This window comes from Vibrio frigidus (genome assembly GCF_042465995.1).
Taxonomy (GTDB): domain Bacteria; phylum Pseudomonadota; class Gammaproteobacteria; order Enterobacterales; family Vibrionaceae; genus Vibrio.
Map to the genome: position 1 here is coordinate 115,344 of NZ_JBCDMC010000008.1, position 224,225 is coordinate 339,568.

At 42.4% G+C, this 224,225-nt stretch carries 191 protein-coding genes and 1 pseudogene (1 of these 192 only partly in view); 81 read left to right on the plus strand and 111 right to left on the minus strand.

Translation table 11 applies throughout. The features are described from left to right. Positions 1-638, plus strand: the 3' portion of a protein-coding gene (locus AACW90_RS14970) for a C45 family autoproteolytic acyltransferase/hydrolase (protein ID WP_390235890.1). It extends 388 nt beyond the left edge of the window; only the last 638 of its 1,026 coding nucleotides appear in the window; its start codon lies beyond the left edge, outside the window; its stop codon occupies positions 636-638. A 385-nt stretch (positions 639-1,023) separates the two neighbouring features. Then, a complete protein-coding gene (locus tag AACW90_RS14975) occupies positions 1,024-1,743 on the plus strand; it encodes a response regulator transcription factor (RefSeq protein WP_390235893.1) in 720 nt (239 codons plus the stop codon). An 88-nt stretch (positions 1,744-1,831) separates the two neighbouring features. On the opposite strand, the gene AACW90_RS14980 is transcribed toward AACW90_RS14975, so the two are convergent. The 5 genes from AACW90_RS14980 to AACW90_RS15000 are packed head-to-tail and all read right to left on the minus strand — an operon-like array spanning position 1,832 to position 6,935. Beyond that, positions 1,832-3,238, minus strand: a complete 1,407-nt coding sequence (locus tag AACW90_RS14980) for an aldehyde dehydrogenase family protein (RefSeq protein WP_390235896.1) — start codon at positions 3,236-3,238, stop codon at positions 1,832-1,834. Positions 3,239-3,292: 54 nt separating this feature from the next. Next, on the minus strand, positions 3,293-4,792 hold the full coding sequence (locus tag AACW90_RS14985; RefSeq protein ID WP_390235899.1) for a tripartite tricarboxylate transporter permease: 1,500 nt from the start codon (positions 4,790-4,792) through the stop codon (positions 3,293-3,295). Positions 4,793-4,815: 23 nt separating this feature from the next. Then, positions 4,816-5,403 (minus strand): hypothetical protein, encoded by a 588-nt coding sequence (locus tag AACW90_RS14990; RefSeq protein ID WP_390235901.1) that lies wholly within the window; start codon positions 5,401-5,403, stop codon positions 4,816-4,818. A gap of 51 nt (positions 5,404-5,454) precedes the next feature. Then, positions 5,455-6,393, minus strand: a complete 939-nt coding sequence (locus AACW90_RS14995; RefSeq protein ID WP_390235903.1) for a tripartite tricarboxylate transporter substrate binding protein — start codon at positions 6,391-6,393, stop codon at positions 5,455-5,457. Between the two features lie 38 nt (positions 6,394-6,431). Further along, positions 6,432-6,935, minus strand: coding sequence for a universal stress protein (locus tag AACW90_RS15000; protein WP_390235905.1), 504 nt, complete (start codon positions 6,933-6,935; stop codon positions 6,432-6,434). 193 nt (positions 6,936-7,128) lie between these two features. On the opposite strand from AACW90_RS15000, the gene AACW90_RS15005 reads away from it, so the two are divergent. The 4 genes from AACW90_RS15005 to AACW90_RS15020 all read left to right on the plus strand — a co-directional run bounded on the left by AACW90_RS15005 (position 7,129) and on the right by AACW90_RS15020 (position 10,811). Next, on the plus strand, positions 7,129-8,430 hold the full coding sequence (locus AACW90_RS15005) for an NAD(P)/FAD-dependent oxidoreductase (RefSeq protein WP_390235907.1): 1,302 nt from the start codon (positions 7,129-7,131) through the stop codon (positions 8,428-8,430). Positions 8,431-8,445: 15 nt separating this feature from the next. Continuing rightward, positions 8,446-8,808 (plus strand): cupin domain-containing protein, encoded by a 363-nt coding sequence (locus tag AACW90_RS15010; protein WP_390235909.1) that lies wholly within the window; start codon positions 8,446-8,448, stop codon positions 8,806-8,808. A 263-nt stretch (positions 8,809-9,071) separates the two neighbouring features. Continuing rightward, complete coding sequence (locus AACW90_RS15015) at positions 9,072-9,548, plus strand: YehS family protein (RefSeq protein WP_347998380.1); 477 nt, start codon at positions 9,072-9,074, stop codon at positions 9,546-9,548. Between the two features lie 36 nt (positions 9,549-9,584). Then, a complete protein-coding gene (locus AACW90_RS15020) occupies positions 9,585-10,811 on the plus strand; it encodes a DEAD/DEAH box helicase (RefSeq protein WP_390235912.1) in 1,227 nt (408 codons plus the stop codon). Between the two features lie 45 nt (positions 10,812-10,856). Here the strand turns inward: AACW90_RS15020 and mak are convergent, their stop codons facing one another. Continuing rightward, positions 10,857-11,765 (minus strand): fructokinase, encoded by a 909-nt coding sequence (mak, locus tag AACW90_RS15025; protein WP_347998382.1) that lies wholly within the window; start codon positions 11,763-11,765, stop codon positions 10,857-10,859. Positions 11,766-11,969: 204 nt separating this feature from the next. Continuing rightward, on the minus strand, positions 11,970-13,490 hold the full coding sequence (gene exaC, locus AACW90_RS15030; RefSeq protein WP_390235914.1) for an acetaldehyde dehydrogenase ExaC: 1,521 nt from the start codon (positions 13,488-13,490) through the stop codon (positions 11,970-11,972). 255 nt (positions 13,491-13,745) lie between these two features. Here exaC and AACW90_RS15035 point away from each other — a divergent pair, with 255 nt between their 5' ends. Continuing rightward, on the plus strand, positions 13,746-15,518 hold the full coding sequence (locus AACW90_RS15035; protein WP_390235916.1) for a sigma-54-dependent Fis family transcriptional regulator: 1,773 nt from the start codon (positions 13,746-13,748) through the stop codon (positions 15,516-15,518). A 6-nt stretch (positions 15,519-15,524) separates the two neighbouring features. Here AACW90_RS15035 and cuyB read toward each other — a convergent pair whose 3' ends face one another. Next, positions 15,525-16,220 (minus strand): cysteate racemase, encoded by a 696-nt coding sequence (gene cuyB, locus AACW90_RS15040; protein ID WP_390235918.1) that lies wholly within the window; start codon positions 16,218-16,220, stop codon positions 15,525-15,527. A gap of 74 nt (positions 16,221-16,294) precedes the next feature. Between cuyB and AACW90_RS15045 the strand changes: the two genes are divergently transcribed. Together AACW90_RS15045 and AACW90_RS15050 are read left to right on the plus strand one after the other, a co-directional pair. Then, positions 16,295-17,236, plus strand: a complete 942-nt coding sequence (locus AACW90_RS15045) for a LysR family transcriptional regulator (RefSeq protein ID WP_390235920.1) — start codon at positions 16,295-16,297, stop codon at positions 17,234-17,236. 89 nt (positions 17,237-17,325) lie between these two features. After that, positions 17,326-18,234, plus strand: coding sequence for a 1-aminocyclopropane-1-carboxylate deaminase/D-cysteine desulfhydrase (locus tag AACW90_RS15050; RefSeq protein WP_390235922.1), 909 nt, complete (start codon positions 17,326-17,328; stop codon positions 18,232-18,234). Positions 18,235-18,250: 16 nt separating this feature from the next. Here AACW90_RS15050 and AACW90_RS15055 read toward each other — a convergent pair whose 3' ends face one another. The 7 genes from AACW90_RS15055 to AACW90_RS15085 form a co-directional block, all read right to left on the minus strand. Beyond that, on the minus strand, positions 18,251-18,664 hold the full coding sequence (locus AACW90_RS15055) for a hypothetical protein (RefSeq protein ID WP_390235925.1): 414 nt from the start codon (positions 18,662-18,664) through the stop codon (positions 18,251-18,253). A 196-nt stretch (positions 18,665-18,860) separates the two neighbouring features. Next, positions 18,861-19,079 (minus strand): hypothetical protein, encoded by a 219-nt coding sequence (locus tag AACW90_RS15060; RefSeq protein WP_275133910.1) that lies wholly within the window; start codon positions 19,077-19,079, stop codon positions 18,861-18,863. 215 nt (positions 19,080-19,294) lie between these two features. Continuing rightward, positions 19,295-19,807, minus strand: a complete 513-nt coding sequence (locus AACW90_RS15065; protein WP_390235929.1) for a fasciclin domain-containing protein — start codon at positions 19,805-19,807, stop codon at positions 19,295-19,297. 130 nt (positions 19,808-19,937) lie between these two features. Continuing rightward, positions 19,938-20,390 carry a hypothetical protein gene (locus tag AACW90_RS15070; protein ID WP_390235931.1) on the minus strand — a complete coding sequence of 151 codons (453 nt, stop codon included), beginning with the start codon at positions 20,388-20,390 and terminating at the stop codon, positions 19,938-19,940. After that, complete coding sequence (locus AACW90_RS15075; RefSeq protein ID WP_390235933.1) at positions 20,368-21,729, minus strand: CHASE2 domain-containing protein; 1,362 nt, start codon at positions 21,727-21,729, stop codon at positions 20,368-20,370. The genes AACW90_RS15070 and AACW90_RS15075 overlap by 23 nt, the downstream gene beginning before the upstream one ends. 49 nt (positions 21,730-21,778) lie before the next feature. After that, positions 21,779-23,881 carry a caspase family protein gene (locus AACW90_RS15080; RefSeq protein ID WP_390235935.1) on the minus strand — a complete coding sequence of 701 codons (2,103 nt, stop codon included), beginning with the start codon at positions 23,879-23,881 and terminating at the stop codon, positions 21,779-21,781. A 136-nt stretch (positions 23,882-24,017) separates the two neighbouring features. Continuing rightward, on the minus strand, positions 24,018-24,686 hold the full coding sequence (locus AACW90_RS15085; protein WP_390235938.1) for a hypothetical protein: 669 nt from the start codon (positions 24,684-24,686) through the stop codon (positions 24,018-24,020). Between the two features lie 252 nt (positions 24,687-24,938). Between AACW90_RS15085 and AACW90_RS15090 the strand changes: the two genes are divergently transcribed. After that, entirely contained in the window at positions 24,939-26,501 is a 1,563-nt protein-coding gene (locus tag AACW90_RS15090) for an alpha/beta hydrolase (RefSeq protein WP_390235941.1), read from the plus strand. Further along, positions 26,501-26,881 (plus strand): hypothetical protein, encoded by a 381-nt coding sequence (locus tag AACW90_RS15095; RefSeq protein WP_390235943.1) that lies wholly within the window; start codon positions 26,501-26,503, stop codon positions 26,879-26,881. The genes AACW90_RS15090 and AACW90_RS15095 overlap by 1 nt, the downstream gene beginning before the upstream one ends. A 78-nt stretch (positions 26,882-26,959) precedes the next feature. Here AACW90_RS15095 and AACW90_RS15100 read toward each other — a convergent pair whose 3' ends face one another. The 9 genes from AACW90_RS15100 to AACW90_RS15140 all read right to left on the minus strand — a co-directional run bounded on the left by AACW90_RS15100 (position 26,960) and on the right by AACW90_RS15140 (position 35,730). Next, positions 26,960-27,751: a LytR/AlgR family response regulator transcription factor gene (locus AACW90_RS15100; RefSeq protein WP_390235945.1), complete on the minus strand. Its 792-nt coding sequence runs from the start codon at positions 27,749-27,751 to the stop codon at positions 26,960-26,962. Further along, the gene (locus AACW90_RS15105; protein WP_390235947.1) at positions 27,738-28,799 is read right to left on the minus strand and encodes a sensor histidine kinase; all 1,062 of its coding nucleotides are present in this window, start codon (positions 28,797-28,799) and stop codon (positions 27,738-27,740) included. Before AACW90_RS15105 ends, AACW90_RS15100 begins: the two co-directional genes overlap by 14 nt. Next, entirely contained in the window at positions 28,799-30,070 is a 1,272-nt protein-coding gene (locus tag AACW90_RS15110; RefSeq protein ID WP_390235950.1) for a hypothetical protein, read from the minus strand. Before AACW90_RS15110 ends, AACW90_RS15105 begins: the two co-directional genes overlap by 1 nt. 1 nt (position 30,071) lies before the next feature. Next, positions 30,072-30,812 carry an outer membrane lipoprotein-sorting protein gene (locus AACW90_RS15115; protein ID WP_390236323.1) on the minus strand — a complete coding sequence of 247 codons (741 nt, stop codon included), beginning with the start codon at positions 30,810-30,812 and terminating at the stop codon, positions 30,072-30,074. 28 nt (positions 30,813-30,840) lie between these two features. Beyond that, on the minus strand, positions 30,841-32,100 hold the full coding sequence (locus AACW90_RS15120) for an ABC transporter permease (protein ID WP_390235952.1): 1,260 nt from the start codon (positions 32,098-32,100) through the stop codon (positions 30,841-30,843). Then, complete coding sequence (locus AACW90_RS15125; protein WP_390235954.1) at positions 32,088-32,771, minus strand: ABC transporter ATP-binding protein; 684 nt, start codon at positions 32,769-32,771, stop codon at positions 32,088-32,090. Before AACW90_RS15125 ends, AACW90_RS15120 begins: the two co-directional genes overlap by 13 nt. A gap of 10 nt (positions 32,772-32,781) precedes the next feature. Then, on the minus strand, positions 32,782-33,471 hold the full coding sequence (locus AACW90_RS15130) for a hypothetical protein (protein ID WP_390235957.1): 690 nt from the start codon (positions 33,469-33,471) through the stop codon (positions 32,782-32,784). A 156-nt stretch (positions 33,472-33,627) separates the two neighbouring features. Beyond that, a complete protein-coding gene (locus AACW90_RS15135; protein ID WP_390235959.1) occupies positions 33,628-34,713 on the minus strand; it encodes a protein kinase family protein in 1,086 nt (361 codons plus the stop codon). A gap of 174 nt (positions 34,714-34,887) precedes the next feature. Continuing rightward, complete coding sequence (locus AACW90_RS15140; RefSeq protein WP_390235961.1) at positions 34,888-35,730, minus strand: SMP-30/gluconolactonase/LRE family protein; 843 nt, start codon at positions 35,728-35,730, stop codon at positions 34,888-34,890. A 262-nt stretch (positions 35,731-35,992) separates the two neighbouring features. On the opposite strand from AACW90_RS15140, the gene AACW90_RS15145 reads away from it, so the two are divergent. Then, on the plus strand, positions 35,993-41,164 hold the full coding sequence (locus AACW90_RS15145) for a caspase family protein (RefSeq protein WP_390235963.1): 5,172 nt from the start codon (positions 35,993-35,995) through the stop codon (positions 41,162-41,164). A 4-nt stretch (positions 41,165-41,168) separates the two neighbouring features. Here AACW90_RS15145 and AACW90_RS15150 read toward each other — a convergent pair whose 3' ends face one another. The 10 genes and pseudogenes from AACW90_RS15150 to AACW90_RS15195 all read right to left on the minus strand — a co-directional run bounded on the left by AACW90_RS15150 (position 41,169) and on the right by AACW90_RS15195 (position 54,636). Further along, the gene (locus AACW90_RS15150; protein ID WP_390235966.1) at positions 41,169-44,027 is read right to left on the minus strand and encodes an ABC transporter substrate binding protein; all 2,859 of its coding nucleotides are present in this window, start codon (positions 44,025-44,027) and stop codon (positions 41,169-41,171) included. 176 nt (positions 44,028-44,203) lie between these two features. Further along, positions 44,204-46,273: a caspase family protein gene (locus AACW90_RS15155; RefSeq protein WP_390235968.1), complete on the minus strand. Its 2,070-nt coding sequence runs from the start codon at positions 46,271-46,273 to the stop codon at positions 44,204-44,206. A 12-nt stretch (positions 46,274-46,285) separates the two neighbouring features. Continuing rightward, a complete protein-coding gene (locus AACW90_RS15160; RefSeq protein WP_348000200.1) occupies positions 46,286-46,555 on the minus strand; it encodes a SemiSWEET transporter in 270 nt (89 codons plus the stop codon). 55 nt (positions 46,556-46,610) lie between these two features. Continuing rightward, the gene (locus AACW90_RS15165; protein ID WP_390235971.1) at positions 46,611-47,891 is read right to left on the minus strand and encodes an allantoate amidohydrolase; all 1,281 of its coding nucleotides are present in this window, start codon (positions 47,889-47,891) and stop codon (positions 46,611-46,613) included. 3 nt (positions 47,892-47,894) lie between these two features. Next, entirely contained in the window at positions 47,895-49,124 is a 1,230-nt protein-coding gene (locus AACW90_RS15170) for a pyridoxal-phosphate-dependent aminotransferase family protein (RefSeq protein WP_390235972.1), read from the minus strand. 65 nt (positions 49,125-49,189) lie between these two features. Then, positions 49,190-50,008 carry a sulfite exporter TauE/SafE family protein gene (locus AACW90_RS15175; protein WP_390235974.1) on the minus strand — a complete coding sequence of 273 codons (819 nt, stop codon included), beginning with the start codon at positions 50,006-50,008 and terminating at the stop codon, positions 49,190-49,192. Between the two features lie 53 nt (positions 50,009-50,061). Further along, on the minus strand, positions 50,062-51,633 hold the full coding sequence (locus AACW90_RS15180) for a gamma-glutamyltransferase family protein (protein WP_390235977.1): 1,572 nt from the start codon (positions 51,631-51,633) through the stop codon (positions 50,062-50,064). A gap of 38 nt (positions 51,634-51,671) precedes the next feature. Next, positions 51,672-52,928 carry an amidase family protein gene (locus AACW90_RS15185; RefSeq protein WP_390236325.1) on the minus strand — a complete coding sequence of 419 codons (1,257 nt, stop codon included), beginning with the start codon at positions 52,926-52,928 and terminating at the stop codon, positions 51,672-51,674. Next, positions 52,914-53,828 (minus strand): annotated as a pseudogene (gene puuE / locus AACW90_RS15190) (allantoinase PuuE); the annotation flags it as partial. The pseudogene puuE and the gene AACW90_RS15185, both read right to left, overlap by 15 nt. Before the next feature lie 166 nt (positions 53,829-53,994). Continuing rightward, positions 53,995-54,636 carry a TetR/AcrR family transcriptional regulator gene (locus AACW90_RS15195; protein WP_390235980.1) on the minus strand — a complete coding sequence of 214 codons (642 nt, stop codon included), beginning with the start codon at positions 54,634-54,636 and terminating at the stop codon, positions 53,995-53,997. Positions 54,637-54,881: 245 nt separating this feature from the next. On the opposite strand from AACW90_RS15195, the gene AACW90_RS15200 reads away from it, so the two are divergent. The 11 genes from AACW90_RS15200 to AACW90_RS15250 all read left to right on the plus strand — a co-directional run bounded on the left by AACW90_RS15200 (position 54,882) and on the right by AACW90_RS15250 (position 68,216). Next, positions 54,882-56,435 carry an ABC transporter ATP-binding protein gene (locus AACW90_RS15200; RefSeq protein WP_390235983.1) on the plus strand — a complete coding sequence of 518 codons (1,554 nt, stop codon included), beginning with the start codon at positions 54,882-54,884 and terminating at the stop codon, positions 56,433-56,435. Then, positions 56,422-57,552: an ABC transporter permease gene (locus AACW90_RS15205; protein WP_390235986.1), complete on the plus strand. Its 1,131-nt coding sequence runs from the start codon at positions 56,422-56,424 to the stop codon at positions 57,550-57,552. Before AACW90_RS15200 ends, AACW90_RS15205 begins: the two co-directional genes overlap by 14 nt. Continuing rightward, positions 57,552-58,481: an ABC transporter permease gene (locus AACW90_RS15210; RefSeq protein WP_390235989.1), complete on the plus strand. Its 930-nt coding sequence runs from the start codon at positions 57,552-57,554 to the stop codon at positions 58,479-58,481. The genes AACW90_RS15205 and AACW90_RS15210 overlap by 1 nt, the downstream gene beginning before the upstream one ends. Positions 58,482-58,964: 483 nt before the next feature. Next, the gene (locus AACW90_RS15215) at positions 58,965-60,041 is read left to right on the plus strand and encodes a BMP family ABC transporter substrate-binding protein (RefSeq protein ID WP_390235991.1); all 1,077 of its coding nucleotides are present in this window, start codon (positions 58,965-58,967) and stop codon (positions 60,039-60,041) included. A 99-nt stretch (positions 60,042-60,140) separates the two neighbouring features. Next, positions 60,141-61,592 (plus strand): xanthine dehydrogenase small subunit, encoded by a 1,452-nt coding sequence (gene xdhA, locus AACW90_RS15220; RefSeq protein WP_390235994.1) that lies wholly within the window; start codon positions 60,141-60,143, stop codon positions 61,590-61,592. Continuing rightward, complete coding sequence (xdhB, locus tag AACW90_RS15225; RefSeq protein ID WP_390235997.1) at positions 61,592-63,958, plus strand: xanthine dehydrogenase molybdopterin binding subunit; 2,367 nt, start codon at positions 61,592-61,594, stop codon at positions 63,956-63,958. Before xdhA ends, xdhB begins: the two co-directional genes overlap by 1 nt. Beyond that, positions 63,948-64,865 carry a xanthine dehydrogenase accessory protein XdhC gene (gene xdhC, locus AACW90_RS15230; protein WP_390236000.1) on the plus strand — a complete coding sequence of 306 codons (918 nt, stop codon included), beginning with the start codon at positions 63,948-63,950 and terminating at the stop codon, positions 64,863-64,865. The genes xdhB and xdhC overlap by 11 nt, the downstream gene beginning before the upstream one ends. Further along, positions 64,858-65,370 (plus strand): 2-oxo-4-hydroxy-4-carboxy-5-ureidoimidazoline decarboxylase, encoded by a 513-nt coding sequence (locus AACW90_RS15235; RefSeq protein ID WP_390236003.1) that lies wholly within the window; start codon positions 64,858-64,860, stop codon positions 65,368-65,370. The genes xdhC and AACW90_RS15235 overlap by 8 nt, the downstream gene beginning before the upstream one ends. Continuing rightward, complete coding sequence (gene uraH / locus AACW90_RS15240) at positions 65,367-65,690, plus strand: hydroxyisourate hydrolase (RefSeq protein WP_390236005.1); 324 nt, start codon at positions 65,367-65,369, stop codon at positions 65,688-65,690. Before AACW90_RS15235 ends, uraH begins: the two co-directional genes overlap by 4 nt. Position 65,691: 1 nt before the next feature. After that, entirely contained in the window at positions 65,692-67,059 is a 1,368-nt protein-coding gene (gene guaD, locus AACW90_RS15245) for a guanine deaminase (protein ID WP_390236007.1), read from the plus strand. Continuing rightward, positions 67,005-68,216: a urate hydroxylase PuuD gene (locus AACW90_RS15250; RefSeq protein WP_390236010.1), complete on the plus strand. Its 1,212-nt coding sequence runs from the start codon at positions 67,005-67,007 to the stop codon at positions 68,214-68,216. Before guaD ends, AACW90_RS15250 begins: the two co-directional genes overlap by 55 nt. A 94-nt stretch (positions 68,217-68,310) precedes the next feature. On the opposite strand, the gene AACW90_RS15255 is transcribed toward AACW90_RS15250, so the two are convergent. The 8 genes from AACW90_RS15255 to AACW90_RS15290 are packed head-to-tail and all read right to left on the minus strand — an operon-like array spanning position 68,311 to position 76,948. Next, positions 68,311-68,493: a DUF6653 family protein gene (locus AACW90_RS15255; protein ID WP_390236012.1), complete on the minus strand. Its 183-nt coding sequence runs from the start codon at positions 68,491-68,493 to the stop codon at positions 68,311-68,313. Positions 68,494-68,550: 57 nt separating this feature from the next. Continuing rightward, entirely contained in the window at positions 68,551-69,381 is an 831-nt protein-coding gene (locus AACW90_RS15260; protein ID WP_390236015.1) for a phosphotransferase, read from the minus strand. Positions 69,382-69,403: 22 nt separating this feature from the next. Beyond that, complete coding sequence (locus AACW90_RS15265; protein ID WP_390236018.1) at positions 69,404-69,829, minus strand: GNAT family N-acetyltransferase; 426 nt, start codon at positions 69,827-69,829, stop codon at positions 69,404-69,406. After that, entirely contained in the window at positions 69,820-70,599 is a 780-nt protein-coding gene (locus AACW90_RS15270) for a class I SAM-dependent methyltransferase (RefSeq protein ID WP_390236021.1), read from the minus strand. The genes AACW90_RS15265 and AACW90_RS15270 overlap by 10 nt, the downstream gene beginning before the upstream one ends. Before the next feature lie 50 nt (positions 70,600-70,649). Continuing rightward, entirely contained in the window at positions 70,650-71,771 is a 1,122-nt protein-coding gene (locus AACW90_RS15275) for an NAD(P)-dependent alcohol dehydrogenase (RefSeq protein WP_390236024.1), read from the minus strand. Then, positions 71,752-74,853 (minus strand): efflux RND transporter permease subunit, encoded by a 3,102-nt coding sequence (locus tag AACW90_RS15280; RefSeq protein WP_390236026.1) that lies wholly within the window; start codon positions 74,851-74,853, stop codon positions 71,752-71,754. Before AACW90_RS15280 ends, AACW90_RS15275 begins: the two co-directional genes overlap by 20 nt. Next, positions 74,846-75,910 carry an efflux RND transporter periplasmic adaptor subunit gene (locus AACW90_RS15285; protein WP_390236028.1) on the minus strand — a complete coding sequence of 355 codons (1,065 nt, stop codon included), beginning with the start codon at positions 75,908-75,910 and terminating at the stop codon, positions 74,846-74,848. Before AACW90_RS15285 ends, AACW90_RS15280 begins: the two co-directional genes overlap by 8 nt. Positions 75,911-75,964: 54 nt before the next feature. Continuing rightward, entirely contained in the window at positions 75,965-76,948 is a 984-nt protein-coding gene (locus AACW90_RS15290) for a DUF2860 family protein (RefSeq protein WP_390236031.1), read from the minus strand. 389 nt (positions 76,949-77,337) lie between these two features. On the opposite strand from AACW90_RS15290, the gene AACW90_RS15295 reads away from it, so the two are divergent. From AACW90_RS15295 to AACW90_RS15330, 8 genes are all read left to right on the plus strand, one after another. Further along, a complete protein-coding gene (locus AACW90_RS15295; RefSeq protein WP_390236034.1) occupies positions 77,338-78,960 on the plus strand; it encodes an ATP-binding protein in 1,623 nt (540 codons plus the stop codon). Next, positions 78,957-79,652, plus strand: coding sequence for a response regulator (locus AACW90_RS15300; protein ID WP_390236037.1), 696 nt, complete (start codon positions 78,957-78,959; stop codon positions 79,650-79,652). The genes AACW90_RS15295 and AACW90_RS15300 overlap by 4 nt, the downstream gene beginning before the upstream one ends. Before the next feature lie 239 nt (positions 79,653-79,891). Continuing rightward, positions 79,892-80,434: an outer membrane beta-barrel protein gene (locus AACW90_RS15305; protein ID WP_390236040.1), complete on the plus strand. Its 543-nt coding sequence runs from the start codon at positions 79,892-79,894 to the stop codon at positions 80,432-80,434. A gap of 240 nt (positions 80,435-80,674) precedes the next feature. Continuing rightward, positions 80,675-81,226 carry a nucleotidyltransferase family protein gene (locus tag AACW90_RS15310; RefSeq protein ID WP_390236042.1) on the plus strand — a complete coding sequence of 184 codons (552 nt, stop codon included), beginning with the start codon at positions 80,675-80,677 and terminating at the stop codon, positions 81,224-81,226. Positions 81,227-81,480: 254 nt separating this feature from the next. Beyond that, the gene (locus tag AACW90_RS15315; protein ID WP_390236045.1) at positions 81,481-82,947 is read left to right on the plus strand and encodes a sensor domain-containing diguanylate cyclase; all 1,467 of its coding nucleotides are present in this window, start codon (positions 81,481-81,483) and stop codon (positions 82,945-82,947) included. Between the two features lie 56 nt (positions 82,948-83,003). Further along, the gene (locus tag AACW90_RS15320; RefSeq protein ID WP_390236048.1) at positions 83,004-83,900 is read left to right on the plus strand and encodes a DMT family transporter; all 897 of its coding nucleotides are present in this window, start codon (positions 83,004-83,006) and stop codon (positions 83,898-83,900) included. 279 nt (positions 83,901-84,179) lie between these two features. Further along, complete coding sequence (gntH, locus tag AACW90_RS15325) at positions 84,180-85,805, plus strand: guanitoxin biosynthesis MBL fold metallo-hydrolase GntH (protein WP_390236051.1); 1,626 nt, start codon at positions 84,180-84,182, stop codon at positions 85,803-85,805. 103 nt (positions 85,806-85,908) lie between these two features. Next, positions 85,909-86,406 (plus strand): hypothetical protein, encoded by a 498-nt coding sequence (locus tag AACW90_RS15330; RefSeq protein ID WP_390236053.1) that lies wholly within the window; start codon positions 85,909-85,911, stop codon positions 86,404-86,406. A gap of 129 nt (positions 86,407-86,535) precedes the next feature. Here AACW90_RS15330 and AACW90_RS15335 read toward each other — a convergent pair whose 3' ends face one another. From AACW90_RS15335 to gntH (AACW90_RS15350), 4 genes are all read right to left on the minus strand, one after another. After that, positions 86,536-87,126: an HAD family hydrolase gene (locus tag AACW90_RS15335; RefSeq protein WP_390236056.1), complete on the minus strand. Its 591-nt coding sequence runs from the start codon at positions 87,124-87,126 to the stop codon at positions 86,536-86,538. A gap of 181 nt (positions 87,127-87,307) precedes the next feature. Continuing rightward, on the minus strand, positions 87,308-88,987 hold the full coding sequence (locus tag AACW90_RS15340; RefSeq protein WP_390236059.1) for an RluA family pseudouridine synthase: 1,680 nt from the start codon (positions 88,985-88,987) through the stop codon (positions 87,308-87,310). Between the two features lie 239 nt (positions 88,988-89,226). Next, positions 89,227-89,718 (minus strand): DUF3299 domain-containing protein, encoded by a 492-nt coding sequence (locus AACW90_RS15345; RefSeq protein WP_390236061.1) that lies wholly within the window; start codon positions 89,716-89,718, stop codon positions 89,227-89,229. Between the two features lie 62 nt (positions 89,719-89,780). Next, on the minus strand, positions 89,781-91,232 hold the full coding sequence (gene gntH, locus AACW90_RS15350) for a guanitoxin biosynthesis MBL fold metallo-hydrolase GntH (protein WP_390236063.1): 1,452 nt from the start codon (positions 91,230-91,232) through the stop codon (positions 89,781-89,783). 111 nt (positions 91,233-91,343) lie between these two features. Here gntH (AACW90_RS15350) and AACW90_RS15355 point away from each other — a divergent pair, with 111 nt between their 5' ends. Continuing rightward, on the plus strand, positions 91,344-92,261 hold the full coding sequence (locus tag AACW90_RS15355) for a helix-turn-helix domain-containing protein (protein WP_390236067.1): 918 nt from the start codon (positions 91,344-91,346) through the stop codon (positions 92,259-92,261). Between the two features lie 1,152 nt (positions 92,262-93,413). Here the strand turns inward: AACW90_RS15355 and AACW90_RS15360 are convergent. The 4 genes from AACW90_RS15360 to AACW90_RS15375 all read right to left on the minus strand — a co-directional run bounded on the left by AACW90_RS15360 (position 93,414) and on the right by AACW90_RS15375 (position 99,939). Next, a complete protein-coding gene (locus tag AACW90_RS15360) occupies positions 93,414-93,995 on the minus strand; it encodes a rhomboid family intramembrane serine protease (protein WP_390236069.1) in 582 nt (193 codons plus the stop codon). Positions 93,996-94,447: 452 nt separating this feature from the next. Then, positions 94,448-94,876 (minus strand): glycine zipper family protein, encoded by a 429-nt coding sequence (locus AACW90_RS15365; RefSeq protein ID WP_390236072.1) that lies wholly within the window; start codon positions 94,874-94,876, stop codon positions 94,448-94,450. Between the two features lie 98 nt (positions 94,877-94,974). Next, positions 94,975-95,814 (minus strand): LysR family transcriptional regulator, encoded by an 840-nt coding sequence (locus AACW90_RS15370; protein WP_390236075.1) that lies wholly within the window; start codon positions 95,812-95,814, stop codon positions 94,975-94,977. Between the two features lie 201 nt (positions 95,815-96,015). Next, positions 96,016-99,939 carry an AAA family ATPase gene (locus tag AACW90_RS15375; RefSeq protein WP_390236078.1) on the minus strand — a complete coding sequence of 1,308 codons (3,924 nt, stop codon included), beginning with the start codon at positions 99,937-99,939 and terminating at the stop codon, positions 96,016-96,018. A 307-nt stretch (positions 99,940-100,246) separates the two neighbouring features. Here AACW90_RS15375 and AACW90_RS15380 point away from each other — a divergent pair, with 307 nt between their 5' ends. Both AACW90_RS15380 and AACW90_RS15385 read left to right on the plus strand, forming a co-directional pair. Then, the gene (locus AACW90_RS15380) at positions 100,247-101,878 is read left to right on the plus strand and encodes a hypothetical protein (protein ID WP_390236081.1); all 1,632 of its coding nucleotides are present in this window, start codon (positions 100,247-100,249) and stop codon (positions 101,876-101,878) included. Between the two features lie 3 nt (positions 101,879-101,881). Continuing rightward, positions 101,882-102,529, plus strand: a complete 648-nt coding sequence (locus AACW90_RS15385; RefSeq protein WP_390236084.1) for a hypothetical protein — start codon at positions 101,882-101,884, stop codon at positions 102,527-102,529. 214 nt (positions 102,530-102,743) lie between these two features. On the opposite strand, the gene AACW90_RS15390 is transcribed toward AACW90_RS15385, so the two are convergent. The 4 genes from AACW90_RS15390 to rraA form a co-directional block, all read right to left on the minus strand. Next, on the minus strand, positions 102,744-105,797 hold the full coding sequence (locus AACW90_RS15390; protein ID WP_390236087.1) for a DUF2339 domain-containing protein: 3,054 nt from the start codon (positions 105,795-105,797) through the stop codon (positions 102,744-102,746). A gap of 431 nt (positions 105,798-106,228) precedes the next feature. Beyond that, positions 106,229-107,833, minus strand: a complete 1,605-nt coding sequence (locus AACW90_RS15395; RefSeq protein ID WP_390236090.1) for a BCCT family transporter — start codon at positions 107,831-107,833, stop codon at positions 106,229-106,231. A 408-nt stretch (positions 107,834-108,241) separates the two neighbouring features. Next, the gene (gene mog / locus AACW90_RS15400) at positions 108,242-108,775 is read right to left on the minus strand and encodes a molybdopterin adenylyltransferase (RefSeq protein WP_390236092.1); all 534 of its coding nucleotides are present in this window, start codon (positions 108,773-108,775) and stop codon (positions 108,242-108,244) included. Between the two features lie 390 nt (positions 108,776-109,165). After that, on the minus strand, positions 109,166-109,645 hold the full coding sequence (rraA, locus tag AACW90_RS15405) for a ribonuclease E activity regulator RraA (RefSeq protein ID WP_390236094.1): 480 nt from the start codon (positions 109,643-109,645) through the stop codon (positions 109,166-109,168). A 281-nt stretch (positions 109,646-109,926) separates the two neighbouring features. On the opposite strand from rraA, the gene glmS reads away from it, so the two are divergent. From glmS to AACW90_RS15425, 4 genes are read left to right on the plus strand one after another with little or no spacing between them, the layout of a single operon-like run. Further along, positions 109,927-110,340 (plus strand): methylaspartate mutase subunit S, encoded by a 414-nt coding sequence (gene glmS, locus AACW90_RS15410; protein ID WP_390236096.1) that lies wholly within the window; start codon positions 109,927-109,929, stop codon positions 110,338-110,340. After that, positions 110,337-111,701 carry a hypothetical protein gene (locus tag AACW90_RS15415; protein ID WP_390236098.1) on the plus strand — a complete coding sequence of 455 codons (1,365 nt, stop codon included), beginning with the start codon at positions 110,337-110,339 and terminating at the stop codon, positions 111,699-111,701. The genes glmS and AACW90_RS15415 overlap by 4 nt, the downstream gene beginning before the upstream one ends. Next, the gene (locus AACW90_RS15420) at positions 111,698-112,903 is read left to right on the plus strand and encodes a glutamate mutase L (RefSeq protein ID WP_390236100.1); all 1,206 of its coding nucleotides are present in this window, start codon (positions 111,698-111,700) and stop codon (positions 112,901-112,903) included. Before AACW90_RS15415 ends, AACW90_RS15420 begins: the two co-directional genes overlap by 4 nt. Continuing rightward, the gene (locus AACW90_RS15425; RefSeq protein ID WP_390236103.1) at positions 112,894-114,465 is read left to right on the plus strand and encodes an AMP-binding protein; all 1,572 of its coding nucleotides are present in this window, start codon (positions 112,894-112,896) and stop codon (positions 114,463-114,465) included. The genes AACW90_RS15420 and AACW90_RS15425 overlap by 10 nt, the downstream gene beginning before the upstream one ends. A gap of 294 nt (positions 114,466-114,759) precedes the next feature. Here AACW90_RS15425 and AACW90_RS15430 read toward each other — a convergent pair whose 3' ends face one another. Beyond that, entirely contained in the window at positions 114,760-117,969 is a 3,210-nt protein-coding gene (locus AACW90_RS15430) for a DUF748 domain-containing protein (RefSeq protein WP_390236106.1), read from the minus strand. Positions 117,970-118,317: 348 nt separating this feature from the next. Here AACW90_RS15430 and AACW90_RS15435 point away from each other — a divergent pair, with 348 nt between their 5' ends. The 3 genes from AACW90_RS15435 to AACW90_RS15445 all read left to right on the plus strand — a co-directional run bounded on the left by AACW90_RS15435 (position 118,318) and on the right by AACW90_RS15445 (position 120,099). Then, positions 118,318-118,872: a TMEM165/GDT1 family protein gene (locus tag AACW90_RS15435; protein ID WP_390236109.1), complete on the plus strand. Its 555-nt coding sequence runs from the start codon at positions 118,318-118,320 to the stop codon at positions 118,870-118,872. Positions 118,873-119,021: 149 nt separating this feature from the next. Next, entirely contained in the window at positions 119,022-119,240 is a 219-nt protein-coding gene (locus AACW90_RS15440; RefSeq protein ID WP_390236111.1) for a hypothetical protein, read from the plus strand. 313 nt (positions 119,241-119,553) lie between these two features. Then, positions 119,554-120,099: a carboxymuconolactone decarboxylase family protein gene (locus AACW90_RS15445; protein ID WP_390236113.1), complete on the plus strand. Its 546-nt coding sequence runs from the start codon at positions 119,554-119,556 to the stop codon at positions 120,097-120,099. A 130-nt stretch (positions 120,100-120,229) separates the two neighbouring features. Here AACW90_RS15445 and AACW90_RS15450 read toward each other — a convergent pair whose 3' ends face one another. Next, a complete protein-coding gene (locus tag AACW90_RS15450) occupies positions 120,230-120,676 on the minus strand; it encodes a hypothetical protein (RefSeq protein ID WP_390236116.1) in 447 nt (148 codons plus the stop codon). 339 nt (positions 120,677-121,015) lie between these two features. After that, positions 121,016-122,164: an Acg family FMN-binding oxidoreductase gene (locus tag AACW90_RS15455; RefSeq protein ID WP_390236118.1), complete on the minus strand. Its 1,149-nt coding sequence runs from the start codon at positions 122,162-122,164 to the stop codon at positions 121,016-121,018. A 91-nt stretch (positions 122,165-122,255) separates the two neighbouring features. On the opposite strand from AACW90_RS15455, the gene AACW90_RS15460 reads away from it, so the two are divergent. Further along, entirely contained in the window at positions 122,256-122,708 is a 453-nt protein-coding gene (locus AACW90_RS15460; RefSeq protein ID WP_390236120.1) for a MarR family winged helix-turn-helix transcriptional regulator, read from the plus strand. Positions 122,709-122,786: 78 nt separating this feature from the next. Here AACW90_RS15460 and AACW90_RS15465 read toward each other — a convergent pair whose 3' ends face one another. The 5 genes from AACW90_RS15465 to AACW90_RS15485 form a co-directional block, all read right to left on the minus strand. Continuing rightward, on the minus strand, positions 122,787-123,236 hold the full coding sequence (locus AACW90_RS15465; protein WP_390236122.1) for a PTS sugar transporter subunit IIA: 450 nt from the start codon (positions 123,234-123,236) through the stop codon (positions 122,787-122,789). Then, a complete protein-coding gene (ulaA, locus tag AACW90_RS15470) occupies positions 123,233-124,489 on the minus strand; it encodes a PTS ascorbate transporter subunit IIC (RefSeq protein WP_390236123.1) in 1,257 nt (418 codons plus the stop codon). The genes AACW90_RS15465 and ulaA overlap by 4 nt, the downstream gene beginning before the upstream one ends. Before the next feature lie 9 nt (positions 124,490-124,498). Continuing rightward, complete coding sequence (locus tag AACW90_RS15475) at positions 124,499-124,768, minus strand: PTS sugar transporter subunit IIB (protein WP_275136743.1); 270 nt, start codon at positions 124,766-124,768, stop codon at positions 124,499-124,501. Positions 124,769-125,075: 307 nt separating this feature from the next. Next, on the minus strand, positions 125,076-125,546 hold the full coding sequence (locus tag AACW90_RS15480) for a hypothetical protein (RefSeq protein ID WP_390236327.1): 471 nt from the start codon (positions 125,544-125,546) through the stop codon (positions 125,076-125,078). Between the two features lie 164 nt (positions 125,547-125,710). Further along, entirely contained in the window at positions 125,711-127,048 is a 1,338-nt protein-coding gene (locus AACW90_RS15485; protein ID WP_390236126.1) for a glycosyltransferase, read from the minus strand. 333 nt (positions 127,049-127,381) lie between these two features. On the opposite strand from AACW90_RS15485, the gene AACW90_RS15490 reads away from it, so the two are divergent. The 7 genes from AACW90_RS15490 (at position 127,382) to AACW90_RS15520 (ending at position 136,449) form a co-directional block, all read left to right on the plus strand. Then, on the plus strand, positions 127,382-129,085 hold the full coding sequence (locus tag AACW90_RS15490; protein WP_390236129.1) for an alpha-amylase family glycosyl hydrolase: 1,704 nt from the start codon (positions 127,382-127,384) through the stop codon (positions 129,083-129,085). Positions 129,086-129,144: 59 nt separating this feature from the next. Then, positions 129,145-130,494: an ABC transporter substrate-binding protein gene (locus tag AACW90_RS15495; protein ID WP_390236131.1), complete on the plus strand. Its 1,350-nt coding sequence runs from the start codon at positions 129,145-129,147 to the stop codon at positions 130,492-130,494. A gap of 73 nt (positions 130,495-130,567) precedes the next feature. Continuing rightward, positions 130,568-131,431, plus strand: coding sequence for a carbohydrate ABC transporter permease (locus tag AACW90_RS15500; RefSeq protein WP_347998087.1), 864 nt, complete (start codon positions 130,568-130,570; stop codon positions 131,429-131,431). A gap of 6 nt (positions 131,432-131,437) precedes the next feature. Further along, positions 131,438-132,400 carry a carbohydrate ABC transporter permease gene (locus AACW90_RS15505; protein ID WP_347998088.1) on the plus strand — a complete coding sequence of 321 codons (963 nt, stop codon included), beginning with the start codon at positions 131,438-131,440 and terminating at the stop codon, positions 132,398-132,400. Positions 132,401-132,402: 2 nt separating this feature from the next. Continuing rightward, the gene (locus AACW90_RS15510) at positions 132,403-133,500 is read left to right on the plus strand and encodes an ABC transporter ATP-binding protein (RefSeq protein ID WP_390236134.1); all 1,098 of its coding nucleotides are present in this window, start codon (positions 132,403-132,405) and stop codon (positions 133,498-133,500) included. A gap of 90 nt (positions 133,501-133,590) precedes the next feature. Beyond that, positions 133,591-135,417, plus strand: coding sequence for a hypothetical protein (locus AACW90_RS15515; RefSeq protein WP_390236137.1), 1,827 nt, complete (start codon positions 133,591-133,593; stop codon positions 135,415-135,417). A 3-nt stretch (positions 135,418-135,420) separates the two neighbouring features. After that, a complete protein-coding gene (locus AACW90_RS15520) occupies positions 135,421-136,449 on the plus strand; it encodes a LacI family DNA-binding transcriptional regulator (RefSeq protein ID WP_390236139.1) in 1,029 nt (342 codons plus the stop codon). 245 nt (positions 136,450-136,694) lie between these two features. On the opposite strand, the gene AACW90_RS15525 is transcribed toward AACW90_RS15520, so the two are convergent. Further along, entirely contained in the window at positions 136,695-137,600 is a 906-nt protein-coding gene (locus AACW90_RS15525; RefSeq protein WP_390236141.1) for an EamA family transporter, read from the minus strand. Positions 137,601-137,635: 35 nt separating this feature from the next. After that, the gene (phnR, locus tag AACW90_RS15530) at positions 137,636-138,340 is read right to left on the minus strand and encodes a phosphonate utilization transcriptional regulator PhnR (RefSeq protein ID WP_390236144.1); all 705 of its coding nucleotides are present in this window, start codon (positions 138,338-138,340) and stop codon (positions 137,636-137,638) included. A gap of 285 nt (positions 138,341-138,625) precedes the next feature. Here phnR and phnW point away from each other — a divergent pair, with 285 nt between their 5' ends. The 9 genes from phnW (at position 138,626) to AACW90_RS15575 (ending at position 149,711) form a co-directional block, all read left to right on the plus strand. Then, complete coding sequence (phnW, locus tag AACW90_RS15535) at positions 138,626-139,729, plus strand: 2-aminoethylphosphonate--pyruvate transaminase (protein ID WP_390236147.1); 1,104 nt, start codon at positions 138,626-138,628, stop codon at positions 139,727-139,729. Positions 139,730-139,783: 54 nt separating this feature from the next. Beyond that, positions 139,784-140,602, plus strand: a complete 819-nt coding sequence (gene phnX / locus AACW90_RS15540; RefSeq protein WP_390236149.1) for a phosphonoacetaldehyde hydrolase — start codon at positions 139,784-139,786, stop codon at positions 140,600-140,602. 255 nt (positions 140,603-140,857) lie between these two features. Then, on the plus strand, positions 140,858-141,727 hold the full coding sequence (locus AACW90_RS15545) for an alkaline phosphatase family protein (RefSeq protein WP_390236151.1): 870 nt from the start codon (positions 140,858-140,860) through the stop codon (positions 141,725-141,727). Further along, on the plus strand, positions 141,708-142,442 hold the full coding sequence (locus tag AACW90_RS15550; protein ID WP_390236154.1) for an HAD family hydrolase: 735 nt from the start codon (positions 141,708-141,710) through the stop codon (positions 142,440-142,442). The genes AACW90_RS15545 and AACW90_RS15550 overlap by 20 nt, the downstream gene beginning before the upstream one ends. Beyond that, positions 142,435-144,483 carry an ABC transporter substrate-binding protein gene (locus AACW90_RS15555; RefSeq protein WP_390236156.1) on the plus strand — a complete coding sequence of 683 codons (2,049 nt, stop codon included), beginning with the start codon at positions 142,435-142,437 and terminating at the stop codon, positions 144,481-144,483. Before AACW90_RS15550 ends, AACW90_RS15555 begins: the two co-directional genes overlap by 8 nt. A 105-nt stretch (positions 144,484-144,588) precedes the next feature. Further along, positions 144,589-145,767, plus strand: coding sequence for an ABC transporter permease (locus AACW90_RS15560; protein ID WP_390236330.1), 1,179 nt, complete (start codon positions 144,589-144,591; stop codon positions 145,765-145,767). Between the two features lie 3 nt (positions 145,768-145,770). Then, entirely contained in the window at positions 145,771-147,024 is a 1,254-nt protein-coding gene (locus AACW90_RS15565) for an ABC transporter permease (protein ID WP_390236158.1), read from the plus strand. Between the two features lie 29 nt (positions 147,025-147,053). Further along, a complete protein-coding gene (locus AACW90_RS15570) occupies positions 147,054-148,799 on the plus strand; it encodes a dipeptide ABC transporter ATP-binding protein (RefSeq protein WP_390236160.1) in 1,746 nt (581 codons plus the stop codon). 9 nt (positions 148,800-148,808) lie between these two features. After that, positions 148,809-149,711, plus strand: a complete 903-nt coding sequence (locus AACW90_RS15575; protein WP_390236162.1) for a LysR family transcriptional regulator — start codon at positions 148,809-148,811, stop codon at positions 149,709-149,711. 31 nt (positions 149,712-149,742) lie between these two features. Here the strand turns inward: AACW90_RS15575 and AACW90_RS15580 are convergent, their stop codons facing one another. From AACW90_RS15580 to AACW90_RS15590, 3 genes are all read right to left on the minus strand, one after another. Continuing rightward, positions 149,743-150,759, minus strand: a complete 1,017-nt coding sequence (locus AACW90_RS15580) for a LacI family DNA-binding transcriptional regulator (RefSeq protein ID WP_390236164.1) — start codon at positions 150,757-150,759, stop codon at positions 149,743-149,745. Between the two features lie 221 nt (positions 150,760-150,980). Continuing rightward, on the minus strand, positions 150,981-151,994 hold the full coding sequence (locus AACW90_RS15585; RefSeq protein WP_390236167.1) for an ester cyclase: 1,014 nt from the start codon (positions 151,992-151,994) through the stop codon (positions 150,981-150,983). Positions 151,995-152,078: 84 nt separating this feature from the next. Continuing rightward, entirely contained in the window at positions 152,079-153,374 is a 1,296-nt protein-coding gene (locus AACW90_RS15590; protein WP_390236170.1) for an MFS transporter, read from the minus strand. A gap of 334 nt (positions 153,375-153,708) precedes the next feature. Between AACW90_RS15590 and AACW90_RS15595 the strand changes: the two genes are divergently transcribed. Both AACW90_RS15595 and AACW90_RS15600 read left to right on the plus strand, forming a co-directional pair. Then, on the plus strand, positions 153,709-155,265 hold the full coding sequence (locus tag AACW90_RS15595; RefSeq protein WP_390236172.1) for a sodium:solute symporter family transporter: 1,557 nt from the start codon (positions 153,709-153,711) through the stop codon (positions 155,263-155,265). Between the two features lie 12 nt (positions 155,266-155,277). After that, on the plus strand, positions 155,278-156,648 hold the full coding sequence (locus AACW90_RS15600) for an L-serine ammonia-lyase (RefSeq protein WP_390236174.1): 1,371 nt from the start codon (positions 155,278-155,280) through the stop codon (positions 156,646-156,648). Between the two features lie 137 nt (positions 156,649-156,785). On the opposite strand, the gene AACW90_RS15605 is transcribed toward AACW90_RS15600, so the two are convergent. After that, entirely contained in the window at positions 156,786-157,175 is a 390-nt protein-coding gene (locus AACW90_RS15605; RefSeq protein WP_390236177.1) for a VOC family protein, read from the minus strand. Between the two features lie 214 nt (positions 157,176-157,389). Continuing rightward, positions 157,390-157,914 carry a phosphoribosyltransferase gene (locus AACW90_RS15610; protein ID WP_390236179.1) on the minus strand — a complete coding sequence of 175 codons (525 nt, stop codon included), beginning with the start codon at positions 157,912-157,914 and terminating at the stop codon, positions 157,390-157,392. 194 nt (positions 157,915-158,108) lie between these two features. Here AACW90_RS15610 and AACW90_RS15615 point away from each other — a divergent pair, with 194 nt between their 5' ends. Next, positions 158,109-158,993: a LysR family transcriptional regulator gene (locus AACW90_RS15615; protein ID WP_390236182.1), complete on the plus strand. Its 885-nt coding sequence runs from the start codon at positions 158,109-158,111 to the stop codon at positions 158,991-158,993. A gap of 120 nt (positions 158,994-159,113) precedes the next feature. Here the strand turns inward: AACW90_RS15615 and AACW90_RS15620 are convergent, their stop codons facing one another. The 3 genes from AACW90_RS15620 to AACW90_RS15630 all read right to left on the minus strand — a co-directional run bounded on the left by AACW90_RS15620 (position 159,114) and on the right by AACW90_RS15630 (position 161,158). Beyond that, a complete protein-coding gene (locus AACW90_RS15620; RefSeq protein ID WP_275134047.1) occupies positions 159,114-159,452 on the minus strand; it encodes a DUF805 domain-containing protein in 339 nt (112 codons plus the stop codon). A 156-nt stretch (positions 159,453-159,608) separates the two neighbouring features. Then, positions 159,609-160,202: an NADPH-dependent FMN reductase gene (locus AACW90_RS15625; protein ID WP_390236184.1), complete on the minus strand. Its 594-nt coding sequence runs from the start codon at positions 160,200-160,202 to the stop codon at positions 159,609-159,611. Continuing rightward, the gene (locus tag AACW90_RS15630) at positions 160,199-161,158 is read right to left on the minus strand and encodes an EamA family transporter (protein ID WP_390236186.1); all 960 of its coding nucleotides are present in this window, start codon (positions 161,156-161,158) and stop codon (positions 160,199-160,201) included. Before AACW90_RS15630 ends, AACW90_RS15625 begins: the two co-directional genes overlap by 4 nt. A 125-nt stretch (positions 161,159-161,283) precedes the next feature. Here AACW90_RS15630 and AACW90_RS15635 point away from each other — a divergent pair, with 125 nt between their 5' ends. Both AACW90_RS15635 and AACW90_RS15640 read left to right on the plus strand, forming a co-directional pair. Next, on the plus strand, positions 161,284-161,775 hold the full coding sequence (locus AACW90_RS15635; RefSeq protein WP_390236188.1) for a MarR family winged helix-turn-helix transcriptional regulator: 492 nt from the start codon (positions 161,284-161,286) through the stop codon (positions 161,773-161,775). A gap of 151 nt (positions 161,776-161,926) precedes the next feature. Then, on the plus strand, positions 161,927-162,277 hold the full coding sequence (locus AACW90_RS15640; RefSeq protein WP_390236191.1) for a hypothetical protein: 351 nt from the start codon (positions 161,927-161,929) through the stop codon (positions 162,275-162,277). A gap of 77 nt (positions 162,278-162,354) precedes the next feature. Here AACW90_RS15640 and AACW90_RS15645 read toward each other — a convergent pair whose 3' ends face one another. The 6 genes from AACW90_RS15645 to AACW90_RS15670 all read right to left on the minus strand — a co-directional run bounded on the left by AACW90_RS15645 (position 162,355) and on the right by AACW90_RS15670 (position 167,535). Then, positions 162,355-163,110, minus strand: coding sequence for an ETEC_3214 domain-containing protein (locus AACW90_RS15645; protein ID WP_390236332.1), 756 nt, complete (start codon positions 163,108-163,110; stop codon positions 162,355-162,357). 43 nt (positions 163,111-163,153) lie between these two features. Further along, positions 163,154-163,336 (minus strand): hypothetical protein, encoded by a 183-nt coding sequence (locus AACW90_RS15650; protein ID WP_390236194.1) that lies wholly within the window; start codon positions 163,334-163,336, stop codon positions 163,154-163,156. A gap of 22 nt (positions 163,337-163,358) precedes the next feature. Continuing rightward, positions 163,359-164,807, minus strand: coding sequence for a transglycosylase SLT domain-containing protein (locus AACW90_RS15655; protein ID WP_390236196.1), 1,449 nt, complete (start codon positions 164,805-164,807; stop codon positions 163,359-163,361). Between the two features lie 90 nt (positions 164,808-164,897). Beyond that, complete coding sequence (locus AACW90_RS15660) at positions 164,898-165,503, minus strand: LPP20 family lipoprotein (protein ID WP_390236198.1); 606 nt, start codon at positions 165,501-165,503, stop codon at positions 164,898-164,900. Between the two features lie 2 nt (positions 165,504-165,505). Continuing rightward, positions 165,506-166,531: a hypothetical protein gene (locus tag AACW90_RS15665; protein ID WP_390236200.1), complete on the minus strand. Its 1,026-nt coding sequence runs from the start codon at positions 166,529-166,531 to the stop codon at positions 165,506-165,508. A 23-nt stretch (positions 166,532-166,554) separates the two neighbouring features. After that, entirely contained in the window at positions 166,555-167,535 is a 981-nt protein-coding gene (locus tag AACW90_RS15670; RefSeq protein ID WP_390236202.1) for an LPP20 family lipoprotein, read from the minus strand. Positions 167,536-168,349: 814 nt separating this feature from the next. Here AACW90_RS15670 and AACW90_RS15675 point away from each other — a divergent pair. Beyond that, a complete protein-coding gene (locus AACW90_RS15675) occupies positions 168,350-169,318 on the plus strand; it encodes a DHH family phosphoesterase (RefSeq protein ID WP_390236203.1) in 969 nt (322 codons plus the stop codon). A 230-nt stretch (positions 169,319-169,548) separates the two neighbouring features. On the opposite strand, the gene AACW90_RS15680 is transcribed toward AACW90_RS15675, so the two are convergent. The 9 genes from AACW90_RS15680 to AACW90_RS15720 form a co-directional block, all read right to left on the minus strand. Continuing rightward, positions 169,549-171,132: a PTS transporter subunit EIIC gene (locus AACW90_RS15680; RefSeq protein WP_390236205.1), complete on the minus strand. Its 1,584-nt coding sequence runs from the start codon at positions 171,130-171,132 to the stop codon at positions 169,549-169,551. A gap of 9 nt (positions 171,133-171,141) precedes the next feature. Then, the gene (locus AACW90_RS15685) at positions 171,142-172,542 is read right to left on the minus strand and encodes a Sapep family Mn(2+)-dependent dipeptidase (RefSeq protein ID WP_390236207.1); all 1,401 of its coding nucleotides are present in this window, start codon (positions 172,540-172,542) and stop codon (positions 171,142-171,144) included. Between the two features lie 47 nt (positions 172,543-172,589). Next, positions 172,590-173,321 carry a ribose-5-phosphate isomerase RpiA gene (rpiA, locus tag AACW90_RS15690; RefSeq protein WP_390236209.1) on the minus strand — a complete coding sequence of 244 codons (732 nt, stop codon included), beginning with the start codon at positions 173,319-173,321 and terminating at the stop codon, positions 172,590-172,592. Between the two features lies 1 nt (position 173,322). After that, a complete protein-coding gene (tkt, locus tag AACW90_RS15695; protein WP_390236335.1) occupies positions 173,323-175,317 on the minus strand; it encodes a transketolase in 1,995 nt (664 codons plus the stop codon). Between the two features lie 10 nt (positions 175,318-175,327). Further along, entirely contained in the window at positions 175,328-176,284 is a 957-nt protein-coding gene (gene tal, locus AACW90_RS15700; RefSeq protein WP_390236211.1) for a transaldolase, read from the minus strand. Between the two features lie 2 nt (positions 176,285-176,286). After that, a complete protein-coding gene (locus tag AACW90_RS15705) occupies positions 176,287-177,024 on the minus strand; it encodes an HAD family hydrolase (RefSeq protein ID WP_390236214.1) in 738 nt (245 codons plus the stop codon). 93 nt (positions 177,025-177,117) lie between these two features. Next, entirely contained in the window at positions 177,118-178,275 is a 1,158-nt protein-coding gene (locus AACW90_RS15710; protein ID WP_390236216.1) for an iron-containing alcohol dehydrogenase, read from the minus strand. Between the two features lie 81 nt (positions 178,276-178,356). After that, positions 178,357-179,058 (minus strand): ribulose-phosphate 3-epimerase, encoded by a 702-nt coding sequence (locus AACW90_RS15715; protein WP_195703517.1) that lies wholly within the window; start codon positions 179,056-179,058, stop codon positions 178,357-178,359. 9 nt (positions 179,059-179,067) lie between these two features. Further along, positions 179,068-179,910: a Cof-type HAD-IIB family hydrolase gene (locus AACW90_RS15720; RefSeq protein WP_390236220.1), complete on the minus strand. Its 843-nt coding sequence runs from the start codon at positions 179,908-179,910 to the stop codon at positions 179,068-179,070. 199 nt (positions 179,911-180,109) lie between these two features. Here AACW90_RS15720 and ulaR point away from each other — a divergent pair, with 199 nt between their 5' ends. Next, the gene (gene ulaR, locus AACW90_RS15725) at positions 180,110-180,886 is read left to right on the plus strand and encodes an HTH-type transcriptional regulator UlaR (protein WP_390236223.1); all 777 of its coding nucleotides are present in this window, start codon (positions 180,110-180,112) and stop codon (positions 180,884-180,886) included. A 224-nt stretch (positions 180,887-181,110) separates the two neighbouring features. Here the strand turns inward: ulaR and AACW90_RS15730 are convergent, their stop codons facing one another. The 7 genes from AACW90_RS15730 to AACW90_RS15760 form a co-directional block, all read right to left on the minus strand. Beyond that, positions 181,111-181,821: an Rv2686c family ABC transporter permease subunit gene (locus tag AACW90_RS15730; RefSeq protein WP_390236226.1), complete on the minus strand. Its 711-nt coding sequence runs from the start codon at positions 181,819-181,821 to the stop codon at positions 181,111-181,113. Then, positions 181,818-182,516: a fluoroquinolone export ABC transporter permease subunit gene (locus tag AACW90_RS15735; RefSeq protein ID WP_390236228.1), complete on the minus strand. Its 699-nt coding sequence runs from the start codon at positions 182,514-182,516 to the stop codon at positions 181,818-181,820. The genes AACW90_RS15730 and AACW90_RS15735 overlap by 4 nt, the downstream gene beginning before the upstream one ends. Before the next feature lies 1 nt (position 182,517). Next, entirely contained in the window at positions 182,518-183,363 is an 846-nt protein-coding gene (locus tag AACW90_RS15740; protein ID WP_390236230.1) for an ABC transporter ATP-binding protein, read from the minus strand. After that, on the minus strand, positions 183,360-184,037 hold the full coding sequence (locus tag AACW90_RS15745; RefSeq protein WP_390236232.1) for a TetR/AcrR family transcriptional regulator: 678 nt from the start codon (positions 184,035-184,037) through the stop codon (positions 183,360-183,362). Before AACW90_RS15745 ends, AACW90_RS15740 begins: the two co-directional genes overlap by 4 nt. A 381-nt stretch (positions 184,038-184,418) precedes the next feature. Continuing rightward, positions 184,419-186,122, minus strand: a complete 1,704-nt coding sequence (locus tag AACW90_RS15750) for a class I SAM-dependent methyltransferase (protein WP_390236234.1) — start codon at positions 186,120-186,122, stop codon at positions 184,419-184,421. 327 nt (positions 186,123-186,449) lie between these two features. Then, the gene (locus AACW90_RS15755) at positions 186,450-189,362 is read right to left on the minus strand and encodes a DEAD/DEAH box helicase (RefSeq protein ID WP_390236236.1); all 2,913 of its coding nucleotides are present in this window, start codon (positions 189,360-189,362) and stop codon (positions 186,450-186,452) included. Positions 189,363-189,365: 3 nt separating this feature from the next. Then, positions 189,366-189,755, minus strand: coding sequence for a (deoxy)nucleoside triphosphate pyrophosphohydrolase (locus tag AACW90_RS15760; RefSeq protein WP_390236239.1), 390 nt, complete (start codon positions 189,753-189,755; stop codon positions 189,366-189,368). Positions 189,756-190,252: 497 nt separating this feature from the next. Between AACW90_RS15760 and AACW90_RS15765 the strand changes: the two genes are divergently transcribed. Beyond that, positions 190,253-190,435, plus strand: a complete 183-nt coding sequence (locus AACW90_RS15765; RefSeq protein WP_390236241.1) for a hypothetical protein — start codon at positions 190,253-190,255, stop codon at positions 190,433-190,435. Positions 190,436-190,780: 345 nt separating this feature from the next. After that, entirely contained in the window at positions 190,781-191,215 is a 435-nt protein-coding gene (locus AACW90_RS15770; protein ID WP_390236242.1) for a GNAT family N-acetyltransferase, read from the plus strand. 350 nt (positions 191,216-191,565) lie between these two features. Here AACW90_RS15770 and AACW90_RS15775 read toward each other — a convergent pair whose 3' ends face one another. The 3 genes from AACW90_RS15775 to AACW90_RS15785 form a co-directional block, all read right to left on the minus strand. Then, complete coding sequence (locus AACW90_RS15775) at positions 191,566-193,455, minus strand: bifunctional metallophosphatase/5'-nucleotidase (RefSeq protein WP_390236246.1); 1,890 nt, start codon at positions 193,453-193,455, stop codon at positions 191,566-191,568. A gap of 215 nt (positions 193,456-193,670) precedes the next feature. Beyond that, positions 193,671-194,519, minus strand: coding sequence for a MurR/RpiR family transcriptional regulator (locus AACW90_RS15780; RefSeq protein WP_390236249.1), 849 nt, complete (start codon positions 194,517-194,519; stop codon positions 193,671-193,673). A 100-nt stretch (positions 194,520-194,619) separates the two neighbouring features. Beyond that, positions 194,620-196,227, minus strand: coding sequence for a PTS transporter subunit EIIC (locus AACW90_RS15785; RefSeq protein WP_390236250.1), 1,608 nt, complete (start codon positions 196,225-196,227; stop codon positions 194,620-194,622). Positions 196,228-196,663: 436 nt separating this feature from the next. Here AACW90_RS15785 and dgt point away from each other — a divergent pair, with 436 nt between their 5' ends. After that, a complete protein-coding gene (dgt, locus tag AACW90_RS15790; protein ID WP_390236254.1) occupies positions 196,664-198,202 on the plus strand; it encodes a dGTPase in 1,539 nt (512 codons plus the stop codon). A gap of 523 nt (positions 198,203-198,725) precedes the next feature. Here the strand turns inward: dgt and AACW90_RS15795 are convergent. Beyond that, complete coding sequence (locus tag AACW90_RS15795; protein WP_390236257.1) at positions 198,726-198,923, minus strand: nucleotidyl transferase AbiEii/AbiGii toxin family protein; 198 nt, start codon at positions 198,921-198,923, stop codon at positions 198,726-198,728. Then, entirely contained in the window at positions 198,914-199,162 is a 249-nt protein-coding gene (locus tag AACW90_RS15800; RefSeq protein ID WP_390236338.1) for a hypothetical protein, read from the minus strand. The genes AACW90_RS15795 and AACW90_RS15800 overlap by 10 nt, the downstream gene beginning before the upstream one ends. Before the next feature lie 283 nt (positions 199,163-199,445). Between AACW90_RS15800 and AACW90_RS15805 the strand changes: the two genes are divergently transcribed. Continuing rightward, positions 199,446-200,441 carry an MBL fold metallo-hydrolase gene (locus AACW90_RS15805; protein ID WP_390236260.1) on the plus strand — a complete coding sequence of 332 codons (996 nt, stop codon included), beginning with the start codon at positions 199,446-199,448 and terminating at the stop codon, positions 200,439-200,441. A 123-nt stretch (positions 200,442-200,564) separates the two neighbouring features. Here AACW90_RS15805 and AACW90_RS15810 read toward each other — a convergent pair whose 3' ends face one another. From AACW90_RS15810 to AACW90_RS15850, 9 genes are all read right to left on the minus strand, one after another. After that, a complete protein-coding gene (locus AACW90_RS15810) occupies positions 200,565-201,299 on the minus strand; it encodes an SDR family NAD(P)-dependent oxidoreductase (protein ID WP_390236263.1) in 735 nt (244 codons plus the stop codon). 2 nt (positions 201,300-201,301) lie between these two features. Beyond that, entirely contained in the window at positions 201,302-201,946 is a 645-nt protein-coding gene (locus AACW90_RS15815; protein WP_390236265.1) for a 2-dehydro-3-deoxy-6-phosphogalactonate aldolase, read from the minus strand. Then, a complete protein-coding gene (locus tag AACW90_RS15820; protein WP_390236266.1) occupies positions 201,930-202,844 on the minus strand; it encodes a 2-dehydro-3-deoxygalactonokinase in 915 nt (304 codons plus the stop codon). The genes AACW90_RS15815 and AACW90_RS15820 overlap by 17 nt, the downstream gene beginning before the upstream one ends. 18 nt (positions 202,845-202,862) lie before the next feature. Continuing rightward, positions 202,863-204,008: a mandelate racemase/muconate lactonizing enzyme family protein gene (locus tag AACW90_RS15825; protein ID WP_390236269.1), complete on the minus strand. Its 1,146-nt coding sequence runs from the start codon at positions 204,006-204,008 to the stop codon at positions 202,863-202,865. Between the two features lie 10 nt (positions 204,009-204,018). After that, positions 204,019-205,512, minus strand: coding sequence for a tripartite tricarboxylate transporter permease (locus tag AACW90_RS15830; protein ID WP_390236272.1), 1,494 nt, complete (start codon positions 205,510-205,512; stop codon positions 204,019-204,021). Between the two features lie 12 nt (positions 205,513-205,524). Continuing rightward, a complete protein-coding gene (locus AACW90_RS15835; protein ID WP_390236274.1) occupies positions 205,525-205,971 on the minus strand; it encodes a tripartite tricarboxylate transporter TctB family protein in 447 nt (148 codons plus the stop codon). Positions 205,972-206,028: 57 nt separating this feature from the next. Then, positions 206,029-206,991 carry a Bug family tripartite tricarboxylate transporter substrate binding protein gene (locus AACW90_RS15840; RefSeq protein WP_390236277.1) on the minus strand — a complete coding sequence of 321 codons (963 nt, stop codon included), beginning with the start codon at positions 206,989-206,991 and terminating at the stop codon, positions 206,029-206,031. 173 nt (positions 206,992-207,164) lie between these two features. Continuing rightward, positions 207,165-207,881: an IclR family transcriptional regulator gene (locus tag AACW90_RS15845; RefSeq protein ID WP_390236280.1), complete on the minus strand. Its 717-nt coding sequence runs from the start codon at positions 207,879-207,881 to the stop codon at positions 207,165-207,167. Between the two features lie 454 nt (positions 207,882-208,335). Then, positions 208,336-209,103, minus strand: coding sequence for a helix-turn-helix transcriptional regulator (locus AACW90_RS15850; protein WP_390236283.1), 768 nt, complete (start codon positions 209,101-209,103; stop codon positions 208,336-208,338). Positions 209,104-209,202: 99 nt separating this feature from the next. Here AACW90_RS15850 and AACW90_RS15855 point away from each other — a divergent pair, with 99 nt between their 5' ends. The 3 genes from AACW90_RS15855 (at position 209,203) to AACW90_RS15865 (ending at position 210,675) form a co-directional block, all read left to right on the plus strand. Beyond that, positions 209,203-209,568, plus strand: coding sequence for a hypothetical protein (locus AACW90_RS15855; RefSeq protein WP_390236286.1), 366 nt, complete (start codon positions 209,203-209,205; stop codon positions 209,566-209,568). Positions 209,569-209,720: 152 nt separating this feature from the next. After that, on the plus strand, positions 209,721-210,137 hold the full coding sequence (locus AACW90_RS15860) for a GFA family protein (protein WP_390236288.1): 417 nt from the start codon (positions 209,721-209,723) through the stop codon (positions 210,135-210,137). A gap of 142 nt (positions 210,138-210,279) precedes the next feature. Then, on the plus strand, positions 210,280-210,675 hold the full coding sequence (locus tag AACW90_RS15865) for a GFA family protein (RefSeq protein WP_390236290.1): 396 nt from the start codon (positions 210,280-210,282) through the stop codon (positions 210,673-210,675). Between the two features lie 313 nt (positions 210,676-210,988). Here AACW90_RS15865 and AACW90_RS15870 read toward each other — a convergent pair whose 3' ends face one another. Beyond that, positions 210,989-211,423 carry a universal stress protein gene (locus AACW90_RS15870; protein WP_390236292.1) on the minus strand — a complete coding sequence of 145 codons (435 nt, stop codon included), beginning with the start codon at positions 211,421-211,423 and terminating at the stop codon, positions 210,989-210,991. A gap of 145 nt (positions 211,424-211,568) precedes the next feature. After that, positions 211,569-212,465, minus strand: a complete 897-nt coding sequence (locus AACW90_RS15875) for a LysR family transcriptional regulator (protein ID WP_390236294.1) — start codon at positions 212,463-212,465, stop codon at positions 211,569-211,571. A 108-nt stretch (positions 212,466-212,573) separates the two neighbouring features. Between AACW90_RS15875 and AACW90_RS15880 the strand changes: the two genes are divergently transcribed. From AACW90_RS15880 to AACW90_RS15895, 4 genes are all read left to right on the plus strand, one after another. Further along, entirely contained in the window at positions 212,574-213,323 is a 750-nt protein-coding gene (locus AACW90_RS15880) for an NAD(P)-dependent oxidoreductase (RefSeq protein WP_390236296.1), read from the plus strand. A gap of 151 nt (positions 213,324-213,474) precedes the next feature. Further along, the gene (locus AACW90_RS15885) at positions 213,475-213,894 is read left to right on the plus strand and encodes a MarR family winged helix-turn-helix transcriptional regulator (RefSeq protein WP_390236299.1); all 420 of its coding nucleotides are present in this window, start codon (positions 213,475-213,477) and stop codon (positions 213,892-213,894) included. A 52-nt stretch (positions 213,895-213,946) separates the two neighbouring features. Beyond that, complete coding sequence (locus AACW90_RS15890; RefSeq protein ID WP_390236301.1) at positions 213,947-214,477, plus strand: P-loop nucleotide/nucleoside kinase family protein; 531 nt, start codon at positions 213,947-213,949, stop codon at positions 214,475-214,477. Between the two features lie 112 nt (positions 214,478-214,589). Beyond that, positions 214,590-215,309 (plus strand): SDR family NAD(P)-dependent oxidoreductase, encoded by a 720-nt coding sequence (locus AACW90_RS15895; protein WP_390236303.1) that lies wholly within the window; start codon positions 214,590-214,592, stop codon positions 215,307-215,309. 50 nt (positions 215,310-215,359) lie between these two features. Here the strand turns inward: AACW90_RS15895 and AACW90_RS15900 are convergent, their stop codons facing one another. Then, the gene (locus AACW90_RS15900) at positions 215,360-216,724 is read right to left on the minus strand and encodes a formimidoylglutamate deiminase (protein WP_390236305.1); all 1,365 of its coding nucleotides are present in this window, start codon (positions 216,722-216,724) and stop codon (positions 215,360-215,362) included. A 182-nt stretch (positions 216,725-216,906) separates the two neighbouring features. Here AACW90_RS15900 and hutC point away from each other — a divergent pair, with 182 nt between their 5' ends. The 5 genes from hutC (at position 216,907) to hutU (ending at position 223,840) form a co-directional block, all read left to right on the plus strand. Then, positions 216,907-217,674, plus strand: a complete 768-nt coding sequence (hutC, locus tag AACW90_RS15905; RefSeq protein WP_390236307.1) for a histidine utilization transcriptional repressor HutC — start codon at positions 216,907-216,909, stop codon at positions 217,672-217,674. Positions 217,675-218,232: 558 nt separating this feature from the next. Continuing rightward, a complete protein-coding gene (hutH, locus tag AACW90_RS15910; protein WP_390236337.1) occupies positions 218,233-219,777 on the plus strand; it encodes a histidine ammonia-lyase in 1,545 nt (514 codons plus the stop codon). 2 nt (positions 219,778-219,779) lie between these two features. Further along, on the plus strand, positions 219,780-221,003 hold the full coding sequence (gene hutI / locus AACW90_RS15915) for an imidazolonepropionase (protein WP_390236309.1): 1,224 nt from the start codon (positions 219,780-219,782) through the stop codon (positions 221,001-221,003). Next, positions 220,996-221,841, plus strand: a complete 846-nt coding sequence (hutG, locus tag AACW90_RS15920; protein ID WP_390236312.1) for an N-formylglutamate deformylase — start codon at positions 220,996-220,998, stop codon at positions 221,839-221,841. The genes hutI and hutG overlap by 8 nt, the downstream gene beginning before the upstream one ends. A gap of 1 nt (position 221,842) precedes the next feature. After that, complete coding sequence (hutU, locus tag AACW90_RS15925; RefSeq protein ID WP_390236314.1) at positions 221,843-223,840, plus strand: urocanate hydratase; 1,998 nt, start codon at positions 221,843-221,845, stop codon at positions 223,838-223,840. Positions 223,841-224,225 lie beyond the last annotated feature (385 nt).

The following is a 224,225-nucleotide window of genomic DNA, read 5'->3' on the forward strand; positions in this document are numbered from 1 at the left end:
TAGATAACAACGTGCGTATATTTTCATTTGCGTACCCCGGATCTATTCCCGGACATACTCTCTGTGCGAATAGCCATGGCTTAGTGTATACCGTGAATAATATTCGTTTGGTCGAACAAGGAAGCGGACTACCAAGAATGGTGATATCTCGTGCGCTATTGGAGACCAAGAATTGCGATGACTTTGTTTCCTTGCTTGAAAATCACCAGCGTTCAGGTGGGTTCCATTATACGGTTGCAGATACCGCTTCGAAGCAACTTTTAAGCGTGGAAGCCCCTTTCCAATCTGTATCCGCGCAGAGAACTGAATCCAAATGCGTTCATGCAAACCATTTGGTTCATAACACGCTTAGTTCGATCAAACAGATCATCACCGAGTCTTCTCAATGCAGACAAAATAGGATGGAAGCCTTAGCTGAACATTACTCTGATTCGATAGATGAAGACAAATGTTTTCACATATTACAAGATATTGAAATAGATGCGCTGCCAATTTTCCGAACCGAAATCGATGACCCAGATGAAGAAAATACACTCGCAACCGGTGTATTCACTTTACGCACTGAAGGCGTTGAAATAGTGATTTATGGCATGGAAGACTTTAAGAACCCGGTGAAAAATCAGTTTACTTTGAACTAATGCGTATTAAATTAATATTACTTTAAGCGCGGTTACAAGGTATCGATTGGTCTTAAACCTAAGCCATTCGATACCTTAAGTTCAAGTTTTAGCTATGGTAGTACTCAGAATAATCCGTCAGTCCGAATTCTGAACCACTAAACAGGGTTATGACTAAACATCGTAAGTAGAACATAGGTAAGAATGTATCAAATGGACAAAAACAATGGTGCTAACAAACAAGAAAACAATTAGTTAACAAATTAACTACATTTAAATCACAAAACTAAAATCTATAAGTATAAAAAACAAACATCACCAGATATATTATCCGCTAATGACTAATTGAATTCACGGAGTGAATATTGTTTTGGTTATCAATACAATGGATTGACGGAGTTAGTTGATGAATATTTCCAGCACCAGCGCCAACCTAGTTCAGTTAAATGATTTTCAAAATGAAATGTTATTACTACTCGATTCAAGCCTCAATGTTTCAAGGCTAGCAAGTTACCTTGTTGACGATCGGTCGCGTCCTATTTGCTATCAGACGTCTAAAATTCAACCATCGATGCATAGAGAGTATTTAGAAGGTTTCTACAAAGAAGACCCTCTTTATCCTGAACATTTCAAGTCCCCAAGAGATCGAATAATAAAGATGAGTGATCTCGTTTCTCCAATGAAACAGCGCTCGAATATCTATTACCAAGATTTCATTAAACCTTGGAAAGTCCAAGAAATTGTAGAACTCTATTTTTATCATAATAACAATCTAATCGGTGGCGCTTCCCTGTTTTTTGATCAGTCTGTTAATCCGCCTTCTAAAGATGACTTCATCCGTTTGGGCGCGCTTCATCGATACATCGAATTTAGCATAGGACAACAACTCAAAACCGTCACTCAGTTGAGTTTTGATGACTTTTGCGATCAATTTATTCTAACCAATAAAGAACGAGTCGTCCTCCAGTTGGCTATTCAAGGGTTGGCAAATAAAGTGATGGCGCAAAAACTAACCTGTAGCTTATCAACCGTTAAAACTCACCTTCAGCACCTTTTTGCAAAACTTGAAGTAAACAGTAAGGTAGAAATGATCAATAAAGTGTACAGTTCGAAGTGTATTTTATAGCTTGAAAAACGTTATTTTAGTACCGCGCAGGCTAGAGTCTTCTTACCACTCTAGTCTGCGTGTAGGGTAAATCTAAAGTCGCTCTGAACTATTTGTTGATATTTACAACCTGTAATAGGCTGTTTTCTAATAAACCCTCTAGTCCAAATTCCACGCCAAAACCCGACATTTTACAGCCACCAAATGGCGCATGAGGGAGGACCTCTGCATGACCGTTTATCCAGACCGAACCGCATTCTAGTTGCGAGGAAAGGGCAAGTGCTGCGTCTACATCGCCCCAAACTGATCCACCAAGGCCAACCTCGCTATCATTCGCCATTGCAACAGCTTCGGAAACGTCACTATATGGGATGACAGGGAGTACCGGACCAAACTGCTCTTGATCAACTATCGCCATCCCATTCGCTGCGTTACCTACAATGGTTGGAGGGTAAAAATAGCCCATTTTATCTAGCCTAGCGCCACCAGCATAAATTGTCGCACCGTCTCTTTTGGCCTCTTCCACCAAATCTATTACCTTATCTAACTGCTTTATATTTTGCACGGGTCCGAACGTCGACGTCTGTTCAAAACCATCACAGACGACTTGCTTGTTTGCTATCTCTGCCAGCAATTGACAAAGCTCATCATGTTGCGACTTATGTACATAAAGGCGTTTCAACGCCGCACACGTTTGCCCCATATTGATAAAGGAGGTACCAAAGATACCCTCTGCAATCGCATTTAAATCCGCGTTTGGCAATACTATTCCAGCATCATTACCACCCAATTCAAGGGTTAACCTTTTTAGGTTACCTGCCGCGGATTTCATAATACGCTGTCCTGTTTGAGTAGAACCAGTAAAGACTATCTTTTCGATGCCCTTGTGTTCACTCATCGCTTTGCCGAGCGAAACCTCTCCAGAAAGTACGCTAAACACCCCTTTGGGTAACACATCTTGCAACAACTCCCCAAGCAGAAGGGTATTGATCGGCGTAAGCTCAGAAGGTTTGTTGATTACCGTATTCCCCATACGAAGTGCAGGAATAATGTGCCAAATTGCAATCATTAATGGCCAATTCCAAGGCGTAATCGACCCCACAACACCGATCGCTTTACGTCGCCCTTCAATGCGTTTGTTTGGTGAATCTTCATATACCTCGACAGGGATATCAATGCTGGTCGCGTGTCGTGTCCACGCAATCGCACCGCCAACTTCCATTTGAGCAAGCGACATCGGTTTTCCTTGCTCTTTTACGATGGTTTCGGCCAACATTGCTGCATTCTCTTCAATCTTGTTCGCGATTTCGTTGATATAAGTATCACGCGTTGATTGAGGCAACTGGCTCCAGCTTTTAAAGGCATTCTGTGACGCCTCAACCGCTGTATTTAGCTGTGCAATGGAAGCCACTGGTGCACTAAAGACGATCGTTTCATTCGCAGGGTTTAATACACTCATTGAGGGCATTTCGCCCATGACTGAACAGCCATTTATGGTTAATCCTATCTTATTCATTATTTTATTCCTCTCTTATTTTTGCTGTTCGTTAGCGAACTTATTAGTTCGCGTTTACACATGGACAGTTTTCGCTTTTGATTTATTTTCTTTAACTAAACTGAAGATAAATAGAGTGACGGACAGCACTATCAGTCCTAACAACACTAGGCTAATCGGTCGGTCTACAAAGATGCTGAGGTCACCATTAGATACGCCTAACGCTTGTTTACTGCGGGTAACAAAAACAGGCCCTAAAACTAAACCGAGTATGATGGGTACTGCTGGAATATTTTCTCGTTTTAAAATGTAGCCAAATACTGCAAACCCTAACGCTATTAACGCATCAGAAAATTGATAATTTTGGCTGTAACTACCAATAAAACCGAGCACAAGGATAAGTGCACCGATAAAGCGACCTCGAATGCGGGTAAGATTAACTATCCATTTACTGGTAAATGTTAGGAACAAAAAGGCAACAATATTTATAAGGAAAAGAGAGATATAGAGGCCAGATATAAACTCTGGTTTCTCCGCAAATAGTGTTGGCCCTGGTATATAGTTGTGTACCATAAACACAGAGAGCAGCATCGCCATAAGTGCGTCAGCAGGGATCCCAAAAGCCAATAGTGGAATCATAACCGAGGCGGTAACCGCGTTATTAGACGTTTCCGATGCGATAAGTCCTTCCTCTGCACCCTGACCAAATTTTTCTGGATTTTTAGAAAATTTCTGCGCCAAAGTATAAGAAAAGAACTGAGAACCAAACTCCCCTACTCCGGGTAGCAACCCCATAACCACACCTAACGCGGCGGAGCGTAGAACCGTCCATTTATGTCTAAATACGGTGACCATGCCTGAAAATCGGCCTTTTCCTTCATACTTTGTGACCTGTGAATCGTTTCCTTTTTGCGATAGAAGAACGAACGCTTGTGACATTGCGAATAGACCAATTACGGTGGGCACCAATGGGATACCACCTAAAAGCCATTCCTGATCAAACGTATAGGTTAAGGTGTTGTAAGAACGGTCAATGCCGATTGAACCTAGAAAGATACCCAGTCCTAACATCATAGCGGCTGGAAAAGCTTGCCTGTAATGTGCCATCACAACAAAGATCATGCCTAGCGCGGCTAACATAGCAAACTCCGCAGACCCAAAGTGATTCGCTACTTGAGATAATACTGGCGCAAGTAGAACCAAAGAGAGCACGCTGATAATGCCGCCAATAAATGACGAAGAATACGCAATAGAAAGTGCCTTTTTACCCTCTCCTCGTTGGGTCATTGGATAACCGTCATACGTCGTTAGCACTGCTACGGGTGTACCTGGCGTATTCATTAAGATAGCGGGGATCGCCCCGCCATACCACGCACCGCCATAAACTCCGAGTAATAAAGTAACACCCGGAAGGGGGTCTAACGTAAAAGTGAGAGGAAGCAAAATAGCGATCACTCCAGCAGGTTCTAGGCCCGGAATTGAGCCAATAGAAACCCCTAAGAGTGCACCACAAACAATCGCTAACATGACGTTGATCGTGGCGATTTCATTTATCCCAAGAAGTATAATATCCATATCTTTCTAATACTCGGTCGGTTTTATAAATACATATTTGCAAATTCAGAGAATTGCGCGGGCAGTAGAGAATAGAGCCAAACATCAGGCAACCAAAAATTAACCAAAACTCTAAATACCAGCACCATCACAACAACGGATACCGTTGAAATTGACACCCAAAACCGGGTAAACAAATTGCTTATCCAAAGCATGGTTAGGATAAAAATCAAACTAGACGGTGCAAATCCAATGACAGATAAACTACCGATGTACAGCATGAAAAATAAACTAATTATGATAGCGGTTCGGTACTTGCTGATAGCCGAGAATGCGAGTTCTACGGGGTTGATACCCTTAAGACAGTGAATGTTCTTAGCCGTATTGAACAGCAAATAAATGCCACTAAAAGCTAAAATGATATACAACCCGACAAAAGGAAACACAAAAGGTTGGGTGTACCACCCATGTGCCTTTAGCACTTCTTTGGCCTGCATAGGTTGTAATAGAATCAGCATTAACGACCCCAAAAATGAGGATAGGTAAAAATAATAATGAGACGATGACTGACTATCAGTGGACGTTTCATCCTTTACTTTATCGTTTGTTTTTTCTCTGATATCAATAGCCATAGGTCCTCCTGCTAATTAGGACGAAATAGAATACTATTTCGTCCTTCTGACTTAGTTCATGTATTCCAATAAACCTTGGGCACTAGCATAGTCGTCTGCAATCACTTGTTTAGCTTCATCGCCGCCAATCCAGAATACGCTGGCGCCTGTGCTGGCACTTATTTCAGCAACACGATTGGTAGCCAATGCAGCCTGAGCTATTTCAGCAATACGGTTTTTAATCTTCTGCGACGTTCCTTTCTTAACGAATAAACCGTTCCACGTTGTCTGAGCGATACCGGTTTGCTCCTCAAGCGTCGGGACATTTGGGCTAAGACTTAAGCGTTCATGAGTAATAGACGCAATTATTTTCACATCACCAGACTTAAGACATGAAAGTATTGTCTGTGTAACGGTGTTGATTACTGTTGCGTCACCATTTGCGAGCGTTGAACAATTGATAGAATCAAATGGCGCATTTGATGAGAACTTAAGGCCAATTTCATCTGCTGCTTTAAACGTAATCGCCGTTGGGAGTGCTTGATAACCAAAGTGAGCAAGAGAGACTGGATTCGATTTAGAAAATTCAGCTAACTCTTCCATATTGTTATAGGGCGCGTCAGCTTTGACCGCGATGACAAACGGGTAGTCTAAAAATATTCCAACAGGGTCAAATGTATTTTGATCAAAAGGTGCATTGCCAGATAAGATTTGAGTCGTTAAAAGATCCGCAACAAATGAACCAATCGTTAAACCATCGTTTCGAGCTCTAGAGACTTCAGAAGCACCAATAATACCGCCACCTCCCGGTTTATTGACTACGGTGGCTGGTTTGCCTGTTTCTTTCGACATCTCTTCAGCAATGATACGGGTAAGAATATCTTCGAGATCGCCTGGGGGCCAAGGCACAATATATTTTACAGGCCTATTGGGGTAATCGGCTGCATTGACCATCATTGGTGTCAGCAGTATTGATAATATCATCCAGGTAAAAATAACAATTTTGTTCATGATAATTCCTTATATTTATACATTCCTAAGTGCATTCTTTAGTTTGCCTTGTGACTCTTGGTACTGACCAGAGGCACAATCAAGACCGGTACAACTGATTTTTGTAATACTTTGTGCGAAGTTGAGCCGAGAAATACCCTCGATAACGCACTCACCTCCCTATTCCCCATCACTATCATTCCAGCGTTGTATTGCTTAGAAGCATCGACGATGACTTCTTCAGGCGAACCAAATTGGATATGAATTGAAAAGTGTGGAATCGCCTCTAATGTGGAAAATTCTGTTGTCACAAAACGATTGATTCTGTTTTTGACATTAGAAATTATCGACTCTTTATGCTGCACAGAATGACTCTGTTCGATATTTTTTGGCAAAAGAGAATGGGATGCGTCGGGGGTGATTTTGTTTATCTTATCGACAGCATGCACATAGATGATCTCTGCTTGATGCGAGATCGCCTCTTTCAATGCCACATGAAAAGCGGTTCGGCTGCCCTCACCAATATCTGATGCGTAAATAATGACGTTAATTTCATTGCTCATTGTGCGTTCCATCGTTAAATGACCGATTCATTACAGGCGATGTTAGGTCAGAAAGAAATCAACCATAAGGATGAAACGTTAAAATTATGTAACATGTTTACTTTTATTTTACATATCAACCTAACGGCTGATAGCCGCATCGAAACGAGCGTGATTAGATAAATGGGTCTGAAGCACAATAAAAGGAATTAAGATGAGGCATTTAGATTCTCTTACTTATTATGCTGCTACCAAAAAATATGACCTAAGCTTTCCGAGATTGACAGAAGATCTTGAAGTAGACGTTGTCATTATTGGTGGCGGTTTTACGGGTGTTAACACCGCACTAGAGTTGGCGGAAAAAGGCATTACAAACACGGTAATTCTTGAGGGACGTTATCTGGGTTACGGAGGTACAGGTCGCAATGGTGGACAAATCATGGCGGGATTAGGCCATGACCTAGATACGGTAAAAAAACACGTTGGTCCGGAAGGGTTACAAGAACTGTTTAAGATAGGCAACCTTGGCGCCGCCATCATTAAGGCGCGAGTCGACAAATATAATATCGACGCCGACTTCCGTCACGGCTACGCCTATTTAGGCAGTAACTCTCGTCAAGAAAAGACACTTCGAGCATGGGAGAAAGAGTTTACCTCTGTTTCCCCAAACGAAGATATCCAGCTCTTAACGGGATCTGATGTAAAGCAAGTCGTAGGGTCGCCCGCCTATAGCTGTGCCCTTAAACATATGGGAGCGGGTCACGTTCACTCACTTAATTTATTGCTTGGTGAAGCCAAAGCTGTCAGCGAAATGTATGGTGTGAAAATCTTCGAAAATTCGATGGCAATATCGGTCGATTACGGTTCGACAATAACGGTAAAAACACCAACTGGCAGTGTTAAGGCCAAGAAAATGTTATGGGCTTGCAACGGTTTCCTCGATGGAATGGAACCAGAGATACACGGCAAGACCATCAACACTTACGCTTTTCAACTCGCCACTGAACCACTATCTGACGAGTTAATTGAAGAGATAAGCCCAATTCGTGGCGCATACAGCGATATTCGCCCAGTGATCGATTACTACCGAGTTACAAATGAAAACAGGTTGTTATTTGGCGCAGCAACACGCGCATTAGAATATATTCCGAAGGACTTAAAGGCATGGAACAGGACACAAATGCTTAAAATATTTCCCTACTTAGATAAGGTCAACATTGATCTCGCATGGGGAGGGCCACTCTGTTGCAGCGCAAATCTATTCCCACAAGTTGGTACATTAAAAGAGCACTCGAACGTGTTTTATGTCCAAGGTTATTCTGGGTTTGGGGTCACCCCTAGCCACATCGTATGCAAAGTGCTTGCGGAAGGTATGAGTGAAAAAACCGAACGCTATGAGTTAATCAGTAACATCCCTCATGTAAATGTACTCGGAAAAGACTACATCGCTCCCGCCCTCCTAACGAGCGGTAAGATGTGGCATCAAGTTTCCGGTTATTGGACGGGTCGTCGTTAAGCTAAGGAGAAAACAATGAAAGCATTATTACTGAATGGAACGTTGCCTGAAATGGCAGAAATAGGCAGTGTTACGAACTTAGGTTCTACTTTGATCGAAGGTGATCCGCAGGCCAGCATAGCCATGGTTGACGGCGCTCCAGAAGATACCGTGGCCTGCGGTATCTTTAAATGTACGAAAGGTGTCTTCTCTATGCAATATCCGTTCACGGAGCATGCCACTGTTATAGAAGGTAGATTGAAACTAAAGAATATAGACACGGGAGAGGAATCCACTTTTGGTCCCGGCGATTCGTGGTTTGTCGCGCAGGGCAGCAAAATCGAATGGCACATTATCTCTAACCATTTTATTAAACACTACTTATCGGTAGCGAATTAATACGTCACATAGTTACAAGATGGTATTTTGAGACCAACGCACCTAACGCATATTAGGTGCGTTTTTTTTTGCCAAATAAACGGTTCCTTGTCATCACCCAATGTGGATGAAATATTAAATGGCTTTTTCATTACTAGCGGATCGAAACATTAGTCTTACATCCACTGTGTATTGGCTTGGCTCAGTGTGTTAAAGTGCGCGCAATTAAACTTAGGTATCACACTTTCTGGTTGCTAAGTACTCATTATAAATTAGGAGCTATTATGACTAATAACGATATTTTACGCCGCATTCGCTACACCTTTGACTTTAAAGATTCTCAAATGATCGCAATATTTGCAGCCGCTGACCACACAGTAACTCGCGCTCAAATCAGTGACTGGCTCAAGAAAGAAGAAGACCCAAGCTATATTAAGATGGTTGACACCGAACTGGCTATTTTCTTGAATGGTTTGATTAATACTAAGCGTGGTAAACGTGAAGGTGAACAACCTACGCCAGAAAAACGCTTAACCAACAACATGGTTTTCATGAAGCTTCGCATTGCATTGAACATGAAAGCAGAAGATATTTTAGAAACAATGGAAGTCGCTAACTTTATTATGAGTAAGCACGAACTAAGCTCTTTCTTCCGCAAACCAGATAACAAACATTACCGTGAATGCAAAGACCAAATATTACGAAATTTCCTAATGGGTATTCAACGTAAACTTCGTCCAGAAGACACCAACGAAGGTTAATCCTTATCGTTGTTATCCATTAAGAAGAGTACATCCATGCCATTCTCTAAACTGCCTCTAAGTTCTGATATAGTGTCTGCGTTACCAACAGACATTATTACGCCAAGAGAAATACAAACGCTTGCTATCCCAGAGATGATGAGCGGTCAAGATCTACTTGCATTAGCACAAACAGGAAGCGGAAAGACACTGGCATACGGATTACCTCTGATAGAAAAAGCCAAAAACAACCGCCATGTAACTCAGGCGATTATTTTGGTGCCAACTCGCGAGCTTGCTACTCAAATAAATCAAGCCATCTCGTCAATATCACAACAGGTTGATATACATCCGATCTGCCTTTGCGGTGGTGTAGACAAAGAGAAGCAGATTGAACAGTTATCTCATCACCCTGAGGTCATCGTCGCCACACCCGGACGACTGCTTGAGTTAATCAATGAAGGGGCCGTTGAGACACATAAAGTCAACACGGTAATCTTCGACGAAGTTGATCGGTTATTGGATATGGGATTTTGGTCAGACCTGAATGCGATATTAGATACATTGCCGACTCAACGTCAAACAGTCATGTTCTCCGCCACCTTGCCACCAGAGCTAGAAATTAAAGTCAGCGCGCTACTTAATGAACCCGTGCGCATTCAGGCCCATGCCAGCAATAGTGTGGTAGAACATATTGACGAAACTCTTTATTTGGTGAACAAAGGCAGCAAAGCGAATGTTTTAATACATCAAATAAAGCAGCACAACTGGCAACGAGTATTGGTGTTTATTGGCGCACGTGATAGTGCAGATTCACTAAACAAAAAACTGAGCAAAGCTGGTATTTCAACAGCCGTGCTTCACGGCAATAAAAGTCAAACGGAGCGAGAAGAGACACTTCAATTATTCAAACAAAGCAAGGTCAAGGTTCTTATCGCGACCGACCTTCTCGCACGCGGTATTCACATTGAAGAACTACCGGTCGTGATTAATTTTGAAGTGCCGTCTAGTCCCGAGGTTTATGTCCATCGAATTGGCCGTACAGCACGCGCCGGAAAGCAAGGCTGCGCCATATCTTTAGTTTGTCATGCGGAAAGTGATTATCTAGATGCGATTCGACAATTTACAAAACGAGCATTATCGCTTAGTCCGTTAGCCGAATTTCCGATTACAGACAAGCCATCAACAGGCGAAAGTAAACGTGCGCCGAGAGATAAAAAAGCCAACCGACGCACCAATCACAAAAAAAGCGTTAAACAGTTTCTAGGGAAAGATAAACGATAGTACGTTTATCTTCTATGAGCCGTTTTGTTTTTACGCAACATATCCTTACTCTTGAGCCCATAACCATGCTGCGCCACGCACACCACTTGAGTCTCCGTGGATGGCTGCTTTTATGGGTGTATGACACTCGCCACCAAACGTATACTCTGGCAGTATCTTAGGAACGTTACTGTATAATCGGGTCACGTTACATACGCCGCCAGCTAAGACTACAACATCCGGATCGAGTAAATTCACTACACTCGCGATAGATTTCGCAAGTCGACGTTCGTAGACCTCGAGTGTGAGCAATGCTGTTTCATCTCCCTCGTCCGCCAGATCTGAAATTTCTTTCCCTTTGAGTAACTTACCTGTTCTTCGTTCATAATCGGCACACAGTCCCGTTCCAGACACAAACTGTTCAATGCACCCATGTTGACCACAATAACAAGGGGTATCATCAGCAATTTTACGTTCTTCTGCATCTTGCCACGGTAGCGGGTTATGCCCCCACTCACCGCCAATACCATTACCACCAGCATGTGGGACACCATTAACTACAATACCCGCACCTGCACCTGTACCTATAATCACGGCCAAGACCATTTTGTACCCAGCACCCGCACCATCTGTTGCTTCTGATACTGCCATGCAATTCGCATCATTGGCGACGCGAACCTCACGCCCAAGCAATATAGTTAGGTCTACATCGAGTGGCTTTCCATTGAGCCAAACTGAATTCGCATTTTTTACTTTTTGAGAATACGGAGAGATCGTTCCGGGAATCCCAAGCCCAACGGTGCCAGTCTGTCCCGTCGCTTCTTCTGCGTCCACTACTAAGCCTTTAATCGCGTGAAGCGTATCAGGATAAGAACCTTTTGGGGTATCGACTCGTTTTCTAAATAGCTCTTCACCCTTATCTGAAAGAGCGATGGCCTCGATTTTCGTACCGCCTAAATCTATCCCAATGCGCATACTAATTTTCCTTTTTGGTTTTAAGTTGTTGATGGGAAATCGGAAAATATTGTGGCGTATTTAGCAGATAGAATCTGTGCGGGTAGTCATGGCGTTGAAGAATTATTTTCGAGGTTAAACTAATAGTGCATAAAAGGAATGGTATAAATAACAGGCAGCGTAAGCGGCCTATTATTTATTATTTCAGGTTATAAGCGAGAAAAATTAGAAGAACCCTAAAGGGTTAATATCATAACTTACCAATAGGTTTTTCGTATTTTGATAGTGATCTAGCATCATTTTATGCGTCTCTCTACCAATACCCGATCTCTTATAGCCACCAAAGGCCGCATGCGCAGGATAAGCGTGATAACAGTTTATCCAAATACGTCCTGCCTCTATTTTGCGTCCCATTCGATACGCAAGATTTTGGTCCCTAGTCCATAGCCCAGCGCCTAACCCAAATTCAGTGTCGTTTGCAAGAGCCAGTGCTTCTGCTTCATCCTTAAAGGTCGTAACCGCGATAACTGGGCCAAAAATTTCTTCTTGGAAAACGCGCATTTTATTATGGCCTTTAAGCAAAGTGGGTTGAATGTAGTAGCCATCATTCAGACCGTCATCCTGTTTTGCAATGCTGCCACCGATGAGTACTTGAGCGCCTTCCTCACGACCTATTTCCAAATAACCCAGTATTTTATCGAACTGTTCTTTGGAAACTTGAGCCCCCACTTGAGTATTTGGGTCTAAAGGATCACCCTGCTGAATACCCTTCGCTCTTTCCACTACTTTCGCAATAAACTTGTCGTATATAGATTCTTGGATAAGAACACGAGATGGACATGTACAGACCTCGCCCTGATTGAAGAAACCTAACAACATCCCTTCAACACACTTATCTAAGTACTCATCTTCGTAATTGAATATATCTTCAAAGTATACGTTAGGTGACTTACCACCCAACTCTACCGTAGATGGAATAAGGTTATTTGCCGCACATTTTAAAATATGTTGGCCAACCGTTGTCGAACCAGTAAACGCTAACTTAGCAATTCTGGTGCTTGTTGCCAGTGCCTGACCTGCTTCGTTACCAAAACCATTAACGACGTTTAACACACCAGGTGGTATTAAATGACCTATTTTCTCCATTAGAACAAGTATTGACACAGGCGTTTGCTCTGCGGGTTTTAAAATAATACAACAACCAGCAGCCAGCGCAGGAGCGAGCTTCCACGCCGCCATTAACATTGGGAAATTCCATGGGATGATCTGACCTACAACCCCTATCGCTTCAGGGAAATGATAGGCTGCTGTATTGGCATCGAGTTCAGCAGCGCTGCCTTCTTGTGCTCGAATACACCCTGCATAGTAACGAAAATGGTCGACCACTAAAGGCAGATCAGCGTTCAACGTTTCTCGAACTGGTTTTCCATTTTCCCATGTTTCAGCGACGGCTAATTCTTCCAAATTTTGCTCTATCACATCGGCAATTCTTAACAGCATATTCGACCGTTCACCAACACTGGTCGCTGCCCATGCTTCTCTTGCTTTGTGCGCAGCGTCTAACGCTAGGTTAATATCCGCTTCATCCGAACGGGCAACCTGACAATATTCTTTTCCGTTTACTGGCGATAGATTTGAAAAATACTTACCGTTGACAGGTTTTACCCACTCGCCACCAATATAATTATCATAAACAGATTTGAAATTAACAATAGAACCTTGCGTTCCTGGCTGAGCATAAATCATAGGTCATCCTTCCTTTAGATACATTTCATTATTCGTTTCATTGTTTGTTGTGTGCTCTATTTTAATTGAACACTGACATCTGTAACGCAATTCACACGCCAACATGTTAGAACTTGCTGTAATTAAATAGTAACAGTATGATTACATATAATTAACATTACATGGCAGCGAGTTAAAATCGCCCAACATTACCCTGTTCACTTTGTTCAACTGTCTTAAAGTGGCACACCAGAAACGTTACATTTTGGAACACTTATGAATCTTCAAATCGACGACACCATTGATTGGCTGAACAACTCATGGCACAGAAGCAGTGAAGCAGGGTTAAGAGAAAATCGACTTCCCGACGATATTCGATTGGAAAGCTTTCAACTTAGCGAAAGAAGAGATAACGCCAAGAGGCTGATTAACGGATTGGAAAAATACGCGCTACCTCTTTTTAACCAGATGTTTGCTCGAACCAATAGCCGGTTGATACTAACCGACATACAAGGTGTAATTTTAGGTTCATGGGGCTTAGAAAAATTTGCTAATCGCCTCACCTCGATTGCATTAGAAAGTGGCGTTTGCTGGCAAGAAAACCTAAAGGGAACGAACGCAATAGGAACCGCCATTATAGAGGCCAAGCCAATATCCATTATTGGCAATCAACACTTTATCCATCAACATCGATTTATCAGTTGCTCTGCTAGTCCCATTTTCAATCATCAAGGCGAAATGCTCGGAATTTTGGATATTACCAGTGAGCAGCAAGTGCATCACTCCAATACCCAACTTTTGATTCAAAGCATGATTCAGAAGATAGAAAACAGCCTGTTGTTTGGTATACCAAATGGCACAATTCGAGTTGATATCGCTTGTGATAAAGCACTGCTTGATAGTGGCTGGCAGGGAATTATGATTGCCAATGAAGCTGGCGAAGTCATCGCACACAACCAACTGGCCTCTCAACTTTTGGATCATCAAGAAATAATAGGCGCGCCTCTGGAGCATCTGTTAAAGCGCGATGCCGCGCCGTTTGTGTACCGCTTACACCCTCAATCAACTAAGCCTATTCCAAAATCAGTTACCTATTCTCCGTCTAGCGAACTACACCAAGGGGATGAACGCATTGAAAATGCCTGGCAACAGGCGTGCAAGATCATCGACAAACAGATCCATCTGTTGATCTTAGGCGAGACCGGGGTTGGTAAAGGCGAGTTTGTTAAGGCACTTCACCAACAGAGTAAGCGTAAGCAGTTCCCCCTTGTGATTGTTAATTGTGGTGCACTGCCTAAAGATTTGATTGAGTCAGAGCTGTTTGGTTATGCTCCGGGGGCATTTACCGGAGCAAGCCACAAAGGCTATCAAGGAAAAATACGTCAGGCGGACAAAGGCACTCTTTTTTTAGATGAAATTGCCGACATGCCGCTCGAAGCGCAGTGTCGTCTGTTACACTTTCTCCAAGAAAAAGAAGTGGTCCCTGTGGGTTCTAATCAGACCTATCACGTGGATATTCAGATCATCGCCGCCACACACAAGAATATAGAGCAACTTATAGCTGAAGGTCGTTTTCGACAGGATCTCTATTACCGACTAAATGGCCTAGTTTTTCATCTGCCTTCGTTAAGAGAAAGAAAAGACAAGGTTGCCCTTATTAAAAAAATTCACAGAAAACACTGTAAGAATGAACAAAAGCTGGATAAGGACTTACTGAACCTTCTTGAAGATTTTGCATGGCCCGGGAATATAAGAGAATTGGACAACGTATTGCACGTTGCAACGCTGCTCGCATGCGATGAGCCCAAACTTATGCTCAAACATATTCCCGACCACATCAGCGCGTCATTGCAATCTTTAAGTCAAACGAGTTCGTTAAGTACGGAAGATAGAAGTGAAGATATTAGCCTTCAAGAAACCGTCGAGGATACATTAATTAAAATCTATCGGGCCAACAACGGTAACATCAGTAAAACGTCTAAAATCCTTAGTATTAGCAGAAATACCATCTACAGGAAACTGAAAAAGCTTGGTGTGTTACCAAGCTAAAATCATTTAGGCGTCATAATAATAATAGTTAACACATTGGTCTGCTAGCAAGTCCAAAGAATCCAATGCTTTCGCCATTTTGTCCGCTCGCAATGTATCAAATGCCAATGGTATTTCAGTGCAGCCAAGTACAACACCGTCGGCACCATTATTAATTAGACTATCAAAAACAGGTTCCATTAACCTTCTTCCCTGCTCTATCTGACCAGCTTTCACACAGTATATTCCTTCCATAACCTGAAACTGCTCTGTTGCCGTTGGTAAAATAGCCTGCATTCCACGAGTTTCGATAGCATGGGTATAAATGCCCGTTTGTATGGTTGCATTCGTAGCCAATACGCCCACTCGACACATCTGCCGGCGGCTAGCTTCATTCATCACTGCGTCAATGATGCTAATAAACGAAACCCTTTCATTGTTGCTGAGTTTGTCCAGCCAGTAATGAGCGGTATTACAAGGTATCACCACCTTTGTGGCGCCAGAATCTTTTAAGTTCATTAGGTTTTTTAGCATTTTTCCTAACGGGTTTTCACCGTTTTCTAAGATATGCTTAGTCCGATCAGGAATAACGGGGTCATTCGAAATAATCATAGACATATGCTCTTGATCAGAACAGGCCGGGCTTTTTTCCACTATCCGTTTAACAAAATCAACCGTAGCCATCGGGCCCATACCCCCTAAAACACCTAACTTCTTATCCATGCTCGCTCCTTATCTAGGCACAAATTAACAAAAATAATCCTTGATAAGAAATGAAATAACTGGCATACCTATGCATGAATCGCATAGCTATGGGTGTCTCTCTGATGTTAAATATTGAAACAAAATGGTTGCTGGATTTTTTAAAACTGGCCGAACTCCGCAACTTCTCTAAAGCGGCAATCGAACGAAACGTAACCCAGTCAGCATTTAGTCGCCGCATACAAGCGCTAGAAAATGCGGTGGGATGCCAACTTTTTGATAGAGATAAAACACCGATTGCGTTAACGCAGAGTGGCAAAGAATTTCGAACCAGTGCTCGCTCTCTCATCATTCAACTTGAATATGAGTTAGAGCGTCTTAACGATCTCTCTATACTAGGAAACCAAAAAGTAAGCATCGTAGCGGGCCATTCAATAGCGACCGATATCCTACCGTTGTTCAAATTCAATCTGTTCGCAGAAGAGCAAGAAGTTATTTTGGATGTTCGAGCGATCGATGTTGATGATGCAGTAAAGATGTTAGAGGAGAGCGCTTGCGATATTGTATTAAGTTATAAAAATCCTCAGTTGCTTGCTGAACCCTATCTGGCACATAAACTTGGCGAATCAAAAAACTATTGCGTAAGCGTATTATCCGATTCAAAACCAAAATATTCATTATCCGAAACCATTGTTACACCGCTTATCATGCATTCAACGTCCAGCTATATGGGCAGATTAACTCGTCAAACTAGCGGTCGCTACGCCCTTAAACCAATTTTTTCTTCATCTATGACCGATCTGGTTAAGGCTTTGGTACTGCAAGGCGAAGGCATAGGCTGGCTACCAGATTACGCTATCATTGACGAACTAAAGCAGAATAAACTCGTTATATTAAATCCCGAAGAAGCAACCTTAAATACCGAACTATACGCCTACCGTTCTAAAACCAAACTCCATCCAGCAGGAGAACGGGTATGGAAACGTATATGCGAACACCAGACTATATTTACGCCCAACCACAAAACCTGTAACTAGGCGTCAAACCTAACATCAAATCACTGGCATAGATTGAGAATTGGTTTACTATGTGCAACCGAATTTTGCAGCAGATAGCCATAGAGCCAATGAATTTATCTGAAAGCCCAGTGACTCAGCACCGTTTTAACGGACTCACATTTTTTGTAAAAAGAGATGACCTCTTACACCATCAATTCTCTGGTAACAAAGCACGAAAATTCATGTCTTTGTTAACGGGAGAGTTTCCCCATATAAAAAATTTGATTGGCTATGGTTCCGTTCAGGCAAACTCGTTGTACTCTCTCTCTGCCCTTTGTGCGATAAAGAAATGGAATCTGACCTTTTATGTTGATCATATTCCTAGTTATGTGAAACAAAAACCAACCGGGAATTATCGAGGCGCCCTCGACTTAGGTGCAAACATCGTCGACCTGTCGCAATTAGAAGATAGAGATGGGCGTCACACCAGTACGTATATTGACGATAATTATTCTGATCTAGCAGATACGTTGATTGTGCCAGAAGGTGGTCGATCTACAATGGCAGAACAGGGCGTTAAAACCCTCGCCCAAGAAATACTTAATTGGAAATTAATGGAACGATGCGACAACCTCGTCGTCGCCCTTCCATCAGGTACAGGAACAACAGCTCTCTATCTACAAAAACACCTGGAACAAGCAGACATAGAGGTCATCACATGCGCCTGCGTAGGTGATAAAAAATACCTAGTCGAGCAGTTTTTGGAAGTCGATAGCAAAGCGACTCAACCGACGATAATTGGTACCGATAAAAAACATCACTTTGGCCGACTGGACAAAGATGAATATGCTTTATGGCAGACATTAGAATCACAAACCCAAATAGAGTTTGATCTTCTTTATGACCCATTTATGTGGAAAAATTTGTTAGATTGGTTATCAGAAAACCCAAATAAGACCGTACTTTATATCCATCAGGGTGGCATTTTGGGTAATGAGAGTATGGTTGGCCGCTATCGCCACTGGTTGTCTATCTAGTAGCCAATCAGATGCGTTACTGTTCTGTGTCAACAATAACTTTATTAACTAATACACCCTTTTCGAAGGTCAGTCTAAGCTCTTGCGCATAGTGCACAAATTCTATTTCAAAATTGAAATCGAGCAATTCGCCATAAGGTAGACAAAGCATGTCGCTAAACCAATCCGCAAATACTGATTGATCACCTGCTATTCGATACATTCCCTCAAGCGATTTTAGATACAAGCAATCACCCTCAACTTCCCAAACCCCCACGTATTGTCTCCAGCATGCTGTAGAAAAACAGAATTCATCGGCGTCAATTGCTTCTTTCAATGCATCATCCGTTAGCTCTATCACTCTACCATCGGATAAAGGTAAAGAAATACACCCTGGCATATCGTAACTCTGACCCTGATATAGACATCTTTCCTTTATTTGTGCTGTCATGCTGAACCCTGTGATTAAAGTGCTTAGTCGCTAAAAGCTCACGAACCCCAAATTCTATTAGAGGTAGAACCTATTCGTTCTGTTTCAGCTGATATTTGTATAGACAGTTCACTATAGATTCAAATCGATAAAATAACCAAAGGGGACATGTGGAATTTTGAAGTGAGTGGCGAACGAATGTCGCCACTGTATTTGATTAGTGGGTAGTTCCAGATGGATTAACACCAAATTCAGATTGCTCGTAAACCTTATCAAAGCGTTTTTGCTTTTTCTGAGTATGATCTGAGTTCGTCGGTGATCTTCTTTCTGTTAAAGCAATATTTCGTTCGTGCTCTCTAGATGAGCGAACAAACTCTGGATTATTCAATGCTTGCTTTCGTAGTTTATTCACGCGTTCAATTGTGTCAGCCAACATAGTTTGTCTCCCTCGCCATTACTACTGTTCATGCATACAGTATAGAGGGATTCTAACGTTAGTCAAACCTAGAGGTTGAAAAAGCCTCATTTTACGAGCTACATCAAATTTGAATTTATAGACTATGACGACAAGAGTAAGTAAACGCCAAGATGTGACTGGGGCGTAATGAATAATCATTACGCCCCTTAATTTGGTTATTTAGATAAATTTTACTATTTCGGTAAGATTACACTGTCGATTACGTGAATCACACCATTACTAGCCGCTACATCTGTGGCGATAACATTCGCATTATCAACCATTACTTTGGAACCCATCACTTTGATAGTGACCTTTTGGCCTTGTACCGTTTTAGCACTCGTCAATTTTACTACATCTGCGGCCATCACTTTGCCAGGAACGACGTGGTAAGTCAGGATAGCAATTAATTTATCTTTATTTTCTGGCTTCAGAAGGGTTTCTACCGTGCCAGCAGGTAACTTAGCAAAAGCTTCATCTGTTGGAGCAAACACCGTGAACGGTCCGTCACTTTTCAAGGTATCGACTAATCCTGCGGCTTGTACTGCAGCAACAAGCGTATTAAACGAACCATTCTCAACGGCTACGTCTACAATGTCTTTTTTCATCATACTATCGCTATGTTTCATATCTTTGTTACTTGAACAAGCTACAAGAGCGAAACTAATCACGACGAATGTAAATGCTGATATCATTTTCTTAAACATAATCTTATCCCTTTGAAGTAAATGTCATTATTGTTGTGCTTAGATGTCGATAAGTAATACGGCACCATTTCAAAGAAGGATCATTTTTATTTCTATTTTTATTTTCACTCCAAAAAGACAGGTTCAATGTTCAAGGATTATGGGGCTTGTTATTAGTGTCTGGTTGGCTATCAATACACGTTAATGACACGCTTTCACTGTCCCCTCTCATACCAAAATTTTGGTGATTACTTGAGCGAGCACTTTTCGACTGCTGGCAATTAAGGATTAAGCTCTCTTCATTAAATCTAACCGAAGAACGTCTGACCCAGACTAAACCTACTCGTCTAATATTAATTAAAACTCTAGAGGTTTCTTCCTTTTGAACGATGAAGGGTGGTGATGGTAGTTTTTCAATGGACATTATTTTCCATGAACCATCACTAAACTCAACGTCTATTGCAGGTTCAATCCATTGTTCCACCAGTAATGTAGCACTAACTGACGTTGTCATGAATAGTGTGATAGACAAGAGAATCATCCGCTTCGCTAAGGTCATCATCGTTCCTAATGCACTTAAGTTAATCTCCATATTTCGTCTCATCCCTCCACTCCCCCATTCGCCTTTCTAGACGCTCTATTAGCTGAATACCTAACCAACCCAGAGCTAAAATAGAGACCCAACTAGCGGGTGCTAGATGAAAGACACCATAGGCAAAAAACAGAACAACACATACATAAAAAAGACTTGATAACAGAAGCTTGCTTTTTATACACATCAACACTTTATATTTATAGGCAAAGCGTCTTACCGCCACCAACAATGTGACATACAGAGTCCACACAATCATATTGATATATTCAGCGTTTGGGTCATCTCGAATATACTCATTTTGATCGACCATCAAGTTATCAAGGGCCATTGCGTGAAAAAAAACACCGGGCATCGCACCGTGTACCGGTGAAATAACATAGTCATGTATCCCTTCTATTTGACCGCCGACCAATACAATACTGTCTTGAATCCAACGTTTGAGTTGTTGCCGCTCTTCATCGATAGGGGAACGGGCTAACGCCATAAGCTCATCAATATAGAGCACCCTTTGCGGTGGACATATTTTTTGCACCTGTTGATCATCCGTCATTGGTATGATGCTGTTAATAACCTTATTTACACTACTCCAAACGGCACCATACCAAGAGGTATCTAGTAGTATGCACTCGTCTTTACGATGGGATAGCAAGACTGGCGCCGCGATTTCACTCCATCGAACACTAATAGGGTATTTTTCATCCCGTAAAGGTGATTCACACTCTCTATTTTTACAATATTCTTGATATAGCACGTTAGCAGTGGTCGCCACCTCATCGGTATAAAGTGGATATAACTCTGCTCGTTCTTCCCATCCATTAGGAACCAAAGAGACCGACGGGCTTAGTGCTTCCCTAACCTCTTTTTCCATGACGGAGTCAGCTTTACCCTGTGCAAAATAGAGAGGAACATTTGTGGCAGAGCGTGCTGCATTTAACTTCGCGATTGCTCTGTCAAAACTGTCATCCAAGGCGCGTTTCTTCATCCACATTACATCGTAGAAAACCGCCATAGGAGATTGCGTCATTATCGCGGTTAACATATTAACTTGATCCAAGTAAGAAAGCGGCCAGTCGTTGGATTGCCAAATCTCGGGATAGAGATTTTCTATCGCTTTGTCATTGAACAAAACAACCAGAATATTGGGCTGGCTTTTGGCAGAGTCGTAGGAATGTGCCGTGAGCTTATAGATGGCTTGCTCACCGGCTCGTTCACTGGCACTGCCAATTCCAAAAGGGTCACTAAAAATAATCCATGCACCAAGCAGGAACAGCATCGACCACTGAATCATAAAATTATATTTATGGTAGAACAGGTTCAGTGCAACTTTCCATTGCTGATTTATTTTCATTGCCTACTCTTCATTTGCTCTCACATACCTTTGTTCATTCTCAGAATACTCAATCTGTTCTCATGCGTATTACGTTGATGCTTGCCTTGCCGGCTGATTTACCTTTCTTTTCAAATGCGCGTGTTTGCGGTGTGTCTCCTAACGATTGAGCAAATAAGTCTTCAACTGATGCGGAACCACGAGCCTTCACGGAAAACGCTCGAGAGTCAAAGAATTGCGAGCTTTGCATTGGCTCTTGTTGGAGGTGACTAAGTGAAATTTGGGGAGTTTGACGATTCGTCGGTATCGCAATGACGATAAATTGCTCCTCCCCTGTGGTTGATTTCGATACGTTTCCTTCAAACTCCGCCGCTTCTCCAGCGAACAATCGTCCACTATAACCGGGCTCTGGAAATACCTGATAGATACCCATGCCACTATCGATAAACATCACCGTTAGGTCAATTGGGACGCGGCCCTGATTAACAAAGCTAACATATAGATCATCGCCATCTGTCGCCTTGACCACTTGTTCTAGGCTCTGTGGTTGTTCGTTTAAGAATACTTCAGAAACGATGGGAGAACGCCCAGTTAAACTTGCGGATAGACGTTTCAAATTCCGTGAACGCACCATTCTAGATAAACCATTATTAAGCACATCATAGCGATTCAATTCTCCTTCATCTAAAGGCATGGACAGATACGTTTCTCGTTCATCAACATCACATACCTCGCGATTACTTTGCAACTGACAAGGCAGTTTTTCATTTTCCAAGGTGAAAAAATAAAGTGTATCCCGACCTGCATACAATGAAATATCCGCTGGCTGATCAATCTCAACCCACTTCACGGTTCTGTCTAATAACTCGTTCTTTTCAATCAATGTTAGTGCAGCATCAACCCAGCCCGCATCGGGTAATGTCTGCCACTTCACCGTCAGTGGTTTTGGGTAGGCAGGACTTGCCAGTTCTGCATATGAAAATCGAGTGTCGATGTTACCTTCTACAAGTCGACCTTCACTGGTTGTCATGTCAGCCTGAATAATTTCTAAAGTCGCGACTCTATTTTTTGCTGAAATATCACCATAGATATCAACAACAGCGCCAATTTCTAGGCCATTTAATTGACCACCCTGAATGAAGTGATGCCCTTTCTTTGTCGTAACAGCGTAAACAGTCGTGACTTTCTCTGTCTTATGAAAAATAGGTTGATCAAGACTCTGTCCACCTTCAAAAAGTGGAGTGGTTCTGTGCCAAGGCAAACTGTTGTACGAGGCTAATATACTTTGGGCTAACTGTCGGTAGGATATATTCGGGTTTTGACTAATTATGGATGTCATGACGAAAGTAAACAATCCTTGAGGCGCTTCTCCCTCACCACTAGGTAATGACATTTCGGGCGCTTCTTCGTTGCTTTGAGCCGCACCAAAGCTCATCAACGCGCCTGCATTCTCACTGAGTGCTACCGGGGTCAAAGAGGAAGATGCAATACTATTGCCTTTCTCTGGAGGCGTGCCTAGCGATCCTTTTGATATCGCATTATTGTCGTTGTTAATACCCAATACTTTTGGCTCGATACTGCGCGACCTAATCTCTTTACCTGTCAGGCTCCGCGTCATTGTACCTGAATGGCAGGAATCAAAAATAATCCAAACATTGGCACCAATATTTCGTAATCGTGTAACCAAAATTTCCACTTCATTGTCGCTTAAACTATTTTCAACCGTCCCGATACTTTTAGACCATGCACCGGTATCTCTAGGAAGAAAAATTTCGTCTAAACCATCAACACTATCACTATTTTTTGTCACGCTAGTTACTACCGAGGGTTGTTGACTACCATGACCTGAGAAATGTAGATAAGCGAAATCACCGCGCTTTAGGTTTGATTCCAGTTGCGCAAAAGCTTTAAGAATATTCGCTTTTGTTGGCAACACGGCGGACGAAACTCCATCAGCTAAAAGCTGTATATTCGCTTCAGCCACACCTTGTTGTAGCAACATACTCTGCACCCTTAGCGCATCATATTTAGGTCCAGAAAGGTCCAACCCATCAGGCAAATTAGGGTATTCAGATACACCCACGACGATAGCGTGATAATTGGGAGTATTTACGGTAGACGCGTGGGATAAAAGTGGCGATACCAGCATGCAAAACAGAGCAATAAAACGCATTGGTTCTTCCTTGTACACAATGAGATTATTCAATAAATCATAATAAAGAACATAGGCGAAAATTCATTTCGCCTATCAATCAAAGTAACACAACTAGACCTCGTAACCTAGATACCCAGATATTAGTTGGCGGGCTTTAGTTAGATATTAATGCGTACTCATTATAGACTCGACCATGATTAGTTACTTCAATCACAAAAGGACCATTGAGAATAGGGACCCAAGCGCAATACATTGTGTCGCTATAATCCGCATCTTCGCAAACCAGATTTCCATACTCATCGAATACGCGCAAATCCAAGTCTGTATCACCATCACCTACAACCAATAATTCCGCTATCTCATCACCGTAATAATCGATCACGTACTCGTGTATTCCCTTTGCATCGATTGTGTCGTAGTGTATTTCTGAGCCCCCCATTTTACCTCGCGTTTTAAGGCCTTCTACTTCTTTTATCATCGCTATATAAGCTTTGTTATCACCAGAAAGGTCCGTTGCCGCTTCCAATAGTGCTTCAGCACTGTTTAGACTGACTGACTCTTTTTCTGACTTTTCGCCTCCTTGGCTTTTTCTTTCAAGTTTTTTCTCTTCAATGGCCGTCATTTTGTAGAGCTTCGCAGCAGAAATTAGTAACAATGGATCTTTTTGCGCCATACCAATTTGACCCAGTTGCTTAGCGACAGCAAGATTGGATATCGTCGACTTAGGCTCCGCCTTTACGTCTTCTTTAATGTTTGGTGCTTTAGCTAATGAGAACGGGGAGAAAATAACGAGCGTGGACAACAATAATACTTTATTTTTCATTTTTAATTCCTTTTAAACAAATATTTACACCACTACGTTGGTGATAATCATTGGCTAAAGAGATAACTCGGATCGTCTTAGCCTACAAAATCACTTTCAAAGTGTAGCAAATAAAATTTATATGCCTACTAATCAATAACGTTTTTGTTTGCCCTATTTTACTATTAGCCTAATAATATATTTAGCAAACCAAAGCAAACACGCAACGATACGGTCACATCGTGCGCAAGGTCACTATTCATGGAGGAAAGTATGCCCCGTCATTCGAAACGGTTTTATCGCCACATTATGGGCGTATTTTTAAGTCTCATTGCTACCTACTCAATGGCTTCCTCTGATTCAAAATGTTTCGTGTCAGAAGATTTCGCACACCTGTTGGCCGGAAAAAACAAACTGGCTCTGGTGACGCACGAAAATCCATTTTCTGTCCTATCTCAACACGACAGCTTGGACACTATTATTTGGCTTACCACGTTAGATGCCGATCAAGATGCACTAGGGTTATTTACCATTCAACGACAGGGTAAAAAGAGTGACATCACTGTCATTGCGACTTCCTGCGATTCCCTCAATACAGATTTAGAATTTGTCGCTCGCGCAGTTAGGCAAGTAATTAATGACGAAATACCGCTATCGCCTGATGCCCATTTTGTTACAGACATGGGATTTTCTTTTGACCAAATTATCGAGCTACAAAATGCGGCTTATGTTTTGGCTGGTAAATCTCAACCTGATGAGCTTTTCGAAACAATGACTGAGTTAGCACAAAACATCGCGGTTGCCCAACCTCTGCCTACATCTCGTAGCGTGAATGAAAAAGAGTTTTACGTACAAACCGTTTATTACGGCACCACTCGCTCCCCAGAAAAAGAAAACGACAAGTACTACGGGGCACTGAGAGATATAACACAGCCGCTTCATATGGGAATGGCGAAGGTTTCCATTCCCAAAAACCATAAGAAAGGCCATATTGAGCAACCATTCTTATCGATTAAATGGTTGAAGCAGTCCAACGACCATGTGCTGATTCAATCAGTGACCGAAATGAGTGTTAATGATTTTTGGACCTCTCTCCCCGTTGAACAAGGGGTTGGTGAATGGAAGCAGAGCATTATTGTTTATATACACGGTTATAACGTTGCTTTTGGGTCTGCGATAAAACGTACCGCTCAAATGGCATACGACTTTGATTACTCTGGTGTCCCTGTCTTATTCTCATGGCCGTCAAATGCCTCTCTACTTGGTTACGCTTCCGATCGTGAAGACGCTATCTGGAGCGCGACTTACTTGGCTGACTTCTTAACTACACTCGATAGCCAATTCCCCGATGCCAACATTCATATAGTCGCCCATAGCATGGGGAACCAAGTTCTACTCAATGCACTTAACGAACTCGCACTACAGGAGCAAAGTAAGTCGCTCCAATTTGGTAGCGTTATTCTTGCAGCGCCAGATGTTGACAGTGAGTGGTTTCAATATCAGTTGGCCCCACGAATAAATCGACTTGCCGCCAACTGGGCTATCTATACATCTGAAAACGATGGAGCCTTGATTGCATCAGAAAAAGTCAACCAAGTTAGGCGTTTAGGTATGCCTGTTAGCCTCGTTGATAACTTTGATATCGTTGACACAAGCGAACTCAATGCGGCACCTTGGAGTATCCCAGAATCTCATTCTTATTATGCCAATAAACTGCCAGTGATAAAGGACTTGGTAGACCATTTACGAGGTATTCCGCCGGCCAAACGATCCTTGAAAAAAATGACCAAGAAAGAAGGGACTTACTGGCAGATGCATGAACAAGAAGATCAATAATGAATCTATGGAACCTATTGCCTTTTTCGATGGTAAAGATCGATTACATACTCAATCTGCCTTACGCGGCATTGCTTGCTTACACCTATGTTTTGTATGCGATATGGGTACACCGTAGTTACCGTATCAAACTGATGCTCTTTTTTGTACTTACGATCATTGCTAGCGGCACCATGGTGCTGTCTATGGGCCCAAACATCGGTCATATAATTCCACCGCTTTTGCTCATATTGGTCATGTTTTTTCCTGTTTTCGAACTGGTAAAATCTCTCATTTACACAGATAAAAAAAGAGCAAGAATTTGGCTGAAAATAGCTGTCGCAGGTTGGTTGCATAGCCTCAGTTGGGTAGTATGGTTGGCAGCAATGGCAAGAAGTTAATTCTACGCCTATAACATCATAGGCGCTTGTTGATGATTTACCCTGAGTTTCATCGCCATGTAACCCTACCAATCACCTTTACAAATTATTAGTAAACAAACTTTGCATGGCACGGCTTACTGGTAATTTCGTCACGCCAATTGTCACCATCATCTTTCCTTTGAAATCCTTCTTCACTTTCTCGATGGCGGACACATTCACAACCGTTGAACGATGAATTTGCCAAAACATATCTGGGTCGAGCTGCAATATTAACTCTTTAAGTGACGTGCGCAAAAGGTATTCAATACAACTACCGTCTTCGTTCTTGTAAAGCGACACATACTTATCTTCTGCTTTGAAGTAAAGTATTTCCGAGATAGATATCAAATGAATATCGTCACCTTTACTGGCTTTAATCCATGTTAAGTAACTTGGTTGAGCTTTAGCGGTGAGTGCCTGTATTTGGCTCATTAAGGTCGTCAACTCCACCGAAACAGGTGGTTTTTGCTCTGTTAATCGAGCCTTTACCTTCCTAACACATTGGTCCAAACGAACATCAGACAACGGTTTAAGCAGGTAATCCACCGCATTCGCTTCGAAGGCTTGTACAGCAAATTCGTCGTACGCCGTGACGAAAACAATATACGGTGCATGTTCCTCTTTTGTGATCCTAGTAGCGACCGACATACCATCTAATACTGGCATTTTGATATCCAGAAAGACGATATCAGGTTTGTGTTGTTCAATTAGTTCAAGCGCTTGTTGCCCATTTTCCGCAAGCGCTTTTATCTCTAGCTCTGGCCAAAGATCAGCAAGAGCCTTATTCAGATGAAACCTTAACAATGGTTCATCATCCGCGATAATGGCCGTAAAATCAGACGCTTTCATCTGTTGCCTCCTCTAGCATACGTAACGCAGATATGGCTATTCTTAGCCTAGCTTGCACACCGCCAGATACTGATTCCGAAATGGTTAGTGTTGCCTTTCCGGCGAACAATGCTTGTAAACGCTGGCGAATATTATCTAGCCCTACTCCGTGACCTATATGGGTTGAGGAGCCTGTAAGTCCGGCCCCGTTATCAATAACTTCTATGAGGATATCGTGTTCCACTTGACTTACTTTTATCTCAATTTCTCCGCCATTCTTAAGCGGTTCTATACCGTGTTGAATGGCATTCTCGACTAAAGGTTGTAACAAAAATGGTGGGAGGTGGACCTCGTTATCCATATGATTTGAAATCGAGTAATTCAGCCTTTCACCCAAACGAATTTTTTGTATTGCGAGATAAGCATCGATATAAGAAAGGTCTCGTTGTAACGTCGTAAACGGTTCTCGACTGCTTTTCAAGGTTTCTCTCAGTAATTCTGTTAAACGTTCCAACATAAGACGCGCGCTCGCCGGGTCATGTTCTATTAAGGTGTTTATATTAGCGAGAGTATTGAATAAGAAATGTGGTTCTATCTGACTTTGAAGCTGTTTTAATTGGCTTAAAATCAGTGCTTTTTCGTGTTCCGATTGCTTGCGCTTAGCGACCTCCAATTCCTTTTGCGCTGCCAATTTTTGCTCTTGGCTGTGAAAATAAAAGAAACAGGCCGTAGTAAAAATAAAACCAAGAAAGATAATGGGTTTCAATTGCGCAGTGTCATCAAGGTCTGCATATTGATTTAGCCAGAAGTAGGCATTGGCCGTCCCGAACAGCATTGATAACCCTAACGAGAATAGGCTGACATATCGTGGAGAGAGTTGAGGTTGATAACGGCTAAGCAGGTGGGCAGTAAACACAGCACTGTATCCAAAACCGAAACTGATAATAAAGTGGTCAAATAGCGCGTTACCCCAAATAGCCTGTGTCGCAAAAGCAATGATAGTGCAGAAAAAAGTCGTTAAGACGATGCTGTTTATCCAACCATTGGCATCACACTTACTCTTAGCCATTAAAATTTCCCTTTAAGATTTAATAGAATCATATGCTTATCTGATAAATTTGCATACAATGAACGGCTTTTCCCGGTTAATAATCTGGCGGCTAACTCTACATCAAAAGCCGCATACCCTGAATCATAGGCATGATAATTTACCCATTGCGTTGCGATTAAACCACCATCTTCAGGTGAATAGAGCAGATCAAAGGTTGGCTCAATATTGTCGAGCCACAATCTATCGCGACTCCAATCCCAATGGCTCCAGCTACTTGAATCTAACGCCCAATGAAACATGACGCTATGTTTCATTAAATTCGGTAGGTTCAATCCACTGGCATAGGAACGAGCAATAGACTGCGTTGACGTATCTTGATCTAGCGCTTCTACCCTTTCGAATGCCTGAGACCACTCGTCTTTTCCCCAACTTCGGTCATCATACCAATATTCTACTATTATATTGTGGCCTTGGCTGCTCGCCCAGTTGACACCCATCAACACTTGAAAACTGTCGTCAGAATGAGTCAACTCGACCGGAGACAGTTGTTCACCCTGTTCGATACTAAGGTGCTCTCTTTGAAAGACAGCAGAGCTATGAAATTCCCATGATTGATCTAACACCGTTACCAATGAGCCGGCTAAAAGCCCTTTTCGAACATCATCATAGTATGCGATCACCTGCCACTCATTGCTGTTTTTCAGAGCATAACGCCTTACACCGATTCCTTGTTGTTGTGATTGCTCTTCTATTGGATAACCCTGTTGTTGAGTCCAAGACGAATCGGTATACACAACGCTCCATTCTCCTAGCGCATCAAAATAGGAGACGAGCGCCGTGCCAGCCCCTTCCTCTACTTGGATCCCTATAGGGTTACGCCGATAGGGCTTAAATATATCTAACGGACGAAAGCCATAACCGACTCCCCAATCAAGTCTTAATTTACCTAACGTCACGTCCACAGGGAGAAATCCATTATCTAACTCGCCCTGCCAAAAAAGCTCTTGAATGACAATATCTCCATCAAAAGATTGGCTATCATCACTGCTCCACATTCTCTGACCATTCGCAGCAAAAAGACCGGTCCAGCGTTCCCAATCAATCTGAACGTCGATCAAACCATCAACACGTTGGCTCTGCGACTCTGTCGGCTCACCAAACAACAGTGAGTCTTGGTACTTAGTCGTCGTTGTACTAAGTATCCAATCCCATTGAAAAGTAGGTTCCTCTGCTCGCAATAGATGCGAGTAGAGGCTGAGAATAGCCGCAATAGCTAGGCCTTTATTCATGCTATAAATCCAGTTTTGAATTACGAGTCAAATACGCAGGACTGTAATACTTATCTTCCAAGGTTATCGGCATAATGCTTTGATATTCGATAATGGTTTTTTTAGCGGGTTGAATTTTATCAATCAAGGTCATCGCCACCACTTGCAACCTGCCTTCTCTTTCCCCTTGAGTAAACTGAGCTTGTTTTGCGAGTTTCCCTGAACGGAGATAAAGATCGGCTTTAATAGGGAAGCCCTTAATTACATCTACCCATAAGTCGATTCGTTGATAACTCGCCCCTTTTGTCGTCGCAATTAGGTTCAACTTGTGGGTATCAACGCTCAACTTTTCTTGAGTGATGATACTCTCTGTTCCCACCATTGTTGCTTGATAGTCATCACTCCAAGTCAGGGTCGAGATATCACCTATTGATGCCTCCCCCAATAGTTTCTGCATTGGAGTAATTCGAATAGGACGACGGCTTTTGGGCATCACTAGCCAGTAATTGTCGCCTAACATCAGCATTTTTTGTCCTGCTTCTACCGCTGATTTAAATACCACTAACGATTCACGATTCGGCCTAGTATAGACATGATACTCTCGCGTCTTATCAATCTGGTCATGTTCGAAAAGGGTCACTTTAGAAACCACCTTTGATGAGGAAGAATCTAATCTGTACTCATCGGCTCTTTTAACCATGTCAGCGACATCATTCGCGATACTTTGACCAACGAAAATGGCATTAAGAACAAAAAGCAACATGGCGATCTTCAGTTTTATTTGACCGTACTTAGACATAGATTAGTGCCTCCGTAATGGGTTTCTTCACACCGTTTCGTGCCGATAACCACGCGGCTGTGACACAGATGATAAGAACGCCAAACCCACTATAGGTAAAGAGCTCAAAAGAGAAGTAGATATTCAAAGGGTACCCTTCCGTACTGCCCGGTGGTGGTGGCATTTGGATATCTGAAAAGGTGAGGAATAAACTTGTCAGTGCGGTAGCGATGCCTCCTAACAGCGAGCCGATAGCCGCAAGCATAATAGATTCTCGAACGAAGCCAGAGACAATCTCTCGCGGATAAGTACCTAACGCAGATAGGGTACCAATTTCGCGGGTTCTTTCTGTTACCGACATCGTCATGGTATTAAATATCGCAACAAAGACAACCAAGCCCATAACCGCACCCATGATGCCGAATATACGGTCATAAAGGTTCTTAACCTTAACGTAGAAAAACGCTCGCTCTTGCCATGGCGTTACTTCTGCAGGTTGGTCTAGAACCATGTTACTCAATGCGTTTTCTACCCACTCCTGTGCAATTAGAGTTTGTGCTGTTTCGAACAAGAACACCGACAACGTACTCACTTTTTCACTATCAAGTAACTGCTGAGCCGATTGAATATGTAGATAAAGCTGACGCTTATCCAATTCAGGCACCCCTGTGGAATAAATACCATGCACCTTAAAATCAATCGCGTTAAGTGCGCCTTCACTCGTACTTGCTAATAAGGTAACCCAATCACCTGTGGTTACTTTCAGGTTCTTAGCCAAATCTACTGCCAACATAATTTCGGGTTCTGACGCGTCGTATCGAGTAGAAAGAATATTAGACAAGGTCTTTCCTTTCCTAACATCTAAAAATGGGCCTTTCATATCAAATTCTCTGTCATTGACACCAGTACCCACAAAAATAGTCGACTTGTTACCATTCGAGACCAAGCCCGTAAATTCTATTCTTGGTTGTATTCCTCGAACCAAGTCATTCGACAACAGGCTCTTGATAATGTCGTCGCTGTCCGTCAACCCATTGGCTAATGGCACCTCTTCATCTCGTTCAAAAAAATCAGGTTGGCTGAGTGTAAGGTGCCCGGTATCGCGCGCCGTAGACTCCTGCAATGATTGGTATGTATACAGCCCAAAACCACCAGCGGAAGTGAGTGCGAATACAGCAATACTAACAATGAGAATCGAGAGCAAACTGCGACGGCTATTCCGAGTTAGATTTAAAAATGCGATACGCAACGGTTGTGAAATTAACTGACCCATTTCATCTCCTCATTCGCAATTTTTCCATCTTGTACGTTAATTATCCTGTCGCAGTGACGAGCCATTCGCTCGTCATGCGTGGCAACAATAAAGGTGGTTCCCATTTCGTGACCCAATGATTTCATTTGATCGATAACAACAGAAGCGGTGTGGCTGTCTAAACTGGCTGTCGGTTCATCTGCAATCACCATTTCTGGTTGATGTACAAGTGCCCGTGCAATCGCAACCCGCTGTTGCTGCCCACCAGACAAGTTATCTGGTCGATGGTGTGAGAACGCACCTAATCCTACTTTATCTAATATTGCTTCCGCTCTTCTCTTCTGCTCTCGCAGCGAATAGCCATTCAACATCAACGGATAAGCGACGTTTTCCCACGCGCTCATTACAGGAACCAGATTGAACTTTTGAAAAACGAACCCTAACCGAGAACGTCTTATTTTTGCCGCGTGGATCGGGTGTTTGGGATAAGCGATTCCATCAAGCTCAATCGACCCGGAGTAGTCCACATCCAATAAACCTAGGATATTAAGTAGGGTGCTTTTCCCAGAGCCAGATGGACCACACAGCGCCAACATCTCGCCTTTAGAAATCGCACCACTGACCTTGTCTAAAGCGACTACTTTCTGGTGTCCAAGCGCATACTGCTTGCTAATCTGATTAAAGTTCAACATAACGTTATCCTTATCCCACTTGCTTAGCTTTGGTTAGGTCAACGTTCGTAAGTGAAACCTTTATTTCCGAAAAAGCAGCTTCTGCTTGTAGAGTCATAGGATTGTTGCTGTCCCGCTTATTCATCTCTTCTAGCCAACGTTTCGCCTGTGATGCATCTTCCGCTCTTATCGCGGCTTTTACTGCGTAGAAATAGATCCATGAGGTGGTCGCGAATGGTTGAGAGGTAAAGCGCTCTTCAGCCAGCAGACCCAAATAAAGGTCATAGCCTCGTTCGAAATGATTAAACATATCAGGAAGCGAAGTAAAGGTAGAAGCGGCAATGGCACGGCTTAAAATTGATTCTGGTAGGCCTTGTCGGACCGGTTGTTTCTCGAAGGAAGTGGTATCGCTAGCCAACAGGTCTAGCCCTTTAGCGATAGTAGCTAAACCCTGTTCAGTGTGTTTCATCTTGTTCCAAGGCATAAACGCATCACGGCCCATCAGTGTTTGCGTACTGCCTAGATAAACCAAACTAAGCGCGTCCGCGCCATTACGCTCTAAATCGCTTTGCAGTTGCTCGTATACAACCTCGACTTTAGCTTCATCGCCTTGAGCTGCTTGATTATATTGACCAATGAGTTCTTCACTTGGTACAGCAAAAACCTGACTACTAAACAAAAGCCCAACAACGATTGAGTTTCTTGTGATAATCGATTTCATGTATTTGTCCTTTCCATATGGTTAATATGGAAAGGTTAACCTTAAGATTGGAAACGTGTTGGTGTTTGCGATAAATGGGCGATATACGGAGGGAATGGTAAATAGTCGGTGCAAACAGCAGAAAATAAGACACAGCATAGAAAGTGATATAATGCGTTACTTACTTTGATAGCGAGCAACTAGAACCTGTTTCTCTTTATAACTCTGAATCAGTTCATCCTTAGACTTATCGCTGTTCTGATAGAAAAAACCACCTTGTTGCAACAAATCATCATAATCCTCTTCAAGGCAGTGTAGGACATAGTCAACACGCATGGCGGTTGTTGATGTACAGCTTTTTCCATGCAAGTCGTCCTCTATATCCAGAACATGTGAACGGAAGGATTCTAATCTAAATAACTTGCCTAGCTCTTCCTTATTTGTGAGTGCTTCACGCCATTTATTCACAATTCGTTCGAAGTGATTAATCACAACGTTATCCGCATTCTGTTCAACTAACCAACGAATCTTACTTTCAAATGCTTTCACGCCTAACTGTTTTACAATCCTGTAATTATCTAACTGCCGAGGCTTGGATACGTTATTGGTTAGTAGCCAACCAAAATAGAATCGCGTTTCAAAACGTTCGACCATATGAAATATAGGGTCACTCAAACCGTTACTATTAAACTCAGTAGAAGGACTCATTGGGTACATGTATCCGAAATCAAAAAGCGTTAATTTACCCGTATTATCCACCAGCATATTGCCGCTGCATAAGTCCCATTCCATAAAGCCGGCTTTTTCACAGGCGATCAAGGTGCTAAAAAGCTGCTCGATGAGCGGCGGGGTTACATCCGTAATTTGTTCACCTTCTATCCAAGGAGACAAAATTATCCCCAACTGATAATTGGCATAAACGGTGTCCACAATGCATTCCAACTCGTTCTTTATCTGCTCATCTTGTTTCAAACGGTAAAAATCTTGTCGCCTTTGAACCTCGTTTAGAAAAGAGTACTGACCATCTATATTGCTCACGCCGGGCTTAAGACGTCTCTTTTTTAGGGTATAATCTTTACCTTCTATACAAAGACGATACACCTCCGCAGTCAGTCCTGATCGAAAGGTTTGAATGACATAGTCTGACGCCTCATTGGTAGCCGCAAGAATAACCGGATCCATTGGGCACAGATCAGCGGCACCCACTTCAATGTTCTTACCACTATTGTCAAAAGCCACTTGATTCTTTTGTCTATGATTCATTCTTTATTCCTATCGAACTTTTAACGCTCACGTCGCATATTTGTTGCATCACCTACTGTTTTCTTTTTAACGTAATTTCTATGCTTCATCCAATATCAATTCGCATATTGACGGCATTCATCACGCTTGGTAGGCGTAAATTCTTACACTTTCATCGTAGCGAAATTCAATACGTCACAGTTCAATGGCGTACAAACCACCAGAATCAGGTCGAGCTTTGAGCTCTTGCTCTGATAATCCTTGCCGGGAAGAAGTAATATAAAGTGTATTTCGTCCCTTACCTCCAATTGCCGTGCACGTAGGGTTTTTAGTCGGAACTTCAATGATTCTGTCTATCTCACCTGTAATAGGATGGATACGAATGACGGCATTTCCAGACCAAACGGCATTCCAAATATAACCTTCATCATCTACCGTGGAACCGTCTGGCAATGAAAAACGGCCCTCTCCTTTATAGAGAATGCGTGGTGCAGATAATCGGGTGCAATCGGGGGAGTAATCATAGGCAAGGATTGTTTTTGTTGGTGTATCGGTAAAGTACATCGTTTTGCCATCAGGCGAAAAGCAAATACTGTTTGCGCAAGTGACACCTTCAATGAGGGTGTGAACCGTTAGATCCTTATCAATTTTGATCACTGAGGTCGTGTAAGAATCATCATCTGATTCATTGGCTCCACCCACAACAAAGTTGCCTTGACGATCAGATTTGCCATCATTTAATCGACTAAAAGGATTCTCAGGCTCAAAATCAAACTGTTTCTCTACCTTGTTACCGTCAAGATCCAGTACTGCGATATAGCAGTCAAAACCAGCAAGAATAGTATTGTCACTTCTAATCATAAATGCACACAAACGATCTGGCATTGGGTAAGATGTAGCACACTGAGTTGTCGGACAATATGTCCACAAAAAACGGCCTTCAATATCTGTCCAAAGAACTTGTTGTCGGTTTTCACACCAAATGACACTTTCACCATGTGCATTTTTACAATCGACGACTAACTTAGCGGCATTCATATCTATCTCATCTCTTTTCAATCCGATTAACGCTTCATTTATACCGATTATGCGCTAACGTTTCTAGTTAATGTCTGTTTCCATACAATATTCGTTAATAAAGTAATGGGGTTAACATAAATACATTTGATCTGAGTAGACGCTTTTAAAGTCACTAAGATTAAGCGAAGATATAGAACCCGCCTGCCGTTACCTAATAGTTTGTACAGACCAGAGGTTGGAAACCGTTGGTATGTAACGAACAGTTAGTGTTTAGTGAACAATGAGTAATTGGTGGGAAACTGGTATTTGGTGGAAACTAGTGTTTGGTGGAAATAGGCAAAGTGCCTTCAAGGAGACAAAAACGATGGAATGTCGGTCAACATTATCTTTCTTATCAATGAGTCAGAAAGCTTATCTCATTCTGCTGCTCTGTTCGACCGTCTTTTCTAGTTATGCCAGCGCCAATTATGCCCAAATGCAATTGACCAGCAATAGCGCAGGCTATATATGGGCAGAATACTCATTACTGGGGCTCGATATTGACCTGCCACCCCAGTGCCAAAACCCAGTTCAGTTAGGTCAGCACTACCCTATGATGGCGATCTCTAATCAAGCGCTTAAACAGTGCGAAGAAAGCCTTGTAAAACGACATTCCCACGTTGAGTTTTATGAATCAACACCTGAATACCAGTGGCAAAGCTATCTCCAATTGAGTTGGTTAATAACCCATATTGCAGAGCATACACAAAGGAACATGAATCCCTCAAATGAACGTAACCCCTATATAGATTTAGATAACGCTACGGCTTGGGCGAACAAAGCACTCAATCAAGTGACCAAGCTTTCTAAACAAGAAGGTGTGATGGCTAAAAGCACCATCAATACGCTCATATATTGGCAAAACGCACTGTTTCGTCGCCTAAATCCAGAAACTCCACGGCTGGAGTTAGATGTGGCCACATTTAGAGCACTGATACCCCAAGATATCAAAACTCGAATCGCCGCTTTTGACAAAGAAAAACGTGTCTTGTTTAACCAATCCATCAGGATGTTAGAGCTGAGCATCTGGCTTCGCCTTAGTATAACCAAGAGTCAGGTTCTGCAATTGAGCTACGACGAATTATTAATAAAAAGAGACAATGAAGCACTTATCGTCCGATTCCTCGCTTATTTAGCGAGTTTAAGAGAACAAAACGACATTGCGAACATTTATCAATTGTACAATATCGAACTCAGCACCGACCAATATCAGCAACATGAAGACGCCTTAGAATGGAGAGTAGACAAACAACCTGCTGCTTCCCAACTAGATTCAGACCTCACACTTTCGGTTAAATTGCGTTCAGCAGGCGTACATGGCAACACGTTAAATGAACACACTTTTCATCACCTCCAAAAACAACTGACGTCTTTTGAATCTGACGAAATCCCGCCGTTCTTTCGCTTTAGTGCCCTTCACTTGCAAGCCTCTTTGCTAGACATGATGGGTGATGTGAGAGCAGCAGAACGCTATTTCAATAAAGCCCAGACAGAAGCGATACAAATAGCAAACAGAAAAAACTCGCACGTTCCGGCAGAAATGGCATTTATTTACCGATTTTTTATCGAAAAAGCGCACAATCTATACCAATTAGAAAAGACCAGTGAAGCAGCAGAAACTCTTTCTCTGTTTCCACTGAATGACTTTAGGCAAGACGACCTGCTTTTTGTCAGCGCCGTTCTCATCGCCGATGGTCAAGCGGCTCAAGCCGAAAAGCTGCTCAACGAGGCACTGATTGATGCAGACAAAGATACCTACCAAGACAGCTATAGACACAATCTGACTATCGCACTATTTAAACAAGGCAAGTTACAATTATCCCTTGATCAACTCATCCGACTCGAAACTGCGGCTAAAAAGTCCAACAATTTTCATTTGCCAACGTATCAACTCAGCATCGCTCTGCTGCAATCTGCACTAGGCCAACGAGATGAAGCAAAAAATCGAATAATGCAACTATTGGCTAAAGGTGATATCAACCAATCCTTGTTGTTAAGTAACCTAGAGGCACTCTATATCACGCCTGATTCTGAGCCGATGCGGCTTAACCAGTTTTATCCGGCACTGGTAAGCCGAGTCTATATGGTCAGAGAAGGTTATCATCAGGGAATGGTCATCAGTTCCACTTCTACGCTGAAGAACGCTTCTGCAGCGCAACTTGTGGTCTATAGCGATTCCGATAATGGTCAAACGGGTTTCGTTCATGCTTCTCAACTCTCATTGGCACAAAACAGTGACCTTGCGGTAACAAGCGTTGCGGGTGGTTCAGTCTGGCTATTTCAACCCTCAAGCGGACGCGCCATTAGGAAAATCAGGCTGTCCAATGGAAACGTGTTAAAGCTTCAACTCTCTGCTGATGGGGCAACACTCTTCGCTCTGATCAAAGAACAAAACAGCTTTCGCTCCTATCTACAGAAGTGGGATTTGCAGCATGATCAGATGACATGGAGCTCGGGGGAAGAGGTTGGTGAAGTCGCCGACTTTGATTGGCTAGAAACACAAAATAGATTATTGGTTCTAGACCAAGCTTCCATTGATATTTATGACACAGCCAACTTTAATAGAATCGATAGGTTTGAGCACAGCACGCTTATCTCCGGTGTTGAGCATCTTGCTAGGCCATTTATAGGCAAATTCACCACCAATAATAAAATCGTTATTGGCTTTGAATCAGAATTGGTCAGTTGGGATCTCAATAGTGGAGCTAAACAAGTAACAGCGCTTCCTTCAACACCCCAATATATCGCACGTACTGATAGCAATCATATGTTGCAAGTAGAACTGGTAAAAAGCAGCTGGGATGTCCCAGAGATAATTCTCTACTTTGATAGCGAAACCCTTACCGAAATAGCCGATAACGGTACATATCAAGGTCAATTTACAGCAAAAAACAGCGCAACAAACGAGTGGGTGAAAATCACCAAAGCCGAATCCGGTTATTCAATTTATCGCCGTTCCAATAATCAACTCATCAATGAATTGCGAGCAAGAAACCGCAAAATTTTACAATCCACACTGTTCGAAGACCAAAAACTGATGGCTCTCAGAACAACGGAAGGTATTCAGCTCTGGTCCTTAGAGACAGGGCGTCAGTTACCAACCGGAGAACACCTTAACCATAGGTATTCCATAATGGAGAAACTGGATAATACCCATCTTCTTCTGGTCTCAGACTTCGCTGATAACCTAACCGTGCTTGACCTTAAAAACTTAGCACTGGATAGCATTGAGCTAAGCCAGAATCAAAAACCAACGGACCTAATTAAGGTCGGCGCAACATGGTGGTTGTTATCAGACAATGGTTATGTTGGAAGTCAAAAACGACTTGCCCTCGCCCAGCTCACTTGGGCAGATAACAACCTTCATTATCAAGAGATGGTCCGCAACCTCGAATATCGGGCGTTAAACCTATTGACTAGCTATCAAAACGGCACTGGATTTGGTGTCAGGTTAATGGGTGAAATAGACAACGACCAATTCCAATTACTCAATATAACTGGCTATGAAAATGGCGCATCAATTGAGGATAACCTAGAAATATTACCGCTATCCAAATCGCCTAACTTTGGTTATTCAAATATCAGTGTAGGCAATGTGATCGAAGTTATCGCTGACGAACAAAAGCTCTCACTTTTAACGGAAAATGGCTGGTTACGCATAGACTTGACCAATGGCGTGGTATCGAAAGAACAAGAACGGTTAGGCCGCGTTGCGGCTTTAATAATGCCTCCCCATTCCGACGAGCAATATCGAGTTGTACGCGCCGCCTCACGCAGTTTTATTGTTAATGAACAAGATAGTAAAGAACCCTTTGTCGTACTTAATGACTCTATTAACGATATGCGTTACAGCGACAATGGTGAATATTTGACCGCAATAACCTCAGAGCAAAATTTACTGTTTTTAGACCCTGATACATTTGAACCAATCGTAAACTTGATGTTAATGGAAAAGAACGGTTGGTTAGTCACCGATCAGGAAGGGAGATACGATAGTTCAGCTCCTGGCGATATTCCTAACGCTTCATGGATAATACAAAGCAAGCCGCTAACACCCTTGCCTCTTGAAAATTTCATGCAGGCGTATTACGAACCAGCCCTGCTTGTTAGGGCGTTGAATTTTGAAGCGTTTCCAGAGACCATCGATCTACAGAGCATTGATACACGTCAACCTGTATTGGGTTTAGAAAAGCTTGTAAGCAACAACAACGGGACCGTCACGATCAATCTTACTATTGATTCGGATGATGAAGGGATAGATTCAGTTCAACTTTTTAGAAACAACCAGTTAGTGGGCCGAGTTAAAAACATCGATCATGCGGGGCGACAAATCGTGACCTTCAACGAAATACAGCTGCCATCATCAAACAACTCGTCGCCTAATAAAGAGCCAATAGAATTCAGTGCCTATGCGTTTAACAGGCAAGGTATTCGAACGCCGGTCTTAGTTATTCCTTACCAAACTGTCCACAATATCGAGCGAGACAAACGCGCCTATATCATTACGGTCGGTGTAAATCAGTATAACAACGCCTCGTGGGACCTCACTTACGCCGCTAACGACGCATTGGAAATGCAACAGCGTCTCTCATCCTCATCGCTTATTGAGCAAGGTTATAACGTCATCCCTATCCCACTCACCTCCGATCACGAGTTCAAGAATGCAACAAAAACAACGTTAACCAAGGTAATGCAAAGACTCGCCGGAGAGGACATCTCATTACCGAGCATCCATGGTTGGGAAAACATCATTAAAGCAACACCAGACGACCTGATCTTATTTAGTTTTTCTGGACACGGGTTATTGGCCGCTGGAGAGTTTTATTTCTTTACCAGCGATATAGCCAAAGGCGATAGTCGAGAGATCAACCCGGCACTTCTTCAAAGTGCTCTATCCAGCACTGAGTTCACTCGTCTCTTAGAATCTGTTGATGTCGGAACAATGGTGATGATTGTTGATGCTTGTCAATCTGCAGGAGCGCTCGATTCAAAAGGATTTAAACCTGGACCGATGGGAAGTCGAGGATTAGGCCAGCTCGCGTGGGATAAAAAGATGTTTTACTTGAGTGCCAGCCAAGCCGAACAGTTTGCATTAGAGAGTGACCAGCTAAACCACGGATACCTAAGCTACAGCTTGGCAAAAGAAGGGTTAGCTTCTGGTCAAGCAGACTTCTTTCCAGAGAACAACGAAATCTCTGTCCGTGAATGGTTAAGCTATGGCGTTAAGCGGGTGCCAGAATTAGTCCATGAGTTACGTTCTGGTGAATTTAGCTCTTTGCAAAGCAATACGAGAGGTCTTGGTGCCGCCCCAACTGACACGAATGCCCAAGCGGCATTAGGTAAGATTCAACAGCCAGTACTATTTGACTTTGCGGGCCAGCGCGATATTGCATTGCAACAATTGAACGACTAGAAGATCAGTGGGTAATATTCCATTCTTTCGGCGGTACCCAACCATTAATCCAGTTGACCAATTGTTCTCGTGGCATTGGTCTAGCAATGCCGTAACCTTGTGCCACATGATAACCCATTTCTTTAAGCTTGCGTCCATGTTCCAATGTTTCTACACCTTCGGCTACAGCGGTCATATCAAATGCCCGACAAAGACCTAAGATACCTTCTAGAATACTCATATCTGTCGGGCTATTTAACATATTAATCACAAAGCTTCTGTCGACTTTGAGGGTATTAACTGGCAGTTGTTGCAGGTAGGTCAATGACGAGTATCCGGTACCAAAATCATCCAAAGAAAAGCTGATACCTAATTCGTTGCATGCTCGAATCGTATTAGCCACTTCACTGAGATTTTCCAGCGCATTGGTTTCTACTATTTCCATCTCTATTAATGATGGAGGCAGCCCTGGGAACTGGGATAGTTTTTTCTGGACTATTTTGGCTATGTTTCGTTGTCTGAAGTATGCGTGACTAACATTTATACTTACCGGAATATTTGATCCATTTTGATACCAACTGTTTACCTGTATTAATACATTGTCTATAACCCAATCATCCAGTTTCTTAATCAGGTTGTATCGTTCAAGATCTGGTAGAAATTGAGCTGGACTTAATAAACCATCTTTAGGATGATTCCAACGAATAAGTGCCTCTACGCCCACTAGACTTCCGGTCATCAGGCTAACTTTAGGTTGATAATATAAAACAAGTTCTTGAGAAGAAAAGGCCGTGAGTAACTCCTTAAATCTATCTGAATTTTGTTGGTGGGAAGCATAGCCATTAAAGTTATGAATATGGTTCACGCCATGGCTCTTCGCCACGTATAACGCTTGTTCTGCTTGCCTCATTAGATGCTCGGGCTCTAATGGGATATCTTGTGGGTAATTTGTCAGCCCAGCGCCAGCTGTTACCACAATTTGCTTACCATTAATCTCAAATGGCTCAGATATGCAATCCAAGACAAGTTCGACTTCTTCTTTCCCGTTACTGTTCGATTCAAACAACAGGTAAAATTCATCACCACCAAGCCTAGCAATAACGCTGTCTTTATGGAGGATCTCTTTCACTCGATTGATAATATTCTTAATAACTACATCGCCGAACTCATGTCCATATTGCTTATTAACATGTTTAAAATCATCGATATCGAAATAAGCGACATACAAAGCATTGTTATTTTCTTCACTTTTACATATCGCTTGGACTAGACGGTCCATAAAGACCAACCGATTTGGAATACCCGTTAGGGAATCGTAAAACGTAGCCTGCTCTAGTAGTCTCTCATGGCGTTTCTGCGCAGTAATATCTAACGACACACCGCAAAGCGCATAAATTTCCGTGTTTTTATTAATAAGAGGAATCTTGGTCGTTTTAACATCTTGCTGCGATTGCCAGTCCTCACGCCAAAAGCTTTCATCTTTAGAATACCGATGCTTATATTTAAATACCTGTTGGTCAACTTCTACGATTTTTTCTGCCATATCTTGATCATAAAGATCAAAGTCGCTCTTACCTATCATTTGTTGTAAAGACAAGCCGAATTGCTCTCTAGTCAGTTTATTTGCAAACAGATATTTTCCGGCAACATCTTTTAAATAAATATAAGCATCAATACTATCGAGAATAAGGCTTAGTTTTTTTTCGCTCGCCTCCAAATTCTTACTGTTTTGGTAGCGATTAAAAATATGCACAATTAATAATATAACCACAACCAAGAGCGATATCATTATCTCAATATTATAAAGTTCAAACGTATTCGGTTTTTCAAAACGAATCTCCGCATCACCAGGAAGTTGAGATTCAGATACGTCATACTTTATGAGTTGTTGATCATCAAAAATGGGGATATTAGGGCTACTTTCAATAACAGAAACCGTGGCAATATCGGTTCCATCCAAGTACATAGAAATAAGCCTACCAGCTTCATAACCTTGACGCTTATGGCTTATCACTACACCGCCGAATACACCATTACCCATACCATGTTCATAGGGATGAAATATAGGCGCTTCGGTATTCTCGACAATATAATCGAGTGAGTCATAAAACGAATAACTCGATGCGTTTTTGTCCCTATAGGCAGAAAGGAGGAGAATAGAGCTAGAGGCTGAGTCAATTTGATTAAGCTTAACTTTAAACTCTGCCCAACTCAGATCCGACAAATCAAGTAGGTGCCAATGTATTGATGGGTACTCTCGGAAGAATCGCAACAGTTTTGCCGTGTCCGTTTTTCCCGATGTCGTCCCATCACTCACCACAAAAATATCTTTTCTTTCCGGAAACGCAGACAGAATGGTGTCGATAGTCGCGTCTAACGTCACGGCTTCTATCACTCCGGTAACAAAAGGGTTATCGTTCTGAGCTTTGGCTAATTCGATATTATTAACACCGAGAAAGGTAATGGGTATCGACGGGAATAATTCATCTTGATATTTTAGGGCAAAAATTAACGCATTATCATCTGCGGTAACAATAAAGTCATATTCCAACTTATTAGATAACTTATATTTTAAGCTGGTGTGAAAATTGTTAACGGTATTTTCATCATACAGCGATTTGCTATCCATATATTCGATATCAATATCAACTCTAATACCAGATTCATCCAAACCAGACTTAAGCCCTTGAAAGACCTTTTCCGTCGTTTGAAAAGTTGGATGATAAGAATAAATAAGCAATAAACGTTTAGGAGCTTGAGCCTCAGTTTGAGTAGTAGCATGAGTCAACGAAGAAAAGAGCAACACCGCAATGGCTAACAATATTAGGCCGATATTTGCAAATGAAGAAAAGTTAGTCCAATAGGACTTCTTCATAATATTCATGCGTACTCGTTATCAAGTTCAAGGACTATCACTATAGCATATCAATCAGTTGCAAACTGCCATCAAACTCACACCAGTCATTCATATACTAAATGAATGGGTATCAGCCATTTATTAAAACAATCACCTAGTTGAGAGAATATTGGCTATACAAAAATTTTCCTATCGATGCTTCTTTATAGGTCATTGCCAACCTCCCAAGAAAAGAGCTCTATTCCCCCTTTTTCTGGTGGCGAACCCAGTTTAAAACCACGAGTAGACACCTGAAGTGGCGTCTGTTCCAAATGAACGAAACTAACACCAACGCCTTCGGATATTTGGCTAAATAACATTAAATGTTCGACACCTGTCGTGCTCACGTTAACGTACCAGTTAAACGAAAGCGATTCGTTGGGTTGTAAACGGTTGGGTTGACCGCTCTGCGGATGTAATTGAGTAATGCCATATTGACTGTCGATAAACAGTATATTTATATCTTGGGGTTTACGGCTTATATTTTTCACTTCAAAAAGAATTTGATCATTCTTTTTTAACATCGGACGAACATTAACGGGCAATAACTGAACTTTGCTACCTCGTTTAACACCAAACTCAACCTTAAGGTGCTTCTGTGTTCCTCTTAACCGGACATTACTACTCAGTAAGCGTTCTACATTCGCGATCTTTAATAAGCTATTCTTAATGACAGCTAAACGACTTCTCTGAGAATGAGGTACAGATACATTAAGTAATCGCTGTGCCACTCTATCTTCTAAGCACGTTGCCTCTTGTGCTTTCACTGTCTGTTGCTCTTCACAAGGTAGTGATTGATCTGCACGCAGAAACCAATACTTGTTGTCGAATTGACTGACTAATATAGACGCGTTATCTACCTCGCTAAGCCTAAACTGTGGCTGACGAGATACGATTTTTTCTAATTGAGCTTGCAGTGCTTGTCCTTGAGAGGGCGTCCTGTTTTTTGAAGGCAACATCGCAATATTTAACGTTGTATTGAGTGCCGAATCAATGATGCGAACATATACATTATCCGGCCATGTTCCAGTTTCTAAAGATTGAACAGATGCATAGCTCGTGACAGCCGTCGCACGGTCAATAGTAATTTCAGCCAAATATTCCTTATCTTGAGCCAAAGGGTCGGAATATATTGCCACTAACGAGTTTGCAGTCAACATCGATAATGCCCCTCCCTGAATAACCAACTCCTTTCCTAGTATTTTACCGACAAACTGTTGTTCGCCATGGTCTTCAGAATCAAACACAGATTTGGTCAAATCCGTTGCACTAAATAGAGGTATGCTGCTTCTCCACGGAATACTTTCGTAACGAGCGACTATTTTCTGCGCCAATTGCTGATAACTAAGTGCTGAATTCGACCCTAAAACATCCATCAAGGCATAGGTGAATAACCCATGAAACCGAGAAGCGTCATTGCTGCGTGGCAGTTTCATTTCAGGCGTGGTTTGTGTGCTTTGAGCGGCAGAAAAGGCGATTAATTCACCTCTGGACGTCGAGACCGAATTTGTATCCGCGTGGAATAGTGCCTTTTGCAATCCCGTATCTTTATCATGACTAGGGACGTTCCATTGACTAAAGGGCACACTTGTAGTCGATCGAGGTTTATTTGCGGGTATCTTAGGGATATCGAGTATGGATGGCGCGACTTGGCGGAACCTTATATCAGGCATCGCTGCCCCTCTCGTCATTGTCCCTGAATGGCAACTATCAAACACAATCCAGACATCGGCACCTCGGTCACGAATCGCATTGATATAGTAAGCTATCTCGTTATCTACAATCGCATTCTCAACCACGCCCGTTTCTTTGTTCCACTCACCGACATCGGTTGGAAGGAATATTTCATCTAAACCATCGGCTTCGTCATTCGATTGAGCCTTTGCAGGCTGACGACTACCGTGCCCAGAAAAATGCAGATAAAAGAAATCGTCCTCACTAGCAACCGTAACTAACTGCTCTAATCGAGTTAAAATATTATCTCGCGTAGGCGATTCAAAACTCTGTTTAGTAACCAATGAATGGATGTGTTTTTTATCGAATTTATTCTTAAACAGTACGTTCTGAATGATCTCAATATCGTTTTCTGGCCCTAATAGTTGCGCACTTTCAGGTAGATTAGGATAATCACCGACGCCAACCAGTAATGCGTATTTTTGCGCAGTAACACTGGTCGATAACAATGATACTATGACTAGAAAAACGAGCCGAATCATGCTCATACATACTTGCATAACATAGGTATCCTACTGATTAATTGACTTTTTCCTACTTGAAGTGAGCTTTAGGATAAGCACTAGACTAGCAAGGAAACCGGTAATCACATTTGCGATAACTAACGGCCAATCCTGATTAACAATACCGTAAATTAACCAACTAAAAACACCCGTAACAAACATGCAGTACATGCCAGTAGATATCCCATCTACATTTTTAGTTTTAAGAATCGATGCCACCTGAGGAACAAATGAGAATGTGGTACAAAATGCGGCAAAATAGCCGATAGTTTCATTCATGAACGCATACCAAAATAGGTCAGTTATTTACCAGCGTAAGGTTACCATAAAACGCTCAGATGGCGACCTTCTCATTGATAAACATAGCCAATGCCGACAGTGAAACCGCCACATCTTCTACGTCAATCGACTCTTTGGGGTTGTGACTGATGCCTTCTTTACAACGCATAAACAGCATCGTTGTAGGGACAATGTCGGCCAATACCATCGCATCGTGTCCCGCGCCAGAGGTTAATGCTAATGGTACTCCTGTGATCTGCTCTACAACCTTTACCATCTCGGTGGTTACATTAGGATCACAGCTCACTGCTTGTGCATTATGGGTTTCTTCTAATTTGATACTCAACCCACTTTCACTTGCCAACCCTTCTAATCGTTCAATTGAACGAGCAATGAATGCATCTCTCGCACCATCATTGATACTTCTTACGTCTAACGACATATTTACATAACCCGGTATCACGTTCACACCACCAGGATAGACATCTAATTTACCCACCGTTGCTAACACGGGGTATTCATCGGTAATGGATGTTCTCGCAGATTGATTGAGTTCAGTAATCCATTGGCAAGCCGAGACAAGCGCGTCTTGCCTTGAGTCCATGGGGACAGTTCCAGCATGACCCGCTTTACCTTCGAGCGTAATAGAGAACCGCCTCGCACCGGCAATACCATTAACCGCAGAGATAGGCAGACCTTTTTCTTCCAATACAGGGCCTTGTTCTATATGAAGCTCGACATATGCAATTACATGATTACTATCTATCTGCGCTTCCGAAACTTTAGATACATCCAAAGCGAAGTCACGCATAGCCTGCGCCAAGCTAACGCCATTATCATCGATTAACTCACGCCATTTACTTATCCATTTACCGGATATGGCCGAGCTACCAAGAAGTGTTGCACCGAAGCGCGACCCTTCTTCATCACCAAATCCCACCACATCGACATGAAAATCGAAGCCAATACCATTATCCGCGAAGTATTTGATCAAAACCAGAGGAGCAACAACACCCAAAACACCATCATACTTACCGCCATTAGGAACGGTATCCGTATGGGAACCCAAAATAACGCGCTGGTCTGTATCACTGTTTGCTTGAAGCCGGACCCATTGATTGCCTGCTTGATCTTGCCAACTTTGCAAATGGCTTTCTTCTGCCCATGTGCGTATTCTCTCGTTGGTTAGTTTATGTTCCGGCGTCAGATAGCGCCGGTCCATTTGACCAGGAGTTTGAGTGTATTTAGCGAGAGCCTCACAATACTCCATTACGGTAATGGCAAGTTTGTCCATTGTCGGTTTGGCCAGTTTTTGTTGATACCACGTTTTATTCATTGTCTATTTTCCTGTCTGATAACGTTCAATCGCTGATTGATAGGCGGCCCCTTGTTTAATGGCGCCACCGGATTGAACCAGTAAAGCTTCTAACGCAACCAGAGTGAGTAACACCGTGTCTAGCCTTGCGTTATACCCCATCGTGCCTATACGCCAAATTTTGCCATGAAGGGGCCCAAATGAGGTGCCAATTTCAATATTGAATTGAGATAGCATTGCCTGTCGAACGGCTTCGCCATCGACATAAGAAGGAATCACCACACCAGCCACATTGTTCATTTTATGGGTTAAGTCTCCGAATAAGGATAACCCCATCGCTTTGAGTCCAGCAGTTAATGCATCACCGGCTCGCTTATGCCTTTCAATAACACGGTCTAAGCCTTCTTCTAGGTTAAGCTGCGCACATTCACGTGCAGCGAATAACATACTCGTAGCTTCAGTGTGATGGTTTAAACGCTCGTCGCCCCAATAATCCAAGATCATGCCCAAATCAAAATAGTTGGAACGAATTCGGCTCCGTTGTCCAGCGTGGTGATCGGCGGTGCGGATACCCGCTTCAATGTGCTTCCTTTGTCGTATTTTCTCGACGGCTATCTCACTTAACGTTACTGGAGCTGAACCAGATGGCCCACCCAGACATTTCTGTAATCCGACTGACACCGCATCTAATTGCCATTCGTCAGTTTCAAATTGATTACCAACGATCGACGCCGTCGCATCACTATAAAAAAGTACGCCATGCTTTTTACACAACTCACCCGCACCGTCTAAAGGTTGCAGCATCGTGGTTGAAGTATCGCCTTGCACAAGCGCAAGCACTTTGGGTTTATGACGAATAATCTGTTGTTCTAGCATTGAATCGGTCACTACAGTGCCCCACTCGACCTCAAAGGCGACGACATCTGCGCCCGCACGCTCCGAAATTTCAGCAAGTAGATGACCGAAACGACCAAAAACCGGTACCAGTACTTTGTCTCCCGGCTCGATAAGTGACACCAATACTGCTTCAATACCGGCTCTGGCGGTACCATCTACCAACACTGTCGCTTGATTTTTGGTCTTAAATACGGATCGATATAGCGCCATGGTTTGGTTCATATAACCCGTCATTACCGGATCATACTGTCCAATCAGTTGATTGCCCATCGCCTGCAATACTCGGGGATAAACCGTAATTGGCCCGGGCCCCATGAGAATACGAGGAGGGGGTGAAAGTCGTTCAAATAAGTCCATATCTTCATTCCTTGAAGGTGATTGCCCGTCTAATTAGTCATCTAGATTAATCTATATTCCTGTATTTATAAGGTTTGTAACAACATACGAATACCGGTAAAAGCAAGGACGACTGCAAACACTTTTTTCAACATTGCATTATCGAGTTTTTTACCTAGATTCGCACCAATTGGTGAGAAAATCACGGTTAGCGGAACAATAAATAAGAACCCTAACCAGTTAACTAAACCGTAGTTACCAAAAGGGGCATCGCTTGGTGTTGTACCAACCAGCAACATAGTCACAACACCCGGCAACGCGATTAGCAACCCTACAGTAGCCGCCGTGCCGACAGCCTTATGGGTTGGAAAATTAAAGGCAGACAATGTCGGTACCGTTAACGTACCCCCACCAATACCGATCATTGCACTCAAACAACCAATACACGTTCCTATCACACCTTGGCCGGTTTTACTCGGTAACGATTGTGCTAAAGGAGCGGCGTTTGCACCAAGTAACATATTGAGTGCGGAAAGGGTGGCGATAATGCCAAACGCAGCGGTAAGCCAAGGGCCACCAACGCGTGTCGCCAATAAACTTCCGCAGACAACACCAAATACAATAAACGGGGCAAGCCATTTGAGTAGAGCCCAATCTACATTACCATTTTTGTTATGCGCCTTAATCGAGCTTAAGGAAGTAGGAACGATGGTGGCCAGTGATGTGGCCGTTGCAATCATCATGGCAGACGTCACGCTTACCCCAAAATTTTGAAATAAATAGAAAAGGACAGGCACAATAACAATACCCCCCCCAACACCTAATAACCCCGCTAACAATCCAGCAACCACACCTGTCGCTAATAGAGCCAATATCACAGGTAATACTTGAATAACGTCGTTCATCTTCTGTTTGTTCCCTTACTGTTTATCGACCATTTATGTTCACTAACTGAACACTAATTAATTACGATTGCTTTGCCGTTACTTCTTGGGTCCGATGCGGCCGTCGTCGTTTTTTTAGATACGTGGATAGCACCTGCATGGCCGAAAAACTCGGTTAAATCTGGAGCGGACACCACATCGTGTCCTCTTTCTTGTAGCGTTGCAGCATGCTTGTTATACAAAGCGGCTTCCAATTTTAGGTTTTCACTCGCTTTGCCCCATGTTTTACCCAATAACCAACGTGGTAGTGCAATAGAATCACCGATACTTTTACCTTGTATCAGGTACCGCCAAATTAATGCAGCTTGAGTTTGAGGTTGCCCTTCTCCACCCATAGTTCCGTAGATAAATCTAGACCCGTCTTTCAGCAACGCTAATGGCGGATTAAGAGTATGCATTGGTTGGTGACCACTTTTGATAAAATTAGCATGTGTCGGTTCTGTACTAAAGCCTAAACAACGATTGTTCCAGACAACACCTGTCGTTGGGTTAACAACACCAGAACCAAATTCCCAATAGATACTTTGAATATAACTCACTGCTAAACCGTCGCTATCCACGACCCCCATCCAAACGGTGTCGCCAATAGGACCAGGGCTCGGCCACGGAGCAGCGGTAGAAGAAATCAATCGATTTTGTTTGCTTATCGAGTCAGTCGAAAGACGCGCTTGCATCTGGTCGTTCAATGACGCCTTATCGCTTAGGTTGCTATTGCGCCAATCAAATGCGACTTTTACCGATTCAACTAAGTAATGAAGCAACTCTTCCTCTCCTTCATCACTGCGCCAATAGTCCTCTTTTTTTGCGCGCTGCTCGACATAATGGTCTAACAAAGCAAGGATATTCAATGATGATCCACCTTGAGTAGGCGCACCAAGGTTATAGAAACTACCCCACTGAGTGACCGCTTTTAGTGGCGTTGATATCTGGGCCGATGTACTCGCGATATCTTGCAGCGAAATAGGGCTCCCTTCCTGCTGTAAATAACGCGCATTTTCTTTGGCAAGATCACCATGATACCAATCTTGTAGTCCTGCTTTTCCCAGCTGTTGATAGGTTCTCGCCATAGCAGGCAAACTCATCAAGTCTCCAACTTCATAGGCTTCAGACTGCTTCAAAAATACCGTCGAAAAATCGTCACCCCCCCATTCATCAATCAGTTTGCATTGCGCATCACGTAAACTCTGCGTCACCTCAAAACCATTCGTCGCATACTCGATTGCAGACTCGAATATTTTGTCTAATGAGAGCGAACCACTATATGTTGATAACGCCTTTTCCCAGCCCGAAACAACACCTGCCGTCGTCAAAGCTACCTTTGCACCTCTCTGATGCTGACCAAATTCCGCGTTAGACAAATCTTGAGCACATTGACCCGCAGCATTGATGGCGACAGGTGGTTCTCCGGGCTTATGAATAAGCCAAAAACCATCACCTCCCAAACTCGTCATATGTGGATACACCACCGTTAGTGCGCTCGCCATAGCAATACACGCTTCTACGGCATTTCCACCTTGTTGTAAAATTTTCTCTCCTGCTTGGGAAGCAAGGTAATGCGGGGCGGTAACCGCTGAACTGTATGACATAAACATCCCTTTACTATGTGTGTAACTTCAATTCAATTTTACAACGAGTTTACTTGTTGTTTGGCAAAATGAATCAATGATAGGTCTGAATTTTCTTTACCTAATAAACTCAGGCCTATTGGTGCTTTACCGATCGTTAATGCTGGTATCTGTAACTGGGGCCAGCCACTTAAACCCGCAATAGAGGTGAGCCCGAGCAATATTTGCCTTTCGTTATTGACTTCATCCTCATTCGAATCGATCAACGGTGCGACACTGGGAACCGTTGGCATGAGTAGAACACACCCGTCGGGTAACCAATTCGCTTTTTCACCATTCCATTCTTGCAGTAGACTCAAAGCCCTCTCTTTGTCCTCACTGTTGATATTTTTCCCCCACCGCAGACGTTGTTGAATGTCGGCGCCAAATGAGGATAAATTCTCCGTCAACCATTCACGGTGAGTGTCCCACAAGGAGCAGGCTTGAAGCACTGAAAAGCAGAATCGTCTCTCATCCGCGTTCAATGGCGGGTCGTCTAAGCGCGTTGTATGACCTTCAAAATTTAAGAATATTTGTTCAGCATACGATTTTAGTTCTTTATTGACACCGTCCCATAACACTTCGCACCACGCCATACTATTTAATGGGACGAAAGTCTTATTACCCAATAATGATTGATAACCCTTTTCCAACATTGACAACTCCTTTGCCAGCAAGCCTGGGGTATCAAACGTTGGCGCAAGCGGTACCAGCCCTTGTGCAGAAATAGCACCATAGGTCGGTCGCATACCAAACAACCCACAGTAACTTGCAGGGACTCTAATTGAGCCCCCTGTATCAGTTGCCAACGAAAGTTCAGACTCCCCCAGAGCAATTGAAACCGCAGAACCCGAACTCGACCCCCCACTCGTGCGCATGTTGTCACGTGGATTCACTGAAACACCATGATGGCTGTTTTTGCCAGCAAGCGAATAAGCCATTTCGTCTAGTTGTGTTTTATAGGTTAACCTCGCCCCGTGTTGTAACAGAAGATCGACCGCCTTAGCATTTTGTTTCTCAATTGGCGCTTGCGCTAACCAACGTGGAAGACCTGCTCCCGTCTTAAAGCCTTTTATAGCGAAGAGGTCTTTAACAGAAACTCTGACTTCTGATAGCGCATCACTGATAATGGTTTGTGTTTCATTTTCGACCGACGAGATGTCCTCAATATTGTGAAGCTGGACAGAAACATCGCTCTTTGCGTTCTCTTCCTCTCTTGGGGCAGTAGCGGTCACGCTATCCCCTAATGGCTTTTTTATAGTGGCCTTGTTGTCCACTTTCTTATGTTCAGTCAGCCAATGCTCTGCTATCTGTTCACGTGTCGCGTACCAGACATCCGTGAATTGCTTAACGTATAAGATAAATCGTCTCAACCCTGCAATTCGCGCGGGCCTTCCTACTAGACGACAATGTAGGCCAATACTCAACATTTTAGGATTTACGTCTCCCTCCAAATACAATTCATCAAAGGCATCTTTTAGATACTGGTAGAACTGTTCACCGCCATTAAATCCTTGTGGAGTAGCAAAACGCATATCATTGGTATCCAGTGTGTAAGGTACCATTAATAACGGTTTGGAATAATTCTCATCCCAATATGGCAAATCATCTGCATAGCTATCAGCACAATAAAGAATGTCATCACGCTCCGCGATGAGTGCTAACGTATACGGACTCGTTCTACCTGTGTACCAACCTTTCGGCTTACTACCCGTTACCCTCTCATGGATCGAAATCGCCTCTTCCATGTGGGCTTTTTCTTGCTCTAGCGTGAAGTTTTGATAACTTATCCAACGTAAACCGTGGCTCGCAATTTCCCATTCAGAATCCAACATGGCTTTAACCACTTCTGGGTTCTTCTCTAGTGCTTTTGCAACACCGAAGACCGTTACTGGAATCTGTTCTTTATTGAATAATCGATGTAGACGCCAGAAACCAGCGCGGCTGCCGTACTCATAGATCGACTCCATACTAAGATGCCTGTCTGGATAGGACTCTGCACCAATGATCTCAGAAAGAAATTTCTCGGATCCTTCATCACCATGAAGTACACAATTTTCACCGCCTTCTTCATAATTAATAACAAATTGGACCGCAATTTTTGCCTTGTTCGGCCAATTTGGGTTTGGCGGCGTTTCTCCATACCCGACCAAATTTCTTGGGTAGTTATCGCTCATAATCACTCCTTGTTGAGACTTCCTATAACGCGTTTACATCGGGTTATGCGTCGTTGCTATACGGCTATGATTTAATGACACCCATAGCAATGTAAATAAAATGATAGGAGTATATAGCCCTTATGTTAAGCAATTTTCTGACCAAGTGTTCAGGAAATTGCTTAACTCAGCGTAAACCTAACCCTTTTAGCACTATATTCACCGTAAAATCTCCAGCCTCTATAAACTCTTCATCATCGAGAGGACAACCATTTATCAACTCTATTTCACTATCAAAATCCGCATAAAATTGTGTTGTCCCCCAAATGAGGAACAGTAAATAAAGTGGATTTATTGTTGGAATTAAACCTTCATCAATCCATGTTTGAATGACGTTGACTTTGCTTTTCGACCACGCAACCATTGGCTGTTCAATGGCATCCCGAATGATTGGCGCACCTTGAATTATCTCCATTGCAAAGATCTTAGAGCGCATTGGATGTGTTCGGCTATAACGCATCTTTTCAACAATATAGCGACGAATAACCTCGTCTGGGGCCTGTTGGTTTACTTCAACGGAGAACCCTTGATTCCACATGTCGAGGATATCGGTAAGCAGTGCTTTATAAAGACCTGTTTTTGATTTGAAGTAATAGAGAATATTCGCTTTTGGCAATTCAACACTATCCGCAATAGCTTGTACCGAGGTGCCTTTGAAACCATATTTGGCAAACTCTTGTTCGGCCGCATATAATATTCGTTGTCTGTTTTTTGCGCGAATAGATCCTCCTTTCCCCTCTGCACTTTCTTCATTTGCTATGTCAGACATATCGATCCTATTTTTATCGTTAAATTTCGTTGTTCAATTCATTTTTGTCGTGCTTGTTTTAAAAACACAGCCCCAATTTCAACCTTATTCTCGTACTAATTTGGTGCAGACGCACCAAATTAGCCTCGTTCGACCATTCAAAGTTACAACATAATCTTAGCAAACCTTACGTTTCCTAGTGAGTTGAACAATTGGTCAGGTAATTGCATTAACCATTCCAATTATAGGAAAGGAATCGACACACGATGACCAATGGATATCTATTAGAGCTCTGGAACGTGAGTAAGTTTTTTCCAGGTGTCATAGCAAATAACAATGTAAACCTGACCCTAAAGAAAGGAGAAATACTGGCGTTACTGGGTGAAAATGGCGCAGGCAAGTCAACACTGGTAAAGATGATATATGGTGTAAATCGCCCCGATACGGGTGCAATTATGTGGAAAAACCATGAGGTAGACATCCGCTCCCCTAATCAAGCCAGAGCGATGGGTATCGGCATGGTTTTTCAGCACTTCTCTGTCTTTGAAACCTTAACCGTACTAGAAAACATTGAACTGGGTTTAGATAAAGCGTTTCTGGACACAGTAGTAAACCTAAAGCAACGTGTTATTGAGATCAGCAAAAAATATGTTCTGCATGTTGAACCAGATCGATATGTGCATAGCTTGAGCATTGGTGAACGCCAACGTTTAGAAATATTACGTTGTCTAATACAAGAGGTTGAACTCCTTATCCTTGACGAACCCACTTCGGTATTAACACCTCAAGAGGTCGCTGGACTTTTCAGAGTACTGAAAACACTCACCGCTGAAGGCTGTAGCATTCTCTTTATTAGCCATAAATTAAAAGAAGTGACGGCACTGTGTGACAGAGCCGTTATCCTTCGCGGTGGAGAGGTGAGTGGCGAATGCACCCCCTCAGACGAAACCCCAGAAACCATCGCAAGAATGATGGTAGGCAGTGAAGCAGAACTGTCCGAAAGCTATCCGAAAAACCTTACTGAACACATCCTATTCGAAACCATTAACCTTACACTGCCTCCCACCCACCCTTTTGGTTGCGGATTAAGTAATGTAAGTCTACAACTTCGTGCGGGTGAGATCCTCGGTATAGCTGGCGTCGCTGGCAATGGGCAGGAAGACCTACTTGAAGCAATCAGTGGTGAAGATTTTAGAGCGCCCAAAGAAAGCATTCTATTTGAAGGAAAAGCTATCGGCCATAAGAGTGCAGGAGAAAGAAGAAAGTTGGGTATGGCGTATGTACCGACAGACAGATTGGGACAAGGTGCAGTACCAGAAATGAGCCTAACCGACAATACGCTACTGACCAACAGTGAAAGATTGGTTAAAAATGGCTTTATTCTCAAGCAGAAACTGACTCAAATGGTCGATAAAATCATCCACGTCAATAACGTCAAATGCCGTGATAGACAGGCTCAAGCAAAGAGTCTTTCCGGTGGAAATCTTCAGAAATTCATCATAGGTAGAGAGGTGGAGCAAAACCCAACCCTGCTTATCTGTGCCCACCCAACATGGGGGGTGGACATTGGCGCCGCTAGTGCTATCCACCGGCAACTCATCGCACTAAGAGATCAAGGTGCCTCTCTCTTAGTGGTATCGGAAGATATCGATGAACTGCTCGTTATCTGTGACAGGGTCACCGCGCTATATGAGGGGGCCATAGCGCCAATTGTCGAAACCAGTAAAACCAATATTGAACAGATTGGACAATGGATAGCTGGCAGTTTCATTGACCATACAGAGGTTAGATTAAAGGAGAATTCCAATGCTGAAGATTGAACCAAGAATTGAGAGTTCTAAGTTGATGACCTGGCTCTCGCCTGTTATAGCCATCATCTTAACAATGATGGTTTCCAGCCTCATGTTCACCTCTTTAGGGGTTAGTCCTACCAAGGCATTCGAGGTCTTTGTTATTTCACCACTCAGCGACAGCTACAATCTAGGTGAACTGATGGTGAAATCTACGCCATTAATGCTTTGTGCTGTTGGACTCGCGTTATGTTACCGCGCGAACATCTGGAATATAGGAGCAGAAGGACAGCTACTCATTGGTGCAGTTGCAAGCAGTGCGATTGCAGTACAAATGGGAGAGGACGCTGGCGTTGGTTCTTTGGTTTTGGTCCTTTTCGTTGGCATGATAAGTGGCATGTTGTGGGCTGCAGTTCCAACATTATTAGAACGCATCTTTCATACCAACCTTATCCTCACCACCATCATGCTCAACTACGTTGGTCTCTATACCCTGTTATGGGCAGTTCATGGTCCACTAGCCGACCCACAAGGCTTTGGCTTTCCAGAGTCGATTATATTTCCTGATGGCGTTTTGTTGCCCATTATTCAGGAAGAAGGCCGCGCTTCCATTTCTATTGTTATCGCCGTTATTGTCGCGCTTTTATCCGGGCTGATGCTCTATAAGACGCTACCGGGTTTTAAGTTAAGAGTATTTGGTGAAGACCCATCTGCCGCTCGATATGCGGGTTTTAACAGCAGTAAAATTATTTGGGGCGCGATGTTGTTTGCTGGCGCATTGGCAGGTTTCGCCGGTGCAGCAGAAGTAACTGGCCCCATAGGGCAACTTATTCCTTCGGTCTCGCCGGGCTATGGGTACGCCGCGATAATCGTTGCGTATCTTGGTCGATTAAACCCTATTGGCATTATCCTCGCAGCGCTTTTTATGGGGACCCTCTATATGGGGACCGACTTGGCTCAAATAGAACTGGGACTGCCAACCGCCATTACCGGGCTATTCCAAGGCACTCTGCTTTTTTTCCTTCTTGCGTGTGATTTCCTTATCTTCTATCGGATAGCAATTCGAAAACGTAATCCAAAACACACTCACCCTCTCCTTGTTAAAAGTGAAATTGTGGACACCCATCATGAATCAGGAGTTGCCTAATGGATATGGAACTACTACAACAAATATTAATTGCGGCACTCAAGACGGGTACTCCATTGTTACTTATCGCTTTAGGCGAATTGGTCTGTGAGAAATCAGGCGTACTGAATCTAGGACAAGAAGGCATGATGTTAATGGGTGCGATGGCAGGCTTTGCTGGCGCCTATTATACTGGTAGTTTGGGGATGGGTATCGCAATCGCTATTTTTGCCGGGATGAGTATGTCGCTTATTTTTGCGACCTTGTCAGTGAGCCTTAACACCAATCAGGTAGCGACGGGCTTAGCCCTCACCATATTTGGGACCGGATTAAGCTCGTTCTTAGGGGGCGAGTTAGTCGGATTTACTATCCAAGGTTTCGCCCAGATTGAGATCCCATTACTCAGCCGTATTCCGTTTATCGGTCAAATACTATTCAACCAAGATATCATTGTTTACTCCAGTTTCGGCATCGTTGGATTAACGTGGTATGTACTGCAAAAAACACGCATCGGCTTAACACTTCGTGCGGTAGGTGAAAACCCACATTCGGCTAATGCACTCGGTATCAAGGTATTAAAGGTTCGTTACCTAGCGGTGTTGTTTGGTGGCGCAATGGCTGGTTTTTCTGGTGCCTATATGTCCCTCGCTTACACACCTATGTGGATGGAAAACATGACCGCAGGTCGAGGTTGGATTGCGCTTGCATTGGTTGTTTTTGCTTCATGGCGAGTCGGTTATCTGATGTTGGGTGCTTACTTATTTGGCTTCGCTTCTATATTGCACCTCGTCATGCAAGGGTTTGGCTTTGATATCTCGCCAAATCTGCTTGCTATGACGCCTTACTTAGCAACGATTATCGTCATGGTGATGATCAGCTCTAACTCCCTTAAGCAAAAGCTCTCAACACCAATGAGTTTGGCCAAACCATTTGACCCTAAATTACACTAATTTTCTTACATCTGTCGTCGCACAAAAGACACCGAACGTAACATATAGATATACATCAGCAGCCCCACCGCGCCGTGATGGCGTGGTGGAATTCACTTACGCATAGTGAGTGAAGGGTTAACAAAAAATCGGCAATGGACCCACAATAGGTCAATAGTGGTCAACGAACAGATTAACGATGGATTAATTTGGTGCACGCAAAACACGCTATTGCACCAAACCCGAACACCACAGAATGCACTGGTATCTTTATGTCACTGATCTAAATACAACTCTGACCATATTACCACTCGGAACGCCTTTAGTTACAAGGTGTTAACAAAAATAATGAATTATTTTGCAAAAATATCACCATGTGGTCAGGTTTTTGCAATTAAACAATAACAACGTGCCAAACCGAATTTGCTTTCAGTTCAAGTAATCCCGAGAACGCCGATTCAAACGAGTCACATTGATTTATAAACTATTGAGATGGAGTTTTTCATGAAATTAAACCGATGGATGAGTGCAACCGCCTTATCAATTACGACACTTTTATCTACTGCAACTTTAGCGGAAGAGCAACTGAAGGTTGGATTCGTTTATGTAGGTCCAGTGGGAGACCATGGATGGAGTTATGAGCACGACCAAGGCCGAAAAGAGATGGAGAAATATTTTGGCGATAAGGTGGCAACGACCTACGTAGAAAGTGTCCCTGAAGGTGCGGATGCAGAGCGAGTTATTACCCAGTTAGCTAAGTCAGGTCATGGGCTCATTTTCACTACTTCTTTTGGTTACATGAACCCGACACTTAAAGCCGCAAAACGATTTCCTAAGGTTAAATTTGAACACGCTACTGGTTATAAACGCTCGAAGAACGTTTCTAACTATGCACTTAGAACCTATGAAGGTCGTTATGTCTCAGGTGTTGCTGCAGGCATGGCAACTAAGACCAATACATTAGGTTACATCGCGTCGTTCCCAATTCCAGAAGTTATTCGTGACATTAACGCCGTTTACCTTGGTGCGAAGAGCGTAAACCCAGATGTAAAACTTAAGATCGTTTGGGTTAATACTTGGTATGACCCAGGAAAAGAGTCCGATGCTGCAAGCGCACTTATTGACCAAGGTGTCGACATTATGCTTCAACACACTGACAGCCCTGCCCCCCTTATTACCGCCGAAAAACGCGGAATCATGGGCATTGGTCAAGCGTCCGACATGAGCCATTTCGCCCCTAAGGCACATATGTTCTCTGTACGTGATGTATGGGGTCCACATTATATCCGTACCGTGCAAGAGATCATGGATGGCAATTGGATGCCAGAAGACTATTGGGGTGGTTTTGCAGATGACATATTGCAAATCGCTTCTGTAAACCCTGAACTGCCTACTGACATCAAAGAGGCGATTACGGCCACACATGCTAAAATTAAATCAGGCGAGTTCCATCCTTTCACTGGCCCAATGAAAGATAACAGTGGTAAAGAAGTGATAGCAGCGGGACATACGCTGACGGATCAAGAGCTTGCGGGTATTAACTGGTACGTAGAAGGTATCGAGGCAAAAATCCCTAACTAATCGCTCTCGAAAAGACTCACCAGCTTTTGAATAGCTCGTGGGTCTTTTTTTACCTAACAACTTGACCAAGTGGACAACTTTTTGGCAACAGAGGACGTTATGTTAGAGATCATGATCAACAATGAAATTGTTCAAATTGAAACAGCAGCCGTTGATAGTATGCTACTGCCGTATTTAAGAGAACAACGAGAATTAACCGGCTCTAAAGAAGGTTGCGCCAGTGGCGATTGTGGTGCTTGTACGGTAGTTATGGCGGACTTGGATGAAGGTAACCAGTTACGCTATCGACAGGTCAACGCCTGCATTACGCCTATTCATGCGCTACACGGCAAAAAAATTGTCACCGTTGAACACCTGCAACACAACGGAAAACTGCACCCAGTGCAGCAGGCCGTTGTGGATAATCATGGTACACAATGTGGCTTCTGCACTCCTGGCATTGTGATGTCTCTATATGCGCTTTCTAAACAAAAAAAACGCCCAGAAAATCCGCCGGATTATCTCTCTGGCAACCTTTGCCGTTGTACTGGTTACGGCCCGTTGATTGAAGCGGCAAACCTCATCGCTGACATCGATATTGACGACCCAATAGGTCAAGACGAAGACACACTTGTCGAATGGATGAATTCGATAGAGCCTCAGAACACAGTCAATTATTGGAAGCCATGTGATCGAGAAGCGCTTGGAAAACTTCGTACCAAACATCCAGATGCAAAACTGATTGCGGGTGGTACAGATTTAGCTCTTGAGGTAACCCAGCAATTACAACGTATAGACAAGATGATTGACCTCTCTGATGTGAAAGATTTACAGGGTATTACAAAAACCAAGTCAGGCTGGAGAATTGGGTCCGCCGTGCTGCTTTCAAAATTGCATGCTTTTATGCGTGAACATTATCCAAGCACAGACGAGTTAATTGAACGACTGGGTAGCCTCACTATTCGAAACCGAGGTACGCTCGGTGGCAGTCTGGGCCACGCTTCACCTATCGGGGATGTTGCGCCATTACTTATCAGCTTAAATGCCCGTATTGAAATCGATAACGGCAGAAAGAAGCGACTATACGCGCCGGAAGATTACATTACTGGTTACCGTGAAACCCTTATCAAAGACGATGAATGGATAAGTGCAATCCATATTCCTATATTGGCTCCGAACCAGAAACACGCCATCTATAAAATCAGTAAACGATTCGAAGACGACATCGCTACCGTTGTGTTGGCGATTAACCTGACCTTTGGAAATGATAACCGTATTAAGGCTTGCATATTATCTGCCGGAGGGATCGCAGCAAAATCGGTTCGACTTTCGCAACTCGAAGACCTATTTGTCGGTCGTCATTTCACCTCAGAGTTGGTCCGTAAAGTACAAAAACTCGTACCAAACGTTATCGCCCCCATCGGTGACGTAAGGGGCAGCGCGGAATATCGTATACAGCTTGTGCAAAACCTCATTCAGCGCTTTTACCTTGAATGTCATCAGGTTCCAACAAGGTTGAACACGCCACTCCATTCATCCGACGAAAAAAGTACAAAAGAGGTTAATCAATAATGCGTAAATTAACCCAAGTAAATCCAATAAATGGCGAAAAAAAATTGAGTGCTTCAGACATTGTTGGCCGAAGTTACAAGCACGAAAGTGCCATTAAACAAGTCACTGGCGACGCGGCATTTCTAGACGACTACCCAACGCCTAAAGGGTGTTTGCATGGTGCCGTCGTAACCTCATCTATTGCAAAAGGGAAGATAACAGCGCTTGATCTTTCTTCTGTAAAAGCGATGCCTGGTGTCGTCGCGGTTTATGGGTATCACGATATCCCCGGAAAAAAAGATATCGGTCCAATTGTCAAAGGCGACCCATTACTCAGCGATAGCGAAATCAAGTTCTATCAACAACCGGTCGCACTTGTATTAGCTCGAAGCCATGTTCAAGCAGTAAAAGCGGCAAGGAATGCTCATATTGAATACGACGTCGATCTAAACCCTGTTCTTGATTGTGTGGGAGACGGCAATCAAGCCGAAGTGTTGCCAGCAAATACTATGGGAACGCCGGTGTCAGCCGAACAGTTTGAAAAAAGCGATATCGTTATTTCTGGTCAACAGCATATTGGTGGACAAGAGCACTTCTACCTTGAAGGGCAGATAAGCCTTGCGGAACTCACCGAAGACAAGGGGATTTTTCTACGCACCTCAAGCCAACATCCAACCGAGGTACAAACACTCGTCGCCGAAGTGCTCGACATTCCATTTAACAAAGTGACCGTAGATATGCGTCGAATGGGAGGAGGCTTTGGAGGCAAAGAGACACAAGCCGCTCAATGGGCATGTCTAGCCAGCATGGGCGCATTGTTGTCCGGTAAAGCGGTGAAAATTCGACTCCCTCGTTCCACGGATATGTCGGTGACAGGTAAACGCCATCCGTTCTTCAATCAATATAAGATTGGCGCAAATAAACAAGGTATTATCGAGTCTGTCGCAATAGAAGTGAATGGCTTATGCGGCCACTCAGCGGATCTTTCTGGTGCCATTGTCGATCGCGCGATGTTCCACAGCGATAATGCTTACTTTCTCGCGAAGGCATCAGTCACTGGTAACCGACTGAAAACCGACACCGTTTCCCATACTGCATTTCGCGGATTCGGTGGTCCTCAAGGCATGATGGTGATTGAACAAGCAATGCAGGATCTCAGCATTGCCGTGGGTGAAGACGCCCTCGATCTACGCCTTAAAAACCTCTATCGAGCAGGCAAAGACACCACCCATTACGGGATGACCGTTGAGCAACATAAAGAACTGAAACAAGTCATCACTCAGCTAGAAACTCGTTGCGATTATCGACAACGTCGAGACGAAGTCGACGTATGGAATAAAGCCAACCCAATACTTAAAAAAGGATTAGCACTTACCCCTGTAAAATTCGGTATTGCATTTACCGCAACGCATCTAAACCAAGCCGGCGCATTGGTCCATATCTATACTGATGGCAGCGTGCAGGTATCTCATGGTGGTACGGAAATGGGACAAGGTTTGCATACTAAGATCCAGCAAATTGTGGCTCAAACTTTAGGCATTCCTTTTGAGTTTGTATTAATCACCTCAACCAGAACCGATAAAGTGCCTAACACCTCGCCTACCGCCGCTTCATCGAGTACCGACCTCAACGGTATGGCCGCGCACAATGCAGCAAAAATGCTGAAATCGCGCCTAATAGAGTTTGCGTTGAAAGAGTATCAAGCCGCAGGAACCGAAGCGGACATTATCGATGGTGTGCTCGCTATCGGGGATAAGCAAATAGATTGGCATTCGTTGATTCAGCAAGCTTACCTAAACCGTGTTTCCCTCTCCGCTAGCGGATTCTACAAAACACCAAAGATTTGGTATGACCCGAAAAAATCTATCGGTAGACCTTTTTTCTATTTTTCACTGGGTGCTTCTTGTTCAGAGGTGACTATCGATACCCTCACAGGCGAAATGCGCGTTGATAGAGTAGACATCCTACACGACGTCGGCAGCAGTCTTAATCCGGCGATCGACCTTGGTCAAATTGAAGGTGCATTTATTCAAGGAATGGGGTGGTTGACGACAGAAGAACTGGTCTGGAACAAAGACGGTGCACTGCTAAGCAATAGTCCGATGAACTACAAAATACCAACCATCGGCGACTATCCGAAGCAGATGCATGTCGATCTTTTCGATAAAGCAAACCCTGAGCACAGTATTTATCGTTCTAAAGCTGTCGGTGAACCACCTTTCATGCACGCCATCAGTGTTTGGTGCGCCATCTACAATGCGGTTTCGTCTATTGGAAACCATACTTTGGCTACTGATTTGAATGCCCCTGCTACGGGCGAAGCCATACTAAAAGCCTGCGCAAAACAGTACGACAAATTTGGTCGGGAGGCGACCTATGCAAGATAATCATTCAAACGCTTTCATCCCGTTCACTGTCGGTTCTAAATTAACGTGGTTAGAAGCGTGCCAATGGCTAGAACAACATGGCGAAGCGTATTGTATCGCCACCATTGTTGCTGAGGCTGGCTCGGTTCCTCGGGCAAACGGCAGTAAAATGGTTATCTCAACCCATGCTCAGTTCGACACACTTGGTGGCGGTAATCTTGAGCGTCAGGTAATCAAGAAAGCACGAAAATTGTTAGACCATAAACAAGAAGGTGTGTCTATTGAACGCTTTTCGTTAACCGCAGATTTACAGCAGTGTTGCGGTGGTGCGGTGCAGATTATGCTTGAGAGTATAAACTGCCAATTGCCTAAGGTCGTTATTTATGGCGCAGGGCATGTGAGCCAAGCCTTGTGTACCATTCTTCAGCAGCTACCTTGTCATGTGCACGTTATCGATAACCGGCATGAATGGATAGAACAAGCAACGGTGTTAGGTATAAAAGCCTATCAACACGACTTCCCTATCGAAACCGTCGACAATCTCGATGCAAAAAGCATCGTGCTTATAATGACACATGACCATGCTTTAGATTTTGACTTAACGAAATTAGCGATAGAAAGAGCCTGTTTTCCTTATATTGGCCTTATCGGTTCTCAAGGTAAGAAACAGCGCTTTGAGTTTCGCTTAAAAGAGCAACTCTCTGACCCTTCATTATTGGAACAACTCACCTGTCCAATCGGCCTTGCGAATATTCAAGGAAAACTGCCGATGCAAGTTGCTGTGTCGGTTTCTGCCCAGCTTATGGTCCTTTTTGAAACAATCAAATCCGATTCAGCGAACCAAGCAGAAGATCGTCCATGTAAAGAAAGACAATGGCAGCGGGCAAACGATACTAAAAGAATATTGAAGGGGACTCCGCATGACTGATCAATCTGTAGACAACAGACCTTCTATCGATAAACCATTGTTGGAAAAAATTTGTTCCAGCCAACGTTGGCAGGCACTGTTATTGACTTCGTTATCTCTCAACTCCGGAACGACGTTAAACAAAGAGAACCTGATTGATATAGCGGACAAAGCCTTTTGCCAACTTGAAGAGAATGACTGGTTAGACGCCTTTGCTGGCCACCCAATGATTGGTGATATCTCTACCCTCAGAGAAAAATACGCGCAAGGCAAGGGCTTGAGTGAGAACGAGCAGAATCAGGTATCGGACGCATCCGAAACGGTACTGCAATCGCTTTTTAAGTTGAATCACGCTTACCTCAATAAATTTGGTTTTATCTTTATCATCTGCGCCACCAATAAATCAGCCCAAGAGATGCGCGATATTTTGCACATTCGACTCAACAATAGTCGTGTTGAGGAGTTACTAAACGCCTCTGTAGAACAGAGGAAAATCAGCCATATTCGCATGGAGGCACTATTATGAGCAGCTTAAGTTGTCATGTACTCAATACCACCCATGGTATTCCTGCTTCTTGTATCGAAGTAGAACTCACTCGATTCTCTCAACATGAGAGTCTACAGAAAGGCATCACCGATCAGGATGGCCGCTTTCAATTTGATGCCGTCACACTTAAAAAAGGACGATACACACTCAAGTTTCACACCGAGCAATACTGCCAGAACCAGTTCGACGATTGTTTTTTCCCTGTGGTAGATGTGCATTTTATTGTAGTAGATGAACGTCACTATCATGTTCCTCTGTTGCTTTCTCCATTCTCTTATTCAACCTATAGGGGAAGTTAGTATGCTTAGACAAGTCCACCGGGGAAGTCTATTGCACTTCCCCAAAAGCACCACCGACCCAGCCAAAAACTATCAATACTTTAACGATGGTGTGCTAGTGATACAGGAGGGAAAGATCACCCATGTCGGTGAGGCTGAAACATTTTTTAAACTGCCAGAGAATCAACAGCTACTCAATTATGGTGGTGTAGATCTGCACAAGGGATTAATCATTCCCGGAATGATCGACGGCCATGTACATCTACCGCAAATAGAGATGATAGCCAGCTACGGCAAACAGCTCTTAGATTGGTTGAATGAGTACACCTTCCCTACCGAGAAAAAGTTTGCCGAAGTGGAATATTGCTATCGACAATCACGGTTCTTTTTAGAACAGTTGCTTTCGCACGGAACCACGACCGCGAGCGTATTTGCAACGGTCCACCCACACTCTGTTGATGCTTTTTTTGTCGCGGCTGAAGAGCTGGATGCAAGGATGATCTGCGGAAAAGTCATGATGGATAGAAACTGTCCTGATTACCTTCAAGATACGCCTGAATCTGCTTATCACGACAGTAAGGTTCTCATAGAGAGGTGGCACGGGAATGGCCGGGCCATGTACGCAATCACGCCTAGGTTTGCACCAACAAGCTCACCGGAGCAGCTTAAAAAAGCGGGACAACTTGCCGAAGAACACCCGGACACCTTTATTCAGACTCACTTAAGTGAAAATCTGTCTGAAATAGAGTGGATAAAATCCCTTTATCCTAAACACAAAGATTATCTCGATATTTATCAAAGCTTCGGCCTAGCACGCGACCGTTCACTATTCGGTCACTGTCTTCACCTGCAAGATCGCGAGTATAAAGCGTTAGCGGAATCGGGTTCTACCATCACATTTTGTCCTTCTTCTAATCTATTCCTTGGTAGCGGTTTATTCGATTACCAAAAAGCAAAAGACCACAATATTCCGATATCTATAGCCAGCGATATTGGCGCAGGGACAAGCCTAAGCTTATTTGCTAATCAGTCGGACGCCTACAAAATCTGTCAATTGCAAGGCATTAGCTTAGACCCCTTTGAATCCTTATATCGCTGTACACAGGGCGCGGCCGATGCCATGGGCATATCCCACCTTGTTGGCAACCTTAACCCCGGAACCGAAGCCGATTTTATCGAACTGGATATCAAGGCTTCGCCCATTCTTCATCAACGCTTGGTGCGCTGTAATAATCTATCCGAGCAACTGTTTGCTATCTCAATGCTAAGTGATGAAAGAGTCATCGCGGCTACCTATCTGAATGGAAAACTCGTTTACAAAAAAGGAAGTAAAATATGTGGCCACAACTCTACGAGTGGATTGCGTTATTTATCAAATGGTTCCACGTAATCAGTGGCATTGCATGGATAGGGGCAAGTTTCTATTTTACGTGGTTGGACAATAGTTTAGAGATGCCACCAAAATGGAAAAAGGACAAAGGTATTAAGGGCGATCTATGGGCCGTGCATGGCGGCGGTTTCTATGAGGTAACAAAATACCAAGTGGGCCCAGAAAAAATGCCAGACAATCTACATTGGTTTAAATGGGAAGCCTACACCACATGGATGACTGGATCCGTGTTGATGATCTGGATGTATTATCTTAATGCGCAAGCCTACCTTATCGACCCAAGAGTAATGACCCTTTCCACAACGGCAGCCGTCAGTTTGGGGGTCGGGACTATTTTGGCGGGTGTGGTCTGTTATGAAGCGTTATTACGTTCACCATTAACCAAGAATCGAGCACTCTTTGTTGTTTCACTTACTGTTGTTGGTGGGGTGTTTTTCTTCGCCTTCACCGAATTCTTTAGTGGACGTGGTGCGTTTATCCATATGGGTGCGCTAATAGGCTCAATTATGGTGAATAACGTCTGGCATAAGATCATCCCCGGCCAGCGAAAAATGGTGGCGCAAGTTGCGGCGGGCGAATCCGTCGACCCGGCTCCAGGCTTAGAAGGTAAGAGGCGCTCGATTCACAATAATTACCTTACATTACCCGTTATCTTCTTAATGATAAGTAACCATTACCCAATGGTCTATCAGCATGAATTTAGTTGGTTGGTTGCCCTGCTAATCATGGTAATCAGTGCATGGATTCGACACTACTTCAATCTAAAACACACCGGTAAAAATAAGCCAAGTGTTTTGGTTTCCGGTATTGCGGCTATGTGTCTGCTCGCGGTGGTTATCAGCATTCCTTCTAATACGCTGAAGGAGACAGCAACAAGACAAATGAGTGAGGTCATTCCTCTGACGACAGTGCAAGGTTCAGCAAAGGCTATTATTTCGTTGCGCTGTGTAAGTTGCCACAGTAGCAACCCAACCGATGAGGTTTTTGTCGTCGCGCCATCTGGCGTCGTGTTTGATAGTTGGCAAGATATTGAACGCTGGACACCAAGGATTTTGGCGCGTTCAGTCGACACTGCTGATATGCCATTTTTAAATAAAACCGGCATGACAGATGAAGAGAGAAGCCTACTTAAGCAGCTGTTAAACCCGACGAAATAGGCTCAAAACAAGCTTTATTCTAAATGCAATTATGTGCAAATAAACGTATCTATAAATTGTCGTCTCACCAGTTCTTGATAGCTGTCATTCCAGATTAAACCGACATTCCATTTTGAGCTGGCTGGGATAACAGTATATCCCAACCTAGCTGAAACAAGAGACATCCAATCCAATGCTGTGAATAAAAAGAAATTGAAATAAGCGGTAGAAGAGTAAATCGGGTATAAACACTCCATGGATTAGAATGCTTAGCCCAACTATCGTCGTCCATCTTCATTAATTTCTCTGATAACGAATAAAATCCATCGTACTTTACCTCAATCTATTCTTAACGTTATTGGTTATGTTTCTTCATTTCTTTATTTATAATCGCCTTAAGTGCCTCAGTTTCACCACTGTAGTTCTCAGACAATCTTGCCCCAGCAACAACCGCTAACCATGCTCCGAACTCATTTTTATCCAATCCGTTATTCTTTCGGTAATGGTAGATATATTGACGACAGATAATGAACTTAAAAAACTTATCCATCGCTTGTTTTACTTTAGACGTTTCAGAGCTCCTACTGAGGGAGATAAGAAGATAGGTCCGAGCCACATCCGCTAATGGGTTAGCCATGTCAGCGTCTGCCCAATCCAAAACTACGACATTAGTTGTGCTTTGCATCAGATTCCCCGGATGGAAATCATTGTGACACAGATGCGACTTCGTCGGTAAAGACAACAATAAGACCAGTAATTTATCTGTCACTTCTTGCGAAAGCAGGTTCTTATTTAGAATTTTCCCTTTAAGCCTAACCTTTTGGGATATAAAACCATCTTGTACCGTTTTTTGATGAATTTCGCTGTGGGCATTCGCCAATAATTCTCCTAACCGAAATACAGTCGATGGTGATTTCTCAATATTACTTAATATTGACTCCCCTTCTATCAGGTTCATTTTTAGTGCAAATCTTCCATTCACTGTCGTGATACCGGCGATAGTTGGAACGGGTAAACATAACGCACTCGCTTTTTTAGTTGCCTCGAACTCATACGCGACCGTTTGATAAGAAACATCTGATTTAAATGCCTTATAAACGGAATCAAAACCATCATAAAATATGTCCGCTTGGTTTCCACTTCCTATTAAACTCATATGATGCAAATCGATTTTTTCTTCCCGCATTTTATTTTCACCTAGTGACAAATTATTGACATCGTTTACATAAAAATATTTTGTCGACGCCAAGGACTGGAAAATCGCAGAATCTCCCCGTTTCTATAAACCCCAGTTTCTTATAAAATTGCGAAGCCTGAAATGTATACGTATCGAGATAAATACCATTGACGTTTCGATTTTTTCCTTCTTGCTCAACCATGTTTATTATCTTCTCACCCCAACCTTTCCCTCTAACTCCTTCTGATAACCAAAAATAATCGAGATACAAACACTGTCCTAAAACTCTCACCGTGACGCCACCATGCAGCTTACCAGTATCACTACGCAGAAATAAGGCGAAACTGGCGTCGTGAACAAATGGCAAGTGAGTCCTATTAAACGCTGACAATCCTTCATGAACGGCATTAACGTCAGACTTATCCGGCGCGCTATTCAACTCAATAACTAAAGACAAATCTGTTTTCTTGCTTTAATGGAATACACTAATGGTATCGGTTGACCGTTGCACAATTTCTTAAAACCGCGATCGCCATCTTTTTCCATTTCGGAAAAACAGTTGTATGGGCTATATGGGAATTCGTTCACGCTATCAACACTCAGCCCCGCCCCAATTAATGCATTGATGACTTCGCTTATCGGGTGAGGCCAGGTCATCATTACCGACTTTTCTCCGGTACAATTTTCGGTATACGTTCCTTCATCATCAATATCGGCGTCATTCGATGGGAAATAAGAGTAACCCGACAGAATATCATTGAAGTTATGAAACTCCACAAGATTGAGTTGGCCGCCTTCCTTTAATGAACTCGAAACCAAATCGGCCCAACGATGTAAATCGGGTAACCAGCACAAGGCCCCGTACGAAACAAAAACAATGTCGAATAACTGATCGTTTGTATCTGCAAAACTGTAGATATCATCACAGACAAAGTCAGTAGATAAGCCCAGCTTGTCAGAAAGACGCTTAGCTACATTTATGGCCTCAGAGGAGATGTCGACACCCGTAACCTTCGCGCCTAACCTTGCCCATGACATTGTGTCTTGACCAAAATGGCACTGGAGATGGAGTAATGCCTTACCATTAACATCACCGACTTCGTCGAGTTCAATTTGATTTAACGAATTTCTTCCGCTCAGAAAACCTTCTACATCATAGAATTTTGAGTCTACGTGAACTTTTGTTCGTTTATCCCAAGCGTCTTTATTTACGTCTAAATAATTCATTTTTTACCCTATTCTTATATTTATCTTTTGCTAGCTATTATGTATTTAACCTAACAGACAACAAAAACACCCGAGTCTAACGAACTCTCAAAGTTGATAACAATCCGTCCTTTCGCTCGATGAGTCGTTAAATGGCGTATCGCTTCTGAGATACTCCGTTGAGTAAAAGGAATGACCCTATCAATTGGCATTTTAATATTCTCCTTGAGAAGGACTTTGTAAGCCTGCTCAATAACATTCTTAGGATACTTCTCGCCAAAAGTATACATAGGGCCACGGCGAATTCTGGTGCTGAGCATTCTTTTTCCAACATAACCTAGAACACCAGCAAATTCTGACCAACTTAACTTCGCTTCACCTACGTACTGCATGGGGCCAACGATCGTTTCAAAAACACCATCATTTTTAAGTACCCTAAAGGCACTTTTTTCTATGGTTCTCCCACCGACACAATCGAACACGATGTCGTAACGAATGGCGTTATACTCAGCCAAGTCTGCAAAATCGTTTAGTGTATAATCAACGACTTCATGTGCGCCTAATTCGCGTACATACCTTTCATTTTTAGCACCGCAAACCGCCGTAATATGGCAGTCTAAACTCTTTAAATACTGTACGATCATACTGCCAATGGCACCAGAAGCACCAACGACAACACAGTCGGCTCCTCGACGGACCTTTGCCGCTTGTATTGCCCCCCATGCGACACATGCCCCCATAGTGGTCGCGGCGGCTTCAACGTGTGTTAATTTGTCTGGTTTTCTCATCACCATGTTCTGATCGAGCACGCGATAATTCGCCCAAGACCCACGTTCCATTTGTTCGGACGGAATAGCGATAACCTCGTCACCAATCTTTACCTTATTTACACCAGATCCAACTTTTACAACCACACCAGATACCGAAGAACCCAAAATACAAGGTTTCTCATCCGATATTGCTTTAGGGCCATAGAATCGGCCTAAAGCCGTCCCTTGTGCCGCATAAATTTCATCAATATGCATGGCTGAAGCGCAAAGCTTAACCAACACTTCTTGGCTGCTTGGTTGTGGAATCAACACCTTTTTCATCGTGATGTAGTCATGAACTCTGCCCACTACCGGAATATCCGTGAGGCATATAGCGTCCATCTTTTGCGTTGATAAGAGATGATCATTCATAGGATAATTCATTAAGTTTTCCTTTTTTGTTATATCTCAATGCTAACAAAGATGGGGTAATTAACAGGGTTAGTACGGTTGCAAACACCAGTCCACCCGCGACAGTTGAAGCAAGTTGGACCCAAAACTTGGCGATCGGCGCACCAAATTCAATCTTTCGGTTGAAAAGGTCGACATTCATTTCCAGTACCATAGGCAGTAAACCGAGAACCGTTGTGACCGTGGTCATTAAGACAGGCCTAAGCCTCTGTAAACCTGTATTGATAATGGCTTCTTGTACTTGCATCCCTTCTTTAACAAACTGATTAAAGGTGTCGATAAGAACAATATTATTGTTCACCACGATCCCAGCAAGCGCGATGATGCCTAACCCGCCCATTACGACCCCAAATGATTGCTGAGAAATAAGCAGACCCAGAAAAACACCAACGGTCGAAAATAGCACCGCACTGAGTATTAAAAATGCCTGATAAAATGAGTTGAATTGAGTAATCAAGATGAGCCCCATCATGAACAACGCACCCAAGAAGGCCTTGGTTAAGAAATCTTGTGATTCTTGTTGGTCTTCATTCTCACCTTTGTATCGGATACGAACAGTGGGATCCGTCATCAAATCGGCCAGTTGCTCATTGAGTAACGCAAATACGGTTTCTAGCTGAACACCCTCCGCTAAATCAGCTTGAATCGTCAACACTTGCTTGCCATCGACCTTATGAATCGATGGCTGACGTTCTGACGGATAAACGCTCGCAAAGTTACTTATTGGCACCATTCCATGAGGGGTGTTAACTCTTATCGTTTGTAAGCTATCGAGATGTCGAAATGCCTTAGGATAACGAACCTTTATGTCTAACTCTTCATCGCTATCGTCGGGACGATAATTCCCAACGACTAGCCCGGTTGTTAGCATCTGAACACTCGAACCAACCACAGTCGGATCGGCACCAAATGAAGACGCTTTCTCCCTATCAATATCTATTTTCCATTCAATACTTGGTTGCTCCCCATCATCAGTTACATTGCGAAGTTGTGGCATCGTATTCAATAAGTGCTTCAGTTTATCTAGGGCAGGTTGAAGTTGACCTGACGCCAATGCACTGACTTCGATTTGGAGTGCTTTACCGCTGTTCGGCCCATTACTCTGCGCTTGAACTTCTACCTGAATACCAGAAATACCTTGCAGTCGCTGCCGAACTTCCTCCGTAATCAGATTTAAGTGAGGTCTATCCTGCCATGGAACCAAATTACCTCGTACAAATCCGACAGCATCATCATTCCCTGTTTTTGAGTAGAGCGTGTCTATTCCATTTATATTTAGAATTCTGTTCTCGACCTCTTTCATCAAATCACTTTTTTCATAGATAGATAAATCGGCTGGCGAACGGATCGTGAGATTAAATACACCGGTATCAATTTTTGGGAAAAAGACGACACCTTTTCCATAGTTTGCATAGAGAACAAACACTGAGATTGAAAAAGCCAGTGCGATGGATAACGTATAAATAGGCCTGTTTACCACAACCGACAGAGCTTTAGCGTATAGACGCGTTATCATGTTCGCTTCAGAAACGTCATCATTCGTTGAAGTGTTAGACGCTTCCTCTAGGACACTCACTGGAGCCGATTTACCCGCAAAAACAGCCCCTAACGTCGGAACAAAGATTAAAGCCATAAACAAAGAAGCGACTAAAGTAAATATCAGCGTTAAAGGCAGATACTTCATGAAATCACCCATAATACCGGGCCAGAATAGCAGAGGTATAAAGGCAGCCAACGTTGTGGCAGTAGAAGCAATAATGGGCCAAGACATCCTGTTTGCAGCAGTCAAGTAAGCCTGTTTCTTGTCGATACCCTTTGCCATCTCTTTAACAGCATACTCGGTTACGACTATCGCCCCGTCGACCAACATACCGACAGCCATGATCAAGCCGAATAGGACAATAATATTAATGGTCATACCGAAAGCGACTAATAAAATTATTCCAGTTAAAAACGCACCAGGTATTGCCACGCCTACGAAAGCGGCACTTCTCCAACCTAAAATCATGACGATGACTATCACAACAAGAATCACCGCACTGGCGACATTGTTTTGCAAATCTGACAGCATGTTCTTCACATCAATTGATGTATCACCGACATAACTAATATCAATACTACTCGGCCATGAAGCCGATTCCTCATCTATCAGAGCACGAACTTTTTCAACCGTACTGATGGTGTTTTCACCCGCCCTTTTTTTAACATCTAACGTAATAGCCCGTTGGCCATTAAGGCGGGTAATGGTTATCGGATCTTCGTAAACACGTCGAATTGAACCTATATCACCAAAGGTAACAACCTTGTCACCAGAGATTTTGATCGGCATAGACAAAATATCGGACATCTCCTCGAAAACCGACGGTACTTTGATGGCAAATCGCCCCTTACCTGTGTCCATATTTCCTGCAGCAATAAGGCGGTTATTTCGAGAAAGCAGATTTAAAATAGACGAGTGATCAAGCTGATAGCTCTCCAGTAACAGCGGGTCTAATAACACCTCAACCGACTCTTTGCGTTCTCCTCCAATATCCACATTTAGTACTTCAGGAAACGCTTCTATTTTATCCTGAACCGTTTTAGACAATGTTATCAACGTGCTTTCTGGTACGCTGCCAGAAAGTACAACTGTCAAAGCTGGAGCCCACGCAGCAAGTGTGATCTCTTTAACGATTGGTGCTTCGGTATCCGGTGGAAGTTCCCCCTTCGCAAGTTCAACCTGTTGACGAACATTCGCCAGTGCGATGTCTTTATTTATGGTGGGTTCAAATTCGAGAGAGATAGTCACAAGCCCTTCGTTCGCATCACTTAGCATCTCTTTGATACCTTCAATATCATTGAGTTTTTTCTCTATTGGTCGCAGCAATAAACGCTCAGCATCATCTGGTGAAATACCATCATGCGACACAGAAATACTTATAAAGGGGAGCGGCACATCGGGGTCAGACTCTTTCGGAGCAATGCTATAACTAACGGCTCCGACGAAGATAAGTATGATCAACAACAGAATGAACGTACGACTTCGTTCGATTGCAAAGCGAATAATACTATTCATTGTTTGTTGCCTCTACTCGGAAAATATTGACCGATTCTCCTGCACTTACAAAACCTTGACCCAAAACAATAACGTCCACGCCACTACTCAACCCCTTTATCCACGCACCATCTTGGTCCGTTTTTAGAATATCAATTGGCTCAAACTTTACCTTTCCGTCGACAACACTCTTAATACCAAGCTCACCGTCAGTACCTAACACTAGGATCGAAGGTGATACTTTGATTGCAGGTTCAATCCCTAACGGGAGCTCAATCTCTGCACTGGTTCCTGCATACAAGATGTTATCCTGATTCGGTACCTTTATTTCGATACGGAAAGTGTTCGTTGCTTGATCTGAAACACTTGATAAGTAGTTTATTTGACCCTCTATTAAGCGGTTATCCAGTGTTCGAATTTTTGCTTCCTTCTGGTTCCGTAAAAGGTAGATATCGTTCTCTGTAACGGAACCGCTGACAATAAGCGGATCTAACATTTCAATCCTCGCCACAGCATCACCAACAGACACATAATCCCCTGCTTCAACAAAACGTTCATTCATCACACCATTTTGAGGTGACCGAATAGAGGACCTATCAATCGTTCTTTTCAGCTTGGCAACCAAAGACTTCACTCGTTTATACTCGGTATGCAATTTAGCCAGTTGGATCTTTCCTTGGAACCCTTTACTTGCTAGTTTCTTTGCGCTGGTATATTCGATTTCCTTCTGCTTTAGATTAGCCAGCGCGTAATCTAAATCATCTTGTACCCCATCAACATCCAGTGTAGCGATGAGATCACCGGTTTTGAGTACGCTGCCAGGCATAGCCAGCACTTTGGTGACTTTCCCTTCTACTTCCGACGCTACCGTAACGGTTAAATACGGCTCTGTTCGGCCATTAAGTTTTATACTCTTTACGATGTTTTTCGTCTGAAATTGCTTCACACGAACAGTATAAACACCGTCATTTAATGGTTTTTCTTGAGCAATAACTTCCGCAGAAGTAAAACTACCGGAAAACATCCATCCACCAATTAAAACGATGAAAAGAGCACTCACTAGATTGGATTTATTCATTATTCAACACCTTTTCATCTGTTAAATTGTGCCAATATTGGTCATATTTTAGATCTAAAACTTGAGGTTAAGACCGACTGAAAATGCCAATAGTGAAGAGTCAAAAAAATCGATATTCGAATTAGTCTGGGACATTCCAGCAAACGAAATGAACGACAAGTAATCAACATTAAAGAGCGAGGCGTATTCATAAGCCACAAATGCACCATAAGAAGAATCTGATTGCTTGAGACCAAAAACAGGATTGATAGCGTCATAATCACTTTCGGCATAATCGACGTTAACCGACAAAGCATGATGTCCGAACTGATTAATCAACCCTAGGCTTGCCGCATAAGATTGAAAAGACATGGCGCGACCATCTGCGTTATGGTCAATATAAGTTACCGCTGGAGAAAGGAACATATTGCTACTTAAGGGGAGTTGATAACCCACATTAAGATAACGACTATCGCCGCTTCTTCTCAAAATAGATCGCTCTTCGTTGCTCAATGAACTGCCTGACAACTCATTTTCTACTTCATTAGTGCCGTAACCGAGATCCAATGAAAAGCCTGCTCCAGAACTTGGTGTAAGCTGAATTCGGTAGCCCTCACTTTCACTATCGGTAACCGACCTTTTGGTTCCGGTTAAATACGGGTCTTGCCATACTTCTGACGCTGTTAAGGTTGGTACATAAGAAAGACTTAAAACGGTCCCCTCTACTATTTGATTTCGATAACCAAATGCCATGACAAAATCGCCAGAAGCAATATCGTCTCTCGACATACCAGCAAACAACTGCTGCTTTCCGAAATTATATTCAATCACGCCGACAGGAAATAACAACGCCATGCTTTCTGAATCACCTTTGCGGTTAATATCCCCTTCTAATACTTGATTACTTTCGGTATTAAGATTCGATTCCACAGACATCATGCCCGTATTGAGTCCGAATTCACCGCTAAAATGACCGTTTAAAAACTCGGATGCGCTTGCCTGCACAGAAAACGTAACACTCAGTATCGCGACGTTCGCTATCTTATTTACATTTTTCACTTCAAATCCTTCCTATCAGGTATACGCAGCCAACCAATAGCCACATCTAATACTCAAAACACATTCATTGTGCTGATGAATGAAAATACTAGATGAAAAATAACGCACTTACTGTTCGACTTTGTCGGTGAACGTAGCAAAAAAATCAGGATTTACAAATCTTTCAAACCGAGACAAATTACGGAAAATATTATTTGTTACTATAAAAACAATAAGATAAAGACAGCACACGACGATAGGAATCGATGCCTTTCAATACATCCAAATACGATTGCTGACTATTTTCCAGCTCATCCGACAATTCCTGACAATCCAACACATATCTAGACAGCTTCTGTTAAACAGAATGCTATTATGTAAAATGTAACTATCAGCGGATAACACTGTTTATGAAACTTGCCCTCATTATGCTAACTGCGCTGTTGATGATTTCATTGGCGTTAATTCAGGTTGTCATCTTCCCTTCATTCCAAAGCACATTGACAGAAGACTCTGAAACATGGCAGTTGAAATACCTAACTGCGGGGCAAATCCGAATGTTGGCAAATGTAATTGCGCCATTGCCAGAGCACGAGCGCGAGCAGGCGCTTGAAAAATTGAGAAAAAATATTGGTTTTTTTGTAGAGATATCTTCGTTGGAGAACCACAGTTTTGACGAAGACCAACTAAGAGAACTAAAGGCGGGTGAAACCGTTGTCGATATTTATAAAGATTCAACTTATCAACTTATCAGTGATAACCAATATATTAGCTTTGTTTTAACTAATGAGGTGCCTTACCATTTGACGAGCAAAGCGCAGCGCTTTGTAATGGGATCACTCTATTTAGTCCAAGAGGAGCTAAGGTCCATCCCACAAGAGGATTGGGACGAGGCCTTTGTGGATATACAAAAACAATATATGCACCCTATAGAACTAAAAGACATGAGCACGCTCGACCTTTCTGAAAAAAATAAAGCATTACTGAACAGCGGTAAAATCGTCACGTTGAAAACCGAAGATTCAGAGACCATCGATTACCCTGCAGATTATGCAATACAAAAAGTGAACAATAGTAATAAAGTCATCTACGTTGGTCCTTTTTCGCCAACAGTCATCGAGAAACTTTACGTACTACTCACCATCTATTACATCTGCTTTGGCCTGTTTATACTTATTCCTATATTACTTTGGCTATTACCTGCTTGGTTCTCCATGAAAGAGCTTAAGAGAGCAACCGCCTCACTTGGACAAGGCAAATTTAGTACCCGCGTGAAGCGAATTCCTTTGAGCCAACTTAACCACCTTTCTCAAACCTATAATGTCATGGCAGAACGGATTCAGCGACTGATTTCATCTCATAAAACCCTGACAAATACTGTCTCTCATGAACTGAGAACGCCGATAGCGAGAATAGAATTTAATATCGAGTTACTACGGGGACATGTTAGCGGAGATTATGCCCTGAACCAGTTGGGTCAAATCGAATCTTCCGTGGATGAGCTTAATAAATTGGTCTCAGAGATGTTGATGTATGCTCGCTTCGATAGAGAAGCCCCCCCCCTTAAACTCGCAAAAATCAATGTGAATGATTGGGTTAGCGAACAGGTTGATGTTTGGCGAACTACCTACCCTGATATCGATATACAGGTAAAAACTGAAGACTCAATGGATGTCGTCTTTGACCAGTTTTATATGAATCGAGCACTAAACAACCTAATCAAAAACGCAATATGTTACGGTAATGGTACTGTGGTCATTTCTACAACCAAGACAAAAAAGCACCTTCAACTCTCAGTGGAAGATAACGGCTTCGGTGTCGACTATACTGAACGTTATGACGTTTTCACGCCGTTTTATCGCAGCACTGAACACGTAGACAGGGACAAAGGTGGATCAGGATTGGGTTTATCCATTGTAAAACTCATCATGGATTGGCATAACGGCCAAGTTAACGTTAAAAAATCGACATTGGGAGGGGCAAACTTCCAGTTGACGCTTCCTAACTCTACTTCAACGGATGTAAAAAAATGAATGCAAAGATAATGATTGTTGAAGATGATGCCCCATTAGCGCAGTCAATTAGGGAGTACCTCACTATTGAGCAATTCGATGCTCGAGTGATCTCTAGAGGCTCTGAAGCCGAGGCAGCCATTCTCGACTGGCAACCTGACATTGTTTTACTTGATGTCATGTTACCCGGTAAAGATGGCGTATCTATATGTCGAGATTTACGCTCAGAATATGATGGCATCATAATAATGTTTACAGCTAAAGATGATGAGATTGATCAGGTTGTAGGATTAGAAATTGGCGCAGATGATTACCTTACAAAACCGGTTAAGCCGCGCATTTTATTAGCCAAACTCAAAGCATTTTTACGCAAGCAAGAACGAACAAATAAGCCATCATCAGCACCCGTCGATAGCCTAACCATAGGCGATATCAAAGTTGATACCACCTTAAGACAAGCCCATCTTAAAAACGAACTCATCTCCCTCACCGATGCCGAATATGACCTGCTTGTATTGCTGGCGGTAAACGTTGGCGTCATATTATCGAGAAGCACCATCGTCGAAAAAACACGAGGCTATGAATACGACGGTATTGACCGAAGCGTCGATAACCTTATAAGTCAATTAAGAAAAAAACTAGGTGATGACCCAAAACAACCAGTAAAACTCAAAACCATACGTTCAAAAGGCTATGTTCTGCTCGACAGGTAAGCGCGAATCTCCGCGCTTTATTTTAAATTGTCTGTTTTTGTCGACATATACAGACCATTACCTTTGATATACAAATGCGTTTAGGACGTTATATCTCGATTATCAACAGATTAACCATTACCTAAAAGCCAATCCTGCTGACAATACCCGACAATTCCCGATAGAAATCATCGTCCAATAACTTGAGAATAGGTTTGTACGTTATCCATTCATTCTATCAATAAATAAAGAGGCAACACATGAAGTCAGCAGCAATTGTTCTTTTCACACTTTTCGTTTCATTTTGCGCAGCAGCAGAGGCACCACCATCACGAGTCAGCACCTTTATCGGTACTAAAAATATTAGTGATAATACGTGGGAACCATTTGACTCTCAGTTTGAGTTTGGTGTCGCGGCAGATGTTAACATCGCCAATCTACCAGTAAATTTTTATGTTGGTATGAATGCCTCCATCGACAAGCGAGACAGTGGTGATGACGAAGGCAAAACCGTAGAGAAGTTATTTGGCATAAGTAAACACTTCCCTATTGGTGGTTCTCCATTTAACACCTATGTAATGGGTGGTGTCGCTCATATTGAAGGTGAGCTGACTAAGTCTAGTGTGACACAGAAAGATTCTGCTGTGGGGTACTTTGTCGGCGGCGGTATTGTGTGGAATTTCACCCAACATTTTGATATCGGATTTGAAACTCGATATTCCCAAGCTGAGATCAAGTTTGATGATAAAGACGTCGATGTAGGTGGTACGCACCTAGGTGTTACTGCTGGGTTTAGTTGGTAAGTAATTAAGACTTTGATTTTCGAACATCCAATTGCGGCGTGATGAGAGCAGGTTCCGATTTATTAATAAATTCAAACCAGATAACCAAGGTTATCTGGTTTTTTTGTGCACGGAGACTTTGAAGTCCGCTTTAATCTAGATATTGGGGCAAGGGAATACTGGATGATAATCATTTTCTATAGTGTATGCTTTGCTTATTAAGTATAAACAAACCAAACAACAATGAATGAGTTAGCGATAATGACGAGAAACGAAGTCACTCAAGTCACCGAGCTACTAGAGAAGGATGTCTTAAGGCTTCGAGCTTTGCGTTGCGTCCAATCACTGCAATTGCCAGATTGTTATGTTGCGGCTGGCTTTATCAGAAATATGGTCTGGGACTTTGTACATGATTATCGCTTTTCGACACCACTCAATGATGTTGATGTGATCTATTTCGATAGCAACGAGTCGTCTAACAATGTCCATGAGCATTATGAACAACAATTGTCTGAAATGATGCCAAACCTTAATTGGCAGGTTCGAAATCAAGCAAAAATGCACATGCGAAACGGTGACAAACCATATAAAAGCACCCTTGACGCTATGGGTTACTGGGTCGAGAAAGAGACCTCTGTGGCAGCAAGAATATTGGACAGTCATCAAATTGAGTGCATTAGCGCATTTGGTTTTGAGAGCCTATTTCAATTAAAGCTCACCTATAACTCAAAGCGAGACAGAACAACCTTTGAGCAAAGGGTATCGAGCAAAGGTTGGTTGATTCAGTGGCCTAGACTCACCGTACACATTTAGTTTGTAAGCAAAAACCAATATTATAAGGCTGACCCATTGGCGTAATGGTGCCCTTAAAAACCAATTTTTATGTAACCGCACACCCGTTTCAACTAACATTAATGTAATATCTGTGATTGCTATCGATAAAAATGAGATCTAAACACATATCTTCATCCTACTGTTGCTTGCAAGTACTATAGTTAACGACAGAAGTTAGCGATGAAACTCTCTACACATGAAAAGATGTACATCTCGTCACAATTAGAGCACACATGGTAATCCAAACTGGTAACTTTGAAAATTTAGACCACACCGAACCTAGTCATCTCGAAAATGAACTATTGACGGCGATTGCCCGTAGTGCAGAAAATCTATCTAATGGACGCGGCTGGCCTGAAGGTGTCGACGCACTATTGGCTGATCTAGGCAAAATCACTAAAGTCAGCCGAGTATGGATATTTCAAACGTTAAAATTAGAAGATAACTGTATCCAACAAGACTACGTCTTTGAATGGGCTGCTAACATCAAGTACAAACAGATTGGGCTCCCTAACTTCAACCGCTTTACTTCTAATACCAAAGAGCCTGAATATGTTTCTTTGATAGAAAGCCGCACTCGAGGAGAATACCAACACCTCATCGTCAATCGTCTTCCTGATTCTTGGCTAAGAGGCTATCTTATACAACAAAATATTTGCTCTATGCTAACCATTCCTATTTTTGTGGAAAACCAATGGTGGGGCACACTGGGTTTTGATGATTGTGAACGTAGCATTGAATGGTCATCCAGTGAAATTGCACTACTGCGAACGGCGTGTTTTCTTATCTCTAGTGCAATCCTAAGAGATCAGTTAAGCGCAAAACGTCGCCAACTGGATATCCTTAAACAAATTACCGCGTGCAGCGCTTGGGAGTTGGATATTCGTAGAGGGCATTTATGGTGTACACCAGAGATACTCAGCAATATTCCAGAGAAAACCGATAACCTACAGTTTTCATTCCGACAATGTATCAGAAAGATTCACCCGGACTATCGAAAGGATTTTTTTCGCGTCGTCCGTCAGTTTAGTCAAAGTAGTTCGAATTCTTTTCGATGTGACTTAAAAATCCGAAGAGACAATGGTGAGTACGGTTGGATTGAACTATCAGCCAAAATCGATGATAGTACTGAGCATAGTGGCGATGTACTCGCGGGTATTTTGTTAGATATAACCTTAAGGAAAGAGGCGGAAGAACGCCTAAGACATGAGGCCACCACCGACCCACTCACGGGCATACTTAACCGAAGAAAAATAGAATCACTGGTACAAGAGCACATTGATAGATATAAAAAAACAGGTGAGAAATTTTCGTTGGTCGTTTTAGACCTAGACCATTTTAAAAGAATTAATGATACGTATGGTCATTCTGTTGGCGACCATGTGTTGTGTCAATTTACCGAGCTATGTCAACAATCGTTGCGCAAAATAGATTATATTTCTCGTATCGGTGGGGAAGAGTTCGCGATTCTATTGCCGAATACCAATGAAGAAGAAGCCTTTGTCATAGGAGAACGAATCTGCAAAACCATTCAACATAACCCTTATATTCACAAAAACGATCAGATAATTTATTCCGTCTCTATCGGCTGCTCAACGCTCAGAGATGAATACTTAGAGGTTCATAAGATTTTCGAACGAGCTGACTCCGCGTTGTATTTCGCAAAGCGATCGGGCAGAAATCAAGTCAAAGTGAGTTAACCAACAGCGAATTTATTGTGGTAGAGTGCCCACAGAACTTAAAAAAATACGATTTTATGTCTACCAATATGAATACTTTTTTTCCTGCTGGGGTCCGCTTCATGATCCTATCTGCTTTCGGTTTTGCCCTAATGTCAGCGTGCGTAAAGTACGTCAGCAATCATGGCATTCCGTTATTTGAGATAGTTGCAGCAAGGGCAATCGTATCTTGGGTCATCAGCTACCTAGATGTTAAGCGGAAAAGGATCTCTTTATGGGGTTATAACAAACCTCTGCTTATCTCTCGAGGCGTGATGGGAACATCGGCGTTAATATGCGTCTACTATGCCGTGACGACGTTACCATTAGCAGAAGCGACCATTTTGCAGTATGTCAATCCCGTGTTTACCGCCCTTCTAGCCGTTCTGTTCTTAAAAGAGCGGATTCAAGTCTCAACCATTATCTGCATTGTGATGTGTTTGTTTGGTTTATTCTTTATGGTAAAACCAAGCATGGACAGTAACTTAACCAGCGACTTACCACTTTTTAGTGTTGGTATTGCCTTATTGGGAGCACTGTTTAGTTCCGTTGCCTACGTGATAGTAAGAAAGTTAAGTCAAACCGAAGATAGCTCTGTAATCATCTTTTATTTCCCACTTGTTGCCCTTCCTATCTCTCTATTATTAATAGGTGATAGCTTTGTTTGGCCGAGTATTCACATCGTAATAATGCTGGTGATGCTTGGTGTTTTTACACAAATTGGTCAATTTGGTCTAACCAAGGCAATGCAGACTCAAGCCGCTGGAAAAGCATCCGCTTATTCGTACGTACAAATACTGTTTTCTGCTTTGTTAGGTGTTGTATTCTTTGGCGAAATACCTTCGATGTGGAGTTATTTAGGCGGCGCATTTATTGTCACCGGAGCACTAATTAATGTATTTGGACAGCATCTAAGAAATCCATTTAAAACTTAATTTTGCATCATTCGGTCAATCATAACCTCTAATAAAAGGGTCGGCACTAACGTACCCCATCATCAAAATTCCTTCGGATATATTCGCCCAATGAACCTTTCATGCTTCAGCACGAATACTCACCTCCCCCCCTTTTCATCTATATATAAATTAAATTTATATATCAAGTCAATACAACCCTATGTATTCGCTTTTGATTTATGAATAAACTTATTTGCATCGAAGTGAGCAAGGAATCTCATTTCATAAATTAAGATGATTAACCCAATAGGTGGAACTATGAGAACTTTCGCAAAACTATCAATAATTTCGACTGCCATGATTGTCGCAACAACGGCGTTCGCAGCGGATCCAATGATGCAATACAACACGCAAAAAACGAATAACAATCTAGAAAACACTCAAAAATTCGAATATCACGAAGGCGAGACGTTAGAGCAATATATAAGCACACAGCCCGAAGGTAAGCTGTATTCTTCTGAAGAAGAGGTCCTTGCCGTATTGATGGGAGGTGTGAATAACGGTGATTACCGCGGTAAAACCAATACAGGTTGGAAAGAAGGTTTAATGTTTGAAGGTATTGCCCCTTATGGTGACCATATGGTGTCAGGCGCAAACTGGTTCCCACGTACCGAAGAAGTACAACCGGATGAAATGCGTGTGACCTTTATGGGGACTTCTCCCATGATTCGTCCAGGACAGGCAAACACATCCATCTATGTGGAACTCGGTAACGGTTCGAATTTCGTATTTGATTTAGGCGAAGGCTCAATAGCAAACTATGTGGCGGCAGGTGTCGCAATGAATGAATTAGATCACATATTCATTACCCATTTACACGTTGACCATTACGGTTCCCTGCCCTATTTATATCAATTTGGCGGTTGGAATGGACGTTGGGAAAAACCGTTAAACATCTATGGCCCAAGTGGTGCGACACCAGAATATGGCACAAGACACATGGTAGAGGGAATGCAACAAATGTTGAACTGGCATACCGATGCGTTTGACGTATTCCCATCGGGCAACGACCTTGTCGTGCATGAGTTCGACTTCCGAGACGATGGCGGTGTGATCTACGATCAAGACAATGTAGAGGTAATTCACTGGCGTCGCAGCCATGCAAAAGATGGTGCTTCTGGCTATCGTCTAAATTGGACACAAGAAGATGGCCGCGTACTTTCATTTGTATGGACAGGCGATGGTCGTCCAACAGAGCTTGATTTGAAATACGCAAAAGGTGCTGACTTGTTCATTACCGAATTGCAAACAGAAACCTTTGGCATTTCATCCATCATTCAAGGAGTTCCACCGTTCTTAGCGCGCTACACCGTCGATACACACCACACACCGGCTTATGCAGCTGGTTATGTGGCAAATGAAGTGCAACCGCGCTTGTTTATGACAACGCACATGACATTCGACCCGTATCTAAACGAGGAAACGGTTGCCGAAGTACGTGAACACTGGAAAGGCCCTTATCACTTTGGCGCACCAGACGGCATAGTCGTCAATATGACAAAAGACAATGCATGGGTACGTGAAGGAATTTTACCTGACTTTCCGAATGCACGTGCGCCACAGTTTGACATGGCAGACGGTTCAGATTTTAGAATTCCGATGCCAAAAAAATCCCGTGCTGATATCCAAGAACAAGAGATTAGAGATCTCGAGTTGGATCCAAGATTGTACTACCCAGAAGGTTACCATCCAGAACTATTAACAGAATGGCCAGTAAAGAGAGACATTGTTATCCCGGCAGAGCAGGTGCCAGAAGCGATGAAGAAAGGGATGAATACAAAACAAGAGTACATGGACAGAGTACGTGAACACCACAATCTAGAGCGAAAGTCAGTGAGTCGTCCAACTGAACCGAGTGAAGGGTCAGGAACAGACAAAAAATAGGACTATCTCAAAGTAAGGGCATGATGGTCATGCTCTTTCAAAAAAGAATAATGTTTGCTCACTTTCAATCAGCTCTGATTCATATTATACAAGGTAATATCCTATGAAACGCATTTCAACATCACTATTAATTTTATGCTCAATGGCGGTTGCCGCTAATGTTTCAGCGGCAACACACGACCACAGTCATAACCATTATAATCCGACATTAGAACAGCTAGGCAATGATATTGTTGGCTTAACCGTCTGCTACAAAAATGGATATTTGTCCAACGAAGAACAAGAACCTGCGTTTACAAATCTGATTAATTACGCCGATGTTTCCGGTGAGGAATTAGGCATGTTTTATATGGATAAATTAGGACCAAAAGCAGAACAGATTATGAGTGATGACGAATCGAGGATGTTATGGAATGAAGCGTTTTGTTCAGAGCTAACCAGTACTTACTTAGACAACAATAAATTGGCGAAAGTGAAGAAAACCAACCACCATGATCAGAACGCACACAATCATAGACATGATGATAGTGGCCATGAAACGCTAAAGGAAGAAATGATTAAACAAGACATCGAACATGGACGCCTTCTGAGTATCAACTAATACAAGTCATTGATTTACCGGTTCCACCTCAAATGTGGAAGATGCTTAGGCTCTTCCACATTTTTTTGTGTCCTTATTGCCTCGTTTCCACTTAAGCACAAAAAATGTTCAGTCGTCTCACTTAGCCAATTAACCGCAACGTAGCAGTGTAAGTAACTCATCTAATTCATTCACTACTAGCGATGCTTGGTCTGCAAAATTCGGTGTTTGACCATGTGTTACCAAACATGATGTCATATTGGCATTCGCTGCTGCTTGTAGGTCGTAGAGATAGTCCCCTACATAAAGTACGTTAACAGTTGACAGGTTCCATCCATTTGCTAATGCCACAAGCGAGTCTGGTGCAGGTTTAGCAGGGAAATCTTCACGGGTTATTACTTGTTCAAATTCGATATTATTGTGGCTCAATTTCAACGCGGTTGCTTGTCTGCAATTACGGGTCACAACCGCCGTATGAAAATTGTTCTTGTACAGAAATTCGAGCAATTCATAACAACCAGACATAGGCTCAGAACTTAACGCGTCACTCATCTCATGATCTAAGATAATCTGATGGGCGCGGTCTCTATCTTGCTTGTTGGATAATGAATCCGAATAGGTGAGTAAATCTTCGTTTAGTGGGCAACCAATCACACCTCGTAAGGCTTGAAAATCCATTCCAGACGTAACCAACGTATTATCAAGATCAAACACAACTGCTTTAATACGGTCCAAATCCATATATATGATTCACCTTAAATTGCCTGTTCATAAATAGCTCATCAAAGCATAGCATTTCTGCCAGCTAGGGTTGACCTTACACCTGCAATTTCAAATCTAAGTCACCGGAATAGTAGATTCGCATCGATATTGTGTGATTGACGAGAACACCAATTACGCTTACAAAAAGTGACGTCAGTATTTAGAACTCACAGCCTACTTGAAATGTCATGCGCGCTTTACTGTATGGATGATCGAGTTCTAATCTCTCTGCATGTAGGTGCAAACGATCGGCTTTCTCACCATATAATGCGTCTCCCACTATCGGCATATTTAAACCTAAGTGATAGGCACTATGGACACGAAGTTGATGGGTGCGACCAGTCTTTGGGTACATGTACACTTTGCTTCGACCACCTTTCACTTCAATCAATTGCCAGTGTGTTTCCGCATGTTTGCCATGTTCGTCACACACAAGTTGCCGTGGTCGATCATCAGGGTCTCCACGCATTGGTAAGGAGATGTCCCCTTTTGATTGGGTGAGTTCGCCTGCTAGAAGCGCTATATAGCGCTTTTGCACGCCACGTGTAATGAATTGTTTTTGTAAGCTTTTGTTTGCACGTTTGGTCAGTGCAAACACCAATAAACCAGATGTTGCCATATCTAACCGGTGAATCACAAACGGGCCTTCAACGTCTGGATATAAGGCTTGCAGGCGTGTATAGGCGGAGTCTTTAATGATTTTTCCGGGCACCGATAATAAGCCTGATGGCTTATTAATAACGACCATCGCTTCATCTTGAAATACAATTTCTAGTTCCTTGTCTGCCGCCCAATTTTTTTCCAAAGGATTGGGTTCAACATTCAAGCCTTGCAGCATGTGCCCCAAGATAGGCTGACATTTGTTATTGCACGATGGATAGAATGTCTTATGTTGACGAATTTCTGATTTTGGTGGTACACCCCACCAAAACTCTGCCAAAGCTAGCGGTTTAAAGCCGTGTTTATAGGCAAAGTGCAGCAGTTTTGGTGCAGCACATTCGCCAGATCCAGCGGGTGGAACGGGGTGGCTTGTCGGGGCAAAGATATCAACTAAATCGCGCATCTGGCCACGATTATCGAGGAAACGATACTGTTTATGCAGTTTATGTTGTAAGGCGTTAGACAGTGCTTTATGTTGTTCTTTATGTTCTGCTAAATGCACCTGAAGGTTCGCCATGCGTTGCTCTTTGATGGCTAATTTCTCACCCCACACGCGTTTTAAATGCTTGAGTATGTTCTTCTCTGTCACGCTTTGTTTGCTCAAACCATCCAATAGAGCCTTTAGCCGATCGGGATCAAGCGTTTGTTCACCCTCTTTCCGTAGCTGCTTACGGGTTGCGCGACTATCAATCATCACCTGGCGATGTGCCTGTTCTTCTTCTTGGTAAGCGGCGCGGTCTGCTTCTATTTGCGCGTTGAGCTCAGCCATTTCTGGATTTGCGGCCAACGCTTTGTAGGCGGCGTTAGCTGTATTGATCGCATCGCTCTCACCTCGGAAAAAACCTTCTTCTTTAAGCATATCGAAAACAGGCGGAACAAAACGGGGTAATAGATTCCGGTCTGCAATTTTTCCGGAAAACGCACTCAAAAAACCGATTTCTCCCTGCGGGTTTTGTACGAGCAGCACTCCGAACATTTTTCCACGGCCACTTCCTTCACTCTCTAAACCAAAGTCGTGCTCGAAATCTGCCTGAGTTTCTAGGTGTTGTTGTAGTTGCTCGGCTGCCAATACACATAAAGGATGCGATATATAGTAGAACGGAAACGTAAATTGTTCCGGCAAATCATAGCCTTCAATAGCAGTGTTGAATCGAGTAAAGCAGTGTTGAGGCGAATGCATATTAAAGGCCGCGTGATAGGATAATTCTGAGCACGGATTGTACCTGTTTTTTAAGGGATTGCCATGAGAGGCTATTCTTGTGGACTCTCTATTAAGTATCGAGATCAGATTCAGAACAGATCTAACTTAAGCAAACTACTCTCTCATTTAATAACACATTTATTCCCATCATTAAGCGAGGTGGGCATTGAGGATGGTTCTCTGAAACGCATTTAGACAAATTGCTGCTTTTATACGTTTCAGTAGCCATCATAAAGTGCCACTTCATCAAGAGATAATTGATACCCAGCCTTAGCTATCGAATTTTCAGTCATATTTGCCGTTATCTTACCTTGAAACCAATATGGCTGATTGAGATCACTAACGTCAATGCCAATCTTGCTAGTGGCATGCAGCAATTGATTAGGTGGTGGAGGTGGTACATGAATACAGGCACCAAAATAAGGTACAATAAAAAACTCAATCACTTTGTTATTTTGCATCTCTAATGGTACAACGAACCCTGGTATTTTTACGTACTGATCTGTTAATTCATGATTGAGCAAATTGTACTCTATGTTGTCTTTTTGTACTGCTAGCGAACCATCATGATTGATAGCTCGAGGCTTAGATGTTCGTAGAATTTCTTGGGCTTTATCAGGAACTAGATCATCCCAATGAAGTACTCTTAGCTCTTGTGAATAGACAAATAGAGGGACGTAAAACAAAATCAGTAACACAAAAGGTCGCATACTTCTTCCTTATAAGTGGGCAAAGACGTGCTTTGCCCATATTGAGCGCTAAGTACAAGTGCTTATTTTTCTAGTTTTTTCAAGTTGCGATTTTTGAGCTCCCAAGACGCACCCATACTTTTGCGCAGATTATCTGGTAACGCTTCGTACGGTACAACCAAATCACCACTTACAGGCCATTTATCTAACAAGTCAGGTTGGTAACCCTTCGGATAATATTTCTTTGGATCAATTTCGTTTTCGCGAACAAATGCCCCCTGTAAGTCCTCTCGTTGGTATTTAGGCATGGGTACTATAAGCTGACCATTTGTAAAGTCTTGCTGTGGAGCTCGACTATTTGGAAAGTCAGGAAGAATACCCTCTCGCACCCATATTTGATCTGTTGTTACGTTTACAACAATGCCATCTGGTGCACCAAAGTGATATGGCCCTTTCCAGTGCTCACGAACTTCAGCAACCGTCTCTTCATTCAACCAAGGGTCAAACGTCATGTGCGTATTCATAAACATGCGAGGTTGAACTTGGTTTGCAACGTAACCAGCCGCGTAGCCTGGAGTATGGTGCGTGTCGATCGTATAGCGAGCTAAGAACGGTGGAACCCCCTGAACGCCAGAGTTGATTTCAACAACTTCTTGTTGCAACTCTGTCACGTAGACATCACAACCTTTAGCGTATTTAGCATCTAATTCACTTGGACGGCCATCACCAGTCCAAACAAAACATAAGTTCTCTGTGTCACTGATCTTCCAGTCTAAACGATATGCAGACGCTCCATCCATCGCATGCGACCGTTGCCAATGAGTTACTGTGACACTATTTTGGTCGTAGACCACACCACCATTATCTTTATAGTCAAATTCAGTGACTTCAATATCATGCCCTTGACCAACAGGGAATACATTAAATGCTTGTCTATGCCATGCAAGCATCTGTTTCATTCCCTCGACCATCGATTTTGTTCCAAATTCGGGCTTACGACCAGAAGGGCCATAAATTCGTAGTGGCTCATGCCATCGACCAGCCCAACCACCAAACATATAGACATAAGGAAGTGCACCAAAATGGTCAACATGAAGGTGAGTTAAAAATATATTGTTGATTTCATTAAGTGCTACACGTGCAGAAACGTAGTTTGCAACCGAACCCTCACCAATATCAAAGACAAAGCTATCGCCATTGCCCAATTCGACATAAATGGAAGTGTTCATTTGTCCGGGCCGGATGGTAGGAGATGTTCCCATGAAAGTAATTCGCATCTCTTTTGGTTGAACTTCTTCTGTTCCTGGGAACCAATTTGCTGCACTTGTTAGCCAAGGTTGCGGGCTAATTCCATCGTAAAGCAAACCTTCTTTCCAACGACCCGCTGGCACCCCTCCCATTAATACGGATTGTATTTCCTCTTTAGATGATGGTTCTTGAACTGGTACGGGGTTAGCCATTAGGTTGTTGGTGATTGTAGCTAAGCCGAGTATTGAAAATAATTTTATTATTTTATTTAAATGTTGAGAAATCATTTAACCTCCGTGCAATATGATGAATAACATTCATAATTATGTTAGATAGTGAAATAGATAGTGTGTTATCTAAAAACCGACATTTTTAAATCATTGATAGGGGGAGAAGAAATGCATCAACCTTTTAAGATTGAATTCGAAAGCAATGATTTTGATGAATTTCGAGATTTTGTTAAACTTTGGGAAGTAGAGTTTACTCCTCTGAATCATACAGAAGATGAATGCATTAAGTTCACACAATTAATAACTGAGAAACTCCATATTGGTTACACCTATTTAGGCGTAAATACAATTCAGGCAGCAAAAACACCTAAAAATACTCGAACGATAGCAATTTTACCTGCTAACACGCCCTCTTTGTTTTGGTATCGAAGGCGCATATTCCCGAATCAAGTACTGATTTTTAATGAACGAGGAGAAATGGAGTCGCACTCTCAAAGCGGGTTTAGTGCATTTACAATAGCCATTCCAGAAGAGTGGTATTTAATATTGTGTAGAGGAAATAAGTACTTACTTTCTCCAGATGAAAAAGTTTTAAGTTGTTCACCAATCATGAATTTGGCACTCTGTAGGAAATTGAAAAACCTTCTTTATGGTAATTGTAATCAAAGTACAAGAGATATTGAATGGAAGGTATTCCAGATGTTACATACGCTATTTGCAACCCAAATTGTTGCTAAGGAGACAATATCAAAAAAAAGGCGTTCTCAGGTACTCGCAACAGCGTTAGAGTTTATACATGCATCTAACTATAACGTTCCAGTTGCTGAGTTATGTAAAGTGACCAATACTTCGGAAAGAACACTTGAGAGGATATTTTCTGAAAGTATAGGTATTTCACCAAAACAATATATTAAGCGTTATTTGGTAAAAGACATTGAAGCTAAATTAAAGAAGAACCTTTTGAGTGATTTATCTATAGGTGATATTGCGTATAAATATGGGTTTGCCCATCACGGACAGTTTTCCCAAAGTTTTAAATTGATTACAGGTGTAACCCCACAGAGCATAAGACATCTGCTTAGTTAATGATTTCAATTTTAACGTGAGTTTAACGTGGACATACACCTTCAAATTTAGTGCTCATCTTATCGGGCACGCTACGGCTAATATTCGCTAGATTAGGGTCAGGCCTTTCATTGTGCGCCACAAGATCAGGTATACTTTTTCTATTACCAGAAGTCACTTTTAGAATTTAAGCTTTAACTAACTGATGTCCATTTAAGAGGTAGTTCAAACATTTGGCTGTTAGTTTTATCATTAGTGGACAACTTCCCATCCGGTCTGTAGGCTGACTTTTTAACTTCTGATAGGTATGCAGCCTAGTGTTAATTAAGCTCCTGTTGAGCGCCGTTGTCTTATCGTATTTTCTCGCTGAAATTAACTACGATGATAGAAAAGTTAATATTTCGGGTCGTTACCAGCTAGAAAACTCTGTATGTGACCGTTACTGATTGCCGTTTTGAAATAGCAGAAGCCAATTGAATGATAGATTTTGTCTGAAGCTTGTAAATCGTTTCTGCCCATTGTTTGCTAGCGAGATTTTAGACCAATGAATATAGTAGCTAGCTTTCAGTAGATTTATTTATGATTGGGAACTAAGCGATGATGCTGGAAAGCTTCTAATTTTGAGGCGCGGCAGGTTATACTGATTTTGCGTGATGGTGAGTATACTTCTAACTCAAAGTATTGGCTCGTTCTATGTTGGAACGACATACAAGCTCTAACCTTTTTCACAGAAATTAACTGGGTCAAAGTACAAATCTGCCATGCTGACTATAAAATTACAAATAATCAGTATGGTAGATATGAATAGCTTTGAGATTCAGATTCAGATTCAGATTCAGATTCAGATTCAGATTCAGATTCATTATAGCGAAGAACAGCTGTTTAAATATCTAGTCAATTAAAATCGGTATCCTACGTCGACTAGCCATTGACCAGACTTATACCCACTTGTTTCTTTGGAGTAACCAACTCCAGTCATAAAGTGTTTGCCAAATTCGCCTTTCACTCCTGTTGACACTAAGATATCGTTCCAAACACACAAATCATTGAGAGGAGGAAGTACGGACTCATTAGGGTTAATGACGCTCTCTAGTTTATGGTTTGATAAACGAGAAAGCTAACCTAGTGAGGCCTATTTAGATAACAGCTTAGAGGTACATAAAAATACTTGGATTAACCCCCGCCTCTTAACGGTGTGCGCCCTTTTGTAGAGTTCCTATTTATCCAAGACATCACTACACCTGCTGCGGCTCCATAGACATGCGATGCCCAACTGACATGGGGTTGAAATGAAAATAAACTCCATAACAAACCGCTGTATAGTACGAGAACCAACAAGCCTATAAATAGGTTTTTTAAAGTTCTATTCAGTAAACCATAACTTATCAAAAAAGCGCAGTAACCAAAGATAAGTCCACTCGCCCCAGCATGTACTCCGGAGCTCCCCAGAATCCATACACATCCTCCTCCTAATAAAGTAATACCGATGCTTATCCGCCAGAAAATAGCTAACCCTAATTGACGAACCAGCAGCATTAGTATGCAAATGGGTATTAGGTTAGACGCGAGATGGGACCAGGAATGATGAATAAAAGGTGCCAGTGGTATACCCAAAAGGCCAATAGATTGTCTCGGTAAGATCCCCCAACTTGATACGTAGCCAAGCGATAAGGAATTAAGAGTTTGTATAATTATGAGGCCTACCGCGAAGATAAATACAGGTCTTAAATGTTGCTTTATGATGCCATTTTTCATTCTGAATAACTCCAATAATTTATAATGCAGTACTCATTAGTAGCGAATAGTTTAAAGGTAGCTATCACCTGATCACACGATTATCCAACTTAACATCATTTTAATGAAAACGAACCCCTCGATTAGAGTGAATGGAGTAAATTGACCATTAATTAGAAGGAAACACCTGGTTTTTTTGTGTCACTGTAGTTACTCAAAGTATCATTTTTTCGTCACTCAGAAATGCCCCATTGTGTGTAAACGAGACTTGTAGTGGGGAGCATGGTAACGAGTGTAAGAGTCGGATCGTGTTCGAGTAAACACACTTAAGATTACGCACTCGCAGCAAACATAAATGTGATAATTCCAATAACAAGAATCTTGGGCAGAACGCTTTCAAATGACATAATAAGCACCTTGTTTTATAAATGTGAACGTCTGTTTGTTGTGAAATTTATAACTGATTCAACGGGTTAATTCAAAGCGCGATATCCTCTACCTTGCATACAATTCCTCATTAGTTCGTCCCGTTCTTTCTGATTTGTATTTTTGGCAGAATTTTTAGAGCCTCTGGCTGATAACACCCCAACAGTCGTCCCGATGGCGGCACCCTTTTTTGCTGCACTGCTTCCCGAATTCCCAGAAATACTCCCCGCTAACGCTCCGGTGGTTGCGCCTCGTAGACCTCGTTTAACCCCTTGCTCAGCGGCTCCAGCTGATTCATGTTGACCTACATTAACGAGTAGATCAGAGCATTGCTGCTGATCTAGGTTGAATTGCACAGAATCGTACTGTAATTCATCAAACACCAAAGTATGCCCATTGGCGTAGGTTGGTACTGCTGAGAATAGAACAACACCCGCTATCGCGAGAGCGTCGTTAAGTAGGTTTCGTTTTTTCATGTGTGTCTCCAGTAATAAGCGGCTTGATTAGCTACTGGAGATTATAAAGTTAGATTTGAATTATAGTAATCAGGTTATCTATGCTTGAATTATAAATTTCATTTATGATTAGAGAGCGCTTCTCTTAATTTCTCTCGTACTTGTAGATGTTGTTTATCCTTCAAATAGCGCCGATGGTATAGCATCCGAAACTTAATGGTATTGAGCTCAAGTGGAATAGTATGAATTCTCAACCCAAGTACTGGTGCGAGTTTTTCCGCAAAAGAACGCGTAGAGGCGGCGATCAAATCTGTCGTGCTTGCAAGCATCAACATACTCGATATGGAACTCGTTTCTATCTTAACATTACGTGGTTGAATATCTTTGTCAGACAGAAACTCCACCGTATTCATGTCGCCACGCCTAAATTTAAGCGCTATATGCTGCTCTTGGAAATAGTCTTCTTGGTTAAGGGTTTCTCCAATCCGTGGATGACCAATTCGAGTGAGACAAACCGCCTCATCTTCGAACAACGCCTCCTCTATTAGTGAATGCTTTTTACTGGATATTACGTCTATCACAATGTCCACTTTTTGAGAAATGAGAGCGTCAAACAGCGCACTCTCTTCAAGTGGTGCTTCGCTGAATCGTACCCCTTTAATGTCGCTTACAAAGTGGATTAGGCTCTCGGTACAGTAAACATTGAGATCATCCGCTTGCTTCTCGATGCTCCCCATAATATTGAGTGGGTCCTCGATTTTATTCGCGAGTGATACCGCCGCGCCAGTCGGAGCGATTCCTCGGCCTTCACGAACAAAAAGTTTCTTACCTACAACCGTTTCTAAACGTTTGATTGCAGCACTAACGGCTGGTTGGGTTAAGTCTAATTGTTCAGATGCTACAGTGATTGAACGCTGTCTATATACCGCAATAAAGGTAGTGAGTAGATTAAGATCCAAAGCTTTAGCCTCTTATTTATAATATCAGATAAGACTAGGTCATTATGCCACCTTAATCGTTCCATTGTCGTCCTCCGTGGATTTTAATCTACTACAAAAGGAACATTCACAAGCGAATAGTTAAGCGGTTCAGAAAGAACACAATCACTAGAATTCGGCCATCCTAGCGATTGTGCAATTATGGGTATTTTCAGGCACAGATCAGCGTGTTAAAGAAAAAAGTAATTGTTCGATTTCCTCACCCAGTAGTGACTCTTTTTCATACAGTTTATCTGCTACTGAATCTAATGAAGACCGATGTTCAGTCAACCTCTGTTCCACTGACTTTTCTGCTTTTATTATCCATTGCTGCACCGCGGTTTGGGCGTTCAACAGCAATTCACTCTCTTCGTATTTGGTGAGCATTCCAACGTTTACCGGGCCAATTGAAGGCTCGAGTCCGCCTTCGTATATGGCGTGCATCGCTAATTTCGTTGCCTTGCTTATATCATTCGATGCACCTGAGCTGATTTCATCTGCTTTTGCGGAAAAAAGCTTTTCAGCGACTCTTCCCGCCAATAACACCTCTAACTGATTCAAAATACGAGCGACCGAATAACCTTCATACTCCTCTTCTGCTCGAGTCGCGACAAAACCCAACGCCTGATCCCGCGGTTCAATCGTAACAAAATCAATCTCTTGTTTAGGGAACAACAACGAAGAAACAAGAAGGTGCCCTGCTTCATGATAGGCTGTACGTTGTTTTTCGCGCTCGCTTAATACAATATTCTCACTTGGCGATCCGTAGGACACTCGCACCATAGTTTTTTTGATCACTTCAACCGTCAGTGGATTATTTTCTCCCACCACTTGATAAATTGCTTCTCTAAATACTTGGTCGATTTGAGCGGAAGACATCCCTCTTGATGATGCAACCAAGTCATTTAAGTCTGCGGTGACAAACTCAACGTTATGCCTCGCCGAAAACTTGGTAAAGAATTGCTCTCGTGCATGACGATTAGGTAAATCACAAAAAATAGTTTCGTCAAATCGGCCCGGGCGGACAATAGCACTGTCTAACAGCTGCGGGTGGTTTGTTGCCGCCATCACAAATACCGCATCATCACCCGACACAAACCCATCCATTTCTGACAGTAAGGCATTGACGGTCAGGTTGCGATCGCGGTCGGCACCTTGTTCACTGTCGGAACGACGGGATGCAATCGCGTCGATCTCATCAATAAACACCATCGACGGGGCGTATTTTCTTGCCGTAGCAAACAGCTTTTTAATATTTTGTGTTGTACCACCAGAACTAGAAGATGATAACTCAGAAGCTGAAACCGCAAAAAATGGCAATCCACTCTCCCCTGCCACGGCTTTCGCTAAAAGCGTCTTACCCGTTCCGGGTGGTCCTGCAAACAGAAAACCACTTGGTATAGGCACGCCAAAATGGCTCAGTTTTTCTGGTGTCTTAAGCCAACTAATGACGTCTATCAGCCGTTTTTTTGCTCTCTCCAATCCAATGACGTCATCTAATTTAATCGTTGGTAGACTCATTTTAAATAAGTCGTTTGCTCGCAAGTCATCCGTTTGTACTACCTGGTTCACTGATTGACGGTGAAATAGAACATTAAAGCCCTGCTCAAACGGGGTGACAGAACAGTGATAGCTCAATGCCTCCCTGCGTCTTGTCATGCTGGATAAATCGTGCTCTATCGCTAAGTAGTATTGTATTCGTTCTATCATTGAGGGAAACGAATGATCAAATTTTGACAGCTCAATACTAAAGTGTTCTCTCACATCATGAGACAGGCTAACCGAGTCATCTTGTTCGTCTTCATTCACTATACGATAGGTGAAGATAGGTAGCTTACTGTGCTTTTCTAACTCATCAGAAAGAAAATACAGCAACGAACTGTGACTATTTTCTATCGTATCAATATCAATAAGCAGCGCGTCTGGAAGGTGTATTTCTATGGCGCTTTTTATCTTATCTTTATCACTGCAAAGAGACACATCATTCTTCATACTGGTACAATTAAGTAATTCAAAAACTCTCGAGTCATTATCTAACAGCAGTAGTTTGCTATGAGAATGTGGCTGTCCGTGTTCTTCATTGTCGACCTGAACGTCAAACACCATCTTGTCGTGAGGAAACTGTTCAAAAAATGGCGTCGCCTTATTCAGGATTTGCGACTGAACTTTTGCTGAAACGCCCTTTAACCCTCGAACCGAAATGTCCGGCGCCATTGTTTTTAGCAAGAATCCGGCAAAGTTATCAGGCCAGCCAAAGGTAAGTTGCGGGTCAGGTTTTTCTTTTTCTTCTAGTTCACGATCGGCCAAACGCAACAAATGGTTAATCTTGAGTGATGAGAAAATAATGGGGTAACCCTTCGCTAATCGGTTAACAAATTCTGGTGACAATTGCGTTTTACTCGACGGATTTTTAGAACTGCGCAAAATGTCAAAGATACTAATAGAACGATTCTGTGGGTTATTCGCTATAATATCTTGGCCAAGGTTGGTCGTAAATATAATGATACATTGGCTAAAATCCACCACTTCTTGACTGGTTTGATCTTTAGCGAGTCCACTGTCTAATATCGACAACAGCGACTGAATGACTGTGCTGTGCGCTTTCTCTATTTCATCAAACAACAGTATTTGTCTCGGTTGCGCCCTAACAACATGGGTCAACATACCTAAGCTAGCGTCTACATATTGAATCCCAGTACCAAATAGCTTTAAGCCATCACGACTGTCTGCATAGTGCTCCATATTAAATACGTTGAATTCATAGCCGGTTTTTTCGTATTCGTTTAACTCGCTCAATAACTGAGAAGCCAGAAATGTTTTCCCGACGCCTGATGGGCCAACAAACGTATAAATAGTGCGCGGTCCCTGTTGGGAATCAATACTCGACGTCAAATATCCTTGGCATAAACTGTTTATCGCACTTTCCTGACCAATCACTTTCTTACTCAGCTTTCGTTTTATACCTTGGCTAGATAAGGACCTAAAAACCAGATTATTTTTTCTTCTGTTATTGAACTCTATATAGCTGACATCGTCATTGTTACTGAGCATTAATTGGTCAACAAATACCCCTGTACCCATTTTGTTATCGGTAAAAGCGTTCGCGAAGCAGTGTTGGACATAAGAAGAGAGCTTCAGTTTTGAAACACATTTCTTCGCGACTTGATACCAAGTAGAAGAAGGGTCGCCAAAACTGCGACTCTCTGAAAAACGAAACAGGTTTGAACGCAGTGCGTACACCTTCTCACTAAACATCAATTGATAGCTTTGGCATTGAAAGTTCGAAGCAAGTTTATCTAATATGGCAGTTTCATGAATAAGCGCAGCCAGTATCGTCGCTTCCGTCACCTTAAGTTCTAATGCCGCCTCTTTCTCCAAATCTTCAATTGTTTTATCCGAATGCTGAGATAGGTATTCGCCCGTGGCAATAACGGCAATTTCTTCAATGAAATTCTTTCCTATGTTATCCATCATTGGATAACTTTCTGCTAGTGCAAAAGGGAGAAGAGGTTTCGATTTATTCGACCCATGGTCATTCGTGTCATAGGTAATTGATTCGTAAGAAGTTGGCTGATTCGACATAGATTGTTCCAATGGTGATTCATCTAACGCAGTTTGATTATGAAGATCATTCACATCGGCATCAGACACATTGCTCACCTGTTTTTCAATGGTTAGAAAATCAAAATCCGATTCAATATGTAACCTATGTTCTTGTTCATAGTTGACAAACTTCTCTCTAACTTGAGTACAAAACGTTGAGACATCATAGTTCAAGTTATTGTCATCAGATGATGCAATAAGGTTAAAATGATCAGATATCAGCGTTGTACCACCCGCCTCTTTAATCGCAGTAATGATTTTTTCTTCATCCAAAATATCGATATTTATCGCTTCAACGAAACACAATCCTTCCTTATTAACCACAAGGTCATAGTTCAACATTGTCGACAAAAGACGTGGATCGTTAATTAATTTGTCTATGGCAACGAGTACGATGGGTAAGAGAGATTTACTGCTCGCTAAAAAGGTCGTCTCGAGTGGATTACCATTCCAAAAAATATGATTTTGGTTAAAGAAAGCCTTCACGAGATTATATTTATTCATTAATGAGTCCTAGCGCTGGATGATTAAGGTTTTAACACGATGAAAGAGTGTAATCTGAATTGAATTTCAAGCGTAATGCGGTGTAGATAATTAGTTTATCCAGTAGCTCATTAGGCATCACCCCGTCACTGAACTGATGGCTTTAACGTTCATCTTACTTGCTCTCACTTTATACAACTATACGGTATAAATCCCAACAATAACATGATGAAAAAATTACAAAAATTTATTTTAACCGTATATGGTTTTGATTGGGAAACTACCCTATAATTCGCGAATATAATAAAATACACAGAAAAGTGCATAGATGAAATTTCTTACAATTAGTTTATTGGTTGGCTTATTTTTCGCTCTCCTTGGTTTTAAGAAGAACAAACCTCGCTTACAAAATATCGGTGTAAATGTTGCGGCCTTGATTGTTATTTATGTTGTCGCCTCAATGGCAGGCCCAGCACGTTACACCATTGATCTAGAACAATCACCGGTAGTTATTGACAATAAATCCTATCTTGTCGCGTGGAAAATTAATCGTGTACTTCCATTTGAATGGCTGGCAGTGGCCAAGTATATCGACCATGATACAAAAACTGGTGGTATTGATCTGTACAAGAGAATACCGGAAAAGCAACGAAGAGAATTAAAACAAAGCTACCAAGGTGAGGGACTATTCACTCAATATTTAATATTCATTTTGTTCACTGCTTGGGTCGTTGTTTATAGAAAAAAAATAAAACGACGCCCTGTAACTATCCATCTATCAACCCCAGCAAAAACGCAAGGGAAAATGACTAAACAGGCCATCAATGATTGCACCAGTTTGGTCGTACTAAATGAATGGATTGATACAATACAGAGAAAACCATTTTATCGGTTTTACTATAAGAAAAGTCGATTAACGCTGTGCCACACGAGAAAAGTATCCCTTCAAAAAGAACTCTCACAGGCATTCTATGCCATTGCCAAAAGCATCCACATTCGAGCTAATACCTCGTCCGATGGAATGTTCGATAACACCAGTGAAAAAGGCTATCTTCCGCTTTGGGTCGCAAAAATGTTACTTAAAGGTGAATATGAATTCGGTATCGATATCGAATTGAAGGCTGAAGGGCCTCACCCTAAGTTAGAACACCTGACAACATACGGCCGAAATGTTAAAAAATCAAACTCCGAAGAAAAAACCCATACCCTTGTTTGGCAAGACGATAGACCAACGGAAAGTATCAAGAAGACGATTGAAAAGCCACTCATCGACAGTATTGAAAGTTCGCTAAACGCTATTTTACCTAAAGGTTTGGTCACATTTTCTAAGGACAGTACCACTCGAATAAAACTGTCTATTTCATCTGTCGATTATACGGATAATGCTGATAATATCGTGCAGTTTGCCTTAGGGGAGAAATACTACCTTTTCGCAACCCCGTCTTATCAACTTTCTACCAACGTTCTTGGTTCTGGATTTTTGTTAAGCTCGAAGTCAGTACCATTGCAGAATCCTCAAATTACTGATATTTCAAACAAGGCATTAACGTCAGAACCAAAAATAAAGATGCCAAAGCCAAAAGAAAACAAAATACCAAGCTTCTGCACCAACATAGTAAAAGTAAAAATAATCTCTTCTGTAATCGAAACCTTATTTATTCCTTTACCTAGTAGTGGGGTAAAAACCTCGATGGCCGCGGCACGCAAGATTGATGAGTTATATACAGAACTGGCAAACGACGTGCAGTCCGCGGTATTAGATGAACTCACCAGTGAAGCGATGGATATCGCTATACAAAACATGATAGAGAATGACCCGGTGATGTTTGTTTCATTACTAGACAGCGTAAGTAGCGAACTGCTATCTCTGGGCATTGAGCAAGAGCTACTCAGTGAAATGGCAAGCTCCATTATGGCGGAAGTCGCCGCAATGGCAATTTCAGGTTTAATAGAGGATTAACAGATGATCAGACTATTTACGTTATTATTAAGCTTGGTCATTTCAAGTAACGCGATGGCAAGTTCAGGAATCACTGGCACCGTTTATCGGTATCTTAAAGAAGAGCTTTTCGGAACGGTCACTCACGAATCTGTTGGTTTTTTCGGATCATTAGATAAATTTGTAAAGAAAAATGACGTCCGTTTTGCTGATGCAGATAACAGCGTTCCGATAAAATTTACCGACTTAGGACAATACGACTTAGGTTTATATTTCCCAAATAAGGGTTATGTTTATCTCAGCAATTATGACAATATCAAACTGCCAGCTAAGTACGTCGCGGTCACGTTCAAAGATAAAAAGGGTAAAAAAGCGCTCTATCGATATGTGAATATTCCAAAGACTAATCAACCCGTTATCATTTCGGCTTTACCTACCGTCACGAGTCAACAAAAACAGAAAAAACAGTTTCCTTTAAAGGTCTTTACTTACCCTAGCAATGCCACCGTTAAAATAATGAACATCACTCCAAAATACAAAGAAGGAATGATACTCAGAGATGGCAAATATCTCATTCAAGTAAGCAAGAAAGGATATGCAACCTACAGTAAAAAGCTAAACCTATCATGGAATGAACCCAATGTTCATGTTGCCTTGGCAAAGAAATCTTAAGCTTTCATCCGAATAAACACGCGCGAAAAGGATTAGCATTAGTCGATAATATTATTGCTAATCCTGTTTATTATTACTCAACGGGAGCTTCACAGAGTTTTAAACTCCCTATAATACTGACTCGATGCAATACGCTTTAATGACAATAGATAACTAGTCTGACACTAGCCAATATCTAACGCATCTAGCACAGTGATATAACCTTACTTATAAACTAGTTATGTGACTTAATTCGTTTTGGCATTGGTGAAAAATAGCCGACTAAAACCATAACAACACCAACAAAAATAACAGCAAAAACCATCACGATGGTATCTCTATTACTCAAATCTATAATAAGCATCTTAACTACGGTGAGTCCAAACATTAACGTACCAAGCCACCACAAACTCACTATTTTAAGTCGCGAACCGGCGGAGGTTGCCACCATGGCTAACATACTCCAAAGTATGGCTATTCCTGCTTGAAAAATACCAGATTGCCACAAAGATGGAAGCGTATAACTGGTTGTCGTGTAGCCGCTTACTGCTCGAGCTAATGCACAATGTGCAAATATAACACCCGTTACTGCGCACCATGTTGCGATTTGTACTTTCACGCTGTACCGGACCGGAATATATCTGTTTATCGTTATTTGGGTGTTTTTATTCCGTAACCAAACGGCAACAATGATGACAGTTGCAATGGCAGTGAGTTCTATAGCATTCAAAATAGGTAGCCACATAACATTCGCTATCTTTACATTAAATATAGGCAAACTGTATAGGACGAACGCAGCAACTATAGCAACCATAGGAAGCAAAATAGCTTGTTGATATAATGGTAAGTATGGTTTCAAAGGCCACTTATTTTTAAGTTTGGGCACGTAACAAACCGAAATAAAGGCTGTAGATAACCATGGTAATAATAGAACGCCTTCTTCAATGTTAAGATCGAATACTTGATATATGTAGATAAAACAGCATAGTGCCAATCCATAAAAGTGAATCGCGTGACTGCCATAAACAACGCGTTTTACTGCGATTTTATGATTAATAAGATCAGTGATGGCAGCATATATGTCATATTTTATAAAGGCATAAAGTATGGCAAAAACGCCCACAACTACCCCACCTCGTTCCGTCCATTCAACGTGAGTTTCAGGCGCAACGACAAAAACCGCCAATAACATAATCCAAAGAGGTGATAGCCAAAACAACTGACTGATTGGTAACCAACGTGTCGCTCGGTACAAAAAGAAACAGATTGAAAGAGCAGCAAGAAGGTAAATAGCCAGAACTAGATCAGTGCTGACATGCCAAGTTGCGCGACTTGACGCGGTTAGTATTAATACCCCTAACAACACGTTAAAGCACCCCATAGTGCAAAGTGAAAGCGTTTTCGAATACATTGAAAAGGTCGTTTTATACAGTAATGCCACTGAAACCATTATGGCTATTCCGCTAACAACAAGATGATTTAGTTGGGAGCTGTAAAAATAGAGAGCCATTATTAACGGTAATAGCAACGTACTCCAACAGAGCGTTGGTCTAGAGAACCTGTGACTGCAAAATAAAAGTATACCGACAAATAGAAGTTGAATAACCAATAGATAATTCGATTCTGTCGATATCACCCACCACCAACAGACACCAATTACCATCACGACCGTCACCATCGAAATAATGGAAACCACCGTATTAGTCACTGTTAACCAGCGTGTCTTATAACTAAACTTCCAATCAGAGGCATAAAAAGCCAGCACAAACGCGACTAACACAACTTGAATGACCCATGACCATATCGTCAAAGGTTGAAACAGAATGCTTTCTTGCCACTGATACAATTGATACAAACTCGCCACTAAAAATCCAAGCCCAACCAACGCAAACTTATTCCTATTCTGTTGATTGCTCAACCACAGAATGATCGCTGCTTTTAACGCATATATAATGGCCGTTGAAGAAGCACTAACGAACACTGGAATGGCCATTGCCAAGAATAGCAACGCGAAACTTTTGTATACACTAACTAGCTGATCATTTTTTTGATATTTAAAGGTTATTGCCGCCGCTGACGCATAACATAAGAACAAAAACAGTGATGAATAAGCCGTATACATCGCAATGGATTCTGTTGCTGTATAAAAGAGAGCGTAAGAAGTAAGAGGAAGAGTGAACACTAAACTATTAGAGATAATCTGCGTATTTTTTGAAAATTCTTCACCCGCGTGAGAATGCGCCAGTAAAAAATACAACACAAAATAACTTGCTAAAAACGGCAGCGTTTCCAACATTAATATTGGCTGATATGAAAAAACCAACCATGCTTCAATTAAAACAAAAGTACATACAACGCCAGATTTTTCCAAAAAATACCATCTTTTCTTGTAGGCCAGAAATACAAGGCCAACATTCAATAGCAGATAATATCCAAGTAAAATGAGATGATTTCCAGCGGTACTCGTAGACAACAATACAGGAACAGCAAAGCCCGCGACGGCTGCCACAACGGCCATAATTTGTGTATTTTGAAGTAAGGCAAGTAATGTAGTGATGACGACCAATATGGTAACTAATACAAACGTTAACTCAATAGACAAGAGAGAGAAATAGCGCCCCGCGGCTATCGACACAAGATACAGCAAAGCCATACCACCACCTTGCAAAATAACACCGAAATGGTTCGGTTTGTTCCGTAACCTCCAACCCAGACCAACACAACAGATACCCGCTATCGCTACAGCTAACAGTTTAAGTTCAAGCGGTACGCTAAACGCCTCATAAGTTAGTTTGATTAGAAATGACAGCCCAACAAATACAATCGATAGACCAACCAAAGCAATAGGGCTGATTTTATCAATAAATTGAGTAATTGGATCAGGCAGCGCTTGTTTTACCCGATAAAGCAGACGAGTAAATTTGGCTGTATAATTGCTGTTTCTTCGTGGAATTGACTCCGAGGCTAAGCTTATCGTTCCCTCAAGTTCAGGAACAGTCATAGCCTGAGCATCCGATATGACATAGTCTTCCGCGTTATTTTCAAGGTCACGAAAGTCTTCGTCTTCTACCTTATAAGACGCTGGAATTGGGATTTCATTATCGTTAGTTTGTTGCTTTTCGAATTCCATACGCAACAAGGTATGATCCGTTTTGAGCCTTTCCAATTGCTCACGTAGTTGTGTTGTCAATGTACTGGATGATTTTGCTTTATTAAACGCTACGATAGATATGATAATGGGCAACAGAAAAAATAGAGCAGCGCCAAAGAAAAAAGTCAATTCATCCATAAATCTACATTCTTAAAAATAATTATTTATTTCAGTAGGCTATCATAATGAATGTACTAAAAGTAATCCTTATCCTATTAAAGATATAGGATTAATTGGCGTTTTGAACCCATATCAAACCGATGACTAATTCTGGACACAGCATCATTTCTTAGTTATTTAGCTTTCTATATTCACCTTGTCTATCCAATACATTTACGATAAACATTATCTATGGGTCAATTCACCACACCGCTACACTTAGCAGGATCGCAGGAACAAGTGCACTAAAGTTTAGACTCAAAGTTAGAACTGAAAATCTCACTCCATTACGGCTTTCATTCTCTTTCTTTAAAAAGCAAAAAACTCCCCAGCACGAAGTACCGGAGAGTTTGACTGTAAGCTTAATTATTCATCTAACGATTAACTACCGTAAAGAGTTAAACGGGAGATTAGTTTACTTGATTAGTCAATTTCTGAGGTTTATCCACTTCCGTCAATAACCCTTTAAGTAAGCTCACACTACCCAACAACAGAATAATCGTAAACGGCAATGCAGCAATAATGGTGATGGATTGCAAAGCTTGAATAGATTGAGTACCACCAATCCACAACATAACCATTGCGATAAGACCAGAAATAACAGCCCAAACCACTTTCTGTTTGACCGGCACTTCTAATTTACCACCCGCCGTCATGCCATCAATAACGATAGAGCCCGAGTCTAATGTTGTCACAAAGAAAACGATAATCAGTACTACCGCGATAACGGATAAAACATTTCCAAACGGGTAAGCATCTAACATATAGAATAAGCTTAGAGAGACATCCGTAATACCTTGATCAAGACCTAACTGCCCCACCTTGTCGATCACCTGTTCAATAGCAACGCCACCGAAAATAGACATCCAAGCTGTTGTTACCAATGTCGGGATAAGCATTACACAAAGAAGAAACTCGCGAACGGTGCGTCCTTTAGAGATACGTGCTACGAACATGCCAAAGAAAGGGGCATACGCGACCCACCATGCCCAATAGAACACAGTCCAACCGTGCAGCCAAGTTGTGTCGTCGCGGCCAGAAGTTTGACTCAACGGAAGAATGTTTTTCACATAGCCCGTCACAGCGGTAACCAAAGAATCCAATACTGTAGTGAAATTCAATACAGCAATAAGTCCAAGAAATACAAACGCAATAACCATATTCAGATTACTTAAAAACTTAACGCCACCATCCATTCCACGCATAACAGACACAATCGCTAAGCCCATAATCAATACAATAATGAACTGCTGAAGGTAGATGTTATTTTCTATCCCAAAAACATGACTGATACCGCTAGCCGCTTGCGTGCCCCCTAAACCAAGAGACGTCGCTAGGCCAAACAAGGTAACCAGTACCGTTAATATGTCAATTACATCACCCGTTTTGCCCCAAACTCGATCACCCAACAAGGGGTAAAAAACAGAGCGCATTGAGAGTGGCAACCCTTTATTGTAAACAAAGTAGGCAAGGCAAAGTGCGGTCATACCATAGATAGCCCATGCATGTAAGCCCCAGTGGAAGACGGTTGCGCCTAATGCCAATTCACGACCCGCTTCTGTGTAAGGTTCTGCATTAAGTGGAGTACCAAACCAATTGGTGAAGAACGCCGTTGGCTCTGCAACCCCCCAGAAAATGAGTCCAATACCCATACCTGCGGCGAATAGCATCGAAATCCAAGATGCTTTTGAATAATCCGGAGTAGCATGTTCACCACCTAAGCGAATTTTACCTAGAGGTGAAAACGCTAAAATAATGGCAAAAATTAACAAGATGTTGGCTCCCCACATAAAGAGGAAGTCAAAATTTGACAGCGCCGCACCCTTAATGGAATCGATAGCGGCTTTTGCATCTGCTGGCGGTAATGCGAGAAGGGTGACAATAAAGAGAATAGACAAGCCGACTGAGGCGACGAAAACGGTGTTATGGAAGTCCATACCCCATTTACTGATGTTATCTTGACCAACTTGATAATCAGTAGAATCAATACTGTATTTTTTTGATTTAAAAATCATAAATTATGATGTTCACATATCCGAATCAACGAATACAAGGAGCAACTCCATATCCATTACTATTTGATTAGCTAGCCACATCATATAAACATGATAATAATCTCCGCTGAAGGTGATTAATGGCTTTTGCTCAATCCCAAGCGGCGTACTGTAACACAAAATGGTGCAAATCTATCTGTTCGGCTGTTATCTAACCACTGCTTGCAACTCACTTAATGGGGGATTTTTGAGCTATGGATACCAACTGTCTCGACTATAAAACGCTGCTGGACATTTCCAAATTACGAATTTCAGAAGAAGAAAATACTTCGAATAACATCTACTATTTCTCGTTCCCGCGCTCCAGCGTGGGAATGCATACACTACTTAGCGATCCCACGCCAGAGCGCAGGAACGAGGACAAATAGGTTATTTCTGTTTAGGACGGAAAGGCTTTATAACCTCTTCGTTGCATTTCAAGTAAGGACCTTCCATCAGGTCGATGCAATAAGGTATCGCAGGGAATACCGCATCCAGACACTCACGGATGGATTTCGGTTTACCAGGTAGGTTTACAATTAAAGTATCATTACGAAGACCAGCGGTCTGGCGTGACAAAATAGCGGTTGGAACGAATTTCAGCGATTCAGCACGCATAAGTTCGCCAAAACCAGGCATCATACGATCACAAATGGCTTCTGTTGCTTCAGGAGTGACATCGCGCTTTGCCGGTCCTGTGCCTCCGGTTGTAACAATCAGACTACAATTCTGATTATCAGCCATGTTGATCAATGTAGCTTCGATAATATCCTGTTCGTCTGGGATCACTTCATAGACAGGTTCCCATTCAGAAATTAAATATTCATTCAGAGTTTCAATAATTGCCTTACCAGAAATGTCTTCATATACACCCGCGCTTGCTCGGTCGCTGACCGTAACAATACCGATTTTAGCTTTTGTCATTTGTTGTCCCTTTGGCTAAATTCTTGTTGAAGGCCAAGTGTAAAGAATTAAGTCGAGAGGATAAACCTTGGAAGAGAAAAATCAGTCCACCATGAGAAGTATCTATTCGCCTTTACCTCATGCTTTGTCGCTTTCTCACTGATTTTCACGAAAACCAATATCATTCCCATGAAAATGGAGATCTAAACTCACCAAGATTCCCGTTTTCACGGGAATGACGAAGTATTTAGCACTAACCGAACAGCATTACTTAACCATCGGGCCTTTTTTATTTCGTAGAATTTTTCAAAATTATAGGCAGTAATTTAGTGGTGGAAAATAAAAATCCCTGCTCATTTTGTCATGATCAGGGATTCAACGTTCTTTATCTAATGCTACATAAATAAAGGGCTAAACAATCTTCTCAGCGCTAACAATAACACCGTCGGTATCTGCATACAGATAGTCGCCCGTTTTTACTTCAATGCCACCAAACGACAATGGAACGTCTCTCTCGCCAGAGGTGACAGGAATAGATTTTCTTGAACAGGTGCCCAAAGCATAAAGAACAACCGGAATGTCTTTGATTTGAAACGTATCGCGAATATAACCATTTACGATGATGCCAGCGTAGTGATTGTTATGTGCAAATTTCATTAGGTTTTCACCAACAACAGCAAAGTATTCTTGGTCTACATCAACAACAACAACCTTACCTGTGCCATCTTCATCTCTTAGAAGCGTGATCAGATCTGAATTGTTTTTGTTTAACTTAATGGTGACAACGTCACCCTGACATTTATCAGCACCACCAAAATTTTGGTACCCAGCACCCAAAACACGTGTTCTTTCTGGGTGCTCATCACAGATATCTGCGGTAAAAAATTCCATAAATCATCCTTGTTTTTATCAATTTTAGACTTTTAAGTTCATTTCGCATTCTAGCATTCATATATAGCCAAGTAACCCCAATATACTGGCTCAGTAAAAAATTATTGGCACTTGGACACCCACTCTTTTTACATCTTTTTTTAGTGTGGTATGCTGCAAGCAACTGGATCTAAAAAGATGTCCAGACGCCTAATGAACATTGGTATAAATACGAGCAGAATTTCAATTCAGCCATCCAAACAGACAGACAATCCTAATACGGAAATCAGGAAAGGTTTTTTATGAAAGTAGTGACTGGAGTAGTTGGCAACGATATCCACGTTGTGGCCAACCGGCTCATTGAACTCTCGCTCGAAGCGAGAGGGTATGAAGTGTTTAATTTGGGTGTGAATACGCACCTAGAAGAATTCTTCGACGCGGTTGTGGAGACCGGTGCCGAAGTACTGCTCATCTCTTCACTTAATGGTGAAGCAGAAGGATGGAGTCGAGAAGTCAGAGCGTTAAAATCTCACTATAAAGGATTGGATGACGTCATCATGATGATTGGTGGCAACCTAACGGTGGGTGCGGGTGACGCAGATGAAATTGTTAAAAAGTACAAAAAATATGGCTTTGACTTGGTTTGTCACCAAATCGACCTTAATACTGGCCTTGACCTTTTAGAACAGTTTATAGAAAGGAGAGGTCAAGCATGAGCCTGCTTCAAGAAGAACGTGAGATAATTCTCAGCAATGAGTACGTCGATACCTTTGATTTTGATGAAGTAAATGAATTCGTCACAAACGCTAGCAAAGAACTGTTTATCTCTCACCATTTCAAGAAAAAAGAGAAAATGCTCGTTCAGCCTCGCGGTGGTTTTCCTACCTATAAAAAACAATTCGCTCTGAATGAGTTTTTCGTTAACGCAAACGTCGATGTGCTTCCTCTTACGATAGATTCAAACACCCGTCTTAACGATTATGGTACAGCAAAAAAAATGCTTCGCCTTAGTGAAGAAAATGACGTAGATATGCTTAACGGCTATCCGTTGGTGAACCACGGCTATCGCACCACACGTAAAATGATCACGCATTTCAATAAACCGGTCAGTCTACGACACGGAACACCAGATGCGAGGCTACTTATCGAAACAGCCATTGCTTCAGGTATTTTTGAAATTGAAGGCGGTCCAATTACCTATTTACTGCCTTATTCAAAGAACTTCCCATTAGATAAAGCGTTCATGTATTGGAAATATGTAGAACGTGTTTGCGCGAATTATTCTAAGCTTAATGAACCGATTAATCGCGAATCGTTTGGCCCATTAACGGCCACTTTAGTGCCACCTTCTATTACTATCGTTATTCAATTGTTAGAGATGCTGCTTTCGTTGGAGGAAGGGGTTAAGTCTTTTTCTGTATCGTTCGCGCAGCAAGGTTCGATGAATCAAGATATTGTCACTGGCGCGGTCATTAAAAAATTAGCCAGACATTACGCAGAAGCGATTGGTTGTAGCGATGCCAGTATTCATTTAGTTTATCACCAATGGATGGGCGCTTTCCCAACTAACAAAAGCTATGCAGAGCAGTTGATTAACATGTCGACAGTTATTGCATCCATGGTCGGCGCAGACAAAATCATCACCAAAACACGTGAGGAAGCCGTTGGTATTCCAACAAAAGAGGCAAATGCAAAAACTGTTGCCGATACGCAATATACACTCCGTATACTTAACGGATTGCCGAATATCGTTGATGAGCAAGAAGAAGAGATATTAACAGCCGAAGTGATGGCAATTATGGATGCCGTATTTAACGATCCAGCCGATACACTCTGGAGAAAAGCCTTTAACTGCATTAAATGCGGGATAATCGATGTGCCCTTTTCTCCGCATATTATTAACCACAACAAGATGATAACTATTCGTGATGCCAACAAAAATATCCGAATCATCGACCGAGGTGGCGTACCAATCCCAGATCGCTGTTTTGAATATGAGCGCTCGCAATGCGACCTCAATAAAGACACCACCAGCATCGTTAACGACATAATTCATGACATAGGCATTATGCAATGAGCCAGAACGTAGACAAACTATTTATTGATATCGGTAGTACCTACTTTAAGGTGTCCGATTCAAAACAGATTGAGCAACATTTCCGAGACTTCAACAAAGACATACTTGATGATTTGATGCACAAGTGCGGCTCACGAGTCAGCCAATATGAGAAAGAAGATGTCCATATTTGCTCGTCCGCGAATGGCGGTTTAAGCACGTTAATTATCGGCGTCACCAACTCCTTCTCACTAAAATATGCTACGAATATTGCTTTTAACTCCGGTATCAACATCATTGATACTATTCTCTACCAAAACATCGCTGATTATTCGATTCCTAGTGACTTGGTAGACGTTGTGATTGTTGTGGGGGGGATTAACGCGAATGGCGGTATCTTTGGCGAGCCACTCTATCGCTATTTAGAGCAGCTAAACTATTCCAACATTGTCTTCGTTGGTAACGAACCGGACGCGCTAACGCTCACGGAAAAAGTGGGCGGTTTGGTCACCTTACCGAACATTGTCGACGATCGATTGCACATCGTTGAAGATAACCTTAAAGAGTATCTCACCAATCTTTATCAACTCGATATTGAAGGTAAGGAAGATATCAAAGGTCTATATCAGGTCACCTCTAATCAGATCTACTCGACACCTTATATCGTTAACCAAGCGTTACCTTATGTCGATGCGAGTTATTCTGTTGTCGACCCATTTATTTTGCTTGATATCGGTGGTGCTACGACAGATATTCATTACTCCAAAGACCTCGTCATTGACGGCAACATCGTGACAGAAAACGAGTACGACCGTCTGGTCTTTAAAAAACTCGGGGTCTATAAGTCTAAACAGTCTTTGATCTTCGCTGCACAAAACAATGAATTCGTTTATGAGTTGTTGATGCACCTAAAAGTCACTGAGAATATCTTTGAGGAGCAAAGTGAAAAAGCAACGAAGATTCTGATGCAGCTTTCCATCTTTTTAGTCTTATGCAAAATTTCACACTATCGAAAAGCCTATATTAATCTCAAGTTATTGGCGATTAACTCTATTGTGATCACTGGCGGAATTACCAAAGTGCTCTCATCCGAAGAGATAGAAGACATCATCGCCTTTTTCTATAAAAAAATCATGACGTCCGACCATAAGCCCGTCACCATCCTAGACAGCAATTATGATATCTGGACTCTTGGTGCAAAAGGAAAATTAGAATGTCAATAAACTGTATTCGAAGCCTACTAGAAAGCGCCGTTGAGACGCATGCAGATAAAACCGCCATCGTCTTAGACGACAGTCAACTCACCTACGCTGAATTGTTTAAAAAGGTGAATCAAGTTGCGCTGTACTTGAAGGAACTTGGCCTGCCTAAAAACACCCGCATTGGTATCTATTCTAATAAACGCATCGAGCAGATGATTGCGGATCTCGCCGTACTTTCAACCGACTATATCTTGGTGCCGATGAGTAAAATGCTTAAACCTGAACAGGTTAAGTACATCATCAAAGACTGTGATATCAAGTGTATTATTACCGATAATATGAAGTTAGAAAGCATTGAAGAGATCGATTTTGACGGCCATGTCATCTCTTATGATACCGCTAATAAAGAGATCGCCTCTTTTGAAGAGATATACAAATACTACAACAAGCCCTATGAGTGCGATATAAGTGGCCACGACTCAGCGGTCATCACCTACTCCTTCGGTCTTTCTGGAACACCAAAAGGCATCGTTATCTCGCATCGTAATCTTATCGATTCCGCGAGAGTCGTTTCTCAGTATCTAAAACTAGAAACCGATGACGTTATCTCTGGAGTACTGTTCTTCAATCTAGATTACGGCTTAAACCAACTATTCTGTACGCTAATTAAGAAAGCGACTTTAGCCATGCACCGTTTTATTCTACCGGAAGAGTTCTTTAACCATCTGATAGACGACAAAGTAACGGTGCTCCCTGTCATGCCCGTCTATATTTCTCAGATGTTTGATGAAGAATCCACTCGTATTCCAAGTGCCGAACTGTTTGATCGAGTGAAAACCATTACCTCTTCAGGCGGTAACGTCACGGCTAGAATGATAGACGACTGCAAGCGCACTTTCCGTAATGCCGATTTCTATTCAATGCACGGACTCACCGAGGCCTTCCGATCCACTTATCTTGACCCCTCACAGGTACAAATTCGCCCTAATTCTATAGGTAAGCCGATACCCGACGTAGAGTTATATGTGATAAGCGAAGATGGAAAAGAGTGCGCACCACGCGAAGTGGGTGAACTTATCCACCGTGGAGGTTATATCTATAAAGGTTACTGGAATGCACCGGAAGAGACGGCCGAACGCTTTAAGTCTGTCTCAATACTGAAGGATGTCATCAACCTAGAGGGCCAACTGGTCGATGAAACCGTTGTTGCCACCGGTGATTACGTCTATAAAGATGAGGAGGGTTATTTCTACTTCGTTTCTCGTAACGACGACATGATAAAAACTCGGGGCTACCGCGTCTCTCCTTTTGAAGTGGAGTCTGTCGTTGAGAAAAACATCCCTGCCATCGATCGTTGTGCCGTATTTGGATTAGAGAATGAGCTTATCGAAGAAGAGATTGTTTTGGTCTACTCTGCCCCAAGTCAGATAAGTGAAACAGAGATCCTGTTTGAACTAAACAAACACCTTGCCTCTTATATGATTCCTAACAAAGTGGTTTATAAGAAATTTATGCCACTAATGCAAAACGATAAGAATCAAGTAAACAAAGAGGCATTGAAACGGGATCTTTCTGCTGTTTAATAATACCAAACTAAGTAAGTTTGTGATCAACATGATTGTCACTCCACCGACCATCAAAAAAGTCACAAATAAAAAAGCCACCTACAAACAGGTCAATGCCGTTCGGTTAGTGCCAAATACTTCGTCATTCCCGTGAAAACGGGAATCTTAGATCCCCATTTTCATGGGGATGACGTTGGTTTTCGTGAAAATAGGCCCATTTTAATCGAGATGACAGGTTTAGATAACGTTAACCGAACGGCATTGCCTATAAACAGGTGGCTTTGAATAACACGATAAGAACCCTTCTATACTCTAACCCGCATCAATTGTCATCAGCGCCTGTCTCTGTTCAGTTTTAAGTTTACTCTTACTATCAAGAATAAAGACACGACCGGGGTCTATCTCATTTTCAATTAAGAATGTTTTAACCGCTCTTGCTCTCTCTTCCGCAAGGCCGCCCAAATCGGTATCGCTGATCTCCTGAGCATTGAGTAATTGGTTATACATACCAATGTGCAGTGTTGTCGTGATTTGTTCAGGGGTGACCTCAACGCCTTCATTTGAATCGATTAAAACTTGTTCAACCTTAATTAGCTCTTCATTTACGTCCAGCTTCAACTCTTGTACAAATAACGTTTGCAGAGCATCAGGCAAACCACCCGTACTTGGTATTCGACTTGCACTGAAATCGGCTGGTAATTCAGGTAAGCCACTCGTCTTCAAAAGCTTGTTCTGTAATCTCGTTTCTGCCAAAGCTCTACTATCTTCTGCAAGCAATACTGCCCCTTCAACACTGATGCGCAGGTTAGGTCTGGCATTAAGGGCTTCGACAAGCTTTAATAATCGCTCTTGTCCCGAGGAATCTAACACTGAAATCCCTGCTTCATATTGAATCAGGTTGAGCTCTTCATCGCTGCCAACTAAATTGGCAAGCAGAGAGAATGGTGCAGTAATCGCCTTGGTCACTATATTCACTAACGCCTTTAGAATAACACCACCAAAGCTAAACTCAGGGCTCTCTACGTCACCATTGACGTCAAATCCAAGGTCAATCACCCCATCGCCATCCTGAAGTAATCCAATAGCCAGTGTAACTGGCAGGCTTGTCGCCAACGATGACTCACTCGGTTTACCGAGTATTAACTGGTCAACAACGACGTGATTGGTGCCCTTTAATCGGTTATTTTCAAGGCGGTAGTTGATATCGAGCGACAACTGCCCTTTATCGATATAATAGCCAGCGTATGTCCCAGAGTAAGGATTAACCGAGGTTAACTCGACGCTATTCAAACTGAAATCCAGATCGAGATAAGGGGATTCAATAAGAGGGTTTATTTCTCCAACTAGCGAAACCGGTGCATATTTATCTATATTACCTTTTATGTCGACTAACGCTTTGGTACCTGGTGTTGTAGAGATATTCTTTATAAAGCCTTCTAACGATTCAATCCCCGATGCGAAATTAGGCGTAAGTGAATAGTCTGCATAAAATGCGGATCCATTAACTATCTGTATCTTTCCAATATCCACCGAGAGATCTGAACCATTTGTTTTATTCGACGTCGCGGTTTTCTGTTTATCTTTCTGAGTTGCGTTTAATGTCGGTTGTGGAGCCGACGCCGCCGTCTCTGTTGTTTCTGCGCTAGACTTAGAAACTGCACCGATGTTTGTACGTAAATCCTTGGCAACAATCACCTTGGCATAAGGCGTATTCAGTAAAATAGTTTTTATCTTAAGGCTGTTATCCGCCTGATCGGCTATCAACGAATCAATAGACATTTTTTTCCATTTCAATAACGGTTCTTTCTGCAAAACATCTTTAATCAGCAGTTGGTCTATCGCCACTTGCCCCGTATAAACCGCTTTTCCTCGGCTGTTCGCAGAAAACCCACCTTTCGTACTGAGGGAACCTTTACTCAATATAATATTCAGATGTGGATCCAAATACGGTTGAAACTGAGCCAACTCTAAACCAGTTAATTGCACCTGACTGGCTATCTCCTGCGCCTTTATATCTAATTTCCCTTGACTACTAAAGGTTCCTCTCGTACGACTAGGTTGCTTATTAATCTCTGAACCAATCCCAAAATCAAAGGTATAATCGACTGGAGCGCTAAGATCACTACTTACGGGACCGACGCTAATGTTGAGCGGATGTACTCGCCAACGTACGCCATCACTAACCATTCCTTCTTTGAGGTTGATATCCGTCTGCTGCATATCAAATGAATTGAGTTGCACCAACCACTCTTTATCTTCAGCAACTGGACCCCGAGTCTCATCTGCACTCAATACCGACGTTTCTTTTTCCGTTGACGCCTCTTTGCTCGTTGAGTCATCCTTCTCGGAAGGCGGTGTATTTATTGCCTTCGCCGTAAAACGACGCTGTAAATCAAGCCCCTTATTACTCAGATCACCGTCTATCCAAAGCCCCGTTAGCGAGAGCTTCTCTAGGTCAATAAGTTGGGAAGTGGTATCAACTGATATGCCAGTAAGCTCTAGAGTCGGTAGTTTCAGTTTTGGTTTTTGTTTATAGTCGAAAATGACATCCGCTAACGAAAACTGCCCCTGACTCGCAATAAACCCTAGCTGAACATTGTCTTGTTTAAGATGATAATTAGAAGTAAAACTCGTTTCACCGGAACTCAATTCGGCCTCAATAACATGTTCAGTAAAGGGCCAAAGTGGCGCAAGCTGCAACTTGGCTAAGCTTATATCACCGCTGATTTCCAAAGGTTGGAGTTGAAACTGGCCATTCACTTGCAACTGGCTTTGATCTATCCCGGTCATCCCCAAACGATAGATATTGGCAATTGAGTTGATCGGTGGTATTTCTGTGTTGGATTCTATCACTGGGGGTGCGGTTAGTGTAAATGCGGTCGTATCCAACTCACTGAGGCTAAAATTGATATTCTGATACCCAAGTTTTACTCCTGTCTGTTCGTCTTCAAAATCGACCTGACCATTGTTCAAACTTATAGAGTGTGTTTTTGCGGCAAACAGTTTATCGGATGTCGGTTTGTTTTCCTGCTCGTCTACGGCGGATTCCAAATCAGAACTTGGATCAATTGCTTGCTTAGCCGTCAGCCTTTGGACTATGTCACTAAAATTGAAGGTCGTCTTTTCCTTCTCACCATTTAATCGAGCAAGAAAAATATAGGGGCTTTGAACCGTCAGGTATTCTACGGTCGGCGTAAGACTAACGATACTTTGCCAAAAATTAAATTCTATCTTTAATTGCTTAATACTTACAAAGGCGCTCGATTCATCTCGTTTTGCAATAACCACATCATTAATTTCCGCTCGCAGCAAAAACGGGTTAATTTTAACTTCTGAAATTTCGACCTTTCGTCCAAGAATTTCTGTCAACTGTTTAGGTGCTTGAGATTGTAAAACGGCAGGCACGACAAGACCTAACAGTCCAACATAAATGCCATAACTCACTAATACATAAGTACAAATTCTTATCAACTTCGAAGCAGATTTAAAACGATTGAGGGCACTAGCAAAGGCATTTTTCATACAGTAATCCATACTCTGAATACAACGCATCTATAGAAAATGCATTAAAGGTAAGTCTAATATAACTCTATCCTATAGCGTACGGTTAAACCAGTGCGACCAACGTTATTTTGGTGTTGCAATAAAATTATTTTACCATTAATATCCGCAGCGTCTTTGGGGAGTAACTTGCCAAAACGCCTCGTCGCGTTAATGGTTTGTCCGTCAACATAATTGATGCAAAATCATCATGGCGTTCAAGATTCGGTTTATATCGAATTTAGTGAGACCATAGACAATGAACACTAACCGAGGTGGGAGGTGTGCGTTGTCTTAGGTTTTATAATTCCCACCCTATCAGAGATTATTTTGAGTGTACTAGCCATATCTATCACCACCGTAGCACTAGCCGAGATCGGCGACAAAACCCAACTTCTGTCCTTGTTACTTGCAAGTCGATACCGAAAACCCATCCCTATTATTGCGGCTATTTTCTTAGCAACTATTGCAAATCATACTTTAGCTGCCTATTTAGGCGTTGTAGTAGCGGATTATATTAACCCTGAAATGCTCACATGGGTTCTCGCCGTTAGTTTCTTAGCGATGGCTGGATGGGTACTTATCCCTGATAAATTAGATGAAGACGAAAGCATATCGAACAAAGGGCCTTTCGTTGCCAGTTTTATCGCCTTCTTTATAGCAGAAATAGGAGACAAAACTCAGATTGCAACGTCTATCCTTGGTGCACAGTATTCCGATGCCCTTACGTTAGTGGTGCTCGGGACGACTATCGGTATGTTACTTGCTAATGTCCCCGTGGTTCTGATTGGTAAACTCTCTGCTGATAAACTGCCACTCGTGCTGATTCGAAAAATCACGGCTGGACTATTTATAATATTAGCTATTGGCGCTATCAGCCTCTAGCTCGTCATGTCAGATGCAGACCTAAATTGGATCGCGTTATTTTTGCACAATTACATTCCAGTCGCCTCAAACACAAAGGTGATCTATGTCACATTTGAATATAAATATGTGATCTATATTTGATTAGGATCTCATTCTCAGGAGGGGATATGCGATATCAAGTTAAAGAAGCATTCGATAGATTTATCGACATCACTAGCGTTAAACCTAATCATTTACTGGTAACAAGTGCGATACCAAATGACATTAGGCTCGCTTATATTGATAGCGAACAAAGGTCATTCGAACTTAAGTATTCTGACGGACATTTATATTTACTAGACGACATTGAACAACAATGGTTTCCTTTAGACAATGGTAGATATTAGTCAATTTTACCTTATAAAAGGCGCAAAGATTTTTCTTTACGCCTTTTATTATTAAACGTTTAGGTCACATCTCCCTCTTTTCTTATCCAGTAGCGCTTAATTTTTCCTGCTTCTTCAACCTATTAATAGTTTCTAATCAACTGGGAATAAAATTCCCTGATGAATATAATAAAATAAAAATGAACGATTGTTCAAATATTTATTGAACGTTCGTTCATTGTATAATATAGTCCTTCACATCAACATGATATGCACTACGTACATCACCATCGTTACATCACTTTTGACTGGCTATATGACAAGGAATAAAAACATGACTGAATTTACTCTTCACACTGTAGAAACGGCACCTGAAGCAAGCAAGAAATTGTTAGAGGGTTCAATAAAAGCATTCGGTATGCTTCCTGGTTTACATGCCGTAATGGCTGAGTCGCCGGAATTGTTGGAGGGTTATCAAATACTACACAAATTGTTCTCTGACTCCTCATTCAATGCTGAAGAGCTCACTGTTGTCTGGCAGACGATTAACGTTGAACATGAATGTCACTATTGCGTACCGGCACACACTGGAATAGCAAACATGATGAACGTCGACCCAACGTTAACTGAAGCACTACGCAACAGAGGAAAAATGACAACGGACAAACTACAGGTTCTTCACGATACAACATTGTTAATGGTGCGTGATCGAGGCGTGATTTCAAATGCGGATATTGAAACCTTTTTTGCTGCTGGTTATGGTCAGCGCCAATTGCTTGAAATTGTGCTGGGTTTATCTCAGAAAATTATGAGTAACTACACTAACCATTTAGCAAATACGCCAGTAGACAAAGCGTTCGATAAATTACTTTGGAAATAGATACGTAGATTTTATCTTCGATATATAAAAGTCCACTGCCTTCGACTTTATTACCAAGCCAGCAACCTTTTGCTGGCTATTTTTTGTTAAAATTGTGTTTATCATTAAACATAATCTAAGAGGATATTAATTACTCCCAAGATCGTTGCTCAACCGCTTTATTATGTAACTCAATCGCTTTTGATGACAGTACCTCATCGATAAAGCGTTCTAAAATTGGTACAAATTCTTCTATAAATTGTAAACATAATCTAAAAGTGGTTAGTAGTGATCCGCTGCTTTCAGATTGGTTATGCTTAACCGGTAACATCATTTCTTTGTACAACGTTCCATAAATACTCACCGCAATCGTTGCTTCAAATGAATCGATCTCTTCATCTAATACTAATTCGGTTTGTGAATTAACACCGACACGAATAGTCGACGGATTCCCTTGAATTTCTGTCGTGATAGAGAGCACATCAAATCGCTCACTAACAAAAACTGCGAAATTCACACCGGGTATCTCTGGTGAACTAAATGTTGTTTGATTGCCGGGACGCAAAGCCTGCAGAATTTTTCCGTATATTTTTTCCATAGTATTAGCGGTTAGATGCGTTGATACAGACGCTCATGCCGACTGTCATTCCCCAAAATATGATATCTAAACACTGATTATTGATTATATCCTCAGTATTAGCCAAGTTTATTCGTCAATAGCGTCCCGTATTTCTCGGACAAATCTCAATTTAGCGCACAACATACCAGAATTAGGTAAACAGTTGTTACACATATACATTATTCATATGGATATGGATTACACAGGCAATTTATAAATGATTACCAATGCGAATTAGTGAGTGCCGATACGATATGAGAAAATGCCAATTGTTTCTGCTATAGAAATGATGCGAAACCGTGTATGTAGCAACGGTATTTACCCTAATAAGGCTTGTACTTCTCGCCTTGGTGATAACGGCGTTGCCTTCGCTTTTCCTAGACGAAATAACATCTGCACGGTTTCATGGTTTTGCACATAATAGTGTTTTTTAAACTCCGCCTGCAAAGGCAACATATCTTCATACTCCTGCAATATTTGGCTCATGGGGTGCTGCGCAATACCTAATGCCGATGTTGTTAGATTAAGGCGGTTATATAGCCGTCCAATTTCTACCTGTGTCTTTCGGCTATTATCTTGACTCGAAAGTAACGCAAAATGTTGGGTGCTATTTGCGACATTCTGCGTTAGCTTCACCCCCTCTTTACCAAAACTAGAGGGGTCGTTTTCTGTCTGGGTTCGATTCATAAAAAATGATTCAACAACCAAACGCTTCAAGCCAACTATCCCATTTTGTGGCAGACCGAATCCATCTCGGTGCTTTGCAAATTCTTCATCATTAAAACGAAACATGGCGATAGTTTCCATGTTCCTCGCTCGTTCTTTCTCCTCTATTTCCATCGCTTCAATGACAAATTCAGCCATGTTTTTCTTATCCGAAGGCTCGTCAACTATACGCAACGAAAACGGGCTGTCTTCAACGAGTTTCTCAAGCTTCTCCCTATCAGACTTTGGCACCTTCTCATCAGTGTAAGGTGTCTTATTCGACTGCCTACTTAGTAGCTGGGTAAACAATGGGTCTGTTTGAATATCCGTCTGTTTTGTTAACTTGATTGAGGCCACTGGGAGCGCTGCTATGCTTTGATTGTCATACTCCCCTTCAGGGAAGTAATCCACGTCCGTTTTAATACCAAAATAAGTTGCTGCGATAACTAGGCTTTCGATAAATGAACCCTGGCTTATATGAATTTGACGATGGACAGGGTCGGTTTCAGGTAATAAGCGCTCTGTGTCAACAAAGAGTTTGATTTCATTTTGACCATGCAGCGTTACTTTCCACGGCTGTTTATTGTGAGCATTTGGGCACAACATCGCATAACTTAGCAGTGTTTTCCTAATGTCATCATAGGTATGTTTTGGCCTAAACGATTCAGATTTCATACCATTTACTTGGTCGAGTAAAAGAGGAGTTGCTGCTAGAACGACAGCCCCTGTTCCCATCACTTTTATAAAATTTCTTCTGTTCATCTCTTTCACTCCATCCAATACACTGATAATATACATTCCACGGAATGATTATATACATTCCATGGAATGTATTACAAGGTATTTTTACGTCATGACCAAAAGCAAGCAAGAGATATACACTAACTTATTCATATCATTAGGTATTATCCATCAACTTAGTGACCACTGGATCGCTAAGGCATTAGCACCAATAGGATTAAATCAATCTCAATTCAATTTGCTCAATCATTTTTCTCACCAACCGGAAAGATCACAAACGGTCAGTCAACTCGCCCAGGTGATGCAGATGAACCAGCCTGGCATAACCAAAGTAATTAATAGGCTCGCCGAGTTCGGTCTTATTGACATCACAAAAGACGACCATGATGGCCGAAAAAAATGGGTAGTTATTAATGACGCCGGCTTGGAGAAGGTAAAAAATGCTCGCGAGAGTTTTATCCCTAAATTAGACGCCTGTTTTCTAGATTGGGATGAAAAAGAGATGCAGCAGATGTTAAGTAAAGTGGACAAGTTGAAAACGTGGTTAGATGAACATCGAGAATGAAGCCATCAGTAACAAAAAACCTAGCTCATAAAGAATCACTTCACGATGCTAGGTTTGTTATTGTTAATCTAGTCGCCTTTAATAGGCTTGTAGTATTTTTATTATTTCGGATTCGTCATTCGCAGCGATAATACGATCAATATCATCATCGTTTTGAAACAGATTAGACAATGCCATAATCGTATGGATATGACTGTCAGAATCCATTGCCGCTAGAGTAATCGCAAGATAAACATCGCCGTTATCACTCGACTCCAAATCAACACCATTTTTAAACACAGTAACTTGCAACGCCGCTTTATTTACCCCGTCCTCTGGACGAGCATGAGGCATGGCTATTTTCGGTGCTAAAACATAATACGCACCAATCTCTCTGTGTTTAACTTTAATAGCGTCTAAGTAGCTCGCTTCAATATCACCTCTTGTGAGTAATACAGAGCACGTCAACTCTAGTGCAGAATCCACCGACAGGTTCTTTTCTGAAGTGACGACAATGCCGTCACGTCCAATTAAGTCGTATAGACTCATGAAACGATCCAACCAAGAATCAAACCAACCACACCAAAGTCAAAATCGGCAAACGTTGTGGCTTCTAGCCCTAAACCACCAAGCACTGGTAGCAATAGCATTGGTAAGAATGAGATACACAGCCCTTGAGCAAAAGAACCCAAGATAGCACCACGTAAACCGCCAGTCGCATTACCATAAACACCCGAAGCACCACCCACAAAGAAGTGAGGAACCACACCGGCAACTATAATTGTCCAACCGAACAAACCTTGAATACCCATCGCAACAAGTCCAGCAGCAAACGAGCACAAAAAGCCAATTAACACTGCATTAGGAGCGACAGGGAATACCATAGGGCAATCTAGCGCTGGTTTTGCACCCGGTACAAGGTTGTCTGAAATACCTTTAAATGCTGGAACGATCTCGGCAATCAGCATTTTTACACCTTGAAGAACAATATAAACGCCACCAGCAAAAATAAGCGATTGCATCACAGTGAATACAACCCAGTTTTGTCCGCCAGATACCGTCGATACAAACTCACCGCCAGCAAAAATAGACGCCAACATAAAAAATACTGACATAGTTGTCGCAACCGCAACAGGCGTGTCACGCAAGAACATAAGGCTCTTAGGCATTTGGATATCTTCTGTTGTTTTAGAAGTATCACCAAATTTGCTGCCAACATACCCAGCTACAATGTAGGAGAGAGTCGAGAAATGCCCGATAGCAAGTTGGTCTGTACCCATCACTTTTTCAGTATATTTCTGACCAAGTGCAGGCATAATAACCATCAAAGAACCAACCAGAATAGAACCAACGGCAATTAACGCCACACCTGTCATTCCAGATGTTGATAAGATTACCGCGACCAACATTGACATAAACATAGTGTGGTGGCCGGTTAAGAAAATGTATTTTAATGGAGTAACACGGGCCAATATAATATTAACAACGAAAGCAAAGAACATTATTAAAGCCATCTCGTAGCCAAACGCTTCTTGCGCCAATGCCACAATCGCTTCGTTATTTGGAATAACGCCACTTACACCAAAAGCTTCTGTAAATACAACTGAAAAGTTATTCAGTGCACCGACCAATGCACCCGCACCAAAACCGAGAATTAAGAATCCCATTACGGTTTTAATTGTTCCCTTCAATATGGTTGATACGTCGGACTTTTGAGCAACAAGACCAACAAATGCAATTAGGCCAACCATAATTGCCGGCTCTTTTAATAAGCCAAGCATAAATTCAAAAAAGTTTGTCATGATATTTCCCTACAAAAATGTTTTTAATTGTTGTTCGATAGATTCTTTATCAAAGATATTTTTTAAACTAATTATATTCTTCTTTCCTGCCTCTTCTAACTGGTTTGCAATATCAGATGCTGCAACCCAAATATCTGCTTTACTAGAGGCAGCTGAAGACAAATCTTCATGATCTACTTCGGCTTCAACGCCAAGTTTTTTTACCACCTCTTTTACAGCCATTTCCATCATCAGAGATGTTCCTAAACCGTTTCCACATACAACCAAGATTTTTTTCATGTTATTTTTGTCTCTCATTGGATTAAATAAAATATATATTTTTGTTTTTGTAAGGCCTTGAGCAAAGCATACAAGAATGGCTACAAATCAAACAGGATCCCCATCACAAAGTCACAATGACCTTGTGAAATAGATCACATATTTTAAGTGTGCACGGTCAAAATAATGAAGCTTATTGATTCAATCAACAAGCTTCTAGTTGAAAACTCAGACGGGGAATATAGGAAAAAATCAGGAAAAAGAGTTAATAAAGGCAACGTTAGTGTAACATTTTACCTATTTATCGTAGATGTAGCCTTATGTTCAATTATTTACCATAATCAGACAATATTTTCTTAAATAAGCGGTTTACGTCTTTGGCTTTCTTATTTCGTTTGGTTAACTGTTTTAATGAGGTAGGCTTATCTAAATCAACATGATCTAGGTCGGCTTCACCCGCTTTATCTATCATACTTTGTACGGCGGGTAACAACATGCGAATTTCTTCATTGTTTTCATTCGCGAGAACAACAATATTTTCAGATTCAACTTTAGTGATGATAAGTGATCCATGCTTGACTGATTCGACCTTGATTCCAACCATTATTGATTCCGGTAGCACTGATCTATCAGGCACATTACCTCGTCTTAATTTTGTTGCGCTGATTGCTCGAATGTTGCCTGTATTTTCAAACGTCACAATGACCGTGTGGCAATTATAATATTCCACTACTGTCACATATCCATGTTTATTTGTTTTAAATCTGGCTCCATTTTGCATATCTAGCGGAGCGTCCATCTTCTTCACTATTTTTCTCTCTTGCATCTTTATGCTTATCTACATGAATAATGTTTGAACCAATTAATTTACACCCATTCGCAATTTTGGTAAAACGATTATTCAATAAGTATAGACTGATACACTTCTAATGATAGTGAAACTAAGGACAAATCGTCCAATTTTCAAACAAACACTTTCTCCAAAAGTGCCTTTAACGCAAGGTACGAGAAATTCCGTTCGCCAATGCCATAGTTATTCTTCATCCGCTGGCTACGCATTTCGCTATCAAATAGATAGGTTATAGTTTCTGTCGTGGCGTGGGCGAGCTTATTAGATTCTATATAAGCTAAACCTTGCGAGTCGATTTCGTGGGTATTGCCTAAATCAATAATGTCGAACTGATAATTAGCAATATCGAGATCGTATACAGGATAGCGATAAACTACCATTGGCACCTTAGCCACCAGACCTTCAAGGAACTGGTTACCCCACCCCTCAAGCAAGCTTGGATAGGTAATAATATCGGCATGGCAATATACATCCCACAACGAATACACTTTTTGCCCTTCTCTTTCATCGCGTGAATGACCGACCCAATCGCTGATAAAGAGAAGTTCGACACCTATACTTTGTGCTTTATCTTTCAACAGACGGCGATAACGCTCCTCTTCACACATACCAGCAAAGACTAAGATTAGACGACTCTGCTGGCAAAAAACCTCTCCGTTATAAAGAGTTTTACCTTCCCAGTATGTCCGTTGATGTGATATTTGGTTTATCAAGTCAATCGCGAGTTCAATCCCCTTTCGAGCAACAATACGCGTCGCTTGCAAAAACATTACGTCATTCGAGCGTATACCAAATCGGCCTCTTAGGTCTTGATTGTATTCGTCAATTTTCCAGTCACTGTTATGGAAATCAAACACATTGGGCACAACCGTGGCATCAATGTCTCTTCTTTTTTTAATCTCGTCTTGAGCAATCCTGTTGATTACGCAATGCTCAACCAATGGGTGCTTTGGAGGAAAGTGTGACGCCAGTAATTTGCCGATCCCATCGCACGTCGGATTGGAGTATTTAACCCTTTCCCAATGAAAATCATGGTGATGACAGATAACCCTCGTCTGGGTCTGCTCAATCGCCTTCATTAGGCCTATCGCCGCAGGAAGATGATAGCCCAACGACCAGATATTGTTTGGAACCACAACATCGATATCTCGTCGTCGAATGATCTCAATGATATTTGCTGCAATAATAGTCGCGCGGGTCTCAATTGCTTCAAGCAAATCATCTTCTGACTCAAAATCGGTTCGTTCTACATATGCGTTATGAATGATTTTGTCGTTAAATGGTTCAAGATAATGAAGCTCAGGAATTAAGTCCGCCTCACAACTACCCGCACTGCCAGCTAAATAAGAAACTTTGTGCCCCATTGCCTCAAGCGCCCATTTCCATTTATCCATTTCTAAAGAAACCCCATCGGTTTCTCCCACTCGAAAGTGTGCTAACAGTATGTTCATCGAATATCCAATCTATGCGTAGGTAAGTTAATCGTGTTTTTAGTAAAGCAAGGTTAGAGTCTACATACTCATCTGCCAATCGTTAGCCTCAAAATTAGTGACACACTTCACAATCACCAAAACCGGTTCCGGTGAATTCCCGAAGTGTGATTTGGCGCAATAAACCATCAAACGAACTTGTACTAGACTATAATTAGGCAAGCATGACTACCTTTATAAAACCAATGAGATTCGTTCTCATTATTTTTTCTTAAAACACAAAACCGGTTTTGTAAAGGCAAATGTCTTATACGTTCATGACTTAGAACCCAAAAATATTGTGGTATATCAAAAATGACAGTAGAAAACATCGCACTAAAAAATACGACCAAAGATTTGCAACAGATTCTTGCGGGTGTCTATTCTCCAGCACAGCTTTCGCAACTTATTCCACAGCTAATCAGCGTTGCATCTGGCGTTCAAAATCCAGAAGATAAGAAACATTGGGTAGACCAGAACGACATCATGCTCATTACCTATGGTGACTCAATAGTTAAAGCAGGAGAAGCACCACTTAAAACGTTACATCGTTTCCTCAATAACCATGCTAAAAACCTACTTTCTTCCGTGCACCTTTTACCTTGTTTCCCTTACACCTCGGATGACGGATTTTCCGTCATTGACTACTGGAAAATAAACCCAGACCTTGGCGATTGGGCCGACGTTAAAGCCCTATCCAATGACTATGAGTTGATGTTCGATGGCGTTATTAATCATATTTCGCAATCAAGCGATTGGTTTCAGGGCTACTTAAAAGGTGAAGAACAATACCGTGAGTTTTTTGTCGAGGCAAACCCAGACAGAGATTATAGTTCAGTTACTCGACCAAGAGCGTTACCTTTGTTAACGGCGTTTGAGACTGCCCATGGCACAAAACATGTCTGGACGACCTTCAGTGAAGATCAAATTGATCTCAACTTCCGATGCCCACAGGTGTTCCAAAAAATCGTTGAATTAATGCTATTTTATGTCGAACAAGGCGCATCCTTTATTCGCCTTGACGCCATTGGCTTTATGTGGAAAGAACTTGATACACCTTGTCTACATCAACCACAGGTTCATGCTCTCATTCAGGCAATGCGTGCCATCCTTGGCGCTGTCGCTCCACATTTGAAACTCATTACCGAAACAAACGTACCGCATAAAGACAATATTAGTTATTTTGGCAATGGAGAGAATGAGGCACACCTAGTTTATCAATTCCCTCTACCACCGCTCACGCTGCACACTATCCAAACCGGTACAAGTGACCAGATTGTTGATTGGATGGCAAGCTTAGAGCCATGCTCTGACACCACCACATTTTTTAATTTCCTCGCATCACATGATGGTATTGGCGTTCGTCCAGTAGAAGGAATTCTCAATAAAGAACAAGTCCAAGGGTTGCTTAAAGGCGTTGAAAGCAACGGTGGACGCGTCTCTTATAAAGACAACGGCGACGGGACACAGAGTCCTTATGAATTAAACATCAATTACTTCGATGCCGTTCGTGATAGTAAAGCAGACGAACAAACCAACTTAAATCGTTTCATGGCCGCACAATCTATTCTACTCTCCATAGCGGGGGTTCCAGGACTCTATATTCACAGCCTATTGGGGTCGCAAAATGACATCGACGGTCTAGAATCTCTTGGATATAACCGAGCAATTAATCGCGAGAAACTGGACGCGGACACCGTCATAAGTGAACTAAATGACCCGAAGACTAGGCGTCATCAAGTATTGAAGCGCTTTGAAAGCTTATTAATTTTGCGCAAAAATGAACCTTCATTTATGCCGAATGCATCGCAGCGAGTGGTCAAAACTGACTCCCGTTTAATGACATTCGTACGTAATGAGCAAATCGCGGTTGTTATCAACATTAGTGATGAAACCGTTGAACTAGAAACCTCTATTTTACTCACTCAATTAAATAGGGATTTAATTTCCGACCAACGAGTAGAAACAACCATAACGCTTGCCCCCTACCAAGTGATGTGGCTAAGCAACAACAAATAGAATGTCGACGTTATAGATACGACTTTAATAACTTAAGAACATCAAAAAAGGATAGACCGATGAAACTCAAAACTCTAACCCTCGGACTCGCAGCAGCTGGATTGGCTCTTCCGAGTTTAGCGAATACAACCACTGTTGAGTATTGGACGACGCAAACTCAATCAGACCGAATTCAGACCATCGAAATCATGGCGGATGTATTTGAAGCATTAAATCCAGGTATCGATGTAAAAATTGTTGCGGTTGACGAAAACGACATGCCGAAGCAGATTGCCGCTGCGGCCGCTTCTAACACACTACCTGACATGATTGAAGTCGGATCTAACTTGTCTTTAGCCTTTGCTGAAGAAGGCATTGTTGATACCACTGCAAATACAGATGTTATTAACAGCATTGGTAAATCACGCTTCTATGATGGCGCACTTACTCTTGTCGAAAATCCTGACATCAAGGAGTATGTCGCCGTTCCCTATCGAGGTTGGGTACAAGGTATTTGGTACCGCGCCGACTGGTTTAAAGACGCAGGCCTAGCGCCACCAACCACGTGGGAAGCGATTGAAAAAGCCGCCAAGCATTTCTACAAGCCAACAGAAAACCAATACGGTATTCTTATCGGTACCAAAGCAGATAGCTATGCCGAGCAGTGTTATACCCAGTTTGCCCTTTCAAATGACGCTGGACAGTTTAATAAAGATGGCGAACTCGTCTTTAATTCCAAAGCCCAAGCTGAAGTGCTCGATTTCTACAAAACACTTTCTCAGTATAATCCTCCCGGGCCACAAACATGGCGTGCACGTGACTACTATTTACAAGGTAAGTTAGCGATGTTCTTCTATTCGTCCTATATCCTTGACGATATCGCCCTTGCAGAAGCCGCTGCTGGCTCGCTAAGCTCTGAAAATTTTAGTGATCTTAAAGGGGCTGCTTTTGACCCTAAACTCGCAAAAAATACACGTTTAGCCACCACCATTACCAAATCATCGCCTTCATCATTCGGTACTTTAGTCGGGTTCACCGTGATGAAAAATGACAACAAAGCAGAAGTAGACGCGACGAAATTGTTCATTGAATACATGAACGAGAAAGATCAGGTTGTCGCCTATTCACACATGGCGGTTGGTGGTCATCTACCTATGCTTCGTGATATTGCGGAAACAGATGAGTTCCTGAACGATCCAAAAGGTATTTTTGCTCAATACGGAAAAGAATCGATTAAAGAGATCGTCGCGGGTTTTGACAACATCAAAAACTTCTCTGTTGTAGACGGTAAAACGTTCCCTAAATCTGGCGAAATCTTTGCAAAACAGATCATCCCTCGTATGATCTATAGCGCAACAATCGAAAATAAAGACACACAAGCGTCTTTAGATTGGGCTGAAAAGCAGATGCAGGAAGTGGTTGCTAAGTAATCATCGTCAAATAGAGTGTGGGGTACATTGTCGCCCCACATTTGTTGCAAGAAAAACGTCTCAAGGGAAACTCATGACTCCATTAGAAAGAGCTGAAGCAAGGTTTGGTTGGAAGCTAGTCGCGCCAACTATTGTGATTCTTAGCTTACTCATTCTTTACCCTCTTGTGTATAACATCTACCTGAGCTTTTTTGATGTTCAGCTAAATGGTGACAAAGCATTTGTCGGGTTAGAAAACTACACAAAACTTCTCTCAAATCCGGATTATTATTCGGCTATCGGCACAACCGGTTTGTATCTATTTGGTACCGTCGTTGGTACTACGCTTCTCGGTTTAGCGATGGCTTTATTGCTGCGTGAACCATTTAAAGGCCGGGGACTGGTGAATGCTGCAATTATGCTTCCCTATGTCGCACCAGTCATCTCTGTCGTCTTTGGTTGGCAGTTTTTGTTCGACCCTATTTCCGGGGTTATTAACTACTTAATGGTTGATGTGTTTAGCCTTTGGAGCGAGCGTACTAACCTTATTGGTGATCCTGATTCAGCCTTGTGGGTTGTGGTGATCTTTGACATCTGGAAACACGCGCCCATCGCGTACATGTTAATTTTGTCCAAATTAATTTCAATTTCACGTGATCAATATGAAGCCGCTTCTATTGACGGTTACGGGCCTATAGGTCGTTTCTTCCATGTCACGTTACCAGAACTCCATTTTGTTCTTGCCACCGTGGTATTGCTGCGCCTCATTTGGAACCTTAACCGTTTCGAGGATGTGTACCTGTTAGCACCCAATGTGCAGACATTACCAATATTTACGTACTACCAAGCATTCACAGGCGTTATTGACCAAGGATTAGCGGCGGCAACCTCCGTCATTCAACTTGGTGTCCTGTGCGTATTCATCTGGTTCTATATCAAAAAAATCATGAAGTGGTAAATAATCATGCTAGGAAAACGATCATTAAAAGGACGCCTTGGATTCGTCTTAGCAGTGGGATTATTAGTAAGCTTTAGTTTACTTCCCTTTGCCCAAATCCTCTCTACTTCTCTCAAGCACCAGTTTGACTGGGGTAATCCATCACTTATCCCTCAGGTTATCAACCTTGAGGCCTATAAAGAGTTGCTCGGGTTAACCGAAACGCAAGAGGTCAAAATACCTGTTGCGATTCAAAAAATACTCGATAATCCAAAGCTGCCTCAAGCAAAAAAAGAGGCGATTGCAGCGAAATACACCGCTAACGACAACCTGTTTCCATTTGGAAAGTACATGTTGAACAGCGTGATGTTCTCAGTAGGTGCGGCAACGATTTCTCTTATCTTTGCTGTCATGGGCGCGTATTCCATCAGTCGGCTCCGTTTCAAAGGCAAGGTAGTCATACAGCGCTCTGTCCTATTCGTGTATATGGTCGGTGGCGTGTTATTGATGGTGCCACTTTATCAAATGGCCATGAACATAGGGTTAGCGTCGTCTATGTGGGGAAGTGTATTCAGTCTTTTCCTCATTTATATAGTTCAGACACTGCCCGTCGGCATGTATATGCTTGGTAACTATTTCCGTGGTATTCCGGTGGCACTCGAAGAAGCCGCAATGATGGATGGTTGTTCCAGAACGGAAGCCATTATCAAAGTAGTCTTACCGCTCTCTTTACCTATGCTGGCTACAGTCTTTATCTACTGTTTCATCATCGGTTGGAACGAGTACTTGTTTGCATCAGTATTCCTAAAGCAATACCCAGAGTTCCACACTCTACCACTTGCTTTGCAAGAACTATTTGTATCGAAAAATGCAATTTGGGATCGGATCATGGCGGCATCAATGCTGACTCTTGCACCAATTGTAGTTTGTTTCTTATTTGCATCTCGCTTTATGAAAGGCGGAAATACTGAAGGCGGCGTTAAGGGTTAATCATGGCTTCTATAAAACTTAAAAATATCGTTAAGAACTACGACGAAACGAAAGTAGTGAAAGGCATAGACTTAGAGATCGAAGATGGTGAATTTGTTGTGCTCGTCGGCCCTTCTGGTTGTGGCAAATCAACAACATTACGAATGATTGCCGGTTTAGAGCAAGCCACTTCAGGCGAAATTATTATTGGTGACAAAGTCGTCAACGATGTCGAACCACAACACCGAAACATTGCTATGGTCTTTCAAAACTATGCGCTATACCCGCATAAATCTGTGAAAGAGAATATCGTCTTTGCCCTTCGACGACTAAAGGTTGACGAAGCAGAGATTCAACGTCGCCTTGTCGAAGTCTCTGAAATGCTGCAACTTGACGAGCTATTAGATCGCAAGCCCGCAGATCTTTCCGGTGGACAACGTCAACGCGTCGCGATGGGCCGAGCCATTATTCGTGAAGCGGATGTGTTTCTGTTTGACGAACCGCTTTCAAACCTAGATGCAAAGCTTCGTGGACACATGCGTACAGAGATTGGCAAGATCCATAACAAATTTGGTCGTACGAGTGTCTATGTTACCCATGACCAAGTAGAAGCCATGACATTAGCAGACAAAGTTGTGGTCCTTCATGACGGTCATATCGCTCAAGCGGGCACGCCTATGGAGATCTACCTCAACCCTGTGAATATATTTGTGGCCCAATTCATTGGTTCACCATCCATGAACATAATGCAAGGTAAACTGTATAACGACTCCTTACATATTGGGGGTTATGACCTTCCACGTGAGAAACTATCAAGCGTTGCATACAAGAACGATATTCCAGAACATGGTTTAGACGTAAAAGTCGGTATACGCCCAGATTTCTTTAATGACAAAAGCTTCTTTGGCGAAAGCGAAGAGAACTTCACCTTCAATCAAGTAACCATCGATCTCATTGAACCAATGGGTTTCGATAAAGAGGTGCTATTCACACTGGGTGACGGGCCGATAAAAGCGCGACTCGATCTGCGTTCAGAATTGACACGGGGCGAAAAAATGGACCTCATCGTCGACCTTTCCCGTGTGTTGGTTTTTGACAACGATACCGAGCAACGTCTCTGATCTTTTTACTTGTTTATAGGCTGGTCACTCACCTATAACCTTTGCTCCCCTCCCCCCTTTGCTCACAAAGGGGGTTCACAGGATTAACCCATGTCATTATTAACCGACATATGTGAACGACTGAACACCACGAATACGTTTTCGCTACAACACGCTAAAGACCTATCAAGTCAACTATGTCACGCTTGGTTTATCGCGCAATCTCCGCAACATAAAGCCTTCATTCCTGCAGTATCACTGATAGAGCAAAACAGTGATCACCCGGTTATTCAGTTTGCTCAGCGATGTTTACCAAAAATCGAACAAGAATTAGTCGGTATTTCTATACCTGATAGCACCCACCCTTTCTGGGCGATGTTCAGTCCCGAAGCGATCGATTGTGAAACAAACCCCATCGCTGTACGAGATAGAATTCAAGCAGCACGCACTCTCCGTGATATTAAAAAACCTCACAACCTTCTATCCAATGTCGCCGAACAGCTATTATTGACAAGCAACATCTTGTTGACGGTTCCTCTAGAGAATGATGACATTCAACATATCGATTTGGGTAAACCATTCCATCAAACCGTTCAGCTAGCCCAACAAGAACAACAAGAGTATTGGTACGACCATCCAATTCCTGTCGGCATTCACGCCAACGAGAATGAGATCCTTTACGGCTTAAAACACTTGGATAGCGCATTATCAATCGAGATAAAGCGCGGCAATATGACAGAAGAACAAAAACTGACCGTTGTGTTGTCTTGCTCAGTGACTCACCCTTCTTTAGCAAACATCGCTAAAGAATACGTAGAATATGAGATTCGAACACACCTTAAATTAAAGCACATTCAGGTGGCATTATTTAGCGAGCGTGAATGCCAAGACGTATTAGCTGCGGCTTTCCCATGCGCGTCGACGGAACTAAAAGATGTCTTTGGTGTAAACGGAGCATACGGCCGACATTATACATTTCTTAAAGCCATAGCTCCCTTATGGCAACAGACCATCAACCCACAACTTAACACCACCTTTAAGATAGATTTGGACCAAGTCTTTGACCAAGCAATGCTCATTCAGGAAACGGGCCGATCAGCGTTTGAGCTTATGATTCAATCAAACTGGGGAGCAGATGGCGTAGATGCGGAAGGCAATTCCGTGCACCTAGGGTTGCTAGCGGGCGGATTAGTCAATGAGTCCGATGCTCACAAAGGCTTATTCACTGCGGACGTTAAGGTTCCAGATGGCAGTGACTACGCCATATATGAACAGTTATTCTGTGCTCGCTGGCCACAAGCCATCTCAACAGAAGAAGAGATCCTGAGTAAGCGACATGATATTCAGCGTGTACATGTCACGGGGGGAACAAACGGCATTACCATTAAAGCACTCTACAAATACCGTCCTTTTACCCCAACATTTATCCATCGAGCTGAAGACCAAGCCTTCATCCTGTCGGTCTTAGCGAACCCGATTGACGACCAATATTTGGCTTATAGCCATCGACCGGGTCTCATCATGCGACACGACAAAGATGCCTTTGCTGGAAGAGCAATGCAGGTCGCAGAAGCAGGAAAGGCGTTAGGCGATATTGAACGAATCTTGTTGTTCAGCGCCTACGCAAATAGTCATTCTATTGATTTAACGGCCATCAAAGAGAAACTTTACCCGTTTACCGGTACGTTTGTTTCGCAAACCCCAGTAACGCTTGCTTTGATACGATTTATGCTTGAAGGCAGTGTTAAATGTTCAGATTATCTTGATAGTGGCGCATTACGACTCACTCAGTGTTTAGATTATTGTGAAAATTCATTATCATCACAGGTTGAGGCTAACCTCAAGGGTTGGAACGAATACTACGACAGCTTATTGGAAACGCAGGTTCCATTAGAAGCACACGATGTATTGTCTAACTGTTTATTAAATCTAGGGTAACTTATGTCCATTAAGAAACTTGCTGAGCATCTAGGCATATCCAAATCAACGGTCTCTAGAGCGTTGAATGGATACTCAGATGTAAATTCAGACACTCGAGAAAAGGTATTACGAGCGGCTCAAGAGATTGGGTATAAAGCAAACCCTACTGCTAAGCGTTTAGCCTCAGGTAAATCACGAAATGTCGGCATTATACTACCGGCAAGTTCTAGAATGTTTGTCTCTCCTGCTTTCTCTAAGGTATTAGCAGGCGCGGCTGCATTCTTAGCCAAGCATGAATATCAGTTAATCGTGACAACCATTTCTGAATGGCAGGACGAGCAACAGGTCTATCTAGATTTTATAACCAGCGGCTTGGTTGATGGGTTGTTCATTGTTCGTACGCGTAGCAATGACGAACGCATCGCGATGCTGCAAAAACATCAATTCCCTTACGTTTGCCACGGTTTTGATACCGGTTTCCCTACCGACAGTTTTGTGGACGTCGATAACCGACACGCCTTTTATGAGTTAACCAAGCGTCAAATAGCGTTAGGGCATACACGTATTGCTTTCCTTGATGCGCCGATAGAATTGACGCTATCTAAGGCCCGTCAACAGGGGTACTTACAAGCCATGCAGGAAGCCAAATTACCAACCGATAATCGCTGGCTATTGAATGGTGACCTCAACGAAGGGGCGGCCATGAAAATGACCAAAGAAGTGATGTCGTTGGCCAAACGTCCAACCTCAATTTTATGTGCAGACGACACAATGGCACTCGGCACAATAGCTGCCTGTGAAGAATTAGGCTACCGACCCGGCGAAGATGTCGCCATTGCTGGCTACGGCGATTACGAACACAGCCGTTACGCAAAACCGTCCATTACGTCTCTAAAATACGAGACTCACGGTGTCGGCGAAGCAATGGCGAAACTCATGCTTAACAAACTAGAAAAACGAACATATGAGGTTCAAAACTGGTATCAAGCTGAGATCGTCGCACGACAATCCGATGCCCAAGTAAATACAGAAGAGATGGACGTTAAGTAATGCAGTACTAGATATCGCTTCTGCACTTAAAACATCAAACTCCGTCATCCCCACGAAAACCAGCGTCATCCCCATGAAAAAACCAGCGTCATCCCCACGAAAGTGGGGACCTCACATCACCAAGATTCCCGTTTTCACGGGAATGACGAAGTATTTAGCACTAACCGAACAGCATTACGTTTTCACGAAAGTGACGATGACGATTAATTCTCAAATAATTGGCATCATCACTCTGCTTTAATACACTAAAAACATAGCCCAATAATAAGCCCAGACGTAATGCAGGCCACGCCAACGCCTCGGGTTAAGTACCATTTTTCCTTCAAAAAATAGATCCCCATCCCTAAACCAAAAACGATACTTATCTGGCGAAGCGCCACAACATAGCTAATGTTATCAGTCATCGTCATAGCAAAAAGTACCAAACCATAGGTTGAAGACATCATTATCCCAGCAACAGCACTGCGTTTTCTTATCGACCAAGCGATTATAAATTCCTGCTTATTGTTGGATAAAAGTAACCAGAAACATAACGACGCGCAGATCGCCCAATACTGGATCGCCAAATAGAACACGGCTGAATAATACGAAGGCGACTGATTTGACACCAAAATATTGAGATACGAGAGCGCCTCTTTATCTATAATCGAATAACCTGTCGTCCCTATCGCGGCAAATAACGCCCAGAATACGCCAAAATTGAGATACGCCTTCAGTTTCAGCTCACCAAATTGAGACAACGGCACAAACAGACAACCAACGGTAATGAGAATGAAACCGAACCATTCATTGTATGACAATGAATACCCCATCAGTACCGTTCCAAACCCTACCATCAAAACAGGCAACGCCCGCGCAATAGGATAAATAACACAGATATCCGCTTGTCTGTAGGCATTGGCGAGCCCGAGCAGATAAATCATTTGAAAAACACCGCTACTAATAAGCAATAACCAGAAGTCATTTTCCAGTGCTTCGATGCCAACGATAACAACAAACCAGATGAGATAAGGCGTTAAAATAAGCGCAGCCGTCACACTTGAGGCTAAGAAAAATGCCATTCTGGAATGGCTATTAGACTTACCTAAAACGTTCCAACCTGCATGCATAATTGCAGACACAATAACGATGATACTTGGCCAGAAAGCCATAAAAAAATTCCATTTATTATCTACTACCAAACAGCCTATCGTTCAATATGTGCAATAGACTCGATACAGATAGCATCATTGCGCCAGTATTCGATATCGCAATCGATGATTTCATCTTGTTGATCATAATTCTTCCGTTCCACTAACATAGCCGGAGAGCCAGGTCTGACTCGCAAAGCTTGCGCTATTTCATCCTGCACCGTTGTGGTAACGATACGGTACTGAACCTTATGATATTCAATACCGAAATGGTCGCGGTAGATATCGGTCAGCGATTGAGATAAATCAAAATCGAGTAAGTTGGGGAATCGCTCTGGTCGAACGAAGTTTGTTACATACACAACTGGCCTGTCTTCCAGATAGCGTACCCGGTCAATCCGGTATACATCGGAGAATGGGTCCAACTTAAGCAGCCTCGTCGCTTGCTTTGTCGCAAGGAGCGCGGCGGCGGAAACCAACTCTGTTTTCGGTACACGATGTTGCGTTAAAGCCATATTATAAAAATTTAGCGTCTGTGTTGGGTCATAACGAAGAGGCTCTGGCGAGATAAACCAACCACGTCGATCTTCTCGATAAATTCGCCCTTCCGCTTCCAGCAATGAAAGAGCCCCTCTTAAGGTAACCCTCGTTGTATTAAAAGATTCGGCAAGCTTCCGTTCAGAAGGCAGTTTCTGGCGTGACGGTAACAGTCCAGACTCAATTTGCTCAACGATAACGTTTTTAATTTTTATATATTGCACGATCTACCCTCTGATTTAACTTAATTCTAACCTGATGCCGGCGATATCATTCTGGTATTAACCAGATTGACATTCTAACTGATAATTTAAAACATAATGATTCCTTGCGCAAAATAAAACAATCATTTTGGTAAATAATTTGCCATTTAAATACACCTCTTTTTTCACAAGTGTTTATTTCATTGAGGTTAATGTTTTATGAATTCCATTTTTAGCTATTTACGTCGTCAAATTTAACTTGGTAGAGTAATACTCAAATCTGGTGTAGTCCAATAAGAGGATAATATGAAAAACGAATATCTACTTCTAACCCCGGGGCCTTTATCTACTTCATCAACCGTTCGTGAGGCCATGCTCAAGGATTGGTGTACTTGGGACGATGATTATAATAAAGGGATTGTAGAGGTGATTCGTCATAAGTTAGTGGCACTCGCGACTAAACATGAGGGATACACCAGTGTATTGATGCAGGGCAGTGGTACCGCATCGGTAGAAGCAACCATTGGCAGCGTCGTCGATAATCAAGGCAAACTGTTGGTTGTCGATAATGGCGCATATGGTGCTCGTATTGCACAAATTGCACACACTCTCAACATTCCATGCCACGTTGTTTCTCCCGGAGAAACGTCTCAACCTAACTTGCAAGAAATGGAAGCGATATTAGAAACGGATGCCGCCATTACCCATGTTGTGGTCGTTCACTGTGAAACCACCACTGGCATGCTCAACCCCATTGCCGATATAGCGAATCTTGCAAAGCGCTTCGATAAGCAAGTAATTGTTGATGCAATGTCGAGCTTTGGCGGTATACCAATGGATATCGCGGAACTCGACATAGATTTTATGATTAGCTCGGCCAATAAATGCATTCAGGGGGTGCCGGGGTTTGGTTTTGTTATTGCGAAGAGAACCTGTCTTGAACGATGCAAAGGCCTTGCTCGTTCACTCACCTTAGACCTCTACGATCAGTGGCAATGCATGGAGGTAAATCATGGCAAGTGGCGTTTTACCTCCCCCACACACACCGTTCGCGCTTTTTATCAAGCGCTGATTGAACTAGAAAATGAAGGGGGCATCGAAGCACGTTATCAACGCTATCGCACTAATCAAACAACGTTAGTAGAGGGTATGCGTTCACTCGGTTTCGAAACCTTATTGGATGATGAGCTACACTCCCCAATTATCACCTCGTTTCATTCTCCTATCGACCCCAAATACCAGTTCCGGCATTTTTACGATCACCTCAAGAGCAAAGGCTTTGTTATCTATCCCGGAAAAGTCTCTAACGCCGACTGCTTTCGAATCGGCAATATAGGCGATGTACATCCCGCAGATATTGACCGCCTTATTCACGCAATACGTTCGGTTATGATCTGGAATGTCAGCTGATCACGTGTATTCGATACCTATTGGCTATTAATAAACTCACTTTAAGGATCCATCATGAATAATCCATCTCCAATTCAGGCTGTTATATTTGATTGGGCAGGCACGATTGTCGACTTCGGTTCATTTGCGCCAACCACGGTTTTTGTTGAGGCCTTCAAGCAGGGTTTCGATTTTGAAGTACACCTAAAAGAAGCGCGCGAACCTATGGGATTAGGCAAATGGGATCACATCCGCGCGGTTGGAAAGCTGCCTTCAGTCGATACTCGTTGGAAAGAGAGGTTTGGCCGTTCGATGACAGATGATGAAATCGACATTATCTATGCCGCATTCATGCCGTTGCAAAAAGCCAAAGTAGCGGACCACGCCACTCCGATCCTTAATGCCATTGACGTGGTAGAGGGCTTAAAAGCCGCGGGTATAAAGATAGGATCGTGTTCCGGTTATCCAAGACAGATTATGGATGTGTTGACCCCTTCCGCCGCAGATTACGGCTATAAACCCGATTGTATTGTCGCCACAGATGACCTGCCGCACGGTGGTCGACCATCACCATTCATGGCGCTGCAAAACGTTATCGAGTTGGGCGTAACGAGCGTGGCAGCGTGCATTAAAGTTGACGACGCTATTCCCGGAATTGAAGAAGGCCATAATGCAGGCATGTGGACGGTGGGATTACTGCTTTCCGGTAACGAAGCCGGGTTAACTTACGAAGAATATTTGGCAGCAGATGACAATACGTTAGATATCGTTCGTGAAAAAGCGCGCGCTCGACTGCAAAAATCATCCCCTCATTACCTTATAGACACTATCTCTGATTTTCCTAAAGTAGTGGAAGCGATTAATAATCGCATACTCGCAGGAGAGCGCCCTTAATCTCGTCTTTTACCTCCGCCACTCTCTCTAAACCCAGATCAATATATCACCATTTCAAACCACCTGTTTTTCAGGTGGTTATGTCAGTTTTATGACCAACTATAAAGCCTACTTATAGCGATAGCCTAAATAATATTATCGTCAACAAAATATCTTATAGCTGTAGCGAAAGCTTCACATTGTTTGCTTAGTATTTATTCATCAAATTAATAATGTGTACACCATGTACATGTTCGGGTGGTAATGATGTCTTTTATGCAAAGACCAAACGATTCAACAATAGAGCAATCCACGCCTAAAGTTATTCTCGTGATTTTGGATGGATTAGCGTTCGATACCAGCCAAAGTTGTATGGGGTATCTTCAGGCTTTGGTTGAGTCAAATAAAGCAACCTTGTATCGCTTACAGGCAGAGTTGCCTTCTAGCTCCAGACCTTTGTATGAAACAATATTGACGGGCGCCACACCGGTTGAAAGCGGCGTGATTAGCAATAACGTTGTTCGTCGTTCTAATCAAGAAAGCGTTTTTAGCCTTGCTCAATCGCAAGGACGAACAACAGCCGCGGCCGCCTATCATTGGATGAGCGAATTGTATAATCATGCACCCTATAACCCTGTACAAGACCGTCATACCCATGACGAAGAACTACAGATCCAACACGGCTGTTTTTATCATGAAGACCATTATCCAGATAGCCATCTATTTCTTGATGCTGAATCTCTTCGCCGGGTTTATAACCCAGACTTTCTCTTAATTCATTCAATGAATATAGATGATGCAGGACACAAAGCGGGGTTTGACAGTACTCATTACCGAAACACAGCAAGAAAAGCCGACGTAACACTCTCCAGCCATATTGCTTGCTGGATAAGCGAAGGTTATCAAATCCTTATCACCTCAGACCATGGCATGAATGACGACAAAAGCCACGGCGGCACCCTTAGTTGTGAACGTATGGTTCCTCTTTACGTTATTGGCGACTCATTTTCTCACAGTGACAAATGCGAACCAAAGCAAACTGAAATCTGCGGCACGATATGCCAGTTGCTAGGCATTGAGCATCAGAAAAACATGACCGCTTCATTTATTAAATCAGAGGGTAGAGATGACATTGTCCGTTTTTGATTTAGATGAAACCTTGATAGCCGCCGATAGCGCTTCTCTGTTTTGTCAGTATCTCGTTGAGCATCAATTAATCGATGCCAATTTTGTAGAAAAAGATGCCGCCTATATGCGCCTCTACAACTCTGGGCAACTGGATATTAATGACTATATTGCCTTCTTTGTTGATGCCTTAAGGCAATATTCGGTCGAGGATATTGATGCGCTTTTACCCACTTTTTTAACCGATCATATAAGTCATGTCATCTATCCAGAAGCGGTGGAATTACTTATACAGTTAAAGGAACAAGGCCATACGATAGTGATCGTCTCTGCAACCGCAGAATTCATCGTCACAGCGATAGCCACGTTGCTCGGTGTAGACCATGTGTTAGCTATCCAGCTTGAAACTGACGTGGATAACAACGGAAACGACTTCTATAACGGAAAAATCAAAGGCACACCATCCTTTCGCGATGGAAAAATCAGCCGTCTACAAGCGTGGGTAGCTAAACATAATGAAACAATGGATGGGGCGTATTTTTACTCCGACTCTATTAACGATGTACCTCTGTTGCAGCTTATCGACAATCCGGTCGCTACTAACCCGGACACGCAGTTGCGACAGATCGCAACTCAGCAAAACTGGAAAATAGTCCGCTGGGAAAAACCGCAATTACATAACGTAAATCATTCAAATCATACTCATTTAACACAACTGGAGACACACAATGTCTAGACTGATGTTCGCTGGTGCGTTGGCACTATTATCAAGCCAAGCCATGGCAGCATGTCCTAACGTTGCAGGCAAGGATGCAGGCGGCCAATATCCGCACCTATTTGAAAAAGCTGAGTTTGAAGCACAGTACAAGTGCAGCCTTTCCTTTAGAGAAAATCCCGATATCAACGCACTTAATCAACGTATTGCCGGTAACCCCACACTCGCACCATTAAGTGAACGCTTACCGTCGGAGCCATTGGTTATAGCGCCTTATCTTAGCATCGGCAATTACGGTGGTGTGTTAGATGGCATCTCTAAGGCGACCGAATCTGGCACCTCAGATTTGCTTTCCATTCGCCACGTAAACTTGGTCCGTTTTAATGATGATCTTGAAACGATAGTGCCTAATGTCGCGAAGTCTTGGTTGTGGAATGATGACTTCACTCAGTTAACCATCACCCTACGAAAAGGGCATAAATGGTCTGATGGCAAACCATTTACAGCAAAAGATATTGCGTTTTGGTACAACGATATCCTAATGAACAGTGAGATCATCGAGAAACCAAAAGAACGTTTTCTTTCAGAAGGCAAGAAGATGAAAGTTGAAGCGATTAACGATACCACTATCCGCTTCACAACAAACGCGCCAAAGCCAGGGTTGCTAACGAACTTTGCGCTTGATTATGCGCAACCTTTCCAGCCACAGCATCTCTTGAGCAGATTCCACCCAGACTTCAACAAAGACGCCGACAAGCTAGCAAAATCACTAGGATTCGACAGCGGTTACGATGTCATTCACTTCTATTACGGCCAATCAGATTGGAAAGATATTCCTACACCGTTGCTAAAAGACGAGGCCGCATCCAAGCGACTCGCCGCCGCTGGGTACACCGGTATTGCGCCGACACTTGAGTCCCATTTAGTTGTAGAAGACACACTCGAAGGCCGTCGTCTGGTAGCGAACCCTTACTTCTTCCAAGTGGATACCGCTGGTAATCAGTTGCCGTATATCAATGAGATCAAAGAGGTCTATATTGGTGATGAAAATATTCAAACAACCATGCTAATCGCAGGCGAAGTTGATTACAAATCTCAGTCGGTCAATCTTCCTGCTGCTCCTGTGCTGCTTGAGAATCGCGATATGGGTAATTACAACGTCAGTCTGCGTCCAACAATGGGTGAAACGACCTTTGCCTTTAACCTGACCGACAAAGACTTAGAGAAACGAGCCGTTTTCAACGACGTTAAATTCCGTCAAGCGATGTCCGTTGCCATCAACCGCAACTACATCAATGAAATTGCTTACTTCAAACTCGGCAAACCGACGCAATACACGGCATTTGATGCCGATACCGCTAACTTCGTCACTGAAGAACTTAAAACCAAATGGACTGAGTTTGACCAGAAACAGGCTCAAAATCTGCTAGACAAAGCCGACGTTAAAGATAAAGACGGTGACGGATTCCGTGACCTACCATCCGGCAAGAAATTTGAGTTAACCATTCAATACGCAACGCAAGGCGCAGCAACAGAGGTGGTAGAGATCGTCGCCGCAAACTGGGTGGATGTGGGCGTAAAAACCACCATCAAAGAGGTAACATCTGATGAATATCGTAACTCGCAAACCGCGAACGACTTGTCGGTTCTGGTCTGGGTGATGGGACGACCTCTTGCCACTATTGCGAGTAACAATGAAAACTTATTGCCTCCTTACGACAACTTTTTCGGCCTACGTACAGGCATGCTTTGGTCTCAGTATAGAGAGACCAACGGCGCTGAAGGTGTGAAGCCACCGAAAACAGTGGACGAAATGCAGGTCATGGCGGATCGCTTTGTCACTCTGCCTTCTGGCTCTGAAGAGTCAAATAAGCTTGGCAAAAAAATAGCAGAGAAAGTAGTTTCCGACCTATTTATTATCGGCACGGTAAAAGCGGTAGCACCAATCTACCACAATCGAAAACTAGTTAATTTCTCGGTTCCTAAAACCTCTTCTTATGATTACTACCGCGTATATCCATATCTACCAACGCAATGGTACTTGGATGAAGCAAGCAATTAATTCACGTCGTTAACAGTAAAACATAACGAAAAATAAGCGCGTAGACATGGGCAAGGAAGCCCATGTCATTTTTGGTTTGTATTGTATTTAAAGGTGAGCAAAGTGATGAGTTTTCTTTCGCAAACGTGGCTGTTCTGGATACTGCTTTTGATAGGTGGTTTCCTCTTTATTCGCGGACGCGGTAGTCAATATTTCAACTACGTATTCAACCGCTATGTCTTGGCCTTGACTACTTTGCTGATAGTAAGCGCCATTGTGTTTTCGCTAATGGAAGCCCTGCCTGGTGACTGCGCTGAAAAGTATATTGCCTACAAAAACACGCAAGGTGAAACCATTACACAGGCAGATATTGACGCGGAACGATCTCGGATGGGATTGGACAAACCGCTGCCTTTACGTTGGGGGAAATGGGTGACTGACTTAACATTGCGCGGGGACTTGGGTTTTAGCTGTGCTAAACGTCAGTCCGTTAACCTTGCTCTGGGCGACCGATTTTGGATGAGCCTTAGCTTTTGTCTTGCGGCACTTTTCCTGTCCTATTTGGTGGCGGTTCCCTTTGGTATTTTTTCGGCTTTTACCATCAATAAGTCGTGGACAGACAAAAACCCGCAACACCCAGTTCGACAACGAGTCATCAATACACTTGGGTTGTCATTGAAAAAACTGGTCGACTTGCAGCTTCGTATTATTAGTTATCTAGGGTTGGCGCTGCCGAACTTTCTATTGGCGCTCACCATTATTCTTATCTATGTCTTCGCTGGCGAGCCGGCCCCAACTGGGCTCTATTCTGACGAATGGCAAGGGGTCGCATGGTTTACCGAAACGGGTTTTTCCTATGGAAAGTTAGGCGATTTTCTAAACCATATATGGTTGCCAATATTCGTTATTGGTTGGTCTGCCACTGCATTACAGCTTCAAACCGTACGAGCGCTGGTGGTTGATGAGTCAAACAAACTTTATGTCGATGCCGCACGCGCCAGAGGCGTTGATGGTATGGCGTTATGGGCCGGTTACCCGGTTCGTCATTCAATTAGCCCCCTGTTTAACAGCATCGGATTTGACTTTCAACGGGTATTTAATGACCTACCAATTGTCGCCATTGTGATCGGCCTTACCGATGCGGCCGCTCTGTTAATTGAAGCGCTTTCAATGACCAATGATCAGGAACTCGCCGCCGCAATCTTATTTCTAGTAGCGCTTGTCGTGATAGCGATGAATTTTATTACCGATGTTGTGTTAGCCGCTGTCGACCCTCGGGTTAGACAAAGCGTACTGGGGAAATAACCAATGATTCGTAAATTAACAAGACCATTTACAGCGATACTCCGTCGTAAGAAAAAAAAGACGCAGGCAGATGACGCCTATTACACCGCAGGACAGATGGCGCTAATAAAAGCCCGCTTTAAAAGTAAAACCAGTGGCGTTATTGCGGCTTGGATCTTATTTTCACTCGTGATGCTTGGCTTTTTTGCCCCGTTTTTCGCACCCAATGACCCAACGATTCGTGGCGCGAACGTAGAGTATCGCCGAGGCGCCCCACAGGTTGTCTATTTCTGGGACGAAAATGGCTTCTCATTGAGGCCGTTTACCTACAGCTACCACAAAGAGAAAGCCACACTTGATCTCTCTTCTCTGGGTGGCGATCTGGCCGCATTAGATGCGCTCACCTCTGGCGATGCCCTTACCTCTTCAAGTCAGAACAAGTTCATTACCGACCCCGATCAGCGTCGCTATCTTCAGTTTTTTTTCAAAGGCTGGGAATACCAACTGATAGATTTCACCGTTCTAGGCTATGAGTTTAACCTCAAATGGGACAGGCACTTTTTCGGTGTTGAGCAAGGACAGATACACCTATTGGGGACCGATGAAGATGGAAAAGACGTGCTGAGCCGAACCCTTCACGCTATCTGGGTCACCATCAGTATTGCCATTGTCGCTCTTATCGTGAAACTGCTGGTGTCGCTGCTTGTTGGGGGAGTCAGTGGGTACTTTGGCGGCAAGGTGGATGCGGTGATGATGAGCATCACCGAGGCGGTTCGGGTCATCCCGTCTATCCCTATTTACCTCGCCTGTGCCGTTGCCCTTTCCGAACTAGAACTCGATGCAACTCAGCGTTATTTTGCTATCGCTGTCGTGATAGGTGCATTGGATTTTGCGACCTTGGGACGTCGCCTTCGCACTCATATTTTGACCGAGCGCAACCAAGACTACGTGCTCGCCGCACAGCTTTGTGGCTCCAGCACGTGGCGTATTATATGGCGTCATTTGGTGCCGAGTTTTTCTAGCTACATTATCGTCGATACCCTGATCAACTTCCCGTATGTGATTTTGGCAGAAACCAGTTTAAGTTTTCTCGGCTTAGGTCTCACTGAACCCGTGAACAGCCTAGGTGTGTTACTACAGAAAGCGCAAGATCCAGACATACAACAAAACATGATGTGGCAATTTTATCCTGTGGTGCTCTTTGTTGCATTAATCATGGCTTTTGTATTTGTTGGCGACGCGCTTCGAGATTCTGCCGACCCATATTCTGAAAAATAATAGACAGTACAGTTAACGGAGAAAATAACATGACTAATTTAATCAGTAGCAAAAAACGCCTACTTGAGATTCGAGACCTGACTGTCGATTTTCGAACCGATGAAGGCTTAGTAAGAGCCGTTGATCGAATCAACCTGAAAGTAGACCAAGGCGAAATAATGGGGCTGGTCGGCGAAAGTGGCTCTGGTAAATCAGTCAGTGCAAAAAGTATTATGCGCCTAATGCCAAGCAACGCTATTATCCAACAGCCAAGCCGTATTCAGCTAAACCATGAAGGCAAAGACACCAATGTGTTGGCACTTCAGGGACGAGATTTGAGACTGGTGCGAGGCAACGCGGTTTCGATGATTTTCCAAGAACCCATGGCCAGTTTCGCCCCTGCCATTCGTATCAGCGATCAGATAATACAAACCATGCAGATCCATTTAGGCTACGACAAAGCCCTCGCGCGCAAAAAGGGAATAGAGCTTTTTGAACGCGTCGGCATTACCGACCCCGAGACCCGTTTTGACCAATACGTATTTGAACTATCTGGTGGTATGCGTCAACGCGCCATGATCGCGATGGCGCTTTCAACGAAACCAAAACTGCTCATCGCTGACGAGCCGACTACTGCATTGGATGTAACTATTCAGGCACAGGTACTGGACTTGATGCTGGAACTTCGCGAGCAATACGGCATGGCCATGTTGTTTATCACCCATGACCTCGGTGTTGTATCCAAAATTGCGGATAATGTCACCGTAATGCGCAAAGGCGAAGTGGTTGAAGAAGGGACCGCCGACGATGTCTTATTTTCCCCCAAACATATCTATACAAAACGACTGCTTGATGCGCTACCACACCTTAATGATCTACCTCTGCCTCCGAAAAGCAAACCGGATCCTTTGGTCAGCATTAAGGACCTATCCATCTCTTATACGATGTCAGGAAGCACCCGAAAAACCGAGAAATTTGTCGCAGTCAAAAACATCTCTCTCGATCTACCACAAGGGCAAATAATTGGGTTGGTAGGCGAAAGTGGCTCCGGAAAAACGTCGTTGGGCAAAGCGTTGCTTGGGGCGTCCCCCATCAGCAATGGAACGGTGAAATACCACAGCACAGAGAAACCAATAGAGTTTGGTTCTACGAAAAAATATAAGCGCAGCCGATTGGCTAAAGTAGCGCAGATAGTCTTTCAGGACCCATACAGTTCTCTTAACCCCAGAATGACGGTACGAGACATTATTGCAGAACCACTCGAAGCCATGAAATTGACCCGAAATAGAGAAGAAACGGACCAACGAGTGATAGAGATAGCCAAACTTTGTCATATTGATGTATCTCATCTACGCCGCTTTCCACACGCTTTTTCTGGTGGTCAAAGGCAACGCATCAGTATTGCACGGGCATTGGTATGCAAACCCAAGTTTATTGTTGCTGATGAATCTGTCGCCGCTTTAGACGTCTCTATTCAGGCTGAAATCCTTAATTTGCTAAAGGAACTTCGAGAAGAACTGGGGATTACTATTCTATTTATTTCACATGACCTGAGTGTTATTGCTAACCTGTGTGACTGGGTCTGTGTAATGAAAAATGGTGAGTTAGTGGAGCAAGGTACAGTGCGAGAAATATTCCTCGCCCCTCAACGTGATTACACTCAGAAGCTGATCGCCTCGATATCACTCTTGGAACAGAGAAAAGACAAAAACCAATTGGAAGTGGTTAGGTTGGGTAAAGCCTCCAGCATGACGCCAGTAATGAGTCAATCCATTGTTATGAAGCGCGCAATTTAGGAGGTTTCAATGGACTACTCTCTTTCTGAAATCCGAGCGTATAATGCCATCGTAAAATGCGGTAACTTTAGCCGTGCGGCTGAAAAACTTAACGTCAGCCAACCTGCCGTTACCGCCCAAATCCGAAAGCTAGAAAGTCGATTTGAGTATCCTTTATTAGAGCGATTTAGCAAAGGGGTTAACCCCACCGAGTTGGGTAAGCGACTTTACCACCTCACTTGTCAATACGAAGACCTCGACAAGGCAATCGATGTATTAGCCAACCCAGACAAGCACCCCGGAAATGTAACCTTGAAAGTCGCCACGGCTTCTACGCTTGTTTTTATGCCGCTGATCGCGCAATTTCGCCAGCGCTTTCCTGATGTTACTTTGAAGCTCATTTCTTCGCCGACCGCAGAGTGTTGTGATCTGCTACTCAAGCGAGAAGTTGATATCGCGTTGTGTCCCATGCGTGACGATTTGAAAGGCGTATCAAAACTTCCTTTTCATACCCATTCTCTTGTCGCTATTATTCCCCTCGCCCATCCTCTTGCGCAGTGTTCAGAGGTTTCATTTGAACAACTCTCACGTGAGTCACTCATCTACTCTCGCCCGTATACCTGCACTCAAAGTGTGGTTGACGACTACTTCAATCTGCTTAATTTACAACCCTATACATCGATAGTGATGGATAATCGTCAGGAAATTTGTGAGGCAGTTGCTTACAACCTAGGGATAGGTTTTGTCTTAGAAAATGACATACATTCCGATTCGCGCTTTTGTATTAGGCCGATTAAAGAGGTAGACAATGTAGTAGAAGAGCACGTTTCCTGGCTAAAAAATCGAAGTGTTTTACCTGGTATTAAAGACTTTGTCCAACAGGCATTGGAATTACGATGTCATTCTGATGGTTCATTGTCATTTACGCCCTAAAGGCAGTGCGATTACTAAGCCAAAGCAACCTTTATCGTTGCCTAGGTTTTAAGGACTTCCTTTCTATCAGTTCAACAGGAATCATTAACTTTACCAGAGTATCGTCCTGCTCTTGTATCTGGTTAACGACGATTTTTACCGTTTCTCGGGCAAGGCGCTTGTAATCTTGCTTAAATGAAGTGAGTTGATAACTCATCCAATCGGCCTGTGGAATATTGTCAAAGCCGATGACTTGAAGTTCATTCGGAATCGATAGGTTCAACTCATATCTGGCTAAATCCATCAATGAGATCGCAATAATATCGGTTGCACAAAATACAGCATCTGGCGCGTCTTGTTGAGTTAACATATGCCTGATTTTATTTTGCGCCAGATTGTAATCATAATTCGCCTCAACATAGACAGGTTCTATATTAAGTCGTTCTCGCGTCGCATCCGAAAAACCAGCTAAACGTTCGGCGTTGGTGGCTGTAGGGATTTCACCCGTTATATAGGCTGGCCTTTTTGCTCCGCGCTCAATAAACTCATTCGCGGCTTTATATCCGGCGGCATAGTTATCACTAATAGCATAACTACACTTCGTTCCTTCTTCCACTCGGGCAAATTGAACAATAGGTATATTAAAGTTCTGACATTCTTCATATATCGCGGTATTAAATTGAGCTGATGCGGCAATAACACCATCTACTTTGTACTGAAAGATATTTGGTATTGTACGGTGTTTCCTATCATCACGTTCCCATGGGATTAACACCGCAGAATAACCGTTCCTTTGGAGTTCGGCACTGATCAGTTGCAATGTCTCCATATGGATTGGGTAATCTGTGTCTGGAAAAACTAAACCGATTAATTTGGATTCTTTCGTCGTCAAGCTTCGAGCAAAGGCGTTTGGGCGATAATTCAACGATTTGGCTGCATCCAATACTTTTATCCGCGTTTTTTCAGACGTTGAACTGCCATCAATGAATACGCGAGACACGGTAGACTGAGAAACCCCTGCCAACTTTGCCACATCTTTGGACGTCACACTTATGTTCTTATCTGCCATTTCACAATTACCATCATAATTCCAGTACATGCTGATTGTAACAGAATTATCTACTACGTAGTCATTCGATTCTATTCTAAGTATCTTATATTTTTCACTGAGTTAGAGGTTCAATAAGTTAAATTTTGAAGTCAATTCACAGCACTATAACGCATTAAAAATCAAAACGCCCTCAGCTATAAGGGCGTTTTTATACATTATCAGAGCAAAATAGCTTAGATTTAAAGTTCGGGGTTCATAATTTGTTGCGTACGCTCAAATACATCCACACCCTGTTGTTTTAGCCAATATGGTATATCGATTAATACCCAGTTTTCAGATAATTTGTCGCCTTTACGGTAATATACATCAACGACTTGCATGTCTGCACGGATCTCACCGCCAGGTAGACCAAGAAAACCACCAACCGGAGTATTAGACAAATTAGGCCATCCAAAGAAGCATGCGAAATTACCTTCAGCGAAACGACATACATGACCATTAAACTTCTTGTCAGTCAGATTATTCCGAAATGGGAGTTGATGTTGTTGCTGGTAACGGGGAATAGTATAAGACGCACCAATACCACAAGGGCCATACCAGATCATATCTTTAGACCAGCTTTTCTCCAGCACTTCAGGAGGGCAACCCATTGCACCGCTATCATTTAAAGAGCTGAGGTCGTCGACCATTTTATTGACTAGCGCTAAAGTTGTTACACCCTCTTCTTCAGCAGCATCATCAAACAATAATCCGTTATGGTCTCGAGGCCCTGGGTAAACAAAATGACGGCCAGTGGACGGAGGAAGTGGATAACAGCCAGCTTGATCCATCACACCAAGAAGGTCCATAAACATACCTGTTTTCGTGATTTTACCATTCTCTACACAAGTAAATTCAGCATAACGGATGTTCATCATTTTACCTGTTGGTCGAATTCCAAGCCATTCAGTATCGAAAAGCCCCATGAAATGACCCATGCTCATCACCCATTGCTCACCACTAATTTCATTGGTGCCACCAATGAAAATATCTTGTCGCCTTTGCATGCGATTCATCGATTTTAAGATTGGCGCCCAAAAAGTATCCGCGACTGCATCGGCTCCTTTTTGCTCGCGAAATGGATATACACCACGCCATAGGTAGTCGTCACTAACGTAGTCTTTAAGCACTGATGCAATAGACTCTGACGTGGCATTTTCTATCGCATCAAAATAGTTGCGGACGATGCGCTTGGTTTCTTGATATTTACTCATTGGGCAATCCTGTTATTGTCATTCTTTATATCGTTTACTGAGTGAAATCTTATTCGCTCAGTAAACGAATAGCATTAAATAGGTTTAGTGATTAGTCGCTGGCTCGTTTAAATCTTTCTTTTTATAAAAGATACCGCCTTTCAGTGTTTCTGGAAGTGAGAACCAAACTAATCCAGCAATAACCCATACGATTGGTGATCCCCACATGGCCGTCGTTAAATCGGTGCGATCTTTGATGAATACCAACACCATTGGCGCCCACATTCCGATAATACGACCACCATGGAATAGTGCTGCACCGAAGCTTCGAAGATGAGCAGGGAATAACTCAGAGAAGTACCCGCCCCATACCGCACTTGAAGAAAGACCAAAGTTATAGATAAGACCCAGCAAGGCGAGAAGGTTCACGCTACCAACGAATACGTCACTCGGTGCAACGAAGAAGATCGCCGCCATAGCACCCGCTATAACAAAACCAAAAGCATTAACTTTTCGGCCATATTTGTCGGCAATAACTCCCCAAACCCAAGCTCCGAACAGACTACCAAATGCAGATATAGAGAATATAATACCTATTGTTGCGCCATCAAACATGCGCACTTCTTTTAGGTAAGTCGTCACGAAACCACCGAAGAACTGATAGCCATAAAAGTTAAGGCCAGCAAGTAATAAACAAGATAAGGTTATCTTACGATGGGTGCTGTTAAACATCTCAGCCCAAGAACCTTTCTTCGCTGGTGCGTCTTCAGTGCCTTGTTGGTCTTCTTCGCCATAAGCTATTACCTTCTTATCTGATGGAAGTACAAATACCATCACCCCCGCAGCCACAAGCGGCGGTATACCACCAATCCACATAATGCTTTCCCATGGCGCATCAATACTAGTAATAAATGCTGCATACGCACCCATTACCATCAATGCCAACGAAAACATACTTGATGCAAAAGCAGTCAGTTTTCCACGAACGCTTGGCTCAAACAAACCAATCATTGTCGATACCGCTACCGTGAAGTAACCCCCAAGTGAAATACCGATGATGAAACGCATTAACGCCCAAGTAGTGTAGTCCGTGAACATCATATTAATAATGGTTGCACCACCATTTAGCGCTGTGATTGCGATAAGAGTGGGTTTTTTACCAATATTTGATGCTACCCAAGCACAGCTGAATGCACCAATTAGTGCGCCTACCGATTGCCACGTATAGAATTGTGCAGTATCGGCCAAAGTAATGCCATCATACGCTTCTACAATATATGGCCTTACATAATCTACAATAACAAAATTGTAGCAGTAGAAAAAATAGCCCACTAAAATAGCTAAGTAAGCGAGTATTCTTTGTATCAATGGCACTTCGTTCATGTGTATTTTAGCGGTCATGAGCGACTTATCCTCTGTCTGAAGTTTAATAAATGTGTATCTCTTGAGTTCGATGAGTTGTCATCTCTCATCCAGTGGGTGAATATTACACACTTCTTGATGTGATAAACCGTGACATGCATCGACTTTAAAATGACTACGCACCCAATCTATTGAATTATGTGACCATGATCTACATTTCCTAACAATCTCTCTGATTACTGTTAAATTCGTAGAATTTTATATGAAAAACGCTAGATGATGACTAGTAATTCATCGTAATTTCTATAATGATAGGAATAACAAGGAACATAACACTTAATATATTCGTAATGGTGATAGGTTAAATACAGAAATGGTTACGTACTCAAGCTTTGCGATTATGGCTCTTTATGCCATTTCAACTCTAATGATCAGTTACTTAGTTAACCGACGTAGTGCAACCAAAGGCGATTTTTCCACAGGGAATCGTCAGTTTGGATGGTTTACCGCTGGCGTGTCCATATTGGCGACCTATATCAGTACGATGACTTTTCTTGGCCAACCAGGTTGGGTTTATACTAGCGGCATGCAAGCGTTCGCTATACATTTAAACTATCCCATCGTTATCTTTTTTGCCGTTGTGTTTTTTATTCCAGTTTTCTATAAACTGGGACTAACCTCGATCTACGAATACCTAGAGCATAGATTCGGTATCGTTGCGCGGACGATAAATTCACTGGTATTTATCTTGGTGCAATGTATTTCTGCTGGTGTCATCTTATATGCCGTTTCATTAATCCTCGTTCAAATCCTCCCCATATCCGTACAAGAAGCCATCATTTATATCACGCTGTTTACTGCCATTTATACGTATTCTGGCGGTATTTCTACTGTCATTTGGACCGACATGCTGCAATCTGCGGTCCTTTTAATTGGCTGCATATCCATTTTTGTTATTCTTCTGCTCAACTTACAAGACGGAACGACTGTACAACAAGTTTCTGCTATCACTGAGAAAGCCAATATTATTAACTTAGACTTTAATCTAAGTGTTGATACCAGCCTCTGGTCGGGTGTCGTCGCAGTCGCTTTTTTGCATCTTAGTGTCTATGGTACCAACCAGTTGATCATTCAAAGAACATTGGCAACCAAAGACGTAAAAAATGCACAGAAATCCATGTTGCTTTGTGGTTATGGTGCGTTTTTTATCTACCTATTTTTTAGCATCATTGGTGTACTTTTATATATTTACTATCAAGGAAAACCGTTTGAGAACAGCAACAATATCATTTTGGATTTCGTGTTTAATCATACCAACCCAATTGTTATCGGGTTAATCATGTCAGCGCTTGCCGCCGCCGCCATGTCGACGCTAGATTCAACCTATAATTCCATCGCGACTGTCGCAACCTTCGATATATATAAGCGTTTTGTACGAAAAAATGAACACGTTGATCATTATGAAAAAACAGCAAGAATACTAAGCCTCGTCACTGCCGCGGTCGTCGTTATTCCTGCTCTCTTCGCTATATCGAATGAATCGGTACTCAAAACGATAGCCAGCCTTACTTCTGTGTTTGTTGGAATTCGCTTGGGGTCATTTGTGTTGGGGCTTGGTTTTGCTAAAGCAAACGAAAAAGGCGTTATCGTCGGTAGCGTTCTCAGTATTATTGCCATTGCGATTTGCCGAACAGGCGACATATCGTGGCCTTGGTATGCTCCAATTGGAACCGCAATCTTTCTGATTTCTGGGTTACTCACCAGTCGCTACTGGGGAACCAATACTCCAGAGCAAATGGCGTTTATTGAAACACAAAAAAGCCTATACCAGAAGCCAACGAAGAGTCAGTTTATGCTGCTAATCTTCGCGGCTATCACTATCAGTACTTGCTTTTACATCCCTGATTGGCTGTTAACCGCGTTATCTTAAATAAGTGATTCTATGTTATCTATCTTTGACATCTATAAAATTGGCGTTGGCCCTTCTAGCTCTCATACTAATGGTCCAATGATCGCGGGTTATTCGTTTGGTTGTAAACTGAAGCCAAAACTCAACCAGATCCATCGAATTCAAGTTGACCTATATGGCTCGCTATCATTGACAGGGAAAGGACACCATACCGACAGAGCCGTAATCCTTGGCCTTATGGGCAATAAACCAGATAGCATTGATATTGCAACGGCAAACGCGTTATTCAAGCAAAACACACAATCTAAAACGCTCTCTCTTTCGGGTACTCATCTTATATTATTTAATGTGGAAACTGATATTGTCTTTCGCAGTGATAACCTCCCGCTACATGAAAATGCGTTAGCTATATCGGCCTATGACACCAACGGAAAGCAGATAGACAAAGAAGTCTATTATTCGATTGGCGGCGGGTTTATTACGACAGAAAATGAGTTTAATAATCAAACCGCTAGCCAAGGTCATTCCGTAGAGTTCCCTTTTCAATCGGCCGAACAACTTCTTAAAAAAGCGGACAAAGCTGGCTTGTGTTTAGGCGGTTTGGTTATGCGCAATGAACTCACCTTTCGTACCGAGAAAGAAATCGATCAACTTACACACAAAATTTGGCGAGTGATGCTTCAGTGCGTAACAAAAGGGCTCAATACCGAAGGCATTTTAGACGGCGGTTTGAACGTTACGCGCAGAGCGCCTGCACTGCTAAAAACATTGGAATCCAATCACGCATTGATTAATGACCCAATGGAAATGCTCGATTGGATAAACGTTTATGCTTTTGCCGCTAGCGAAGAGAATGCATCGGGTGGTCAGGTGGTAACCTCGCCAACCAATGGTGCTTCTGGTGTTATTCCATCGGTACTAATGTATTACAATAAATTTATTAACCCATTGAATACAAAACAGTTGCGAGACTTTTTTGCCGTGTCTGGAGCCATTGGTATACTCTATAAAATGAATGCATCAATATCAGGCGCAGAAGTAGGATGCCAAGGAGAGATCGGCGTTTCATCATCGATGGCCGCTGCAGGTTTAACCGCTTTGCTTGGCGGGAGCAATGAGCAGATCTGTATCGCAGCAGAGATTGCTATGGAACACTCGCTTGGTATGACATGTGACCCGATCGGTGGATTGGTTCAGGTTCCCTGCATTGAACGCAACGCTATGGGAGCGATGAAGGCAATTAACGCCTCCCGGATGGCATTAAAAAGAACAAGTAAGCGCCTAATATCATTGGATAAAGTGATAGATACCATGTATCGAACGGGCAAGGATATGAATAAAAAATATCGCGAGACATCCCTCGGTGGATTGGCCGTTATTCATTTAGGCCCACCCTGTGAATAAGTAAAACCATGTTTATTTTATGTGTATAGCCAATATCTACTGTAGCGCTAAGCACCCGTTCTTTTTTCTTTCCTGCTCAAAATCGGGCCGTCCTGTTACGGTTAGAAAGAGGAGTCAAGTAATAGACACGGTTGGAATTACACCATTAATTCCAACCGGTTACCTTCTGGATCCAACACGACACTTACGTAGTAGTCATTATCCGTTCTACAGGGGCCATCTAATAGCTCGTATCCATCTGATACCAGTTTTTTTGTTAGGTCATCGACTTTTGTTTCAGAGCCTAATGAAAAAGCCAAATGGGCCAATCCGATAAACTGCGTATACACGTCTGATATCGGAAGTTCTACCGTATCCATTGCCATTAATTCAATGCGAATACCATCTGGAAGCGTCAGAAAATAAGAAGCAAACCCAACATTTTTGTCCTCGTATTTCTCATCGCACTTGGTGTCAAAAAAGTATTCGTAAAAATACCGCATTTTTTCCAAATCAAGGCACCAAATTGCTACGTGATCAATCTTCATTTTCGTTATCCTTCTCATCTTCCCATTGAAAAAGCGTCAACAGCGACGACATATACAAATGGGCTTCAAGTTCGATCCTATTTTTTACCCTGCTTTGTAAAGTGTTATGCTTATTTTCAGGCTGCGCATAATCAGAGGGCTTGGTATGATTTATTTTTACTACGTTCGTCATAACGGTGGTCTCTTAGGCGAACACAAATGATTAGACGCTTGTTTACTTAACGAGTTTTGACACATAAGGAAGGTTCCTTTGTCTCTCTTTCCAAGATAAGCCGTATCCAACCAATAGGTCGTCATTCAGCATCTCATAAGCATAATATTGTTCTACCGGAATGTTCACTCGACCGGGTTTGACAAACAAAGTCGCGATCATCAGTGAGTTCAACTCGAACTGGTCATTGAGGTAATGCGCTATTCGCTTCATCGTTCCTCCGGACTCAATCGCGTCGTCGACAAGAATGACGTTTCTTCCCTTCAGTTCAATATTTTGGTGGAATACGATCTCGGAATCGTTATTTCTATCCCCGGGGGTATGGGGACAAGAGATATAGTCCATACAGATATCAAAGGTTAATTCTCTCACCAGATCCGCCGTAAATAGTATTCCGCCCGGTACAACAGTGATAACAACCGCACATTGGCCCTCAAATTTTTTATTAAGCTTTTGTGCTACCTGAGTAACGCCGTTTTTAATCTGGATAGTATCAAGAATCATTTCGCCTACGTGTGCATTATTCATTGTTTATCCTTACCCTATTCTTACTTCATGTTTTGATTCGTGAACATCATTACTCTTCAATAAATAAGACGTTAGCAGCGTATAGATTGGAAGAGACATCAGTAATCCAGACTGGCTTTCGATAGATTATATATTGCCTTATTCGGACTATATAAATAAAATAGATTAATTCTATCTATATATCGAATTTTTCAATGCTTAGACATCTCGCTAACCATCTGCCCTATTTTTCTGCCGTCGCGAAGCACCTTAGTTTTTCCAATGCGGCGATTGAATTAGCCGTGTCTCAATCGTCTATAAGTTATCAGATCAAGTGTTTAGAGGAGAAGCTCGGATTTAAGCTCTTCATTCGAGGTCAAGGAAGCAAGGTAGAACTGACCTCTAAGGGCAATAAACTCTTTCAGGAATACGTTGTTCTAGAGCGGAATTTCAATCAGGTGGTCTCAGACACCAAGCTGAATAAAAATCGAACCAAGTTAGAGATGACGGCACCTGTGGATTTAGGTGTGAAGCTGCTTACGCCCACGCTGTCTCAACTTGAAATGGATAAATTGATCATCAACCTAGATCTTACCGACAGCGTGGTAGACTTTAAGAAGAGTAAATTCGACTTCGCCATCAGAATCAATACTGACGAAAGCGGTTTGGAATATTTACCCCTGCTGGAAGCGAAAAACCTATTGCTTTGTAGTAAGCGATACGCGCTAGAAAATCAGCTTTCACAGTTTGAACAAATCAACGAACACCACCGTTTAATAGTGAGAAATTCGGAAAGAAGTAACACCTGGGAGAAGCTCTTTCTACAGCATGGTAGAAGCTTTCATAAGCATAAGAATATGCAGGTAATCAACAACAGTTTTGCCATCTATCAAGCGATCATTGCGGATACAGGTGTTGGCATTCTTCCAGAATATTTCGTTGACCAAACCAACTACCAAGACCTATACATATTCAAAGAAAATCTAAACGAAACGCCATTTTATCTGACCTATCAACCTTCGTATGTCGCCAAGAAATGGGCTTTACAAATTAAAGAAAATATAATCAAGGCATTAGAGCAACAACAACACGTAGCTTAGCTTAGATTGGATATGAAAAATCAGCGATTTAAAGTGACAAACTCATGCAGAAAGACGACCGTCAGCCTTTAAACCACACAAGCAAAAATGGCCACTATTGGATGATAGTGGCCATTTTTATTACTTCGGACTAGACCCGTATTGATTCGAGCCTTGAGTTCCTTCGGTGGCCGCGAAATATATCAGTACCAGCACACCAACAACCGGAATTAACACCAACAATAACCACCAACCTGATTTATCAACGTCATGTAATCTTCTTACCCCTACAGCCAAGGAAGGGACAAATACGGCTAAACTATAAATTAGCCCTAGGAATACCGTGCCTAGCACGCCATCTACCATTTGAAATGCGATGCTAATGAGTATATTGACTAAAAAAAACATCCAATATTCTTTGCGTCTCGCTCTTCCCTCAAAAACGGCATAATTTTTTAAGACCGACAGATACCAGTTCATTCTATTCTCCTAACCAACTTATAATTATTGAAGCGACGACTACCGTTGCAATCCTGTTCTATTTGATCTCTATAATCAATAGCACATCTCAAAAATTATACCAGCTAGTATTTCAATCAATTACAGCCAGTTGATAGGGTTACAAGGCTCAATTAATCACATTCCATAACGAAATGGTTTACCAGCATCAAGCATCGATTTATGAACCGGCTGTAGAGCTTTAGCGTACGCCGCAAGCAAACCGATGGTGTATTGGCTTCGTTCGGCTATGTGCTCATTTTTACAGTTAAGTTCCTTATCCAATAACGTTTCAATATCACGAAAAATCAGGTGATCTGGAAGCAGACAAACGTGATTGTTTTTGCTCGCGGTCATTCTCAGTTCACTGATCGGGTAGACCCCGTTGACGCTTGCGGAAACACTGACCGCAAGAGCTGGTTTATGGGCCAGCTCATTGTCTGTAGTTAATAAAAGAAAGTTTTTCAATGCTGGTGTCGCCATCCCATGCCACTCTGGTGTGATAAAAATAAAGGCGTCTGACGACTCAAGTTCCTTCGCCATTTCACGCCACGGTGCCCATTCATCAGTGCCGCCCCAAACACCTTCATTCCAAAACGGTAGGTTCTGTTCATGCAGATCAAACACCTTGATCTGGTCGAAATGAGGTTGAGCAACGTTACTTAAATAGTTTGCCACGTTAAGACTTTGTGATTGAGCGCGTTGGCTCCCCGCAATGATGGTCAGTTTCATGATGATTCCTTTTGAGCGTTATTTATTGTCGTGGTTTGGTTGATCGTAATTGGTCTATTGATAGTAATAGGGTGATTGTTAGTAATAGGATGATTGATAGCGGCCCTTGGAGCCGCTAACCAGATCGAGGTCAAAATGCCGACAGCACCCAGCAACTGTAACGAGGTTAATGACTGGTCCAGAACAACGTAGCCAAGAACGACCGCCGAAACGCTGCTTAAAAAGCCGAGAAAAGAGACCGTAATAGTCGGCAACTTGTCTATTCCGTAAAACCATAATGAATAGGCCAACATCGCCCCTATTACACTTAAATAGCCATAACCGAGTGCATTATTCAGGCTGAGTTCGTTCGGTAACCCTTCCAACCAGATAGCCATGGGTAGCAACATCAGCCCACCGAACAGCAACTGCCATCCGGTGAAATTTAGTAGGGACATTCCGTCAGGTCTGCCCCAGCGCTTCGTCATCACCACGCCAGAGGCCATACTAACTGTGCCTAAAAGTCCCATCACTATTCCACTCGTGCTTAGCTCCGCTTGATTATTAAGAACCAATAGAGCAACGCTAACGATGGCGACTAGGCTAGCCAGAACTTGCTTAAGGCTTAATGTGTTATTAAGCAAAACATAACTCAATGCCATGACTAAGATTGGTTGAACCGACATAACTAAAGCCGCCATTCCGCCCGGCAGGTAAGTGGCCGCAAAGAACAAACAATAAAAGAAAAAGCCAATATTAAGAAAGCCAAGAATGATGAGTCGCCCCCACCATTGCCCTGTAGGTAACATTCGGGTTAGCAGCACTAACACCAAACCGGCCGGTAAGGCTCTTAATGTTGACGCGACCAACGGACTATTCTCAGGCAGCAACTCGGTCGTCACAATATAGGTACTTCCCCAAATGATGGGTGCGATAGCCGTAAGCATCATCGTTCCTAACAATTGAATCCCTTTCATACGTTTTCCTCGCTAGATAATCTTTATAGAAAGTGTCTTTTGTAAAAGATACTTTCTATAAAGTAATAGATATTTTTCTTTTAATCAAGTATCTTTTTGAAAAGTTATTTTCTTAGGAGTTATTTATGCAGGATCAAGTTGACCACATTTTGCAACAATGGCGTGACGCTAAACCGGATCTAGATTGCTCTTCAATGGGGATTGTTGGTCGTTTACGTCGAGTAAATAGGCGTTGGAAAAAACAGTTAGACGACGTCTTCGAGCAGAAAAAAATGACGAGTATCGAATTTGATATTCTTGCGACGCTGCGTCGCAACCAGATACCACTGACCCCGACCGAGCTTTATCAAACATTGATGATATCGTCCGGAGCCATGAGCACCCGTATTGAAATACTGGTTCAGCGTGGCTTGATAGAAAGAATCGCCAGTGAAAAAGATCGTCGAAGTTGCAAAGTAAAACTGACGGCTCAAGGCGTGACCGAACTTGATATCGCTTTGGAAGCGCATGTCGCGAATATGGAAGGGATGATTGACGTTCTTGATAGCGAGGAGCAAAAACAGTTCGCTGGATTACTAAAAAAAATATTACTGCCTAGTAAAGGAGATCGAGGATGACCTCAACTTGTATTGACCTAACTCTGTTACCAAACCTGTACTTTTTAGGAGCATCATTATCATATTAGAATTAATAACGGTTGTAGCTACCGGCCTTTTAGCGGGTGGATTATTAACCGAAGCTCGCATACTTGTACCCTATTGGCAACAAATGCCGACAGAAGATTTTTTGAAACTTCACCATACAATGGCACCGAGCCTTTACCGCTACTTCGCACCATTAACCGTGATGGGAACCATTTTTCCTATCCTGGCATGTATTTTTGTATCAACCCCAAACAGGTTCGTTGAAACTGCGTGGTTCATCAGCGCGGTGAGTGCATTATTATTACTAGGCTTTTATCTGTTCTTCTTTCGCAGTGCCAATAAAACATTCTCGCAGACAACTGATGTAGCGGTTGCAAAACCTATACTAGAAAAATGGGCATCTATGCATACCATTAGAACGTGGATTGCATTCGTCAGTTTTGTCTCTGCAACGGTTGCCATCATTATGGTTTAGGATAGCGTATTTAGATATTAGCCCTTTTTAACTAGATCTTCTCATAAGATACCTTGATTGAAAACTTGCCATGTTATCTATATTTTAAGAATAAGCTTGTATTCTGTGATAGATAGAACGGCCTCTTCCAATGAGGCCAACCCTAACGTTGTGTATCCAAAAAAGTTAGGCGTCATATTTTCACGAAATGATTCAACCGATTCGACCAATTTATCCTCAAACATCTGCGCATCAACAACATCGGATAACAATTTTTTTTCATTGCTATCCATTGGCGACAAAAATTCAGAGAATCCACTCACTGAAGAATAGAGAAATCCGAATTGACCACCATTATTTTCTTCCATGTAATAGTTGCCGGTTCTAGCATAAGAGGCTCGTACTTCATTGATGCTTTCTATTGTGCTAAATGATTGTTTAAACAAGTCCTCTTGACCAGCGTGCTCTACCGTATTAGGTTCATAGCCTAGAGAAGGAAAGACTAAGTAGGCAACGATAGCATCATCACTGGTAATAGCTGACAACAAATAATTATCATCCAAGTAGTATTTGATTATTTCATCAGAACTGGAGCGTTTGATATACACTGGCGCACCAAAGTTCTCATCTAGAACAGAGGCTGAGGCTCGAATGTAAATTTTAGAAAGCTTATTTCTCGAGGGGATATCAGTGAGTTGAGAGAGTGAAATGTTATATATTTTTTCTAAAGCTTCCATGGTGTCATTAAAACTACCAAGTGCAAGAGAAACAAGGGAAACTAAACCGATGGTTCGGGTCCATTTATCCTTCACAATATTGCGCAAAGGAGATACGAGCGGCTGCGTGCCATCCAATTGCGCTTCATCAGCGGATTTAATTACATTATTATCTGTCACTTTAGCTCCTCATTTCTTTTAATTTTCCTATCAGAGCATCAGATCCATCCTCAGCTTGAATCTGGATTGCTTCTACCACATCCGAACCCAAAATATCTTCTATTTGGTCGCTATAATTCATACCAAGAAAAATTCCAATTCCAATTCCAAAAACCAAAATTATTAATGCTAAAATTTTAAACATAATTATCTATTCACTCAGTCAATTATTTATATAACGCAATTCTACCGTTCACTTTCTTAAGGTAATTCTTAGTTTCATCGTAAGGCAGATTATTGATTAGATGGTTGTAAACTTCATCCGAACTCATGTTGTTGATGATTTTTGCAGCCTTATTGACGCTGGTCGATCTATTGGTATTAAATGCTTTAGCTACATTACCAGCGCCGGTGTTGTATGCCGATATAACACAGTACAAACGGCTTTTCTCATCTTTAATACTACGTAGGTATCTAGAATTTAGAATGTTGAGATACGCGGCTCCTGTTTCAACATTTATCTCCGGTACATACAGATCTTTCGCCCTCATTGGAGAATCTATATTCCTGACTTGTTTATTGACATCATGCCCCGCGCTTGAAGGCACAATTTGCATTAAACCAAATGCTGGAATATGTGATTTTGCCTCCGGTCTAAAACTCGATTCACTATGCATAATTGCCATCACTAATGCGGGGTCAACTTTCCACGCCTCACCCTCTTTTTCAGCTAATGATGTGAACTTTTTCGCTCGTTTCTTCAGACTATTCTCTGGTAGCTTTACTTTATAGCTCACTATTTTTTTCTTCGCTATCGTACGTTTCTCTATTGGCACAATCGGTTTAGTGAGCTCAGTAGCTGGTGCAATATCTGGAACGACGACGGCCTGTTTAGTGGGTACTGCATCTGGAATGTCTTTAGTAGGTTCTGAATTTACTTTAGATACCTCGGCCGAATTTTTCACTTCGATAGTGGAGACTCCGTGGAGCAACCTCATCTCATTATAAAGTTGAGCTAGTTTCTCTACGCGAACTTTAGCTTGGTTCAGTAATGCCAATTTCTGTTTATGAGCTCGCTCATAGATAAAACTATCCGGTATGCCTATCGCAGAACGAATCAATCGTTCCGCTCTCACGTCTAGATCGTTCATTTGAGCTTTGGTTTGACTTACAATAAACGTGCGCTCTTTTTTCTCATTTTCAGTCGAATATGTAATGGTTTGCACGACAGGTTTATCTACTTCAACACGTAAAATATTCCCATCAATTTCAATGTTCTTAGAGCCAAGTAAATCTTTCGCATCAGCACTATTGTCATCTGCATTAACCAACACCGATACAACTGCTGTATTACTTTCATAATCAACTTTAGTGCGTACTGTATTGTTTTTAGAGTAATCGACTTGGGTTGATTGTCCTGATATGGCACCTTCACCCCATTGACTGATCAGATCAGCCTTTTGTTCGTCTATTTGATGGGTGTATTCATCTCGCCATGCTTCATACTCATCTAAGTACTTATTAAGATATTGATGAAACTCTTGGTATATTTCTTTTTTTGGCTGATGAATTTTTTTTGTTTCTTGATCTAGTTGAGAAAACCCATCAGTGCTCGCTCCTACATTAGTGCTAAGTATTACTGAAAGGATCGCTAAAGTGATAGTTGTTTTTTTCATTTGATTACCTTTATCTTCCCTAGCGTCATAATCCACTGACGTTATGATAAAAAGGCTACCGAGGGGTAGCCTTATAATTAATACACTCTGTTATTTTGAAATAAGAGAATCTAAAGCATTCGTTATGTCTTCTGACGCTTTCTCATTATTAAACTTCTTCCAAAGCACTGAGTCTTCACCAGTCACTTCATCAACAACCTTGGCAACATTATTGTCATAAGCGGCTTGGTCCATGCCAACCAACACATATAGACCTCCAGTTGGGCTCACTTGACTAACAATCAGCCTGCTATTTGTTAAAGTCTTACTTACCACTGTTTTTGTTAAGTTTTCAACCGTTTCTTGAACGTCTTCATTCACACCAGCTTCAGTAGATGTAGACACACTACTCTCAATCGCCTGTTTGAATAAATTATTCACATCCGTCTCAAAACGAGCAGCCAGTGCTGTACGTGCGTCATTCACTGCAACTTTACGCATTATAGCCATGCCCGAAATACTCTTTTTAGCATAACCTGTTGCGCCTGCAGCCAAATCTTTCGGCATCACGTCACAAATCCATGCTGGAGCTTCTATTTCATAAGCGTCAGGGAATGTACATTCGGCAAAATTTTGGGCTTCATTGACGGTTATATCATTACTCGCACAACCGAATAAGCCTGTTAATACTGCAGCGGAAATTAATAATTTTTTCATGTCTATAGTCCAAGTCCTAATAAATCTACTCCCAATAAATCTTGAGTTTGACACTCAAAGTCCAACATACTTTCACAAACTTTAGGTACCACTTTAACAACATCACCTTTATTTACTTTAAGTGCGACTTCTTCATCTATGGCAACCCAAGAATACTTCGATTTTATCCCGTGTTCAGGGATATTAACGACGGTACCTTCTCCATAGCCAAATGTTTCAATTTCATCATCAACTTTCATGCGCTTTGAGAACGCGATTTCAGCTCCTGGTGTTACCTTTTTGTCACTTCCCATCGCTATTTTTACCATTGAGCCTTCTTCACAGGTACGAAGTTCCATTACAGAAGCGGTCGGTGCTAAAAGCTTCTTCAACTCAGGATTATATGATACTGATTCAGCTGCAGCTTTGCTTGCTAAGCTAGCGTATTGCGCACTAGAGAATTTACAACTAGAGTTTCGAGTTTCAGTTGAAGTACGTTGATCCCCTTCTAACTCCATACGCTTAATCAGTTCCATACCCGGTAATGACACCACTTTAGTCACGCCTTTCACTTCAACCTCAAAGCGGCATTTAGCGGGAATGTAATGCGAGTCGCCGTCATCATCTGTCCAAGTTCGTGCCTCAACGTATTCTTTGCTAAATTCTGAAGCGGTTATCTCCGTCAAGACCGCGATGTCAGCAATCGGCACACCTTTAGTGTTGTAACGTCCGCTTTGCTCAGCTAACTTAATTTCGTTTTTCAATTTGTTAGCAAGTTTTCTGTCAACCAATTTCGCGCCAGAAGCAGCAATCTGAGCTTCTAAATCATTCCTAACCACGCTCTGAAGTTTTTTCTTTGCTGAGTCATTAAATTCCATATCAACAGGTAACACGATGACTCGTTGGTCTTTAGCTGATTTCACTTCAACATCTGCAACAGGGATTTCAACGCGGTTATCAGGAGTACAAACATGTTCTGGTCCACCTGTTAATGCGCAACCACTTAACGCTGTAAGAACTAAAGCCGCCACTGCCGTTTTTTTAAACATTATAAAATCTCCGATTATAATTGTTAATTAAAGCCTATTGATTCCCATAAGCCATGGGTTTCAACTTGTTCTGAAAAATGTCGAATGGCACCTTCACTTGACATTTTGTAACTAGTAACAGAATTACCGCTAGAAATAATTTCATTACTCGCTATTGTTTTATTATGGTTATTACGCATGACTACATCTGTAATTAAGGTGGTTATATATGCGTCACCAACTTTATTCTTTCGTCTTTCTGTCGTTAACGTTAAGGCATGTGTCGTACGTCTATTGTTTGTGAAAGTGGTTGTTATTTGTTGAGAGGATAGTTTCTCTGACATCAATATAGCCATTTTTTTGTCTTGAGATTTAACCTTGATATAAACAAAAAGTTGACTTTTCACTTGAGCAACTTTCTCTTGCAAATTTGAAATGTCATCTGTTTTATAGAGATTATTCTCATCTACGACTGATAACATTCCAACTCGAACTAACGCTTGTTCTTTAATTTCATTTATATTTTTATTATTTAGCCACCATAAAAACGAATCACTATTATTAAGCGCTTTCATTTCTCGAGTTGCGGCTAGATTGAGTTGTCTTAATTCTTCTTTTAATTGCTTACGTATCACGCTTTTTTTTACTCTGGCTTCTACATAAAAGCCAATGTCGTTTTGATTTTGCTGAAGATATTCAATGCCATTTAAAGTTAAATTGGCCGTTTTTGTATTAATTTTATTATCTACAAAAGTTTGATAGTTTTGATTTCTATTGCCTTCCGACGAGGTTTCTCTCATATAAAATGAAGACTCAACCTGAGTCCAGAGCCTTTCATTTATTTGATTTGCCGCCGTTTTTTTCGCCTGAGATGAGCTGCGTCCTTCACCAACAGCATAAATATATTCTGAAGTATCAGACTTAGGCACTTCATACCAATCAGGTTTACTGGTTGATTGACAGGCCGTAAGAAACAGGATGCAAGATATAAATACAATGCAGTTTATCTTTTTAAATGCGTTCAAAATATCACCTAAGAATAAAAAATCTCATCGCTTCAAACAGAATTGAATGTCAGGTTGATGTCAACAAAACGTCAACAGCATATTGAGAACATAGCAAATTATCATTTGCCATTAAAGTCAGATATCTTCCATTAAATAGGTCATATTTTTTATGAAACCAATTGGTTAAATAAATGTATATGGAATTAGATATTAACCTAGGACAAGTTAGAATAGTGATAGAACTATATATAAATAGAATTATAAATTAAATCTCCCTCATGAATCCCTATGAAACTAAATTCATCAAAGCCCAGTATTGTTGAGTTTAATAAGCCGAAACTGGTTACTCATTCAGTTTATGAACAGCAGGTAATAACTATAAAAAAGTGATTTCGGTGCAGAATAAAAGTTGCAGCTACACAATTAATTAAAAAATAATTAACATTTCAATTACATTATCAGGTAATTAGGATAAAAATGTGTTATTTAAATAAAATTAACTTTGTTCAAATAGTGTGATGAGAGTAGTAAAAATAAATTGAACTCATTAGAGTTTTTTATGCAAAACTCACCAACTCAACATCAACTATCGCTTATTAATTGTACAGTTTAGATTCAAAATTTAAGATAACAAGGCTGTTCAGGTTGAATTATATTGGTGACTCTATAGAGTTACTCCTTTATATTCTATTTATTCATTAGTGACTACACTGTCAATAATGAATTTTGATCAATATTGTCTCTTTTATGCAACGATAATATGACTTATATTATTGAGTTAAATATTTATTCATCAGCTCGATTAGTTAAAAAATAATATTTGGGTATCTCTATGGCAAACCAGTTCTTTGAACACTTTTTAACCAAACTTGATCATAACAAACGCGTGATTATTCAACCTCATGACTTCCCTGACCATGACGCGGTATCTTCCTCTTTTGCTATGCATTATTTGTTAACACAGCTTGGGTATAACTGCGTAATCGTCTACAACGGTTATATCGACAGAATCTCTCTTAAGAACATGACCGATTGGCTATCAATTGACATTGTACATATTAATGATTCAGCGTTAACACCCGATGACAAAATCATTGTAATGGATGGCTGTATTGGAGAGAAGAACGTAACAGATATGCCAGGTGTCGAGGTTGCCGTCATTGATCACCATCAAGTGGACGCACCAGATTACATTTGGTATGCAGATATAAGGCCTAATTACGGCTCAACCGCTACTATCATGGTGGAATATTTTCAGTACTTTAACATTAAAATACCTAAAGCTATCTCAACTGCTCTACTTTTAGGATTAATGTTCGACACAAACAGCTTTACTCGTGGTGTTGGCTCCGCCGACATCAATGCCATGTTGACGTTAAGAAAAGACGCTAACTTAGTTCTGACGAATAAGATTTTTAGGAACCAACTCGAATATCAAGACCTGTCAGACTTCAAAACACTATTGAATGACGTACAACGTGAAGGTAATTTAACGTACTGCATATTGCCTCGATGTTCTACACAAATGCTTGGTGTATTGGGCGATTTTTTATTAAGCCTAGACAAAATTGATAATGTCGTTCTTATTACTCCCCATCACCAACGCGCCTACATATCTTTACGTACCGAATGCCCCAAGACAAATGTTGCGAGCATTACTAAAACGCTTCTCAATGATGCTGGCATTGGCTTTGGAGGGGGTCACAAACATATGGCTGCTGGAGTCATTCACAGTTCCGTATCTCTAAACAATTTGCCTCGGGTGATGGAGAGTTTTCGTAAGCAATTGAGTAGCACTTAGGTTAACTAATCAAACACCATCAGCCTACATTTGGACCATTCCGAAGGAAATATTGCGTCCATCGCTAATATGCGAACATACATTAGGCGATGTTTTTACGTCCATGTTATCACTGAGTTTTTGTTTATTTAGCCCACTATTAGAAAACAAAAAACCTTCCTGTCGCGCTTAGCCACAGGAAGGTTCATTAGTACACTATCTTGCTCAGTATCAATATCGCCAAATACTAATTAAGAATCAATACCCAACGCATCTTTGATTCCAGATGCAATCGTAATGACATTGGCACCGTATATTACTTGGATACTTTTCGTCATCCTCACAACACCAATCGCATTCAGCTCTTGCTTCCACTTCTTGTCATCGGCAACTAACGAATCGTCATACAAGGACACACGCAATCGAGTGGCACAGTTCGAGATGTTTTCAATGTTGTCCGCACCACCAAGCGCTTTAATAATTTCACCCGGTAGACCCTTCGATGTCTGTTCTTTCTTCTTCTTCAAGTCTTCCTTGGAGAATAATGCAATTTCGGCATCATCTTCTTCTCGGCCTGGTGTTTTAGCATCAAACTTCAGAATAAAGAACTTGAATGTATAGAAGTAAATAACAAAGTAGAGTGGAACAATCCATAGCAGTGCCCATGCATGCACTTTCTCTGGCTGCAGTAAGTTAGGAACCATGAATAACAACTGGTTACCCTGAATGGATACGCCCATCATCTCGGTAATGACGTACGCAAGTCCATTCAATGGAACGTGTACAGCAAAGAACAAGAATGGTTGAACAAACAGGAACGTATACTCAAGCGGTTCAGTGATGCCGATAACAGCAGCAGTAAACACAGCAGGCACCATGATGGCAGCAACTTTCTTACGATTGGCTGTTTTAGCCGTCACATACATTGCGTAAGCCGCGCCCGTTAGACCACCCATTTGGATAGGAATACGACCACTTGTGAAGTTGTGAGTAATATAACCCGTTGCGTCCGGTGAACTCATTTGGCCGTTCATAATGTTACGAACACCCTCATAAACCACACCATCAATCTCCATAATGCCACCCACACGAGTGTACTCAATAGGGAAAGCAATTAGGTGGTGTAAACCAAATGGTAATAAGCCTTTATCAAACACACCGAATAGGAATGAACCAAAAATACCAGAACTAGTGATAAGAGTAGTGACCGATTGTAATCCACCTGCAATTGGCGGCCATGCGTAGTACACAAACAGTGCAATAGGCATAACGGCAAAGTAACAGAAAATCACAACTGCACGTGGGCCAGAGAAGAAGCTCAGTAGTGCTGGCATTTCAAATTTGTAGAAACGATTGTGGATCCAGGCCGTAATACAACCAACAAAGATGCCACTAAAGATACCCATGTTGTAAGCAAAAACACCTAGAGACTCGCCCCATAATGAATTAAAGTTTTGTGCCGCCACTTTTTCGTAGCCAAAATCATTCATTAATGAAGTAACGCTTGTGGTTTCTTGCGTCCAACCGTGGAAAGCAGCAATAGAACCAATCGCTACGTTAAAACACATGAACATGGTGAAACCGGTAAATGCTGCCCAGCCCTTTTCTGATTTTGCCAGCGCGAACGCCAGACCAATTGCAAAGAACGGCGGTAGGTTACGCATCACCATCAAACCAAGATCGAGCATCAGTTTAAAAAATGCAAAAAATACAGAGTCGGTTGCTGTCATTTGATTAACAACACCCGCGCCAACGCCAATAAATAACCCTGCGATAACCAGTACGATGATTGATACCATCATACCGCCAGCAAGTGCTTGAATCCTATCTCTCATAATTTACTCCTAAAGTGATATGAGAACCTTCACGTATATTGTGATTGCTTTTTTTAGTGACTTGAGGCTTAGCCTTTCGTTGGGCTGATGAACACAAGTCACGTCACCAGGAAAAGTTGGTCCGAATGCCACACCATTGTCTAGCGCCCGTGCGTATGAAGCTGCACCTTTGCTAAAACATTGAGCGTTCGTTTTTGTTACTTCGGAGTACGCTTTTCCCATCGCTTGGATAAGGTCACTTTCGGGTGAGAGGTAAGATAGAGGTAAGTACTGTTGTTCGATCATCGTCACTCCATATTGTTGGGATAAATGGTGGAGTTGGGTACGAGTTTGATCGATCGTCAGGCCCTTAGGAAACCGAAAATCAAAATCCAAATTGTAGCCATGTTGGTCCAAGTTGATGGAGGAGACACAACACGTAGTTGCGCCCATTTCATCGTCTTGATGAGCCAACCCTAACTTCGACCCTTGCGCTGAATCTGCAAACCATGCATCAAGCAACGCAATAAGGTGTCGTGAATTAGAATCTAACCCTTCAACATGCCGCATTTGGTGAACAAACTGATCCATACAGTTGTCCACTTTATGCGGGTTGCGGGATTTCTCCCACGGCGTTGATAGCTCAACGCGATATAACTCATTGGTTCGAGTTACCTTGGCAAAATCAGCAAACAACGCCGAAACTTCGCCTGCTTTATCACCAGACAGAGAGACAGTCAGTTGATAACAGGTAGAGGTTCTATCCCGCTCACTTTCTATGCTAACTATCTGACAGGAACCTAAATCATTAAGAGCTGGAAACGCTCTTTGTAATGACGTATATAGGATCCCTTTTTCTCCATTAACGATTGGGAAGTCGCCATCTGGAGAGAAACCATAATCCGGTTGAGGATTGTGTTGAAAATAATGTTCTACACATTCCCAAGTTGTCTCTTCTGCGCCACCAATGATGACTCGGATCTTCTTATCGAGCTTCACATTAAGCGCTTTAAACATCTTGAGGATATACAGACTCGCAACCAAGGGCCCTTTATTATCGGTAACACCTCGGCCGAACAGCAAATCACCCTGTTGATGCATTTCAAATGGTGGTGTAAGCCAAGCATTCAAGTCCCCTGCTTCAACAACATCAACATGATGCAATATGGCAATCTCTTGTTCTCCTTCACCAAAGCTTATGTCTAGGGCGTAACCTTTGTGATCACGGACGTCAAAACCTTCTCGTTCAGCCCAAGAAATTAGATAATCAAACGCCGCTCTGATCCCTAACCCAAAAGGGGCATTGGATTGTCGCGGCGCGTTATCTCGTACTGACGGAATAGCAATCAAACCCGACAGGTCATTGAGCAGTGCTGAAAAATTCTGATCAAGATAATCGAGTGTTTGAGTAGAAAAATTGCTTTCCGTCATGTTTGGTTCCAAATTTTATCTTATTGAGAGTTGTATAAATAGAGTTGTTATCGAGATCTCATTTCTTCAATAACTCGCTCTTTCGAAAACCACTGCGTTCCTTTGCTGTCAGAGAACGCCATAAAGTCTGCACTACGCTGTGCAAAAATACCGTTTTCTACTACACCAGCAATCGCGCAAAGTTGTTGCTCCAACGCCTTGGGTTGTGAAAGGTCCAATCCAGAAACATCTAAAATAATGTTGCCGTTATCTGTCACACAACCGTCACGCTGAGCTGGGTTCCCACCAAGGCTCTGCAAGACATTGAATACCGCTTTTCGAGCCGCAGGTAACACCTCGATAGGCAACGGAAACTGACCTAATTGTGTGACCAATCGACCGCTGTCTGCGATAGTAATAAACGTCATCGCCAATGTAGCAAGCACCTTCTCTCTTGCTAGTGCCGCGCCGCCACCTTTCACCGCCACCCCGTTATCCAACCCTTCATCGATACCATCGATATAAAAGTCCACACGCTCACAATCAGAGATCGCGATCTCTTGTAAGCCTGCCTTTTGAATCGCCTTGCTCGAACGCTCAGAACTCGATACACAGTGGGCAAACTCAGCCTCACTTTGCTTCAATAACTCAACAAACACTTCCACCGTTGCCCCGGTACCAATACCAATCACGCAGCTAGGCGTAAGCGTTTTTAGCACGTGGTCTAAGGCGACTTTCGCCGCCTTAGTACGCAGGCAATCTTGGCTCGTGTTTTCAATAAAACATTGCACCAACCCCATATTATTTCTCCAGAATCGCTTTGGCTTTCGCCACGACGTTTTCAACCGTGAAACCAAACATCTTAAACAATTGCTCAGCAGGCGCTGATTCACCAAAGCTCGTCATTCCTACGATGTCACCTTGCAAACCAACGTACTTAAACCAGTAATCTTTGATACCCGCTTCAATCGCAACACGCTTAACAACGTGGCTTGGCAACACCTGTTGCTTGTACTCAGCACTCTGCGCATCAAACACGTCGGTAGCCGGCATAGACACAACGCGGCATCTCACCTCCGTCAATTGTGTTTTCGCTTCCATGGCTAGGGCCACTTCAGAGCCGGTCGCAATCAGGATAAGTTCAGGTTCACCTTCACAATCGGAAAGGATATAGCCCCCTTTCGCCACATTGGCGAGCGTGGTTTCATCACGTTCAAATTGAACCAGGTTTTGGCGAGAGAAAATCAGCGACGTTGGGCCATCAAAACGTTCAATAGCGGATATCCATGCTACGGCCGTTTCTACTTGGTCACACGGACGCCAGGTACTCATATTCGGTGTCAGACGCAGTGACGCGATCTGCTCGACCGGTTGATGCGTTGGACCATCTTCACCCAAACCAATAGAATCGTGGGTGTAAACGAAGATGCTGCGCTGCTTCATTAGCGCCGCCATGCGGAGTGCGTTACGGGCGTATTCCACAAACATCAGGAAGGTTCCGCCGTAAGGGATAAATCCACCGTGCAGCGCTATACCATTCATCATGGCTGACATAGCGAATTCGCGGACGCCATAACTGAGGTAGTTACCTGACGCATCTTTTGCACTGATTGCTTTCGATCCCGTCCAATTGGTTAGGTTCGACGGTGTTAAGTCAGCGGAGCCGCCAAGAAACTCTGGCAGCATTGGACCAAACGCTTCAATGGTATTTTGAGAGGCTTTGCGACTCGCAATCGTTTGTGGATTCGCCTGCAAGGTTTTAACAAAATCTTGGCTATGCGCCTGCCAGTTTTCTGGCAATTCGTTTTGGCTACGACGACTAAATTCAGCGGCGAGCTCTGGGTAGGCTTGTTGGTACGCTTCAAAACGCGTATCCCAGTCTGCTTCTACTACAGCACCTTTCTCTTTGCCGTCCCATGCTTGATAAATGTCTTGTGGGATTTCAAATGCTGGATGTTCCCAACCTAGGTTCGAACGTACCAAGGCCACTTCGTCTGCGCCTAAAGGAGAACCATGACAGTCGTGACTGCCTGACTTGTTTGGCGAGCCAAAACCTATCACGGTTTTACAACAAATTAGCGTTGGCTTATCGGTGACCGCTTTTGCTTCCGTGATCGCTCGATGGATATCGTCGGCGTTATGGCCGTCCACATCCGAGATAACGTGCCAGCCGTACGCGTCAAAACGTTTTGGCGTATCGTCTGAGAACCAACCCTCAACGTCACCATCAATAGAGATACCGTTATCATCCCAAAATGCCACAAGCTTACCTAAGCCAAGCGTTCCAGCCAATGAACAGGCTTCGTGAGAGATCCCTTCCATCATGCAGCCATCGCCCATGAATACGTAGGTATGGTGGTCAACAATATCGTGGCCTTCGCGGTTGAACTGCTCCGCAAGGACTTTCTCGGCTAACGCCATGCCTACGCCGTTGGTGATACCTTGCCCAAGTGGGCCTGTGGTCGTTTCAATACCGGGTGCATAGCCATACTCTGGATGACCTGCCGTTTTACTGTGCAACTGGCGGAAGGATTTGATGTCATCCATTGATAATTCATAACCAGAAAGATGCAGCAGGCTATAGATCAGCATTGAACCGTGACCGTTAGACAGAATAAACCGGTCGCGATCGGTCCAGTTGGGATTACTTGGGTTATGCTTTCGAAAGTCGCGCCAAAGTACCTCGGCAATGTCCGCCATACCCATTGGTGCGCCCGGATGACCTGAAGCCGCTTTTTGCACTGCATCCATACTCAATACGCGAATAGTGTCTGCTAATTTAGAACGTGAAATCATCATGCTTCTCCTACAGACGCGCGTCGATCATGGCTTCTAGTTTGCCTTGGTCGACAGCAAAGTTACGGATACCTTCAGACAATTTCTCTGTGGCCATTGGGTCCTGATTCATTTCCCAGCGGAACTGGGCTTCTGTCATCATGACTACCGGTGCGGGTTGGATTGCATCGCGTTCAGCAAACAACTGACATTCCACGTGACCTTCTTGTGCGGCAAGTTGGTCTAGAATGGCGGGGCCAATCGTTAATCGGTCACAACCTGCGAGCGCCAATACTTCACCAGCACTGCGGAAGCTTGCACCCATCACAACGGTGTTGTAGCCATGATCTTTGTAGTAGTTGTAGATTTCAGAAACCGAAACCACACCTGGGTCTTCATTTGGTAGATAGTCTTTCTTGTCGGTATTGGTTTTGAACCAATCAAGGATACGACCCACAAAAGGTGAAATAAGGAAGACACCCGCTTCTGCACACGCTTTTGCTTGAGCGAAGTTAAACAGCAAGGTTAGGTTGCAATTGATGCCTTCTTTTTCCAGCTCTTTCGCCGCGCACACGCCTTCCCATGTGGAGGCCAGTTTGATCAGAATACGGTCGTTCCTGATACCTGCTTCGTTGTACATTCCAATCAGCTTTCGTGCTTTAGCAAGGCTCGCATCTTTATCAAATGACATGCGCGCATCTACTTCTGTAGAGATACGGCCAGGGACGGTTTTTAGAATTTCTAAGCCGATATTGACGGCCAATTTATCGCCCGCATCAATAATCTGCATTGCTTTATCGCTGCTTTGCGCTTTTGCCCACGTTACCGCGTCGACAATTAAGCGGTCATATTGAGGCATCTCTGCAGCTTTAAGGACAAGCGAAGGATTTGTTGTAGCGTCTTCTGGTTGAAACGCCGCAATGGCATCGATGTCGCCGGTATCGGCAACAACGGTGGTGTACTTTTTCAATTGCTCTAATTTATTCATCGTTATTTCTCAGTAAGTTTATTAATCAGTTCCGGTAACGTTTGCTCATTCATCGAACTCAGCACCACGTTGGCTAGCGAGACATCGAGGTGACGAGTGAGTAGATTGGTTACGGCAACGGTTGGTATTCCTGCGGTTCGAGCCGCCTTTACTCCGGGTGGAGAATCTTCAAATGCGATGGCTTGATGGGCAGAAACACCCAATTTATTGAGTGCAGCTAGGTACACATCTGGTTGAGGCTTACGCCTTGTCAGTGCAATCTCTTCCGCACCAACAAAACAGTCAAAATAATGAACAAGGTTGAGACGAGTTAGAATTGGCAAATAGTGCTCTGAACTCGAGCTCGTCGCTAAAGCGACTTTGAACGCCTTTGATTTGGCGAAATCCAAATACTCTCGAACACTGTCACGTTCAGACATATTTTCGACAAGCCGATACGCTTTGGCGTATAACAACTTATCAATTTCATCATTCGTGAGCGTTTCACCAGAGACTTGGCGATATTGCTGGTAGAGATAAGTTGCTGGCATAGCGTTTCCAACTAGGCCAGCAATCTTAATTTGCGACACTTCAACACCGTATGGCTTCATCAAAGCTTCCCAAGCTCTGAACATACAGGTTTCGGTATCGACTAGAAGGCCATCGAAATCAAATATCAATGCTTGTACATCACCTACAATGAATTCCTCTCTTTCCAATTCCATTGTTGCGGTGCACGAGTTATCAATATTTTTTTCCATAATTTTGCCTTCTTTGTTGTTTCTATTAACGTTTCGTCTTTGAGCTAACATTGAGTCTTTTAACTTATATGTCAGCTGCACCACGAATATTATCTATGCCAAACTTGCACGTAGAATCTTCTTCATCTCTTCACCACTGGTCAGCGGTAAATCGAAACAAAACGCAGGTTCTAATGCTTTGACGTCATCTTCTGTCACACCTATCTGAGTCAAATTAGACTCAAGTCCAATGCGGTCTAAAAACGTTACCAAATGTGCGGCAAGCGATTGCGCCTTTTCTTCAGTGCTTCCCATAGCACCAAATAACTCAGCCACTTGCGCGTAACGTTCTGGCTGTTTACACCATTGAAGTTGAACATAAGCTGGGTAAACCACCGCGAGCGTTAGCCCATGCGGCAGATTAGTTTTACTACTACCAAGGATTTCACCCAGTGGATGAGGCGCCCCCGCGCCGCCATTCGCTAAGGCAATGCCACCTAAGGTGTCGGCTTTCGCTAACTGGCAACGACCATTAAGGTCTGCGCCGTTATCGACAACATTCGGTAGGTTTTCTACCACTAATTTCATCGCCTCTAGCGCCATTCCATCCACAAATGGAGATGGTCGAGTGCCAGTAAACGATTCAAAGGCATGTGAAAAGGCATCAAAACCCGTCATTGCTGTCATGCGCGGTGGCAGAGTCAGCATAAGTTCAGGATCTATCAACGCTTCACATGGGTAGAACTCTGGGTGGAACAAGGTCAGTTTTGCGTGCTGTTCTAGATCCGTGATCACAGCAGCATGCGTGACCTGAGAACCTGTCCCAGACGTGGTTGGTACCGCAATCAAAGGCAGCGTTTTGGCTGGTAATGCCTCAATTTCACCAAATGGCGAGTCATAAGTGGCAAACCAATCAGCCCAGTTCAATGACTCTGCTTTAATGGTTGCAGAAATTATTTTTGCTGTATCAATAGAAGAACCACCCCCGATAGCCAAAACCACATCGCAATTTGCTGTTACCGCTAACAAGCGGCCACGTTCAACGACGGTTGTTGGAGGGTTAGGCACGACACCATCAAAATGAGTAATGTCGATACCTTGCTCTTCCAACAGCGTAAAAATACGTTCGTAGGCAGGCTTTACTGCTTCAAAAATTGGTTCTGACACCACGAGGCAGCGAGTACCATATCGAGCAACAAGCTGACCAATTTTTTGAATTTCTCCCGCACCAAACGTCAGTTTTGTCGGTTGATAGTGTTGAAACTGTGTCATGGTTAATTCCTTGGTAAGGGTGCTAAGCTAGTCAATATTTAGGGGGTAGCTCAGCACTGGCAACGAAACGGTTTACGCTTCTTATTTCTTATCTTCTAACTGGTCAATCGCCGCACGGAAATCACGAACACCGGCTGTGATGCCATCTTTGTGACCGAAGATATTTGTTGATGCCACCATCGCGTCGATATCTTCATTTAGTAGCAATTCGATATTGTGGTTACGGATGCCGCCATCCACACACAATTCGCAATTAGGGTTGCGTTCGTTGATAAGCTCACGAGCTTCACGAATCATCGCAATAGCAGACTCACGCCATAACCACTCGTCATCGTTGTCGTTGATACCGTGGATAACAATGTGTAGACGATCCAAGTAATAGATAGATTCTTTAACGAATGAAACTGGCGTTAGAGCACCAACCGTTAGACCGAATTTCATGTTCAAGTCTTTACAGTATTTGATGATGTAGCACAGTGGTGCGCCGATGAAATGTTCTGCAGGAAGGATAAGCATGTCTGCACCCGCTGCCGCGATTTTCTCTATGAATAGACGGTCGCAATCTTTGAAATAACCATGCACTTCAATTGGCTTATCAGTGTAAGGACGAATGCCTTCAACGATCTGATGTCCACCCATAAGTTGCAGGTTTTTCAGGTCATGCATATCCGCCGCATCACAGTGGATATAATCGGCACCAGCATCAGACACTTCTTTTACAACATCAGCGATATGACCGTAATCAACGTGAGCAAGACCCGCTGCAATTTTAACTTTTTTCATGATTTTTCCTTAATAACTAAATGAGTGTTGGTGTTTATGTTGACCTTCTTGCACGGTTAAGCGCAGGTACTGGCCAATTCCACAACCGTTGTTGTTGGTGACAATAAGATTTGCTAACCCTTTCAATGCAGGGCTAGCGTTTTCCATTGCAACTGGTTCTCCGACTAAACGGAACATAGAGGCATCGTTGTCTCCATCCCCAAAAGCAATGGTGTTGTGAGTTGGGATATTTTGGGTGATTAACCACTGTTCAAGCGCGAAACCTTTGGTTGCGGTTAATGACGTAATATCGAGTTTGTTCGGTGCAGACAGATCCGCCTGACAACGAGTTTGCAAAGCGTCGCGTAATTGATTAAGCGCCCCTTTATCCTGGCTAGAAACCAACACTTTATAGACATCGCCTACTTGAGCTATTAGCTCGGCAACGTTAGGCACAATGCTCACCGTTAAATCGGTGTAAATGGTCTTGGCCTTGTGCTCTAAACTTGTTGTGTGGTTTGACGTTTGCTGAGCGAACACACCATTGCTTGAGTAAATGGTGAAATCAAAATGGCTGTCGTTAAGTAAACCAAGTAGCTCTGTGACAAAACCTGTATCGATAGATTGTTGGTTCGATACCTGCTTGGTTTTCGGGTCATAAAGGTAAGCGCCATTGCAACAGATTATCGGAAGGGACAATTTGAGCTGTTCAACATAGGGCATCATCAACTCGTGCGGTCTGCCACTCGCCAAACTAACCTTGTAACCATTATTAAGCGCAAGAGCGATGGCCTCTTTATTCATCGCACAAATCTGGTCGTCATCACTTAACAGTGTTCCATCCAAATCAATAATAACGGCTTGATACTTCATATTGGCCTCCATGACCTCTCGTGACGCAAAGCAACTATAAAGGGTCAAGTTAGGTCATGTAAAGTCACTTGTGACGCTTTATGACCAAAATAATGCGTTAGATCACAATTAAACGTCAAATAAAGTCAAAATAGAATTTAATTTGCTCAAAACTTCATATTCGGTCAAAATAGGTCAACACCAAATTAGGATTAAAACAATGAATGAAGCTCAGCGTCATAGAAGGTTATTAGATCACTTAGACAGTCATACCTTTATGACGACGGGTGAATACGTAAGAATGTTGGATATCTCATTATCTACAGCACGCAGAGACATCACTAAACTAGGTGAAGAAGGCAAACTAAAGAAGATTCGTAATGGTGCAGAGAGCATAAACAGCAATGCTGCGGAATCGGCCACCCATGCACCAAATAGCTTTATTCCAAGCGAACCGGATATAGAAGAGTATTCCGCGAAAAACCGCATCGCAAAAGCAGCCGCGAACATGTGTGATGAGCATGACAGCATTATTGTGAGTGGTAGTAACACGACATTCCTAATGGGCGAGCACTTACTGCACCGCGATGTTCAAGTTATCACTAACTTTATGCCGTTGGCCTATCAATTGATCAGCCAAGACCATCAAAGTGTCATCATATTGGGTGGGCAATACCTGCCAGAGCGTCAGATTACTATTTCTCCTGATGAGAAAGCCGCCGATGACCACAAAAGCCGCTTCGTCTTCTTTACCGGCTCTGGAATCACCACCGCTGGTATTCACACCTCTGACCTATTAGTTTACATGGCCGAGAAAAAACTCCTTGAATACGGTGCCAAACTGGTTGCCATGGTAGACAGCACTAAGGTGGGCAAACACGGAGGCAAACTTCTTGCAGCAGCACAACAGCTTGATACCCTGATCACCGACAGCGACGCAGATTCAGATGTGCTTGATAGTTTGAGAGGCCAAGGGGTGAACATTATCGTGGTGTAGTGCTGTGGTTTTTGGAGTCGGTTTCTTGAAAACTGAACAACTGATCATTAGCCGTTATTCGTTGAGAACTGAAAGTTGGGATGCGCGTTAGGTTTTACACAACGCATTCCCATCCCCTTCAAAGCGTCAATACCAACTCGTATTGTCTATAGTCAGATTAAAGACGAAACCGCTCTTCCCCTCTTTAGTGTTAATGCTTCTATTTACGGGTATTCACCCCACCTCTATACAAAATGATTTTTAATAAAGCTTCTTGATACATAGATAAACATACCCGTGAAAATGATAAATCCAATAGTTAACATAAACCCGATAGGCAGCCCTTGCGTGGCATTCTCTACACTCTGAAAAATCCAATGCGTAGGAAAGATACCGAAAAGATGCTTAAGTTTTTCAGGCACAAAAAAAGCGCAAACAGGCAAAAGAACCAGCATATTGAAGGCTTTGATGTAAATCATTCCCTGCATTCGATTTTGAGCAATTGAATTAATCGACAACGCATAAACGGGTACAACTAACGCGGCAAGCATAGATATTAATACGTTGTCACTGAATTCAATGTCAAAGAAAGGCTGTACCATAAATAAAACCACATTCAAGAGCAGCGTAATTAAATAAGGAATAAGGAATCGAGAAACAATATATTCAAACTTAGAGAGAGGTACGACACCATATACCTTAGCAACATCATTCTCCTTTTCGTCTATCAAAACCATCGTGCTGATAAAGGAAAACGCCTGTGTATTCTCGATGACGGCAATAATTAAAAATAGGTTCAAATAGGTCACTAAGAAATCATATCTTTCGACTAAAGCAGGTACCCCCCACACGATCAAAACAAATAGGAATATAGGTAACAACAACATCCCTTTCAAAGATTTATCTCGAAAAATAATTTTGAAGTCAGTGATTGAAAGTTTTAGTACTTTGTTCATTGATACACCACCTTTTTACTGAACTGTTTAAATGCCAACCAATAAAGCAACGGCACCATCACAAGGACAGAAACATATGCGCCCCAATAGTTAATGTCTGTTCCACTAATTGCGGTGTCTATTAAGTCCAAACTCCCTTGAATAGGAAATAGATATTTAATAAAACCCATATCGACAACACCCAAATATTGCAAGAGTGGAACATTAATGAAGGTTACAAATACAGGGATTGATAGCATTCCAAACTTGATGAACTCATTGGCGAATGTGAGCATAAAAATGCCTAACAAAGTAGAGAGCACACATATTCCCATCGTACCGATAATGAAGGGCAACATATCAAAATCCACACCTTTTACGGTTATAGCTAAGCCCAAAGAACAGACAAGTCCGATAGTTGAAATGGCAACAGTTTTAGACAAAAGATAGGTATGCATATTTAAAGGTGTGATGAATATTGCGGGCAATATTTGATGCTTAATCTCTGTGTAAATCGCCAATGCCACAAAAAAATACCCAATGACAGCAGGATCATTTAACACCAAAAACACAAGCAACATGTCTACACTGCCCATCTCTTTTAAAAGGTACAAAAGCACACCATAGATAAGCGTCACCGCGACGCTGATACCAATAATATTGTTTTTTTGTAGCAGTAAAAACTGCCATTTTAACTGCACTATAAATTTTTTCATATTAAAGTGATTTACCTGTTATACGGATAAAGACTTCTTCTAGCGTGGCTTCTTGCGTGTGAATTCGTTTGATTTCATCTTCCTTGATGAAGGCTGAAAACTCTTGATTCTCGCCCAAGTTCTTCAATGGAAACTCAACGGAATGACCATTGTTTAGTTCAACAATTACCGCTTCGCGTCCGTACTGTTTTTTAAGATTTTTAGGCGTATCCGTTACCTGTAGTTTCCCATCAACAATAAAGGAAACACGGTCACAAATTTGGTCTGCGGTTTCCATACTGTGGGTCGTTACAAAGATGGTTTTCCCTTCCGCCTTTAACGCTAAAATATGCTGTTTTATCCGGTGTGCATTAACAGGATCAAGCCCAGAAGTTGGTTCATCAAAAAACAGTATGTCTGGGTTATGCTGTATGGCCCGTATAAAATTTAGGCGCATTTTCATCCCTTTAGAATAGGCTTCAACGGGCTGATTAATTGCCTCTAGTAAGTCCACCATTTCAAAAAGGTCTTCTATACTTTTGGTTGGTTTTTTTTCATAAAAGGAGGAAAACAGGTTCAGGTTTTCTTTTCCTGTCAGCTTTAAATAATGGTTGGGTAATTCAAAACCGACCCCTATTTTCTCAAAGTAGGTATTATCCCAATCGGACAGGTTTTTTCCGTCTACCTTTGCCATGCCTTCATATTTTTGATAAGTTTTATACAGCAGTTTTTGCGCGGTACTTTTGCCTGCGCCTGATGGGCCTAAAAACCCAAAGACTTCGCCTTTTGCAATTGTAAAACTCAGCCCTTTCAACGTCGGGGTATCATTTTTTGGGTATTGAAATACCAAATCTTCTATCTGTATCATTCGTTTATTCTCGGTGTGGATTTATCAAATGATGGCTTTGTTAATCGAATATAATCATCCACCATTGTCATCAACTCGTCTTTTTTACCTTTATATACAGAGGTATTTTCTTCGATGCTTTTCTTCGGGTTAATGACCTCTGCAAATATCATATTCTCTTGAATGCTGGTACCCATTTTGTACAACATGAACGCCATGGTTTTAACCGGTATATCATCACGGAAAAGTCTCTGTTCTATTTCATGTTCAACCATCCCTTCAAAGGCGGATATGGATTGTTTAACCATGTCTTCGTACAAGTCTTTAATTGACGGTGAATTAAGGTTGCTGATGAGATTAAACAGAAAATGGCTTTGCAAAGGATTTTCATTATCGAATTGAACCCCATGCTCATATAGCGAGCGGAAATAATGCCAAAAGTCGGGGTAATCGGTTCGTGATATGGAGCCTACATATTTTATTTTGGTGGCACCACATTCACCAATAAGATAAAGGAACAGATCCAGTTTTGTTTCAAAATATTGGTAAATACTGCCCTTCGCGATGCCTAGCTGTTTTACCACAACGGTTAAAGAAGCTTCATCAAAAGGTTTGGTCGCAAACTCTCTTAAAAAAGCATCGGTTATCTGTTTTTTCTTGGCTTCATTTAGGTTTAAAAACGTCTTCTTTGGCATTAGAAACTCTATTTATGACTGCATGGTCATAAATTATCACGCAACAATATGACTGGCAAGTCATATTTAGTTGATGAATGAATGTGAGGCGGGAAAAACAGCTAATGTGTCATCGATAAAGTGGACAAAATAAAATAAATTTGCAGCAAAATTCTTATAGAAGGGACAGAACACTTGAGAGTGCAAGGGGCAATACTGTAGTGATCTCGCAGTGTGGGAATGTAGAATGTAGCAATTAAGAACCGCAATGCGCGTTAGGTTTTAAGCAAGGTATCCCGATGATACCCAAGGTAGGGTTTGTGTTCACGCATAATACGAAACGTCATGTCATCCCTTAGCCCAATCACTTCTGGTGTTTCTAGGTAGCTGGAAAGCAATGTATTACCACTCGCCCACTAATAACCGACTCTTAACCCCGCTAATTTGAAGGCCCATAGCCTCAAATACTTCTTCGAATTCATTACATTGCGGTGGGATATTGGGCAGAGACAACGAAGCTTCAGTAAAAAATCGCTGCGTGGCGGCAGTATCGTCACCCCAAGCAAGCTCCCACCAATTTAAGATACGATGTTTAGATTCTGCTAAGCGAACTCTCTTTGGTAATCTATCTTTTTTCTTCAGATTTTCAGTTTTTGTACTTGGTAAAAGGTTCCACTTGTCATTGTTTGGCCAATAAGCAAAAGGCAAGCAGTGGTCTACATGATAACCATTTGCAAGCTTGGTGCTGCTCCAGACGCTGGTAAGTTTGATACTATTTTTCTGTAGTTCATCCACTCGCTTACGGACACCGCTTGTATCATGACCTATGTCTAACCATATTAATGAGTCATGATAAGTTTGCAGTGATATCTCGTTTTTTTTATTTAGTTCAAATCGCTGCATTTGCGTTATCCATTGATTGACGACCAATGGCTCAATCCATGAATTATATAAGCGGAAACATTCCCAAAGGCTTTGTTTTAAGACCAGTGAGCCAAAACTTTCGAAAAATTGGTTATCAAGATAAATGCATGATTGCAGTTTTCGGTGTTTCCTTGGCGGTTGAGTAGTAAATTCTTGATTTTTCTCTGACATCGAGCCGCTATAGATAAACTTGATTGGTCCATTTTTCATCGTTTTTATCGAAGCTTGAATGGTTTTTTGAATCGCTTTGGCTTCATCACCAACAAATAGACTTCCGACGGCCAAATCGTCCGCTGAAAGATGGGTAATCTGTTCCCAACCATCTGAGGTAATAAAGGCTAAACCCAGTTTAGAATTGCTATTTTGTTGGAGCTGACTATGGTCAACTAAACGTTTGTAGGCCTTAATCCAATAAAGCGCAACAAGCCCTAACGGAATAGATACTTCCCCATCGGTTTTGTCTATCACGCAACCCGGGTGTGCATCAGCTATACGTAGAAGAACACGCAACAAGCCAAGCTTGTAAGTAGAACTTTTGCTGTCGTTAACAATAATGTGCCTTACTTTATTTAAGTCGCCAGTGCCATCATCTGGCAGTGTCATCACAACCGTTTGCCAAGTAACATCGTTACGTTCAAGGCTATCATCAGAGTTCGATACATGCCTGACCAATAAGGCCGTATCTTGAGCAAAACGTTCTAACTCTTCTACCGACACAGGATAACTTTTTCGCCCATCATTGAATTCACCATGCCGAAGTGAAATAACCAACTTACCATTAGGTGATAATAGGTTTGATAATTTACGAAAGGCGCGAGCACGGTGTGTCGGTGCTAAATGCATCCATACCGCACTGACTAGAATAAGATCGAAACGAATGCCCAAATTATCGACCTTTTTAAGGCAAGGAAGCTCATCCTGTAACCAAGTAACCTTGCTTCCTGTCGCTTTTTTTCCTTCAGTGAGCATCGACAACGCAGGTTCAATTGCGAGAACATCCGCACCTAGGTCTGTCATCCATTTAGCATCACGGCCAGAACCTGCGCCAACATCTAAAACTCGCTGACCAACCGTTGGCCAGTAATTAGCCCAAGTGCGATGAACAACCTCGAACTCGACGGCGTTATACTGCTTAGATAGTTGCTGAGCATTTTCATTGTAAAAAGAAGAGGTTGTAGACATAACGTTAACCGCAGGCCAATTTTACTTAATGATATCTGGCTTGGTTACTTAGGACTATAAAGGTTTAATAATGGGTTAAGTATTGTGATCTTTGTCTCAGAGAAGGTTCATTCTCATGCGGTCTAAGGTGCTAGTTTCTGTTAATTTACTATTCGTTTAGCTAGGTGGTACGAGGTTTGGCAACTTCCCATAATGAGAAGTTGCATTTATCTAAATACTATTCTACATAATAAATACACCTAAAAATATCTAACAAAATTAAACCATCGAAAATTAACAACGATATTTTTCGAGTCACGATCAATTATTGTCCCGCTACATATTTACTTACTTCGATAGTAGGTAGTTATACATTCCTGAGCTAACAGTGCGATTCATATCAAACATAACTTTCACTACTGATACGTCTCCCGCTTTTGACTCCATGCTAGTTTGCTCGAAACTATCATCTTGTGGGGTAATATCTCCCATATAATAAAACTCAGTACCTTCATCGTTACTCTTCTTAATAAATAATGGTAGACGCAATCCGTTTTTGTAATCTCTAATGGCTTTAACATCTGGACTACTAAGCTTTCGTTTAGACTTCGACATCCAACTGAACACCGATTTATTGATGAAATGGTCCTCATATTTAGTGGTTTCTGATATCCCATCCTCTTTGTGATAATTAACAAAGATCGGACAATTAGATTTATCTGAACTTACAATATAACCCCCGACGTTTTGCGCTACAGGGTTCTCTTCCCAATTCAGGATCCGAAATACATCTTTTCTTGAATATTTCTTATATAGCTGAAATCCGTCAATAAAATCATCTTTAACAAAAAACTTATTATATTGTGAAATCGAATAATCGACACTATCCTCTAGGTACCTTTTAAATATGTCATTTTTTAGTAAAGATAAAAACTCTGGATGCCAATGGAATTCGTTATTTATTATCTGAACAACTTTAAAACCGTATATTTCACTTAATTTTTTAAGTTTTTTATTTTCATTCCCAGTCACAAAATTTAGATTCAAATTGTGTGAGAAAGAACTAATTGTACTTTCAGTTATAATTGAATCATATTCTGCTTGCATCATGATTTTCAGTTCATCGATATCCAATATCGACTTACTTAAGAGTTGCTTTAAAATGAAAGACTCACCTACTCTTTTACCATTATTTACTTCACTAGAAAGTACCTGTAAAAGCTTACTTTCTTTTTCATTGAGGCTTCCTACCAGCTTAGGTTCAAATTGCTCAGAAAAGTTAAACAACGATTTGCTATAATTAACATATGAAAACGGATCACGAGAACCATGATTTATAAAATCCATCATAAGCGGTGCATAGCCAAGCTTAAATTTCAATAAGTTATAATCTTTAACCAAATCTCTTTTGGTTTGTAGATTCGATGAATCAATGGCTTTATAGATTTTCTCTTTTGCTATGTTATCGAAGTTAATTGTAGATGCACCAGGAATAGAAGCATCACTATTAGACATTAACTTCCTTAATGTGTCTTTATTGTAAGACTCATCACCGTATAATGCAATTGGTACTAAAAAATTATTCTTATAATTTCCAATAAAATCAATAACCGTCAAGTAATCCTTATTATCAGATTTCCTAAGCCCTCGTCCAAGCTGCTGTACAAATATAATCGCTGATTCTGTAGGCCTTAACATGACAATCTGGTTAACTGACGGGATATCAATGCCTTCGTTGAAAATGCCTACAGAGAAAATATAATCTATTTTTGTTTCTAGGTTCGTTGACTCTAACCTTTCTATAGCAACATCTCTCTGAGCTTCAGTATGTTCACCAGTTAACGCAATAGATTTATGGCCATTGTTAGTAAATGCCGATGCAAGCGCTTCGCATTCTTTAACCTCTGAACAAAAAACAAGACCTCTAACGTTCCCATTATCACAACCATACTGCTTGATACGTTCGAGGATATGTTTAACCCGTTCTTCCTGTACCAGAACGTTAAGAGCAGACTTATCATCAATGGTATTGCCATTTAATATGACTTCAGTAATTCCGTAATAATGGAACGGTGCTAGTATATCCATTTCAAGTGCTTTTTTAAGTCGGATCTCATAAGCAATATTGTGATCAAATATCTGAAACACGTCATCACCATCTGTTCTTTCTGGTGTTGCAGTCATTCCTAAAAGAAATTTCGGATTAAAGTATTTTAATATTTTTTTGTAGGAAGCAGCACTTGCTCTATGTGTTTCATCGATAACGATATAATCAAATGCATCTTTATCAAATTTGGTAAGGTGATCATCTCTAGATATGGTTTGAATTGTTGCAAAAATAAAGTCTTTGTCCAACTCAGTATTATTACCTGAATATAAACCAACTGTTTTCTGGGCTTTGAATACAGTTTGATAAGTTCTCATTGCTGCTTTTGCAACATTAGCTCGATGTACGACAAATAACATACGAGATGGATCTACATTTAGAACATCAAAAGCAGATAGGTACGTTTTACCTGTGCCAGTAGCAGAAATGAGTATGGCTTTAGAGGCGCCTTTATCTCTAAGTAAAGAGAGGTTTATTAACGCTTCTTCTTGCATTACATTAGGGTGAATATCATCATCAATTTGTATTTTGCATGAAGCTTGTAATTGCTTCGAAAGTGCCTTCTGTTGCTTATAAATAATCTCATAACTATCTATAAACTCTTCCGTCACAATAGTTGAACGTTCAAATTCCATAGTGAATTCGTCTATTGCTCGGGATGAAAGCTCCCCATTTTTACTAGAGGACACTTTGAGATTCCACTCTTTATTTAATGTTAGAGCATTAGCCGTAAAATTACTGCTGCCAATAATAAGGTTATGAATATCTCCTTGGCTGAATAGATAACCTTTAGCATGAAAATTTGACTCAATAGCAATACGGACATCAATATTGCTAAATTGTAGTAGCTGCTTTAAGGCTTCAGGCTGTGTAAAGTTAAGGTATTGGGAAACTAATACTTTACCTTTAATATTACTCTTTTCGAGTTCTATTAATTCTTGCTTCAAACAGGCTAAACCACTGGACGTAATAAACGCGACAGAAAACCAAAAGCTATCACATTGCTGCAATTGTTCTTTAATTGTTGTCACCACTTTCTTACCTTGTCCATCGTTGACAAGAAACTCAGGTTGAAGCGAATGATTTGAAATGAAATTTTTATCTATAAAACCTGTTTCTAATGCTTTTTGAAGTTTTATCATTTGATGATTCATGTACTAAGCCATTAGTTTTTCAACAAAAGGAATATCTGCTGCCGCCCAATCCAACTCAATTAACTCATCAATAGATAACCATTTCTTATCAATGTGCTCTGTAAGGACTATATTTCGATTCTCTACCGGACAGATATATGCATGCATAGTAATGTGGAAATCTGGATAGGTATGGTTCACCGTCATAAAGTATTCCGTTTGTGTAATATCAAGATGAAGTTCCTCTTGTAATTCACGAATGATAGCTTGTTCACCAGTTTCACCAGCTTCTATTTTCCCACCGGGAAATTCAAACTTATGATGGATATAGTCAAACTTTGCAGGACCGCGTTGAACACATAAAACTTTGTTCTCATGTTGGATTATGGCTGCTACTACTTCGATACTTTTCATTTAAAATCCATGTTGAAATATAATACTTTAATAGTTCATTTTAAGGTATTTTCACACAAAAATCAGCTTGATATGCACACATAAATCATCTATAGAAAGTGATTTTTATTGACTCGAAAGCTAGATGTTCAAAAGACAAAACAACGCCCAGATTAATCCCGCAGAAAGAACTAACTTTACGTCAAACCCACCAATTTATCGATTCTTAGACCAACCTAACAAAACAACCATTGCACCTAACCCTATGTTTTTATACTCTGTTGCGGCACTGGCAAAATCCAGTGTCGGGTTTAGGACCCCGCCCTACACACTTACGACACATTGATTTTTTAAAATCATCATGTGTAGCCCAGCACACTTAGAATTATGGTGGGCTGAGCGGGGCAGCTTCGGCTGGCCGTTTCGTAAGTGGCGGTAGTCCTAACCCTGTTCAGTTCACCACCCATAAGCTTAGGACCTTTCGGTGGTGATTCGCTCAATCGCTTACGGAGGCTACTATGCCAAACGAAAACCCAACTCCAAACCTAAACAACACCACACTCCCACTACTCGCCCGCGACTATCTGTCGACGCTTTACGCTACCTGTACGGATAAAAACGAATTAGAAATGAAAACCGTGATTAACTATTTGAATGAGTTGATTACAGAAGATGAACTACGAGATGCTTCTCGTCTTTGAGTTACGTATGCGTTCCCACGCTGGAGCGTGGGAACAAGAGAGATACGAGTTTGGTTGATACCGCCATGTGATCACACGTGTGATTACCGAACGACTAACAAGCTTTTTCACCATTGCTGCCTAGAGTTAATACACGACTGTACTTTTCGGACATGCCTTTACCCTACCAAAAGTTTTCCGAATTCAGCTCACTCAGAGTTTATGCCTGATATAGCTGTCTAACTTCTTAGTTTAATTACTAAGCTTTTGATTTAAATTGAAATTACAAACGAAAGACAGCATCATATGACTGTAAAGTACGGTCAAGAGCCGAATAAAGAACTATGTATAACCAGAGGGAACAGTATGAAAATACAGCTTGTAAGAAGTAGTGACCCCTTATTCGCAGAGTCTTTAACCAAGACTAATATGGCGGCTTACTATCAGGCTCGCGATATCATCTGGGATAACAACCAGTTCCTATGTAGTTGGGAAGAGCTAGATAACTATGAAGTTCACTTAGACAACACGCGTGTTGGTGTTCTTCGTTTTAGCTATAGTGGCGATACTACTTTCCTGAGGGACTTTCAGCTTTTACCTGAGTTTCAAGGTAGAGGTGTTGGGTCTGAATCTCTTGAGTTAGTTGTTAAACATGCGCTCAATTGTCAGTCTACTCAGCTAGTTCTACGCGTGTTTAGTGAAAACCCAGCAATCAAACTATATGAGTCCAAAGGCTTTGTTAGAACTTCTGATGTGAAAGGGTTGGTTGAAATGGCGCTCCCTTTAAGTTCAAACACATAAGGATTAATATGATTGATACCTTTCGGTGGTGATTCGCTCTATCGCTTACGGAGGTTACCCTGCCAAACGCAAATTCAACACCAAACCTGAACAACTCTACACTCCCACTACTCGCCCGCGACTACCTGTCGACGCTTTACGCCACCTACACGGATAAAAACGAATTAGAGATAAAAACCGTGATTAACTATTTGAATGAGCTGATTACAGAAGATGAACTGCGGAGTGCTTCGCGCTTTTAAGTTATGTATGCATTCCCACGCTGGAGCGTGGGAACAAGAGATAATAAATCTACATTGTCATCATAACCCCGCCACGCTCGCAGGGTTAATCCGCAGACACATATGGCATTAGATAACAACTACGCGGCCATCCACTTTCACCCCGGTTTTCTCACTTATATCGCCTTTCGCGGTGCTTTTAATGTAATTGATAAGTTCAGCTCGATATAACAACCCCGTTTCAACTGATAGTGTTTTGGCGATACCCTCAATAGAAAATCCAAGGGCCGGTTTTGGTAGCCCAAGAGTGACATCATTGCCCGCCCAGTTACCGCGGCCATTAGCAAGATAACTATTAATAGCCACCTTAAATGTTTTGTCTGGGTCAATAAGCTGGTTATCAAATGTTACATCGGTTAACTGGTTATCGGCAGAGCTCTCACCCGTTTTTATGCGATAACGTAGGCGCGAGGAAAAATGCAAGAAACCGCGCTCCAAGAAACCTCTAGGGTCTTGATTACCACCAAATGTTGTGAGTTCTTGGCGAAGGTATACTCTCTTCACGTTGCTCTCTAACATCGCGAGCAATTGTGCGCCTGTCATATCAATTAATACGATATCATCCGCGTATGGCATCATTTTGTAGATATCGCCTAACGTAATGTCCTGACCAACAGGGAGACCTTTAACACCAGTACCATTAAATACCGCAATGTCGACCGCTCCCGATGGGAAATACTGGCTCTGATGCTCTATCGCATCATTCATAAAGTTGGCGATAGCCGACTCGCCTATATAACGGTCAATGTCATTATTTTCAACGGATAGGGTTTCGATATTCGCTGTTTTTCCCAGATATTCGCCAAGTTTTTCTTGCAAGCTCGCCATAAGTGGGGCGATATAACTTGCCTGGAACTGGGCATCAAAATCACTCGCTTTCTGGATACGGTCAGCACCATTACCTGGGTAAACCGGCAGCAATTGGGCTTCAGTCAGCTGATGCTTCCCATTTCTCACTTGAACAAGCGCTTCACCAATATAACGACCATACGCACCAGCTTGGTGAATGGATGCTACTCCAAAGTAATTTCTAGCTTCTAGGTTATTTTTGTTGAGTACCGTGTGAGTATGCCCTCCAATAATCGTTGCAGGCTTGCTTGAGTGTGTGCGCATAAAATTAGCTACCTCAACATCACCAAAGCTAAGTACATGCCGCTCTGTTCCGCCCAATAAGTCCCCATTGTAACCGATGTGAGACAGTACAACCCACGCGTCAACGTGCTCTTCTAACGCCAAAACAGCATCGGAAAGCGCTTGCTCCGGATCGGCGATCGTCAACTTAGGGTCGCTCGCGGTTTGGGTGTAAATTGCTTCATCCGTTGTTAAGCCAATAAACCCGATTCGCACGCCTTTGCTAATGCCAACCGCATACGGATAATGATAATCATCAAAAATGGAGTTCACCACGTTGGCACTGAGTACTGGAAAATGGGCATCTTGATTTATCTGTAACTGAGCAATTTCTGTTTGTTTGTCGTACTCATGGTTGCCGATAACAGCCATGTCCATCCCCGCAGCACTATACGCACGATAAACCGCGCTCATCTCAAATGACGCAGGGGTGAGGCCCAGTAACTCATCAAATTCAGAGCCGATATGATCATCACCGGCACTAACAAACAACACGACTTCGTTATCTTTGGCTGCATTTCTGGCCGTGCTCACCCGTTTTGCAAGCTGCGCCATTTGGTAGGTATCCCCTTTAGCAGAGGAAGACATCAAGCGATGGTGAAGGTCGTTTACATGGAGAACGCGTAAGTCAAAATTCATGTTAGGTTTAAGCTGCAGAGGCTCACCGTCTGAGCTAGGGATATAAATGGCTTCCAGATATCCTTGATGGTTCACGGGAGCTCGTTTAAATTTGATTTTTTCTTTTGCGTTATATGTTACAGCTTGAACGGGTACTGCTCCTGCTAACGTGCCAAGACCAATGCCTTTAAGCAGAGTTCGTCTATCCATGATGGTATCCTTATTGTAAATAGACGAAGCATATATATTTAACGTGAACAAATAATTTCAGATTAATGATCGTTCCGTTTAACCGTTGTGGGGGACTTGAAATGAAATATATCGTTGGATATCAACTATGCGCGGAATCGCTAAGCAACGTATGTATTCCCACGCAGGAGTGTGGAAACGAGAATATCTTGTTTGTATAAACGCAGATTAGCTGGCTAAACCATAAATTGCATAGTCACTTCGGCCGTTTCGGTAACCGCCTTTGAATACTGCTCGTACTCATCCACCAACTGGTTAATTAGAATATCTATCAGAAGCAACGCACTTACTTTTGAGGCAAATGACCCGCCAGTTAACGGTCCTTCCGGACGAGCCGCCACTAAAACCTCGTCTGAACTTGCCGAAAGCGGGCTGTGCCGAATGTTGGTTAAGCTCACCACGGGTACCTGCTGGCTTTGCGCTTTCTTGGCGGTGTAAACAACATCTTTAGTAGAACCTGAACTTGATATTGCAAACCACATGTCGCCTTGCTTAGACGTAACCGAGCGCATGGCAGCAATGTGTGTGTCTTCAAATATTATCGAGCATTTACCTATACGTGTTAAACGGTAGGAAAGGTAGTGCCCTACCACATTAGACGCGCCAACACCCACACAATAAATATTGTTAGATTCATGGATTAATTTACAGATGCGCTGAATCTGCGTTCTATCAATTAAATCACTGGTGTCCTGCAAGCTAGTCATCGCATTTTTAGTGGCAACATGAATCAAATCACTATTATCACCACGTTCTGTCTGCTTTTGACGAGCTTGTGGCTGATTAATCTCAATCGCCAGCGCCATGCGAAAATCAGAATATCCTTTAAACCCTAAGTCCCTGCATAAGCGAATAACCGTCGCTTCACTCGTGGCCGTTTCTCTCGCAAGTACCGTAATCGTAAAATACTGAACACTATCCGAGTTTGATAAGATAAAGTTGGCAACATTCTTGAGCTTGGGGCTGTAACTATCAATGTTATAACGCAGTCGAGTGAGCATGTTAGTTTGAGTGGACGTATTCATGATGAATTTCATTCTATTTTTATTCGCTACGAGTATAACGCAAGTCGCGACGAATAAAACAAGAACCCAACGGGCGTTGGGTTCATTTATCCATAAGTTGTTATAGATTATACTTTTCTATGATTTGATTCTTATAGGTTTCAGCTTGAGTTCCGTATATTATTTGAATGCCATCACCAGAACGAATCACTCCTTTTGCATTCAATGATTTCCAAACATCATCATCCGTTACTAATGCGCTGTCTATTACTCTGACACGCAAGCGTGTAATACAAGCATCTAGCGTTGATATATTCTCTACACCGCCTAGGTTTGTCACTATATCGTCGATTAGACCAGAGTCTTTACCGTTATAATCTTTACGGGTGTAAAGCTTGTTATCCGAGTCATTGCGACCAGGTGTTGAATAGTTAAATTTACGAATCATAAAGCTAAATACATAATAATAAACAACGGCGTAAACTGGCCCCAAGATCAAAATCCATTGGTACGATGTTTTCGCCATGCCTTGTAACAGGCCGAAGAACGTAAAGTCGATAATTCCGCGAGAGAACGTAATACCAACCGCGACATCTAGCATATGCATTAGCATATATGCCACACCTTCAAGTACCGCGTGTATCGCGTAAAGTGCTGGTGCAACAAACAGAAAAGTAAACTCTAAAGGCTCAGTGATACCCGTTAAGAATGAAGTAAGCGCGGCTGAAATCAAAATGCCTTTTACTTTCGCTTTGTTCTTATCATCCGCACAGCGGTACATAGCTAAAGCGGCGGCAGGAAGACCAAACATCATTGGCAAGAAGCCGCCGGTCATTGTGCGTGTCGCTTCTGAACTAAAATGAACAGTGGTTGGATCAGCGAGTTGAGCGAAGAAAATTTTCTGCCCTCCAGAGACGAATTCACCCGCAACTTCTTGAACACCGCCAAGCTCGGTATACCAGAACAATGGATATATCGCGTGATGGAGTCCAAATACATTCAGCAATCTCATTAATGAACCATAGAAGAAAGTGCCTATATATCCCATAGCAGAGAATGCTTCACCTGCGAATATGATAGATTTAAAAATAGGTGGCCAAATAAAAGGGAAAAAGAAGGCGAGAGGAATAAAGAGCAACATGGTCATCACGGGCACAAAACGGTTGCCACTGAAGAAAGCTAAGTAATCAGGCAAGGCGACATTCGAGAAACGATTAGTAATAAAAGCCGACAACAAACCACAGACGATACCACCAAATACACCTGTTTGAAGTGTAAAAATACCCAGTTCTTTCGTGTACAACGATGTTAAACCAACGGCTCCGTCGGGGCTTGCGCCTGCAGCAATAAGTGCATCAACGGTTGTTGTTTCCGGTGTAAGACCTTGAAAGCCCAACAACGTACCGATGACGGTATGAAACAAAAGAAAACCTAATACAGCTGATAACGCGGCAGTTTCCTTATTTTTGTTCGCCATACCAATAGCCACACCAACCGCAAACAAAAGCGGTAAGTTCGCAAACACAAATAAACCCGATTTAAAACACAACACTAGGAACTGGTTAGTCACGGTTCCTGGGGCTAAGAAGGTTAGATTGTACGTTTCGATGAGTGGCCCACTAGTAAAAGCACCACCAACACCGAGCAAAATACCCGCGATAGGCAGAACGGCAATAGGCAGCATGAATGCCCTACCGATTTGTTGAAGTACTGAAAAAATATTGTTCATACATTCTCCATTAATTAATTGTTTTAAAAGATATTTTATTTCTTTTGATGAGTGAAAATATTCATTGGATCGCGTTGATAGTAGACGCATGAAGATTTTCTTCAAATGAAATGGAGAAAATGTGTGATCTATATTGAAAATTATTTTCATAGTTAATGAAACATATCTTCATACTGTGAACGGTTCATCATCATTGCCGCACACAGCAATAACCATATTGAGATTCGAACAATTTTGCCCTCTCTTAATTCAACAAGTACAAGGGGCGCGATTAGACAGCACAGAAATTATCGCTGTGATGATTAAAGCGGTTGAAAGCAAGGGTGTATTTGACTTAAGAACAAGCAATCTCTCAAGTTATTGATTTACTAGCTTATACGAACCTAATCTCTTACTATAACTTCGGTAACATTATTGATTGCATATAAGGGATAAAATGACCATTAACTTCAACAGTAAAGTACGTTTTAATCGCCTCTATCGCTCTAGTGGAAACATCGATAATGCCCTGATATTTGACCCTGATAATATAAAACCAGCCAGTTTATCCAGTTTTGAAAGTGACAGAGGAAGAATCATCAATTCGGCTGCCATTCGTCGCTTACAACAAAAAACGCAGGTATTCCCTTTAGAAAGAAATTCCGCTGTTCGAAGCCGCTTAACCCATTCAATGGAAGTTCAACAAGTGGGTCGGTATATTGTCCAAGAGGTATTTAGGCTATTAGATAAACAGGAAAAAGAGCACTATCACTTAGATCAGTTGGAGCGACAATTTGAATCTATTGTTGAGATGTCTTGCCTCATGCACGATGTTGGTAATCCACCCTTTGGTCACTTTGGTGAACAAGCGATTAATTGTTGGTTTAAAAAACAATTACATACCCTTATAGCCACCAATACCGCTGAAGCTAAAATCGAACTTCCTGAGCCACTTTATCGAGACCTATCAAACTTTGAAGGTAATGCCCAAGCCATTCGATTGGTCCACACTCTACTCGAGTTAAACCTGACCTTCTCACAGGTATCCGGCATTCTAAAATACACTCGTCGGGCAGACCAACTCAGCCCCAAAGAACTTAAAAAACAAAATCCAAACTATAACGATGAATTGAGTTATTTGAAAAAGAAGGTCGGTTATTACGTGAGTGAAGACGACTACGTCTCTCGTTTACGCACCTGCTTAAGCATGGAAGAAGGCTGCCGCTCGCCATTCTCTTATATTATGGAAGCCGCCGATGATATCTCTTATGGTATTGCCGATATAGAAGATACCGTAGAAAAAAACATTATTGACCCATCCCACTTAGAAAAAATCTTAATTGATGAGTATTCCAATCTATTAGCCAAATATAAAAACGCAGCCGCTAATGAAATGAAAGACATCGTAAAATTGGCTTCAGAAAGTGCCCATAGAGCAAATAATTGCGCAACTAGCCATTTCTTCATTACACTTCGAATGGAGATCAACAAACGAGTTCCGAATTACGCCGCTAACCAATTTATTGAAAACATTGATGCTATCTATCACGGGCGCTTTAATCGAGCATTAATTGAAGACGAAAGCACCGAACATGCGTTAGTGCAAACACTTAAGAACATCGCAGTAAAATACGCCATCTGCGCGCCAGAAGTGGACGCCCGCAAATTACAAGGTTATCGAATTATTACCGGGCTGTTGGATATCTATAAACCGCTTATCGAGCTTGATAACGAGACTTTTACTCAAATTGTTGAAGGCGAAGAGGATACTCCCCTTTATGAAACACGCCTATTCAATAAACTCCCGAGTAAGCACCTACGTGCTTACACCAATGCCTTGAAAGAAGAGGCAATTGCCAATCTACCTTATGACTTTACACCTGATGTTTGGGAGTTTTATTTTCGGGTACGACTGATTCAAGACTATATCAGTGGCATGACCGACCAATTTGCCTTTGACGAATATCGCGCACTGATGGTGATAGACCCGAGTTAACGTCACGCTACCTACCTGCACAGATAAGAACGAATTAGAAATGACAACGGTGATTAACTGTTTGAATGAGCTGATTATAGAAGATGAACTACGAGATGCTTCTCGCCTTTAAGTTACGTATGCATTCCCACGCTGGAGCGTGGAAACGAGAGACGCGAGACGCGAGATCGTGGGAACGAGAGAAGGCATGGTCGTGGAAACGAGAACCATGTCCCTGTAAACTTTAGAGGCTCATATCAAGCTTATTGTTTGGTTTATCTCCTTTAAGTATTTGGGACGATATACTCTTGATTTCTGATTGCACGTAGGTTCAATAATCTGGGTCATCAATCGTCCTTTCTTTAATGTGCTTAGGAACAAATCGACTCATCTCCATGTTAAAGTCTTTACGAACCTCGTTCTCTTGCAGTAGCTTATCAACTTGAATATGAAGTGCCTGCGTAAAGTCGGCTTTAGCCTTGTTTCTCGCTTCCAGTTTTTTATCGATCAGAACAGTTGAAACACCAATACCTCTCTGCTTTATCTAGATAATATCCCACACGTCACGCGGTTTTATCCGCCTTGCACGGTACGCCAAGGCAATAAATTTATCGGCCAATGTTTCTTCTAAGGATTGAACAGGGATAAGTAGACCTTCTGTTGGCACAACAATATTATAGTGGTTTATCAGCGCTCTCTTTTCAGCATCAAAAGATGGAATAGCACAGACGTCTATATGCATTTTCTGGCGTGGCAAACCCGGGCGATTGGCTTCTTTGTGTGTGTGAACTCAATAACGCCATATGGGGTTGAAAATGTTCCATTTCGTCCCTTTGTGACCACCGTTAGCCTATCCATTAGTATTTGTGAAATGTCACCAGTATCGCTAAGCATATAGGCCAACTCTGGCGCGGTATGGATGCCGCCACCCGCCTTAACTGCACTTGAAAATGCAGATAATAATTTATCTTTCTTCGTCATATTGGTCTACATTTTATTACCTTTTAGGTAATGCATTGAAGACCATAACTGCTAATTTCCCTGAGATATACGACCTATCGTAGATTGTTCTTACAATAAAACGAAGGGTTACTGACCTTGAATGGAAATGAGAGATTACCGTTAGTTTTTCTAGTGTATTCGCGACGAGTTTTTGTATCGCGTCGAAACAGCATTTTTTGACACAAATAGTACATAGTTTATTCACTCAATCGCAGTATGATACTGTTTACGCGCAAGAAATACTCAATAGATGGAGTTCTATATGTTTAAAAATCAATTAACGGTGTTACTTACCGCTTGCTTATATGTTTTTTCTTTTATCGCTCAATCCGCCAGTTTTGATACCGTTGTTTTAGGGAATAAAGGGGGGATACAAGATGGTAACCTAACGGCTTTTTTAATTAAAAGTGAACAAGATCCTAATTTTGTTATGCTCGATTCAGGAACAGTTGTTAATGGATTAATTGTTGCAGAGAAACAAGGCGCATTTGATCACATTGCTTTGCCAGATAATTCACCGTTTACCAAAGTGGGTTATATTTTAAATGAAAAGATTAAAGGTTATTTAATTAGTCATGCGCATTTAGATCATGTAGCGGGTTTGATTATCTCCTCACCAGATGACAGTAAAAAACCTATTTACGCATTAGAAGCAACCAATCAAGATCTGATGAATAACTATTTTAACTGGTCAGCATGGCCTAATTTTACCAACAAAGGACGTGGTTTTAAGCTTAATAAATACAATTATGTTGACCTAAACCCTACTCAATGGAGTACGATTTCAAATACGACAATGAGTGTTATGGCATTGCCTCTTTCTCATTCTGGTGGGCAGTCTACCGTATTTATCTTGAAAAATAGTAAGGATGATGTGTTTGCTTACTTTGGTGATACGGGTCCAGATGAAGTTGAAAAAAGCTCGGCATTGCATAGTGCTTGGTCAACATTGGCCACTTTTATTGAACAAGGTAAATTAAAGGGCATTGTCATTGAGGTTTCTTTCACTAATAAAACACCTGATAAATTTTTATTTGGCCATTTAACACCAAACTGGTTGATAAAAGAATTAACGGTATTAGAAGAAATGAATGGTACTGGTTCTTTAGAAGGGTTAAATGTGGTTATAAGCCACATTAAATACAGCTTAAAAAATGGCGAAGACCCTAAAGTTACCATTCAAAAACAATTGGCCAATAAAAACAAATTGGGTGTCAATTTTATCTTCCCGAAGCAAGGAGACGCATTGCAGTTTTAACATAAGTGGTTGCTTATATCTGTGAGTGCCCTTCGACATCTCTTTGAACTCAATGTTGAACAAGAATGAGCTAGAGCTTTCTCTCTAGCTCATATGATTTAAAAGATGCAACCACACTTTGATTTATCGAGTATAAAGCCCGCCATTTACATCAATAGACTCGCCGTTTACAAAGGTATTCTCTATACAAAATCGTATAGCAGAAGCAACATCATCGGCCGTTCCGTTTCGTTTTAACGGGTTATTTTCACGCCAATCTAAGACTTGCTGCTTCGTACTCATTTTTTCATGAAACGGTGTCTCAATCACCCCAGGAGATACCGAATTCACGCGGATTTTTGGTGCGAGTTCTCTTGCTGCACCTCTGGTGAAAGTATCTACCGCACCTTTTGCCGCCGCATACAGTGTGGTACCCGGGCCACCATGCCTTGTTGCAATAGAGGTTAGATTAACGATGCAAGGAGCCTCTGATTTTTTCAATAACGGAACCGCAAGAGAGGTTACTTGAAATAGGCTAAACGTGTTCAGCCTAAAAATTGATTCCATCGTTTTCCAATTGAAGTTCTCAATTTTTTCTCTCGTTATCATCCCACCTGCATTATTGACCAGAGCATCGAGCTTATCAGTCATATCAGCCACTTTCGCAAAAAGCTCATTACACCCTTCTTCAGTACGCAAATCCGCTTTAATAAACTCAACGCTTTTGGCCCGATAGTCTTGCAACAACGTTGCCTTTAAAGCAAAAGCCTCATCAGAAGATTGATAATAGGTAAGAATCAACTCATTATCTTCGGCAAGAAACTTGGCTGTGGTAGCACCAATCCCTGTACTTGCACCCGTGATTAAGTAAGTTGCCATAATTAGCCTTTTTGAGAGCTTGCTTCGTTATAAGCCTTGATGAACATCTGTGCATTTTTTCTGATTTCTTCATCAGAAAGATTAGGTGAATACAGAGAACTACCAAGCCCAAAACCGTCAATACCTACGTCAAGATATGGCTTCATGCTGTCTACATCAGGGTCAATTCCTCCAACAGCAAAACAGAGAGCCTCTTTTGGTAAAACGGATTTCAACGCTTTCACACCACTTGTTCCTAGCATTGTTACAGGGAATAGTTTAATTCCGCTTGCTCCTGCCTGAAGTGCATTAAAAGCTTCCGTTGGCGTAATTAAACCTGGATAAACCTGACAACCCGCTGCTACACCAAGTTTAACAACACTTTCGTTATAGTTAGGAGTGACAATGAGTTTAGCACCCACTGCAATAACTTGTTCAGCAAGCTCAGCTGTTGTAACCGTACCCGCACCGATTAGATAATCGTCGCCAAACTCGTTCACCATTAACTCGATACTTTTAAGCGCGTCAGGTGAGTTTAACGGCACTTCAATCGCTTTAAAGCCGCTATCAATAAGAATTTTACCTATACGGAGTGCATCTTTTGGTTCAATACCTCGTAAAATAGCAATCAAAGGTACATCAGTTTTTGGATCAAATTGCTGTGTCATTTTCAATTTCCTGTTTAATTAGTAACATACCATCAATAAAGCACGCATCTCCGCTATAGAATTCGCTTGCCTTATGGGTGGTATCACATGCTAGTTGATAGCGACTGCATAATTTTTCATTTCCGACCAGATAGGTCGATTCGCTATCAAGCTCTTTCAGTTCACTTCCAATTAAGATTCCAGATAAGAAGTCATCAACTTCACTCTCTTCTATTTGAGTGAAGAGTTTTCCTGTTCTTGCTTTAAATATTTGGCTTGTTGCTCCGCCATTTTGCCCAGACAGCACACCTTTAACGAATGCTGAGTGCGACAAATTTTGTTGAGGGAGATCTCTGCCGATAATGGTGTGCTCTCTGATCACAGAAAACAGTTCACCCGTCATGTATGAATCAAACTGCACTAATTCATCACCTCTAACGATAACGTGCTTACTATGCGTGCCGGGGAAAACCGCAGAAAACGAGCTATTATTAACCTTATTGATGAGACCGAATACTTGAACTTCTTCTCCTCGCATTACATCAAATTCGTCATTTTCTGTGTTATGACTAATTCCTGGCACTATGTATGCTGTTGCACCCCAAGGTAGCGTAAATCTGTACGTTTTATCCGCCAGTTTGCTCACGCTGGTTGGCGTGCTCACGTAAGGCACATTGACCCATCCATTTAAGCTTCCAACCATTCCAGCCATATAAATAGGAAGTTCTTGATAGCCTGAAATCCAAGGCTCCAATGCTTGTTCAAGCTCTTTTGCAAACTCACCATCAATGACTTGTTTCAAGCCCATAGGCAGTTCAATTTGGGCATGAACGTTATTTTCATGATTAATTGCAAAGGCTCTGAAGTTAGTCGTGCCCCAATCGACAATTAGAAAGTCGATATCTTTTTTCGATAACATGTAATTAGAACTCGCTGATTAATTAATTTTGTATTGCTTGATAATGTCAATATCGATGTCCACACCAATACCCGGCTTCGTGGGGATGGTCACTTTCCCATCCACGTAATGAATACCATCGCAAATGAGATCCTTTCGGAATGGATGAGAAGATTGATCAAATTCAAGCATAGGCTCAATTGGATTTAGAGATAATGGATTACATGGAATCGAAGCGATAAACTGCAATGAGGCGGCAATACCAACGCCGGAACCCCACACATGAGGGATCAACGTTGTGTGACTAGCCTGAGCCATAGCGGCAATTTTCTTACACTCCGTAAAGCCACCACTTGAACATAAATCAGGTTGGATAATGTCTAGCGAACGTTTCTCAAGCCATGGACGATAACCCATCTTGCCAAACACTTGTTCACCCGCAGCAATGGAAGTCGGAGAGCCTAATTTGATTTCTCTGTAGCCGTCGATATCTTCAGGAGCAAGTAACTCTTCAAGGAAGTGAAGATTGTATTTTTCGGTTTCACTAATTAGCTTGCGGGCCTGTGCGACATTATAAGCACCGTTTGCATCGGCCATAATTTTAATATCATCACTAACGGCTTCACGCACTGCTTTAATAAGTTTAATATCTTCTTCAATGCCGAAACCGATTTTTAATTTAAACGCTTTAAAACCATTCTTAACATGCAGCCTGGCTTCGGCTTGAGAGTCTTGTGGGTATTGGCCATCGGCAACACGGTAGAAACCTGTCGCGTAAGGCGTCACTTCACTTCTAAATGCGCCGCCTAGCAATTTATGAATAGGCTTATTAAGCGCCTTACCCATAATATCCCAAAGGGCAATATCGACACCGCTTGCAGCATTGACGGTTGCGCCACTTTGCCCAAATGGGCGAGAAAGGTTGTACATCTCTTCCCATAAGCACTCAACATCAAAAGGGTCGCGCCCAATTAATAAAGCCTTATAGCTATGCTCAATAATTGCAGCGGCGATCATTGGGCTTTGCAGACCATGGCAAAGTGATTCACCAAAACCAACAATTCCTTCATCAGTAACAATTTCGACAATTACCGCACTTCTATTTTTTGCCCATCCTTGAGAAAAATAAAATGGATTATCCAGTGGAACTGAAATTGCGTGAGGAATAACATCTATAATTTTCATAAAATTCTCTCTAAACCATTGTATTTATGTTGTTTTGTTTCTTCTTTACCACTCTACTTTTAATTATCGGAAATAACAGTGAAACGACAATAAGAGTAAAGAAAATCCAGCAAATTCCGGTTGACAAGAATGTCGAATAATCTCCACGAGACATAAGCAGAGCACGTCTAAAGTTACTTTCCGCCATTGGACCCAATATCAGACCTAAAATTACAGGAGAAGCTGATATATCGAGTTTTTGGAAGAAGTAACCCACAATGCCGAAAAACAGCATCACGATAACATCAAACATGTTGTTATTTAGAGCGTAACTACCGACAAAACACAACAGCATGATGGTTGGAACTAATACTGGTTTAGGGACAGAAAGAACCTTTGTAAAAAGTCGAACTGAGCTCAAACCTAGGATTAGCATGAAAACATTAGCGATCAATAAACCAATAAAAATGGCATAAACCGTTGATGCATCGTTTTGGAATAGCAGTGGACCCGGTTGAATACCCTGAACCGTTAAAGAACCAATCATAATTGCCGCTACAGCATCACCCGGAACGCCAAGACATAGCATCGGAATTAACGCACCACCTGTTACACCATTGTTTGCAGATTCTGGAGCTGAAATCCCTTCAGGTGATCCTTTACCGAATTCTTCTGGGGTTTTTGAAATACTTTTCGCTTGTCCATAGGCAATGAATGAAGCGATATCGGCACCGACTCCCGGAATCGTACCTACAAATGCACCTAAGCTACCAAATGGGATGCTAGTTTTAATGATGACCTTCCAGTCTGAACCTTTTGGAAGAACACGTTTAATTTTTCCTGTGGCTTTACTTTTTACATTGATTTCTTCAACACCAATGAATGCTTGAGACATTGCAAAAAGGCCAATCATGACAGGAATGAAATTGACTCCTGAATACAGGTTAACATTGTCAAAAGTGAAACGGAGGTTACTCGTAATATCATCAAGTCCGATAGTGGCGATAAACATACCAAGGAAGCCACTGATCAAACCAAGGAACAGAGACTTACCTGATATTGATGAGATAATACACAGACCAAACACGGCCAACATAAAGAATTCTGGTGCACTGAACTTTAAAGCAAATTCGGCTAAAATTGGAGCGATTAAAATGAGGAAAACACAACTAATTATTCCTCCAATAAAAGAGCTGATAGTAGAAATACCAAGTGCTCTACCTGCCTCGCCTCGCGAAGCCATTTTATACCCATCAAGAGCGGTAGCGGCTGACGCAGGTGTTCCTGGTGTATTAAGCAGTATCGCGGATAAAGAACCACCATACACTGCACCCACGTACACACCAATTAACAAAAGAATACTTGGAACCGCTTCCATTCCGAAAGTTAAAGGCAGCACAAGTGCAACACCCATCGTGGTTGTTAATCCCGGTAGGCAGCCAATACACATACCACCAGCTACGCCCACCAGAAGATATAAAATGACGCTTGGTTGTAGCACCAAGTCTAATGCTTCAATTAACATTTTAAATAAACCTTAGAATAAAATTCCAAAACGGAATGGCACATTTAGTGCGTAGTTAAATACACCATAAACCATACCAACAATGGCGCATGAAAATAACACTCGTTTAATAAGTGGGAAGTTACCGTACCAAGTAAATAAACCAAAAGTTAACGCTAACGAGCTCACTACAAAGCCGACTATATTCATACAAATAAAATAAAAGACAAGAACCCCCATTGTCATATAAACTCTTACATTATCATTATTCAAGAGTTCTAATGGTTCGCTAACTTTACTTCCAAAAGTTTTAATTAAAAAAATAACACCAGAAGCCAAAATGGCACAGGAAATAAGAATTGGCCATACAGCCGGACCGGGTATCCCTCTGCGAGAGGCTGGCAAGTCATTAGAAAAATATAAAGCAGTTACAGCAAATAAAATAAATATTATCGCTGAAGTTAAATGGGCTTTACGCATAATTATCGTTCTCAAGTTGATGAGGCTTATTCGTTAATGAATAAGCCTCTCAGGTATTTACTGGTTCAGCTTTAGTTTCGTAATAAGTTCTTTAAAGAAGATGTCTTCACGTTCTAGTTTCTTAGCAAACTCATCTGATTTAATTACTTCGATATCATTGTTCGTGTTTGCCATAAATGTTTTGAATGTGTCGGTCTCCACTGCCTCTAAAATTGCATCAGTTAGGAAATCAACCGTTGATTGTGGCGTTCCTTTAGGAACCATGAAACCACGCCACGTACCAATCACTACATCGTAACCAAGTTCCTGTGCAGTTGGAACGTTTGGTGCATCTTTTAAACGGTTAGGCGCTAGAACTGCTAGTGAGCGTAATTTTCCCGCTTCCACTTGTGCAGCAACTTCTGCATATGAAACTGAAACAGCGTCTAAGTGGCTACCAAGTAGGGCGGTGATTGCAGCAGAAGAACCTTTGTAAGGGACGTGAGTAAATTGTGTGTCTGCTTTTACTTCTAAACCTGCACCAGCAAGGTGCCAAATGCTGCCTGTACCAGAGTTACCAAACAATAGGTTGTTCTCTCTAGAGTCTTTGACAAGGTCTTCTAGGGTTTTATATGGAGAGTCTGCTGGTACAGTAATTGCCGCATAGCCAGAGTTTACAATTGCAAGAGGCGTTAGTTTTTTATAATCAAGGCTAGCGCCGTAACCTTGGTGCGGAAGCATCACAAGTTCAGGGGCAACCATACCTATAGTACGACCATCAGGCTTACTATTTTGAGCATAAGACATACCAATAGCGCCAGCACCACCCGTACGGTTCTCTGCTGCGATACCTTCTGGGAACTTATCTTTAATAGCTTCAACAAGGGCACGGCTTACACTATCTGAACCACCACCCGCAGAGTATGGAACAATCACTTTTACAGGCGCGTCAGGATATGTTGAAGTTGCACCAGCTGTAGTAGCGATAGATGTGCTCGCGATAACAGCAGACATCAATACATTTTTAAATATTTTTTTCATTGTATTAACCTTATTACATTAAGGAGAAGCTTCTTTAGCCTCGTAACGGGAACCATATAGATTTATATATGGTTTTTTAATTAATTTTCGACATTAATAAAACGACTAAGATTGATTGGTTATAATTTAATTAATTTATTTGTTCTGGTGAAGATTATTAAACTGCTTCTAATCTAATTAAGTTGCTTAGAAATACTCTTACTATAGCTTTGAATGATAGGTATTAATTCATTCATACGATAATCATCCATGTAATCTTTTATACTAGTCACTGAAATAGCCGCAATAATATTACCATTCTTATTACGAATAGGAGCAGCTACACATCGAACAAAATCTTCGTTATCTTCTAAGTCAAAACTATAATCGCCTTGTGAATAACGTTCCATTCTCAGTAACATATCATCAAATTTATTCGGTATCTGTTCTTGAATTAGTCGATGCCATTCAGTTTTAGGCATATCAATCATTAATGACTTACCAATTCCAGTTGCTGCTATTGGAAGGCGGTCTCCAACTTTAGAGCGTAATTGAATGGTTCGATTTCCTGGAATTTTATCTAGATAAAAAATTTGGTCTTCATCTTTAATCCCTAGATGAACCGTGTCATTCGTCAGGTTTTTCAGTTCTTCCAAAAATGGTCTAGCTAAGTGTTTCAGGGGCATTGATTGAGTTGCAATATTTCCCAACGTGATGAGTTTCGTGCCTAAAGTAAAACCAATACCTTTCACATCACGAATGAGATGCAGAGAGATCAGCGTTTGTAGCATTCGATGAACCGTGGAGCTCGGTATATTAACTCTTTCAGAAATTGCTTTAAGGTTACGATCCCCCATTGCAACGGCATCAATAATGTTAATCGCTTTCACGACTGACTGGTTCTGACTCATAACTGTTCTTCTAATCAAACTATCAACGACGCTAATATAAAATTTTACTGTCTTCCTAACTGTGACCGTCGCCTCATTTCCATTCTGTGAGATTATATTCCCACTGAGTGGGAATATAACAAAGATCGTTTAAAAGGCAGATCTTTTTCATACGCCAAAGTTGTTGGTTTCAGATAGACGTAACTAGTTCTATGATCTTATTCAAGGCTTTAACATTGGTAGGTATAACACCTGTAGTGGTAAGGTGAATTCGGTCACTAACATAAGACTGTTAAGCGGCGTGTCCTATGAAAGTTTTTGCATAGTTTTTAGCGTTGTTACTAACCATTACTGTTTTGTATCAACGTCGACAAAAGTCAGGTAATCCATTTGGCTTGTTTTTTAAAGACAGATCAACAGAAAATTCGACTTAAAGCGCCCACTCCACATTTGCTGATTTTGGAAACTAGAGCCGCTACATACTATAGAAACAATCCCCAAAATCACTGAGTAAACCTCGGGAGCTTCTAAGGCGAAAACGCTCTTTTTCAATAATGGCCTCGGTAATTCTATCGATTCGAAACAATCTCGGTGCTGCTCTCAGTTCGTCCCAACCTAAAAGATACCATGCGGGCCAATTAAGCAATATATACTGGGGTTCAATCCGCCTTTTGGTTTTTATCCCTTTTTCTGAAATGTAGCCAATGGAGAGTTTTTGCTGCTGTATAAATGCTTGGCTAACGTCCTTTAAAAAAGGGGAATAGGTATTCATTACTGTATTAGCAACTGGGTTGGAAGCGATACTACCTACCAGTACGCGTTGCCGTAAGAGGTTAATGCGTTTTCTCTGTTCATCGTTTAGAAAAAAAGTGAGCTTATTTTTCACACTCGATATGGTGTCTCCCAATATGGGGCAGTTAAGTGATTCGGTTAGTGCGAGTGCCATCAAGGTATTTAAAATTTCTTCATCACTCAAAAAAAACTTAGGAGGGCGAGCCATACCTCTCAGTTCTATCCCGCCTCCTGCACCACGCTCTGCTTCAATATCGTAACCTTGTTGACGTAACAAAGAAATATCTCGTGAGATACTTCTCATTGAAACACCTAATGAATTGGCTAGTTCTCTAGCTGTCCATAGATTTTTGTTTTCTAATAGACCAATAATGTGAACTAGCCTTTCTTGCCTATTTTGAAAGCTGCGCAATATAAATATGCCATTCAGTGTCTTATTTATCGTTAGCATAACACTTCATTTCTGGTTGAGACAGAGCCAATGCATAGGCTCTGAGTAATGAACGTTTCTTAACCAAATTATTAGAAAGTCTAAATAAGGAAAGTAGACATGAAAACACTTACGACAGGTTTTACCGCGGCAATTTTGGCCTCTTCTGTTAGCGCAGCGTCCACATTTGAGATTGTAAACACTAAGTTTATTGACGGCGTTAATTATCAAGAACAGCAAGAAGCAATGGAGAGTTTAAATTCAGTAGTAAAACATTTTGATGGTTTTCAGAGTCGTAGTTATTTTTATAGTAAAGAGCTTAATCGTTGGACCGATATTGTTGTTTGGGAGAACGCGGAACTTGCCCAATCTGCAACCTTAAAGGCGATGGAAAACCCAAAAGCACGACAAATTTTTTCTAAAATGGATATGGAAAATTCGATTTTTTCACACTATCAATCTATAGGACACATAGAAGCCGAATAAGCCATTAAATGATGGGATAATGACCAGTGCAGGGTTTCCCGTTGTTGGCTTTATATCTTCTAAGTAGAAAACGCGCCTTTAGGTATGTATCTCCGTAATCTGTCTATAGAAGAAATAAGAAACTATAAATCAATTAATAAGGTGTGACGTTAATGTCTCATTCAGAAACTAGCTGCCTATGTGGCTCGGTAAAAATTATTGCAGAGGAAGTAAACCCTAAATTTACTGTGTGCCATTGCCAATCATGTAGAACATGGGGCGGAGCACCATTCTTTGCTGTGAAATGTGGTTCAAAAGTAGAAGTCGAAGGTACTGACTTCGTCAAAATGTACGAATCGTCATCATGGGCGTCGAGAGGTTTTTGTTCCGAATGTGGGACTCATCTTTTTTATAAACTTAACGCAACGGGCGAGTACAACATGCCAGTTGGTCTGTTTCCGAACTTAAATGGATTGGAAATGGATATGCAGTATTTCAGTGACATGAGGCCAAGTTATTATTGTTTTTCAAATGAAACGAAAGAGATGACCACCGCAGAGATAATGGCCTATTTTGCAGATAAAGTGTAAATACAAAAATTAGTGCTTTAAAAAAGGATGAGTTGATCGTGTTATAGCGGAGCTATCAAACTCCGTTATTTCAATATTGATGTCATCGTGTATCTATCCATTAAGTCATGCAATACAAGTAATACTTTTCAAAGGAGTCAAGATGATTAAGGGAAGCTGTTGTTGTGAGTCGGTTCAATTCGAGTTGGCAGAAGAACCCAGTATGATGGGGACTTGCCATTGTAGTCGCTGCCGTAAAGTCGGGGCAAGCTCGTTGGTTTTTGTCAAATCTGATCAATTTAAGATTACTGCTGGCCGAGAAAAAATAACGACCTTTAAGGCTGAACCACCGTATGAATATGACCGATGTTTTTGTTCGGTCTGTGGTACTTCACTTGGTGAAGTTCTATCGAAAATGGACTCTTTTCCAATAAACGCACACTGTATAGATACTGAGTTGGAAATCGAAAACAAATTTCATGAATTTGTTTCTGAAAAACCAAGTTGGTTAAAAATCGGCGATAACGCAAAACAATTTCATGAACACACACACGAGTAATAAAAAAATTCTGTTTTGGCGACTCCATTGGTGCTTTAGCTCTTTTTTCGGCACCAAAATCTAAACATAGACAGAGAAGCCTATCGTCATGAGCTCGCATTGAAGGCTGTTGAAATTCGGTTCAGAAGGGAAATAGTGGTTCTGCTTGATTATCTAAAGAGCAAAGATAGCATCATGGATAACTCGGTTATCTACTCATGAAAACCGCGCTTAACTATTTAATTAAGCGAATAAAACGGATGGGCTGTATGGGGTTTATCATCTTTTAGTTACATATGTATTCCCACGCCGAAGCGTGGGAACGAGAAAACCCCTACTGCCCTTTCTTCTCTACAATAGGGTGCACCAAAATATCCACTAAACTGGTATTAATTAATTGGCGAGACGTCGAAATAAAGTGACTCCAAAAATCGTGGTGATGGCCGCATATCAGTAAGTCAATTTCATGTTTTTCTATCACATCAGGGAGTTTGTTACTTATATTGCCTGTCCCAACTAATGCCACCTTAATCGGTACTTCCGAACGGCTAATAAAACGTTCGAAGTAACGGTTGGTTTTTTCCGAAACGTTTGACTTACTCTCCGACAAGTTCATGTCGAAAAATTCGGTGTAAATTTCCCCGTGGGTGCTATCAATATAAATCAGTGAGACATCGGCGTTAAACTTTTTGGCGTAAACCGCCGCCTTGTCAATGAGTGAGTCACTTTCGTCTGAAAGCTCTACGGCAACTAGAATGTGTTTATACATGCGGCTACTTCCTCAATCTGTTGATACGAAATATCGTGATTACATGAAGTAGAGTACCACTACGGAACGTTTGATTTTGTTCGTGAATTCGCATTTTTCTGATGTTCAGTAAAACAAGATTTGACACCCAAAAACAACGTGAATACTACTCCAGAAAATCCAAAAGCTCAGCGGCAATAAAATCAAACACCACTCTCACTCGGCGGCTGGTATTGAGCTCTCGGTGCGTGGTCAGCCATATCGGAAAAACAAACGGGTCTAATTCAGTTGGCACCCTTTCTACCAACGGTTCCGAGTCACCGATATTCTCGGGCATGATACCAATGCCTAAGCCCTGTTTTACTAGCTCCCAGTGTGTAATGTAGTTTTCACTGATGATAGGAAAATTATCATGCGTAAGATGTAAGCCCCGACTATTAAGCTCTTTGATCAACATTCCGCTGCGGTCGAAGCTGATGTAACTGGCCTTATTTAGATCATCAAGACAGCTTAGATTACCCAACTCATTAAGATAGGCGGGCGTAGCGTAAAAACGAGCCGCCACTTCCTTTATCTTTCTCGCAATCAACTCCGGTTGCGTAGGACGAAAGTTCCGAATGGCAATGTCTGCCTCTCGGCGCATTAGGTCGCTGGTTTTGTTGGTAGATATAATCTCTATGCGAATCTGCGGGTGTTGTTTGCGCAGCTTTGCAATGATCTTGGGCAACCAAAATGCCGCGTGAACCTCGCTGGCGCTGATACAGATTGTCCCTTCAATGTTTTGTGATATGCCACAGGCGGTAAGCGATGCGAGGTTAGCGGCATTCCCCATTGCCCGAATATGGTCAAGAAGCTCTAACCCCCCGGGGGTAAGAATAAGCCCCTGTCCGACACGTTCAAACAGCACAATACCCAACTCCTGCTCTAGCGCAGTAACTTGGCGGCCAAGTGTCGGCTGCGTCATCTTTAAAGCCCGTGCAGCAGCAGAGAAAGAGCCCTCTTCTGCGGTGACTAAAAAGGCACGAGCCCTATTCCAGTCAAAATTAATCGATTGCCAATCCATACGTAAATGCATACCTGTTGTGTTTATATCGACATACCTATCCTACATGGCGAGTGTTACGATCGCCATCTGAAATAGTAAAGAACCCACAATAATCAGGAGGACACAATGAAAACAGTATTAGTGTTAGGGGCCAGCGGCGCAACGGGTCAGTTAGTGGTACAACAGTGTCTTGAGAAAGGTATCAACGTGACGGCCATTGTCCGCGCTGAAAGCGCACTGCCGGAATCGTTTAACGAGCAATCCTCCTTACAATTGCATTCACAAGCACTTTTACAGGTTATAAAGGCCGACATCTCTATGCTGCCAACCGATGAACTTGCGGTCCATCTTGAGTCGTGCAACGCCGTTATATCGTGTTTGGGTCATAACCTCACTGCCAAGGGGATGTTTGGCCAGCCGAGAAAACTTGTCACCGATGCCGTCACAAAAGTGGCCAATACACTAGAGACAATGACGCTAGAGCATGAGGTAAAGTTTATCCTTATGAATACAACAGGCAATAGCAATGACGATATCCCCGAGAAGCCCCCCGTTTCGCAAAGGATGGTTATTTCTGCACTACGTTGGGTACTGCCCCCACACCTCGATAACGAAAAAGCGGCCGACTTTCTTCGCCTTCAAATAGGCCAACAACATAAACATTTTGAATGGGTTGTGGTTCGTCCAGACAGCCTGACAGACGAACCCTTTGTCAGCCGATACGAGTTACATAACTCGCCGCTTAGGAATGTCATTTTTGACGCGGGTAAAACCAGCCGTATAAACGTCGCCAATTTCATGTTTAATCTGATCAGTGATGAGGTTCTATGGGATCAGTGGAAGGGAAAGATGCCGGTTATTTATAATCGCGTATGACTCTACGCGACCAAATCCAACAATTACCGGATAAAAAGTGCGATGTAGTCATACCAATACAATCAATTGTTGACGTTTCATTACCTTGATATATACTTGACTAATCAACTACTATTCAATTATTAATCAACGACTACACAAGGTAATAATTATGTCTTTAATGCCACAATCCAACCTTTTAATCGAGCATTCGTTTATCAGTTCAACATTAAACAAAAAGGTGGACTCTTGCTTAAGCCCACATGGTATCAGCTTTACCGAGTATACCATTATGTACCACCTACACAGTGCTGAAGGGATGGTCATGAGCAGAATTCAATTAGCAAACAATATTGGTTTAACCGCGTCTGGCATTACTCGTCTTTTAGCGCCAATGGAAAAGATTCACATTGTGGTAAAAGAGAGCAACCCAAGGGATGCACGGCAAAGTTTGGTCCGCCTTTCTTCGGCTGGCGAGCAGCTATTTCAGGATGCCTCCGTCGCGGTTGAACACACCGCTCAATCTGCATTCTCTCTGTTTTCGAAGAAAGAACTGCAACTGCTCAGCGAACTAAACAACAAAATAAAGTAATTATCGCTAAAGCTCATTCGTTTTTAAACGATGTTGGTAAGGTAAATCTATTATGAATAAAAGTAACATACATATTATATTTGGTCCTATTGGGGCCGGTAAAAGTACGTTTGCTCAACAGTTAGCGAAGCAACACAACGCCATGATTTTTTCCATCGACGAATGGTTTAAAACGCTTTATTTCGATGACATGAATGGTATGCCTGAGCTTAATTGGACATTTGAGCGAGTTACCAGGTGTGAAAACCAAATATGGTCGGTCGCTAAGCAGTCGATAAGCTTAGGATATAATGTGATTTTTGACCTAGGGTTACTAAAAATAGCCGACCGAGAAAGAATCAACACCTTGAGCGAAGAGTTGAATGTTGAAAAACATTTTTATTTCTTAACTACCGATCTCGCCACACGTCAGTCTCGAGTGATAAAGCGAAATACAGAAACCGGCAATACCTTCAGTTTCTCGGTATCTCCACAAATGTTTGAGATAGCAAACGCCATGTTTGAAGAACCAAGTGACGCGGAGTTGATCTATTCAACGGTCATTGATACCAGTGAAAACAAACTTCCAAGGACGTCACCATAATAACGTCGGCATTATCTACTGCCGCATGCTGCTATAAAACGCAAAGAAGGTGATCGATTGTTAGAGAACACTCGTATTGATACTTAAGGAAAACGAATCTTTAGGGAAAACGATGGTCAACAACATTGCAATCATTGGCAGTTCAGGTGCTATTGGAAGTGCATTGATGCAGCAGTTATCAAGTCTACACCCGAATGCCATTATCCACGCTTTCTCTCGACATCACACGGCAGAAGAAACCGATAATCTACGCTGTCATTCCATCGATTATGAAAGAGAAGATTCCATTCAACAAGCCGCTTTGTTGGCGTCGAAAGCCGTTCCCCTTGATATGGTCATTGTTGCGACAGGCATTTTACATGACGGTGAGCTCAAACCGGAAAAGTGCCTTATGGATCTATCGGAGCACAATTTCCAGCGCCTATTTCAGGTGAATACCATTCAGCCTGCGCTTGTCGCCAAGTATTTTTTACCCAAGCTGAATCGTAAACATCGCACGATATTTGCGGTACTTTCGGCGCGGGTGGGCAGCATCTCTGATAATCGGCTTGGTGGTTGGTATGCTTATCGGGCGTCTAAAGCCGCGCTAAATATGCTTATCAAAAGCGCCTCGATTGAGATAGGCAGAAGCAACAAACAAGCAATCGTTGTTACTCTGCATCCCGGAACAGTGAACAGCCATTTGTCTGAGCCATTTAAGCATAACGTACCAGAAGACAAGTTATTCACGCCTGCGTTCTCGGCCGCATCATTGCTCAACGTCGTCGCAAACCTAACCCCAACCGACAGCGGGAAATGCTTCGCATGGGATGGCGAGGAAATTGAGCCCTAATCATCGTGGTGAACCACTTTTACCAGATTCAACATCATCGCCCACACCGATTACTTAAATAAGCGCTTCAGCAAGGCCGTAAAATCTTGGTTGGCTTGGTCTTCTTGGACATGTCTAAAATCACTGATCACAGGTTTGCCTGCCACATAAACATGGCGAATAAGGTTCTCGTTACACGCAAAAATCCAACGATTAATGATATCTTCACTTTTACTGGCGGCGATAAAAGGATGCTGATGATCAAGTACCATAAAGTCGGCTCGGTGACCGACAGCCAATCCCAGTTTTACATTCGACGCCTGATTACCACCTTGTTGTGCCTGTTGAAATAGAAAATCGCCAACATGATTTTGCTGCGGGTTATACAACCTATTGCGTTGCTGATCTCGTAGACGCTGGCCATATTCTAATGTGCGTAATTCATCGGCTATCGATAAGCTCACATGACTATCTGAACCTATCCCCCAACGCCCTTTCTCGCGCATAAATTCAGCCGCAGGAAACAACCCATCACCTAAGTTCGCTTCCGTCGTAGGGCACAACCCTGCGACCGCGTGATGCTGGGCAATCGACATCATCTCTTCATTGCTTAGGTGTGTGGCGTGCACCAAACACCATCTTTCATCTAGGCCAATTTCGTTCACTAACCACTGCACGGGGCGCTGACCACTCCACCCTAAACAGTCTTGTACTTCTTTTTGCTGCTCTGCAATATGGATATGTATCGGCATGTTATCCGGAGTTTCGGCCAACACATCGTGGATTTGGTCCTGTGTTACCGCTCGTAAGGAGTGAAAACAGACACCGATTTGGTGTAGGTCATGATTCGCCACTATTTTTTGACAACCTTGATGAATAGACAGGTATTGGTCGGTCGTATTGATAAATCGGGCCTGTCCAGCACTGGCCGATTGCCCCCCAAAACCCGAATGGCTATAAAGTACCGGCAACAAAGTTAGCCCTAATCCGGCGGTATTGGCTGATTGAATAAGCTGCTGCGCCATTTCTTCTTTTTGGCTATAGGGTTGACCAGAGTTCTGATGATGCAGATAGTGAAACTCTGCCACCTGACTGTAGCCCGCCTTTAATAGGTCGATATACAGCTGGGTCGCGATGATACCAACATCATCCGGCGTCAGTTTTTGCACCATCTTATACATAAGGTCACGCCAGCTCCAAAAGCTGTCGTTTGGATTTAGGCTCACCTCTGCCATTCCAGCCATCGCACGTTGAAAGGCGTGGGAATGAAGGTTCGCCATGGTGGGTAGCGTAGGGCCAGTTAATCGAATCGCCTCATCGGCTTTCGTATCTTGGGTGATCGTATGTATCACGCCATCAAGCACCTCAATACGAACGTTGTTCGCCCATCCTTTTGCAAGGAAAGCTTGCTCAGCAAAATATACTTGGCTTGTCATGAGGACCCTCTTGATTGTTGTCTTGATAGAATTCAGTGTACCAGAATCAATCTTGTCTATACAAGTTGTGTAATTTGCTATACAAAACCTGTTATGCATGCGAAATAGTGGTTATAATTCCATTTAATCAGACGATAACCACTGCTATTCTTCAATACGCACAGGTCAAACAAGGCACAACTATGGTCGAAACCACCACCAGCATGATGTACAGCCTATCGGAATCGATCGAGGATTCTCCAGCGCCCATCTATGCCAGAGTTAAACAAGCCATCTGTGCGAAAATTGATAGCGGAGAATGGAAAACCGATCAGCGAGTGCCGTCAGAATCTGAAATGGTGAAGGCCTTGGGTGTTAGCCGTATGACGGTGAATAGAGCCCTACGAGAGCTAACTGGCGAAGGGATATTGGCACGTCAACAGGGCGTCGGAACCTTCGTTGCAAAGAGCCTCCCAAAGAAAAAAGCGCATTCTGGTCTGTTTGAAGTCCACAACATTGCCGAGGAAATCGCGGCACGAGGCCACCAACACAAGGCCGAGTTAATAGAATTGACGCAATCTAAAGCCAACATGGAAGAGGCGATGAACCTTGGCGTTCGGACCAATCACCCCATTTTTCGCGCTCGAATCTTGCACCTAGAAGACGAGTCGCCGATTCAGATAGAAGAGCGTGTCGTCAACGCCACCCTCGCACCCGACTACGATAAGCAGGAATTTCAACATAACGCCACGTATGACTACCTAATGAAGGTGGCCCCCATGACCGAAGGCGAACACCTTGTAGAAGCGGTAATAGCCACACCCGAAGAGTGCCAACTATTACAGATAGACATAAGCGAACCCTGTTTGCAGATCAAACGCCGTACTTGGTCTAATGATCAACTGGTCACAACCGCGCGGCTTTTATCTCCCGGTTCTCGCTTTCAATTATTCGGTCATTTTGGACAGTAAACTCGTTTAATAAACAGTCCTCTTCGTCAGTTCTGTCAGTTTTCGTCATCACTGCCAGTACCCGTCATTTCTATAACCCTTCGTCATTCCTGCCACCCTTCGTCATTCCTGCCACCCTTCGTCATTCCTGCCACCCTTCGTCATCCCTGCCACCCTTCGTCATCCCTGCCACCCTTCGTCATCCCTACCACCCTTCGTCATCCCCATGAAAATGGGGATCTAGTATCACAACAACCAAGATTCCCGTTTTCACGGGAATGACGAAGTATTTAGCATTAACCGAACAACATTAGGTTTTCACGGGTGTGACGAAAAGGCATTATTGGTGGACGATAGTGGCAATAAACAATGGTTTGCTTACGCCTAACGTTCACCCGCCCTGCTTTTCTTGATCAAAACTCGCTACCTTTGCTTAAAAAACTTGCACTCCTTGGGATTTGCTTTTATTGTTTATAGTAACTTGTATATACATGTAGCATCATCTTGTTATTCCTAAATTGGAGTTACTCATGAATGCAGCAAAAAAACGAAACAGTAGATGTAATGGAGACGTTCCTGATGTTCGAATTGACAATAAATCCTGGAAAAATCACTTTGCCAGAGCTACGCGAGATTAGTCGTAATTCGGTAAAATTATCTCTGGATCAGAACGCGATTGAAGGGATTCACGCCAGCACGCAGATCGTAAACGACGTGATTAAAGAAAACCGCACGGTTTATGGCATCAATACCGGCTTTGGCTTGCTCGCGAATACTCGCATAGCCGAAGAAGACCTCGATACCTTGCAACGCAGCATTGTTTTATCTCATGCGGCGGGCATTGGTAGGTTAATGAACGATGCCACCGTCAAAATGGTGATGGTGCTTAAGGTGAATAGCTTGGCGCGGGGGTTTTCTGGTATCCGTTTATCGGTTATCGAAGCACTTATCACGCTGATTAACAAAGAAGTGTATCCCTGCATCCCACAAAAAGGGTCGGTCGGTGCCTCTGGCGATTTAGCGCCTTTGGCGCACATGAGCGCCGTATTGTTGGGTGAAGGTCAGGCGCGCTATAAAGGTGAAATTATTTCTGGGCAGGCGGCCTTGGCTATTGCTGGTTTAGAGCCGATTACATTAGCACCAAAAGAGGGGTTAGCATTGCTGAATGGCACCCAAGCCTCTACCGCCTTTGCCCTTGAAGGTTTGTTCCATGCTGAAGACCTTTTTGCATCAGCTGTCGTGTGTGGTTCATTATCGGTTGAAGCCGCACTCGGTAGCCGCCGTCCTTTTGATGACCGTATCCATCAGGTTCGTGGACACCAAACTCAGATTGATGTTGCCGAGGCCTATCGTCACCTGCTAACAGAAAGCAGCGATTTAAGCGAATCACATGTCGATTGCGAAAAAGTTCAAGACCCCTATTCGCTGCGCTGTCAGCCACAGGTAATGGGTGCCTGCTTAGACCAGATCCGTAACTCAGCTAAAACCCTTTTGGTCGAGGCCAATGCCGTATCGGATAATCCGTTGGTCTTTGCCGCAGAAGGTGACATCCTTTCCGGTGGTAACTTCCATGCTGAGCCTGTCGCGTTTGCATCGGATAACCTCGCGCTCGCGATTGCTGAAATTGGCAGCTTATCCGAGCGTCGTATGGCGTTACTCATCGATAGCAACCTCAGTAAACTACCGCCGTTCCTTGTCAACAATGGCGGGGTTAACTCTGGCTTTATGATTGCACAGGTAACCGCCGCCGCCTTGGCGAGTGAAAATAAAACCTTTGCGCACCCTGCCTCTGTCGATAGCTTACCAACATCAGCAAATCAAGAAGACCATGTCTCCATGGCGACCTTCGCGGCTCGCCGCTTGAAAGACATGTCCGAAAACACCCGGGGTATTCTGGCGGTAGAGATACTCTCTGCGGTTCAAGGTTTGGATTTTCGTGCCCCGCTAAAATCAACAGAACGGCTTGAACAAGTAAGAGCAGAGCTTCGCGCTCGTGTGCCGTTTTATGACAAAGATCGTTACTTCGCTGCTGATATTGAGAAAGCCAATGACCTGTTGATACAAGCGGTCCACAACGACCTTATGCCCGTCGGTTTATTACCGAGTAGCGAATGCCCGAGGTGACTATGAACAACACACTCACATTTGATTCAATCTGGCATGGGTTTCATGTTGCTACCATGGTTGATGGCCAATATCAGGTCATCGAAAACGCCGCCATGGGGGTCACAAACCAATGTATTAGCTGGATCGGAAAACAGGCGGAACTGCCCGCCTATCAAGCCCAGTCCGAGCATGATCTTGGTGGCGGTTGGGTTACGCCAGGGCTCATCGATTGCCACACCCACTTGGTCTTTGGTGGCAACCGGGCCAATGAGTTTGAACAACGATTAAATGGCGTCAGCTACAAAACCCTGTCTGAAAACGGAGGCGGTATTGCTTCTTCGGTCAGATCAACCCGTGAAGAGAACCATCAACAATTGTTTGATTCTGCGAAATGTCGGCTGCTCGCGCTAATGAAAGACGGCGTAACCACGCTTGAGATTAAATCGGGCTATGGGTTATCCCTAGAGCATGAAAGTAAGATGCTTCAGGTTGCACGGTCATTGGCCGTTGAACACTCCATTGATATCAGAACCACCTGTTTAGCTGCCCATGCTCTGCCACCAGAATATAGCGATCGCCCAGATGACTATATCGATTACCTATGTGAAGAACTTTTACCAGAGATACATAGGCTGGGGCTTGCCGACGCCATTGATGCATTTTGTGAAGGGATAGGGTTCAGTCCGGCTCAAGTAGAGCGTTACTTTTCTACCGCGCAGGCGCTTGGGTTGCCCGTTAAGCTTCACGCAGAACAACTCTCTTCTCTTGGTGGTGCGTCGCTCGCGGCTCGCTATCAGGCGCTTTCCGCCGACCATTTAGAATACATCACCGAGCAAGACGTGGCCGCGATGGCAAAACATGGCACTGTAGCCGTGTTATTACCCGGCGCTTTTTTTACACTAAAAGAGACACAAAAACCCCCTATCGACTTGCTGCGTCGGTACCAAGTTCCGATAGCCATTGCTACAGACGCCAACCCCGGCACTTCACCCGTCCTGTCACTGCGACTGATGATGAATATGGCCTGCACCCTTTTTGACCTAACCCCTGAAGAGGCATTGGCCGGAACCACCGTTCACGCCGCGAAAGCACTTGGTTTATCCAACACCCATGGCGAACTCGGGATAGGAAAAGTGGCCGATTTTATCTGTTGGGACGTTGAAAGCCCCGGCGAACTCAGTTATTGGCTTGGTGGCAATTTGGTTAAAACCCGCATCAAATCCGGAGAGGTAGGTAATGTCTAGAATTGAAAATCCTTATCACTATGTTCAAGGTGACAGTCCTATTTTGGTGAGCATTCCTCATGCGGGCCTGTCCTTGTTACCAGAGATGAGCAAGGTACTGAGTAAAGAGGCGAAAACGCTGCCGGATACCGACTGGTACGTTACCGAACTGTATGATTTTTTATGCGATCTCAATGTCAGTGTTATCAGCGCTAACTATTCACGTTATGTGATCGACTTGAATCGTCCGGTCGATGACAAGCCCTTATACAGCAGTAAAACAACCGGGCTTTTCCCAGAAATTTCATTCTCTGCTCAGCCCGTGTTTATAGACGATAGTCAGCATAGCGAGTCGAGAAAAGAACAGATAAAAACCGAGGTTTGGCAGCCTTATCATCAAAAAATCGCTTCTGAACTGGCCCGTATTAAGGCCAAGTTTGGTTATGCCATCTTATTTGATGCCCACAGTATCGCAGCAGAAGTACCGATGTTGTTTGATGGCCGATTGCCCGACTTTAACTTTGGTACCAATGGTGGTGATGCCTGCTCAGACCATTTGTTAGCAAGCGTCAATAACGTCGTTGCGGCTAGCGGCTATAGCCATGTTTGCAATGGTCGCTTTAAGGGCGGGCATATTACGCGATTTTTTGGCCAACCAAACAAGGATATTCACGCCATACAGTTGGAGTTATCTCAAGCGACCTACCTACAAGATAGTGTCGAAGGCTATCAAATGGATAGTGCAAAGAAACAACAAATAAGCCCACTCTTGAAGCAGATGATTAACGCGTTAATAGAGGCAGGGGCACAACTGTATTCCCTAAAGAATGAGAACAGAAACGAGGCCAATGATGAGTGAAATGAATTTTCAAGAAATGGTTTTAGAGGGTATCCCTAAGATTCTTCCACCAAAAAAAGAGAGGGATGAAAGCCTAAGCCATCCCCCGAAAAGAAAAGACATTCTGACGAAAAGTGAGAAGAAATTAGCCGTCAAGAATGCGCTCAGATATTTTGAAGCTGAACATCATGCCGTACTCGCAGAAGAATTTTACCAAGAACTCGAAACCTTTGGTCGAATCTATATGTATCGGTTTATGCCGTCTTACGAGATATCCGCTAGATCGATCGACGAATTTCCGCACCGATGCAAGCAAGCCGCCGCAATTATGCTCATGCTCAGCAACAACCTAGACAACGCCATTGCACAGCACCCCGAAGAGCTGATTACCTATGGCGGCAATGGATCTGTTTTCTCAAACTGGATCCAGTATCGGCTGACAATGAAGTATCTCGCCGAGATGACCGACGAGCAAACATTGGTTTTATATTCTGGTCATCCTATGGGGCTATTTCCTTCCCATAAAGACGCACCAAGGGTCGTGGTCACAAACGGCATGATGGTGCCGAACTATTCCAAACCCGATGACTGGGAAAAGTTTAATGCCTTAGGGGTAACCCAATATGGGCAGATGACCGCCGGTTCGTTTATGTACATTGGCCCGCAAGGCATCGTGCATGGTACGACGATTACCGTTTTGAATGCGGCACGAATGATAAAAGATCGTGACCAATCCAAGCTTCCTATCTTTGTGACCTCTGGCTTAGGTGGAATGAGCGGCGCGCAACCAAAAGCAGCGGTTATCGCCAAAACCATTGGTATCGTGGCAGAAGTAAACCCGAAGGCGGCGTATAAAAGGTTGGAACAAGGTTGGGTTGACGAAGTGTATGAAGAGATGGACAAGATGATCGCCAGAGTGAAGCGAGCGGTGGAAGAAAAAACCCCGGTCTCTTTGGCCTACCTTGGCAATATCGTGGACCTTTGGGAGCGATTCGTTATCGAGGATATTACCATCGACCTTGGTTCTGATCAGACATCACTACATAACCCTTGGGCGGGTGGCTATTATCCGGTTGGGTATAGCTTTGAACAGTCCAACGAGTTGATGGCGAGTAAGCCCGAGGAATTTAAGAAGGCGGTAGAGGTTTCACTTAAAAGGCATGTCGATGCGATCAATAAGCTGACAGCCAAAGGGATGTATTTCTTTGATTACGGCAACGCTTTCCTACTTGAATCCGGCCGAGCAGGTGCCGATATCATTAACGAGGATGGAACCTTTAGGTACCCTTCTTATGTTCAGGACATCATGGGGCCTCTCTGTTTTGACTATGGTTTTGGGCCTTTTAGATGGGTCTGTTCTTCTTCCGATCCAAAAGACCTCGACATAACGGACAAGATAGCCGGTGATGTACTTGAAGCGATGTACAACGAAGCCCCCTCAGAGATCAAACAGCAGATCGCCGATAACCTTCTCTGGATAAGAGAAGCGAAACAGAACAAGCTCGTTGTTGGTTCACAAGCGCGCATTCTATACGCGGATGCCGAAGGCCGAATGCGGATTGCAGAGGCATTTAATGACGCCGTCAAACAAGGAATAATCTCAGCTCCCGTCATTCTTGGGCGCGATCATCACGATGTATCTGGCACGGATTCACCTTATAGAGAGACGTCGAACATCTATGACGGCTCACAATTTACGGCGGACATGGCGATTCACAACGTGATCGGTGATTCATTCCGTGGTGCAACCTGGGTAAGTATCCACAACGGCGGCGGTGTTGGCTGGGGCGAAGTGACCAATGGTGGTTTTGGTATGATGCTGGACGGGTCAGGAGATTGCGACCGAAGAGTAAAATCGATGCTCCACTGGGATGTAAATAACGGCATATCACGAAGAAGCTGGGCGAGAAACGATGGCGCTATTTTTGCGATTAAAAGAGCGATGGCCGCCGAGCCTAGGTTAACCGTAACGATCCCAACCGTTGCCGATGATGCATTGCTCGATAGCGTTATAAAATAAGGTGTCTTGGGGGCTTGCCCCCATGCAAACGTAAAGCTGTTCAGTTAGAGCTAAATACTCCGCCGTTCCCGTGAAAACGGGAATCTTGGTGGTATTAGATCTCCACTTTCATGTAATGCTGTTCGGTTAGTACTAAATACTTCGTCATTCCCGTGAAAACGGGAATCTTGGTGGTATTAGATCTCCACTTTCATGTAATGCTGTTCGGTTAGTACTAAATACTTCGTCATTCCCGTGAAAACGGGAATCTTGGTGGTATTGGTATTGACCGCCCACATAGGTAACAGATCTGACCGGGCACATGGGTAACAGGTGTTAATGTGTAAGCTTCATAGAGGAGAAGCTTATGCCTTGGAATGAGACCTGTATCATGAGTCAAAGAACA

What these genes read in the sequence shown, in the direction of transcription:
- phnW (WP_390236147.1), top strand. Translation starts at nt 138,626, where the DNA reads ATGAAAAACGAATATCTACTTCTAACCCCGGGGCCTTTATCTACTTCA.
- AACW90_RS15295 (WP_390236034.1), top strand. Translation starts at nt 77,338, where the DNA reads ATGAAACTTGCCCTCATTATGCTAACTGCGCTGTTGATGATTTCATTG.
- AACW90_RS15625 (WP_390236184.1), bottom strand. Translation starts at nt 160,202, where the DNA reads ATGAAACTGACCATCATTGCGGGGAGCCAACGCGCTCAATCACAAAGT.
- AACW90_RS15120 (WP_390235952.1), bottom strand. Translation starts at nt 32,100, where the DNA reads ATGGGTCAGTTAATTTCACAACCGTTGCGTATCGCATTTTTAAATCTA.
- guaD (WP_390236007.1), top strand. Translation starts at nt 65,692, where the DNA reads ATGCTTAGACAAGTCCACCGGGGAAGTCTATTGCACTTCCCCAAAAGC.
- AACW90_RS15615 (WP_390236182.1), top strand. Translation starts at nt 158,109, where the DNA reads ATGCTTAGACATCTCGCTAACCATCTGCCCTATTTTTCTGCCGTCGCG.
- AACW90_RS15620 (WP_275134047.1), bottom strand. Translation starts at nt 159,452, where the DNA reads ATGAACTGGTATCTGTCGGTCTTAAAAAATTATGCCGTTTTTGAGGGA.
- AACW90_RS15840 (WP_390236277.1), bottom strand. Translation starts at nt 206,991, where the DNA reads ATGAAAAAAATATTTAAAAATGTATTGATGTCTGCTGTTATCGCGAGC.
- AACW90_RS15310 (WP_390236042.1), top strand. Translation starts at nt 80,675, where the DNA reads ATGACGAGAAACGAAGTCACTCAAGTCACCGAGCTACTAGAGAAGGAT.
- AACW90_RS15605 (WP_390236177.1), bottom strand. Translation starts at nt 157,175, where the DNA reads ATGAAGATTGATCACGTAGCAATTTGGTGCCTTGATTTGGAAAAAATG.
- AACW90_RS15880 (WP_390236296.1), top strand. Translation starts at nt 212,574, where the DNA reads ATGAAAACAGTATTAGTGTTAGGGGCCAGCGGCGCAACGGGTCAGTTA.
- hutC (WP_390236307.1), top strand. Translation starts at nt 216,907, where the DNA reads ATGGTCGAAACCACCACCAGCATGATGTACAGCCTATCGGAATCGATC.
- AACW90_RS15495 (WP_390236131.1), top strand. Translation starts at nt 129,145, where the DNA reads ATGAAACTCAAAACTCTAACCCTCGGACTCGCAGCAGCTGGATTGGCT.
- AACW90_RS14990 (WP_390235901.1), bottom strand. Translation starts at nt 5,403, where the DNA reads ATGGCTATTGATATCAGAGAAAAAACAAACGATAAAGTAAAGGATGAA.
- AACW90_RS14975 (WP_390235893.1), top strand. Translation starts at nt 1,024, where the DNA reads ATGAATATTTCCAGCACCAGCGCCAACCTAGTTCAGTTAAATGATTTT.
- AACW90_RS15445 (WP_390236113.1), top strand. Translation starts at nt 119,554, where the DNA reads ATGACTGAATTTACTCTTCACACTGTAGAAACGGCACCTGAAGCAAGC.
- rpiA (WP_390236209.1), bottom strand. Translation starts at nt 173,321, where the DNA reads ATGGGGTTGGTGCAATGTTTTATTGAAAACACGAGCCAAGATTGCCTG.
- AACW90_RS15360 (WP_390236069.1), bottom strand. Translation starts at nt 93,995, where the DNA reads ATGAAAAATGGCATCATAAAGCAACATTTAAGACCTGTATTTATCTTC.
- AACW90_RS15045 (WP_390235920.1), top strand. Translation starts at nt 16,295, where the DNA reads ATGAATCGCATAGCTATGGGTGTCTCTCTGATGTTAAATATTGAAACA.
- AACW90_RS15660 (WP_390236198.1), bottom strand. Translation starts at nt 165,503, where the DNA reads ATGAAAAAATTATTAATTTCCGCTGCAGTATTAACAGGCTTATTCGGT.
- AACW90_RS15740 (WP_390236230.1), bottom strand. Translation starts at nt 183,363, where the DNA reads ATGATACAGATAGAAGATTTGGTATTTCAATACCCAAAAAATGATACC.
- AACW90_RS15500 (WP_347998087.1), top strand. Translation starts at nt 130,568, where the DNA reads ATGACTCCATTAGAAAGAGCTGAAGCAAGGTTTGGTTGGAAGCTAGTC.
- AACW90_RS15510 (WP_390236134.1), top strand. Translation starts at nt 132,403, where the DNA reads ATGGCTTCTATAAAACTTAAAAATATCGTTAAGAACTACGACGAAACG.
- AACW90_RS15560 (WP_390236330.1), top strand. Translation starts at nt 144,589, where the DNA reads ATGAGTTTTCTTTCGCAAACGTGGCTGTTCTGGATACTGCTTTTGATA.
- AACW90_RS15595 (WP_390236172.1), top strand. Translation starts at nt 153,709, where the DNA reads ATGGTTACGTACTCAAGCTTTGCGATTATGGCTCTTTATGCCATTTCA.
- AACW90_RS15585 (WP_390236167.1), bottom strand. Translation starts at nt 151,994, where the DNA reads ATGAGTAAATATCAAGAAACCAAGCGCATCGTCCGCAACTATTTTGAT.
- AACW90_RS15655 (WP_390236196.1), bottom strand. Translation starts at nt 164,807, where the DNA reads ATGAAAAAAACAACTATCACTTTAGCGATCCTTTCAGTAATACTTAGC.
- AACW90_RS15155 (WP_390235968.1), bottom strand. Translation starts at nt 46,273, where the DNA reads ATGCAAGTATGTATGAGCATGATTCGGCTCGTTTTTCTAGTCATAGTA.
- AACW90_RS15205 (WP_390235986.1), top strand. Translation starts at nt 56,422, where the DNA reads ATGCTGAAGATTGAACCAAGAATTGAGAGTTCTAAGTTGATGACCTGG.
- AACW90_RS15555 (WP_390236156.1), top strand. Translation starts at nt 142,435, where the DNA reads ATGTCTAGACTGATGTTCGCTGGTGCGTTGGCACTATTATCAAGCCAA.
- AACW90_RS15765 (WP_390236241.1), top strand. Translation starts at nt 190,253, where the DNA reads ATGCCAAACGAAAACCCAACTCCAAACCTAAACAACACCACACTCCCA.
- AACW90_RS15515 (WP_390236137.1), top strand. Translation starts at nt 133,591, where the DNA reads ATGTCATTATTAACCGACATATGTGAACGACTGAACACCACGAATACG.
- AACW90_RS15475 (WP_275136743.1), bottom strand. Translation starts at nt 124,768, where the DNA reads ATGAAAAAAATCTTGGTTGTATGTGGAAACGGTTTAGGAACATCTCTG.
- AACW90_RS15650 (WP_390236194.1), bottom strand. Translation starts at nt 163,336, where the DNA reads ATGTTTAAAATTTTAGCATTAATAATTTTGGTTTTTGGAATTGGAATT.
- hutH (WP_390236337.1), top strand. Translation starts at nt 218,233, where the DNA reads ATGTTCGAATTGACAATAAATCCTGGAAAAATCACTTTGCCAGAGCTA.
- AACW90_RS15165 (WP_390235971.1), bottom strand. Translation starts at nt 47,891, where the DNA reads ATGAATAAAACGTGGTATCAACAAAAACTGGCCAAACCGACAATGGAC.
- AACW90_RS15070 (WP_390235931.1), bottom strand. Translation starts at nt 20,390, where the DNA reads ATGAGACGAAATATGGAGATTAACTTAAGTGCATTAGGAACGATGATG.
- AACW90_RS15485 (WP_390236126.1), bottom strand. Translation starts at nt 127,048, where the DNA reads ATGAACATACTGTTAGCACACTTTCGAGTGGGAGAAACCGATGGGGTT.
- AACW90_RS15730 (WP_390236226.1), bottom strand. Translation starts at nt 181,821, where the DNA reads ATGAACAAAGTACTAAAACTTTCAATCACTGACTTCAAAATTATTTTT.
- AACW90_RS15480 (WP_390236327.1), bottom strand. Translation starts at nt 125,546, where the DNA reads ATGGACGCTCCGCTAGATATGCAAAATGGAGCCAGATTTAAAACAAAT.
- AACW90_RS15260 (WP_390236015.1), bottom strand. Translation starts at nt 69,381, where the DNA reads ATGCGGGAAGAAAAAATCGATTTGCATCATATGAGTTTAATAGGAAGT.
- AACW90_RS15055 (WP_390235925.1), bottom strand. Translation starts at nt 18,664, where the DNA reads ATGACAGCACAAATAAAGGAAAGATGTCTATATCAGGGTCAGAGTTAC.
- AACW90_RS15685 (WP_390236207.1), bottom strand. Translation starts at nt 172,542, where the DNA reads ATGACGGAAAGCAATTTTTCTACTCAAACACTCGATTATCTTGATCAG.
- AACW90_RS15140 (WP_390235961.1), bottom strand. Translation starts at nt 35,730, where the DNA reads ATGAATGCCGCTAAGTTAGTCGTCGATTGTAAAAATGCACATGGTGAA.
- AACW90_RS15385 (WP_390236084.1), top strand. Translation starts at nt 101,882, where the DNA reads ATGATCAGACTATTTACGTTATTATTAAGCTTGGTCATTTCAAGTAAC.
- AACW90_RS15110 (WP_390235950.1), bottom strand. Translation starts at nt 30,070, where the DNA reads ATGAATAAAGGCCTAGCTATTGCGGCTATTCTCAGCCTCTACTCGCAT.
- AACW90_RS15100 (WP_390235945.1), bottom strand. Translation starts at nt 27,751, where the DNA reads ATGAAAGCGTCTGATTTTACGGCCATTATCGCGGATGATGAACCATTG.
- AACW90_RS15065 (WP_390235929.1), bottom strand. Translation starts at nt 19,807, where the DNA reads ATGTTTAAGAAAATGATATCAGCATTTACATTCGTCGTGATTAGTTTC.
- AACW90_RS15125 (WP_390235954.1), bottom strand. Translation starts at nt 32,771, where the DNA reads ATGTTGAACTTTAATCAGATTAGCAAGCAGTATGCGCTTGGACACCAG.
- AACW90_RS15460 (WP_390236120.1), top strand. Translation starts at nt 122,256, where the DNA reads ATGACCAAAAGCAAGCAAGAGATATACACTAACTTATTCATATCATTA.
- mog (WP_390236092.1), bottom strand. Translation starts at nt 108,775, where the DNA reads ATGACAAAAGCTAAAATCGGTATTGTTACGGTCAGCGACCGAGCAAGC.
- AACW90_RS15505 (WP_347998088.1), top strand. Translation starts at nt 131,438, where the DNA reads ATGCTAGGAAAACGATCATTAAAAGGACGCCTTGGATTCGTCTTAGCA.
- AACW90_RS15795 (WP_390236257.1), bottom strand. Translation starts at nt 198,923, where the DNA reads ATGCATATAGACGTCTGTGCTATTCCATCTTTTGATGCTGAAAAGAGA.
- AACW90_RS15785 (WP_390236250.1), bottom strand. Translation starts at nt 196,227, where the DNA reads ATGAACAATATTTTTTCAGTACTTCAACAAATCGGTAGGGCATTCATG.
- AACW90_RS15465 (WP_390236122.1), bottom strand. Translation starts at nt 123,236, where the DNA reads ATGAGTCTATACGACTTAATTGGACGTGACGGCATTGTCGTCACTTCA.
- AACW90_RS15180 (WP_390235977.1), bottom strand. Translation starts at nt 51,633, where the DNA reads ATGTCATACAGTTCAGCGGTTACCGCCCCGCATTACCTTGCTTCCCAA.
- AACW90_RS15075 (WP_390235933.1), bottom strand. Translation starts at nt 21,729, where the DNA reads ATGAAAATAAATCAGCAATGGAAAGTTGCACTGAACCTGTTCTACCAT.
- AACW90_RS15870 (WP_390236292.1), bottom strand. Translation starts at nt 211,423, where the DNA reads ATGTATAAACACATTCTAGTTGCCGTAGAGCTTTCAGACGAAAGTGAC.
- AACW90_RS15320 (WP_390236048.1), top strand. Translation starts at nt 83,004, where the DNA reads ATGTCTACCAATATGAATACTTTTTTTCCTGCTGGGGTCCGCTTCATG.
- AACW90_RS15020 (WP_390235912.1), top strand. Translation starts at nt 9,585, where the DNA reads ATGCCATTCTCTAAACTGCCTCTAAGTTCTGATATAGTGTCTGCGTTA.
- AACW90_RS15850 (WP_390236283.1), bottom strand. Translation starts at nt 209,103, where the DNA reads ATGCTAACGATAAATAAGACACTGAATGGCATATTTATATTGCGCAGC.
- AACW90_RS15630 (WP_390236186.1), bottom strand. Translation starts at nt 161,158, where the DNA reads ATGAAAGGGATTCAATTGTTAGGAACGATGATGCTTACGGCTATCGCA.
- AACW90_RS15015 (WP_347998380.1), top strand. Translation starts at nt 9,072, where the DNA reads ATGACTAATAACGATATTTTACGCCGCATTCGCTACACCTTTGACTTT.
- AACW90_RS15665 (WP_390236200.1), bottom strand. Translation starts at nt 166,531, where the DNA reads ATGTTTAAAAAAACGGCAGTGGCGGCTTTAGTTCTTACAGCGTTAAGT.
- xdhA (WP_390235994.1), top strand. Translation starts at nt 60,141, where the DNA reads ATGTTAGAGATCATGATCAACAATGAAATTGTTCAAATTGAAACAGCA.
- AACW90_RS15565 (WP_390236158.1), top strand. Translation starts at nt 145,771, where the DNA reads ATGATTCGTAAATTAACAAGACCATTTACAGCGATACTCCGTCGTAAG.
- ulaA (WP_390236123.1), bottom strand. Translation starts at nt 124,489, where the DNA reads ATGACAAACTTTTTTGAATTTATGCTTGGCTTATTAAAAGAGCCGGCA.
- AACW90_RS14985 (WP_390235899.1), bottom strand. Translation starts at nt 4,792, where the DNA reads ATGGATATTATACTTCTTGGGATAAATGAAATCGCCACGATCAACGTC.
- AACW90_RS15355 (WP_390236067.1), top strand. Translation starts at nt 91,344, where the DNA reads ATGCATCAACCTTTTAAGATTGAATTCGAAAGCAATGATTTTGATGAA.
- AACW90_RS15810 (WP_390236263.1), bottom strand. Translation starts at nt 201,299, where the DNA reads ATGGCAACTTACTTAATCACGGGTGCAAGTACAGGGATTGGTGCTACC.
- mak (WP_347998382.1), bottom strand. Translation starts at nt 11,765, where the DNA reads ATGCGCATTGGGATAGATTTAGGCGGTACGAAAATCGAGGCCATCGCT.
- AACW90_RS15200 (WP_390235983.1), top strand. Translation starts at nt 54,882, where the DNA reads ATGACCAATGGATATCTATTAGAGCTCTGGAACGTGAGTAAGTTTTTT.
- AACW90_RS15735 (WP_390236228.1), bottom strand. Translation starts at nt 182,516, where the DNA reads ATGAAAAAATTTATAGTGCAGTTAAAATGGCAGTTTTTACTGCTACAA.
- xdhC (WP_390236000.1), top strand. Translation starts at nt 63,948, where the DNA reads ATGCAAGATAATCATTCAAACGCTTTCATCCCGTTCACTGTCGGTTCT.
- AACW90_RS15680 (WP_390236205.1), bottom strand. Translation starts at nt 171,132, where the DNA reads ATGAGAGATAGGATTCAAGCACTTGCTGGCGGTATGATGGTATCAATC.
- AACW90_RS15900 (WP_390236305.1), bottom strand. Translation starts at nt 216,724, where the DNA reads ATGACAAGCCAAGTATATTTTGCTGAGCAAGCTTTCCTTGCAAAAGGA.
- AACW90_RS15895 (WP_390236303.1), top strand. Translation starts at nt 214,590, where the DNA reads ATGGTCAACAACATTGCAATCATTGGCAGTTCAGGTGCTATTGGAAGT.
- AACW90_RS15760 (WP_390236239.1), bottom strand. Translation starts at nt 189,755, where the DNA reads ATGAAAAGTATCGAAGTAGTAGCAGCCATAATCCAACATGAGAACAAA.
- phnX (WP_390236149.1), top strand. Translation starts at nt 139,784, where the DNA reads ATGAATAATCCATCTCCAATTCAGGCTGTTATATTTGATTGGGCAGGC.
- AACW90_RS15875 (WP_390236294.1), bottom strand. Translation starts at nt 212,465, where the DNA reads ATGGATTGGCAATCGATTAATTTTGACTGGAATAGGGCTCGTGCCTTT.
- AACW90_RS15380 (WP_390236081.1), top strand. Translation starts at nt 100,247, where the DNA reads ATGAAATTTCTTACAATTAGTTTATTGGTTGGCTTATTTTTCGCTCTC.
- AACW90_RS15490 (WP_390236129.1), top strand. Translation starts at nt 127,382, where the DNA reads ATGACAGTAGAAAACATCGCACTAAAAAATACGACCAAAGATTTGCAA.
- AACW90_RS15285 (WP_390236028.1), bottom strand. Translation starts at nt 75,910, where the DNA reads ATGAATAAATCCAATCTAGTGAGTGCTCTTTTCATCGTTTTAATTGGT.
- AACW90_RS15745 (WP_390236232.1), bottom strand. Translation starts at nt 184,037, where the DNA reads ATGCCAAAGAAGACGTTTTTAAACCTAAATGAAGCCAAGAAAAAACAG.
- AACW90_RS15255 (WP_390236012.1), bottom strand. Translation starts at nt 68,493, where the DNA reads ATGAAGATGGACGACGATAGTTGGGCTAAGCATTCTAATCCATGGAGT.
- AACW90_RS15640 (WP_390236191.1), top strand. Translation starts at nt 161,927, where the DNA reads ATGCCGACAGAAGATTTTTTGAAACTTCACCATACAATGGCACCGAGC.
- AACW90_RS15080 (WP_390235935.1), bottom strand. Translation starts at nt 23,881, where the DNA reads ATGCGTTTTATTGCTCTGTTTTGCATGCTGGTATCGCCACTTTTATCC.
- AACW90_RS15780 (WP_390236249.1), bottom strand. Translation starts at nt 194,519, where the DNA reads ATGAATACGTCCACTCAAACTAACATGCTCACTCGACTGCGTTATAAC.
- AACW90_RS15425 (WP_390236103.1), top strand. Translation starts at nt 112,894, where the DNA reads ATGTCAATAAACTGTATTCGAAGCCTACTAGAAAGCGCCGTTGAGACG.
- AACW90_RS15635 (WP_390236188.1), top strand. Translation starts at nt 161,284, where the DNA reads ATGCAGGATCAAGTTGACCACATTTTGCAACAATGGCGTGACGCTAAA.
- AACW90_RS15600 (WP_390236174.1), top strand. Translation starts at nt 155,278, where the DNA reads ATGTTATCTATCTTTGACATCTATAAAATTGGCGTTGGCCCTTCTAGC.
- AACW90_RS15420 (WP_390236100.1), top strand. Translation starts at nt 111,698, where the DNA reads ATGAGCCAGAACGTAGACAAACTATTTATTGATATCGGTAGTACCTAC.
- dgt (WP_390236254.1), top strand. Translation starts at nt 196,664, where the DNA reads ATGACCATTAACTTCAACAGTAAAGTACGTTTTAATCGCCTCTATCGC.
- AACW90_RS15865 (WP_390236290.1), top strand. Translation starts at nt 210,280, where the DNA reads ATGATTAAGGGAAGCTGTTGTTGTGAGTCGGTTCAATTCGAGTTGGCA.
- AACW90_RS15845 (WP_390236280.1), bottom strand. Translation starts at nt 207,881, where the DNA reads ATGAGTCAGAACCAGTCAGTCGTGAAAGCGATTAACATTATTGATGCC.
- hutI (WP_390236309.1), top strand. Translation starts at nt 219,780, where the DNA reads ATGAACAACACACTCACATTTGATTCAATCTGGCATGGGTTTCATGTT.
- cuyB (WP_390235918.1), bottom strand. Translation starts at nt 16,220, where the DNA reads ATGGATAAGAAGTTAGGTGTTTTAGGGGGTATGGGCCCGATGGCTACG.
- AACW90_RS15280 (WP_390236026.1), bottom strand. Translation starts at nt 74,853, where the DNA reads ATGAATAGTATTATTCGCTTTGCAATCGAACGAAGTCGTACGTTCATT.
- glmS (WP_390236096.1), top strand. Translation starts at nt 109,927, where the DNA reads ATGAAAGTAGTGACTGGAGTAGTTGGCAACGATATCCACGTTGTGGCC.
- AACW90_RS15005 (WP_390235907.1), top strand. Translation starts at nt 7,129, where the DNA reads ATGAGGCATTTAGATTCTCTTACTTATTATGCTGCTACCAAAAAATAT.
- AACW90_RS15060 (WP_275133910.1), bottom strand. Translation starts at nt 19,079, where the DNA reads ATGTTGGCTGACACAATTGAACGCGTGAATAAACTACGAAAGCAAGCA.
- AACW90_RS15305 (WP_390236040.1), top strand. Translation starts at nt 79,892, where the DNA reads ATGAAGTCAGCAGCAATTGTTCTTTTCACACTTTTCGTTTCATTTTGC.
- AACW90_RS15315 (WP_390236045.1), top strand. Translation starts at nt 81,481, where the DNA reads ATGGTAATCCAAACTGGTAACTTTGAAAATTTAGACCACACCGAACCT.
- AACW90_RS15160 (WP_348000200.1), bottom strand. Translation starts at nt 46,555, where the DNA reads ATGAATGAAACTATCGGCTATTTTGCCGCATTTTGTACCACATTCTCA.
- gntH (WP_390236063.1), bottom strand. Translation starts at nt 91,232, where the DNA reads ATGATTTCTCAACATTTAAATAAAATAATAAAATTATTTTCAATACTC.
- AACW90_RS15415 (WP_390236098.1), top strand. Translation starts at nt 110,337, where the DNA reads ATGAGCCTGCTTCAAGAAGAACGTGAGATAATTCTCAGCAATGAGTAC.
- AACW90_RS15430 (WP_390236106.1), bottom strand. Translation starts at nt 117,969, where the DNA reads ATGAAAAATGCCTTTGCTAGTGCCCTCAATCGTTTTAAATCTGCTTCG.
- AACW90_RS15590 (WP_390236170.1), bottom strand. Translation starts at nt 153,374, where the DNA reads ATGACCGCTAAAATACACATGAACGAAGTGCCATTGATACAAAGAATA.
- xdhB (WP_390235997.1), top strand. Translation starts at nt 61,592, where the DNA reads ATGCGTAAATTAACCCAAGTAAATCCAATAAATGGCGAAAAAAAATTG.
- AACW90_RS15455 (WP_390236118.1), bottom strand. Translation starts at nt 122,164, where the DNA reads ATGAACAGAAGAAATTTTATAAAAGTGATGGGAACAGGGGCTGTCGTT.
- AACW90_RS15550 (WP_390236154.1), top strand. Translation starts at nt 141,708, where the DNA reads ATGACATTGTCCGTTTTTGATTTAGATGAAACCTTGATAGCCGCCGAT.
- hutU (WP_390236314.1), top strand. Translation starts at nt 221,843, where the DNA reads ATGAATTTTCAAGAAATGGTTTTAGAGGGTATCCCTAAGATTCTTCCA.
- ulaR (WP_390236223.1), top strand. Translation starts at nt 180,110, where the DNA reads ATGAATGAAGCTCAGCGTCATAGAAGGTTATTAGATCACTTAGACAGT.
- AACW90_RS15135 (WP_390235959.1), bottom strand. Translation starts at nt 34,713, where the DNA reads ATGAATCATAGACAAAAGAATCAAGTGGCTTTTGACAATAGTGGTAAG.
- AACW90_RS15395 (WP_390236090.1), bottom strand. Translation starts at nt 107,833, where the DNA reads ATGATTTTTAAATCAAAAAAATACAGTATTGATTCTACTGATTATCAA.
- AACW90_RS15570 (WP_390236160.1), top strand. Translation starts at nt 147,054, where the DNA reads ATGACTAATTTAATCAGTAGCAAAAAACGCCTACTTGAGATTCGAGAC.
- hutG (WP_390236312.1), top strand. Translation starts at nt 220,996, where the DNA reads ATGTCTAGAATTGAAAATCCTTATCACTATGTTCAAGGTGACAGTCCT.
- AACW90_RS15195 (WP_390235980.1), bottom strand. Translation starts at nt 54,636, where the DNA reads ATGTCTGACATAGCAAATGAAGAAAGTGCAGAGGGGAAAGGAGGATCT.
- tkt (WP_390236335.1), bottom strand. Translation starts at nt 175,317, where the DNA reads ATGATTTCACGTTCTAAATTAGCAGACACTATTCGCGTATTGAGTATG.
- AACW90_RS15860 (WP_390236288.1), top strand. Translation starts at nt 209,721, where the DNA reads ATGTCTCATTCAGAAACTAGCTGCCTATGTGGCTCGGTAAAAATTATT.
- AACW90_RS15755 (WP_390236236.1), bottom strand. Translation starts at nt 189,362, where the DNA reads ATGAATCATCAAATGATAAAACTTCAAAAAGCATTAGAAACAGGTTTT.
- AACW90_RS15250 (WP_390236010.1), top strand. Translation starts at nt 67,005, where the DNA reads ATGTGGCCACAACTCTACGAGTGGATTGCGTTATTTATCAAATGGTTC.
- AACW90_RS15085 (WP_390235938.1), bottom strand. Translation starts at nt 24,686, where the DNA reads ATGAAAAATAAAGTATTATTGTTGTCCACGCTCGTTATTTTCTCCCCG.
- AACW90_RS15365 (WP_390236072.1), bottom strand. Translation starts at nt 94,876, where the DNA reads ATGAAAAAACGAAACCTACTTAACGACGCTCTCGCGATAGCGGGTGTT.
- AACW90_RS15855 (WP_390236286.1), top strand. Translation starts at nt 209,203, where the DNA reads ATGAAAACACTTACGACAGGTTTTACCGCGGCAATTTTGGCCTCTTCT.
- AACW90_RS15235 (WP_390236003.1), top strand. Translation starts at nt 64,858, where the DNA reads ATGACTGATCAATCTGTAGACAACAGACCTTCTATCGATAAACCATTG.
- AACW90_RS15375 (WP_390236078.1), bottom strand. Translation starts at nt 99,939, where the DNA reads ATGAATAAATATAATCTCGTGAAGGCTTTCTTTAACCAAAATCATATT.
- AACW90_RS15115 (WP_390236323.1), bottom strand. Translation starts at nt 30,812, where the DNA reads ATGTTGCTTTTTGTTCTTAATGCCATTTTCGTTGGTCAAAGTATCGCG.
- AACW90_RS15300 (WP_390236037.1), top strand. Translation starts at nt 78,957, where the DNA reads ATGAATGCAAAGATAATGATTGTTGAAGATGATGCCCCATTAGCGCAG.
- AACW90_RS15835 (WP_390236274.1), bottom strand. Translation starts at nt 205,971, where the DNA reads ATGCGTAAAGCCCATTTAACTTCAGCGATAATATTTATTTTATTTGCT.
- AACW90_RS15175 (WP_390235974.1), bottom strand. Translation starts at nt 50,008, where the DNA reads ATGAACGACGTTATTCAAGTATTACCTGTGATATTGGCTCTATTAGCG.
- AACW90_RS15820 (WP_390236266.1), bottom strand. Translation starts at nt 202,844, where the DNA reads ATGTTATCGAAAAAAGATATCGACTTTCTAATTGTCGATTGGGGCACG.
- AACW90_RS15270 (WP_390236021.1), bottom strand. Translation starts at nt 70,599, where the DNA reads ATGAATTATTTAGACGTAAATAAAGACGCTTGGGATAAACGAACAAAA.
- AACW90_RS15675 (WP_390236203.1), top strand. Translation starts at nt 168,350, where the DNA reads ATGGCAAACCAGTTCTTTGAACACTTTTTAACCAAACTTGATCATAAC.
- AACW90_RS15890 (WP_390236301.1), top strand. Translation starts at nt 213,947, where the DNA reads ATGAATAAAAGTAACATACATATTATATTTGGTCCTATTGGGGCCGGT.
- AACW90_RS15770 (WP_390236242.1), top strand. Translation starts at nt 190,781, where the DNA reads ATGAAAATACAGCTTGTAAGAAGTAGTGACCCCTTATTCGCAGAGTCT.
- AACW90_RS15710 (WP_390236216.1), bottom strand. Translation starts at nt 178,275, where the DNA reads ATGACACAGTTTCAACACTATCAACCGACAAAACTGACGTTTGGTGCG.
- AACW90_RS15885 (WP_390236299.1), top strand. Translation starts at nt 213,475, where the DNA reads ATGTCTTTAATGCCACAATCCAACCTTTTAATCGAGCATTCGTTTATC.
- AACW90_RS15545 (WP_390236151.1), top strand. Translation starts at nt 140,858, where the DNA reads ATGCAAAGACCAAACGATTCAACAATAGAGCAATCCACGCCTAAAGTT.
- AACW90_RS15170 (WP_390235972.1), bottom strand. Translation starts at nt 49,124, where the DNA reads ATGGACTTATTTGAACGACTTTCACCCCCTCCTCGTATTCTCATGGGG.
- AACW90_RS15800 (WP_390236338.1), bottom strand. Translation starts at nt 199,162, where the DNA reads ATGACGAAGAAAGATAAATTATTATCTGCATTTTCAAGTGCAGTTAAG.
- AACW90_RS15450 (WP_390236116.1), bottom strand. Translation starts at nt 120,676, where the DNA reads ATGGAAAAAATATACGGAAAAATTCTGCAGGCTTTGCGTCCCGGCAAT.
- AACW90_RS15575 (WP_390236162.1), top strand. Translation starts at nt 148,809, where the DNA reads ATGGACTACTCTCTTTCTGAAATCCGAGCGTATAATGCCATCGTAAAA.
- AACW90_RS15720 (WP_390236220.1), bottom strand. Translation starts at nt 179,910, where the DNA reads ATGAAGTATCAAGCCGTTATTATTGATTTGGATGGAACACTGTTAAGT.
- AACW90_RS15520 (WP_390236139.1), top strand. Translation starts at nt 135,421, where the DNA reads ATGTCCATTAAGAAACTTGCTGAGCATCTAGGCATATCCAAATCAACG.
- AACW90_RS15340 (WP_390236059.1), bottom strand. Translation starts at nt 88,987, where the DNA reads ATGCATTCGCCTCAACACTGCTTTACTCGATTCAACACTGCTATTGAA.
- AACW90_RS15275 (WP_390236024.1), bottom strand. Translation starts at nt 71,771, where the DNA reads ATGAATTATCCTATGAATGATCATCTCTTATCAACGCAAAAGATGGAC.
- AACW90_RS15805 (WP_390236260.1), top strand. Translation starts at nt 199,446, where the DNA reads ATGTTTAAAAATCAATTAACGGTGTTACTTACCGCTTGCTTATATGTT.
- AACW90_RS15390 (WP_390236087.1), bottom strand. Translation starts at nt 105,797, where the DNA reads ATGGATGAATTGACTTTTTTCTTTGGCGCTGCTCTATTTTTTCTGTTG.
- AACW90_RS15095 (WP_390235943.1), top strand. Translation starts at nt 26,501, where the DNA reads ATGAATCTATGGAACCTATTGCCTTTTTCGATGGTAAAGATCGATTAC.
- AACW90_RS15610 (WP_390236179.1), bottom strand. Translation starts at nt 157,914, where the DNA reads ATGAATAATGCACACGTAGGCGAAATGATTCTTGATACTATCCAGATT.
- exaC (WP_390235914.1), bottom strand. Translation starts at nt 13,490, where the DNA reads ATGATTTATGCTCAGCCAGGAACGCAAGGTTCTATTGTTAATTTCAAA.
- AACW90_RS14980 (WP_390235896.1), bottom strand. Translation starts at nt 3,238, where the DNA reads ATGAATAAGATAGGATTAACCATAAATGGCTGTTCAGTCATGGGCGAA.
- AACW90_RS15335 (WP_390236056.1), bottom strand. Translation starts at nt 87,126, where the DNA reads ATGGATTTGGACCGTATTAAAGCAGTTGTGTTTGATCTTGATAATACG.
- AACW90_RS15050 (WP_390235922.1), top strand. Translation starts at nt 17,326, where the DNA reads ATGAATTTATCTGAAAGCCCAGTGACTCAGCACCGTTTTAACGGACTC.
- AACW90_RS15815 (WP_390236265.1), bottom strand. Translation starts at nt 201,946, where the DNA reads ATGACACAGCAATTTGATCCAAAAACTGATGTACCTTTGATTGCTATT.
- rraA (WP_390236094.1), bottom strand. Translation starts at nt 109,645, where the DNA reads ATGGAATTTTTTACCGCAGATATCTGTGATGAGCACCCAGAAAGAACA.
- AACW90_RS15525 (WP_390236141.1), bottom strand. Translation starts at nt 137,600, where the DNA reads ATGGCTTTCTGGCCAAGTATCATCGTTATTGTGTCTGCAATTATGCAT.
- gntH (WP_390236051.1), top strand. Translation starts at nt 84,180, where the DNA reads ATGAGAACTTTCGCAAAACTATCAATAATTTCGACTGCCATGATTGTC.
- AACW90_RS15330 (WP_390236053.1), top strand. Translation starts at nt 85,909, where the DNA reads ATGAAACGCATTTCAACATCACTATTAATTTTATGCTCAATGGCGGTT.
- AACW90_RS15580 (WP_390236164.1), bottom strand. Translation starts at nt 150,759, where the DNA reads ATGGCAGATAAGAACATAAGTGTGACGTCCAAAGATGTGGCAAAGTTG.
- AACW90_RS15000 (WP_390235905.1), bottom strand. Translation starts at nt 6,935, where the DNA reads ATGAGCAATGAAATTAACGTCATTATTTACGCATCAGATATTGGTGAG.
- AACW90_RS15440 (WP_390236111.1), top strand. Translation starts at nt 119,022, where the DNA reads ATGCGATATCAAGTTAAAGAAGCATTCGATAGATTTATCGACATCACT.
- AACW90_RS15705 (WP_390236214.1), bottom strand. Translation starts at nt 177,024, where the DNA reads ATGGAAAAAAATATTGATAACTCGTGCACCGCAACAATGGAATTGGAA.
- AACW90_RS15345 (WP_390236061.1), bottom strand. Translation starts at nt 89,718, where the DNA reads ATGCGACCTTTTGTGTTACTGATTTTGTTTTACGTCCCTCTATTTGTC.
- AACW90_RS15035 (WP_390235916.1), top strand. Translation starts at nt 13,746, where the DNA reads ATGAATCTTCAAATCGACGACACCATTGATTGGCTGAACAACTCATGG.
- AACW90_RS15105 (WP_390235947.1), bottom strand. Translation starts at nt 28,799, where the DNA reads ATGGCTAAGAGTAAGTGTGATGCCAATGGTTGGATAAACAGCATCGTC.
- AACW90_RS15150 (WP_390235966.1), bottom strand. Translation starts at nt 44,027, where the DNA reads ATGAATATTATGAAGAAGTCCTATTGGACTAACTTTTCTTCATTTGCA.
- AACW90_RS15145 (WP_390235963.1), top strand. Translation starts at nt 35,993, where the DNA reads ATGAGTAATTGGTGGGAAACTGGTATTTGGTGGAAACTAGTGTTTGGT.
- AACW90_RS15830 (WP_390236272.1), bottom strand. Translation starts at nt 205,512, where the DNA reads ATGTTAATTGAAGCATTAGACTTGGTGCTACAACCAAGCGTCATTTTA.
- AACW90_RS14995 (WP_390235903.1), bottom strand. Translation starts at nt 6,393, where the DNA reads ATGAACAAAATTGTTATTTTTACCTGGATGATATTATCAATACTGCTG.
- AACW90_RS15010 (WP_390235909.1), top strand. Translation starts at nt 8,446, where the DNA reads ATGAAAGCATTATTACTGAATGGAACGTTGCCTGAAATGGCAGAAATA.
- AACW90_RS15215 (WP_390235991.1), top strand. Translation starts at nt 58,965, where the DNA reads ATGAAATTAAACCGATGGATGAGTGCAACCGCCTTATCAATTACGACA.
- uraH (WP_390236005.1), top strand. Translation starts at nt 65,367, where the DNA reads ATGAGCAGCTTAAGTTGTCATGTACTCAATACCACCCATGGTATTCCT.
- AACW90_RS15750 (WP_390236234.1), bottom strand. Translation starts at nt 186,122, where the DNA reads ATGTCTACAACCTCTTCTTTTTACAATGAAAATGCTCAGCAACTATCT.
- AACW90_RS15090 (WP_390235941.1), top strand. Translation starts at nt 24,939, where the DNA reads ATGCCCCGTCATTCGAAACGGTTTTATCGCCACATTATGGGCGTATTT.
- AACW90_RS15775 (WP_390236246.1), bottom strand. Translation starts at nt 193,455, where the DNA reads ATGGATAGACGAACTCTGCTTAAAGGCATTGGTCTTGGCACGTTAGCA.
- AACW90_RS15130 (WP_390235957.1), bottom strand. Translation starts at nt 33,471, where the DNA reads ATGAAATCGATTATCACAAGAAACTCAATCGTTGTTGGGCTTTTGTTT.
- tal (WP_390236211.1), bottom strand. Translation starts at nt 176,284, where the DNA reads ATGAATAAATTAGAGCAATTGAAAAAGTACACCACCGTTGTTGCCGAT.
- AACW90_RS15715 (WP_195703517.1), bottom strand. Translation starts at nt 179,058, where the DNA reads ATGAAAAAAGTTAAAATTGCAGCGGGTCTTGCTCACGTTGATTACGGT.
- AACW90_RS15825 (WP_390236269.1), bottom strand. Translation starts at nt 204,008, where the DNA reads ATGAAAATTATAGATGTTATTCCTCACGCAATTTCAGTTCCACTGGAT.
- AACW90_RS15210 (WP_390235989.1), top strand. Translation starts at nt 57,552, where the DNA reads ATGGATATGGAACTACTACAACAAATATTAATTGCGGCACTCAAGACG.